General features: G+C 57.5%; 185 protein-coding genes, 1 tRNA gene, 2 pseudogenes and 1 riboswitch. Of the genes and pseudogenes, 110 read left to right on the plus strand and 78 right to left on the minus strand.

Features of this window, described 5'->3' with window-relative positions; all coding sequences use genetic code 11:
* Positions 1–165 precede the first annotated feature (165 nt).
* Both mobB and mobA read right to left on the minus strand, forming a co-directional pair.
* Positions 166–693 carry a molybdopterin-guanine dinucleotide biosynthesis protein MobB gene (gene mobB, locus DXX3274_RS00770; protein WP_042858045.1) on the minus strand — a complete coding sequence of 176 codons (528 nt, stop codon included), beginning with the start codon at positions 691–693 and terminating at the stop codon, positions 166–168.
* A complete protein-coding gene (gene mobA / locus DXX3274_RS00775) occupies positions 686–1,261 on the minus strand; it encodes a molybdenum cofactor guanylyltransferase MobA (RefSeq protein ID WP_042858046.1) in 576 nt (191 codons plus the stop codon). Before mobA ends, mobB begins: the two co-directional genes overlap by 8 nt.
* 110 nt (positions 1,262–1,371) lie before the next feature.
* Between mobA and DXX3274_RS00780 the strand changes: the two genes are divergently transcribed.
* From DXX3274_RS00780 to polA, 4 genes are all read left to right on the plus strand, one after another.
* Positions 1,372–1,641 carry a YihD family protein gene (locus DXX3274_RS00780; protein WP_016942702.1) on the plus strand — a complete coding sequence of 90 codons (270 nt, stop codon included), beginning with the start codon at positions 1,372–1,374 and terminating at the stop codon, positions 1,639–1,641.
* A gap of 41 nt (positions 1,642–1,682) precedes the next feature.
* Positions 1,683–2,669, plus strand: coding sequence for a serine/threonine protein kinase (locus DXX3274_RS00785; RefSeq protein WP_042858050.1), 987 nt, complete (start codon positions 1,683–1,685; stop codon positions 2,667–2,669).
* A 22-nt stretch (positions 2,670–2,691) separates the two neighbouring features.
* Positions 2,692–3,315, plus strand: coding sequence for a thiol:disulfide interchange protein DsbA (dsbA, locus tag DXX3274_RS00790; RefSeq protein ID WP_038921226.1), 624 nt, complete (start codon positions 2,692–2,694; stop codon positions 3,313–3,315).
* 382 nt (positions 3,316–3,697) lie between these two features.
* A complete protein-coding gene (gene polA / locus DXX3274_RS00795) occupies positions 3,698–6,703 on the plus strand; it encodes a DNA polymerase I (RefSeq protein WP_042858052.1) in 3,006 nt (1,001 codons plus the stop codon).
* Between the two features lie 486 nt (positions 6,704–7,189).
* Here polA and yihA read toward each other — a convergent pair whose 3' ends face one another.
* Positions 7,190–7,834, minus strand: coding sequence for a ribosome biogenesis GTP-binding protein YihA/YsxC (yihA, locus tag DXX3274_RS00800; protein ID WP_042858053.1), 645 nt, complete (start codon positions 7,832–7,834; stop codon positions 7,190–7,192).
* Positions 7,835–8,058: 224 nt separating this feature from the next.
* On the opposite strand from yihA, the gene yihI reads away from it, so the two are divergent.
* On the plus strand, positions 8,059–8,592 hold the full coding sequence (gene yihI / locus DXX3274_RS00805) for a Der GTPase-activating protein YihI (protein WP_042858054.1): 534 nt from the start codon (positions 8,059–8,061) through the stop codon (positions 8,590–8,592).
* A 181-nt stretch (positions 8,593–8,773) separates the two neighbouring features.
* Complete coding sequence (gene hemN / locus DXX3274_RS00810; protein ID WP_042858055.1) at positions 8,774–10,147, plus strand: oxygen-independent coproporphyrinogen III oxidase; 1,374 nt, start codon at positions 8,774–8,776, stop codon at positions 10,145–10,147.
* A gap of 73 nt (positions 10,148–10,220) precedes the next feature.
* On the opposite strand, the gene DXX3274_RS23585 is transcribed toward hemN, so the two are convergent.
* The 4 genes from DXX3274_RS23585 to glnA form a co-directional block, all read right to left on the minus strand.
* Positions 10,221–10,343 (minus strand): YshB family small membrane protein, encoded by a 123-nt coding sequence (locus tag DXX3274_RS23585; RefSeq protein ID WP_022635449.1) that lies wholly within the window; start codon positions 10,341–10,343, stop codon positions 10,221–10,223.
* A gap of 248 nt (positions 10,344–10,591) precedes the next feature.
* Entirely contained in the window at positions 10,592–12,004 is a 1,413-nt protein-coding gene (gene glnG, locus DXX3274_RS00815) for a nitrogen regulation protein NR(I) (protein WP_013315733.1), read from the minus strand.
* Between the two features lie 8 nt (positions 12,005–12,012).
* On the minus strand, positions 12,013–13,062 hold the full coding sequence (gene glnL / locus DXX3274_RS00820; RefSeq protein WP_024104018.1) for a nitrogen regulation protein NR(II): 1,050 nt from the start codon (positions 13,060–13,062) through the stop codon (positions 12,013–12,015).
* Positions 13,063–13,266: 204 nt separating this feature from the next.
* Positions 13,267–14,676: a glutamate--ammonia ligase gene (gene glnA, locus DXX3274_RS00825; protein ID WP_038917344.1), complete on the minus strand. Its 1,410-nt coding sequence runs from the start codon at positions 14,674–14,676 to the stop codon at positions 13,267–13,269.
* A gap of 375 nt (positions 14,677–15,051) precedes the next feature.
* Between glnA and typA the strand changes: the two genes are divergently transcribed.
* From typA to fabY, 4 genes are all read left to right on the plus strand, one after another.
* On the plus strand, positions 15,052–16,875 hold the full coding sequence (gene typA, locus DXX3274_RS00830) for a ribosome-dependent GTPase TypA (protein ID WP_042858059.1): 1,824 nt from the start codon (positions 15,052–15,054) through the stop codon (positions 16,873–16,875).
* Between the two features lie 223 nt (positions 16,876–17,098).
* Positions 17,099–17,710, plus strand: coding sequence for a glucose-1-phosphatase (gene yihX / locus DXX3274_RS00835; RefSeq protein ID WP_039692082.1), 612 nt, complete (start codon positions 17,099–17,101; stop codon positions 17,708–17,710).
* Positions 17,711–17,717: 7 nt separating this feature from the next.
* On the plus strand, positions 17,718–18,155 hold the full coding sequence (gene dtd, locus DXX3274_RS00840; protein WP_042858062.1) for a D-aminoacyl-tRNA deacylase: 438 nt from the start codon (positions 17,718–17,720) through the stop codon (positions 18,153–18,155).
* 33 nt (positions 18,156–18,188) lie between these two features.
* On the plus strand, positions 18,189–19,130 hold the full coding sequence (gene fabY / locus DXX3274_RS00845; protein ID WP_042858063.1) for a fatty acid biosynthesis protein FabY: 942 nt from the start codon (positions 18,189–18,191) through the stop codon (positions 19,128–19,130).
* Between the two features lie 77 nt (positions 19,131–19,207).
* Here fabY and DXX3274_RS00850 read toward each other — a convergent pair whose 3' ends face one another.
* The 7 genes from DXX3274_RS00850 to gmk form a co-directional block, all read right to left on the minus strand.
* On the minus strand, positions 19,208–20,947 hold the full coding sequence (locus DXX3274_RS00850; RefSeq protein WP_042858064.1) for an AsmA family protein: 1,740 nt from the start codon (positions 20,945–20,947) through the stop codon (positions 19,208–19,210).
* Positions 20,948–21,102: 155 nt separating this feature from the next.
* Positions 21,103–22,491, minus strand: coding sequence for an NCS2 family protein (locus DXX3274_RS00855; protein ID WP_042858066.1), 1,389 nt, complete (start codon positions 22,489–22,491; stop codon positions 21,103–21,105).
* Positions 22,492–22,671: 180 nt separating this feature from the next.
* The gene (gene recG / locus DXX3274_RS00860; protein ID WP_042858068.1) at positions 22,672–24,753 is read right to left on the minus strand and encodes an ATP-dependent DNA helicase RecG; all 2,082 of its coding nucleotides are present in this window, start codon (positions 24,751–24,753) and stop codon (positions 22,672–22,674) included.
* A complete protein-coding gene (trmH, locus tag DXX3274_RS00865) occupies positions 24,753–25,445 on the minus strand; it encodes a tRNA (guanosine(18)-2'-O)-methyltransferase TrmH (protein ID WP_042858069.1) in 693 nt (230 codons plus the stop codon). Before trmH ends, recG begins: the two co-directional genes overlap by 1 nt.
* 6 nt (positions 25,446–25,451) lie before the next feature.
* Positions 25,452–27,554: a bifunctional GTP diphosphokinase/guanosine-3',5'-bis pyrophosphate 3'-pyrophosphohydrolase gene (gene spoT / locus DXX3274_RS00870; protein WP_013315744.1), complete on the minus strand. Its 2,103-nt coding sequence runs from the start codon at positions 27,552–27,554 to the stop codon at positions 25,452–25,454.
* A gap of 24 nt (positions 27,555–27,578) precedes the next feature.
* The gene (rpoZ, locus tag DXX3274_RS00875) at positions 27,579–27,854 is read right to left on the minus strand and encodes a DNA-directed RNA polymerase subunit omega (RefSeq protein WP_013315745.1); all 276 of its coding nucleotides are present in this window, start codon (positions 27,852–27,854) and stop codon (positions 27,579–27,581) included.
* Positions 27,855–27,908: 54 nt separating this feature from the next.
* Positions 27,909–28,532 carry a guanylate kinase gene (gene gmk, locus DXX3274_RS00880; RefSeq protein WP_042858070.1) on the minus strand — a complete coding sequence of 208 codons (624 nt, stop codon included), beginning with the start codon at positions 28,530–28,532 and terminating at the stop codon, positions 27,909–27,911.
* A gap of 306 nt (positions 28,533–28,838) precedes the next feature.
* Here gmk and ligB point away from each other — a divergent pair, with 306 nt between their 5' ends.
* The 3 genes from ligB (at position 28,839) to DXX3274_RS00895 (ending at position 32,788) form a co-directional block, all read left to right on the plus strand.
* A complete protein-coding gene (gene ligB / locus DXX3274_RS00885; protein ID WP_042858071.1) occupies positions 28,839–30,521 on the plus strand; it encodes an NAD-dependent DNA ligase LigB in 1,683 nt (560 codons plus the stop codon).
* A 358-nt stretch (positions 30,522–30,879) separates the two neighbouring features.
* Entirely contained in the window at positions 30,880–32,562 is a 1,683-nt protein-coding gene (gene eptB, locus DXX3274_RS00890; protein WP_042858072.1) for a kdo(2)-lipid A phosphoethanolamine 7''-transferase, read from the plus strand.
* Between the two features lie 149 nt (positions 32,563–32,711).
* A tRNA-Pro gene (locus DXX3274_RS00895) sits at positions 32,712–32,788 on the plus strand.
* Between the two features lie 429 nt (positions 32,789–33,217).
* Here the strand turns inward: DXX3274_RS00895 and DXX3274_RS00900 are convergent.
* From DXX3274_RS00900 to DXX3274_RS00910, 3 genes are all read right to left on the minus strand, one after another.
* Positions 33,218–33,844 (minus strand): tetratricopeptide repeat protein, encoded by a 627-nt coding sequence (locus tag DXX3274_RS00900; RefSeq protein WP_042858073.1) that lies wholly within the window; start codon positions 33,842–33,844, stop codon positions 33,218–33,220.
* 107 nt (positions 33,845–33,951) lie between these two features.
* On the minus strand, positions 33,952–34,746 hold the full coding sequence (locus DXX3274_RS00905; RefSeq protein ID WP_042858074.1) for an SDR family oxidoreductase: 795 nt from the start codon (positions 34,744–34,746) through the stop codon (positions 33,952–33,954).
* Between the two features lie 4 nt (positions 34,747–34,750).
* On the minus strand, positions 34,751–35,326 hold the full coding sequence (locus tag DXX3274_RS00910; RefSeq protein ID WP_042858076.1) for an iron-containing redox enzyme family protein: 576 nt from the start codon (positions 35,324–35,326) through the stop codon (positions 34,751–34,753).
* 279 nt (positions 35,327–35,605) lie between these two features.
* On the opposite strand from DXX3274_RS00910, the gene DXX3274_RS00915 reads away from it, so the two are divergent.
* From DXX3274_RS00915 to DXX3274_RS00925, 3 genes are all read left to right on the plus strand, one after another.
* Positions 35,606–36,784, plus strand: coding sequence for an MFS transporter (locus DXX3274_RS00915; protein ID WP_042858077.1), 1,179 nt, complete (start codon positions 35,606–35,608; stop codon positions 36,782–36,784).
* A gap of 41 nt (positions 36,785–36,825) precedes the next feature.
* Positions 36,826–37,716, plus strand: a complete 891-nt coding sequence (locus DXX3274_RS00920) for a LysR family transcriptional regulator (protein ID WP_042858079.1) — start codon at positions 36,826–36,828, stop codon at positions 37,714–37,716.
* Between the two features lie 168 nt (positions 37,717–37,884).
* Positions 37,885–39,057, plus strand: coding sequence for an MFS transporter (locus DXX3274_RS00925; RefSeq protein ID WP_042861783.1), 1,173 nt, complete (start codon positions 37,885–37,887; stop codon positions 39,055–39,057).
* Positions 39,058–39,092: 35 nt separating this feature from the next.
* On the opposite strand, the gene DXX3274_RS00930 is transcribed toward DXX3274_RS00925, so the two are convergent.
* Positions 39,093–40,373: a histidine-type phosphatase gene (locus tag DXX3274_RS00930; protein WP_042858081.1), complete on the minus strand. Its 1,281-nt coding sequence runs from the start codon at positions 40,371–40,373 to the stop codon at positions 39,093–39,095.
* A gap of 301 nt (positions 40,374–40,674) precedes the next feature.
* Between DXX3274_RS00930 and DXX3274_RS00935 the strand changes: the two genes are divergently transcribed.
* The 6 genes from DXX3274_RS00935 (at position 40,675) to DXX3274_RS00960 (ending at position 47,410) form a co-directional block, all read left to right on the plus strand.
* Positions 40,675–41,583, plus strand: a complete 909-nt coding sequence (locus DXX3274_RS00935) for a carbohydrate ABC transporter permease (protein WP_042858082.1) — start codon at positions 40,675–40,677, stop codon at positions 41,581–41,583.
* 11 nt (positions 41,584–41,594) lie between these two features.
* Positions 41,595–42,482, plus strand: a complete 888-nt coding sequence (locus DXX3274_RS00940; protein ID WP_238556074.1) for a carbohydrate ABC transporter permease — start codon at positions 41,595–41,597, stop codon at positions 42,480–42,482.
* Positions 42,482–43,762 carry an extracellular solute-binding protein gene (locus tag DXX3274_RS00945; protein ID WP_084478651.1) on the plus strand — a complete coding sequence of 427 codons (1,281 nt, stop codon included), beginning with the start codon at positions 42,482–42,484 and terminating at the stop codon, positions 43,760–43,762. The genes DXX3274_RS00940 and DXX3274_RS00945 overlap by 1 nt, the downstream gene beginning before the upstream one ends.
* Positions 43,755–45,185, plus strand: coding sequence for a CehA/McbA family metallohydrolase (locus DXX3274_RS00950; protein ID WP_042858086.1), 1,431 nt, complete (start codon positions 43,755–43,757; stop codon positions 45,183–45,185). Before DXX3274_RS00945 ends, DXX3274_RS00950 begins: the two co-directional genes overlap by 8 nt.
* A gap of 149 nt (positions 45,186–45,334) precedes the next feature.
* The gene (locus DXX3274_RS00955; RefSeq protein WP_050569925.1) at positions 45,335–46,342 is read left to right on the plus strand and encodes a bile acid:sodium symporter; all 1,008 of its coding nucleotides are present in this window, start codon (positions 45,335–45,337) and stop codon (positions 46,340–46,342) included.
* Between the two features lie 12 nt (positions 46,343–46,354).
* Positions 46,355–47,410: a hypothetical protein gene (locus tag DXX3274_RS00960; RefSeq protein WP_042858087.1), complete on the plus strand. Its 1,056-nt coding sequence runs from the start codon at positions 46,355–46,357 to the stop codon at positions 47,408–47,410.
* A gap of 55 nt (positions 47,411–47,465) precedes the next feature.
* Here the strand turns inward: DXX3274_RS00960 and DXX3274_RS00965 are convergent, their stop codons facing one another.
* A complete protein-coding gene (locus tag DXX3274_RS00965; protein ID WP_042858088.1) occupies positions 47,466–47,930 on the minus strand; it encodes a GNAT family N-acetyltransferase in 465 nt (154 codons plus the stop codon).
* 13 nt (positions 47,931–47,943) lie between these two features.
* Positions 47,944–49,311, minus strand: a complete 1,368-nt coding sequence (locus tag DXX3274_RS00970; protein ID WP_042858089.1) for a D-serine ammonia-lyase — start codon at positions 49,309–49,311, stop codon at positions 47,944–47,946.
* A gap of 390 nt (positions 49,312–49,701) precedes the next feature.
* Here DXX3274_RS00970 and DXX3274_RS00975 point away from each other — a divergent pair, with 390 nt between their 5' ends.
* Positions 49,702–49,983, plus strand: a complete 282-nt coding sequence (locus DXX3274_RS00975) for a hypothetical protein (protein ID WP_042858091.1) — start codon at positions 49,702–49,704, stop codon at positions 49,981–49,983.
* Between the two features lie 177 nt (positions 49,984–50,160).
* Positions 50,161–50,412 carry a DUF1471 domain-containing protein gene (locus DXX3274_RS00980; RefSeq protein ID WP_042858092.1) on the plus strand — a complete coding sequence of 84 codons (252 nt, stop codon included), beginning with the start codon at positions 50,161–50,163 and terminating at the stop codon, positions 50,410–50,412.
* A gap of 52 nt (positions 50,413–50,464) precedes the next feature.
* Here the strand turns inward: DXX3274_RS00980 and DXX3274_RS00985 are convergent, their stop codons facing one another.
* Entirely contained in the window at positions 50,465–51,568 is a 1,104-nt protein-coding gene (locus DXX3274_RS00985) for an ROK family transcriptional regulator (RefSeq protein ID WP_042858098.1), read from the minus strand.
* 100 nt (positions 51,569–51,668) lie between these two features.
* Between DXX3274_RS00985 and DXX3274_RS00990 the strand changes: the two genes are divergently transcribed.
* From DXX3274_RS00990 to DXX3274_RS01015, 6 genes are all read left to right on the plus strand, one after another.
* On the plus strand, positions 51,669–53,039 hold the full coding sequence (locus DXX3274_RS00990) for an extracellular solute-binding protein (protein ID WP_042858103.1): 1,371 nt from the start codon (positions 51,669–51,671) through the stop codon (positions 53,037–53,039).
* 49 nt (positions 53,040–53,088) lie between these two features.
* On the plus strand, positions 53,089–54,006 hold the full coding sequence (locus tag DXX3274_RS00995; RefSeq protein ID WP_050569778.1) for a carbohydrate ABC transporter permease: 918 nt from the start codon (positions 53,089–53,091) through the stop codon (positions 54,004–54,006).
* Positions 54,003–55,049 (plus strand): carbohydrate ABC transporter permease, encoded by a 1,047-nt coding sequence (locus DXX3274_RS01000; RefSeq protein WP_042858105.1) that lies wholly within the window; start codon positions 54,003–54,005, stop codon positions 55,047–55,049. Before DXX3274_RS00995 ends, DXX3274_RS01000 begins: the two co-directional genes overlap by 4 nt.
* Positions 55,050–55,053: 4 nt before the next feature.
* On the plus strand, positions 55,054–56,157 hold the full coding sequence (locus tag DXX3274_RS01005) for an ABC transporter ATP-binding protein (RefSeq protein ID WP_042858106.1): 1,104 nt from the start codon (positions 55,054–55,056) through the stop codon (positions 56,155–56,157).
* Positions 56,158–56,182: 25 nt separating this feature from the next.
* The gene (locus tag DXX3274_RS01010; protein WP_042858107.1) at positions 56,183–57,046 is read left to right on the plus strand and encodes an endonuclease/exonuclease/phosphatase family protein; all 864 of its coding nucleotides are present in this window, start codon (positions 56,183–56,185) and stop codon (positions 57,044–57,046) included.
* A 199-nt stretch (positions 57,047–57,245) separates the two neighbouring features.
* Positions 57,246–57,497 (plus strand): DUF1471 domain-containing protein, encoded by a 252-nt coding sequence (locus DXX3274_RS01015; RefSeq protein ID WP_042858092.1) that lies wholly within the window; start codon positions 57,246–57,248, stop codon positions 57,495–57,497.
* Between the two features lie 94 nt (positions 57,498–57,591).
* Here DXX3274_RS01015 and DXX3274_RS01020 read toward each other — a convergent pair whose 3' ends face one another.
* Genes DXX3274_RS01020 through DXX3274_RS01030 form a run of 3 tightly spaced genes read right to left on the minus strand, consistent with a single transcriptional unit; the run spans position 57,592 to position 60,953 of the window.
* Positions 57,592–58,224 carry a hypothetical protein gene (locus DXX3274_RS01020; RefSeq protein WP_042858108.1) on the minus strand — a complete coding sequence of 211 codons (633 nt, stop codon included), beginning with the start codon at positions 58,222–58,224 and terminating at the stop codon, positions 57,592–57,594.
* Positions 58,208–59,740 (minus strand): AAA family ATPase, encoded by a 1,533-nt coding sequence (locus tag DXX3274_RS01025; RefSeq protein WP_084478653.1) that lies wholly within the window; start codon positions 59,738–59,740, stop codon positions 58,208–58,210. Before DXX3274_RS01025 ends, DXX3274_RS01020 begins: the two co-directional genes overlap by 17 nt.
* Positions 59,741–59,768: 28 nt before the next feature.
* Positions 59,769–60,953, minus strand: coding sequence for an NAD(P)/FAD-dependent oxidoreductase (locus DXX3274_RS01030; protein ID WP_042861788.1), 1,185 nt, complete (start codon positions 60,951–60,953; stop codon positions 59,769–59,771).
* A gap of 304 nt (positions 60,954–61,257) precedes the next feature.
* On the opposite strand from DXX3274_RS01030, the gene pitA reads away from it, so the two are divergent.
* Positions 61,258–62,766 (plus strand): inorganic phosphate transporter PitA, encoded by a 1,509-nt coding sequence (gene pitA / locus DXX3274_RS01035; protein ID WP_042858110.1) that lies wholly within the window; start codon positions 61,258–61,260, stop codon positions 62,764–62,766.
* A gap of 130 nt (positions 62,767–62,896) precedes the next feature.
* Here pitA and uspB read toward each other — a convergent pair whose 3' ends face one another.
* Positions 62,897–63,232, minus strand: coding sequence for a universal stress protein UspB (gene uspB, locus DXX3274_RS01040; protein WP_024104057.1), 336 nt, complete (start codon positions 63,230–63,232; stop codon positions 62,897–62,899).
* 639 nt (positions 63,233–63,871) lie between these two features.
* Here uspB and uspA point away from each other — a divergent pair.
* Positions 63,872–64,306, plus strand: a complete 435-nt coding sequence (gene uspA, locus DXX3274_RS01045) for a universal stress protein UspA (protein ID WP_033568931.1) — start codon at positions 63,872–63,874, stop codon at positions 64,304–64,306.
* A gap of 102 nt (positions 64,307–64,408) precedes the next feature.
* Here the strand turns inward: uspA and DXX3274_RS01050 are convergent, their stop codons facing one another.
* The gene (locus DXX3274_RS01050; RefSeq protein WP_042858114.1) at positions 64,409–66,415 is read right to left on the minus strand and encodes a methyl-accepting chemotaxis protein; all 2,007 of its coding nucleotides are present in this window, start codon (positions 66,413–66,415) and stop codon (positions 64,409–64,411) included.
* Between the two features lie 231 nt (positions 66,416–66,646).
* Here DXX3274_RS01050 and yidA point away from each other — a divergent pair, with 231 nt between their 5' ends.
* The gene (yidA, locus tag DXX3274_RS01055) at positions 66,647–67,462 is read left to right on the plus strand and encodes a sugar-phosphatase (protein ID WP_042858116.1); all 816 of its coding nucleotides are present in this window, start codon (positions 66,647–66,649) and stop codon (positions 67,460–67,462) included.
* A gap of 304 nt (positions 67,463–67,766) precedes the next feature.
* On the opposite strand, the gene uxuA is transcribed toward yidA, so the two are convergent.
* Positions 67,767–68,951 (minus strand): mannonate dehydratase, encoded by a 1,185-nt coding sequence (uxuA, locus tag DXX3274_RS01060; RefSeq protein WP_042858118.1) that lies wholly within the window; start codon positions 68,949–68,951, stop codon positions 67,767–67,769.
* 546 nt (positions 68,952–69,497) lie between these two features.
* On the opposite strand from uxuA, the gene DXX3274_RS01065 reads away from it, so the two are divergent.
* Positions 69,498–70,193: a FadR/GntR family transcriptional regulator gene (locus tag DXX3274_RS01065; RefSeq protein ID WP_042858120.1), complete on the plus strand. Its 696-nt coding sequence runs from the start codon at positions 69,498–69,500 to the stop codon at positions 70,191–70,193.
* Positions 70,194–70,271: 78 nt separating this feature from the next.
* Here DXX3274_RS01065 and DXX3274_RS01070 read toward each other — a convergent pair whose 3' ends face one another.
* Positions 70,272–70,529: a YdgH/BhsA/McbA-like domain containing protein gene (locus DXX3274_RS01070; protein WP_042858122.1), complete on the minus strand. Its 258-nt coding sequence runs from the start codon at positions 70,527–70,529 to the stop codon at positions 70,272–70,274.
* A 236-nt stretch (positions 70,530–70,765) separates the two neighbouring features.
* Between DXX3274_RS01070 and DXX3274_RS01075 the strand changes: the two genes are divergently transcribed.
* From DXX3274_RS01075 to DXX3274_RS01105, 7 genes are all read left to right on the plus strand, one after another.
* On the plus strand, positions 70,766–72,052 hold the full coding sequence (locus tag DXX3274_RS01075) for a DUF3748 domain-containing protein (RefSeq protein ID WP_042858124.1): 1,287 nt from the start codon (positions 70,766–70,768) through the stop codon (positions 72,050–72,052).
* 241 nt (positions 72,053–72,293) lie between these two features.
* Positions 72,294–73,880 (plus strand): FGGY-family carbohydrate kinase, encoded by a 1,587-nt coding sequence (locus DXX3274_RS01080; protein WP_042858126.1) that lies wholly within the window; start codon positions 72,294–72,296, stop codon positions 73,878–73,880.
* A gap of 49 nt (positions 73,881–73,929) precedes the next feature.
* Positions 73,930–75,582 (plus strand): signal transduction protein, encoded by a 1,653-nt coding sequence (locus tag DXX3274_RS01085; protein ID WP_042858128.1) that lies wholly within the window; start codon positions 73,930–73,932, stop codon positions 75,580–75,582.
* Between the two features lie 3 nt (positions 75,583–75,585).
* Entirely contained in the window at positions 75,586–76,545 is a 960-nt protein-coding gene (locus DXX3274_RS01090; RefSeq protein ID WP_042858130.1) for a dihydrodipicolinate synthase family protein, read from the plus strand.
* 16 nt (positions 76,546–76,561) lie between these two features.
* The gene (locus tag DXX3274_RS01095; RefSeq protein WP_042858131.1) at positions 76,562–77,650 is read left to right on the plus strand and encodes an exo-alpha-sialidase; all 1,089 of its coding nucleotides are present in this window, start codon (positions 76,562–76,564) and stop codon (positions 77,648–77,650) included.
* A gap of 113 nt (positions 77,651–77,763) precedes the next feature.
* On the plus strand, positions 77,764–79,113 hold the full coding sequence (locus DXX3274_RS01100) for an MFS transporter (RefSeq protein ID WP_042858132.1): 1,350 nt from the start codon (positions 77,764–77,766) through the stop codon (positions 79,111–79,113).
* Between the two features lie 99 nt (positions 79,114–79,212).
* Positions 79,213–80,217: a LacI family DNA-binding transcriptional regulator gene (locus tag DXX3274_RS01105; protein ID WP_042858133.1), complete on the plus strand. Its 1,005-nt coding sequence runs from the start codon at positions 79,213–79,215 to the stop codon at positions 80,215–80,217.
* On the opposite strand, the gene DXX3274_RS01110 is transcribed toward DXX3274_RS01105, so the two are convergent.
* On the minus strand, positions 80,211–80,582 hold the full coding sequence (locus tag DXX3274_RS01110) for a YceK/YidQ family lipoprotein (protein ID WP_050569779.1): 372 nt from the start codon (positions 80,580–80,582) through the stop codon (positions 80,211–80,213). The two genes, DXX3274_RS01105 and DXX3274_RS01110, sit on opposite strands and share 7 nt — an antisense overlap.
* 299 nt (positions 80,583–80,881) lie before the next feature.
* Here DXX3274_RS01110 and ibpA point away from each other — a divergent pair, with 299 nt between their 5' ends.
* The 5 genes from ibpA (at position 80,882) to dcuR (ending at position 86,488) form a co-directional block, all read left to right on the plus strand.
* Complete coding sequence (ibpA, locus tag DXX3274_RS01115; protein WP_013315795.1) at positions 80,882–81,295, plus strand: small heat shock chaperone IbpA; 414 nt, start codon at positions 80,882–80,884, stop codon at positions 81,293–81,295.
* 150 nt (positions 81,296–81,445) lie between these two features.
* On the plus strand, positions 81,446–81,895 hold the full coding sequence (gene ibpB, locus DXX3274_RS01120; protein ID WP_042858136.1) for a small heat shock chaperone IbpB: 450 nt from the start codon (positions 81,446–81,448) through the stop codon (positions 81,893–81,895).
* A 673-nt stretch (positions 81,896–82,568) separates the two neighbouring features.
* Positions 82,569–83,981, plus strand: coding sequence for an anion permease (locus DXX3274_RS01125; protein ID WP_042858137.1), 1,413 nt, complete (start codon positions 82,569–82,571; stop codon positions 83,979–83,981).
* Positions 83,982–84,139: 158 nt separating this feature from the next.
* Positions 84,140–85,753, plus strand: coding sequence for a sensor histidine kinase (locus DXX3274_RS01130; protein WP_042858138.1), 1,614 nt, complete (start codon positions 84,140–84,142; stop codon positions 85,751–85,753).
* Positions 85,754–85,765: 12 nt separating this feature from the next.
* Complete coding sequence (gene dcuR / locus DXX3274_RS01135; RefSeq protein ID WP_013315799.1) at positions 85,766–86,488, plus strand: two-component system response regulator DcuR; 723 nt, start codon at positions 85,766–85,768, stop codon at positions 86,486–86,488.
* 106 nt (positions 86,489–86,594) lie between these two features.
* Here the strand turns inward: dcuR and DXX3274_RS01140 are convergent, their stop codons facing one another.
* Positions 86,595–87,938 carry a 2-hydroxycarboxylate transporter family protein gene (locus DXX3274_RS01140; protein WP_042858139.1) on the minus strand — a complete coding sequence of 448 codons (1,344 nt, stop codon included), beginning with the start codon at positions 87,936–87,938 and terminating at the stop codon, positions 86,595–86,597.
* 1,273 nt (positions 87,939–89,211) lie between these two features.
* Here DXX3274_RS01140 and dppA point away from each other — a divergent pair.
* The 5 genes from dppA (at position 89,212) to dppF (ending at position 94,959) form a co-directional block, all read left to right on the plus strand.
* Positions 89,212–90,819, plus strand: coding sequence for a dipeptide ABC transporter periplasmic-binding protein DppA (dppA, locus tag DXX3274_RS01145; RefSeq protein WP_042858140.1), 1,608 nt, complete (start codon positions 89,212–89,214; stop codon positions 90,817–90,819).
* A gap of 192 nt (positions 90,820–91,011) precedes the next feature.
* Positions 91,012–92,031, plus strand: a complete 1,020-nt coding sequence (gene dppB / locus DXX3274_RS01150) for a dipeptide ABC transporter permease DppB (protein WP_038664321.1) — start codon at positions 91,012–91,014, stop codon at positions 92,029–92,031.
* A 12-nt stretch (positions 92,032–92,043) separates the two neighbouring features.
* Positions 92,044–92,946 (plus strand): dipeptide ABC transporter permease DppC, encoded by a 903-nt coding sequence (dppC, locus tag DXX3274_RS01155; protein WP_038664324.1) that lies wholly within the window; start codon positions 92,044–92,046, stop codon positions 92,944–92,946.
* A 28-nt stretch (positions 92,947–92,974) separates the two neighbouring features.
* Positions 92,975–93,955 (plus strand): dipeptide ABC transporter ATP-binding protein, encoded by a 981-nt coding sequence (gene dppD / locus DXX3274_RS01160; RefSeq protein ID WP_042858142.1) that lies wholly within the window; start codon positions 92,975–92,977, stop codon positions 93,953–93,955.
* Positions 93,956–93,963: 8 nt separating this feature from the next.
* Positions 93,964–94,959, plus strand: coding sequence for a dipeptide ABC transporter ATP-binding subunit DppF (dppF, locus tag DXX3274_RS01165; RefSeq protein ID WP_371206893.1), 996 nt, complete (start codon positions 93,964–93,966; stop codon positions 94,957–94,959).
* Between the two features lie 104 nt (positions 94,960–95,063).
* Here the strand turns inward: dppF and DXX3274_RS01170 are convergent, their stop codons facing one another.
* From DXX3274_RS01170 to DXX3274_RS01185, 4 genes are all read right to left on the minus strand, one after another.
* On the minus strand, positions 95,064–95,597 hold the full coding sequence (locus DXX3274_RS01170; RefSeq protein WP_050569780.1) for a DUF3828 domain-containing protein: 534 nt from the start codon (positions 95,595–95,597) through the stop codon (positions 95,064–95,066).
* 54 nt (positions 95,598–95,651) lie between these two features.
* Positions 95,652–97,067, minus strand: coding sequence for a PLP-dependent aminotransferase family protein (locus tag DXX3274_RS01175; RefSeq protein ID WP_042858145.1), 1,416 nt, complete (start codon positions 97,065–97,067; stop codon positions 95,652–95,654).
* A 119-nt stretch (positions 97,068–97,186) separates the two neighbouring features.
* Entirely contained in the window at positions 97,187–97,558 is a 372-nt protein-coding gene (locus tag DXX3274_RS01180; protein WP_042858146.1) for a VOC family protein, read from the minus strand.
* A gap of 122 nt (positions 97,559–97,680) precedes the next feature.
* Positions 97,681–98,382 carry a YafY family protein gene (locus tag DXX3274_RS01185; protein ID WP_042858147.1) on the minus strand — a complete coding sequence of 234 codons (702 nt, stop codon included), beginning with the start codon at positions 98,380–98,382 and terminating at the stop codon, positions 97,681–97,683.
* 199 nt (positions 98,383–98,581) lie between these two features.
* Between DXX3274_RS01185 and DXX3274_RS01190 the strand changes: the two genes are divergently transcribed.
* The 10 genes from DXX3274_RS01190 to DXX3274_RS01235 all read left to right on the plus strand — a co-directional run bounded on the left by DXX3274_RS01190 (position 98,582) and on the right by DXX3274_RS01235 (position 114,972).
* Positions 98,582–99,490 carry an EamA family transporter gene (locus DXX3274_RS01190; protein WP_042858148.1) on the plus strand — a complete coding sequence of 303 codons (909 nt, stop codon included), beginning with the start codon at positions 98,582–98,584 and terminating at the stop codon, positions 99,488–99,490.
* Between the two features lie 464 nt (positions 99,491–99,954).
* A complete protein-coding gene (bcsO, locus tag DXX3274_RS01195; RefSeq protein WP_042858149.1) occupies positions 99,955–100,557 on the plus strand; it encodes a cellulose biosynthesis protein BcsO in 603 nt (200 codons plus the stop codon).
* Entirely contained in the window at positions 100,548–101,363 is an 816-nt protein-coding gene (gene bcsQ, locus DXX3274_RS01200; RefSeq protein WP_038664349.1) for a cellulose biosynthesis protein BcsQ, read from the plus strand. The genes bcsO and bcsQ overlap by 10 nt, the downstream gene beginning before the upstream one ends.
* 108 nt (positions 101,364–101,471) lie before the next feature.
* Positions 101,472–103,562 (plus strand): UDP-forming cellulose synthase catalytic subunit, encoded by a 2,091-nt coding sequence (gene bcsA, locus DXX3274_RS01205; protein ID WP_050569781.1) that lies wholly within the window; start codon positions 101,472–101,474, stop codon positions 103,560–103,562.
* On the plus strand, positions 103,559–106,090 hold the full coding sequence (gene bcsB, locus DXX3274_RS01210; RefSeq protein WP_042858151.1) for a cellulose biosynthesis cyclic di-GMP-binding regulatory protein BcsB: 2,532 nt from the start codon (positions 103,559–103,561) through the stop codon (positions 106,088–106,090). The genes bcsA and bcsB overlap by 4 nt, the downstream gene beginning before the upstream one ends.
* A gap of 11 nt (positions 106,091–106,101) precedes the next feature.
* Complete coding sequence (locus DXX3274_RS01215) at positions 106,102–109,929, plus strand: cellulose biosynthesis protein BcsC (RefSeq protein ID WP_042858152.1); 3,828 nt, start codon at positions 106,102–106,104, stop codon at positions 109,927–109,929.
* A gap of 2 nt (positions 109,930–109,931) precedes the next feature.
* Positions 109,932–110,399: a cellulose biosynthesis protein BcsD gene (bcsD, locus tag DXX3274_RS01220; RefSeq protein WP_042858153.1), complete on the plus strand. Its 468-nt coding sequence runs from the start codon at positions 109,932–109,934 to the stop codon at positions 110,397–110,399.
* A gap of 12 nt (positions 110,400–110,411) precedes the next feature.
* Positions 110,412–111,410 (plus strand): glycosyl hydrolase family 8, encoded by a 999-nt coding sequence (locus DXX3274_RS01225; protein WP_042858154.1) that lies wholly within the window; start codon positions 110,412–110,414, stop codon positions 111,408–111,410.
* A 398-nt stretch (positions 111,411–111,808) separates the two neighbouring features.
* Entirely contained in the window at positions 111,809–113,095 is a 1,287-nt protein-coding gene (locus DXX3274_RS01230) for a dicarboxylate/amino acid:cation symporter (RefSeq protein ID WP_042858155.1), read from the plus strand.
* 383 nt (positions 113,096–113,478) lie between these two features.
* The gene (locus DXX3274_RS01235) at positions 113,479–114,972 is read left to right on the plus strand and encodes a pitrilysin family protein (protein WP_042858156.1); all 1,494 of its coding nucleotides are present in this window, start codon (positions 113,479–113,481) and stop codon (positions 114,970–114,972) included.
* A 132-nt stretch (positions 114,973–115,104) separates the two neighbouring features.
* Here DXX3274_RS01235 and kdgK read toward each other — a convergent pair whose 3' ends face one another.
* From kdgK to yhjD, 3 genes are all read right to left on the minus strand, one after another.
* On the minus strand, positions 115,105–116,037 hold the full coding sequence (gene kdgK, locus DXX3274_RS01240) for a 2-dehydro-3-deoxygluconokinase (RefSeq protein WP_042858157.1): 933 nt from the start codon (positions 116,035–116,037) through the stop codon (positions 115,105–115,107).
* A gap of 182 nt (positions 116,038–116,219) precedes the next feature.
* Positions 116,220–116,423, minus strand: coding sequence for a 2-hydroxymuconate tautomerase family protein (locus tag DXX3274_RS01245; RefSeq protein ID WP_015848366.1), 204 nt, complete (start codon positions 116,421–116,423; stop codon positions 116,220–116,222).
* A gap of 27 nt (positions 116,424–116,450) precedes the next feature.
* Positions 116,451–117,437, minus strand: coding sequence for an inner membrane protein YhjD (gene yhjD / locus DXX3274_RS01250; RefSeq protein ID WP_042858160.1), 987 nt, complete (start codon positions 117,435–117,437; stop codon positions 116,451–116,453).
* A gap of 225 nt (positions 117,438–117,662) precedes the next feature.
* Here yhjD and DXX3274_RS01255 point away from each other — a divergent pair, with 225 nt between their 5' ends.
* Entirely contained in the window at positions 117,663–118,886 is a 1,224-nt protein-coding gene (locus DXX3274_RS01255; RefSeq protein WP_042858161.1) for an MFS transporter, read from the plus strand.
* 55 nt (positions 118,887–118,941) lie between these two features.
* Here the strand turns inward: DXX3274_RS01255 and DXX3274_RS01260 are convergent, their stop codons facing one another.
* Both DXX3274_RS01260 and DXX3274_RS01265 read right to left on the minus strand, forming a co-directional pair.
* A complete protein-coding gene (locus DXX3274_RS01260) occupies positions 118,942–119,505 on the minus strand; it encodes a DcrB family lipoprotein (protein WP_042858162.1) in 564 nt (187 codons plus the stop codon).
* Positions 119,506–119,676: 171 nt separating this feature from the next.
* Positions 119,677–120,348, minus strand: coding sequence for a 7-cyano-7-deazaguanine/7-aminomethyl-7-deazaguanine transporter (locus DXX3274_RS01265; protein ID WP_042858163.1), 672 nt, complete (start codon positions 120,346–120,348; stop codon positions 119,677–119,679).
* Between the two features lie 410 nt (positions 120,349–120,758).
* On the opposite strand from DXX3274_RS01265, the gene tusA reads away from it, so the two are divergent.
* Positions 120,759–121,004 carry a sulfurtransferase TusA gene (gene tusA / locus DXX3274_RS01270; RefSeq protein ID WP_038664384.1) on the plus strand — a complete coding sequence of 82 codons (246 nt, stop codon included), beginning with the start codon at positions 120,759–120,761 and terminating at the stop codon, positions 121,002–121,004.
* Between the two features lie 44 nt (positions 121,005–121,048).
* On the opposite strand, the gene DXX3274_RS01275 is transcribed toward tusA, so the two are convergent.
* Positions 121,049–121,678, minus strand: a complete 630-nt coding sequence (locus tag DXX3274_RS01275) for a lysoplasmalogenase (protein ID WP_042858165.1) — start codon at positions 121,676–121,678, stop codon at positions 121,049–121,051.
* Between the two features lie 273 nt (positions 121,679–121,951).
* Here DXX3274_RS01275 and DXX3274_RS01285 point away from each other — a divergent pair, with 273 nt between their 5' ends.
* Positions 121,952–122,278 (plus strand): DUF1820 family protein, encoded by a 327-nt coding sequence (locus tag DXX3274_RS01285; protein WP_038664391.1) that lies wholly within the window; start codon positions 121,952–121,954, stop codon positions 122,276–122,278.
* 60 nt (positions 122,279–122,338) lie between these two features.
* Here DXX3274_RS01285 and DXX3274_RS01290 read toward each other — a convergent pair whose 3' ends face one another.
* Positions 122,339–122,620 carry a DUF1145 family protein gene (locus DXX3274_RS01290; protein ID WP_042861791.1) on the minus strand — a complete coding sequence of 94 codons (282 nt, stop codon included), beginning with the start codon at positions 122,618–122,620 and terminating at the stop codon, positions 122,339–122,341.
* Positions 122,610–123,233: a 16S rRNA (guanine(966)-N(2))-methyltransferase gene (gene rsmD, locus DXX3274_RS01295; RefSeq protein WP_042858167.1), complete on the minus strand. Its 624-nt coding sequence runs from the start codon at positions 123,231–123,233 to the stop codon at positions 122,610–122,612. Before rsmD ends, DXX3274_RS01290 begins: the two co-directional genes overlap by 11 nt.
* Positions 123,234–123,532: 299 nt before the next feature.
* On the opposite strand from rsmD, the gene ftsY reads away from it, so the two are divergent.
* The 4 genes from ftsY (at position 123,533) to rpoH (ending at position 127,717) form a co-directional block, all read left to right on the plus strand.
* Entirely contained in the window at positions 123,533–124,894 is a 1,362-nt protein-coding gene (gene ftsY, locus DXX3274_RS01300) for a signal recognition particle-docking protein FtsY (protein WP_042858169.1), read from the plus strand.
* A gap of 5 nt (positions 124,895–124,899) precedes the next feature.
* On the plus strand, positions 124,900–125,568 hold the full coding sequence (gene ftsE, locus DXX3274_RS01305) for a cell division ATP-binding protein FtsE (protein ID WP_042858170.1): 669 nt from the start codon (positions 124,900–124,902) through the stop codon (positions 125,566–125,568).
* On the plus strand, positions 125,558–126,523 hold the full coding sequence (gene ftsX, locus DXX3274_RS01310) for a permease-like cell division protein FtsX (protein WP_042858171.1): 966 nt from the start codon (positions 125,558–125,560) through the stop codon (positions 126,521–126,523). The genes ftsE and ftsX overlap by 11 nt, the downstream gene beginning before the upstream one ends.
* A gap of 336 nt (positions 126,524–126,859) precedes the next feature.
* Positions 126,860–127,717, plus strand: a complete 858-nt coding sequence (rpoH, locus tag DXX3274_RS01315; RefSeq protein ID WP_042858172.1) for an RNA polymerase sigma factor RpoH — start codon at positions 126,860–126,862, stop codon at positions 127,715–127,717.
* A gap of 132 nt (positions 127,718–127,849) precedes the next feature.
* Here the strand turns inward: rpoH and panM are convergent, their stop codons facing one another.
* The gene (gene panM, locus DXX3274_RS01320; RefSeq protein ID WP_038664405.1) at positions 127,850–128,269 is read right to left on the minus strand and encodes an aspartate 1-decarboxylase autocleavage activator PanM; all 420 of its coding nucleotides are present in this window, start codon (positions 128,267–128,269) and stop codon (positions 127,850–127,852) included.
* Positions 128,270–128,672: 403 nt separating this feature from the next.
* On the opposite strand from panM, the gene DXX3274_RS01325 reads away from it, so the two are divergent.
* The 6 genes from DXX3274_RS01325 (at position 128,673) to DXX3274_RS01350 (ending at position 134,808) form a co-directional block, all read left to right on the plus strand.
* Positions 128,673–129,785: a branched-chain amino acid ABC transporter substrate-binding protein gene (locus DXX3274_RS01325; protein ID WP_042858173.1), complete on the plus strand. Its 1,113-nt coding sequence runs from the start codon at positions 128,673–128,675 to the stop codon at positions 129,783–129,785.
* A 78-nt stretch (positions 129,786–129,863) separates the two neighbouring features.
* Positions 129,864–130,790: a high-affinity branched-chain amino acid ABC transporter permease LivH gene (livH, locus tag DXX3274_RS01330; RefSeq protein ID WP_038664411.1), complete on the plus strand. Its 927-nt coding sequence runs from the start codon at positions 129,864–129,866 to the stop codon at positions 130,788–130,790.
* Positions 130,787–132,061, plus strand: a complete 1,275-nt coding sequence (locus tag DXX3274_RS01335; protein WP_038917443.1) for a high-affinity branched-chain amino acid ABC transporter permease LivM — start codon at positions 130,787–130,789, stop codon at positions 132,059–132,061. Before livH ends, DXX3274_RS01335 begins: the two co-directional genes overlap by 4 nt.
* Positions 132,058–132,828, plus strand: coding sequence for a high-affinity branched-chain amino acid ABC transporter ATP-binding protein LivG (gene livG, locus DXX3274_RS01340; RefSeq protein WP_038664417.1), 771 nt, complete (start codon positions 132,058–132,060; stop codon positions 132,826–132,828). Before DXX3274_RS01335 ends, livG begins: the two co-directional genes overlap by 4 nt.
* Positions 132,829–132,833: 5 nt before the next feature.
* Positions 132,834–133,535, plus strand: coding sequence for a high-affinity branched-chain amino acid ABC transporter ATP-binding protein LivF (gene livF, locus DXX3274_RS01345; protein ID WP_038917444.1), 702 nt, complete (start codon positions 132,834–132,836; stop codon positions 133,533–133,535).
* A gap of 88 nt (positions 133,536–133,623) precedes the next feature.
* Positions 133,624–134,808 carry a PLP-dependent aminotransferase family protein gene (locus DXX3274_RS01350; RefSeq protein ID WP_042858177.1) on the plus strand — a complete coding sequence of 395 codons (1,185 nt, stop codon included), beginning with the start codon at positions 133,624–133,626 and terminating at the stop codon, positions 134,806–134,808.
* Between the two features lie 79 nt (positions 134,809–134,887).
* Here the strand turns inward: DXX3274_RS01350 and DXX3274_RS01355 are convergent, their stop codons facing one another.
* The 4 genes from DXX3274_RS01355 to DXX3274_RS01370 all read right to left on the minus strand — a co-directional run bounded on the left by DXX3274_RS01355 (position 134,888) and on the right by DXX3274_RS01370 (position 138,714).
* The gene (locus tag DXX3274_RS01355; protein ID WP_042858179.1) at positions 134,888–135,772 is read right to left on the minus strand and encodes a fumarylacetoacetate hydrolase family protein; all 885 of its coding nucleotides are present in this window, start codon (positions 135,770–135,772) and stop codon (positions 134,888–134,890) included.
* 79 nt (positions 135,773–135,851) lie between these two features.
* Positions 135,852–136,460, minus strand: coding sequence for a L(+)-tartrate dehydratase subunit beta (ttdB, locus tag DXX3274_RS01360; RefSeq protein WP_038664423.1), 609 nt, complete (start codon positions 136,458–136,460; stop codon positions 135,852–135,854).
* Entirely contained in the window at positions 136,457–137,317 is an 861-nt protein-coding gene (gene ttdA, locus DXX3274_RS01365) for a L(+)-tartrate dehydratase subunit alpha (RefSeq protein WP_042861792.1), read from the minus strand. Before ttdA ends, ttdB begins: the two co-directional genes overlap by 4 nt.
* A 101-nt stretch (positions 137,318–137,418) precedes the next feature.
* A complete protein-coding gene (locus DXX3274_RS01370; protein WP_042858180.1) occupies positions 137,419–138,714 on the minus strand; it encodes an MFS transporter in 1,296 nt (431 codons plus the stop codon).
* 599 nt (positions 138,715–139,313) lie between these two features.
* Between DXX3274_RS01370 and DXX3274_RS01375 the strand changes: the two genes are divergently transcribed.
* Positions 139,314–140,228, plus strand: a complete 915-nt coding sequence (locus DXX3274_RS01375; RefSeq protein ID WP_042858182.1) for a LysR family transcriptional regulator — start codon at positions 139,314–139,316, stop codon at positions 140,226–140,228.
* 66 nt (positions 140,229–140,294) lie between these two features.
* Here the strand turns inward: DXX3274_RS01375 and DXX3274_RS01380 are convergent, their stop codons facing one another.
* Complete coding sequence (locus tag DXX3274_RS01380; protein ID WP_042858183.1) at positions 140,295–141,932, minus strand: methyl-accepting chemotaxis protein; 1,638 nt, start codon at positions 141,930–141,932, stop codon at positions 140,295–140,297.
* 762 nt (positions 141,933–142,694) lie between these two features.
* Here DXX3274_RS01380 and DXX3274_RS01385 point away from each other — a divergent pair.
* Positions 142,695–143,618, plus strand: a complete 924-nt coding sequence (locus DXX3274_RS01385) for a hypothetical protein (RefSeq protein ID WP_042858184.1) — start codon at positions 142,695–142,697, stop codon at positions 143,616–143,618.
* Between the two features lie 97 nt (positions 143,619–143,715).
* Here DXX3274_RS01385 and DXX3274_RS01390 read toward each other — a convergent pair whose 3' ends face one another.
* From DXX3274_RS01390 to DXX3274_RS01410, 5 genes and pseudogenes are all read right to left on the minus strand, one after another.
* A complete protein-coding gene (locus DXX3274_RS01390) occupies positions 143,716–145,341 on the minus strand; it encodes a methyl-accepting chemotaxis protein (RefSeq protein ID WP_042858185.1) in 1,626 nt (541 codons plus the stop codon).
* 369 nt (positions 145,342–145,710) lie between these two features.
* A pseudogene (locus DXX3274_RS01395) lies at positions 145,711–147,341 on the minus strand (methyl-accepting chemotaxis protein).
* Between the two features lie 827 nt (positions 147,342–148,168).
* Entirely contained in the window at positions 148,169–149,845 is a 1,677-nt protein-coding gene (locus tag DXX3274_RS01400) for a methyl-accepting chemotaxis protein (RefSeq protein WP_042858187.1), read from the minus strand.
* 439 nt (positions 149,846–150,284) lie between these two features.
* Positions 150,285–151,958, minus strand: coding sequence for a methyl-accepting chemotaxis protein (locus tag DXX3274_RS01405; protein ID WP_050569783.1), 1,674 nt, complete (start codon positions 151,956–151,958; stop codon positions 150,285–150,287).
* 329 nt (positions 151,959–152,287) lie between these two features.
* Positions 152,288–153,970: a methyl-accepting chemotaxis protein gene (locus tag DXX3274_RS01410; RefSeq protein ID WP_042858188.1), complete on the minus strand. Its 1,683-nt coding sequence runs from the start codon at positions 153,968–153,970 to the stop codon at positions 152,288–152,290.
* Between the two features lie 741 nt (positions 153,971–154,711).
* Here DXX3274_RS01410 and DXX3274_RS01415 point away from each other — a divergent pair.
* From DXX3274_RS01415 to DXX3274_RS01445, 7 genes are all read left to right on the plus strand, one after another.
* A complete protein-coding gene (locus DXX3274_RS01415; protein WP_084478657.1) occupies positions 154,712–155,890 on the plus strand; it encodes a serine hydrolase in 1,179 nt (392 codons plus the stop codon).
* A 340-nt stretch (positions 155,891–156,230) separates the two neighbouring features.
* Complete coding sequence (gene ugpB / locus DXX3274_RS01420) at positions 156,231–157,550, plus strand: sn-glycerol-3-phosphate ABC transporter substrate-binding protein UgpB (protein ID WP_038664440.1); 1,320 nt, start codon at positions 156,231–156,233, stop codon at positions 157,548–157,550.
* 85 nt (positions 157,551–157,635) lie between these two features.
* Positions 157,636–158,523, plus strand: coding sequence for a sn-glycerol-3-phosphate ABC transporter permease UgpA (ugpA, locus tag DXX3274_RS01425; protein ID WP_042858190.1), 888 nt, complete (start codon positions 157,636–157,638; stop codon positions 158,521–158,523).
* Positions 158,524–158,549: 26 nt separating this feature from the next.
* Positions 158,550–159,398 (plus strand): sn-glycerol-3-phosphate ABC transporter permease UgpE, encoded by an 849-nt coding sequence (ugpE, locus tag DXX3274_RS01430; RefSeq protein WP_042858191.1) that lies wholly within the window; start codon positions 158,550–158,552, stop codon positions 159,396–159,398.
* Positions 159,399–159,404: 6 nt separating this feature from the next.
* Positions 159,405–160,481: a sn-glycerol-3-phosphate import ATP-binding protein UgpC gene (locus DXX3274_RS01435; protein ID WP_042858193.1), complete on the plus strand. Its 1,077-nt coding sequence runs from the start codon at positions 159,405–159,407 to the stop codon at positions 160,479–160,481.
* Positions 160,478–161,221 (plus strand): glycerophosphodiester phosphodiesterase, encoded by a 744-nt coding sequence (gene ugpQ / locus DXX3274_RS01440; protein WP_042858194.1) that lies wholly within the window; start codon positions 160,478–160,480, stop codon positions 161,219–161,221. The genes DXX3274_RS01435 and ugpQ overlap by 4 nt, the downstream gene beginning before the upstream one ends.
* A gap of 186 nt (positions 161,222–161,407) precedes the next feature.
* Positions 161,408–162,364, plus strand: coding sequence for an AEC family transporter (locus tag DXX3274_RS01445; RefSeq protein WP_042858196.1), 957 nt, complete (start codon positions 161,408–161,410; stop codon positions 162,362–162,364).
* 82 nt (positions 162,365–162,446) lie between these two features.
* On the opposite strand, the gene DXX3274_RS01450 is transcribed toward DXX3274_RS01445, so the two are convergent.
* Entirely contained in the window at positions 162,447–162,728 is a 282-nt protein-coding gene (locus tag DXX3274_RS01450; protein WP_039695771.1) for a DUF2756 domain-containing protein, read from the minus strand.
* Between the two features lie 170 nt (positions 162,729–162,898).
* On the opposite strand from DXX3274_RS01450, the gene DXX3274_RS01455 reads away from it, so the two are divergent.
* Both DXX3274_RS01455 and DXX3274_RS01460 read left to right on the plus strand, forming a co-directional pair.
* Positions 162,899–163,363, plus strand: coding sequence for a tRNA (cytidine(34)-2'-O)-methyltransferase (locus DXX3274_RS01455; protein WP_042858199.1), 465 nt, complete (start codon positions 162,899–162,901; stop codon positions 163,361–163,363).
* A 71-nt stretch (positions 163,364–163,434) separates the two neighbouring features.
* Positions 163,435–163,962 carry a hypothetical protein gene (locus DXX3274_RS01460; RefSeq protein ID WP_042861795.1) on the plus strand — a complete coding sequence of 176 codons (528 nt, stop codon included), beginning with the start codon at positions 163,435–163,437 and terminating at the stop codon, positions 163,960–163,962.
* A gap of 17 nt (positions 163,963–163,979) precedes the next feature.
* Here the strand turns inward: DXX3274_RS01460 and DXX3274_RS01465 are convergent, their stop codons facing one another.
* The 4 genes from DXX3274_RS01465 to cpxR all read right to left on the minus strand — a co-directional run bounded on the left by DXX3274_RS01465 (position 163,980) and on the right by cpxR (position 169,249).
* A complete protein-coding gene (locus tag DXX3274_RS01465) occupies positions 163,980–164,753 on the minus strand; it encodes a DUF3142 domain-containing protein (RefSeq protein ID WP_042858200.1) in 774 nt (257 codons plus the stop codon).
* Positions 164,723–166,924, minus strand: coding sequence for a hypothetical protein (locus DXX3274_RS01470; protein ID WP_042858201.1), 2,202 nt, complete (start codon positions 166,922–166,924; stop codon positions 164,723–164,725). Before DXX3274_RS01470 ends, DXX3274_RS01465 begins: the two co-directional genes overlap by 31 nt.
* 239 nt (positions 166,925–167,163) lie before the next feature.
* Complete coding sequence (cpxA, locus tag DXX3274_RS01475; protein WP_038664470.1) at positions 167,164–168,534, minus strand: envelope stress sensor histidine kinase CpxA; 1,371 nt, start codon at positions 168,532–168,534, stop codon at positions 167,164–167,166.
* Positions 168,535–168,550: 16 nt separating this feature from the next.
* Positions 168,551–169,249, minus strand: a complete 699-nt coding sequence (gene cpxR, locus DXX3274_RS01480) for an envelope stress response regulator transcription factor CpxR (RefSeq protein WP_038664473.1) — start codon at positions 169,247–169,249, stop codon at positions 168,551–168,553.
* A 185-nt stretch (positions 169,250–169,434) separates the two neighbouring features.
* Between cpxR and cpxP the strand changes: the two genes are divergently transcribed.
* The 9 genes and pseudogenes from cpxP (at position 169,435) to DXX3274_RS24470 (ending at position 177,552) form a co-directional block, all read left to right on the plus strand.
* Positions 169,435–169,959, plus strand: coding sequence for a cell-envelope stress modulator CpxP (gene cpxP, locus DXX3274_RS01485; RefSeq protein WP_042858202.1), 525 nt, complete (start codon positions 169,435–169,437; stop codon positions 169,957–169,959).
* A gap of 342 nt (positions 169,960–170,301) precedes the next feature.
* Entirely contained in the window at positions 170,302–171,579 is a 1,278-nt protein-coding gene (locus DXX3274_RS24115; protein WP_238556076.1) for a phage tail protein, read from the plus strand.
* Between the two features lie 304 nt (positions 171,580–171,883).
* Positions 171,884–173,110: a phage tail protein gene (locus tag DXX3274_RS01495; protein WP_042858204.1), complete on the plus strand. Its 1,227-nt coding sequence runs from the start codon at positions 171,884–171,886 to the stop codon at positions 173,108–173,110.
* An 8-nt stretch (positions 173,111–173,118) separates the two neighbouring features.
* Positions 173,119–173,496 (plus strand): tail fiber assembly protein, encoded by a 378-nt coding sequence (locus tag DXX3274_RS22535; protein ID WP_042858205.1) that lies wholly within the window; start codon positions 173,119–173,121, stop codon positions 173,494–173,496.
* A 250-nt stretch (positions 173,497–173,746) separates the two neighbouring features.
* Positions 173,747–174,865 carry a phage tail protein gene (locus DXX3274_RS01505; RefSeq protein ID WP_042858206.1) on the plus strand — a complete coding sequence of 373 codons (1,119 nt, stop codon included), beginning with the start codon at positions 173,747–173,749 and terminating at the stop codon, positions 174,863–174,865.
* Positions 174,865–175,484: pseudogene (locus DXX3274_RS01510) on the plus strand (tail fiber assembly protein). The gene DXX3274_RS01505 and the pseudogene DXX3274_RS01510 overlap by 1 nt, the downstream one beginning before the upstream one ends.
* 310 nt (positions 175,485–175,794) lie before the next feature.
* Positions 175,795–176,931: a phage tail protein gene (locus DXX3274_RS01515; protein ID WP_042861797.1), complete on the plus strand. Its 1,137-nt coding sequence runs from the start codon at positions 175,795–175,797 to the stop codon at positions 176,929–176,931.
* 24 nt (positions 176,932–176,955) lie between these two features.
* Entirely contained in the window at positions 176,956–177,297 is a 342-nt protein-coding gene (locus DXX3274_RS24465; protein ID WP_371206806.1) for a hypothetical protein, read from the plus strand.
* Positions 177,298–177,327: 30 nt separating this feature from the next.
* Complete coding sequence (locus DXX3274_RS24470) at positions 177,328–177,552, plus strand: tail fiber assembly protein (RefSeq protein ID WP_371206807.1); 225 nt, start codon at positions 177,328–177,330, stop codon at positions 177,550–177,552.
* On the opposite strand, the gene DXX3274_RS01525 is transcribed toward DXX3274_RS24470, so the two are convergent.
* On the minus strand, positions 177,549–178,013 hold the full coding sequence (locus DXX3274_RS01525) for an NUDIX hydrolase (protein ID WP_042858207.1): 465 nt from the start codon (positions 178,011–178,013) through the stop codon (positions 177,549–177,551). The genes DXX3274_RS24470 and DXX3274_RS01525 overlap by 4 nt on opposite strands.
* Positions 178,014–178,215: 202 nt before the next feature.
* Between DXX3274_RS01525 and DXX3274_RS01530 the strand changes: the two genes are divergently transcribed.
* The 5 genes from DXX3274_RS01530 (at position 178,216) to aguA (ending at position 183,231) form a co-directional block, all read left to right on the plus strand.
* Positions 178,216–178,686, plus strand: a complete 471-nt coding sequence (locus tag DXX3274_RS01530; protein WP_042858208.1) for a 2TM domain-containing protein — start codon at positions 178,216–178,218, stop codon at positions 178,684–178,686.
* Between the two features lie 129 nt (positions 178,687–178,815).
* Positions 178,816–179,718: a CDF family cation-efflux transporter FieF gene (gene fieF, locus DXX3274_RS01535; protein WP_042858209.1), complete on the plus strand. Its 903-nt coding sequence runs from the start codon at positions 178,816–178,818 to the stop codon at positions 179,716–179,718.
* Between the two features lie 246 nt (positions 179,719–179,964).
* Entirely contained in the window at positions 179,965–180,927 is a 963-nt protein-coding gene (gene pfkA, locus DXX3274_RS01540; protein ID WP_038664512.1) for a 6-phosphofructokinase, read from the plus strand.
* A gap of 318 nt (positions 180,928–181,245) precedes the next feature.
* Positions 181,246–182,130: an N-carbamoylputrescine amidase gene (aguB, locus tag DXX3274_RS01545; protein WP_038664515.1), complete on the plus strand. Its 885-nt coding sequence runs from the start codon at positions 181,246–181,248 to the stop codon at positions 182,128–182,130.
* A gap of 3 nt (positions 182,131–182,133) precedes the next feature.
* Entirely contained in the window at positions 182,134–183,231 is a 1,098-nt protein-coding gene (gene aguA / locus DXX3274_RS01550; RefSeq protein ID WP_042858210.1) for an agmatine deiminase, read from the plus strand.
* A gap of 51 nt (positions 183,232–183,282) precedes the next feature.
* Here aguA and DXX3274_RS01555 read toward each other — a convergent pair whose 3' ends face one another.
* The 4 genes from DXX3274_RS01555 to DXX3274_RS01570 all read right to left on the minus strand — a co-directional run bounded on the left by DXX3274_RS01555 (position 183,283) and on the right by DXX3274_RS01570 (position 188,000).
* On the minus strand, positions 183,283–184,641 hold the full coding sequence (locus tag DXX3274_RS01555) for a glycoside hydrolase family 28 protein (RefSeq protein WP_084478659.1): 1,359 nt from the start codon (positions 184,639–184,641) through the stop codon (positions 183,283–183,285).
* Between the two features lie 230 nt (positions 184,642–184,871).
* Positions 184,872–186,341, minus strand: a complete 1,470-nt coding sequence (gene phoA / locus DXX3274_RS01560) for an alkaline phosphatase (RefSeq protein ID WP_042858213.1) — start codon at positions 186,339–186,341, stop codon at positions 184,872–184,874.
* 153 nt (positions 186,342–186,494) lie between these two features.
* The gene (gene tpiA / locus DXX3274_RS01565) at positions 186,495–187,265 is read right to left on the minus strand and encodes a triose-phosphate isomerase (protein WP_038664524.1); all 771 of its coding nucleotides are present in this window, start codon (positions 187,263–187,265) and stop codon (positions 186,495–186,497) included.
* A gap of 141 nt (positions 187,266–187,406) precedes the next feature.
* Entirely contained in the window at positions 187,407–188,000 is a 594-nt protein-coding gene (locus DXX3274_RS01570) for a DUF1454 family protein (protein ID WP_152495295.1), read from the minus strand.
* A 148-nt stretch (positions 188,001–188,148) separates the two neighbouring features.
* Here DXX3274_RS01570 and DXX3274_RS01575 point away from each other — a divergent pair, with 148 nt between their 5' ends.
* Positions 188,149–188,574, plus strand: a complete 426-nt coding sequence (locus DXX3274_RS01575) for a DUF805 domain-containing protein (RefSeq protein ID WP_042858215.1) — start codon at positions 188,149–188,151, stop codon at positions 188,572–188,574.
* Positions 188,575–188,587: 13 nt separating this feature from the next.
* On the opposite strand, the gene fpr is transcribed toward DXX3274_RS01575, so the two are convergent.
* The 4 genes from fpr to DXX3274_RS01595 all read right to left on the minus strand — a co-directional run bounded on the left by fpr (position 188,588) and on the right by DXX3274_RS01595 (position 192,971).
* Entirely contained in the window at positions 188,588–189,334 is a 747-nt protein-coding gene (gene fpr, locus DXX3274_RS01580) for a ferredoxin--NADP(+) reductase (protein ID WP_042858216.1), read from the minus strand.
* A 109-nt stretch (positions 189,335–189,443) separates the two neighbouring features.
* Positions 189,444–190,454, minus strand: a complete 1,011-nt coding sequence (glpX, locus tag DXX3274_RS01585) for a class II fructose-bisphosphatase (RefSeq protein WP_038664536.1) — start codon at positions 190,452–190,454, stop codon at positions 189,444–189,446.
* A 132-nt stretch (positions 190,455–190,586) separates the two neighbouring features.
* Positions 190,587–192,098, minus strand: coding sequence for a glycerol kinase GlpK (gene glpK / locus DXX3274_RS01590; protein ID WP_038917484.1), 1,512 nt, complete (start codon positions 192,096–192,098; stop codon positions 190,587–190,589).
* Between the two features lie 27 nt (positions 192,099–192,125).
* On the minus strand, positions 192,126–192,971 hold the full coding sequence (locus DXX3274_RS01595) for an MIP/aquaporin family protein (RefSeq protein ID WP_042858218.1): 846 nt from the start codon (positions 192,969–192,971) through the stop codon (positions 192,126–192,128).
* Positions 192,972–193,521: 550 nt separating this feature from the next.
* Here DXX3274_RS01595 and zapB point away from each other — a divergent pair.
* Positions 193,522–193,764 carry a cell division protein ZapB gene (gene zapB, locus DXX3274_RS01600; protein ID WP_042858219.1) on the plus strand — a complete coding sequence of 81 codons (243 nt, stop codon included), beginning with the start codon at positions 193,522–193,524 and terminating at the stop codon, positions 193,762–193,764.
* A gap of 64 nt (positions 193,765–193,828) precedes the next feature.
* Here the strand turns inward: zapB and rraA are convergent, their stop codons facing one another.
* The 7 genes from rraA to priA form a co-directional block, all read right to left on the minus strand.
* Positions 193,829–194,314, minus strand: a complete 486-nt coding sequence (gene rraA, locus DXX3274_RS01605) for a ribonuclease E activity regulator RraA (protein ID WP_012767894.1) — start codon at positions 194,312–194,314, stop codon at positions 193,829–193,831.
* 158 nt (positions 194,315–194,472) lie between these two features.
* Positions 194,473–195,390 carry a 1,4-dihydroxy-2-naphthoate polyprenyltransferase gene (locus DXX3274_RS01610; protein ID WP_042858220.1) on the minus strand — a complete coding sequence of 306 codons (918 nt, stop codon included), beginning with the start codon at positions 195,388–195,390 and terminating at the stop codon, positions 194,473–194,475.
* 139 nt (positions 195,391–195,529) lie between these two features.
* Positions 195,530–196,861, minus strand: coding sequence for an HslU--HslV peptidase ATPase subunit (gene hslU / locus DXX3274_RS01615; protein ID WP_042858221.1), 1,332 nt, complete (start codon positions 196,859–196,861; stop codon positions 195,530–195,532).
* Between the two features lie 9 nt (positions 196,862–196,870).
* Positions 196,871–197,401, minus strand: a complete 531-nt coding sequence (hslV, locus tag DXX3274_RS01620; protein WP_042858222.1) for an ATP-dependent protease subunit HslV — start codon at positions 197,399–197,401, stop codon at positions 196,871–196,873.
* An 85-nt stretch (positions 197,402–197,486) separates the two neighbouring features.
* Complete coding sequence (gene ftsN, locus DXX3274_RS01625) at positions 197,487–198,419, minus strand: cell division protein FtsN (protein ID WP_071603892.1); 933 nt, start codon at positions 198,417–198,419, stop codon at positions 197,487–197,489.
* 51 nt (positions 198,420–198,470) lie between these two features.
* Entirely contained in the window at positions 198,471–199,541 is a 1,071-nt protein-coding gene (gene cytR, locus DXX3274_RS01630; RefSeq protein ID WP_039694876.1) for a DNA-binding transcriptional regulator CytR, read from the minus strand.
* A gap of 435 nt (positions 199,542–199,976) precedes the next feature.
* The gene (priA, locus tag DXX3274_RS01635) at positions 199,977–202,175 is read right to left on the minus strand and encodes a primosomal protein N' (protein WP_042861799.1); all 2,199 of its coding nucleotides are present in this window, start codon (positions 202,173–202,175) and stop codon (positions 199,977–199,979) included.
* A gap of 275 nt (positions 202,176–202,450) precedes the next feature.
* Here priA and rpmE point away from each other — a divergent pair, with 275 nt between their 5' ends.
* Positions 202,451–202,666, plus strand: coding sequence for a 50S ribosomal protein L31 (gene rpmE / locus DXX3274_RS01640; protein ID WP_013315900.1), 216 nt, complete (start codon positions 202,451–202,453; stop codon positions 202,664–202,666).
* Positions 202,667–202,782: 116 nt separating this feature from the next.
* Here the strand turns inward: rpmE and metJ are convergent, their stop codons facing one another.
* Positions 202,783–203,100, minus strand: coding sequence for a met regulon transcriptional regulator MetJ (gene metJ / locus DXX3274_RS01645; RefSeq protein WP_013315901.1), 318 nt, complete (start codon positions 203,098–203,100; stop codon positions 202,783–202,785).
* A gap of 188 nt (positions 203,101–203,288) precedes the next feature.
* Between metJ and metB the strand changes: the two genes are divergently transcribed.
* The 3 genes from metB to metF all read left to right on the plus strand — a co-directional run bounded on the left by metB (position 203,289) and on the right by metF (position 208,123).
* Entirely contained in the window at positions 203,289–204,449 is a 1,161-nt protein-coding gene (metB, locus tag DXX3274_RS01650) for a cystathionine gamma-synthase (RefSeq protein ID WP_042858227.1), read from the plus strand.
* 2 nt (positions 204,450–204,451) lie between these two features.
* Positions 204,452–206,887: a bifunctional aspartate kinase/homoserine dehydrogenase II gene (locus DXX3274_RS01655; protein WP_042858228.1), complete on the plus strand. Its 2,436-nt coding sequence runs from the start codon at positions 204,452–204,454 to the stop codon at positions 206,885–206,887.
* A gap of 339 nt (positions 206,888–207,226) precedes the next feature.
* Positions 207,227–208,123, plus strand: coding sequence for a methylenetetrahydrofolate reductase (gene metF / locus DXX3274_RS01660; RefSeq protein WP_042858229.1), 897 nt, complete (start codon positions 207,227–207,229; stop codon positions 208,121–208,123).
* 174 nt (positions 208,124–208,297) lie between these two features.
* Here metF and DXX3274_RS01665 read toward each other — a convergent pair whose 3' ends face one another.
* Positions 208,298–209,029 (minus strand): glutathione peroxidase, encoded by a 732-nt coding sequence (locus tag DXX3274_RS01665; protein ID WP_038664565.1) that lies wholly within the window; start codon positions 209,027–209,029, stop codon positions 208,298–208,300.
* 162 nt (positions 209,030–209,191) lie between these two features.
* On the opposite strand from DXX3274_RS01665, the gene oxyR reads away from it, so the two are divergent.
* Entirely contained in the window at positions 209,192–210,109 is a 918-nt protein-coding gene (oxyR, locus tag DXX3274_RS01670; protein ID WP_033569035.1) for a DNA-binding transcriptional regulator OxyR, read from the plus strand.
* Between the two features lie 37 nt (positions 210,110–210,146).
* Here the strand turns inward: oxyR and sthA are convergent, their stop codons facing one another.
* Entirely contained in the window at positions 210,147–211,547 is a 1,401-nt protein-coding gene (gene sthA, locus DXX3274_RS01675) for a Si-specific NAD(P)(+) transhydrogenase (protein ID WP_152495296.1), read from the minus strand.
* 206 nt (positions 211,548–211,753) lie between these two features.
* Between sthA and fabR the strand changes: the two genes are divergently transcribed.
* On the plus strand, positions 211,754–212,392 hold the full coding sequence (gene fabR, locus DXX3274_RS01680; RefSeq protein WP_042858231.1) for an HTH-type transcriptional repressor FabR: 639 nt from the start codon (positions 211,754–211,756) through the stop codon (positions 212,390–212,392).
* Between the two features lie 14 nt (positions 212,393–212,406).
* Positions 212,407–212,778, plus strand: coding sequence for a YijD family membrane protein (locus DXX3274_RS01685; RefSeq protein WP_042858232.1), 372 nt, complete (start codon positions 212,407–212,409; stop codon positions 212,776–212,778).
* A 12-nt stretch (positions 212,779–212,790) separates the two neighbouring features.
* Here DXX3274_RS01685 and trmA read toward each other — a convergent pair whose 3' ends face one another.
* Positions 212,791–213,894, minus strand: a complete 1,104-nt coding sequence (trmA, locus tag DXX3274_RS01690) for a tRNA (uridine(54)-C5)-methyltransferase TrmA (RefSeq protein WP_042858234.1) — start codon at positions 213,892–213,894, stop codon at positions 212,791–212,793.
* A gap of 139 nt (positions 213,895–214,033) precedes the next feature.
* Positions 214,034–214,236: riboswitch (cobalamin riboswitch) on the plus strand.
* 67 nt (positions 214,237–214,303) lie between these two features.
* Between trmA and btuB the strand changes: the two genes are divergently transcribed.
* Together btuB and murI are read left to right on the plus strand one after the other, a co-directional pair.
* Entirely contained in the window at positions 214,304–216,181 is a 1,878-nt protein-coding gene (gene btuB / locus DXX3274_RS01695; protein WP_042861800.1) for a TonB-dependent vitamin B12 receptor BtuB, read from the plus strand.
* Complete coding sequence (murI, locus tag DXX3274_RS01700; protein WP_042858235.1) at positions 216,126–216,998, plus strand: glutamate racemase; 873 nt, start codon at positions 216,126–216,128, stop codon at positions 216,996–216,998. The genes btuB and murI overlap by 56 nt, the downstream gene beginning before the upstream one ends.
* Positions 216,999–217,403: the final 405 nt, after the last annotated feature.

The following is a 217,403-nucleotide window of genomic DNA, read 5'->3' on the forward strand; positions in this document are numbered from 1 at the left end:
CGGTGGTGGAACCGGTCTGTCAGGACTGACGGATGCGGCCGGCGGCCCGGCGTTGTGGCTCACGGTCTGGTCCGGTTCTGTCTTCCGGTGTTGTGCGGTTCTTCCTCAGTGTACCCCGTCCCTTTTTTGTGCCTGCCGGCAGAGAAAACATCCCTTAATACGCGCTCAGTCTCCGGTTGCCGCGGTTCTCCTTCGCAGCCAGCCGCGGATAAACGTGGCGATCTGCGCCGGCTGGTTAAGATCCAGACAGGGCAGGTCGAGCGTTAATGCGGAATCGCTGGCCACGGCCAGCGTATCGGCATCGATCAGCGTGTCGATATCACGCCCAGACTCGTGACGGTACAGCAGAATTTTATCGATCGGTTCGTGTTTGAAGCCTTCTACCAGAATCAAATCCAGCTTTGAGCTGTCCATTCTGCTGGCCAGGAAGTGCAGATTGGGTTCCTGCTGCTCCGGTGTTTCGGTCATCAATGCCCAGCGAGTATTGCTGGCAACCAGCGTCTGGTCAGCTCCGGCCTTGCGCAGTTCATAGCTGTCCTTACCCGGTTTATCGACGTCCATATCGTGGTGCGTGTGTTTGATGATACCCACCCGAATCTTCATCGCGTTCAGCAATGGAATGAGCTGCTTCAGTAAGGTGGTTTTGCCTGTACCACTGTGAGCAGCAATAGCCAGAAGCGGTATATCAGTCATGGAGCGGTTCCTGCCAGCGAGCCAGATCCTCTGGCGTATTGAGATTACGAAATGATAAAGGTTGATCTGCAAAAGAGACGGCTTCTGCCTTTATCTGCTGCAGAAAAAGCATCAATTTTCGATCGCCGTTACTCAGATAAGCCTTCAGTTTATCGACCTGCGAAGTGTGGATCGCCAATAATGTCGGATGTTCGCGAGATCCATCCGTGGCATAGGCGGCAAGGTGATTATCACTGAACCGCAGCAATCGGGAAACCAGGTCAAGAGGCAACGCGGGAACATCACAGGGAACAAACACGACCCAGTCTGTTTTGGCGAGGCTTAACCCGGTGAAAATGCCAGCCAGCGGACCAGAAAAGTTACGGTTAATATCACCGATCACCGGATAACCGCTTTGCTGATAACGTTCCTGATGACGATTGGCGTTAATAAGCAAGATATCGACCTGTGGCTTCAGACGCTCAAGAACGTGCTGATAGAGCGGCTTGCCCTCCAGTTCAATCAACCCCTTATCGTTTCCTCCCATGCGGGATGACTGGCCGCCAGCCAGAATCACACCTGTTATCATCGTATTGGCATCCATAATGATTTGATGCGTTATTGTCGGAAAAGTATGGCGCAAGGCCAAGCCCTTTCCCCATACTAGATAAACAGTCATTAATATTTGAGGTAGTGATAATGAAATGCCATCGTGTAAATGAATTGATTGAGCTGCTGCACCCGGCCTGGCAAAAAGAGCCGGATTTGAATTTGGTGCAATTTTTACAAAAACTTGCACAGGAAGCCGGGTTCGAGGGGGCGCTTAGTGATTTGACTGATGATATCCTTATTTATCATTTAAAATTGCGTGACGCAGATAGCGCACAGCCAATTCCAGGCTTGCAGAAAGATTATGAAGAAGATTTCAAAACCGCATTACTGCGTGCCCGTGGCGTTATCAAGGATTAGCGGCTTCACTCATAGTCTGATGCGATGGAGCTGTGCTCGTCATGCATGATTCCGTATTCAATTTTCATACTCTGTCGCCGGATGTCATCATGGATGCGCTCTGGTCTGTGGATATCCGTGTCGATTCCGGCCTGACCGCGCTTAATAGCTATGAAAATCGGGTTTATCAGTTTAGTGATGAAGACCGTAAACGTTATGTGGTGAAATTTTATCGGCCGCAACGTTGGAATGCCGCTCAGATTAGCGAAGAGCATCATTTTGCGGCCGAGTTGTTCGCTGATGAAGTGCCGGTGGTGGCGCCGCTGGCCTTACAGGGCAACACGCTGCATGAGCATGATGGTTTCTGGTTTGCCGTGTTTCCCAGCGTTGGCGGGCGCCAGTATGAAATGGACAATGACGACCAACTGGAAGAGGTTGGGCGTTATTTGGGTAGAATTCATCAGACCGGTAGCCGAAATCTGTTTTCAACTCGCCCTACTGTCGGGTTGCAGGAATACCTTGATGACCCGCTGGTCACGTTAACTGACAGTCCCCTGATTTCTGACGCGCAAAAAGCGCCGTTTCTAATGGCGACAGCCCGGCTGATTGATGAAGTGAAACAGCACTGGAATACGAACTGGCAAGCCAGGCGTCTGCACGGTGACTGTCATCCCGGTAATATTCTTTGGCGTGACGGCCCATTGTTTGTCGATCTGGACGATGCGCGTAATGGCCCAGCGGTACAGGATCTCTGGATGCTGTTGCATGGAGATCGTCAGGAGCAGCGCATCCAGCTGGATATTTTGCTGGATGCTTACAGTGAGTTCGCCTCTTTTGATGAAGCGGAACTGGCATTGATTGAACCGCTACGCGCCATGCGTATGGTTCACTATCTGGCCTGGGTAGCCCGCCGTTGGCATGACCCTGCTTTTCCTCGTAGTTTTCCATGGATGCAGGAAGCTGATTTCTGGGCAAAGCAGGCCACTATTTTTACTGAACAGGTAAGGCTGTTGCAGGAACCACCGCTGCAGCTGACACCGATGTACTGACACTTATGGAGATAACGTTGATATGAAGAAAATATGGCTTGCGCTGGCTGGTATGGTGTTGGCGTTCAGTGCGTCAGCAGCTGATTTTTCCGATGGCAAACAGTATGCCACACTGGATAAACCGGTTCCTCAATCCCCTCAGGTGCTGGAATTCTTCTCATTCTATTGCCCGCATTGTTACCAGTTCGCTCAGGTTTACCACATTCCTGACGCCATTCAGAAAGCGCTGCCGGCCGATGCCAAGTTAACCAAGTATCATGTCGATTTCCTGGGGCCGTTGGGCAAAGAGCTGACCCAGGCCTGGGCGGTGGCGATCGCTCTGGGTGTGGAAGATAAAGTCAGCCCGTTGATGTTTGATGCTGTTCAGAAGACCCAGACCGTGAAACAACCGCAAGACATTCGTCAGGTCTTTGTGGCTGCGGGCGTAAAAGCTGAAGATTATGACAGCGCCTTGAATAGCTTCGTGGTGAAGTCACTGGTTGCGCAGCAGGAGAAAGCCGCTGCCGATCTGCAGCTGCGGGGTGTTCCGGCCGTGTTTGTGAACGGCAAATACATGATAAAAAGCGATGGGCTTGATACCAGCTCCATGGACAACTACGTCAAACAATATGCCGATGTAGTGAAATTCCTGCTCTCTCAGAAATAAGCTTTCTGCTTTTTCTATGCGCCACACGCCTTACCGCGTGTGGCGTTTGTTTTTGTTTCGGCGCTAATGGTAATGTCTGGACAATTCTGCTTACCGGCAAACATTTTGATTTCATATATATCCACATCAATAACAACGCCTTGATATAACTGTAATGTCAATGCTTTTCTTCTAACACAATGATTAGCAATGAATTACATATACATTCCACTTCTATCGATATCTCTGTTAATTATCTTTCAATTTCTATGCACAAAGTTATCCACAGATTTTTTGCGAGGCATTGTGCAAAAAGCGTAATGAGCGAGCGTTAATATTCGTCTCTGACTGCCAGCTATGGCATCCTTAACTTCATGTCAGAAAACAACGATCGCGAAATATCATGGTTCAAATAGCAGATAATCCCCTCATTCTGGTTGACGGTTCATCGTACCTTTACCGCGCCTATCATGCCTTCCCCCCACTGACCAACGGTGCTGGCGAACCGACCGGCGCGATGTATGGCGTGCTCAACATGTTGCGCAGTTTGCTGCAGCAATACCATCCCAGTCATGTCGCGGTGGTGTTTGACGCGAAGGGTAAGACGTTTCGTGATGATTTGTTTGAACATTACAAATCTCACCGGCCGCCGATGCCGGATGATCTGCGCGCTCAGATTGAACCGTTGCACCGCATGGTAAAAGCGATGGGATTGCCGTTGCTCTCCATTTCCGGCGTAGAGGCGGATGATGTGATTGGAACGTTGGCGCAGCAGGCGGAACGTGCGGGTAAACCTGTTCTGATCAGCACCGGCGATAAGGATATGGCGCAGCTGGTGACGCCGAATATCACGCTGATCAACACCATGAACAACACCATTCTGGGGCCGGATGAGGTATGCGCCAAATACGGTATTCCGCCGTCGCTGATCATTGATTTTCTGGCTCTGATGGGGGACTCCTCCGACAACATTCCTGGTGTGCCGGGCGTGGGTGAAAAAACCGCACAGGCATTACTGCAGGGGCTGGGGGGGCTGGATACCCTATATGCCGATCTGGATAAAATTGCCGGCCTGACTTTCCGGGGCGCCAAAACCATGGCAGCCAAGCTGGAACAGAATAAAGAGGTGGCTTACCTTTCCTATCAGTTGGCTACGATCAAGACGGATGTTGAACTGGAGCAGGGGTGTGAGCAACTGACGGTGAATGAGCCGGATGTGGCGGAACTGCGCGAACTGTTCACCCGTTATGAGTTCAAACGCTGGCTGGCGGATGTGGAAGCCGGGCAGTGGTTGCAAGGCGGCAACAGAAAGAGTTCGCCGGCCATGCCATTCGTCAAGGCGACGGTGGAGGACGTGCCGAAAGAAGCGGCCAGCGTGCTGTCTCAGGACGGCTATGTCACCATTCAGGATGAACAGACATTTCAGGATTGGATTGCACGAATCAAAGCTGCTGGTCTGTTCTCGTTCGACACCGAAACCGATGGTCTTGATACCCTCACAGCTAATCTGGTTGGGATTTCACTGGCGATCAAGCCAGGTGAGGCGGCTTACCTGCCGTTAGGCCATGATGATTTGAATGGTGAGTACGCGAAAGAAGCCCCCCCGAACGGCATTACACCGCGGATATACTCCTGCAACGTCTATAACAGTACTGTATCACCTGCGATGGGTGCACCGAGTACGCAGACGGAGGAGGCTCTCCCGAGCGGAATTGTACAGCGGGTATACTCCTGCAACGTTTATAACAGTACTGTATCGCCTGCGATGAGCGTACCGAACACATGCGCTGAAAATGCACCGGTACAACTGGATCTCGATTGGGTGCTGGCGCAACTGAAACCGCTGCTGGAAGATGACGGCATTCGCAAGATCGGGCAAAACCTGAAATTCGATAAAGGCGTGATGGCTCGTTACGGCATCGATCTGCGCGGCATTGCCTTCGACACCATGCTGGAGTCCTACGTGATTGACAGTGTGGCTGGCCGCCATGATATGGACAGCCTGTCTGAGCGCTATTTGCAGCATAAGACCATTACATTCGAAGAGATTGCCGGTAAGGGCAAAAAACAGCTGACGTTCAATCAGATTCCACTGGAGCAGGCATCTGTCTACGCAGCTGAAGATGCTGATGTGACGCTGCGTTTGCATGAGACGTTATGGGCGAAACTGGAGCCGCAGCAGGAACTGCGCACGGTGTTCCAGAATATCGATATGCCGCTGGTGCCGGTGTTGTCGCGCATGGAGCGCACCGGGGTGCTGATCGATACCACTATTCTGGCGGAGCATTCGCGGGAGCTGACGCAACGTCTGGCGGAGTTGGAAGTGCAGGCGCATGAACTGGCAGGGGAAGTCTTCAATTTGTCTTCCACCAAACAGTTAGGGGCCATTCTGTACGAAAAACAGCAGTTGCCGGTTATCAAGAAAACCCCGAAGGGCGCGCCTTCTACCAATGAAGAAGTGCTGGCCGAACTGGCGTTGAATTATCCGCTGCCGAAGTTGATTCTGGAGTATCGCGGACTGGCGAAACTGAAATCCACTTACACAGATAAGCTGCCGCAGATGATCAATCCGCTGACCAAGCGGGTGCACACCTCCTACCATCAGGCGGTAACCGCAACCGGACGTCTTTCCTCCAGCGATCCCAATCTGCAGAATATTCCGGTGCGTAATGAAGAAGGGCGGCGTATTCGTCAGGCGTTTATTGCGCAGGAAGGATACTGCATTCTGGCGGCGGACTACTCGCAGATTGAATTACGCATCATGGCGCATCTGTCACGGGATGCTGGATTGCTGAGGGCGTTTTCCCAAGGTCTGGATATTCACCGCGCCACGGCCGCCGAGGTATTCGGTCTGCCGCTCGACAGGGTGACCACTGAACAGCGTCGCAGCGCCAAAGCCATCAACTTTGGTTTGATTTATGGCATGAGCGCATTTGGCTTGTCCCGTCAGTTGGCTATTCCGCGTAACGAAGCTCAAAAATATATGAACCTCTATTTTGAGCGTTATCCGGGCGTGCAGGAGTACATGGAGCGCACTCGCCAGCAGGCGGCGGATCAAGGATATGTATCCACGCTGGATGGTCGCCGTCTCTATTTGCCGGATATTCATTCCCGCAACGCCAATAGCCGCAAGGCGGCGGAGCGGGCGGCTATTAACGCGCCGATGCAGGGCACCGCGGCGGATATCATCAAAAAAGCGATGATCGCCATTGATGCCTGGCTGCAACAGGAAAAACCGTTGGTGACGATGCTGATGCAGGTACACGATGAACTGGTGTTTGAAGTGCATCACTCCGTATTGGACGAAGCCAGCGCGAAAATACGCAATCTGATGGAAGGCTGCATGCAGCTGGATGTGCCCTTACGGGTGGATATCGGCACCGGCAGCAACTGGGATCAGGCCCATTAAACTGTCTGGTGAAAGAAGCGGGTCAGCATGATTTTGGGTGTTATGCGGATTTTTGTTATGAATACCATAAGAAATATCGCCTTTCTTTTTTCTGTTGGTTTTTTCAGCTGAATCCTAAGCAATCCTGTAATTAAACTACAGGATTGTGTGACCCGGTTTGAGTTTGTTTAATTCATCACCGTTTTTTATGAAAGTAAACAACAAAAAAACCTTTTTTCCAGAAAGGAAATGGGGTAGAGTTAAACACGTAGGGTACAGAGGTAAGATGTTCTATCTTTCAGACCTTTTACTTCACGTAATCGGATTTGGCTGAATGTTAGCCGCCCCGGTCGGGTTTCTGACCGGGGCGTTTTTTATTGTCTGGATGACGGATAAACCGATAATGAAAACCTATGTTTCCGTTGGCGCATAGCCCAAGCTACCGGCGGAACACTTAGCCGGTAGTCATCGGGATAGCGATTCTGTTGGGAAGGATTGATCGGTGTATTACTGGTCGGATTCTGGCTGAGATTGCAACTCTGCTGATGGTAACATACTGAACCAGCTATCTAATTTCTGACGTAATTTATCTACACCGGTTTTTTTCAGCGAAGAAAACGCTTCAACCTGAATATCCCCCATGAACGGCAACACCGCTTCCCGCACCATGTTCAACTGGGATTTGCGGGCACCCTGAGCCAGCTTGTCGGCTTTGGTCAGCAGTACCAGCACCGGTAAGCCGACATCAACGGCCCACTCCAGCATCTGCTGGTCCAGATCCTTAAGCGGGTGACGGATATCCATCAGTACCACCAGCCCTTTCAGGCAGTTACGTTTTTGCAGGTATTCGCCAAGCGCACGCTGCCATTTGCGTTTCATCTCTTCCGGCACTTCGGCGTAACCATAACCAGGCAAGTCGACCAGACGCACGCCATCGGCTACTTCAAACAGGTTGATAAGCTGGGTCCGGCCCGGTGTCTTACTGGTGCGAGCCAGACTTTTCTGGTTGGTCAGCGTATTGAGCGCGCTGGATTTGCCCGCGTTGGAGCGGCCGGCAAAAGCGACTTCAATACCGCTGTCGGCAGGAAGATGACGAATGTCCGGCGCGCTGGTGACGAAATGGGTCACATGGTAGTTGTATTGTTGGGTCACAGTTTGCGTCTCTGTCTGGATCACGGTTTTATGTGGTTGATTATACCTGCAACCGATAAGAAAGGCGGCGTTTATCTGTTTTTGTCGCGGTATTACCGTCTTAACAGACTGAAAAAAATAAAACCAGCACACAGCTCTTGGAGCACTTTTTTATTGGTATGCTTTCTGCTAGATTCCGCCGCAATTCTCCCTATATTTGCTCGTCTGAACCCGAGATTGACGCTATGAAACAACCATCAAAGGGGGCGGGACGCAAAGCTCCCGCACCGAAGATTAAAAGAAAGAGCCGTGAGCAGTTGGATCTGGAAGCTCGTGAACGCAAACGCCAGAAAAAGCACCGTGGTCACGTTGCGGGAAGCCGTACCCAGCCGTCCGGCGATCGTCAGCAAAACTCCGCCTCCGACAAGCTGAAAGACCCGCGCATTGGCAGCAAAAAACCGGTGTCGTTGCTGCCGGAAGGTGCGGCCGTAGCGGTGAAAGCGCCGGTGGCGGCGAAAGAGAAACCCGCTCGCCTGTCGCCGCAGGAAGAGCTGGAAATGCTGGAGAATGATCCGCGCCTTGATGAACTGCTGGACAGACTGGAGAAAGGCGAAACGCTGCCGGCCAAAGAACAGTCCTGGCTGGATGAGACGCTGGATCGTATCGATATTCTGATGGAGCAATTGGGCATCAGTCTGGACGACGACGAGGAAGACGAAGAGCAGGAAGAGGATATGCTGCAACTGCTCCGTCGCAATAATCCGAAAGACGGCCATTGATGCTGAAAGCGCTGTTTCTGCTCATAACCTTACTGGTTCTTTGTTTTTTGGGCGGTCTGTTGGTTAAACTGTGGTGCCTGTCGAAACGGAAAGACAGATTACAGCGTGCCGTATTGTCGGGGCAGCGTCGGCTGCCCCCGCGCCGTGCGGCGAGGACCGGTTACCGGAAGGAGTGAGTCGCATGCCCGAACAAACCATAGACTGGGATTTATCCCTGATCCAGAAATACAATTATTCGGGACCGCGCTACACCTCCTATCCTACCGCGCTGGAATTCAGCGACAGTTACGACAACGCCGCGTTTGCTCAGGCGGTGGCCCGTTACCCTAACCGGCCGCTGTCGCTGTACCTGCATATCCCGTTTTGCCACCGTTTGTGCTACTTCTGCGGCTGCAATAAGCTGGTGACCCGTCAGTTGCATAAGGCGGATGAGTATCTTGACCGGCTGGCGCTGGAAATCCGTCAGCGCGCGCCCTTGTTTGCCGGTCGCGTTGTCACTCAGATGCATTGGGGCGGCGGAACGCCTACCTTTCTGAACAAAACACAGATTAGCCGCCTGATGGGGCTGCTGCGCCAGCATTTCCGCTTTGCCGAACAGGCCGAGATGTCGCTGGAAGTGGACCCGCGGGAAATCGAACTGGATGTGCTCGATCATTTGCGCACCGAAGGGTTCAATCGTCTCAGTATGGGGGTGCAGGACTTCAATAAAGAGGTGCAGCGCCTGGTCAATCGCGAGCAGGATGAAGCCTTTATTTTTGCGCTGATCGATCGGGCCAAAGCGCTGGGGTTCGCCTCCACCAACATCGACCTGATCTACGGTTTGCCAAAACAGACGCCGGACAGTTTTGCCTTTACCCTACAGCGGGTGGCGGCGCTGCGCCCGGACCGCCTTAGCGTGTTCAACTATGCGCATTTACCCAGCCTGTTTGCCGCCCAGCGCAAGATCAAAGAGGCCGATCTGCCGGATGCGGAGCAAAAGCTGGCGATCTTGCAGCAGACCATTCAAAGCCTGACCGCGGCGGGTTATCAGTTCATCGGTATGGATCATTTCGCCCGGCCGGATGACGAGCTGGCGGTGGCGCAACGCGAAGGAAAACTGCATCGCAATTTCCAGGGGTACACCACCCAGGGCGATACCGATTTGCTGGGGCTGGGGGTATCCGCCATCAGCATGATTGGCGACAGCTACGCCCAGAACCAGAAAGAACTGAAGCTGTACTACGCTGACGTCGAACAGTATGGTCACGCATTGTGGCGCGGTTTGGCCCTGACCCGTGATGATTGTCTGCGCCGTGACGTAATCAAGGCGCTGATTTGTCATTTTCAACTGGAGTTCACCGCGATTGAGCGGGCGTATGATCTGTCGTTTGGCGAATATTTCCGCGAGGACCTGGCGTTGCTGGCGCCAATGGCGCAGGACGGGCTGGTGGATATTCTGCCGGATCGTATTCAGGTGACGCCCAAAGGGCGTCTGTTGATCCGCAATATCTGCATGTGTTTTGACGTGTATCTGCGCAGCAAGATGCGTGAACGTCAGTTCTCTCGGGTTATCTGAGCCGATCTGGAATGATAAAAGAAAACAGCCAGTCGATATGACTGGCTGTTTTCCTGTTCCTGTCAGCGATGATTTAGCTGAAGAAATTGATCAGTGCTGCGCACAACACGGCTGCAATCGCAGTTTGCGATGAGTGACCCACCGCACTGCTGATTTCAGCGCCGTGCGTCACGGCAGAAAAAATGGATTCCAGCATGGTTACCCTCTCCAGTCAGCGACACGATCATACTGCTGGCGCGGCGCAAGTAAAGTACAAAATATACCCGTTATACTTCAAGTTGCAGGTGTGTTGGCTTTCTTACCCGGCTCCTCCACGAGCCTTGCCCTGGAGGGTCAACGCAACTCGAATTATTTTGGGTATAGTGGCGAATTTGTACGTCATATTGCACTTTTTATCGCCACTATCAGACGATGACCGGAGACGGCTAAAACGGCAGATCGCCGTTACTCCATGCCCAGTTCCTTGAGCTTGCGCGTCAGGGTATTTCTCCCCCAGCCGAGCAGTCTTGCCGCTTCCTGTTTGTGCCCCTGCGTGTGGCGCAATGCCGTTGTCAGCAGCGTGCGTTCCATTTCCGGTTGCGCCTCGGCCAGCAGGTTTTGATGACCGGAACGCAGCGCCCGATCGGCCCATTGCGCCAGCAGCGTAGCCCAGCTGTCGGGCATGACATGCACGGTGGCGTCCGGCGCGGTGGTTTCAAACAGTTCCGGCGGCAGGTCCTGAATCAGGACTTCCTGTCCGGCGGCCATCACGGTCAGCCAGCGGCAGGTATTTTCCAACTGACGCACGTTGCCCGGCCAGGGCAGACGGGTGAGCGCCGCTTCGGTTTCCGGATGCAGGTTTTTCGGCTCCACACCCAGCTCCCTGGCGGTCGCCTGCAGGAAGTAGCGCGCCAGACGAGGAATATCTTCCCGACGCTCGCGCAGCGGCGGCAAGTGGACGCGAATTACGTTCAGACGGTGAAACAGATCTTCGCGGAATTTGCCTTCCTGAACCCGTAATTCCAGATTCTGATGAGTCGCGGCGATGATACGCACGTCCACTTTCACTGCCGCATAGCCGCCGACGCGATAGAACTGACCATCGGCCAGTACGCGCAGCAGGCGGGTTTGCACATCCAGCGGCATATCGCCGATTTCATCGAGAAACAGCGTGCCGCCGTCAGCCTGTTCGAAACGGCCTTGCCGAATCTGATTGGCGCCGGTAAATGCGCCTTTCTCATGGCCGAACAGTTCCGATTCGATCAGATCCTTGGGAATGGCCGCCATATTCAGCGCGATAAACGGCGCTTTGGCGCGTGGGCTATGGCGATGCAGCGCATGGGCGACCAGTTCTTTACCGGTGCCGGATTCGCCATTGATCAGCACGCTGATCGATGAACGGGAAAGCCGGCCGATAATCCTGAACACGTCCTGCATGGCCGGCGCTTCGCCGATGATGTCGGTGGTCGGCCCGCTAATCGGCTGACTGCGCACCGGTTGTTGCTGTTCCATGTAATGGCTGATGGCGCGCTCAACCAGCGCCACCGCTTCGTCGATATCAAACGGTTTGGGCAGATAATCGAACGCCCCTTGCTGGTAGGCGCTGACCGCTGCGTCCAAATCGGAATGGGCAGTCATGATGATGACCGGCAGCATCGGGTGGCGCTGTTTAATCTGTTGCAGCAACGCCAATCCGTCCATGCCGGGCATGCGGATATCCGACAGCAGTACATCCGGCGTTTGGGTGGTCAGCGCATTTAACGCCTGAGTGCCGTTGTCAAAGGTTGCGCAGGTTAAGCCCGCCCCGGTAAGCGCACGTTCAAGCACCCAACGGATGGAGCTATCGTCATCGACAATCCAGACTATCCCTCGTTGCATCGTGAACCTCACTGGCGAATGGGCAGATAAACCGAAAATTCGGTATGACCTGGCCAACTGTTAAATTCAATTTTTCCGGAATGTTGATCGATAAGGCTGCGGGCAATCGACAAGCCCAGCCCGGTGCCGCCTTCGCGGCCGCTCACCATTGGATAGAACAGCGTATCCTGCAGATGAGCAGGCACGCCGGGACCATCGTCCTCAATATCGATACGGGCGACCAGACGGTAACGCACGCCATGCAGCGTCAACTGAAACGCGGTGCGGGTGCGGATGGTGATGGTGCCGCCTTCTTCCCCCAACGCCTGCATGGCATTGCGGGTGATGTTCAGCAGTACCTGTTCTATCTGGTCCGGGTCGTGCATCAGTTCCGGCAGGCTGGGGTCGTAGTCACGCACCAGCGTCACGTTGTCCGCTTTTTCCATCGACACCAACTGGAATACCCGTTCAGCCACCTGATGAATGCTTTGCGTGACGTGCAGGCCGGGCTGTTGCGGGCCAAGTAGACGGTCAACCAGATTACGCAGGCGATCGGCCTGTTCGATAATGACCTTGGTGTATTCCATCAGCGCCGGGTCCGGCAGCGCTTTGGACAGTAACTGCGCCGCGCCGCGCAAGCCGCCGAGCGGGTTTTTGATTTCATGCGCCAGACCGCGCACCAGATCGCGCGCCGCCTGTTGTTGGGCGTGTTGCAGTTGTTCCTGGCTGAGACGGCGCTGGTTGTCCATCGGCGCCATTTCCAGCAGGATAAAATCGTGCTGAATGCGCTGTGCCGTCAGCGACATGATATGCGCCCGGCCATCCACCACGATGGTGACTTCGTTATCGGTAAAGCCTTGCCCCGAGTCGAGACTTTCCCGCATCAGGTCGAGATTCAACGAAAAGTAACCGAGCAGCTCCGGCAGTGGCGTTCCAGACAGTTTGCGTGAGCTTTGGGCTAGAAGTTGTTGCGCCGCCGGGTTGGAGTAGTGAATAGCCAGATCTTTATCCAGCAGTAAGATGCTGTTTATTAAAGAATTAAGGATCTGCCCAGCATCGGGCAGCGTGCCTGTTGCCATAACGCAGACTCCCGCACTATTTTAGTGCACACTATTCTGGATTGTAGTTTAAGTAGCAACTGTAAGATGTCTTGTGGAGAAAAAAGCCCATCCGAAGATGGGCTGAAAAGTTTCCACGGCAACAAAAATAAACATAAACAGAAAACGGTTAGCGGACGGCAATGTGAACATCATTTTCTTTGTCATGCCGTCCAAGCGCGGGTATTACACGCTGTAGTACAGTTCGAACTCAACCGGGTGCGGCGTCATGCGAACACGGTCGTTTTCAGCGATACGCAGTTCGATGTAAGCATCGATTGCGTCGTCGGTGAATACGCCGCCGCGGGTCAGGAACTCGCGGTCTGCATTCAGGGCGTTCAGCGCTTCTTCCAGAGAGCCAGCTACGGTCGGGATCTCTTTCGCTTCTTCCGGCGGCAGATCGTACAGGTTCTTGTCCATGGCATCGCCCGGGTGGATCTTGTTGATGATGCCGTCCAGGCCGGCCATCAGCAGTGCGGCGAAGCACAGGTACGGGTTAGCGGCCGGGTCCGGGAAGCGCACTTCGATACGGCGTGCTTTCGGGCTGGATACCACCGGAATACGGATAGAGGCAGAACGGTTACGGGCGGAGTAGGCCAGCATAACCGGTGCTTCGTAACCCGGAACCAGACGCTTGTAGGAGTTGGTGGTCGGGTTGGACAGCGCGTTGATGGCTTTAGCGTGTTTGATCACGCCGCCGATGTAGTACAGCGCTGTTTCGGACAGGCCGCCGTATTTGTCGCCGGAGAACAGGTTGGCGCCGTCTTTAGCCAGAGACATGTGGCAGTGCATACCGGAACCGTTATCGCCGAACATCGGTTTCGGCATGAAGGTTGCGGTTTTGCCGAAGGCGTGCGCCACGTTGTGCACGACATATTTGTAGATCTGGATTTCGTCGGCTTTCTTGGTCATGGTGTTGAAGCGGGTAGCCACTTCGTTCTGACCAGCGGTCGCCACTTCGTGGTGATGAGCTTCAACCACCAGACCCATCTGCTCCATGGTCAGACACATGGCGGAGCGCAGATCCTGCGCAGAATCTACTGGCGGAACCGGGAAGTAACCACCTTTCACAGCCGGACGGTGGCCTTTGTTGCCGCCTTCGTATTTGGTGCTGGAGTTCCAGGCGCCTTCGATGTCATCGATAGCAACATGAGAACCGGAGATGCTGCTGCCGAAACGAACGTCGTCGAACAGGAAGAATTCCGGCTCAGGCCCAAACAGTACGGTGTCGGCGATGCCGGAAGAACGCAGGAAGTCTTCTGCGCGCTTGGCGATGGAGCGCGGGTCGCGGTCGTAGCCCTGCATGGTGCCCGGTTCCAGAATGTCACAACGGATGATCAGGGTCGGTTCTTCGAAGAACGGATCCAGAACCGCAGTAGTCGCGTCCGGCATTAACACCATGTCGGATTCGTTGATGCCTTTCCAGCCGCCAATCGAGGAACCATCAAACATTTTGCCGTCTTCGAAGAAGTCAGCATCAACCTGGTGGGCCGGAATGGTGACGTGCTGTTCTTTACCTTTGGTGTCCGTGAAGCGAAGGTCAACAAACTTCACCTCATGTTCATTCAGCATCGTCAAAACGTGTTCTACTGACATACTTGGTTCTCCCGATTGTGTCATTTATCGTCGTGGAACGAATATCGTTGTGGAATGATGTTGTTACCGTACAGAGGTTATAGCTAAAACTGTGCCAACTTTTATGAATAGTTCTAACAAGCATTCCTGCTGGTTTTTTGTGTCCTCCTCTACTGCACCAAGATAGTTAACTGCACTAATACGGTGCACCATTTTGGTGTTATTGCACCATAATGGTGCTGTATCATTTAAGGAGTGCTGCTTTATTGCACCGTGAAAGGGATCACAGACCCGGCATCAGCAGGTTGTTTGTGGAAGATGATTGTGATCTTGTTCAGTAGCTCGATTAATACGTGTACAATAGCGCGCTATTTCTAAAATGCCTGAGGCAAAGCTGTGATCGAAAATTTGCGTAACATCGCTATTATTGCGCACGTTGACCATGGAAAAACTACCCTGGTTGACAAGCTGCTGCAACAGTCCGGTACGTTGGGTGAGCGTAACGAAGCCACCGAACGTGTTATGGACTCCAATGATTTGGAAAAAGAGCGCGGAATTACCATCCTCGCCAAAAACACCGCCATCAACTGGAACGACTACCGCATCAATATCGTGGATACCCCGGGACACGCCGACTTCGGCGGCGAGGTAGAACGAGTGATGTCCATGGTGGACTCTGTACTGCTGCTGGTAGACGCGATGGACGGTCCGATGCCGCAGACGCGTTTCGTGACCCAGAAAGCTTTTGCCTATGGCCTGAAGCCGATCGTTGTCATTAATAAGGTTGACCGCCCCGGCGCGCGTCCTGACTGGGTTGTCGATCAGGTCTTCGACCTGTTTGTAAACCTGGGCGCCACCGATGAGCAACTGGACTTCCCGATCGTTTATGCGTCCGCGCTGAACGGCATCGCCGGTCTGGATCATAACGACATGGCGGAAGACATGACTCCGCTGTTCGAAGCCATCGTGAAGCACGTTGAAGCGCCGAAAGTTGACCTTAACGGCCCGTTCCAGATGCAGATCTCCCAGCTGGACTACAACAACTATGTTGGCGTTATCGGCATCGGCCGCATCAAACGCGGCGTGGTGAAACCGAACCAGCAGGTCAGCATCATCGACAGCGAAGGCAAAGTCCGTAACGGTAAAGTAAACCAGGTGCTGGGCCATCTGGGCCTGCAACGTATCGAAAGTACACTGGCTGAAGCTGGCGACATCATCGCGATCACCGGCCTGGGCGAGCTGAACATTTCCGACACTATCTGCGAAACTTCCTGTGTGGAAGCGTTGCCGGCGCTGTCGGTGGATGAGCCGACCGTTACGATGTATTTCTGCGTTAACACCTCGCCGTTCTGCGGCAAGGAAGGCAAATACGTAACGTCCCGCCAGATTCTGGACCGCCTGCGCAAAGAGCTGGTGCACAACGTGGCGCTGCGTGTAGAAGAAACGGAAGACCCGGACGCGTTCCGCGTATCCGGTCGTGGCGAACTGCACCTGTCCGTTCTGATCGAGAACATGCGTCGTGAAGGTTTCGAACTGGCGGTATCCCGTCCGAAAGTTATCTTCCGCACCATTGACGGCCGCCGTCAGGAGCCGTTCGAGCAGGTGACCGTGGATATCGAAGAGCAGCATCAAGGCTCGGTGATGGAAGCGTTGGGTCTGCGCAAAGGCGAAATGCGAGACATGATTCCGGACGGCAAAGGTCGCGTACGTCTGGATTACGTGATTCCAAGCCGTGGTCTGATCGGCTTCCGTACCGAATTCATGACCATGACCTCCGGTACCGGTCTGCTGTACTCCTCTTTCAGCCACTACGATGACATCCGTCCGGGTGAAATCGGCCAGCGTCAGAATGGCGTACTGATCTCCAACGGTCAGGGTAAAGCTGTCGCCTATGCGCTGTTCAGTCTGCAGGACCGCGGCAAGCTGTTCCTGGGCCACGGCGCCGAAGTGTATGAAGGCCAGATCATCGGTATTCATACCCGTTCCAACGACCTGACGGTTAACTGCCTGACCGGTAAGAAGCTGACCAACATGCGCGCTTCCGGTACTGACGAAGCTACCGTACTGGTGCCGCCGGTGAAAATGTCGCTGGAGCAGGCTCTGGAGTTCATCGATGACGACGAACTGGTTGAAGTTACGCCGACCTCTATCCGTCTGCGTAAACGTCACCTGACGGAAAACGATCGTCGTCGCGCCAGCCGCAGCGCCAAGGAAGAGTAATTCACTTTTTTTGGCTATATATAAAGGCGGAATACGGTATTTGACCGTGCTGCCTTGCGATAAGGCCCCATTTTGGGGCCTTTATTTTTTTCTGCGCGTCCGGTATCCGCTCCGGACCGAATCTGCACCATTTTTGACCTCATTATGATCCTGCTTATCCTCCCTGTTCAGCACGGATTTTTCTCGCTACAGTGAAAACCCTACTGGCCAATCTGGAGGACGCATGCTGTATATCTTTGATTTGGGTAATGTGGTTATCGATATTGATTTCAATCGTGTTTTAGGGGTGTGGAGCAACCTGAGCGGCGCGCCGCTGGCGACCCTGCGTGAACGTTTTATTCTGGGGCATACCTTTGAACAACATGAGCGCGGTGAAATCAGCGATGAGGAATTTGCGTCGCGCTTGAGCCACGAGCTGGGAATGACGCTCAGTTTTGAGCAGTTCTCGACCGGTTGGCAGGCAATTTTCATAGGTGTACGCAAAGATGTGATCGATATCATGCATCGTTTGCGGCAGGAAGGGCATCGCGTGGTAATACTCTCCAATACCAATCGCTTGCACTGCCAATTCTGGCCGGACGAATACCCGGAAGTTCAGCAAGCCGTAGACCGGCTTTATCTGTCGCAGGATATTGGTCAGCGCAAACCAGAGGCGACGATTTACCACCATGTTCTGCGCGAAGAAGGCGTTGACGCCCATGACGCGCTCTTTTTTGACGACAATGCCGCCAATGTGGACGCGGCGAATGCATTAGGCATCCGCTCCATTCTGGTTAGCGATCGGCAGGTCGTGCCGGATTTTTTTGCCAGCCAGGTTTTTAAGCAGGAGTCGTAAGGTCGTTATGATCGCATTAATTCAGCGGGTATCCGGCGCAAGTGTGACGGTAGACGGCGCGGTAATCGGGGAAATCGATCACGGACTGCTGGTATTGCTGGGCGTAGAGCAAGGCGATGACGAACAGAAAGCGGCCCGTTTATGCGAAAAGGTGATCGGCTATCGGATTTTCAGCGATGACAACGGCAAGATGAATCTGAACGTTCAGCAAGCCGGCGGCAGTTTGCTGGTGGTGTCGCAGTTTACGCTGGCGGCGGATACGCAAAAGGGCATGCGCCCCAGCTTTTCCCGCGGCGCGGCGCCCGCCGAAGCCGATCGGCTGTATCAGTATTTTGTCGGCCAGTGCCGTGAGCGCGGGCTAACGACTGAAACCGGTCGTTTTGCCGCGGACATGAAAGTATCTCTGGTAAATGATGGGCCTGTAACTTTCTGGTTGCAGGTCTAGGCTGCAATTAAGCATGCGTTGAGAGGGGCGGTTATGTATTACCTGAGAGTGCCTGAAAGCGCCGAAGAGCTGGATGCTTATTACCAGTTCCGCTGGGAAATGTTGCGTAAACCGCTGCATCAGCCGCTCGGTTCCGAACGGGATGCCTATGATGCGCTGGCGCACCATCAAACCATAGTCGATGGGCACGGCAAGCTGGTCGCGGTGGGTCGTCTCTCTATTAATGCCGATAATGAAGCCTCGATCCGATTTCTGGCGGTGCATCCTGACGTACAGCGCAAGGGTCTGGGAACGCTCATGGCGATGGCGCTGGAGTCGGTCGCGCGCCAGGAAGGGGTGAAGCGGGTGGTGTGCAGCGCCCGCGAGGATGCGATGGCGTTCTTCTCCCGACTTGGCTTTGTCAATCAGGGGGAAATCACCACGCCGATGACCACGCCGGTACGTCACTTTTTGATGATAAAACCGGTGGCGACGCTGGATGACATTCTGCATCGCCCGGACTGGTGTGGTCAGTTGCAACAGGCGTGGTACAACCACATTCCTCTCAGCGAAAAAATGGGTGTGCGCATCAGTCAGTACACCGGGCAGAAATTTATTACCACCATGCCGGAGGCGGGGAACCAGAACCCGCATCATACTCTGTTCGCCGGCAGCATGTTCTCGCTGGCGACGCTTACCGGGTGGGGATTGATTTGGTTGCTGCTGCGTGAGCGGCAGCTGGGCGGCACCATTATTCTGGCGGATGCGCATATTCGCTACAGTACGCCGGTGACCGGTCGCCCCAGCGCGGTGGCGGACTTAGGCTCGTTGAGCGGCGATCTGGATCGGCTGGCGCGCGGGCGCAAAGCGCGCGTGCAGTTGCAGGTGGAGCTGTTTGGCAATGATAAAAAAGGCGCGCTGTTTGAAGGTGTCTACATCGTGCTGCCGCCGGATCCGAATGAATTGCTGGAACAGGGCGGCTCTGCCATTCGCTAGTCCTGAAACCTGAAACCTGAAACCTGATATGCAACAGCCACCATGACGGTGGCTGTTTGCTTTATGCTGTCCTGTGCTTAAGGCTGTGTGGCTGGCGCGGGTGTCGCCGGCGGGGTCGACGTGGCGGGTGCGCTGTCTGCCACCGTTCCCTGATGCATTGCCTGGCTGATGGCGTGTCCGGCGCTGTCAATGCCTTGCAGCGTGCCGTTGAGTGTTGGTCTAAGCGGGCTTGCCGCTTCCAGCCGGCCGTTCAGGTGTAACTGCAGGTTGGTGTTGCCGGTGGGCGCGGTGGCCGGGACAGGCCAGCCCCAGCGGGTCAGGACATCGAACGCCACGGCTTTGCCGGTTAGATCCAGCGTAAAAGTTCGGGCCGGCTGTTGTGCAATCACCGCTTTGGCTTCCAGCAAACCGCTTTGGGTAAAGGCGCTCAGATCGGTAAGCGTGATTTGGTTGTCATTGGCGTTCAGCGCCAGCGACGGACGGCGCACATCGACTTTGTTGAAGGTGGCATCACTGGCGTTCAGGTTCAGCGCGCCTTGCCACACGCCCCACTGGTGGTTGCGCGCCAGCAACAGATTGCTGCCGAAGCCGTCCAGCGCGGTAAGCTGGAATGGAAACGCCGGATTGATATCGATCAGCAGGTTGTGGTTGGCGCTGAATTTCCGAAGCTCTACTTCCGCCAGCCAGTCGGGCAGCGTTTGCTGCCAGCGTTGACGCCAGTCCGCCGGCAGCGTGTATTCCATGCCGGCCACTACCAGCTCATCCAGCGTCAGCCTCTGGTTGCTGCGTAGCCAGTTGCCGCTGGTGCGCAGCAGTCCGCCTTCCCAACGGGTAGAGAACTGTTTGATGTTCACGCCCTGTTTCGACAAATCCAGACTGACGATCGGGTCGACCAGATGCATGTTGCCGTTGACGATATCGGTGGCGTTGAATGACAGCGAGCCGTCGTCGCTTTGCCAGTCGTTCTGTCGAAAGGTCACGTTTTGCAGAGTGACGTCCAGATCGGTGAATGCCCAGTTTTGCCCTTCGATACGGGCATCGATCAGGTCAAAGCGATTGACGGTTACCGCTGGCAGGCGAGTCACCGGTTGCCAGAAATCCGCCATCGACTGCCGGGTTTGCAACCGGACATTGCTCAGCCGCAGGTTGTTGACAAGCCAACTGCCGTCCTCCGCGCGGGAAGCATTGCCCGTCAGCTCGCCTCGCGCCACATCGGCGCCGAAGTTTTCCAGCGTCAGTTGCTGGTTATTAAACTGCCCTTGCACCAGTACCTTGCTGGCCGGCAGGTCGTTGAGGAGCAGCGAGTGCGCACTGAGCTGGAACGCCGCCTTTTTACCCAGCAGATAGCCGGGTTCCGGCTGCCACGGGGTAATGCCGCCTGTCACCTGTTCGCCTCTCAATCGCCAGTCGCCATCCTGCGCATGCAACGCCATGGCTTTCAGTTGCAGAACATCGGCTTCAATCGGCAGCGTAAAACCGGTCTGACCCAGATTGAGGGTGCCGCCTTCCAGCATCAGGCTGGAAAAATGGCGCGGATCGGTAATCTGGCGCACGCTGAATCCCGCGGACACGCTTTGCGCGACTAGAGTAACAGGTTGATTTTTATGGCCGAAGCTGACGTCCAGCAATTGAATACGCCCGGGGGAGGACCAGTCATGCGCCATCTTTCTGAATGACACCTGGTATTCGCTACGTTGATTAACCCATTGACTGATATGTCTGGCGCCCCATTCAGTCTGGGCCAGTACGTACAACACCACCACAGCCAGCAGCGCCAGTAACAGCAGTGTGAGAAGAAGTTTCCCGATAAGTTTCATTGCTCAAGTCCGCGCCAGTCGCAAGGGATGATCGTGTTATGCCGTAATTATCCAGTCATCTCAACAGGTAACTTATTACAGACAATAAATAAGGGCCGATGTTACACCATCGGCCCTTATTATCACGTAAGACGAAAAATTTCTGGAAGCGCGGCTTACTCTTTTTCGTGAGGAAAGACCAGATTCAACACAATCGCTGTGATACCGCCCGCAGCAATGCCCGACGACAGCAGCGTTTTCAGCCATTCCGGCGCGAACTGCAGAATCAGCGGCTGCTGGGAAACGCCCAGACCGACGGCCAGCGACAGCGCGATGATCATGATGGCGCGGCGGTTGAGCGGCTCGCGTGACACAATACGCACCCCGGATGCGGCGATGGTGCCGAACATCACGATGGTCGCGCCGCCCAGCACCGGTTCAGGAATGTGCTGTACAAAACCGCTCACTGCCGGGAACAGGCCCAGCACGATCAACATCAGCGCCACCACGAAACCTACATACCGGCTGGCAACGCCGGTCAGCTGAATCACGCCGTTGTTCTGACCGAAGCAGGAGTTGGGGAAGGTATTGAACACCGCGGACAAGCAGGAGTTCAGGCCATTGGCCAGCACGCCGCCTTTCAGGCGCTTCATGTACAGCGGGCCGCTGACCGGCTGCTCAGACACGTCGGAGGTGGCGGTGATGTCGCCGATGGTTTCCAGCGAAGTCACCATGAACACCAGCATCAGCGGGATCAGCAGATTCCAGTCAAAGCCAAGACCGTAGTACAACGGCGTCGGCACGTTAATCAGCGCCTGGCTGGACGTACCGGCGCTTTCCGGCAGCATATCCATCAGCCAGGCGGCCAGATAACCAACGGCCATCGCGATCACCAGCGATGCTACGCGCAGGTAAGGGTTGCGCTGGCGATTCAGAAGGATGATCACCACCAGCACGACGGCCGCCAGCAGCAGGTTTTTCGGCGCGCCAAAGGTGTGGTTGCTCATGGCGGCAAAACCGCCGCCGATCGAGGTCAGGCCAACCTGAATCAGCGACAGGCCGATGATCATAACGACGATGCCGGAAACCAGCGGCGTGATGATGCGACGCGCCAGATGCAGCACACGCGACAGCAGGATTTCCGTGCAGGAAGCGACCATCAGGGTGCCGAACAGCGCCGCCATCATCGTCGGCACATCCGCGCCGCCGTTTTTCAGCGCCATGCCGCCCATAATCAGCGGGGTGACGAAGTTGAAGCTGGTTCCCTGGATGGACAGCAGGCCGGAACCAACCGGTCCCCAGGTCTTGATTTGCAGAATGGATGCCAGGCCGGAAGCGAACAACGACATGCTGATGATGTGCTGGGTATCCTGCGCCGGCAGGCCCAGCGCCTGACAGATCAGCAGCGCCGGGGTAATCACCGCGACAAACATCGCCAACAGGTGCTGGCAGGCGGCAAACAGGGTTTGCGGTAAAGGAGGTCGGTCCTCCAGACGGTAAATCAGCTCGCTGTGCGCCGGGGTGGCGGCATCGGCCTGAGGTAGCTCAGTGGTGGAAAGACTCATGATATTTCGGCGCTCCTGAACGGCAAAAGCGCATTTTAATCATCTTCTCTGTAAAAGCAATCGATTGCGGAATGCAGTTTTCTTATCGCCGGAATACGCTGGATTATAATACCTTGTTAACTATGGGGATAAATACAAGCCCGCAACGAGACGGCAGGAACCGTGATGCCGGAATCGTCCTCAGGCGTTGGTATAACGGGTGCGTTCCGGCAGCCAGCGGTCGATCAACGCTCTGGCGTGTTCCGGGTAGTGTTCATGGATATGACGCGACACTCGCTGAACCTGCGGAATTAATGCCTGATCCCGCAACAAATCCGCCACCCTGAAGGCGGCGTTGCCGGTCTGACGAGTGCCCAGCAGCTCGCCCGGACCCCGGATTTCCAGATCGCGCTGGGCGATCACGAAGCCGTCGTTGCTGTCGCGCAAGACCTGTAGCCGCATCTGAGCCGTTTTGCTCAGTGGCGTTTTGTACAGCAGCACGCAATGGGAAGCGACCGCGCCGCGGCCAACGCGACCACGCAACTGGTGCAATTGCGCCAGACCGAGCCGCTCCGGGTTTTCGATGATCATCAGACTGGCGTTCGGCACATCCACCCCGACTTCAATTACCGTGGTGGCGACCAGCAGATGCAACTGATTGGTTTTGAACGCCTCCATGACGGCCTGCTTTTCCTGTGCTTTCATCCGGCCGTGTACCAGCCCGATAGTGAGGTTGGGCAACGCCGCTTTCAGTTCCTGACAGGTGGCCTCGGCCGCTTGCGCTTCCAACAGTTCGGATTCTTCGATCAGGGTGCAGACCCAGTACGCCTGTCGTCCCTCTTGCAGACAGGCGTTGCGCACCCGCTGGATGATGTCATCGCGCCGGGTATCCGGAATGGCGACGGTGGTAACCGGCGTGCGGCCCGGCGGCAGTTCATCGATCACCGAGGTATCCAAATCGGCATAGGCGGTCATCGCCAGCGTACGGGGGATGGGGGTGGCGGTCATGATCAACTGGTGAGGATGGAATCCCTGCTCTTCGCCTTTTTCCCATAGCGCCAGCCGTTGATGCACGCCAAAACGGTGTTGTTCATCGATGATCACCAGCGCCAGGCCGTTGAACTGCACCTGCTGTTGAAAAATGGCATGGGTGCCAATCACCATTGATACCTGCCCGCTGGCGATAGCCTCTTGCTGGGCCTGCCGCGCCTTGCCTTTTTGCTTGCCTGCCAGCCAGCCGACTTCGACGCCCAGCGGTTCGAACCAGCGGCGGAAGTTGGCGGCGTGCTGCTCAGCCAGCAGTTCGGTGGGCGCCATCAGCGCCACCTGTTTGCCGTGAGCGATGGCCCGCAGCGCCGTCAGCGCCGCCACCAGTGTTTTACCGGAACCCACATCGCCCTGCACCAGACGCATCATCGGAAACGGCTTGTTCATATCCTGTTCTATTTCCGCCACCACCCGCTGCTGCGCGCCGGTGGGGCTGAACGGCAGGGCGGCCAGTAACTGCTGTTTCAGGTTGTCTTTGGGTTCAAGCGCCAACGCATGATGACGTTGCGCGCCGGCCCGCACCGCCAGCATGCTCAGGTGGTGCGCCAGCAGCTCTTCCATCACCAGCCGTTGCTGGGCCGGATGTTTGCCTTGCTCCAGTTCAGCCAGTTGCACATCCGGCGGTGGGCGGTGCAGGGTTCGCAACGCATCCGGCAGGCTGATCAACCCGTGGCGCATCTCCTGAGGCAGCAGCTCGTCAATCGGGTGGGTATTCAGCAACTCCAGCGCCTGATCGGTCAGTTTGCGCAGCGTAGCCTGCCGTATGCCTTCGGTGGTGGGGTACACCGGCGTCAGCGTTTCCTGTAGTTCGACCGCAGTGCTTTCGCCTTGTACCCGGTATTCCGGGTGGATCATTTCGCCGCCCAGCTTGCCGCGTCGTACTTCGCCATACGCCAGCACGCGCTGGCCCGGCGACAGGCTGTTTTTCATGGCAGCGTTGAAATTGAAGAAGCGCAGCGTCAGCATGCCGCTGCCGTCGCTGATCTGGCAGGTCAACATCCGGCGGCGACCGAAGCTGATATCGCTGCGCAGCACTTCGCCTTCCACGGTGGCGTACATGCCTGGCAGCAAATCGTTAATCAGGTAAAGGTGGGTGCGGTCTTCATAACGCAACGGCAGGTGCAACAGCAGATCCTGCACCGTTTCCAGACCGAGGCGGGCCAGTTTTTCCGCCTGGCTGGCCCCGACGCCGGCAAGGGTGCTCAACGGCTGGGTATGCAGCAGGCGGCTGTCCATTATTGCTCCGTGGATTGCATCGCCGCCCACCAGGGCGCGTCGGCAATCACCTGACCGGTGTGGTCGATGCGTGGTCGCGGCAGCCCTTTGCGTCTGGCGACGCGGGCCAGTACCGGGTAGCCGCCCTCAAACAGCAGGCGCTGTTGTTCTTCCTCATCCAGCGGACTGTGTTCGCGCTGGTACATTCCGGCCAACTGACGCTGACGCTGCGCTTCGTACAGAATCAGGGCGGATGCTACCGAGACGTTCAGGGATTGCACCATGCCGATCATCGGAATGATGATGTCCTGATCGGCGAGCGCCAGCGCGTCGGCGGAGATGCCGGTTTTTTCCTGCCCGAGCAGGATGCAGGTGGGGCGGGTGTAATCCACTTCACGGAAATCGACCGCGCTGGCGGATAGATTGGTCGCCAGAATTTGCATCCCCTGCGTTTTCAGATGGCTGGCCGCATCCTGAACGGTACGGTGGGTTTTGACCTGCACCCAACTGTTGCTGCCCGCAGCGGTGGACACCAGGGTCCTCATGCGGTTGGTGGGCCACACGGCGTGCACCTGATGCACGCCGACCGCATCGGCGGTACGAATAACGGCGGATACGTTGTGAGGTTTGTGCACCTGCTCCATGCACACGGTCAGGTCGGGCTGACGGTTGTTAAGCATTTCGCGGATGCGTGTATAACGTTCTGGGGTCATAACAGGCTAATTTCGGTTACGGTTGACTTTAATCACGTCCGGCATCACGCGGATCTTGCGCATGATATTCGCAAGATGAATACGGTCGCGCGTCGTAAGGCGGATAAAGGCGCTGTACACCCGGCCATCCCGTTCTTCGGTATTAATGCTTTGAATATTGGAGTTTGACGAGCTGATCGCCGCCGTCAGGTTGGCCAGCGCCCCCTGATGGTTGAACATGTCGACCTTGATTTCCGTCATGAATTCCTGCTCGGTCACCTCATCCCACTCCACCGCCATGAATTTCTCAGGCTCTTTCTGGTAGCCACGGATGTTGCGGCAGGACTCATGATGAATCACCAGCCCTTTACCGGGGCTGACGTGCGCGATGATCGGATCGCCGGGAATCGGGCGGCAGCACTTGGCGAAAGTGATCAGTACCCCGTCGGCGCCCTTGATGGGCAGTTTGCGGATACCGGCGGCGCCGGTTTCGGCGTGTTCTTCCAGCAGATTGCGCGCCACCACCACGCTCATGGCATTGCCCAGACCGATTTCCGCCAGCAGGTCGTCCAGCGAGGCGAGCTTCATGCGCTCCAGCTCCCGCTGAATATTCTGTTCCGGAATGTCGGACAGTTTACGGCCGCTGCCCAGCGCGTGATTAATCAGACGACGCCCCAGACTGACGGAGTCGTCACGTTTGAGGTTTTTCAGCATCTGACGGATTTTGGCGCGGGCTTTGGAACTGACTACGAAGTTGAGCCAGGCGGCGTTCGGGCGGGCGCCCGGCGCGGTGATGATTTCGATCGTCTGCCCGCTGGACAGAGCCTGAGACAGCGGATACGGCTGGCGATCGACGCGTGCGCCGACGCAGGCGTGGCCGATATCGGTGTGTACCGCATAGGCGAAGTCCACCGGCGTCGCGCCAGCAGGCAGCTCGACGATGCGGCCTTCCGGTGTGAACACGTAAATTTCGTCCGGAAACAGATCGGATTTGACGCTCTCGATGAATTCGAACGAGCTGCCGGCGCTCTGCTGTAGCTCCAGCAGGCTTTGCATCCAGCGCTGGGCGCGCACCTGCGCCGTAGTGCTGCTGCTTTCGCCTTCTTTGTAAGCCCAGTGCGCGGCAACCCCCATTTCCGCCATCTGGTCCATGTCCTCGGTGCGGATCTGGACTTCAACCGGCACGCCGTGCGGCCCGATGAGGGAAGTATGGAGCGACTGATAACCGTTGGCCTTGGGAATGGCGATATAGTCTTTCACCCGACCGGGGCGCGGCTTGTACAGGCTGTGTACCTGCCCCAGCACGCGATAACAGGTATCCACTTCCCGGACGATCACCCGAAAGGCGTAGATATCCATAATCGAGTGAAAGCGCTGCTCTTTCAGGTGCATCTTGCAGTAAATGGAGTACAGGTGTTTTTCGCGGCCGCTGACGCGACAGCTGATGCCGGCTTCCTTCAGACGCCCTTCAATCTCGGAAAGGATCTTCTGAATCATCTCTTTGCGGTTGCCGCGGGCGGCTTTCACCACCTCTTTGATGACTCGGTAACGGTTGGGGTAGAGCGCTTCGAATCCCAGCTCTTCCAGCTCGGTTTTCAGATGATGAATACCGAGACGATGTGCGAGCGGGCTGTAGATTTCCAGCGTTTCCCGGGCGATGCGCCGGCGCTTGTCCGGACGCAGCGATCCCAGCGTACGCATATTGTGGGTGCGGTCGGCCAGTTTGATCAAAATGACGCGGATATCCTGCACCATCGCCATGATCATCTTGCGAAAGTTTTCCGCCTGCGCCTCTTTCTTGTCGCGGAATTTCAGCTTATCCAGCTTGGATACGCCTTCCACCAGTTCGGCCACGCTTTTACCGAACAGCTGTTCCATGTCCTGATAGGTGGCGGGCGTATCTTCGATGACGTCATGCAGCAAGGCGGCCATCAGCGTTTCATAGTCGAGACGCATTTCGGCCAGAATGCAGGCCACCGCTACTGGATGGGTGATATAGGGCTCACCGCTGGAGCGTGTCTGGCCCTCGTGAGCATCACGTGCAACAAGATAAGCCTGCTTGAGGCGCTTTATCTGGTCTTCCGGCAGATAACGCTGAATCAGCAGATTGAGGCTTTCAAACAGATACAAGGGCGACTCGCGACCGAATTCGAATTAACGACGACCTTCAGCGATAGCGGTAACCGCCTGGATTTCCGCTGCTTCCTGCTCCTGCTGTTCCTGACGTTCGCGGGTATCCAGAATCTGGCCGTTGATCAGACCTTCTTCGATCTCGCGCAGAGCGATAACGGTGTACTTGTCGTTTTCTTCCGGAACCAGCGGCTCTTTGCCACCCACCTGGATCTGACGGGCGCGACGAGCGGCGACCAACACCAGGTCAAAACGGTTACCAATTTTTTCTACAGCGTCCTGAACAGTTACGCGTGCCATAGTGTGTACTCCAGTGGGGAAATAAAATGACTGGGCATCATACTGAAAGAGCCGTCAGTCTGCCAATAGTTTGGTGATTAAAGCGTCATGTCGAACTTTCTGACGGCTCAGACGCAGGCGCTCGGCGCGAATGATGGTTTTCAGATCCAGCAGCGCCAGATCGAAATCATCATTCACAATCAGATAATCGTATTCGGCGTAATGACTCATTTCCGCCACCGCCTGTTTCATCCGGCGGGCGATGACCTCTTCACTGTCCTGACCGCGACCACGCAGGCGTCGCTCCAGTTCTTCCTGTGAAGGCGGCAGCATAAAGATGCTGCGGGCTTGCGGCATACGCTCACGGATCTGGCGGGCGCCCTGCCAGTCGATATCCAGAAAGACATCGACGCCGGTGGATAACACCTGCTCGATAGCCGCGCGGGACGTTCCGTAATAATTGCCGAAAACTTCGGCATATTCCAGAAAATCGTCCTCTTCAATCATACGTTTGAATTCATCTACCGGCACGAAAAAATAGTGTTCGCCGTGGGCTTCGCCGGGCCGCATGGCGCGGGTAGTGTGCGAAACGGAAACCTGGGTGTCATACAACGGCTGCGTTTTCAGCAATGCCTGAATCAAACTGGATTTCCCCGCACCGCTGGGGGCGGAAACAATGTATAACGTGCCTTGAGCCATAGTGAATTCTGTGTCTGATAAAGATGAAAGGAGAGATGCGGCCAGTCGCGCATTTTCCCGCATTATACACGCCGCTGTGTGAACCGTCGCGTGGTGAAACATAGCCTGACTCTCTGCCAGTTGTCTGTCATCCCGCCTCTTTTCATTTTGCGGACCACCTTCCTGCTTTTATATCGGTTGCAGCAACCGGCGCGATGCCGTGCGGCATGTTTCGCATTCCCTTGTCTTCGTGCTCGTATTTCCTGACCGCCTGCGTATTAATGCCCTGGTTTTCGCTCAAGGAGTTTCGCTCAAGGAGGAAAGGCGATGCGATATCGATACGCACTGGCGGCGGTGCTGTTTGTTGTGAGCGGGCTGACCGAAGCGGCGTCTTGTCCGGCATGGTCGTCGGTGCGGGCTGAGCAGGAGATCGCCCAGTTGGGGCAGCAACTGACGCAGTGGGACAACGCTTATTACGAACAGGGCCAGAGCCCGGTGGACGATCAGGTTTACGATCAGCTGCGTCAAACGCTGGCGACCTGGCAAGTCTGTTTTCAGACGGATGCCGGGCGTTTTGCGATAGCTCTGCCGACCACCGGCAAACGGCAGCATCCGGTGGCGCACACCGGCCTGAAAAAGCTGTCGGAACCGGCCGAACTGAAGCAGTGGATCGCGCAACATCATGATTTGTGGGTGCAGCCCAAGATCGATGGCGTGGCGGTGACGCTGGTGTACGAACAAGGGAAGCTGGTTGCCGCCATCAGTCGCGGCAATGGCCGCCAGGGTGAGGACTGGACCGACAAGGTGCGCCAGATGAATACGGTGCCACAGCATCTTTCCGGTGTGTCCGGCCGTCAGGTCTTTCAGGGCGAATTGTATTTACAGGTAGTGGGCCACCGCCAGCAGCAGCTCGGCGGCATAAACGCGCGAGCGCAGGTGGCGGGTGAAATGCGACGAAAGCAACCTTCGCCGCTGCTGTCTCGCATTGGCGTATTTATCTGGGCCTGGCCGGACGGCCCGGCGAACATGTCGGCGAGACTGGCGAAATTACGGGCGTTGGGGTTTGGGCTGACGGCGGATTACACGCAACCCGTATCCTCGCTGGAGGCGGCGGCGCAGTGGCGTGAACGCTGGTATCGTGCGCCGCTGCCGTTTGTGACCGATGGCGTGGTGGTGCGTCAGGCGCAGGAACCCGCCGGACGTTACTGGCAAGACACCCCGGCGGAGTGGGCGGTGGCCTGGAAATACCCGTTGGTGAACCGGGTGACGGAAGTCACCGGCGTCGACGTTGAGGTAGGGCGCACCGGCAGAATGACCGTGGTGTTGCAACTGCAGCCGGTGGTGCTGGATGACAAAACCGTTAGTCGGGTCAATCTCGGTTCGGTATCCCGCTGGCGGCAGTGGGATGTGCTGCCGGGGGATCGGGTTAGCGTCAGTCTGGCAGGATTGGGGATTCCCCGGCTGGACGCCGTGGTCTGGCGCGGTGCGATGCGTGAAGCGATAACCGTCCCGGCGGCGTCGCCCTTTGATGTTTTCAGTTGTTTGCAATGGAGCCGGGAATGCCAGCCACAGTTTCTGGCCCGACTGGTGTGGATGAGCGGGCGCAACGGACTGTCGCTTGGCGGCATCAGCGAAGCCACCTGGCGGCGTCTGACACAGCGCGGCGCGCTGGCCGATGTGGTGTCCTGGCTGGCGCTGGAACCGGCGCAACTGGCGGCGGCCGGTGATTTCGGCGAACAACAGGCGGAGCGGATTCATCGTCAGTTTCAACAAGCACGTCGCCAGCCGTTGCGAAACTGGTTACTGGCGTTAGGACTACCGGTGCCATCCCGCGCCCGGCACGCGCTGGATGGTGCATCGTTCGAACAGTTGCAGCAACGTTCCGCGGCGGAATGGCAGCAGTTTTCCGGTATTGGCATTCGACGGGCGCAGCGCATTCGGGACTTTCTGCATCACCCCGATATCGTCCGGCAACTAGCCTGGCTCAATGAACAAGGCGTGAAATCATGACGGGAATTATCGGTCTGACGGGCGCGCTTCAGGTAATAACCAGAGTGATGAATTGAACAGAAAAAATAGTCAGAGCAGCAAACAAGAAAATAAAAATAACACGAAAAACCAGTTCGGCGATCTTTAAAATAAAAATGGTATCTAATAACGATTTTGCCTTGTTTTTCCGCGCGATTCACTTATTAGCCGAAAGGATAAACAGATTGCTTAAAGGATGCTGAACTGTCTGTGTAAAGTTTTCTCAGGGAAAGGGCGTAATAGCATAAGAAAAAACCGGAATACGCTGATGGCGCCTGAACTTTCGAACATACCATTGGTCTGTTTACAGGATATTTTTACCTCTGGAGCATGGTCTGGAATGAAATCCCTGCTGGCGTTGTCACAATCTAAATTATCCTGGTTGCTGGCAATCTATATTGGCTTTTTTTTGAATCTGCCGGTTTTTTACCGGCGTGTAGATGCATTCCCGTTTTTTACTGAAAATCCGGTCGCCAAATATATTCCCCTGCTGGTGGAATCGATGGCTTGCATTCTGTTTACCTTTTTCCTGATGCGACTGTTGTCGCTCGGCGGACGCCGTTTTTTTCGTGTTGTGGCGTCATTACTGGTATTGATTTCAGTGGCCGCCAGCTACTACATGACTTTTTTTAATGTCGTGATTGGCTATGGCATCATCGCCGCGGTAATGACCACGGATATTGATTTATCCAAAGAGGTGATTGGGCTGTTTTTTGTGCTGTGGGTGGTGGCGCTCGGTATCCCGCCCTTGTTTATCATCTGGAAAAACCGCCTGCAGCAAACGCTGATCGAACAATTGCGTACTCCGGGACGTCGACGTATCGCGCTGTTGGGGCTGGTCGTGTCCGCCGCACTGGTATGGTTGCCGCTACGCTATCTGGATCGGATGAATACTTCGGCGGAGAAACTGTCCAATCAGGATTTGCCAAGTTACGGCGGGGTGGTGGCTCATTCCTATCTGCCGGCTAACTGGCTATCGGCATTCGGTTTGTTTGCCTATGCCCGTTATGATGAAAATCAGGATGACGACGAGCTGATTGATCCCGGCAAGGAGTTTACCTATCAGGCGCCGCCGGGAATCGACGACACTTACGTCGTCTTTATCATCGGCGAAACCACCCGCTGGGACCATCTGGGACTGCTGGGCTACGAGCGTGATACCACGCCGCAGCTGGCGAAGGAAAAGAATTTGCTGGCGTTTCGCGGCCACTCTTGCGACACCTCCACCAAATTGTCGATGCGCTGCATGTTTGTGCGGGAAGGCGGCACCGCCGATAACCCGCAACGTACGCTGCGGGAAAAAAATATCTTTGCCGTCATGAAGTCGCTGGGGTTCACGTCCGAACTGTTCGCGATGCAGAGCGAAGTCTGGTTCTATAACAACATTCAGGCCGACAATTACGCCTTTCGTGAAATGATTGCCTCGGAAAAGCGCAATGAGGGCAAAGCGGTGGACGACATGCTGCTGGTTGATGAAATGTCGCAGTCGTTGATGCGTCACCCTAACGGCAAGCATCTGGTGGTGCTGCACACCAAAGGCTCCCACTATCTGTATTCGATGCGCTATCCGCGCAGCTATGCCCGTTATCAGCCGGAGTGTATGGGTGTGGATGCTTCCTGTTCCCGGGAGCAGCTAATCAATGCCTTCGATAACAGCGTGTTGTATACCGATGCCTTCATCAAACGGGTAATTGACCAGTTGCGCGACAAGAAGGCGCTGCTGGTGTATTCCTCCGATCACGGTGAATCGATCGACGATAACTACCATTTGCATGGCACGCCGCGCCAGATGGCGCCGCCGGAACAGTTCCGTTCGCCGATTATGCTGTGGGCTTCGGACAAGTATCTGGCGCAACCGCGTAATCAGCAGGCGTTTGAGCAACTGCGGGCGCAACAGCAACAAGGAAAAGTGCTGCGTCATGAGGAGATTTTCGACTCCATGCTGGGGTGTTTGGGATATACCTCGCCGGACGGCGGCATTCAGGAAAAAAATAACTGGTGCAATGCGCCGGGGCGCGAATAACGCCGTTGCCTGCGGGTTGGGACGACGTGCATTCCGGCGGCAATGGCGGTGTTTTTCCACCCTGTCGGACACTTTGTCGCCAACCTGTTGGCTTTTATGAAAAAGGGATTGACGCTATGGTAGGGGCGCAGTAATATGCGCCCCGCACTCGGTGAGTGGCGCAGCCTGGTAGCGCACTTCGTTCGGGACGAAGGGGTCGGAGGTTCGAATCCTCTCTCACCGACCAAATTTTAAAACGGTAAAACCCGGTTACCGTTGACATGAAACTCGCATCCTCTGGATAGCGAGTTTTTTTGTTTCTGTAGTCCGGCGTGGCGTATTTTTTCACCTTTTTTCTGTCTTTTCAGGCATATTTATGCCAAATCCTGCTTAATGCCTTATTTCTCTGATGTTTTTCTTCAAAACGATGCTTTTTCGTTGCGAACATTTTTCTCTGTCTGACTCACTAATCTTTTGTTTAATTTTGCCTTTTTATCCGCGATGACTTATTCCTCCCATCTTTTACCTTTTCTTACATTTAGGTGGGCTGGCAATCAGTTTCATCATGAAAATATTAGGGGTTTTAATCTGAGAGCAATGATAAAAGGCGAAAAAAACAACATGGATAGGCGATGCTTTCCCGCCAGGCAGAGGACTGCTCATGGCGGGGGGGGGATCAATATTTCAGCTGTGCCAGCGCTTTTTCGGCTTCCACGTGGCGGCCCAGATCGGCGATTTCCCGTCCCGGGCGGGGCGATGCATTCAGTGCGGAGGTCAGGTATTGTCTGGCTTCGCTTTTGCGTCCCGCTTTCAGCAAAAAGTCGCCGTAAAAGAAGTTTGCATCAATGTTGGCAGGATTCATTTTCAACGCGGTTTTCAGGTACTGCTCTGCTTTTTTGTCATCGCCAAACCCCAGCGGCCAGCCCGGCACCTGATAATAGAGCACGCCGAGAATGGTGTAAGCCGCGCCATTCAGCGCATGCGGGTCAAGGGCGATGGCCTTTTCCAGCGTACTTTTGGCCTGTCCGGCCAGATTGAGCGCTTCCATACCGTCTTTGACGCCAGCCCAACTGCTGTCGACCATCGCCGACCAGATCAGATAATCCGCACGGTCAGGGTGGCTTTCCGCCTGTTCCTGCGCCTGCTGGCTCAATGCGGCGAAACACTCATCTTTGCGGGATGCCAGCGTCTTGTACTGGCAAACAGACCATTGCCGGTGGATATCCATCGACGTATCGCCGGCATGAACCATGTTTACCGTCAGCAGCCCACTGAGCAGTAGCATTGTCGCTCGGAGAATCATCTGTGATCGAATAGTCATAGACGAGCGGGTAGCCGTATCCGTATGCGAGCGAATTGTCATATGTGATTGGATAGCCATGTGTGCCCGGAGAACCATGTGTGATTTCCCTATTTTTTCTGCGCCTTTGCATAATGCTGGATAGCGGCAAGCTGACGACGGATGGCATTATCCACCACGGCAGGCACCAGCGCATTAAGCCGCACGAACAGTTTTTCCGGCCAACCCAGCCAACGGCGCACGGTTTCCTGCTCCAGCGCGTTGACCACCTGTTCCGCCACCCAGGCCGGGTTGTCGCTGTGGTAGCCCAGCGCCTGGGTCAGAGCATTGGTCTTCGGGGCGTTACGTCCGGTATTGATGGCTCTGGGAGCCAGATGCAGTACTTTAATCCCTTTAGATGACAATTCGCGATGCAGCGCTTCGCTGAATCCGCGCAAGGCAAATTTACTGGCGCAATATGCGCTGTATCCCGGGTAGCCGATCCCGTCGAGGGTGGAGCCGATATTCATGATGATGCCGGGCGTGCTGATACAGTCGAGCAGGGAGTGAGTCAACAGTATCGGTACTTCGGTATTAAGGGCGAGCTGTCGACGGATGGCGTCGTGGCTCTGTTCTTCAAACAGGCCGAAGGTCGATGTGTCCGTGTTGTTAATCAGCACGTCCAGTCTGACGTTTTCCGGGAAACACTCCGCCAGCGCGTCGCGATCCTGTTCGTCACACAGGTCCGCCAGCAAGATATTGTGATGACTGGGGTCGGGTAACCGATGCTGTAATGCCAGCAGCGCCTTTTCATTACGGCCGACCAGATACAGCCTGGCGCCCCTGGCGGCCAGCGACAATGCCAGTTCCTGGCCGGTGCTGCTGCTGGCGCCCGTCAGAAGGATACGTTTATTTTTTAGCTTCATGACATTAGTGCTCCGTGAGGCTGTGCAGCATGTCGCCGTACAGCTGATAAACCACGTGAGCGGCATGAATTATAGCGGTCTGATCGGCCGAGTCGCTGATGTTGTCCATCAGTGCGGCGAAAACGTTCTGGCTGACCATATCATCGGACTCGATGTTGGCCTGGATACCTTCCAGTACGTGTATCAGGCCGAAGATGCTCATCGGGTTGTCGCGCTGGATCTGGTCATAGAGGTACGCCGCCATCAGTTCAATCCACTGAGTGGCGGTGTTCTGGCTCAGGGTTTCCGTTTTGCCGCCGCAGGCACGAATTTTGTGACGAATCGAGGCTTTATGGTCGTACTCGGCGTCAATGTATTCATCAATGGCCTCACGCACCCACGCCTGATGCCGGGGAAGACGACCGCTCGCCGCCATCAGCAGCGGTACGGTATAACTGACGTGGTGGTAAGCCTGCGTCAGAAAGGCGATGTACATATCCCCGGTGATGGTTCCCTGACGACAGGCGTCAATGACCGGAGCGGACATCATCAGTTGTTGCGATGTTGATGTTGCGGATTGCAGTTGCTGGTAAAAGCTCATGTCTTACTCCTGAGTGGCGCGTTGACAGTCGGGGTCGCCTCTGGGTGCGATGGTGTCATGCTAACGGGGGAGCATTAAGAGAGACTTAAGACGGTTAAAAAATCATCTCAATATCGGTGTGTTAGTTTAATTTTTTGATAAATAACGAGATTTATAGTCATCAGTTTGTGATGATGGTACGCAGCGGCGTCAGGTCCGGCGCCGGAATCCGGTATAGGTAAAATCCGGTATAGGTGATAGTAGGCCGCCTGATAAATCACAAAGGGACGGAGAAACGGCATGTCGACATCGCGCCGCGCACATCAGCTGGCGATTTTGGTGGTGATGATCAGCGCCTCGCTGGTGGGGTTGGTTCAGGGGTATTCCATCCCGCTGGTCACGCTGAAACTGACCGCGCTGGGGTACGGCTCCGCGCTGACCGGCATGGTGTCCGCCCTGCCGGCGATTGGCGTCTTCGTCTCTTCCTGGGTGGCGGCGCCTGTGGCGATGCGTCTGCCGGTGGGCCGCTTGCTGGCGCTGTCGACATGGGGCATGGGCATCAGCCTGACGCTGTCGTTTTATCTCGACAACGTGGTGCTGCTGATAGCGCCGCGTTTTCTGATGGGATTTTGCTGTGGGCTGATTATCGTCATCGGCGAGTCCTGGGTCAGCGGCCACACCGCCGAGCACCGCCGGGGTGTGCTGGTGGGATTGTACGCCACCGCGTTTACCGGCCTGCAACTGCTGGGGCCGCTGCTTATTTCCCTCACCGGTCTGGACGATCCGACCGGGCTGTTGCTGATTCTGGCGCTGCATGGCGTATGTCTGCTGATGGTGCCCGGCTCGTCTTTTTCCGGGCTGGCGCTGAGCGCCCATCGGCAACATAACCTGTTTTCACTGGTGCTGGCCGCGCCAGCGCTGGCGGCGGCGGTGTTTGCGTTCGCCTTTTTCGACGGCGCGGTGCTGTCGATGTTGCCGCTGTACGGCATGGCGCACGGCTACGAGGAACAGCTGGCGGTGCTGCTGGTGACGGTGTTGTTTATCGGCGATGCGCTGTTGCAGGTGCCGCTGGGCTGGGTTTCCGACAAACTGGGCACGGTGCGGGTGCATCTGGCCTGCGGGGTGCTGTTCGTGTTGATGCTGGCCGGTCTGCCGTTCAGCTACGGCACCGGCTGGGTGTGGGCGAACGTCTTCCTGCTGGGCGCGGTGGCGGGCAGTATTTACACCCTATCGCTGGTGCGGGCGGGCAAGCAGTTCAGCGGCGTCGATCTGGTGGCGATCAACGCCTTGTTCGGCGTTTTATGGGGCGTCGGCAGCTTCAGCGGTCCGCTGGTGAGCGGTGCGCTGATGCAGTGGTACGGCCGTGATGGGCTAATCGGTATTCTGGGGCTGCTGGGGCTGTTGTTTCTGGCGGCTAATGCGCTTTCGACGACGCAACAGGACGCCGCCAGGTCGGCGAGCCCGGAAGTGGCGGAGTAGCGCGACAGGCGTGTATTTGGCGGTGAATCACCGGAGGGAAAATGGATCGTCTGGCAACGCTGGAAACGTTTATCTGTGTTTATGAGTGCGGGTCCTTTTCCGCTGCGTCGCGCCGTCTGGGCATCGGGCAGCCGGCCATTTCCAAAGCCATCATGCAGCTTGAGCAGCAACTGGCGGTCAAGCTGTTGCTGCGCTCCACCCGTGGGTTGACGCCCACCGAAGCCGGGCAGCGGTTTTACGAGCAGGTCGCCCCGGCGTTGCAACAGTTACACGAGGCGCAGGATGGGGTGCGCGGCGGCAACGGCGATCTGAGTGGTTATTTGCGGGTGTCGGCGCCGGTGACCTTCGCCCGCCTGCATGTACTGCCCCGTTTGCATACGTTTATGTCGCAGCATCCGCAACTGAAGGTGGACATCATTCTGGATGACCGTCCGGTGGATCTGATCGCCGAAGGCATTGATGTGGCGTTGCGGCTGGGCGAGATGAAAGACTCCGGGTTGACCGCCCGGAAGATCGGCTCGGCGCCGATGCGGTTGCTGGCCACGCCGGCGTATTTCGCCGCCCGCGGCACGCCGGTCTCGCCCGAGGCGCTGGAAGAGCATGACGCGGTGATCTACCTGCAGGCCGATGCGCCGGGCAACTGGTGGTTTCGTCGGGATGACCGGCAATGTCTGGTCACGCTGTCGGGACGCATCCGCACCAGCGCGGCGGAAGGGGTGCGGGAAGCGGTGTTGGCGGGCAACGGCCTGGCGGTGGCGTCGGCGTGGATGTTTGCGCCGGAGCTGGCGAGCGGCGCGGTGGTAACGGCGCTGACCGACTGGCATATCGGCGTCATGGATCTGTGGGCGGTTTACCCCGGCGGCCGGTTAACGTCGGCCCGCGCCCGGGCGTTTACCGAATTTGTGGCTCACCATCTGTCTACCCCTGCCTGAATTTCCTTTCACCCATTCCATTCTGGAATAAATATTATGGCCGATGGCGCTCTTCTGCGGTGAAGTCGCCGTGCTTATGCTGAACCTGTCCCCCACGTCGTGCCGTGTGATGGTGCTTCCGGCCTGAGGGGAAAACAACTTTCAGACAGGCAACCACGGAGAATGACCATGAGCACGTTATCTTACAGCGATGACGCCGTACAACAGGCGGGTAAGCCGCTGATTTTTGCCATGGCGGCCGCCAGCGGTGTGGCAGTCGCCAATATCTATTACAACCAGCCGATGCTCGGCCTGATGACCGCCAGCTTTCCCGGCAGCGGCGCGACATCGATGATCCCCACCGCTACCCAGCTCGGTTATGCGTTGGGATTGCTGATGCTGGTGCCGTTGGGCGACAAGTTCGAGCGGCGACAGCTGATCGTCTGGCAATTTTTGCTGTTGGCGCTGGCCTCGGTGCTGGCGGCGCTGGCGCCGTCGGCGACGGTGCTGCTGGCGGCATCGGTATTGATCGGCGTCGGCGCGACGGTGGCGCAGCAGATTGTGCCGGTAGCGGCGACGGTGGCGGGCGAAGGCCAGCGCGGCGCGGTGGTCGGCACCGTGATGAGCGGGTTGCTGAGCGGCATACTGCTCAGCCGGACGCTGGCCGGGCTGGTGGCGGATGTCGCCGGGTGGCGCGCCATGTTCTGGCTGAGCGTGCCGCTGGCGCTGGCGGGCGCGGCGCTGATGGGGCGCATGTTGCCTGCGTTGCCGTCGTCATCGGCGCTGTCCTGGCGTTCGCTGATGCGTTCACTGCTGACGCTGTGGCGCGCGGAGCCGGCATTGCGTCGCGCCACCTGGATTCAGGGTGCGTTGTTTGCGTCGTTTAGCGCGTTCTGGAGCATTCTGGCGCTGTACCTCGCCAGCGGCAGTCATCCGATGGGAGCGGCGACGGCTGGTCTGTTCGGCGTAATTGGCGTGGCGGGCATTACCGCGGCGCCGGTGGCCGGACGTCTGGCGGATCGTATCGGCAGCCGGCCGGTGATTCTGCTGGGCGCGTTGCTCACGCTGCTGGCGTGGGGCGTGTTCGGGCTGTGGGGCACGGTGGCGGGCCTGATTGTCGGGGTGATACTGCTGGACCTCGGGGTGCAGAGCGCGTTGATCGCTCACCAGCATGTGATTTACGGCCTGCAACCGGCGGCGCGCGGGCGCATCAACACGCTGTTCATGGGCGGCATGTTCCTCGGCGGGGCGCTGGGTTCCAGCGGCGCGATGGCCGCCTGGCAGGCGGGCGGCTGGATGCCGGTAACGCTGTTTGCCGGCGGCGTGACGCTACTGGCGCTGGTGGCGGCCAGTCGTCGGTAATCACGGGCGGGGGCCCGCCCGTGATGGTATAGCGATTACAGCGTATAGCGCACCGGCAGCAGCGCGGTGCGATCCACCGCGCCGTTGAGGCGTTTCATCACGGCATCGTACGGACACAGGGTGCCGACATCGGTTTTCTGGCAGCCGTTCATCGAGAATTCGCTGCGCAGCGGCGGATGGTCGTTATCCAGCGCGGTCAGCCCGCGAATCTGGTCCAGCGACTGCGCCTGAAAGTAGATGCGTACGAAGCGTTGGCCGGACTGCGGATTGCGCCAGCGTTCGAAGATCAGGCTGCCGGCGGGCGGGATATTGCCGCGCGGGTAGTCGCCCATCTGCCAGGTGAAGCCCAGCATGGCGCGCAGTTTGGCGATGTTGGTGTCGTGCGCTACGTACAGCAGCCATTTGGCGTCGGGCGGGGCGTCCGCCTGATGTTCCGGGTTGAGCGCCAGGGCTATCTGATTCATCAGTACCGAACCGCCGCGCCGCGCCACGTAGGGCAAGTCGTTGGTGAAATCGTAGTTGGCGGTCAGCAATGGCATTAACGCGCCCACCGCGGCGGCGGTTCTGGCGTTGCCGAACGCCACCTGACCGAGCGGGTTGTTGTTGCTGTAGGCCAGCCGGATGGTTTCCGCCATGTTGGCCAGCGCTTCCGGTCCATGCAGCGAGATGTTCCCTTTTTTGCTCTCTTTCACTTCCCATTTGGCGCTGAGCGCCGGACAGGGTTTGTCCGCCAGGCAGACCGCCTGTTTCAGGCGATCGATCGCCGGTTGCCACTCAGCTTGAATCTGTTCGGCGCTTTTGCCCTGCATCGCTTTTTGCAGATCGGCCTTCACCTGTTCCTGATCCACCGGCACGCCGGCGGTTTCGGCATGGAACAGCGGGTCGTTGTCTTCACTCTCCGGGCCGCGAATCACCACGCCGCAGCCGGGGAACACGCCATCCATCAGCGCCATCGCGGTTTCCTGCGTGCGTTGCAACGGGCTGGCCCAGACAAACACGTCGTCGGGCGCCGGGCAGTTTTGGGTCAACAGCCCGTGCTGGCGCAGGTACTGCCCTTCGTACTGCCCTTTTAGTACTGCCGCTGCATAACCGTGGCCGGTCAGCTCGCCGTAATGGGTCAGCCAGGTAGGCCAGTCGCGTCCGGTGCCTTCCTGAATGGTTTTGACGTTGCCTTCGGTCGGCGGGCGTACGCCGTGGCGGCTGATTTCCACCACTTTTTCCAGCGTCCAGCCTGACGGAGCGGTTTCCGCCTGCGCGCTCAGCCAGGGTAACGCCGACAACAACAGCCCGGCGACGGTCTTGCGTGTGAATAACATAGTTGATCCTCGGGTACATGCCTTTTGGCTACCGCCAAGGCTAAGCGATGGCGGCAACAGGAAGAATGTTTTTTCTATGTAAGAATCGTGGGATTTTTTTCAGCCTGTAAACAAGTTTGTTGAAGAGAAAATATCTTTTCGAGCGCGGTAATGATGTGAACGGTATCACTTTCACTCTGAAGGCTGTGACATGAAAAAAGAAAAGTTCGAATCATGAAACTGTCTTCTTTTTGCCGGTTTGTTGTCACAGAGCACTTTTAGGCTTGGCGGATTAACACCGAATGGGAGTTACGGAGACGTCATGACGGCCAATAAAATACCGACGCTATTTAACCGCGGTGGGTTTGGTGGCTCAGGGTTTATTGGCGCCGGGTTTATTGCCCCGCTGCTGATCCCGTTATTGCTATTTTGGGTGATTCCTTTTTTTTGCAGCCTCTATATCAGCCTCACCGACTGGGATTATATTTCGCCGGATTATCACCTCGTCGGTGTGGATAATTACCGCGACCTGCTTCAGAGCGACGATTTTTCCGGCGCGCTGGTGAACACGTTGGTGTTTGCCATCGCGGTGGTGATGCCGGTGGTGGCGCTGGGGCTGGGATTTGCGCTGTTGCTGCACCGCCGGTGCCGCGGGCAGCGCTGTTATCAGGCGATGATCTTTTCTCCGTGGATTACCCCGACGGTGGCGGTTTCCGTGGTGTGGTCATGGGTGTTCGACTCCCGCGCCGGACTGGCGAACCAACTGCTCGGGCTGTTCGGCGTGGCGGGCGTGCCCTGGCTGGAGCGGCCGTGCAGCGCCATGCTGGCGGTGGTGGCGGTCACGGTATGGCAGGGCATCGGCTGGACGATGATGTTTTTCATCAGCGCGCTCAACCGCATTCCCGCCGAGTTATACGAAGCCGCGCGGCTGGACGGCGGCAGCCGCGCCAGACGCCTGTTAACCATCACCTTGCCGCTGATTTCCCCCACTACTTTTTTCCTGTTGATCGTCAATCTGGTGAATGCCGTTCAGGCGTTCGATCAATTTCAGATGCTGACCCAGGGCGGCCCCGGCAACAGCACCCGCACGCTGATGTATCTGTTTTATCAGCAGGCGTTCCAGCAGTTCAGCATGGGACCGGCGGCGGCCACCGCGGTGATGATCCTGCTGCTGGCGGGGTCGCTGTCGCTGGTCAATACCCTGATTGCCCGCCGCTGGGTCTATTTTTAAGGAGCATGGGTATGGTGTCGTCGCCGATCGCGCTTGCCGAACCGGTTGTTTCCGTTGCCGCCCGTCGCCCGGTTTTTCGCGGGCGGGGATTGCTGAAACATCTGCTATTGATGATGGCCGGTCTGCTGATGGTATTCCCGTTTGTGTGGATGCTGTCCGGCGCGCTGAAAACCAATGACGAAATTTTTCGCCATCCGCTGCAACTGTTGCCGTCGCATCCCGACTTTTCCTCATTCGCCGCGGTATGGCGCGAGACGCATTTCGGGCTGTTTATGTACAACAGCCTGACGGTGGCGTTGCTGACGTCGCTGCTGGTGGTGGTCAACAGCCTGCTGTTTGCCTATGCCGTTGTTCAGTGGCGCGGTAAAGCCAGCCGTTTGCTGTATGGCGTGGTGATGGCCTGTTATATGTTGCCCGGCGCGGTGACCTATATTCCCTGTTACATCATTCTGGCTAAATTGCATTTGCTGGATACCCATATCGGCCTGATTTTTTCCAACGCGGTAAGTGCGATGGGGGTGTTTTATTTACATCAGGCGCTGAAAAAAATTCATCCGTCATTAATGGAAGCGGCGCGTATTGACGGCGCCGGCGAATGGACGTTGCTGCGCACCATTGTGCTGCCGCAAATAAAGCCGGTGCTGGCTACGCTATTTCTGCTTATTTTCATCACCAACTACAACAGCTACATGTGGCCCAGTCTGGTGATTACTTCGCCGTCGCTGAATTTAATTTCCATTGGCATCCGGCAGTATTTTATTTCCGGGGGAGACTACGGCTTTAACTGGTCGAATATCATGGCGGCCAGCGCCATTGTCGTAATGCCGATGCTGTTTTTATTCCTGTTGTGCCAACGAATTATCCTGTCCGGCTTTTCCGATAATGGAGTGAAAGAATAATGATGACCGTACGTAAAGGGTGGCGATGTGTGAGCGGCGCGCTGTGCGCGCTGTTGCTGACCGCGCAGGCACAGGCCGCTACCGAGGTGAACTTCTGGTATTCCGGCGGTACCAAGCCGCAAAAGATGATGCTGACGCTGATCGACGAATTTAACCGCAGTCAGGACCAATACGTGGTGAAAGGCGCGTTGCAGGGTAATTACGATGAAACCTGGCAAAAACTACAGGCCGGCATGGCGGCGCAAAACGCCCCGGCGTTCGCGCTGTTGACCGCCTCGCAAGGAACGGCGCTGGCGGAGCGCAAGTTGCTGCGCGATCTGCGGCCGTACATGGATGACAGCTTCCATTTCACCGATTTTATCGGCGCGTTCCGCCGTCAGGTCACCCGGCCGGACGGCAGCGTTTACGGCCTGCCCGCCTACGGCACCACACAGGTGCTTTACTACAACAAGGCGGTGCTGGCGCAGCATGGTTTTACGCCGGATGACCTGAAAACCTGGCAAGGACTGGCGAAAGTGGCGACGGCGGTCACCCAAAAAGACGCCGACGGCAACACCCGCTATTACGGCTGGGAGCCGATGTGGGGGCCGGGCAACCTGATTGACGCGGCGCTGTCCAACGGCGGGCGGATTCTCAGCGAAGACGGTAAAAAGGTGTTGATCGATTCGCCGGCGTGGGTGGAGGTCTGGGACAGCTTCCGCCGCTGGATTCATGAAGAGCGCATCATGCGCATTTATCACGGCGGTCAGGGCTGGGAATACTGGTACAAAACCATTGATGACGTGATGAAAGACCGGGCGCTGGGGTATACCGGTTCGTCCGGCGATCAGGGCGATCTCGACTTCCAGCGGTTGGCGGCGTTGCCTCAGCCGGGCTGGGGGAGTAATCCGGCGGCGCCGCAGGCGGGCGCGCTGATTTTCGTGATGCCCGTCGGCACGCCGGAAACGGCGGCGAAGGGCGCCTTTGCCTTTATGCGTTTCTACACCAGTGCGGCTAATACCGCCCGCTGGTCGATGTTCACCGGGTATATTCCGGTGCGCGAAAGCGTGTTGCAGGACGCGGACTACCAGAAATACGTCGCCGCCAACCCGCAGGCGGCCGTGCCGGTGCAGCAGGCGAAATCCGCCAGTATGGATTTCATCGACCCGACCAAAGGCAAAATTCTGGATGCGCTGACCGTGGCCGCCGATCAGGTGGAAATCGAAAACAAACCGGCGCAGCAGGTATTGACCGAGGCGGCCCGCAAAGCGCAAAAAGCGCTGGACCGCATCAATGAATAAGCCGGAGCTGACCCTTGCCGGTTGCCTCACGACGGGGCGCGGGCAAGTGGAGTTTACCGTGCCGGAGGGGGTCGACTGCCTGACGCTGACCGCGCACAACCGCAACAAAAGCTACCTGTATGCGTTTGTCTACGACGCCCGTCAGCAACTGCGCGCCAATCTGCTGATTGAGCCGACCGCCAAGTCGGTGACCATCGCCGCACGGCGTGCGTTGCCGTTGGGCGGCATACCGGGGCCGCTGCCGCCGGGGGCGTGGCGGCTGGCGCTGTGCAGCATTCCGGCTCAGGCAAATCATCCGACGCAGGCGGATTACCAGATCACGGTGGCGTTCGATCCGCCGTTGCCGCCGCCGGACGAGATGCTGCTGACGGTGGCGCTGCGTGGCGACCATCAGGTGTGTTTTGACTATTCCGCCTGTCTCGAACCGGCGTCCCGCTGGTATCGCGGCGATTTACACGCTCACACCCGGCTGTCGGACGGGCACAATGGCCTGATGGCGGCGGTGACGCTGGCGCAAGAGCGTCAGCTCGATTTTCTGTTCCTGACCGAACATAACCTGTGCCACCCGGCGCTGCCGGTCGGCGGCCGAACCCTGTTCCTGCCTGCGCTGGAGGTGACCACCGATATCGGCCATTTCAATGTGCATGGTCCGCGCCGGGTGCTGACGCCGGAAGATGGGGACATGGCGCCGGAAACGCTGATCCGTCAGGGGTTGTCGCTGAATGTGACGGGCGACGGCAACATCAGCATCAACCATCCGATGATGCCGCCGTGGCACTGGCAGTATGCGGCGATGCCGCTGGCGCGCATCAACACGCTGGAAGTGTGCTGCGACCCGACCTGGCCGACGTCGGCCGCCGCCACCGAGCGGGCGTTGCAGGTTCTGAGCACGTTGTGGAACGGCGGCTGGCGCATCGCCGCCGTTGGCGGCAGCGATTGCCATCTGCGCCCGGACGAACGCTATGACGGCGCGATCCAGCCTTCGGTGTACGGCGACCCGACGACGCTGGTGTTTGCCCACGGCCTGAGCGGCGACGCCATTCTGCACGGATTGCGGCAAGGCCGGGTGTATATCGACCGGCAGTGCGGCCTGCGCTTCCGGTTTGACGACGGCGACGTGTTGCCGGGGCAGAATGTCGGGGCGCGTACGGTTCAGGCAACCCTTGCCATCGAAAACGAGCGGCCGGGCTATGTGGCGGAATGCGTAGCGGGCGGAACGGTGATTGCGCGCCATGCGCTGGGGCGCGACGAAGTGAGCTTTGCGCTGCCGCTGGCGAGCTGGCCGTGGTGCCGCATTGATATCCGCGGGCCGGACGGCGACTTTGCCGGGCTGATCAACCCGCTGTATAACGGCACTCACCCGATTTTCTCCTGCCAGACCTTCTCCACCTGGGGCGAAGCGGTGGCGCGCCTGCCGAAATAACGCGGGATGACGCTCTGCTGGCGTTATTGCGCAGGGTAATTGCGCAGGGTAATGAAGAAAGGGGAACGACTGGCGGCGGGTGGTGCCTCGCCGTGATTAATGGCATAGTCAGCGCCACCTGTCGGACGAAAGATATCAACGACGCCCTGATGCCAACCTCATTTTTATCGTGCTGGAGCGGCTGGCTGGAACGCCGCCAGACCGTCCTCTATCTGCTGACCCTACTGGTCGCCGCCGTGCTGGCGTGGCGCTGGCCGCCATCGGACGCGCTGGCGGAGGCGATTAACCCCGCACTGGCGCTGATGCTGTTTGTCACCTTTCTGCAATTGCCGCTGTCCCGTCTGCTGGAGGCGCTGACCCATCTGCGCTTTATGCTGGCGCTGGTGGCGACGAATTTTGTGGCGATACCGCTACTGGTGGCGTTACTGCTGCGCCTGTGGCCGCTGGAGCCGCTGGTGGCTTTGGGCGTCGCCATTGTGCTGCTGTGCCCCTGCGTCGATTATGTGGTGACCTTTTCGCATCAGGGCGGCGCGGATTCCCGATTGCTGCTGGCGGCGACGCCTTTATTGTTGGTATTGCAGATGTTGCTGCTGCCGTTATGGCTGCCGCTGCTGTTGCCGCAGACCACGGCGGTCACCATCGGGATGGCGCCGTTCCTGCACGCGTTTATCGTTCTGATGGCGCTGCCGCTGTTGCTGGCGGCCGTCGTTCAGCGCTGGGCGGCGCGAGATCCTGTCGGCGCGGCGGTGGCCGGCTGGCTCGGGCTGTTGCCGGTGCCGGCCACCGCGCTGGTGCTGGCGCTGATCATCGCGTTTGTGGTGCCGCGGCTGGGGCTGGCGACTGGCGCGGTACGGCAGGCGTTGCCTGTTTATCTGCTGTTTGCCGTGCTGGCGCCGGCGTTGGGCTGGCTGATGGCAAGGCTGTGGTCGCTGCCCGCGCCGTCCGGGCGGGCGCTGGTGTTCAGCGGCGCTACCCGCAACGCACTGGTGATTTTGCCGCTGGCGCTGGCAATACCGAATGCGTTGCCGGTCATTCCGGCGGTGGTGGTGACGCAGACGCTGGTGGAGCTGCTGGCGGAACTGGTCTATATACGCTGGGTGCCGCGCCTGCGTTTTGCCGGCGGGCAGCCGCATTCCACCGCGCCATCCGGAAAATAACAAGAGGGAACCATGCGAGCATTTAAACAATTACGTGGGCCGGAACGGCTGATTCGGATGGGACAGTGGACCGTTGCGCTGCTGTTCGCCTATTTTCTGGTGATGATCAGCGCCGCGGTGCTGGAAGACCTGCCGTCGCTGACCCGCGAACCGGAGCGTAGCAGCTTTATCGATCAGACCGCGGTGGACGCCCAGAAAGCGCGCATGGCGCCGATTCAGGCCGCACAGGAAAAGCTGGACAACACGCTGGCGGATAAACGGGAGGCGCGCGAAATGGCGCTCAACGATTACGCCAAAGCCAAGGCCAGCTTCGACAACTGGCGCGCCACCCGCAGCAGTACCGAACTGTCCGATCAGAACCCGGAGGTGCTCAAGCGCAACCATGAGCTGGATCGCCTGCTGGCGGTGCAACAGCAACTGGATGGGCAAATCGCCGATCTGCAAAAACAAAAAGCGCAGTTGCAGCTTCAACTGACGCCGATAACGCTGGCGGTCAGCCAGTTGTACGGCGACGCGGACGCGCGCTATGGCGAGGCGCTGCACAAGGCGGAACTGCAGGCGTTTTTCATCCGGCTGGCGTTTGTCGGCCCGCTGCTGCTGGCGGCGCTGTGGCTGTTTCGTCGCTATCGCAGCGGCAACCAATGGCCGTTCGTGTGGGGGTTCATTCTGTTCGCCCTGTTCGGCTTCTTTGTCGAACTGGTGCCGTATCTGCCGAGTTTCGGCGGCTACATCCGCTACGGCGTCGGGGTGGTGCTGACCTATTTCGGCGGGCGGGCGCTACTGCGCTGGCTACAGACGTATCTGGAACGCAAGAAGCAGGAGCAGGCGGCATCGCAGGAAGAACGCAAGGAGTCGATTCACTACGAAGCGGCGTTGACGTCGCTGGCGCGCAACCAATGCCCCGGCTGCGACCGCCCGCTGATCCTGCAGGGCGCCGCCGCCCCGGCATTCTGTATGCATTGCGGGCTGCAACTGTTGTCGCAGTGTCCGTCCTGCGGGTTGCGTAAAAACGCTTTCTATCACTACTGTCCGGATTGCGGCGCGCCGGCCGAAACGTCGAAAAGCTAAAGAATCGCAGCGTCAGGCGCATTACAGGGTCAAGCACACTACAGGGTCAAGCACACTACAGGGTCAAGCGCATCGTCGTCAGCTCCAGCCCCTGATCGCCGAACGGGGCGGCGGCGGTGATGTGAAAACCGAGCGACTGATAGCAGCGTAGCGCGCTGTGGTTATGAGTAAACACCGACAGCGATACGGTTTGCGCCTCAAACCGCTCCGTTGCCTGTCGGATGGCGGCTTGCAACATCTCGCGCGCCAGCCCGCGCCCGCGGTACGCCGGGTCGATGAACACCCGGCACAGCCGGCTGTGGCGCGGCTCCACCTGATACAGTTCGACAAATCCCACGATAGCGCCCTGATGCGCAAACAGATACGGGGCAAACTGCGGGTTAGCCAGATGATCGGTAATCTGCGTGGTCGTGAGCGGGAATGAATACGTGGGGCCGCCCCACAGCAGATTCAGTTCGGCGCTGTCTACCCAGCGAATCAGGCGCGGGTAATCCGTCGGCGTAAAATCGATAAGCGACATCAGGCAGGTTTCCTTACCGCATCCGTGACTGACGGCAGGCGGCGCCCGCCTGCAGATAACGCGCCATCTCGTCTTCCGGCACCATGCCGCCGCCGGTGGCCCAGATAACATGGGTGCCCTGCCGGCAGCGCTGCGGCGTCAGCGGCGCGTGCTGGCGATAGCCCTGATTTTCCTGCAACAGACGCAGAAAACCCGGCGCGCCCGCCAGCGCGGACGGCTCCAGCAGAATCTGCTGGGTTTCGTGCATCACATGCAGCAGCGCCAGCATTTCTTCATCCGTCAGCGTGTAGTAACCGTCGATCAGCCGCTGCATGGTGTTGCCGACAAAGCCGGATGGCCGACCGACCGCCAGTCCGTCCGCGGTGGTGCGGTTGCTGATGCCGAAATCCTGCACCGCCAGCCGATCGTGCAGGCCGGTGTAGACGCCCATCAGCATGCAGGGGGATTCGGTCGGTTCAGCGAAAATGCAGTGCACGTGATCGCCAAACGCCAGTTTCAGCCCAAAGCTGATGCCGCCGGGCGCGCCGCCGACGCCGCAAGGCAGATACACGAACAGCGGATGATCGGCGTCCACCACCCGGCCCTGCGCGGCGAACTGCGCTTTTAGCCGTTCGCCCGCCACCGCGTAGCCCAGAAACAGCGAAGTCGAGTTTTCGTCGTCGATAAAGTGGCAGCTTGGGTCGGACTGCGCTTCCCGGCGGCCTTGCGCCACCGCCTGGCCGTAATCGCCGTCGTATTCGACCACTCGCACGCCGTGCGCGCGCAGCCGATCTTTTTTCCACTGGCGGGCATCGGCGGACATGTGCACCGTGGTGTCAAACCCCAGTCGGGCGCTGGCGATGCCGATCGACATCCCCAGATTGCCGGTAGAGCCGACCGCCACTTTGTGGCGATGGAACAACTGCTGACAGTCGTCGTCCAGCAGGCGGCGATAGTCATCGCTTTCCCGCAGTAAGCCGTGACGCAACGCCAGCTGTTCGGCGTGGTACAGCACCTCGTAGATGCCGCCGCGCGCTTTGACCGAACCCGCCACCGGCAAATGGCTGTCCAGCTTCAGTAACACTGAGGATGGTGCATCCAGCCCCGCCTGCCGGGCGATCGCGGCGGCAAACGCCGGCACCGGCACCAGTTCGGACTCGATGATGCCGTGGCTGGCTGCCAGTTCCGGAAAGGCCTGGCGCAGAAAAGGCGCGAACCGTTGCAGACGCTGGCTGGCGTCGGCTACGTCGGCATCGGTCAGCGGCACGTCGCCCAGCGCGTCGCTCACAGGGACCACGGCCGGATTAAACCAGCACACCGGTTGGCGATTAACCAGCGGCTCCAGCAGTGGAAAGTCGTGGAACCATTGCGGCAAGGATTTACCGTATACGGCATCAGCCATTATCGTTGTCTCCTGTAAACGGCGGGCGCGTGCCCGCTGCGAATCATCGACGTTTATCATGCCTGCGTTAGCGGGGATTTGCCTACCGCCATCGCCGGACTGATGTTTGTTAATAAGAGTTTGTTTTTTCTAATCATAGGGATATGCCTGATTTCCTACCCTATACAGAATTTTTATACCCGCATAACCGGCTTTTACGACAAATTTATCGCCTGACCGGTAGCCTGACTGCGTGTTCCCGGATGGCGGCGCTAACCGAACGCGGGCGGGGCGATCGTTGAGGGGATCGGACAACCGATTATGACACGGCTCGGATACGCTGTGCGGCAGGCCCATTTCATGGGGGGAGTGAGCCTGCCATAGCGGATCTCCCGAGGTGAGGAGGCAATCATGAAACTAAACGGGCTGGCGGCAGGCGGGGTGTTGCTGATGCTGCCGTTATGCGGGCTGGCTATTGCGCCTTATCCGGCGGATGGCAACCGTGAATTTACCGAGGCGCAGCGGGCGGAGATCCGCCGGATTGTGACGGAATATTTGCTGGCGCACCCGGACAGGGTGCAGGCGATAGGTCAGACGCCTGCGATCGACGGATGTATGCCGGTGCATCCGGCGGCCGGCAACGGCAAGCTCGGTTCGTGCGCCAACACGCTGTGGGTGTGCCCGCCGCAGTAAATCCGGCGGGGGAAAAGTCGGGAAGCAATGGATAAATATTGTTCATTTATTTTGAAAGATATCGGCAAATAAACCCGATTTTAACGTCACGGCAACAGGTCTATTATCACTTCCATCGAAGGCGAGAACGCCTCCTGAAAAGAATACTCACCCCATACAACGTGAAGGATATTGACCATGAAAGCTATCAAAAATATTGTTGCAGTTATCGCCCTGGCTACCGTTTCTTTCGGCACCTTCGCCGCGACTGAAGTTCAACAGTCCGCCAGCCTGTCCGTTGGCTCGGTAAGCGCGACTGCCGCTACGCTGGACAGTCTGCAGGCCAGCCTGTCGGAAAAAGCGAACGCAGCCGGCGCCAAATCGTTCCGCATCATCTCCGCTACCTCCGGCGAAAACCAGATGCGCGGCGTGGCTGAACTGTACAACTGATAAAACATTTATCATGCGCAACAATGGCCGCCTTCGGGCGGCTTTGTTGTTTTCAGTATTGATTAAGCGCCAGCGCGGCTGCGCCGAAGGCGGCGCTATTTTGTGTCGGTAGCGTCGAGAGGCGCACCGGCGGTAGCGTCAGCGGTGCGTCGTCGTCCGGCGCCGGCGTCTGAGCCATGACGGCGGCTTGCAATCCGGCCATGAAAGGCGCGGGCAGCGTGCCGCCGAGGTAGAGGCAGGGCGGGTCGAGCAGCGCGGTGACGGCATAGAGCAGCCGGTACAGCTCGCCCGCCGCACGTTGGATCCAACGCTCTCCGGCGGGCGAGGTCGCCAGCGCCTGCCAGTTTGCGTCGGCGGTGGTGGTGGGTAGCGGCTCGCCTGCCGTCAGCAGAGAGTCGTGCAGATCGTCAAACGACGGGCGTGATTGCGCGCGGGTACGCAGCGCGCCAATCTCCCCCGCGTTGCCTTGCCTGCCCCGATGAAGTTCGCCATTCAGAACCACCGCGCCGCCAATGCCTTTGCCGATATACAGATAGAAAAAACTGTTGTCCGGAGCGGCAGACCCAAAATGCAGCTCGCCGATGGCGGCGCAGTTGGCGTCGTTTTCCACCAGCACCGGGCAGCCGAGCCGGTCGCTCAATTGCCGGGCGATATCCACCCCGCGCCAGGCCGCCAGACCGGGGGCGATCCACACCGGCATGGCGCCGCCGTCAAACCGGGCGGGCAACGCCAGACTGACGGCCAGCAGCCGGTCGCGTGCCTGCGGCTGAGTGTCGAGCAGGGTGCGAATAGCGTCGGCCAGCGTATCCGCCACGGAATCGACGACCCGGAAATCGCCGCGCAGCGTGGTTTCCGCCACGCATTGCCCGGCGTAGTCCATCAGGATCAGGCAAATCAGGTCGTATTCCGCGTACACCCCCAGCACATAGCCCGCGTGCGCCGCCGGTCGCAGATTGATTTGCGGCGGGCCGCGCCGCCCCTGCGCCCGGTCGCTTTCTTCCAGCAGACCGAGGTTGAGCATGTCCCGCGTCATCATGCTGACGGCGGCGGTGGTCAGGCCGCTGGCGGCGGCCAGCGCGCTGCGCGACAGGCTGCCTGAACGGCGCAGCAACCCCAGCAGTTTGCGGTGGGTGGCAGTGAGTTCTCGCTTTTCCATGGGTATCCGTTGTCCCGGTTCTGTCCGGTTTCCTTCACACGTCTGCAATATAATTAATCTACTTAATTAATTCGTCAACCTCAATAACAGGATGGTGCCCGTGCGTAAACTTGTTTCGTTATCCCTGTCGGCGTTACTGGCGAGCGGGCTAATAGCCCACGCGGCGGTGGCGGATGTCATCAAACTCAAGCTCTGGACCCTGAATGACCGCAATGCGCCGATGCGCACCGTCAACATCGAGGAGGCGGCCGGGGTGCTCAACCAGCAATTCGCCGCGGCGGGGGTGGATCGCAAAATCGTTATCGATACCCATGCCAGCGCGGTGCAGGGCTGGGACGATCTGGCGCTGGATACGCTGAAAGCCTTCGGCGTTAATCAGGGGCCGGACATTGTGCTGCTGCCGCACGAGTGGATCGGCGAATTTGCCCGCAACGGTTACGCCATGCCGATGGACGGGCAGATTAAGGCGAATCCGTGGGTGTACGCCGATATGCTGCCGGTGCTGTGGGAAGCGATGAAGTATCAGGGCAAGGTGTACGGCATACCGCAGGATGCCGAGATCCGCATGTTTTTCTATAACAAGGACATGTTGCGCAAGATTGGCAAGGACGACGCCTTTATCGATAGCCTGCCCGCCCGTGTGGACAGCGGCGAGTTCACTATGGATGACCTGACGGCGCTGGCGAAAGAGGTGGTAGACCGTGGCGCTGCGCCGATCGGCATGCTGCATCGCCCGAATGTCGGTATCGATTATCTGATGGTGTTCGCCGCCTGCGGCGCGAAATTCATGGATGAGAAAACCGGCAAGCTGCTGTTTGCGAAGAAAGAGGTTGAAACCGCGCTGAGCTGGTACGCCCGCAATGTGGCGGCCGGCGTGACGCCGACCGATAACACCGCCATGAGCTGGGACACCATCCAGACCGCGTTCAAGCAGGAAAAAGCCTTCCTGTTCCATCAGGGCATTTGGGCGATGGCCTGGCAGGTGAACGATAACTTTGGCCCGGCGTGGCCCGCCGATAAAGCGGGTTACACCCACAAAATCGGCTGGATAGCGGCGCCGGCGGCGGTGAAGGGCGGCAAACCCGCCAATCTGTCGCACCCCATCGCCTACGTGGTCAGCAACAAGAGTCAGTACAAGGATCTGGCGGCGCAGCTGGTGGCTATCGCCAGCCTGCCGTACTACAACAACCGCCACGCCGTCAGTTCCTATCACACCGCTATCAGCTATGCCCAGACCGCGATGCCGCAATACACCGACAACTGGGCGTTGAGCGAAGCCGGCAAAATGATGAAAAACATTACCTTTGTGCCGAATCACGCCCGCTTTGGCGACTATAACCGGGTGCTGTTCAAAGGCTTGCAGGCGGTGGAAACCAAACGCATGACCCCGGCGCAGGCGGTGGACTTTATCGCCGACGAGCTGGAAACCCAGTTGGGCAAGGACGTGGAAATCGTGGATAGCCTGCATTGAGACACGGCCGGAGCGCGCGTGTCTCCGGCTCTGACGAGCGAGGTGGCGTATGCCTGTGACGTTCCCGAATCGCCCGACCGGCGTGCATCCCGCGCGCTGGCTGGCTCCCGCCATCTCGGTGCTGGCGGTGTTTTTTGTCGCGCCGATGCTGCTTAATCTGGTGATTGCCTTTAGCGACATGGGCAGCAATGTGCAGATAAGCGCCTTTGGCGCCGACAACCTGATGCGGTTGCTGGTGGCGGACAAACGCCTGCCCGCCATCCTGCTGACCACGCTGGTGTACGTCGTCAGTACGCTGCTGCTGTTCAACCTGGGGCTGGGCATCGTGCTGGCGATTGCCACCACCGCCGTGCCGCCGGCGCTGGGAGCGCTGTTTCGCGGCATCTGGTTTTTGCCGCGGATTTCGCCGTCGGTGCTGTACGCGCTGTTGTGGATCTGGGCGGCAGACCCGTCGCCCCACAGCCTGATCAATCAGGTGGTGGTCGGCGTGTTCGGGCTGCCGCCGCTCAATCTGCGCAACGACCATCCAATGATCCTGATTGTGGTGGCGAACGGCCTGGTGGGCGCTTCTTTTGCGATGGTGATTCTCGCCTCCACGATTCGCGCCATTCCGGCGCACCTGTGGCATGCCGCGCGGGTAGACGGCGCCGGGGAGTGGTCGGTGATTCGTCATGTGGTGCTGCCGGCGCTGAAAAGCCCGGTGTGCTTCATCGCGTTGTATCAGGCGTTGTCGCTGCTGGTGACCTACGAGTACATCCTGCTGATTACCGGCGGCGGCCCGGTGTACGACACCACGACCTATGCGCTCTACATTTACCGGCGCGCCTTCGAGTCCGGCGCTTATGGCTACGGCGCCATGCTGGCGCTGGGGCTGATGGTGTTCGGCGTGCTGCTGACGCTGTTGCAGTGGCGGATGATGAATATGCGCGCGCAGTTTACCCCGCCGCGTATTGAGGTGATGCGATGACGACGATGACCGCTGTCGACTGGGCGCGTCAGGCGGCGCGCTCGCGCTGGAACCGGGTGGGTTTTCTGGCGAGCGTGGTGCTGTTTCTGACGCTGGTATCGATACCGATTGTGACCCCTTATCTGTGGCTGCTGGCTATCTCGTTTACCCATCGGGATGGCGGCGGCGAGTATCAGGTGCTGTGGCGGTTGCTGACGATCGCGGCACTGGCGTACGGATTGCTGCTCGCCGTCGCCTGGCGGGCGGGCACCGAACAGCGCGCCCGACGTTTGCGGTGGTTGGTCGGGCTGGCGGCGCTGCTGGTGTTCGGGTTGTGGGTTGCTCCGCAACTCACATGGCACAACTACCGTTTTTTGTGGAACCCGGACGTGCAGGCCACCGGTATGCAGAACGGCACGTTGCCGTCTGTCTGGACCGCGCTTGGCAACTCGCTGCTGTTCGCCGCCGGCCACACGCTGCTGGTGACGCTGCTGGCGGTGCCTGCCGCCTATGCCCTGTCCCGGCTCGGTTTTAGACGGCGCGAAGGGGTGCTGAAAGCACTGCTGCTGTTGCACGCCTTTCCGGTGATGGCGCTGACGGTGGCGATCTTTATCCAGCTCTACTGGATGGGGCTGCTCAACAGCCTGTGGGGCGTGATGCTGGTGATGTGCGCGCTCGAACTGCCGTTCGCCATTTTCGTGATGAAGAATTTTTTCGACGGCGTGTCGTGGGATATCGAAATGAGCGCGATTACCGACGGCACCAGCCGCTTTCAGGCATTCCGACTGGTGGTGCTGCCGCAGGTGACCGGCGGCATTATCGCCATCGCCACCTTTGCCTTTCTGCGCGGCTGGGAGGAGTACATTTTTGTGCGCACCCTGTTGATCGACAGCGGCAGGATGACCATGAGCCTGTACCTGTTCTGGGCGTCGCAAGACAGCATGGGCGCGGATTCCGGGCTGATTGCCGCCGTGGGCGTCATCTACATCCTTCCGGTGCTGGCGCTGTACCTGTTAACCCAAAAATACCTGACGCAAATGAGCGTCGGTGGAATCAAAGGCTGAGATTATGGCGGAGATTGTTCTTGATGGAGTCACCAAAGCCTGGGGCGATACGCCGGTGCTGCACCCGGTTGACCTGACGCTGGCTGACGGCGAATTTGTGGCGATTCTCGGGCCGTCCGGCTGCGGCAAATCCACCACGCTGTTTCTGCTGGCTGGGCTGTATGCGCCGACGCAAGGGCATATTTTGTTCGACGGCCAGCGGGTGAACGGCGTGGATGCGCGCGATCGCAACGTTGGCGTGGTGTTCCAGTCTTACGCGCTGTACCCGCATCTGAATGTGTACGACAACATCGCGTTTCCGCTGCGTTTCAAGCCTGCTGAACGCGACGAGCGCGACCAGCGGGTACGGGACGCGGCGGCGCTGGTGCAGGTGACGGAATTGCTGGATCGCAAACCGGCGGCGCTGTCCGGCGGCCAGCAGCAGCGGGTGGCGCTGGCGCGGGCGTTGGTTAAGCGGCCGTCGCTGTTGCTGCTGGACGAGCCGTTGTCCAACCTCGACGCCACCTTGCGCATGACGATGCGCACCGAGCTAAAAGCGATTCACGCCCGCTCGCGCGCCACCACGCTGATGGTGACGCACGATCAACTGGAGGCCATGACGCTTGCCAACCGCATTATCTGTATGAATCGGGGGCGGGTGGAGCAAATCGGCACCCCGCAACAGCTCTATCGTCAGCCCGCCAATACCTTTGTCGCCAGCTTTATCGGCTCGCCGCCTATCTGCCTGCTGCCGGGACAGGCCAGCGGCTACCAGTTGACGGTGGGTGAGACAAGCTGGGGGTTGTCATCGACGTATCACGGCGCGCTGACGCTCGGCATTCGGCCGGAAGACGTCGCCCTGACGCCGCCGGGCGTCGGCCCGCTGTCCGGACGCATCGAACACGTCGAGCCGATGGGGCGGGAGATTCTGTACCGCCTTTACACGCCGCTCGGCCCGTTGCAGGCGCTGGCGGCCGGTTCGACGGCGCAGTACGACGCGGGGATGTCAGTCGGGGTATCGCTGTCGGTTGATGCCTTGCTGTTGTTTGACGCCGACGGCAACCGCCTGCCCGATGCAGGCGTCGTGCTGCCTGCCAATACGGTTTTCGCCTGCCGGACGGCAGGTTAACGTCCACTTACCAACAGGTTGCCTTATGCACATTGTCAGCTACAACATTCAATACGGTCTTGGCCGCGACGGCCGCTACGATTTGGCTCGCATCGCGGATGAAGTACGCGGTGCGGATATTATCTGTATGCAGGAAGTGGAACGCTTCTGGCAGCGCTCCGGCATGATGGATCAACCGGCGGAGCTGGCGGCGCTGCTGGGAGAATACCACTGGGTTTACGGCGCCAATCTGGACATGGATGCCAGCACCGTGGCGGCGGATGGCCGGGTCGTCAATCGTCGCCGCCAGTTCGGCACCCTGACGCTGTCCCGCTGGCCGATTCTCTCCAGCCGCAACTTTCCGCTGCCGAAATTCGGCACCCTGACTCAACACTCAATTCAGCAAGGCATACTGGAAACGGTGATCGACACCGGCGCCGGGGCGATCCGCGTCTATAACACCCATCTTAGTCACCTGTGCGCCGATACCCGGTTGCCGCAGGTGGAGGCGATGCTGGCGCTTTTCGCCCGCGCCCCGGATGAAGGCGGCGCCTGGTGCGGCGGTCATCCTGATCCGGCCGCGGGCTGGACTGAGGGCCGGATGCCGGTGATGCCGCTGGAGATGATCCTAATGGGGGACTTGAACTGCCTGCCGGACAGCGAGGAGTACAGTCGCCTGATTGGGCCGGTGTCGCCGCATCACGGCCGGTTGGTTCGTCACCGTGGGTTGATGGATGCCTGGGTCGCCGCCGGCCAGCCGGAGAATAGCGGTTCTACCCATCCGAGTGTCGGCGGCCGAATCGATCACTGCCTGCTGACGCCGTCGCTGGGGCTGACGGTACGCCGTTGTTGGGCGGATACCGATAATCAGGGGTCCGATCATCACCCGCTGTGGGTGGAATTGCAGTAACCCAAATCAGGCCGTCACCGGCGGCGAGGTCTGCCGGTGACAGGTAATTCATGGTTATTTTTTATTCATATTTTTTGAAAGATATCTGCAAATAAACCCGATTTTAACGTCGCGGCAACAGGTCTATTATCACTTCCATCGAAAGCGAAGACGCTTTCACTGAAGAAACCAACCAAATTCAACGTGAAGGATATTGACCATGAAAGCTATCAAAAATATTGTTGCAGTTATCGCCCTGGCTACCGTTTCTTTCGGCACCTTCGCCGCGACTGAAGTTCAACAGTCCGCCAGCCTGTCTGTTGGCTCGGTAAGCGCGACTGCCGCTACGCTGGACAGTCTGCAGGCCAGCCTGTCGGAAAAAGCCAATGCAGCCGGCGCCAAATCGTTCCGCATCATCTCCGCTACCTCCGGTGAAAACCAGATGCGCGGCGTGGCTGAACTGTACAACTGATAACCGGTTTACCGTTATCATGCGCAACAATGGCCGCCTTCGGGCGGCTTTGTTGTTTTGGAGGGACGATTAACGGGAGAAGTCGCATTGGATTTTATGCCGACAACCATCCTTTCAGGATATTAACCAGCACCGGTGCGTAAGGCTCCAGCCTGCCGTTTTGCGGGGAGCTGAAATCGTTAATAACGGCTCTTAGCAGGTCGTCGTCTTCCAACCCTTCGTCAGGATCGATACCGTTAGTCCATAACAGGCTGTCGATAAACTGTTTGCGTATCTCAATCAGCTTTTTGTTATGGGTTTCATTGTCGCCAAGGTTAAGCACCCGAATAGCATCCTGCGCGCGTAGCGTCGTACCGTTGACGCGCCCGCTAATCATAAATTGCAATTCCGTTTCGCATTCCGCCATCAGCGGGGTAAGTGAAAACGGTTGTGAACCGTGGGCGGCGTCGCACTGATTTGGTGTAGTGCAACTGGCGACGATATTGGTGAAATCAAGGCTGCGGTGAGGCACCAGTTTTCGCGCCTGCACATGCTCATTCATGGTGTCGCTGTTATCACCGCTGATCGGTTTGCAGCAGTAGGCGCACAGGTAAAACTGCTCTTTGGCGCAGGTATCACGGATGTCCTGCCGCTCGGTTTCCGTCAAATCGTCATAGCGGCCGTTGGGATTGGCGCGCTTCCAGGCTGTCAGGCCGGTAGGTTCAGCGCCTTTAGTGATTCTTCTCACCGCGTAACTCCTGTTTGCGCAGTAATAGGCGGGCTTTGGTCAGTTCCAGATTGGTGGCGGGCAACTCAGCCGTCAGTTCATCCAGCAGTGCTTTGGCTGGCGTGAGTTGCTGGCGTTGGATCATGTCCAGCAGGTCACTAAATTTTTCCGCGATTCGTGCGTTACGGATATGCGTATCCATCACCTCCAGCAACACGCTGTTGGCGTCTTGACCATACTGAGAGGGCACCACGGTCAGTTCGCCGTTATCCAGTGAGTAGACCAATACATCCTTGTAATCGCTGATCACCAGCGGCGAATGGGTGGTCAAAATAAACTGACAGTTGGGGAAGGTGGTGGTCAGCCGCTCGATAATACTGCGCTGCCACGACGGATGCAGATGCATATCCACTTCATCGATCAGCACAATGCCTTGCCCGTGCAGCGGGTTGTCCAACTTCGGGTTCATTATCGCCAGACGGCGCGCAATGTCGCCCACCAGCGCCATCAGTGATTTTTCGCCTTGCGACAGTTGTAGTACATTAAAGGCTTCACCGTTTTTATCGACCGACATATGTAGCCGGGGTTTGCGTCGCACACGTAAATTAGAAAAGTTTGGCATAAAAGCGGTAATGGCTGAGCGTACAGCTTTAAGCTGTGAGTCTTTTGACGCGCTTTCTATTTCCCGGATAAGTTGTAATGCACTCGAGATTTTTTCAAACTCATTTTTAATTCCTTTAAAATTACTCGGATCTATTTTTTCTAATCTACCTGGAGCATCGTCAATATAATTGAGAATATCTGAAACCCTTTCAGGGTCTTTCTCCATTATTTTTAATAATGCCAATGGCATACCATCTTCGTTTTCAATATCTTCCCGCTCACGAAACCATTCGAAGAAACGCCGGAAATCCACGCCCTGATTGAGCGCGTTGTCGTACCCATCCACCTGTTGAAAACGATGCTTGCCTTTTATTTTTAGCGGAATATCCAGCACGCTGCGTTCGACCGGATAAAAGGCGATTAATGGCAGGCTGCTTTGTTCATCTTGCGTCAAGGCAGTACGGTAGCGATCGGCGAGTGTGGAGAGTGCATTAAGCTGGCTGGTGTGCTGTCCTTTTTTACCGCTGCGGGTTTTTGCCAGCGTCCAATGATATTCAGTCTCGTTGTCCTCGGCATTATTCAGCGACGGCGTGGTATCCCGTACCATGATCTCAATCGCGGCGGAAGTCTGCCCGTTGGTAATGGAGTCTTCGCTGATGCCGCTACCGCTGCCTTTTTCACTGCGCACCCGCGCGACCAGCCAGCCGAGCGAAGTCGCCAGTGCCTGCAAAATGGAGGTTTTCCCGGCGCCATTATTGCCGACCAGCACCGTGACGTTGGAAGGATAATCAGCCGTTGGCGCGATGAGAGCATCGAGAGAAGTAAAGCGCCCGACATTGTGCAACCTGAATTGCTTTATTTTCATCATCCGTTCCTTAGTCAGACGTTGAGTCGCCTGCGCAGTGTACAAATCTTCTGGCAATGATACATCCATTTCCGGAATTCATGCCGGGGATCAACCGTTACCCCAGCGCCTGCGCGCACGCCCAGGCGGAGCTCCAGGCCCACTGGAAGTTGTAACCGCCGAGCCAGCCGGTGACGTCCACCACTTCGCCGATGAAGTACAGCCCCGGCATGTTGCCGGCTTCCATCGTTTTTGACGACAGCTCACGGGTATCGACGCCGCCGAGCGTCACTTCCGCCGTGCGATAACCTTCGGTGCCGTTAGGCTGTACCCGCCACTGTTGCAGCGTGGTTTCCACCTCGGTCTGCTGCGGCTTGTTGAGCTGTTTTAGCGTGACGTCCGGTAACTGTCCCAGCGCCTGCAGGCATTCCACCAGCCGTTTCGGCAACCACTGCGATAGCGTGTTTTTCAGGCTCTGATTCGGGTGCGACTGACGTTCGTTGTTAAGGCATTCGGTCAGATCAAGGTTGGGCAACAGGTTGATGGTGACGAATTCCCCCGGCTGCCAGTAGCTGGACAGCTGCAGGATCGCCGGGCCGGACAGGCCACGGTGGGTAAACAGAATATTTTCGCGGAAGGTGGTGCCGTTTTCGGCCGTGACCACCGCCGGCACCGACACGCCGGAGAGCGTCTGCAACTGTTCCAGCAGCGGCTTATGCAGGGTAAACGGCACCAGCGCGGCGCGGGTCGGCAACACGTTGAGGCCAAACTGCGCCGCCAGTTGATAACCAAACGGGGTGGCTCCCAGCCCCGGCATCGACAGCCCGCCGGTGGCGACAACCAGCGCCGGCGCCTGTACCATCCCGGTGTTGAGCTTCACCAGGAACCGATCGGTTTTTTCCACCGACAGCACCTCGCTGCGCAGGCGCAGCGTCACCTTACCGGCTTCGCACTCTTTCATCAGCATATCGACAATCTGCTGCGCGGAATCGTCGCAGAACAGCTGGCCGAGGGTTTTTTCGTGATACGCGATGCCGTGGCGGTTGACCAGGCTGATGAAATCCCATTGGGTGTAGCGGGCGAGGGCGGATTTGCAAAAATGCGGGTTGTTCGACAGGTAGGCCGCCGGTTCGGCGTGCATATTGGTAAAGTTGCAGCGTCCGCCACCGGACATCAGAATCTTGCGGCCCGGTTTTTTGCCGTTATCCACCAGCAGCACCCGCAGTCCTTTCTGGCCTGCCTGCGCCGCACAGAACAGCCCGGCCGCGCCCGCGCCAATGATGATTACGTCAAACTGTTCCACATTACTCTCCCGTTGTTCCGCCATGTCATCGCCCCACAGGGCGGCCGATTATAGGCGATGTCCCGACGCCGGTCATCGCCCGGGTGCGCCCTGTTCCTTGCGCCATGCTGTGCCGCCGCCGTTTGCCGGTAACAAAGTGTGTGGATGGGTAAAAACAATAATACCTTGATTTTAATTAACTAAATCATTGTCACCGGCAGGAATGGCGTAAATTAAGTCAAAATAATGTCATATTTTGCTTTTCCCGTTTCCGCTTGTCGCCGATAATGCGCCGCGTTCATGACCACTACATGGCCTAACACTTATGCTACATTTATTTGCCGGGCTTGATTTCCACACCGGTCTGATGCTGGTTCTCGCTCTGCTGTTTGTCCTGTTCTACGAAGCCATCAACGGCTTTCACGATACCGCCAACGCGGTAGCCACTGTTATCTATACCCGTGCGATGCGTGCCCAACTGGCGGTTGTCATGGCCGGGGTTTTCAACTTTCTCGGGGTATTGCTGGGCGGGCTGAGCGTTGCATACGCCATCGTTCACCTGTTGCCGACCGATTTGTTGCTGAACGTTAGCTCCACTCACGGGCTGGCGATGGTGTTTTCCATGCTGCTGGCGGCGATCATCTGGAACCTGGGCACCTGGTATTTCGGGCTGCCGGCTTCCAGTTCGCATACGTTGATCGGTTCCATCATCGGTATCGGTCTGACCAATGCGCTGGTGACCCATACGTCGGTGGTAGATGCGCTCAATATTCCCAAAATGGTCAGTATCTTCCTGTCGCTGCTGGTTTCGCCAGTGGTCGGCATGATCATCGCCGGGTTGATGGTGTATCTGTTGCGCCGTTACTGGAGCAGTAATAAGAAGCGCCAGCGCGTTCACCTGACGCCAGCCGAGCGTGAAAAACAGGACGGTAAGCGCAAACCGCCGTTCTGGACCCGTACCGCGCTGATCCTGTCCGCGGTGGGCGTGAGCTTCTCGCATGGCGCGAACGACGGCCAGAAAGGCATCGGCCTGATCATGCTGGTGTTGATTGGCGTGGCGCCGGCCGGATTTATGCTGAACATGAATGCGTCCGGTTACGATATCAGCCGCACTCGCGACGCGGTGGTGAACCTGCAGACGTACTACCAGTCTCACGGCGCGGCGCTGACGCATGTGATCGACCTGTCGCATCCGGCGATTCCGGCGCCGGAAAACGTGATTCCGTCCACCGGTAATAAACCGGATTTTCACTGTGATACCTCCCGCGCGATGATCGCCGTCGACCGCGTGCTGGTGCTGCTGAATAACGTCAAAAGCTACGATGAACTGGCTGCGGACGACCGCGCCCGCGCTCGTCGCTTGCTGATGTGCATCGCCGATACGATGGATCGCGTTGTCAAGCTGCCGGAAACCCCGTCTGACGACAAACGCCTGCTCAACAACCTGCGCAGCGACCTGCTGTACACGGTGGAATATGCGCCGCTGTGGATTATCGTGGCGGTGGCGTTGGCGCTGTCGCTCGGCACCATGGTGGGTTGGAAGCGCGTGGCGGTGACCATCGGCGAGAAGATTGGCAGAAAAGGCATGACCTATGCGCAGGGCGTTTCGGCGCAGGTGACGGCGGCGATGTCCATCGGTATCGCCAGCTATACCGGCATGCCGGTCTCCACGACTCACGTACTTTCGTCCGCGGTGGCCGGAACCATGATTGTGGACGGCGGCGGCGTGCAGGGGAAAACCGTGAAAAGCATTCTGCTGGCCTGGGTGTTTACCCTGCCGGTGTCGATGCTGCTGTCCGGCGTGCTGTACTGGCTGTCGCTGAAACTGATCTGAATCGGCGCGGTGATAAAACCGTAGCGAGTGCGAGTATAAGAAAGGCGGCCACCAGGCCGCCTTTCTGCTGTCAGTGTATAGGGTTGGGGTTGATAGAAACACGACCGGTTTACGCCGCCGCCGGGCCGCCTCAGTGCCAGATGATCAAGGCAATAAGGCTGACCACAACCAGCCCGCACAAGGCGGAGGTCAGCAGAAACTGACCGCGCACCCGTGCACAGCGGCGGATGAACTCGGGGTCGTGATGATCAAGATAACGTTGTGCGTAGATGTAGCGAACCAACCGCAACTGTTTACTGGGCTGCCCGTGGGAGGTAAAAAAGCCGCCTCCATCCACATACTGGTACAGCAGCGGATCGCAGTCTCTCAGTATCAGCAGCAGCACTCGTAACGAAGAATAATATCGCGCCATATTGATGACACAGACGACACATAAAGCCCAGAAAAGCGCAAATGTACTAATCATCATGCTTCCCTCCCGGATTATGACCCATCAGATGCTTTCACGTGTCGAATCCTGCCGACATCACATCCGTGGGTATTTATGCCACACGTTATTCACGCGATGTTATGGGGCTGCCAAGCCATGGCGAGTTGCCCGGGTGTTCTTCTTCACCGCTGTATCCTTGCCTGGAGAAGGGCCTACAGGGTCCCCCTCAATTTCATTGTAGAAGAGCCTTGCGTTTTTTTTCCATATCTGACGTAAGGTTCCTGAAAGCAAAAAACATCACGACTTCTTTTGATCTGACACCGGCTTTCTTCTCCGTAGGCCGCGCCCTTTTCAACTACACTTTGCATACGGGCGGGAGGTTTCAGTTATAAGCTATAAACCGTCATCAGCTATGAGTCATCAGCTATGAGTCATTAGCTATGAGTCATTAGCTATGAGTCATTAGCTATAAATAGTATCGGCGCAGATGGACGGTCGCTTCAGGGCAAGTGGTTACCAGTATCCGCAGAACCGTTACAAAATATGTGGCGTTGTGATCTGTTGAACATAACCCGGAATCAGCGGGGTGCTATGCTCATTACAGCCATCGGTTATCAGACTGGCAGGAGAAATATCTGCTGACCCATCAGTTAGTCATTACGGAAGGAGCTTATCATGGCTTACAAACACATCCTTATCGCGGTCGACCTGTCACCGGAAAGTAAGGTGTTAGTGGAAAAAGCGGTTTCCATGGCGCGACCGTATGATGCCAAAGTCTCTTTGATCCATGTTGACGTGAATTACTCCGATCTCTACACCGGGCTGATCGATGTCAACCTGGGCGACATGCAGCAACGTATTTCCGAAGAAACCCAGAATGCCCTGAGGGAACTGGCGGAAAACGCCGGCTATCCTATCTCGGAAACCCTGAGCGGCAGCGGCGATCTGGGCCAGGTGCTGGTTGACGCCATCCGCAAGTATGATGTCGACCTGGTGCTGTGCGGTCATCATCAGGATTTCTGGAGCAAACTGATGTCGTCCGCGCGCCAGCTGATCAATACGGTGCACATCGACATGCTGATTGTGCCGCTGCGTGACGAAGAGGAATAAGCCGCCCGAAGCGGCTCTGATAAGGGTCGGGTGAGCAGGCGGATACGAATAAGGCATAGCCATTCGGCTATGCCTTTTGCGTGATGGGGTTCCGCCAGGTGATCAATGAATACGGAACACCTGCACCAGTTGCGCCAGTTGCCGGGCCTGATCTTCCAGTGAAGCGGCGGCGGCGGTGGCTTGTTGCACCAGCGCGGCGTTTTGCTGGGTGACGCCGTCCATTTCATGCACCGCCTGCGTCACCTGACTGATACCGCGGGACTGCTCGTCGGACGCGGCGACAATCTCGCTCATGATGTCGTTGACCGACGTCACGGCGGTCAGCATGTCCCGCATGGTTTTCCCGGCGTTTTCCACCATGCCGACCCCATGACCGACCCGTTCGGCGGATTCGCCGATCAGCGCGGTGATGTCTTTCACCGCATCGGCGCTGCGCTGGGCCAGACTGCGCACCTCGCCGGCCACCACCGCGAAACCGCGACCCTGTTCGCCGGCGCGGGCCGCTTCCACCGCCGCATTGAGCGCCAGAATATTGGTTTGAAACGCAATGCTGCTGATGATGCCGGTGATCTCGCTGATTTTCTTCGAGCTTTCATCAATGCTGCCCATGACGCTGACCACCTGACCCACAATTTCGTCGCCGCGCTGGGCGATGTGCGCCGCGTTCTGCGTCAGCCGGGTGGCGCTGTGCGCGTTGTCGGCGTTCTGCTTCACGGTAGCGGTGATCTGTTCCATGCTGGCGGCGGTTTCTTCCAGCGCTGCCGCCTGCTGTTCGGTACGGGACGCCAAATCGACGTTGCCGGCCGAAATTTCCGCTGCGCCGTGACTGACCGATTCGCTGGTGCTCATCAGCTGTTCCACGATGCTGCGTAGCTGCTGCTGCATTTCGGACATCGCATAGAAGATGCTGCTGGTGTCTTTGGGTTGGACCGGGATGTGGAGCGTCAGGTCGCCTTGCGCCACCGCCAGCGCGATCGCCGCCGCTTCCACCGGCTCGCCGCCCACCGGGCGCAGTACCTTGCGGGTGAAGATCAGGCCAATCACCCCGGACACCACCAGAATGCTAAGCAGGGTCATGATTGCGCCGATGTAACGCAGCCGCACTGATTCGGCCATTACCACCTGTTCCGGCACGCTCACCCCCAGCATCCACGGCGTGCCGGTATTGCCGATGGCGATCGGCACGTAGGCATTCATCATGTCGGCGTTGGTGAAACTGTTGAAACGCTGCCGGTTATAGGGCTTGCCCGCGGCGATGCTGTCCATCAGCGGCGGGTCGCCTTCCAGTTTTTTGGCGATGCGCGCCTTGTCCGGATGGGCGATGTAGGTGCCGGAGGCGGAGTACATCGTGGCGTAACCAGCGCCCTGATAAGGCTTGATGCCGTTGACCATCTGCTGCAGCGTATCCAGCGAGAAGTCGGCGGTTACCGAACCGTAGAATTTGCCGTCAATCATGATCGGCACCGCAATCGAGGTCAGCAGCACGTCGACGCCGTTATAGGGGTAGCTATAGGGTTCGAGAATCACCTCTTTTTGCAGTTTGCGCGGCAGCAGATAGTAATCGCCGCTGCCGGGCGTTTCGTAATCGGTCAGGTTGTGCAGCGCCACTTTACCGGCGTTGTCGCGGTCAACGTAGCGCACAAACCGGCCCTTCGGGTCCTGCTCCAGCTGGCTGGCGTACTGCTGGTCTTTGCCGTCAAAGGCGTTTGGCTCCCATGCCAGCGACATTGACAACAGGTCGGGGTGGCTTTTGAGCGCGTTTTTCAGCAACTGCTCGGCGGTGGTGCGGTCCGGCGCGCCGGTTTCCCGCAGGCTGGTCACGCTCTGCGCCAGGTCGCGGGCGGCAAACAGCGCGATATCGAGCCGGTTCTGCACCGAATAGGCGCTGGTGTAGGCGGTTTGTTCCAGCAATTGCTGAGCCGTCGCTTTCTGTTGCTGGCTGGATTGCCACAGCAGAAAACCAATAGTGAGGATAAAGCCGCAGGTAATGATGAAAACCGTGGTAATCAGCACCAGCGCGCGGGTAGACAATTTTTTCTTCCCGGCGGTGGAGAGAGAAACCAGAGGCGTCTGGGTAGAGGAAGTATGGGAAACCAGCTCAATGGACATGATGAGAACTCCCCTGTGTGAAGCCATTCAATGGATGAAAGAAAAATCAACAGCAGGTGAATGTGTGCAGCCTGAACCATGTCCCTATTGTGAACTGCATCACATTTATAATATCGGCCTGCATGGCGGGGGCTTTAATGTCGGAACCATGAAACCGGCGCTGTTTTTCTGGCTTCGCCCGGCGAAATCGCGCTAGCATGCAGGGAGTTGAACTGATTATTGGGGAAATTCATGGCGATAAAACTGATTGCGATTGATATGGACGGCACGCTGCTGACGCCGGAAAATCAAATCTCGCCAGCGGTGAAACAGGCGATTGTCGCCGCCCGCGAAAAAGGCGTCTATGTGGCGCTGGCTACCGGGCGCCCGTTCATTGGCGTTGAGCGCTATCTGAAACAGCTGGGCCTGCAGCAGGACGGACATTACTGCATCACCAATAACGGCGCGCTGGTGCAACGCACGGCGACGGGTGAATGTGTGGCGCAGACGACGCTGAGCTTTGAGGATTACCTCCATTTCGAAGCGCTGTCGCGTGAGCTGGGCGTGCACTTCCATGCGCTTGATTTCAATTATGTTTACACCGCCAACAAAGACATCAGCGCTTATACGGTGCATGAGTCCCATCTGACCAGCATGCCGCTGAAATACCGGGCGGTGGAGGAAATGGACCCTGGCCTGCGTTTCCCGAAAGTGATGATGATTGACGAGCCCGAGTTACTGGATGCCGCTATCGCCCGCATTCCGCGCGAAGATTTCACGCGTTACACCATCATGAAAAGCGCCGCTTTCTACCTGGAGATTCTGGACAAGCGCGTCAACAAAGGCGAAGGGGTGAAAATGCTGGCGCAGCACCTTGGCCTTGAACGTGATGAAGTGATGGCGCTGGGCGATCAGGAAAACGATCTGGCGATGATTGAGTTCGCCGGGCTGGGTGTGGCGATGGGCAATGCTATCGACGCGGTCAAGGCGGCGAGCCAGTTTGTCACCAAATCTAACAGTGAAGACGGCGTGGCTTACGCTATTGAGAAGTTTGTGTTGAATGTCTGACCCGAGCGGGCCAGACATATATACCCGTCATACTTCAAGCTGCAGATGCGTTGGCTTTGTTACTCGGCCCATCCCTGGGCCTCGCCCCTTCGGGGCCGCTGTCAGCCGCGTTCAACTCTGCTCCCGGCAGCGTTGTCGCTCACCCCAGTCACTTACTTGAGTAAGCTCCTGGGGATTCGCTGCGTCGCCGCGTTACAAGGCTCATTCTGAGCCTTGCCCTAAAGGGCCAACGCGTGGCGTTGTTCAACACGCGAGCGTGTTGTCCTGCAACTTGAATTATTTAGGGTATAGGGGAGTGTGCGGATCAGTCGTTAAAGAACGTCTGTTTGATCGCCAGTTCGACGCCGCGCACTTCCGCCAGCCCTTTTAGCCGCCCGATGGCGGAATAGCCGGGGTTGGTTTTCTTCTTCAGGTCATCCAGCATCTGGTGGCCGTGATCGGGGCGCATCGGAATAGCGCGGGTGTTGCCCTGCTGACGGCGACGGTGTTCTTCCGCCAGAATCGCTTTCACCACTTTCACCATGTCCACATCGCCATGCAGATGCGCGGCTTCGTGGAAGCTTTTCGGGTTGTCTTCGCGGCAGGTAGCGCGCAAATGGGTGAAGTGGATGCGGTCGGCGAAGGTTTCGATCATCTTCACCAGATCGTTGTCCGCCCGTACGCCGTAAGACCCGGTGCACATGGTGAAACCGTTATGGATGCTGTCCACGGCGTCTTTCAGCCACTGCATATCTTCAATGGTGGAAACGATGCGCGGCAGGCCGAGAATCGGGCGCGGCGGATCGTCCGGATGTACCGCCAGCACGATGCCGGCTTCTTCCGCTACCGGCACAATCGCCCGCAGGAATTCGGCCATGTGCTCACGCAATGTCGCCTTGTCGATGCCATCGTACTGCGCCAACTGGGCGCGGAACTGTTCCAGCGTGTACCCCTCTTCAGCGCCCGGCAGACCGGCGATAATATTGCGGGTCAGCTTGTTTTTGTCCGCGTCGGTCATGGCGGCGAAATAGGCCGCGGCCTGGCGTTGTTCGTCGTCGGTGTAGTCGGCGGCGGCGCCTGCGCGCTGGAGCAGGTGTAGTTCGAAGGCGGCGAAGGCGGTGTGGTCAAAACGCAGCGCCCGGGAGCCGTCCGGCAGCGGGTATTCCAGGTCGGTACGGGTCCAGTCCAGCACCGGCATAAAGTTGTAGCACACGGTATCGATGCCGCAGGCGCCCAGATTGCGCAGCGACTGCTGATAGTTGGCGATGTAGCGGCGGTAGTCGCCGGTCTGGGTTTTGATGGCTTCGTGCACCGGCACGCTTTCCACTACCGACCAGATCAACCCTTTTTCAGCCAGTTGCGCCTGGCGCTTCTTAATCTCTTCAACGCTCCACACTTCGCCATTCGGGATGTGGTGCAGTGCGGTGACGATACCGGTCGCGCCCGCCTGGCGGGCATCATCCAGCGACACCGGATCGTTGGGGCCGTACCAGCGCCAGGTGTGTTCCATAAAGTAGCTCCTTAAGCTATATACTCGTCATACTTCAAGTTGCAGGTGCGTTGGCTGCGCATTTCATGGGCCTCGCCAAGCAGCGTTCAAATCGGCTTACGCCAATTTGTCGTTCACCCCAGTCACTTACTTTTGTAAGCTCCTGGGGATTCACTCGGTTGCCGCGTTACAAGGCTCATTCTGAGCCTTGCCCTAAAGGGCCAACGCGTGGCGTTGTTCAACACGCCAGCGTGTTGTCCCGCAACTCGAATTATTTAGGGTATAGATTGAATAATAATCGGTCTGGTGGTCAGGCCACCAGACCGATTCACTATTCACCACCTGCGGTGATATTTCTGTGATTTAGATCACGCAAACATCAGGCAAGAGGCCGCTGTGGTGCCCGGATGTGAGATGGATAGCAGCCCCATCATCTGCGTATGGCGCTGCGGCATTTAATTTTCTGGCGTTTTGACGGCTATGGTAAGCTGCGGGCTGTTGTTTATAAGAGGCCTATGTTTACAGGACATAGGCCGACAGGACACGGCTGACGGGGCCGGAGGGGATATGGTGTTACCCACACTGAAAGTTGAGCGGCTGTACCGGCAGATATCCAACCTGCTGATTAACTGCATCAGGAACGGTCAGTTTGCGGCCGGGCAACTGCTGCCCTCGGAGCGTGAACTGGCGAAACAGCTGGGGGTGAGCCGCTCGTCCATCCGCGAGGCGCTGATTGCGCTGGAAATTACCAGGTGGGTGGAGATTCGCACCGGGAATGGCGTGTACGTCAACGATCCGCTGCCGGACGTGCCGCCCGCCGCGCCGCCGGAAGACGAATTCAGCCTGCGGGCGTTCATTCAGGCCCGTCAGGTATACGAGGCGATGATGGCGGAACTGGCGGCGGTGCATGCCACCGACGAGCAACGCGCCGCGCTGCAGGATATCACCCGCGACCTGTCACGCCTGCACGTCAACGACGCGCAGTTTCTGCATGAAGACAAGCGGTTTCATCTGTTGATCAGTGAAATGTCCGGCAATGAAGTGCTGCAGGACATGATGGATTACCTGTGGAACAAGCGTCAGAGCAGCCGGTTTGTGCGGCTGGAAACGCTCTACGCCGACCCCGATTTTCCCCGCACCATGAATCAGGACCATATCGATATCGCCGACGCCATCGTCGCGCGCGACCCGGCCCGGGCACGCGCCAGCATGGAGCGCCATCTCCAGCATGTGTACGATCATCTGTTCAGCGGTGATAAGTAGGCGTGAGTCCCGCCAGAAATGAAAAAACCCCGGGGGGACACAGGCACCGGGGTCGAGGGTAATGATGAGCGCGGGCGATTATTTGTAGATCACCGCGTTGCCGCGCAGGGTGTTGTCGCCGCCAGCATAGGTGATGGTGTAAGCGGAAGCGCCGGCGGCCTCAGCCTGATGGGCCAGTTTGGCCTGCAGCGAGCTCAGATCGTTGGCGGTAGCGGAAACGGAGCCGATTTTTTCCAGTTGCTGGGCCTGCTCATAGTTGACGCTCTGGGCGGCGAAAGAACCAAAAGATACGGTGGCAAGGGCAGCGGCGATAGCGATGGTTTTGATGTTTTTCATGATCTCTTTCCTTCTATTTTGGTAACTGGGTTGAAAGGGGTATGTCCTTTCGATAACGGAAAGGTTACGCCCTGTTGGCCTTCGTGGAAAACGGAGGTTGTTGAAGATATCTTTCTATTTTTTTGATGGGAAATACAGTCAGGAATAGAAAACAACTCAATGATTTTTATTGTCTTTGTTATTTTTTGAGCGATTTTTTAGGATATGCCAAGTTACGTCAAGAAGGCGAAGAATCTGTGAAGAATGAAGACAGTCAGATAACACTTAATGCTTTTTCACATCAGTTGACCAATATAAATATCTGGTCATGCGATGGCAACTGGTTGATTTATGACGTTCGGCCGCACGGATCTTCATTCACGGGATTGACCATCGAACGCGTCAACGTGGAAACCCGTCAGCGCGAGGTAATTTACCGCGCCGGGCAGGGCGCGCATGTCGGCGTAGCGACCGGTAGCCCGGTGGCGCCGCAACGTTATGTGTTTATCCACGGCCCGGAACACCCCGATGAGCGCTGGCAGTACGATTTTCATCACCGCCGCGGCGTGGTGATATCGGATGATGACCGCCAGCAGGCCACGACGCTGGATGCCTGCGTGTTGACGGCGCCGTATCTGGCCGGCGCGCTGCGCGGCGGTTCCCATGTGCATGTGTTCAGCCCGGACGGCAGCCGACTGAGTTTCACCTACAACGATCATGTGCTGCACGAGCGCGACCCGGCGCTGGATCTGCGCAATGTCGCAGTGGCGGTACCGCTGCATCCGGTGGCCGCGTCGCGCCGTCATCCGCGCGAGCATGACGGCAGCCATTTCTGCGTGCTGGTGAGCGACACCACGCCGCAGCCGCGCCCCGGCAGCGATGACATCAACCGCGCTTACGAAGAAGGCTGGATAGGGACGGAAGGCTATCTGCGTCCGGATGGATGCCGTCAGCGTTGGGCGCTGGCGTTTATCGGCGATACGCTGTCCGCTGGCGGCGAGAAGGTGCCGGAAGTGTTTATCGTCGATTTACCGCAGCAACTTAACGATTACGCCCGCCCCGGCGAGCGGCCGTTGGGCGGCACCGACGATCGTTTGCCTGCTCCGCCTGCCGGCGTGCGCCAGCGGCGTCTCACCTTTACCGCCGACAGGCTACATCCCGGCGTAGTCAATCAACCGCGTCACTGGCTGCGCAGTTCGCCGGACGGCAGCCAAATCGCGTTTCTGATGAAAGACGACCGCGGCGTGGTGCAGTTGTGGACGGTATCGCCGAACGGCGGCGAACCCCGTCAGGTGACGCAGGGCGACTGGCCGGTACAGTCGGCGTTCAGCTGGCACCCGGACGGCAAATACCTGGCGTTCATTGGCGATAACAGCGTGATGCTGTGCGAGGTAGCGACCGGTCGGTTGATTCGCCAGACCGTGCGCAGCGAAACGCCGCCGGTGGGGGATGCGGTGGTGTTTTCGCCGACTGGCGATCGCATCGCCTATTTGCGGGATATTGATGGCTATAACCAGATTTTTGTAGTGACGGTGATGCGTTAACGCCGGCGTTTTTCCTGACGGGCGGCGCGCCCAGACTGGCCGCCGCCTGTTGTTTACCTCTCTTCCGCCGTGCTCTGGTGGTTTCCATCGATCCGCTGTTTTGATTACCCAATAAAACTGTTTCCTTTCAAACGATTACTTTTTATTCACCGATCCGCCTCACAGTTCGCAGCAAAAAACATTGTCACCGGCTCCGTGCTTCCAATACATTGCTAACTCGACTTAGCAAAGAGATTTCAGCATGAAAAACGGTTGCTTCATCGGTGTGGATGTCGGGTCGGCCAGCGTCAGGGCCGGGGTGTTTGACGGCAATGGCCAGCGTCTGGCGTTTGCGGTGCGGCCCATCGAACAGTTTCATCCTCGCACGCACGTGGTAGAGCAATCGTCGACGGATATCTGGCAGTCGGTCGGCGCTTGCGTACGTGAAGCGCTGGGCATGGCGGCGATAGCGCCTTCGCAGGTACGCGCCATCGGCTTTGACGCCACCTGCTCGCTGGTGGCGGTCGGGCCGCAGGGTCAGCCGGTATCGGTAGCTGAGCAGAACGACCCGCAGCGGGACATCATCATGTGGATGGATCACCGCGCCGCCGCCGAAACCGCCGACATCAACGCCACCGGCGACGACGTGCTGCGCTATGTAGGCGGCGAGGTCAGCATCGAGATGGAACTGCCCAAGATCCTGTGGTTAAAACGCCATTTCCCGGCACGTTATCAGCAGGTATGGCGCTTTTTCGATCTGGCGGACTATCTGGTGTGGCGCGCCACCGGTACGGACGCCGCCAGCGTTTGCACGCTGACCTGCAAGTGGAACTATCTGGCGCATGAAAACCGCTTTAGCGACAGCCTGTTGCAGGCGGTTGGGCTGGCTGATTTGCCGCAGAAAATCCCGCCGCGCATCCTGCAACTGGGCGACGCCGCTGGGACGCTGGCCGCCGACGTGGCGCGCGACTGGGGGTTGCCGGAAAACGTGGTGGTGGCCGGCGGCATCATCGACGCGCACGCCGGTGGGCTGGCGCTGGTGGGCGGCGAACCACAGGGCAGCCTCGCCGTCATTAGCGGTACGTCTAACTGCCATATGCTGGTCAGTCGTCAGCCGGTCGAGGTGCCCGGCGTGTGGGGGCCGTACTGGGGCGCAATGCTGCCGCAGTGGTGGCTCAACGAAGGCGGGCAGAGCGCGGCGGGCGCGCTGGTGGAGTGGACATTGCGCCAGCATGCGCAGTGGCCGGCGTTGACGGCGCAGGCGGAGCGGCAACGCTGTAGCCCGTATGCGCTGCTGAACGAGTGGGTGGCGTCGCTGGAGCAGCGCGAACCGCTGCCGACCCGTCATCTGCATGTGCTGGCGGATCACCACGGCAACCGCTCGCCGCGCGCCAATCCGAATGCGCGCGGCATGGTGATGGGGCTGACGCTGGAACAAGGGCCGGACGCGCTGGCGCGGCTGTATCTGGCGACGCTACAGGCGATTGCTTATGGCACCCGCCACATTATCGAGGCATTGAATCAGGCCGGTCATCATATTACCCGGCTGACGATGTGCGGCGGCGCCACCAAAAATCCGCTGTGGCTGCGGGAATACGCCGCCATCACCGGCTGCGATATTCAACTGGCGAGCGAAGAAGACGCAGTGACGCTCGGCGCGGCGTTGCTGGGGGCGGTGGCCTGCGGCGCGTATCCCTCGCTGCCGCAAGCGGCGCAGGCGCTGGTGCAGCCCGGTCCGCTTATTCGCGCCGACCGGTGCAATCAGGCGTTTCACGACGCCAAATACCAGATTTATTTACAGATGTATGACTACCAGCAGGCCGCCCAGCAACAGATGAGCCGTCACTGATAGCCGAATTTTCTTCCGGCATAGTCCGGAACGGACACCAGGAGTACCTATGTTGACACTGAATCTTCCCGTTTCACCCCGCCGGCTTTCTGTCGGCGAACGTGAGGTTTTGCTGGTTACCAACGCGGATCTGCGGGAATCCGCCAACCTGACCTGCTGGCCGACCCAGCAGCAGTTTGAAAGCCGTCTACAGAGCGCGCTGGAGCAACTGGGATACCGCATGACGCGCGCTCATGCGGTGGACAGCGCCCGCGGGCACGGTTTCATCAGCAGCCAGCGGGAAGGCAGCGATGTGTTCGCCGCGCTCGACCCCGACGCGCCGGTGATCGTGCTGCTGACCGCCTGGCAATATTCTCACCATGTCGCGCCGTCGCTGGTGCACCACCGCGGCCCGGTATTGCTGCTGGCCAATTTCGACGGCACCTGGCCGGGGCTGGTGGGCATGTTGTGCATGGCGGGCTGCCTGACCAGTCTGGGGCGCACGTATTCCCGGCTGTGGTCGGAAACCTTTGAGGACGACGCGTTTCGTCAGGGGCTGGCGACCTGGCTGCGCGACGGCGCGGTCAGCCACAAGACCGGCTACCTGCGCCCGGTGGCGGCGTCTCACCCGGTGCTGGCGGCGCCTGCCGGTCAGATTGGCCGTCAGGTGGGGGAATACATTCTGCGGCATAAAGCGATTATCGGGCTGTTCGACACCTTCTGCATGGGGATGATCAACGGCGTGTTCCCGCAGCAGGCGATGGTGAATATTGGTATGCCGATCGAGTCGTTGTCCCAGTCGGCGTTGCTGGTGGAGATGGCGAAGGTGCCGCACGCCCTGCGGGAAAACTGTCTGGCGTGGTATGAGCAGCGTGGTATGCAGTTTGAGTTTGGCGACGACGGCAGCCGCCAGCTGACGCGGGATCAGGTGCTGGAGCAGTGCGCGATGATGATTGCGATGGCGCGCGTCGTGCAGCGTTTCGGGCTGACGGCGGTCGGGGTGCAGTACCAGCAGGGGCTGAAAGACAGCTGCGCCGCGTCCGATTTTGCCGAAGGGGCGATCGGCAACGCAGAGCGCTTTCCGCTGCCGGATGAGCAGGGCGAGCCGATTCGCCCCGATGTCGCTATCCCCTGCATCAATGAAGTGGACATGGGCAGCGCCATTCCGCAGGTGATGTTGTGGCATCTGCTGCACGGGCTGGGGTTACCGGCGGAAACCACGCTGCACGATATTCGCTGGGGCAGCGAGTATCAGGGCGTCTTCTACTGGGATTTGGAAATTTCCGGCGCGGTGCCGTTTGCTCACCTCAAAGGCGGTATCGCCGGCGCCACCGGCTATCGTCAGCCGCCGATGTTCTTCCCGTACGGCGGTTCCACCATCGCCGGGCAGGGCAAGGCGGGGCGTTTTGTCTGGGCGCGGGCGCATTACGAAGGCACGCAGGTGATCATGCATATCGGCACCGGCACGGCGGTAGAATTGCCAACTGATGAGTTTGAACGCCGCCGCCGCGCCACCAACTACGAGTGGCCGCTGCTCAACGCGGTGCTGGACGGCGTCACCCGCGACGACCTGATGGCGGGCCACCAGAGCAACCACCTGACGGTGGCGTATGTGGACGAGGATAAGCTGGCCGAGGTGCTGAAAGCCTTTGTCGCTCAGGCGCTGACGCAGCATATCCAGGTATGGACGGCGGGCGATGCTCACCGGTTGCTGGCGGAGTAAATCATGACTTACGACAACTCATCCTTCAGCGATGAAAACAAATACACCGGCATCTGGCCGGTGATGCTCACCCCGTTCGATGCGCGCGGCGAAATCGACTACGCCTCGCTGGCGCGGCTGGTGGAGTGGTATCTGGATGCCGGGGTGCACGGGCTGTTCGCCGCCTGCCAGTCCAGCGAGATGTTTTTCTTAAGCGATGCGGAAACCCGCGAACTGGTGCGCTTTATCGTGGCGCAGGTGGATGGCCGGGTGCCGGTGGTGGCCTCGGGCCACACCGCCAGCGCGTTCAGCCAGCAGGTGGATCAGCTAAACGGCGTGGCGGAAACCGGCGTGGACGGCGTGATCCTGATCAGTAACCGATTGGCGCTGGCGGGCGAGCCGGACGGACAGGCGCTGGCTCGGTTGCAGGCATTGACGGCGCAACTGCCCGCACAGGTGGATTTGGGGATCTATGAGTGCCCTTATCCCTACAAGCGGCTGCTGTCTGACGAGACGGTCGCCTGGTGTGCGCGCAGCGGGCGCTACACCTTCATCAAAGACACCTGCTGCGATCTGCCGACCATTCGCCGTCGTCTGCAACTGGCGCAGGGCACGCGTCTGCATCTGGCCAACGCCAACAGCCAGACGTTGCTGGCGTCGTTGCAGGCCGGCTGTCAGGCCTACAGCGGCGTGATGGCCAACTTCCACCCGCAGCTGTACGTGTGGCTGTTCGAGCACTGGCGCGAGCACCCGCAGGCGGCGCAGCAGCTGGCGGATTATCTCGGTACGGCGGCGCTGGCGGAGTTTCTTGATTATCCGGCCTGCGCCAAATTCTATCAGCAGCAATGTGGTAATTTCTCGACCCACGTTTGCCGGGTGCGCAACAGCGCCGCCTACGGCGAGAGCTTTTTCCCACAGGCGATTGAGAGCATGCTCCGGCTGGGCCAGACGCTGGCGACGCAGCTCCCGGCACCGCTGCGGTAACCTGAAGGACACCCTGATGAAGCTGACAATGACAACACAGCAATTCATCCTGCCCGAAGGGCATGACTACTTCGGCAACTGCCACGCCTCGACCGTGGCGGCATTGTCGGGCGGGCGGCTGCGGGTGGCCTGGTTTGCCGGCGAAAAGGAAGGCAGCGGCGATACCGCAATCTGGCTGGCCTGCGCTGAGCAGGGGCGCTGGTTGCCGCCGGTGCGGATAGCGTGGGAAGACGGGCTGGCGCACTGGAATCCGGTGCTGCACCGGCAGGCGGGCAAGCTGTGGCTGTTCTATAAAGTGGGCGCGGATGTACACCACTGGCAGACCCGGGTGATGGTATCGACGGATGACGGCGCGAGCTGGTCCGCGCCGCGTCCGCTGGTGCCCGGCGACAGCGCGCCGCGCGGGCCGGTGAAGAACAAGCTGCTGGTGATGTCCAACGGCGAGTGGCTGGCGCCTGCGTCCGTCGAGGACGACCGCCATTGGGATGCCTTCGTGGATCTCAGCGGCGATCAGGGCCGGAGCTGGCAGGCCGTGCCCATCCCTCTAACCCATCGGGCGCCCGACGACGACGGCGATGGGGCGTTATGGCCGGGGCTGGAGCAGGCGGCGCTGTGGGAAAACGACCTGACGCGGGTGTTCCAGTGGGACGGCGTTATTCAGCCATCGGCATGGGAGTCGGCGCCGGGGCGGGTGCACGTACTGATGCGCAGCACGCGCGGCGCGCTGTACCGCAGCGATTCGGACGACTACGGTCGCCGCTGGCGCGAGGCTTATGCCATCGACCTGCCGAACAACAACAGCGGCGTCGATCTGGCGCATCTGGGGGCGGGCCGTCTGGTGCTGGTCTACAACCCGGTGACCGGCAACTGGCGCCATCGCTATCCGCTGACGGTAGCCTGCTCCGTCGATAACGGCGAACACTGGGAAAACCGTATCGACCTTGAGCAGGAGCCCGGCGAGTTTTCTTATCCCGCCATTATTGCCGATGGCGACACGGTTAATGCCGGTGGCACCACATCTCATGCCGGTGGCACCACGTTGCATGTGACCTACACCTGGAATCGAAAAAATATCGTTTACTGCGCGCTGATATTCAGCGGGTAGTCGTTGTAGCACTCAAAAAAAACTGTACCCTACACCCCCCGCCGACCTCCGGGTACGGCGGCGTCCGGATGGCTTTGCCTGAAGGGCGATAAAATCATAAAGCGAGGAACATCATGTCGATTTCCGTGGAATTATCCCAACACCAGGCGATGCACAATAAATCCAATATCCGCCGCGTGGTGATCTCCAGTTGGATTGGCAACACCATCGAGTTTTACGATTTCCTGCTCTACGGACTGGCGAGCGCGCTGGTGTTTGGCAAACTGTTCTTTCCCAACGTCAGCCCGGTCACGGCGATGCTGGCGTCATTCGCTACCTTCGGCGTGGGGTTCATTGCCCGCCCGCTGGGCGGCATCTTCTTCGGCCACATGGGCGACACTCTGGGGCGTAAGCTGACGCTGTTGATTACCCTCGGCGGCATGGGGATGGCGACCTTTCTGATCGGCTGCCTGCCTACTTATCACCAGATCGGCGTCTGGGCGCCGGTGCTGCTGGTGGTGCTGCGTTTCGTGCAGGGTTTTTTGGTGGGCGGCGAGTGGGGCGGCGCGATGCTGATGGTGGTGGAAACCGCGCCCGCCAACCGTCGCGGCCTGCTCGGTTCCATTCCTCAGACCGGCGGTTTTTCCGGACAACTGCTGGCGACGGCGATATTCGCTATGGTGTCGACGCTGCCGGAAGACCAATTGATGTCGTGGGGCTGGCGCGTACCGTTCATGCTGAGCGTGGCGCTGGTGCTGGTGGGGCTGTATATGCGCCGCAAGGTGGATGAAACGCCGGTGTTCCAGCAGGTCCAGCAACAGCAGCAACAGCAGGCGCGTGAGAGCGAGCCGGCGCGTCGTCAAAGCCCGGTGGTGGAAGTGCTGCGTAAACAGTGGCGTAGCGTCTGCCTGATTATGGTGCTGCGTTTCGCGGAAAGCGTGCCGTTCTTCCTGGCGACCGTGTTCGCCGTGTCCTACGCCACCGTACAGCTGGGCGTGCCCAAACAGACCATGCTCAACGTGATCATGGCGACCTGCGTGCTGGCGTTTCCGATGCATGCGCTGTTCGGCGCGCTGTCCGACCGGGTGGGCCGCCGTCCGATCTATATCTTCGGCGCGCTGTGCGCCGCGGCGATGGCGTTTCCGTTCTTCTATCTGCTGGAAAGCGGCTCCTTTGGCTTGATGGTGCTGGGATACATCCTGCTGATCAACATCGCCCATAACTCCATCAACTCGGTGCAACCGGCGTTCTTTACCGAACTGTTCGGCCCGAAAGTGCGTTACAGCGGCGCGTCCATCGGCGCACAGCTGGGGGCGATTGTCGCAGGCGGTTTCACCCCGTTTATCGCCAAGGGGCTGACCTCGCTGGATAACGAGTCCTGGACGCTGGTGGCGACCTACGTCACGGTAGCGGCGCTGGTGGCGGCGTTCGCAGCCTGGAAAGCGCCGGAAACGTCGCGTCGGGATATGACCAAAGAGGTGTGATTTATTGATCGCGGCCAGGGTCGGCCGCGCTTTAGCTGCGTCGAGTTAGTTATTCCGTTACACTGGCCTCTTTCAGTTCTCACAGGGATATTCTGTTTCATGGCGAAAACAGTTGAACAGATTGCCAGTGCCTTGAAGTTGTCCGTGACCACGGTGCGTCTGGTGCTGAATGGAAAAGCGGAACAGTATCGGATCAGCGCCAAAACCCAGCAACGCATCCACCAGTACGTGACCGAGTACGGTTATACCGTCAATCACGTCGCCCGCAGCCTGAAGCTGAACAAAACCGAAACGCTGGGGCTGATCGTGCCCCGATTATCCAACCTGTTTTTCTCAACGCTGGCTGAAAAGCTTGAAACCCGCTGCCGCGAGGTGGGTTATCAACTGATGATCAGCTGTTCTTACAGCGACCCGCAGTATGAAAACCGGCTGGTGGAGGCGCTGTTGCAACGCAATGTCGACGGGCTATTTGTGGTGCCGTCGTCGCTACAGTCGGCTCAGCACCACGCTAAGGTAGTAAAAAAGCCGCTGGTGCTGCTGGACCGCGATTTCGGCATCGATCAGCTGCCGCTGGTGATGAGTGACAACCTGCAGGGCGGAGCGGCGCTGACCGAAGCGATGCTGGCCGCCCAACCTGCCGCGCCGCTGTTTTTCATGGCCGGCGACGTGCAGCAGCCGGCGATTCGCGACCGTCTGCGCGGGTATCGCCAGTCGGTGCAGCAGGCCGGGCTGACCCCGGCGGTGCTGGAAGCCAGCCATAACCGCCGTGAAGACGGTATGCTGATGATGGAACAGTTCTTGCGCCAGCACGACGCGCCGCCGCCGGCGTTCATCGCGTCGTCGTTGCCGGTGCTGGAAGGGATGTTGAGCGTGGTGCGCGAGCGCTATGGCTATATTCCGGCGCACATTAATATCGGCACCTTCGATGAACACGCCATGCTGGGATTTTTACCGAATACGCTCTGGTCGATGCGTCAGAACGAAGATGCCTGGACTGAACAGGCGTTTGCGGCGATGCAGCAGGCGCTGAACGGCGATGCGCAGCCGCATAAAGCGGTGATCCCCATGACCCTGATCCACCGCCGCCAGGCGGAAAGTCACTGACCGGCGTTATTTGCCGAGACCGGTATCATCATCGGCGGCGGATCGTCTGCCTGTTTGCGGCGTTCGTATTCTTCCAGCCGGTCGCGGGCCGAGGTGTTGTGGTGGTCGCTGTGGACGCGGTAATAGTCATAGGGCAACAGCAGCGTATCCAACATGGCGGAGAAGGGAACGTCCAGCGCCACCATCGGCATCATCGCCCAACTGGTGTCCTCGTCTTTCAGGGTAGTCATGCTGGATTTGGTGCCGGAATAGTACCCCTGCTCGCCGCCAGAGTGAGTCATTACGCTGGAGCAGCCGCCGCATGTCGCCAGTATCCCGCCTGACAGTACGAACGACAATGAGGCATTTTTCAGTATGGTCATCATGCTACCCTGAGGAGAGTTTTCCCGGTTACGTGGTTGACTGCGCGTGCATCGCCCTGCATATGGGTTACGGCCTTCACATGTTTTAGCAAAATGTGCTTGCTGTCCAGTGTATGTGATTACACCTGAACCGGGGAAAGAATAAGAGAATTTTCCTTCGCGGTGTTGAAAAGCGGAGGTGGGTCACCATATTGATATCAGGCAAGACGGAAATACGCCGACAGGGTATTTCCCCGTACCAGACGCCTGTCCGAATGGAAGGCGGTTATCTTTTGACCTCGCTGCATGCTAGGAGGCAGTTTATGCGTAACCCCGATTTTTCTCCGCTGTATCGCTCCGCTATTGGTTTTGATCGTCTGTTTAATCTGCTTGAAGCCGGCCAGAGCCAGGGCAATGGCGGATATCCCCCGTATAACGTTGAGCTGGTTGACGAAAACCAGTACCGCATTGCGATTGCCGTGGCCGGTTTCGCTGAAAGCGAGCTGGAGATCACCGCGCACGATAACATGCTGATTGTCAAAGGATCGCACAGCGGCGACGCCACCCCGCGCAACTACCTTTATCAGGGTATTGCCGAGCGCAATTTTGAACGCAAATTCCAGCTGGCGGAACACATTCAGATTAACGGCGCCAACCTGGAAAACGGTTTGCTGTTCATCGACCTGCAACGGGTGATCCCGGAAACGCTGAAACCGCGGCGTATCGAAATCAAATAATCGTGATGGCCGTCGGCGCGCGACGCCGCGGCGATAAGTGAACCGATCTCAGAGATCTCTCTGGGTGATGGCATCTCTTCGTCCGCCGAATGGGGACGACCCGGCTGCCGCCGGAAACCGTTATCTCGCTTCACAGAAGGAGTTATGAGTATGCGCAACTACGATTTATCCCCCCTGCTGCGTCAGTGGATTGGCTTTGACAAACTCGCCAGCACCATGGGCAATCAGGAAGCGGTGGAATTCCCGCCGTACAACATCGAAAAAGTCGATGACAACCATTACCGTATTACGCTGGCGCTGGCTGGATTTCGTCAGTCGGAGCTGGATATTGAAGTGGAAGGGCAGCGTTTGACCGTGAAGGGCGCGCCGACGCTGCCGGAGAAAAAGGCGCAGTACCTGCATCAGGGGCTGGTGTTCAAGCCGTTCTCGCTGAGTTTCACGCTGGCCGATCACCTGCATGTGTCCGACGCGCAGTTCCAGCACGGGCTGTTGCACATTGACCTGATTCGTGACGTGCCGCAGGCGCTGCAACCGCAGCGTATCGCCATCGGCCGCCGTGCGCCCGCGCTTCACGAGAAGGCGCCGGATGAACAGGCTTAACCGGCCATAATCGACCGCCCGCGAGGTACTCGCGGGCATTTTTTTAACATTTATTCCCGCTTTTCCCTGCTGGTCATCTGGCGCCGGCGATGGTTTACATTAGTTCTTAATGGCTATTTTCCGCATTTAAAGGGAAAATATCGGAAAATACTTCAGAATTATTTTATTTCTTGCCTGAATAGAATGAAATAAACCAATAAATAACGGTGGTGAAAGCTGTATTCACTAATAGATTATTATTAACATCATCGTTAATTTCATGTTCCAATATTGTTATATTGTGACGAGCTTTTGGGTTTTATTTATTTTTGAAATGGCGTTTTTATTTTCAAAAGTAAATTATTAAACCTATTTAGTAATTAAAATAACAGTAGTGGATTCCACTTTTATAATACTATTTTTCCCGTTGATCACTTCACTTGATTTTGATGGGACGAGAAAAGCACCCTGTTCTTTTCGTTTTCTCGTCTTTTTTTTGCTGATGCTGTACCCGTTGTGTTTGTCAGGCTGTATCCCGCCATGAAAGATGGCGATGACGCGCCGGAAAACTCGCTATCCGCATAGTCGGACGGCGGAATTAAGGGTGATGAAGAAATAAAACAACTCCTCCACTCGTAACACGGGACTTCCGGTAAAAGCGGCTGATTTCGTTTTAATCTTGAGTGGTGTTGGTATGTCTGCAAATAACAGCAGGTTAGTTAAGCTTCTTATTATCCTCGGCATAGCCGTTATATTTTGGTTTGTTCCCGTTCCTGACGGCGTTAATCCTACCGCATGGCACCTGCTGGCAATATTTATTGCTACGGTCATCGGTCTGATTCTCTCCCCTTACCCCCTTGGCGCCATTGCCATTTTTAGTATCACCGCCGTCTCGGCGCTCGGCTTGCTGTCGGTCAAGGATGTGCTGGTCGGGTTTGGCGACCCCACCATCTGGATGATTGCCTGCGCCTTTTTCATTTCGCGCAGCTTTATCAAAACCGGTTTCGGCCGCCGCATCGGGTTTCTGTTCATCAGCAAGCTCGGCAACAGCAGCCTGGGGCTGGCGTATGGCCTGGTGTTTACCGACCTGCTGTTTTCCCCGGCGATGCCGTCAACCTCCGCACGCTGCGGCGGCATTATCACCCCGCTGTTCCGCTCTATCGCCGAAGCTTACGGTTCGACGCCGGAGCAGGGCACCCAGCGGCGTATCGGCTCGTTTCTGGTACAGACCATTTTCCAGTGTAACGCCATCACCTCGGCGATGTTCATGACGTCGATGGCCGGTAACCCACTGATCAGCAAGCTGGCGACCCAGTTCGGCGTTCACCTGACCTGGACCGAATGGGCGGCGGCGACGCTGGTGCCGGGGCTGCTGTCGCTGATCGTGATCCCGCTGGTGCTCTACCGTTTCTACCCGCCGGAGCTGAAGAAAACCCCGGAAATGCGCGAGCTGGCCAAGGCTCGCCTGCACGAAATGGGACCGATGAGCCGCAATGAATGGATTGTGCTGTGCGTGTTCCTGGGGCTGGTAGTGTTCTGGGTGTTGGGGTCGACGCTGAATATCGACGCTACCCTGACCGCGCTGGGCGGCCTGAGCGTGTTACTGTTGACCCGCGCGTTGAGCTGGGAAGACGTAACCGGCGAGAAAGAGGCCTGGCACACCGTGGTGTGGTTCGCGGTGCTGATGATGCTGGCGACCCAACTGAACAAGATGGGGCTGATCGCCTGGCTGGGCGGCATCGCCGGCCACGCCGTCGCCGGGATGCACTGGTTGCCGATGATAGGACTGTTGCTGCTGGTGTACTACTACAGCCACTATTTCATGGCCAGCGCGGTGGCGCACATCAGCGCCATGTACGCTATTTTCGTGTCGATCGCCATTGCGGCGGGCGCGCCGCCGGTACTGACGGTGCTGGCGTTTGCCGCTTTCAGCAACCTGTTTATGGCGACCACGCACTACTCCGGCGGCCCGGCGCCGATCATGTTCGGCTGCGGCTACCTGTCGCTGGGAACCTGGTGGAAGATCGGCTTCCTGACTGGGTTGGTGGTCATTCCCATCTGGCTGGGCATCGGTAGCCTGTGGTGGAAGGTTTTGGGGATGTGGTAATAAGTGCTGGGGATGTGGTGATCGTTTTTTGCCTATCTGTTTGATTCGCCGCCGCCGGATATGGGCGGCGGTTTTGTTCTCTGGGTGCGGAAATGGCGCAGAAATAGCGCGAACAGGTTAATATAGCGGGATCGATGATGCGAATTCCGGAGCGAGAGATGAGTAAGAAAAAGACACCGCTAAAACTAGGCACGTCGATCATTCTGATGGTGTCGGCGGTGATCGGCTCGGTGCTGCTGGTGGTTTACGCGCTGCTGTTTTTCCGCATCACCGAACTGACCGAAACTCACCTCAAGGACAAAGCCTTCGCCATTGCCCGCACCGTCGCTAATTCGCCGATCGTGGTGGACGACCTGAAAGGCATCGGCAATCCGATGCTGGTTCAGCGTTTTTCCGAGGACGTGAAAAGCCGCAATCACCTGCTGTTCGTCATCGTTACCGACATGGACGGTATTCGCCATTCCCATCCTGAACCGGGGCAGATTGGCCGCCATTTTATCGGCGATGACCTCTACCCGGCGCTGCTGGGGCTGGAGAATACCGCGGTGAACCGCGGGGTGCTGGATCCGGCGCTGCGTGTATTCACGCCGGTATTTGACGAGAATAACCGGCAACTCGGGGTGGTGGCGGTGGGGATTTCGCTGTCCAGCGTGCAGTCGGTGATTAACGAAAACCGCTGGATCATTCCCTGGACCATCCTGTTCGGCGCGCTGGTCGGCCTGCTCGGCACCTATTTTCTGGTGAAAACCCTCAAACGCATCATGCTGGGTTTTGAACCGTTCGAAATTTCCAATCTGTTCGAGCAACGCAACGCGATGCTCAAGCAAATCAAAGAAGGGGTGATCGCGGTGGATACCGACCTGCGCGTCACCATCATCAACGACGAAGCCAAGCGGTTGTTCAGCCAGCATGGGTCTGGCGAAACGCTGGCGATCGGCAGCACCATCAGCCGGTGGCCGGCGCTGATGAATCTGGAAAAGGTGCTGGAAACCGGTGCGCCGCGGCAGGATGAGGAAATCAATTTCAACGGCAATCTGTTGCTGATCAACACCGTGCCGGTGGTGGTGAAGGGCGATATTATCGGCGCCATCGCCACCTTCCGCGATAAAACGGAAGTCAGCCAACTGCTGCAGCGCCTGACCGGGATGTCGTATTACGCCGACGCCCTGCGCGCCCAGTCGCACGAATTCATGAACAAGCTGCATGTGATTCTCGGCATGCTGCATTTGAAATATTACCCGCAGCTGGAAGAATATATTTTAAAAACCGCCAATAATTATCAGGCGGAAATCGGCTCGATTATCCGAAAAGTAAAATCTCCGGTGATTGCCGGGTTCCTGTTGGGTAAAATCAATCGGGCACGGGATTTGGGTGTTACGCTGTCCATCAGCGAAGACAGTCTGTTGCCGGATACCGACGACTCCCAGGCCACCAATGAGCTGATCACCGTGCTGGGCAACCTGATCGAAAACGCGATGGATGCCTTATCCGGTCTGGAAAACCGCGAGATCACCGTGACCTTCCATCATCAGGATGGGCAGTTACACTGTACGGTGAGCGACGACGGGCCGGGCATTGCGCCGGATATTCAGCAGCGCATTTACCAGGAAGGATTTTCCACCAAAGGCTCCGGACGCGGCATCGGCCTGTACCTCACCCGGCAGAGTCTGGAAAAAATCGGCGGTACCATCGATTTTGAATCCGAACCGGACGTTTACACCCAGTTTTTTGTGAATATCCCGTATCAAGCAAGGCAGTTTGACCATGATTAAGGCAGTTTGACCATGATAAATGTACTGATCGTCGATGACGACGCCATGGTGGCGGAGTTGAATAAGTGTTATCTGAATCAGATTTCCGGGTTTAGCTGCTACGCGACGGTACCGACGCTGCAGCAGGCGCGAAATCTGCTGATGCAACCGGACTGCGAGATCGATTTGGTGCTGCTGGATATCTACATGCAGCAGGATAACGGTCTGGATTTGCTGCCCACGATTCGTGAATTCAGCGAACACACGGACGTGATCATCATTTCGTCGGCCAGCGACGTGTATACCATCAAGAAAGCGCTGCATTACGGCGTGGTGGATTATCTGATCAAGCCGTTCCAGTTCGCCCGCTTCGAACAGGCGCTGACCGCCTACCGGGAAGAGGCCAACCTGCTCAAACACCGCGAGTTTGTGGCGCAGTCGGACATCGATAACCTGATTCGCCGCACCAGCGGCACCCCGACGGTGGAGCGCAAGAAACTGCCGAAAGGGCTGACCAGCCTGACGCTGCGCACCGTCTGCGAATGGGTCGAGGGCAATCAGGGCGCGGAGTTTTCCACCGAGATGCTGGCCAATGCCATCGGAATTTCCCGCGTGTCCTGTCGTAAGTACCTGATCTATCTGGCGGATACCGGCATTCTCGACACCAACATTCTGTACGGTTCCACCGGTCGTCCAGTCTACCTTTACCGGCTACTGCCGGAAAAGCAGGACGCGCTGCGACAGTACTGCGAATAGCGCCGAAACGAAAAAGGCCACGTTCAGCGTGGCTGTTTTATCAGGCGAATAAAACGAAAAAGGCCACGGTATCCGTGGCCTTTTTGTGTATAAACCGGTCGACGGATTACACCAACCAGCCGAGCAGCAGAGTGGCGGCGATCACGGTGGAGGCGCCGCCGATACGGGTGGCGATTTGCGCGAACGGCATCAGCGACATGCGGTTGGACGCGGACAGAATCGCCACGTCGCCGGTGCCGCCCAGACCGCTGTGGCAACTGGTCACGATGGAGGCTTCAACCGGGTACATCTTCAGGTACGGCGCGATGAAGAAGCTGATCAGCGCCATCGAAAGCACCACGGAACCGCACACCACCACGTAGCCGACGGAGAACACCGCCACCACGCTTTCCAGCGGCACGTACAGCATGCCCAGACCGATCATCAACGGCCACACCAGCGAACTGGAAACGAATTTGTAGAAGCTGTTGGCGCCGGTTTCCATGCTGGACGGAATAACACGGCCGTACTTGCACAGCACCGCGATCAGAATCATCAGCACCGGGCCGGGGATATGCAGCACTTTCTCAAACAAGCCGCCGACGATGAAGAAGGTGCAGATCAGCAGCAGGCCGCCACCCATCAGATGGAAATCCACCGTTTTCGGCGCGTCTTTCACCGCAAACAGTGCGTTATCGGCTTCGTTGCGCACCAGATTGCCGTTACCGTTCAGGTCGCTGCGCCATACGCCGATGCGGGCCAGCACGCCGGCGCAGATGATGGCGAAAATGTTGCCGACAACGGCGGCAGGCGCCAACTGGGCGACGTACACGTCCGGCGCCTGGCCGAGGATGGCGGAATAGGCCAGCGACAGCGGCAGGATGCCTTCGCCGATGCCGCCGCCGATGATCGGCACGATGATGAAGAAGAAGGTGTGATAGAAGCTGTAGCCAAACAGTTTACCCACCAGCAGGCCGGTCACCACCGCGGTGGCGGTGCCTATCACCAGCGGAATGAACATGCGGATCATGCCCTGAATCAGGATAACGCGGTTCATGCCGAGAATGCTGCCCACCACCAGACTGGCGATGACGAAGTAGAGGAAGTTGGCGTCTTTCATCAACAGCTTGACGGTATCCAGCGTGTTGGCGTTGAACAGATGGAAATACACCAGAATGGACGGCACCATCAGGCAGAGAATCGCCGGACCGCCGATTTCTTTCAGCACCGGAATACGCTGGCCGATATACGCCAGCAGGAATCCCATGGTCATAATAACGGCGAATCCGCCGATCATGTTTTTAGGTAAATAACTGGCATAGGCCGCAATAAATACAACGGCGGCAATGACCAGAAAAAGAATAAAAGGCACAGAGCCAATGCGAGTTTTATTTAAGCTTTCCAGTAAGCTTGATGGTGCGGCGGTGGCGAGCGTGTTATCGCTCATGATTTCAGTTTCAATGTTTTTCATTATATTCACCCTGCTGTAGCGGCATAGGACAGAGATAAGCAGCTTGCTCTGCAAGACGTGGAAATTGTGTTATGAGCGCAAAGCACAGTAGCCATGCGACACACCATCAAAAGAAAAAGGCGATGTTATTTTTATTGCAGCATGTTCTTTAGGTAATCTAGCATGGGTAAATGTTAAAAATAATAGCCATTCACTACAAACGTGAAGGAATTGTGAACCTCACAGCAATTCGTCTTTAAATAACTTAATTCGTAGTTTTGTAATTAAAATTAATTTGTGGATATTGTGGTGGGGTTATTTAGATAGGTGGGGTGTTTTTAGCTATATAAAAATAACACGGCAGGGATAAATAAAAAATAAAATTTAAAAAGTTATATAAATAAAATTCAAGGAGAATGTGATTGAGGCTGGGTTTATATACCCCAAATAATTCGCGTTGCGTGCTGAACAACGCAACGCACCGGCAACTTGAAGTTGAAGGATATACCGGCAAGGTCTTTGCTATCCGGCAGAACCGCTATTTTCTGCCATACTGTGACAGGCAGGGAAGAAACCAGCGGACGCGATGTGACGGCCGGACCGACCGCCATACTGCACGCTCGGTGCTTTTGCCGCGGTGGTATAAAGTTTTTTTATAGTGCGCAAATAGTTAGAGAAAGAACATCAGCGATGATAGGAATACATCATCCATGTCAGGGTTTTGTCAGTATTTTCACCTGATTTTAACCTTTTTAACACGCTTTATTGTGCGGTAATTCACCATTCGAGAGGATTTTCCTATGAGTTCTTACATGGTGATAATTATTGTATGACGCTGTTTTTATGGTGCTACCTGTTGTCTTTTTGTTATTTTGCGGGCTTTATCACCAATAAAGTGGCACTTTAAGCTAACTTTATACCCTGATGATTCTGTGGTTTCTGTTTGTAAATCCTAACAGGTTATATTGACGCGATTGTGATCTGTTGACACATTGTGGGCGTCACAAGGAGGAGGGCGGCAGAGTACCTGGCATCATTATGGTTGATCCGACAGGGCTGGCGGGGGTTTTCCTGCTTGTCCCGCACTGTTGTCTCTCCCTGTTTACTATTGCATCAGTCTCCGGACGCGTTCCTCGGGCTGAAACAGAGAAAAGTACAGACCACCGCGATAAAAACCGTCGCGATAATCCCAATCGCGATAGCCATGTTGCAATGACAACAGTCACGATGACAACAATCGCGATGACAACAACAGGTCTGACTGACACACAACATCCACAATGGAGTTCATGTAATGGCTAAATCCCTGATGAAATCAAGGGTGCTGAAATTCAGCCTTGGTTTGCTGGCGCTGTCCGTTGCCGCCGGTGTACAGGCAAAAACCCTGGTGTATTGCTCAGAAGGTTCTCCGGAAGGTTTTAACCCGCAGCTGTTCACGTCCGGCACCACTTTTGACGCCAGCTCCATTCCTATCTACAACCGTCTGGTTGAGTTCAAAAACGGCACCACGGAAATTGAACCGGGTCTGGCCGAAAAATGGGATATCAGCGCCGACGGCAAAACCTATACTTTCCACCTGCGCAAAGACGTGAAGTGGCAGGATAACAAAGAGTTCAAACCGAGCCGTACCTTCAACGCTGACGACGTGCTGTTCTCTTTCCAGCGTCAGATCGACGCCAACCACCCGTTCCACAAAGTTTCCGGCGGCAGCTACGAATACTTTGAAGGCATGGGTATGCCGGACCTGATCAGCAAAATCGAGAAAGTGGACGACTATACCGTCCGTTTCCAGCTGACCCGCGCCGAAGCGCCGTTCCTGGCCGACCTGGCGATGGACTTTGCTTCCATCATGTCCGCCGAGTACGGCGACAAAATGCTGAAAGCCGGTACGCCGGAGAAAATCGACCTGGATCCGATCGGTACCGGTCCGTTCCAGTTGCAGCAGTACCAGAAAGATTCCCGCATCCTCTACAAACGTTTTGACAGCTTCTGGGGCACCAAGCCGGGCATCGACCGTCTGGTCTTCTCCATTACGCCGGATGCATCCGTGCGTTACGCCAAGCTGCAGAAAGACGAATGTCAGGTGATGCCGTACCCGAACCCGGCGGATTTGGCCAGCATGAAGCAGGACAAGAACATTGAGCTGCTGCAAAAGCCGGGCCTGAACGTGGGCTACCTGTCGTTCAACGTCGAGAAGAAACCGCTGGATAACGTGAAAGTGCGTCAGGCGCTGACTTACGCGGTGAACAAGCAGGCGATCATCGAAGCGGTTTATCAGGGCGCCGGTCAGGCCGCGAAGAACCTGATTCCGCCGACCATGTGGGGCTATAACGACGACATTAAAGATTACGCTTACGATCCGGCCAAAGCCAAGGCGCTGCTGAAAGAAGCGGGTCTGGAAAACGGTTTTGAAATCGACCTGTGGGCGATGCCGGTACAGCGTCCGTACAACCCGAATGCCCGCCGCATGGCGGAGATGATTCAGGCTGACTGGGCGAAAGTGGGCGTGAAAGCCAAGATCGTTACCTACGAGTGGGGCGAGTACCTCAAACGCGCCAAAGCCGGCGAACACCAGACCGTGCTGATGGGCTGGACCGGCGACAACGGGGATCCGGATAACTTCCTGGCCACCCTGTTCAGCTGCGATGCGGCGAAAAAAGGCTCCAACTACTCCAAATGGTGCTACAAGCCGTTTGAAGACCTGATCCAGCCGGCTCGCGCGGTGTCCGATCAGGCTAAACGTATCGAACTGTACAAGCAGGCGCAGGTTGTGATGCACGATCAGGCTCCGGCGCTGATTGTGGCGCACTCCACCGTGTATGAACCGATCCGTAAAAACGTGAAAGGCTACGTCATCGAGCCGCGCGGCGTGCACAGCTTCAATCACGTATCAGTAGATTAATTATCTATCACGTCACATTTATGGGCGATGGCAGCGCTGTCGCCCCTGTTGTTTCTAGAGGAGAGTGTTTCTGTAGGGGAACGGCAGGGGGCGCTTCAACGCCCGTTTTAACGCAGTGAGCAATGTCAGGCTCGATGGTGAGCGCCATCGGGCCCTTTATCTCTAATAAGAGAAGCACAGAGAGTTCGGGATATGTTGCAGTTCATACTCCGTCGTTTGGGGCTGGTTATCCCAACGTTTATCGGTATTACCCTACTGACTTTCGCTTTCGTGCACCTGATCCCCGGCGACCCGGTGATGATCATGGCAGGAGAGCGCGGTATTTCTCCGGAGCGCCACGCGCAGCTGATGGCGGAACTGGGGCTGGACAAGCCTCTTTGGGAGCAATACCTCCACTACATCAACGGTGTGTTGCACGGCGATCTGGGCATGTCCCTGAAGAGCCGCATACCGGTCTGGGACGAATTCGTGCCGCGATTCAAAGCCACGCTGGAACTGGGCGTCTGCGCGATGATTTTCGCGGTGATCGTCGGTATTCCGGTCGGGGTGCTGGCGGCGGTCAAGCGCGGTTCCGTGTTCGATCATACCGCTGTCAGCATCGCGCTGACCGGCTACTCCATGCCGATTTTCTGGTGGGGCATGATGCTGATCATGCTGGTATCGGTGCAGTTGAACCTGACGCCGGTATCCGGCCGGGTGGGCGACACCGTGTTTCTGGATGATTCCCTGCCGCTGACCGGCTTTATGCTGATCGACACCTTAATCTGGGGCGCGGAAGGCGACTTCAAAGATGCCGTGATGCACATGGTGCTGCCGGCTATTGTGCTCGGCACCATTCCGCTGGCGGTGATTGTACGTATGACGCGCTCGGCGATGCTGGAAGTGCTGGGCGAGGACTATATCCGTACCGCTCGCGCCAAGGGGCTGGGCCGCCTGCGGGTGATTGTGGTGCATGCATTGCGCAACGCGATGCTGCCGGTGGTGACGGTGATCGGCTTGCAGGTGGGCACCATGCTGGCCGGGGCGATCCTTACCGAAACCATCTTCTCCTGGCCGGGGCTGGGCCGCTGGCTGATCGATGCGCTGCAGCGCCGCGACTATCCGGTGGTGCAGAGCGGGGTATTGCTGGTCGCCACCATGATTATTCTGGTGAACCTGCTGGTGGATGTGCTCTACGGCGTGGTGAACCCGCGTATCCGGCATAAGAAATAAGGGGAAGCGGAGATGACTCACGTTACCGAATCCGCAGCGACGACTGCGCCGAAGCCGATGACCCCGCTGCAGGAGTTCTGGCACTATTTCAAACGTAACAAAGGGGCCGTGGTCGGCCTGGTCTACATCATTCTGATGCTGGTGGTGGCGATTGGCGCCAGCGTGCTGGCGCCGCATTCGCCGGCCGAGCAGTTCCGCGACGCGCTGCTTAAACCGCCGGTATGGCAGGAGGGCGGCAGCTGGCAGTACCTCTTCGGTACTGACGATGTCGGCCGCGACGTTCTGTCGCGCCTGATGTACGGCGCGCGCCTGTCGCTGCTGGTGGGCTGTCTGGTGGTGGTGATGTCGCTGCTCCTCGGCGTCGTCTTTGGTCTGGTCGCCGGTTACTTCGGCGGCGCGGTCGATGCCGCCATTATGCGTCTGGTGGATATCATGCTGGCGCTGCCGAGCCTACTGCTGGCGTTGGTGCTGGTGGCGATTTTCGGGCCGTCCATCGTCAATGCGTCGCTGGCGCTGACCTTCGTGTCGCTGCCGCACTATGTGCGCCTGACCCGCGCCGCGGTGCTGGTGGAAGTCAACCGCGACTACGTCACCGCTTCGCGCGTGGCGGGCGCCGGTCCGCTGCGCCAGATGTTCGTCAACATTTTCCCTAACTGCCTGGCGCCGTTGATCGTGCAGGCATCAATGGGCTTTTCCAACGCCATTCTCGACATGGCCGCGCTTGGGTTCCTCGGCATGGGCGCACAGCCGCCCACACCGGAATGGGGCACCATGCTCTCCGACGTGCTGCAGTTTGCGCAGAGCGCCTGGTGGGTGGTGACGTTCCCCGGTCTGGCGATTCTGCTGACGGTATTGGCATTTAACCTGATGGGGGACGGCCTGCGTGATGCTCTCGACCCCAAACTCAAGCAGTGACAGAGCAAGCAGTGATAGAGGTAAAGAGATGGCGTTACTCAACGTAGAAAAACTGTCGGTGCACTTTGGCGACGAGGGGCTGCCGTTTCGCGCGGTAGACCGCATCAGCTATCAGGTGGAGCAAGGGCAGGTGGTCGGCATCGTCGGCGAGTCCGGCTCCGGCAAATCGGTCAGTTCGCTGGCGATCATGGGGTTGATTGATTTCCCCGGCAAGGTGATGGCCGACCGGCTGGAGTTCAACCAGCGCGATTTGCAGACGCTGTCCGACAAGGAACGGCGTCAACTGGTGGGGGCGGAAGTGGCGATGATCTTCCAGGACCCGATGACCAGCCTCAACCCTTGCTACACCGTGGGTTTCCAGATTATGGAGGCCATCAAGGTGCATCAGGGCGGTAACCGTAAAACTCGCCGTCAGCGGGCGATCGACCTGTTGAATCAGGTGGGTATTCCCGACCCGGAATCGCGGCTGGATGTGTATCCGCACCAGCTGTCGGGCGGGATGAGCCAGCGCGTGATGATCGCGATGGCGATTGCCTGTCGGCCGAAGTTGCTGATCGCTGACGAACCGACGACGGCGCTGGATGTGACCATTCAGGCGCAGATCATCGAACTGCTGCTGGAGTTGCAGCAGAAAGAGAACATGGCGCTGATCCTGATTACCCACGATCTGGCGTTGGTGGCGGAAGCGGCGCACCACATCATCGTAATGTACGCCGGGCAGGTGGTGGAATCCGGTAAGGCGGCGGACATTTTCCGCGCCCCGCGCCACCCCTATACCCAGGCGCTGCTGCGCGCGCTGCCGGAATTCGCGGTGGACAAGTCCCGCCTGGCGTCGCTGCCGGGCGTGGTGCCGGGAAAATACGACCGGCCGAACGGCTGTTTGCTCAATCCGCGCTGCCCGTACGCCGGCGATCGTTGCCGTCAGGAAGAGCCTGAGATGCGGGACATCCCCGGTCGTCAGGTGAAATGTCATACACCGCTGGATGATGCGGGGAGGCCAACCGTATGAGCCAGACCATGAATGCCGCCGGGCAGCCGTACCTGCTGCAGGCGATCGATTTGAAAAAACACTACCCGGTGAAAAAAGGGTTGTTCGCGCCGGAGCGGCTGGTAAAGGCGCTGGATGGCGTATCCTTCACGCTGGAGCGCGGCAAGACGCTGGCGGTGGTAGGCGAGTCCGGTTGCGGCAAGTCCACGCTGGGCCGCCTGCTGACCATGATTGAAACCCCGTCGCACGGCGAGCTGTATTATCAGGGGCAGGACCTGCTCAAGCCGGACCCGGCGGCGCAGAAGCTGCGCCGGCAGAAAATTCAGATTGTGTTCCAGAACCCGTACGCGTCGCTCAACCCGCGCAAGAAGGTAGGCCAGATCCTGGAAGAGCCGCTGGTGATCAACACCGATCTCAGCAAGGCGGAACGCCGCGAGAAAGCGCTGGCGATGATGGCGAAGGTGGGCCTGAAAACCGAGCACTACGACCGCTATCCGCACATGTTTTCCGGCGGCCAGCGCCAGCGTATCGCCATCGCCCGCGGGCTGATGCTCGACCCGGACGTGGTGATCGCCGACGAACCGGTGTCCGCGCTGGACGTATCGGTACGCGCGCAGGTGCTGAACCTGATGATGGATTTGCAGCAGGATTTGGGGCTGTCTTACGTCTTCATCTCTCACGACCTGTCGGTGGTGGAGCACATCGCCGATGAAGTGATGGTGATGTATCTGGGCCGCTGTGTGGAGAAAGGCAGCAAAGACGCCATTTTCAGCAACCCGCGTCACCCGTACACCCAGGCGCTGTTGTCCGCCACGCCGCGTCTGAACCCGGACGCCCGCCGCGAACGCATCAAGCTGACCGGCGAGCTGCCAAGCCCGCTCAGTCCGCCGCCGGGCTGCGCCTTCAATGCCCGCTGTCAGCATCGTTTCGGCACCTGCACCCAGTTGCAGCCGCAGCTGAAGCCGCACGGCGATCAACTGGTCGCCTGCTTTGCGGTGGAGCAAGAGGACAGCCAGGTAAGCTGACGTCTGTGGTAAGTAACATCGGTAGTGAAACAAAAACGGCCCCGATTAAAACCGGGGCCGTTTTTTATACGCAGAATCGGCTGAGCGGCCTTACCCGGCATAACTTATTTTTTGGTAAACATTTCGTCCAGATCCGTCACCGAGCGCAGTTTCCAGACGCCGTTTTCCTGCACATAGCAGTTGACGAGGCGTTTCGGGCTTTTTTTGCCCAACACCATATACAGGTTGGCGCAGACAGGGTCGGCATCGGTACTTTCGATACTGATATTCTGCCGCCAGTCTTCATCGTTAAAATCCTGTACCCGGAGAAAGAAATCCACATCCATGGAAACCTTTGAGGTACGCAGCGCCTTGACGGTGTCGCGGGCGACATACTTCTCCAGTGCCGGGTCATTATCCTGAATAGGGTGCTTGTCCTGGATAATTTGCCCGAGATACCACTGATAAAAGGCAATCGCCTGTTTTGCCGCGGCATCGGTATCCACGTATTCCTCTTCTTCCTCTTCAGCGGCGGGGGCGGCGCTGGGAGCCGTCAGCTCGGCTTTAAGCGTATCTGCATCAGCATGTTTGGGTGCTGGGGTGCCGACTGCATAGGCCGCAGCGGAGAACAACAGTGCCAGAGGAAGTAACTTGTTCATTTTTATATCCTTATAACAGTTTTGAATGGCTGAATGATAGCAACCTTTGCCGCATTACGCCTCTGACTTGCTCTCCCGCACCCAACCCGCCAGCAGCCGGATAGCCTCGTGTACCTCTTCGTTCCAGCCGAAACCGGCGTTGAGCCGCAGACAGTGGTCGTAGCGCTGGTCGGTGGCGAAAATGTGCCCCGGCGCGATGCCGATGCCCTGCCGCCGGGCGCGGGAAAACAGATCGCGCGACGAGCAACAGCCCGGCGGCAGCGTGACCCAGATGGCATAGCCGCCTTCCGGTTGCGAGACCTGGGTGCCTGCCGGGAAGTAATGCAGCACCGCCTGACGCAGCCGGGCAACCTGGCGCGCCAGTTCGCGGCGTAGTTTGCGCAGATGAGCGTCGTAACCGCCGTTGCGCAGCAATTCGGCCAGCGCTACCTGCGGCGTCAGCGAGGTGCCCATCGTCGAAGTGAATTTGAGGGCGGCGAGTTTGCGCTGCCAGTGAGCGCTGCTGACCCAGCCGATGCGGATGCCGGGGCCGACCGTCTTGGAAAAGCCGTTGCAAAGCAGCACATTGGGGCTGAATGCGCGTAACGGAAACGGCCGCTGTTCGCCGAAAGCGGTATCGGCAAAGGTATCGTCTTCAATCAGCGCGATGCCGTACCGATCCGCCGCGTCGGCGATACGGCGCTTGTAGGTATCCGGCAAGCTGGTGCCGAGCGGATTGTTGATGTTGGTCAGTGAGATAAACGCGCTCACCTGACGCTGGCTGAACAGCGACTCCAGTTGGTCCACATCCATATGTCCGCTGGCGTCCTGCCCGACTTCCACCACCCGTAATCCCAGATTGCGCAACATCTGCAGCAGCACGAAATAGCAGGGCGACTGTACCGCCACCGCGTCGCCGCTACGGGTCACCGCCCGCAACGACAGCGACAGCGCTTCGATACAGCCGTTGGTGATCAGAATATCGTCGGGATGCAGGTGGCAGCCGTAATCCAACGACCGACGGGCGATCTCTTCTTTTAGCGGCAAATAACCGCTGCCCTTGACGTCGTTGCCCAGCATCATCGGATTGGTATAGCTGGCCTGACGGATTAGCCGTCCCATCTTTTTCAGCGGATAGAGCGCGTTATCGCCGTTAGCCAGATCGAGCCGTACCCGGCATTCGGTACCGACCAGCGACAGGTGCAATTCGGTTTGTTCGTCGAGCACCGGCAGTGCGACCGGCTGCGGAACCGCCGTCATGACGTTGCTGCGGCGCGTGTCGGCGACAAAAAAGCCGGATTTGGGTCGGGCGAGGGCGAAATGCTCATCTTCCAGCGTGCGCAGCACCTTCATCGCCGTGGTGGCGCTGGTACCATGCTGCTGCGCCAGCGCCCGCACCGACGGGAGCCGGTGATGGGCAGGCAGTGTGCCGCTCTGGATGGCCCGAATGAAGTGATCGGCAATCTGGCGGTAACGGGGGGTGTCTGACATCGGGAAGTCCCTGAATTCAGCAGTGATGCCGACAGGTTACGTTGAAGCGTAGGCGACAGGCAATCCTGCCGTATCGCTAAACCAGCCAGCCCGCAGGCCAACGGGCCGGCTGGCTATCCTCAGGCGTTGGGATAGGCAAAAACGCGCAGACGATGGCCGTCCGGATCCAGCACCGTAAAGGTGTAGCCAAAGTCTACGGTGGTCGGTATCTGGATGACGGTCACGTCCTGTGCGGTCCAGCGGGCGTAGCAGGCATCGACCGCCGCCGGGTCCGGCAGACGGAAAGCCAGCTCGCTGGAAAAGCCCGGCTGGGCAACGGCGGGCTCTACGGTGTGTTTTGACCACAGCCCCAGCACCAGGTCGGCTTTCAGCGCAAACATCGCAAAGGTGGGGGATTGTTCTACCGGCGCCAGCTCCAGCAGTTGACCGTAAAAACGGGCGCTGTGGGCCGGGTTATCGACGTAGAAAAGTACGTAATGGGCGTCTGTCATGATGCACTCCGATAAAGGGGGTAAACAGGCGGTGCCGCGTATAAACGCGGGACGCCGCCTGGGTTCGAAAGTCCGGCGGTGTGCCGTATTCGTACCTTATCTCGCCCCGCTGACAGTTTTTGTCAGTAGCCTTCTTTGGGCAATCGGATGCCTTGCTGCTCTCGCCATTGTTTGAACAGGCGGCGTCGCGACACCGGGTAAGTTTCGGCTTCGACCGCAAAGGCGAGGATGCGGTCGGTGCGGAAGTGACGGAATGCCTGACGCGTTTCGCACCAGGCGCCAAGGACCCGGACCTGTTCGAAATAACCCAGTACGAACGGCCAGATCAAGCGGGTTGAGGTATTGCCCTGCCCGTCCTGATAATGCAGCGTGACTTTGCGTCCGTCGCGGATCGCTTGACGCAGCGGTTGCAGGTCAACGCTATCGCGTGCCGTCAGATTCATCGGCGCCACCAGCAGCGTGGTGCCGTCCAGCGTGTCGCGCAGCGTATCGGGCAGTACGGCGGCGATCTTCATCAGTGCGTTTCTGGCGCCTTCCTGCAAACGAGGGTCTGCTTGTCTGGCCACCCAACGCGACCCCAGCACCAGCGCTTCAATCTCCTCTTCGGTAAACATCAGCGGCGGCAGGGTGAACCCCGGTTGCAGCACGTAGCCGAGGCCGGCTTCGCCGGTAATCGGCGCGCCCTGGGATTGCAGCGTGGCGATATCGCGGTACAGCGTGCGCAGGCTGATGCCCAGTTTGTCCGCCAGTTGCGGGCCGGGCACGGCGAAACGATGGCTTCTCAGCAATTGGATCAGGGTGAGCAGGCGTTGGGCGCGGGACATGCGTGATTTTCCCTCTTAAACCGGATGTGGCAATGGTAACCGGATATTGTGAGTAACCGGATATCGTGATGGAACCGGATATCGTGATTGTACACCGGCGCTCTGTATTACCTGTCATTGCGCGCAACTGTGTCTGTCGGCAGTACCGATTTACCAGTAGGTTAATCAGCAGGTGTGGTTCTTAAAGGCAGGGAAAAAAATGACAATAAAAGATCAGTTGCTGGCGTTGTGCGTGGTGGTGGTGTGGGGCGTTAATTTTGTGGTGATGAAAATTGGCCTGCATGATATGCCGCCATTTTTGCTGGCCGGGCTGCGTTTTTTGCTGGTGGCGTTGCCCGCCATCCTGCTGGTGCCGCGTCCGGCGTTGCCGTGGCGCTGGCTGGCGGCGTATGGCATGACCATCAGCTTCGGGCAGTTCGCCTTCCTGTTCTGCGCCATCAAAATGGGGATGCCGGTGGGGATGGCGTCGCTGGTGATCCAGTCGCAGGCGTTCTTTACCCTGATGCTGGGCGCATGGTGGTTGGGCGAACGGTTGCAGTGGAATCAATGGCTGGGGATTCTGGTAGCGGCGCTGGGCATGGTGGTGCTGGCCGAGAGCAATACGGCGAACGCGTCGCTGCCGGGCATGACGTTGACCACGCTGTTGCTGACGCTGGCGGCGGCGGCTTCCTGGGCCTGTGGCAATATCTGCAACAAGCAGATCATGCGTCGCCACCCGGTGAACGCCATGTCGCTGGTGGTCTGGAGCGCCCTGATTCCGGTTGGTCCGTTCCTACTGTGTTCCTGGCTGTTCGAAGGCGGAGACACGATAGTCGCCAGCCTGACGTCTATTCGTTTGTCTACCGTGCTGGCGTTGATGTATCTGTCGTTTATTTCCACCCTGATCGGGTACGCCATCTGGGGCAACCTGCTGTCGCGTTATGAAACCTGGCGGGTGGCGCCGCTGTCGCTGCTGGTGCCGGTGGTCGGTATCCTGAGCGCGGCGTTGTTGCTGGGCGAAAGCCTGTCGACCGGGCAGCTACTGGGAGCGTTGCTGGTTATGCTGGGGTTGCTGGTCAATGTGTTCGGCGCGCGGTTATGGCCGTTGCGGCCGGCGCGTCAGCCCTAATTTTGTGGCGATAAAGGCCGGGAAACCGGCCTTATCCCGTTGCGAGGCGCAAATGCCGACCGCGGCAGGAACTGGCAAAAACAAAGGCCGATAGCATGGAGGAGTAGGGTTACCGTGATTATTTAATTTATTTTAACAATTTGGCGAATATTTAATCATGGATTTCAGGTGAACACTGCGCTATCTTCACGTCGGTCTATTTATCATCCGATGCCAATCCATTAATTTCTTCTGTGATTACCCGTAGATTAACTATCTATATAGTGAAATTTCAGTCGGGTGAATTATGTTTTTTCAAGCAGTTAGAGAGAGAGGGTTTTACTTACGGATTATTTGTTTATTTTTCTGGAGTAATTTACCTTCGTCACAAATATCGGTATAAGACTAATCCGAAAAGATTGTTTTTTGCGCTGTTGCCCAGCGCCTTATTCGCCGTCACCCTTTTCCAGGGAAATGTCAGTTAGATGAAAAGTTATGATGATATGCAGCGCTTTAAGGACAAAGCCCAGATAAAAGATATTAATTTCAGGGACATGTCCGGCCAGGTATTGCAATCTGAAACCGTAGTCTGGCCCATTATGAAACAGCTGTTGCGAAATCAGGCTGGTGACGACACGCTATCTGCCGCTCAACCGGTGAGCATCGCGCAGCCTGTGCCGGTGAGCCAACACGTCTTGTCCGCGCCGACGCCGTCTTCGTCGTCGTCCCGTCGCGTAACGCTATCGTCTGGTTTGAACCCTGACCTTTCCGGGGGCAATCAGCACGCCCTGTTTAACGCCATTGCCGCATCGCTGCCGCCTGCTGAGGTGGTATCGGCGCCTGTGCCGCAACCGGAAGTACCTGCACCTGCGCCACAACCGGCGGCTCTGGCGATGGAAACGGCGCCGCCCGAAGCGGCGCGCCCGCAACCGCTGGCTTTTGTATCGCCGGTGAGCGAGGCGAAGGTTACATCCGACGCCGGCCGATTCCGCCAGCTATTCAGTCACCACCGCCATGATGAAATTCATTCGGTATCCAAAACCATGTTGTTGAAACCCTTGCTGGAGAAAATTGCGTTATGCCGTTAGTTTGTGTTTGTTCTCCGAAAGGTGGCGTCGGCAAAACCACCATGGCGGCTAATCTGGCATATGCGCTGGCCCGCGGCGGCAGCAAGGTGCTGGCGATTGATTTCGACGTGCAGAATGCGTTGCGCCTGCATTTTGGCGTACCGCTCGGCGATGAGCGCGGTTATGTCGCCAAATCCGACGAAACGGCGGACTGGAGCCAGTCCATCCTGACCACCGACGATAATATTTTCGTGCTGCCTTACGGCAACGTCACCGAAGATCAACGGCTGGCGTTTGAGCATAATCTGGCAAGCGATCCGCTGTTTCTCAAGCGTGGCCTCAGCACGGTGATGAACTACCCGGGGTTGGTGATCGTGGCGGATTTTCCGCCCGGACCGAGTCCGGCGCTGAAAGCCATGACCGATCTGGCCGACCTGCATCTGATGGTGATGATGGCGGATACCGCGTCGTTATCGCTGATGCCGTATATCGAAGACAACAAGCTGACCGGTCAGCGTCTGAACCGGAAAAAGGGTTACTACCTGCTGCTGAATCAGACGGATAACCGCCGTGCTATCAGCAGCCAGGTTTCGTCGTTTGTTCAGCAGCGTATGCCGGACAAACTGATTGGCAGCGTACACCGTGATGAGAGTGTCGCTGAAGCCAACGCCTCCCAACGCTCCATTTTTGATTTCAGCCCGGTCTCCGCCGCTGCGTTTGATATTGAACTTATCGGAAAACGCGTTGCGGCTCTGCTGGATATCAGGATTGGCAACGGAGAAGTTCACGCCGATTTTCCAGCTTATCAGGCTGTCCCAGCCAGCTAAGCGCTGGCCAGTCTAAACCCGTACAGAATTGACACTCTCTGGCTGGTTTTTTCGGCGCGAGGCATGCTCGCGCGGACGTTTCCTATCCATTAAATATCAGGATAATCGATGAAAAAAATCCTGTTTTTAGCTTTGTTATTGTTATTGCTACCGGTTGCGGCGGTGATTGTCATCACCCCGATGGACAGTGAAAAACAATATATATTCGGTCTGATCAGCATAGCGTTGATGTTTTTGCTGGGTCTGACCAAGCGCCGACAGGTGACGGTCATACTGATTGTCCTGTCGATATTGACCTCGACCCGCTATATATACTGGCGCGCAACGGAAACCCTGCATTTCAATTCTGAAATTGAAGCCATCCTTGGCATCGGGTTATTTATCGCCGAGTTCTATGTCTGGGTCGTTCTGCTATTGGGTTTTCTCCAGACCGCCTGGCCGCTGGAGCGCGTCATTGAGCCGATGCCGGAAGACACCCAGCTATGGCCGACGGTGGATGTGTATATCCCAACCTATAGCGAAAGCCTGGATGTGGTGCGCGATACGGTGCTGGCCGCGCAGTGTATCGACTACCCGCGCGACAAAATAAAAATCTATCTGCTGGATGACGGCAGGCGCAGCGAGTTTGCCGTGTTCGCCTCGCAGGCCGGCGTCGGTTACATCACCCGTGATAACAACGCGCACGCCAAGGCCGGTAACCTCAACCACGCGCTTAAACTGACTCAGGGCGAACTGATCTGCGTGTTTGACTGCGACCACGTCGCCAAGCGCATCTTCCTGCAGGCCACGGTTGGCCCGTTCCTGTCGGATCCGAAACTGGCGCTGTTGCAGACGCCGCACTATTTCTATTCGCCGGACCCGTTCGAGCGTAACCTGCGTGCGGCGCGCGACATGCCGAACGAAGGCGCGCTGTTTTACGGACCGGTGCAACAGGGTAATGACCTTTGGGACGCCGCCTTTTTCTGCGGTTCCTGCGCGGTGATTCGCCGTGCGGCGTTGGATGAGATCGGCGGTTTTGCGGTAGAAACCGTGACGGAAGACGCGCACACCGCCATCAAGATGCAGCGCAAAGGCTGGAAATCCGCTTTTCTGGCGATTCCGCTGGCGGCGGGCCTGGCGACCGAACGGCTGGTGCTGCACGTGATCCAGCGTACCCGCTGGGCGCGCGGCATGACGCAGATTTTCCGGATTGATAACCCGCTGCTGGGGCGCGGGCTGAGCTGGCAGCAGCGGCTGTGCTACCTCAACGCCATGCTGCATTTCCAGTTCGGCCTGCCGCGGGTGGTGTTCCTGACCGCGCCGCTGGCCTACCTGCTGTTCAACCTCAATATCATTCATGCCTCGGCGGCGATGATCTTTGCCTATGCGCTGCCGCATCTGGTGATATCGATGTACCTCAACTCGCGCATGAACGGGCGTTTCCGTTACAGCTTCTGGGGCGAGATTTACGAAACGGTGATGGCGTTCCATCTGGTGATCCCGACGCTGGTCACCCTGTTTTCGCCGACGCGCGGCAAATTCAACGTGACCGATAAAGGCGGCCTGTTGGACGAAGGCTTTTTTGATTTTCGCATTGTGCGGCCGCACATCGTTGCCGCGGTTTTGCTGGGGGCGGGCGTTCTGGCCGGCATAACCCGCATCGCGGCGCATGATTATTTCAACGTTGACCCCTATGTGATCGTGCTGAACCTGGTGTGGGCATTGCTCAGTTTGCTGACTCTGCTGGCGGCGATTGCCGTGGCGCGGGAAACCAAACAAGTGCGCAAAACCATCCGCGTCGATGCAGACGTACCCGCTATCATCCATTACGCCAGCGGTATCGCGTCCCGCGCCACCACCATCAACCTGTCGATGGGCGGGGTGCAGCTCAAAGCGCCGGATCAGCGTCATAAAACCGATGAAATTGAGGCCGTTGAACTGTTGCTGCAATCCAGCGAAATCTGCCTGCCGGTGCAGTTGGTGGCGGCGGATGACGACATCATTCGCCTGCAATTCGTCGATATTCCGTTAGCCCAGCGCCGGGCGCTGGTGCGGGTGGTGTTGTCGCGCGCGGATGCCTGGATGAATCCGCCGTGGCCGCAGGACCGCCCTTTGCGTTCGCTGTGGGCGGTGGTTCGCACCGTTTGCACGTTCTTCTGGATGAGTTTGCGAGGCCGCGGCAGGAAAGCGGACCTGAAGAAGGAGGACGTCGCCGCATGATGACGCCACGTTTTATGAAAGCGCTGCTGTCCCTGTGCGTGGGCAGCGTGTTGACGCTGGGCGGTAACGGGGCGCTGGCCGCCGGCGATGCGGCGGATGAGCCGCTGCCCGCCATGCTCAGCCCCGGCGGCGGCAATCCACAGCCCGCCGCGGCCGAACCGGCGCCGGTTACGGACTCCGCTGCGGCCCCGACCACGGCGCTGCCGGCGATGCCGCCGGTAACGTCGCCGCTGATTTCGCCGGCGATACCGTCTGCGGTCACGCCAGCCGCGGCGCCGACGGCCTCGGATTTTCCTGCGCCGCCGTCGCTGACCACGCCTTCGATGCTGTTGCCGACGCCCGTCGGCGATCAGACTGCGGCGGGTTACCAGCCGCTGGCCAGCAGCGTCTCCGTGGCGCAGATGGGGCAAACTCATGGCATTACGCTGGCGGGCGGTCAGGCTCAGGCCGGGGTGATTTTTACCCTGCCCGGCGATCAGGTGGTGACCAACGCGCGTCTGGATCTGGCGCTACGGGTGTCGCCAGAACTGGCGGCGCTTAATACCTCGATGCAGCTGATGCTGAACGGTCAGCCGCTCGGCACCGTGCCGCTCAACGCCGCCACCGGCGACAGCACGCTGTTTCAACTGGATATTCCCGCCGCGATGGTGGTGTCCAGCAACAACCTGAGTTTTCGCATCAACGACGCCGATCGCCTGCTGTGTGAGCGCGACAGCGCGACCCGCTACAACCTGACGATTTTGCCGACCACCACCCTGAATCTGGAAGGTCAGCAACTGGATATCGGCACCCGGCTGGAGAATTTCCCGCGGCCGTTTATCGACCCGTTGCAGATGACGCCCGCCACCGTGCCGATGGTATTTCCGGCCGATGTCACCCCCGAGCAGGTTAGCGCGGCATCGCTGGTGGCCTCCTGGCTGGGGATGCGCATGGACGGCTACGGCGTGACTTTCCCGGTAATACGCGATGCGTTGCCCGAGAAGAGCGGCATGGTGTTTGGCCGCCCTGGGGACAAAGTGGGCACGCTGACGCTGCCGGAGGTTACCGGCCCCACGCTGCAACTGATTGATAACCCGGTAAACCCGGTTTACAAACTGATGCTGGTAGTGGGCAAGGATGACGAACAGTTGCGACAGGCGGCGTACCGTCTGGTCAGCCAGCCATTGACTGGCGATGCCTCAACCCTGTCGGTGGCGCAGCAGACCATACCGTTCCGTCGCGCCTATGACGCGCCGCGCTGGATCAACACCGACCGGCCGGTACGGCTGAGCGAACTGTTGCGTAATGATCAAAGCATGACGGTCAGCGGGCTGTGGCATGAGGCGTTGCGCATCAACTTCCGCGCCGCGCCGGATTTGTTCCTGTGGGACGGCGACACCATTCCGGTGAAAGTCGACTACCGCTTCCCGTCGGAAAGCTGGATTGACGAAAGCCGCTCATACCTGAACGTGATGCTCAACGGCACCTTCCTGCGCAACCTGACGGTGAACAAAATCGGCGTGTTGCAGCAACTGTGGCGCGAAATGGGCGGCGATACCCGTCAGGAAAACTATACGCTGAAGGTCGAGCCGTATCTGATTTACGGCTACAACCAGTTCCAGCTCTATTTCAACATTCGCGCCAAGGATGATGCGCCTTGCAGCGTGTTGCTCAACAACAACATCAAGAGCCAGATTGCCGACAGCGCGTCGATCGATCTGAGCCGGACGCGCCATTTCACCCTGCTGCCGAATCTCTCCTATTTCGTGGGCGTGGCGTTTCCGTTTACCCGTCAGGCGGATTACGCCCAGACGGTGATGCTGCTGCCGGAAAAACCCACCAACGCCGAAATCGGCCTGTTGCTGGATCTGGCCGGCCGCGCCAGCGACGCCACCGGCGTGAGTCTCAATCACAACCGCGTGATGTTCGGCCTGCCGGCTAACGCGGCGGATCGCCAGAAGCTCGAAAACAGCGACGTGCTGGCGGTCACCACGCTGTCGCAGGCCGCGTTCAATCAGAACCTGCTGTCTGGTTCGCCCTACACGGTTAACGACCGCACCTTCGGCGTCAGAGCGCCGGGCGCGTGGGAACGCGCACGAACCCTGTTGACCGGCGATTGGGACCGCGCGCCGCTGGATGCGGACCGCTATTTCTCGTCCAACGAGGCCTGGCGCGGTTTCCTCAGCTACCGGTCGCCGTGGAACCCCGAGCGAGTGGTCGTGGTCGCTACCGGCAGCGGCGATGAACAGTTGTTGCGGCTGTATGGCGACCTGAACTCGCCGAACATCAACGCCGCGGTGCGGGGCGATACCGCCATCATCACCGATGAAAACGGCGTGCGCAGTTTCCGGGTCGGGCCGCAGTTCCCCAGCGGCGAAATGCCCTGGTACATGATGATTGTCTGGTACGCCAATCAGCACTCGGTGTTGCTGGCGCTGGCGGCGTTGCTGCTGGCGGCGGCCGTGGGGCTTAGCCTGGCGTCGATCCTCCGGCGGCTGGCGGAGAAAAGGCTGTCGACCCGACGCGATGCGGGTTTAGATAAAAAATAAGCGAGCCACCTATGAAGATGACGACATTAACAGCCCGCATCCGTCAGTCACTGTCTCTCACCGGGGTGGTGGTCGGCGGCGTACTGTCGGCCTCCGCGCTGGCGGCGCAGGCTAATCCGGCGCTGCAGGCGCTGTTTGAACAGGCGGATTACTGGCATCAGCGCTCTCACGACGATCTTGCCCGCGACGCGCTGCAGAAAATCCTGATGGTGGATGCCAACAACCCGCGCGCGCTTTACCTGATGGCGCTGTATGCCCAAAACAGCGGCGACAGCGCCGAAGCGGCCAAATGGCGCGAACGCCTGAGCAAGGCATCGCCGCAGGACCCGTTGTTGCAGGCGCTGGACAACGCCCGCCAGGCCGCGACTATTCCGCAGGCGCAACTGGCGCTGGCGCGTCAGCAGGCGCGCAGCGGCAATATCAGCGCCTCGTTGCAAACCTGGCGCAATCTGTTCAGCGGTACCCAGCCGCCTGCCGGCATTGCGGCGGAATACTATCTGACCATGGCGGGCGACCGCACGTTGTTGCCGCAGGCGATTGACCATCTGCGCGAATTTGCGGCGGCGCATCCGCAGGACACCAATGCCGCCGTGGCGCTCGGCAAGGCGCTGACCTATCAGGAGCCGACCCGCCGCGAAGGGGTGCAGATCCTGAGCGGGCTGGCGTCCGGCAGCGCCGATGCCGATCAGGCGATGCGGCAGGCGCTGCTGTGGCTGGGGCCGAAAGCGGACGACGCGCCGTTCTATCAGCTCTACCAGCAGCGGCACCCGCAGGACACGGCGGTGATAGACTATTACCGCAAAAACGTGGGCGGCAGCGAGAAAGACAAAGGGTTTACCGCACTCAATAGCGGCGATCTGTCCAGCGCGCAAACCGCGTTCAACCAGGTGCTGCAGACTAACCCGGAAGACGCGGATGCGCTGGCGGGGATGGGGTATGCCGCCCAGCGGCGCGGCGATTTTGCCGCTGCGGCGTCCTATCTGGAGCGGGCGGCCCGGCAAGGCGGCGAGAACAGCACGCAGCGCCAACAGCAGGCGGAAGACGCTCGTTTCTACGCCCAACTGGCGAATGCCCAGCAGGCGATGAAGAACGGCAATACGGCGCAGGCGCTGACCCTGAGCGAACCGCTGGCGCAGGCCGGCGGCGACAAAGGGCTGACGGCGAAACTGTTCCGGGCTGACGTGCTGCGCCGCACCAACAACTTCCCGCAGGCGGAACGGCTCTATCGCGACGTTCTGCAAACCGACGCCGATAATCGCAACGCCAAAGAAGGGTTGTATTACGTACTGCGCGAACAGAACCGCGCTGATGAGGCCAATACGCTGTTCTCGGCCTTGCCGGAGAGTGTGCGGCGCAGCATGGCGCCGCGCCCGGTCGCTACCAGCTCGCCGGTGCGCAATGAAGCCAAACAGGCGCTGGCGGCGGGCGATACCGTCCGCGCCATCGGCCTGTTGCAGCAGGGCATGGCGCGTTTCCCGAACGATGGCTGGCTGAAGCTCGATCTGGCGCGGATTTACCAGCAGCAGGGGAATACGGCTGCCGCCACGTCTCTGATGCAGCCGCTGTTCCGCGCGGGCGCCAGTGCGGACGACCTGTACGCCGCCGCGTTGTTCGCCAGTGAAAATAACGCCTGGCAGCAGGCCAGCACGTTGCTGTCGCGCATTCCGCCGCGCAACCAGAATGAAGATACCCGGAGCCTGGCGCAGCGGGTCAATTTCAATCTGCAGATGGCGACCGCCCAGGTTTATCTGTCGCGGGGCGAAAACGCCGCGGCGGCCAACACCCTGCGGGCGTTGTCGGTGGCGCCGCCGGAAAACCCGGCTGACGCGGGCAAACTGGCCCAGTCGCTGGCGGCTGCCGGCGATACCGCCGCAGCGGTAGCGGTGGTGCGCAACAACATGCAACGCGGCGTACAGGGCACCGCCGGCGATTACGCCGATCAGGTTGGGGTGCTGAATCAGGCCGGGCTGAGCGATGAAGCGCAGTCGTGGCTGAGCCGCCCGGAACTGATGGCGCGCAGCAGCGCGACGCAACTGGATGGATTGCGTACCGGTTTCGTGGTGCGCGAAGCCGATCGCCTGCGCGAAAACCAGCAGTATGCGCAGGCTTACGACAAGCTGGCCCGTGCGCTGCAGCGCGATCCGAAAAATACCGATCTGATGTTCGCCATGGCCCGGCTATACCAGTCCGGCAAAATGAACAAAGAGGCGGCGGACGTTTACGACTACCTGTTGTTGCACGATAACCCGACGCAGGACGCGCGCGTCGGCGCCATTAATGTGGCGCTGGAACGTCACGACCCTAAAAAGGCGCATGCGTTGTCCACCGGCTTGCAGGGCGAGCAGACGCCGGAGCGGTTGCTGCTGTTGGCTCGGATCGCGGACGCCGAAGGCAACCGCGATCAGGCGCTGGCTTATCTGAGAACCGCCCGCTCGAAAGCGGTGGGGCTGGAGGGCGCTGCGCCAGGCAACGCGCCGGCGATCGGCGGACTGGCGATGACGGACAATCCGTTCATCGATCGTTCGACGCCGGCGGCTACTCGCGTCGCCAACGGTGCTTCCTCCTATGGCAGCGTGATGCCGTGGCAGCAGCGTAACGGTGTCGCCAGTGGCGACACCGCGGTGGTGGTGGCCGGAGCCACCACCACACAACAACAGGCTGCTACGCTGACCCAGATTAACGGCATGATGGCCGATCTGGAGCGGGATACCGGCGGCTGGGTGCAGTCCGGAGTGCAGATTCGTGCCCGTGATGGCGATTCGGGTTTGAGCCGATTTACCGAGGCGAAAGCGCCGTTGACCTGGTCGAGCGGTCTGTTTGGCAGTTCGCGTATCAATTTCGGCATAACCCCCGTTACCATGAACGCCGGTTCTGTGGATAGCAACGGTCTGAAGACTTTTGGCGTCCAGTCGTTATTCCAGTCTCCTAATCCGGAAGCTCAGGCTGCATTAGGGTTATCTGGCCCTAATGCTGCAGGGTCGATTAAGCAGCAACGGATGTCCGGCGCGGAACTGAATCTGGCGTTGATCGGTAAGAATTATAAACTCGACTTCGGCAGTACTCCGTTGGGCCAGGACCTGAATACGCTGGTGGGTGGGGTGCAGTGGTCGCCGAAGCTGACCGATTTTCTGACGCTGGTGATGACCGGCGAGCGCCGTGCGGTAACGGATAGCCTATTGTCTTATGTTGGTGGCCGTGACCAACTGACCGGCAAACGCTGGGGGCAGGTCACCAAGAACGGCGGCAACGTGATGCTAAGTTATGACAACGGCGACATCGGTTTTTATGGCGGTGGCGGCCTGTACAGTTATCTTGGCGAAAATGTGAAGAACAATACCGGCGCGATGGCGAATACAGGGGTTTATGTTCGCCCAATCCACAGTAACGATCGTGAACTGAAGGTCGGTGTGAACCTGGGATGGATGAATTTTTCCCAAGATCTCAGCTATTACAGCTACGGCCAGGGGGGCTATTTCAGCCCGCAGAACTACGTGTCAGTGTCGCTGCCGGTGGAGTGGAGTCAGAAATACGACAACCTGAGCGTCAAAGCGGGCGTGACGGTGGGGTATCAATCCTACTCGCGCGACGGCAGCGTGTATTTCCCCAATGACCCTGACCTGCAAACGTTGCTGGAGAATGCGGTGGCGCGAGGTGGGTCAACAGAGTCCCGTTACGCAGGCGACAGCAAGAGCGGCATTGGCTATAACGCGCATGTCGGCGCGGATTATCGCGTCACCAAAGACGTGACCGTTGGCGGACAGATGGGCTATGACACCTTTGGCAACTATAACGAAACCACGGCCCAGCTCTATTTCCGCTATGGGCTCGGAGGCAAATAAGCATGAGTGACCTGCAACAGCATGCATTGAACTATTATCGCCAGCAGCAACTGCCGCCCGGTTGGGCGGATCTGCTCGGCGTGATCGTCGACGGGATGATGGATAACGCCGGTGAGCAGGAAGGGCTGGCGTTTTTGCGTCATATGGGTGGGCAACTGGCCGCCCGCTATCCGTTGTCAGCGGCGGTGACGGTGGTGGACCTGGAACGGGAGATCAATCGGGTGCTGTCTCTGTTTCACTGGGGATGCGTGGACCTGCGCCCGTATGAAAACCGACTGGAGATTTATCATCTGGCGTTGCCCGTCTCCGTCAATACGTCGGGCAGCGCCAGATGGCGTATGGCGATGGCGGCGGTGTTGCAGGGGCTCTACAGCCGTTGGCTGCGTGAGCAGGGCGGCGTCGAGTCCGTGCCGCTGTCCTGTGAAGAAACCGACGATGAATCGACCCTGCTGTTCCGTTACCAACACTGAGTCGGAGGCGTAATGGTAAAGCCAATGTGGCGTTGTTGGGCGTTGATGCTGATGGTGCTGTTCAGTGCGTCGGCAACGGCGGCAAACGGCTGGGAAATCTATAAAAGCCGTTTCATGACCGCGGACGGGCGCATTCAGGATACCGGCAACAAGAATGTCAGCCATACCGAAGGCCAGGGATTCGCCATGTTGATGGCGGTGCATTATGGTGATCGGAGTGCGTTCGATAGCCTGTGGAACTGGACGCAAAGCCACCTGCAGAACACGACCGGCGGCCTGTTCTACTGGCGTTACGACCCGTCGGCGGCCAATCCGGTGGTGGATAAAAACAACGCCTCGGATGGCGATGTGCTGATCGCCTGGGCGTTGTTAAAAGCGGGAAATAAGTGGCAGGACAACCGTTACCTGCAGGCGTCGGACAGTATCCAGAAAGCGATCATCGCCAATAATATCACTCAGTTTGCGGGCCGCACCGTGATGTTGCCCGGCGCCTATGGCTTCAACAAGAACAGCTATGTGATCCTTAACCCGTCATATTTCCTGTTCCCGGCCTGGCGCGACTTTGCTAACCGTAGCCATCTTCAGGTGTGGCGGAAACTGATTGACGACAGCCTGTCGCTGGTCGGCGAAATGCGTTTCGGTCAGGTCGGGTTGCCGACGGACTGGGTAGCGCTGAACGCGGATGGATCGATGGCGCCGGCGACGGCCTGGCCGTCGCGTTTCAGTTACGACGCCATTCGTATTCCGCTGTACCTGTATTGGTATGACGCCAAAACGACGGCGCTGGTGCCGTTCCAACTGTACTGGCGTAATTATGCCCGTCTGACGACACCGGCCTGGATCGATGTGCTGAGCAATAACACCGCGGCTTACAACATGCAGGGCGGCTTACTGGCGGTACGCGACCTGACGATGGGTAGCTTCGACGAACTCAGCGATCTACCCGGCGCATCGGAAGATTACTACTCGTCCAGCCTGCGCCTGCTGGCCACTCTGGCTCGCGCTAAATAACCTATCCTGCGGTACACATGGCGAGGACATCGTCCTCGCCATTTCCCCCATTTCTATCCCTCAGACATAGCATATTTCACGCTTTGTTAACCTGGTTGTTACTCGTGATCCCATTCACAAAAAATTCTTATGAATCAGCGCAGAATAGAGTAATGACGCGGTTTGCCGCGAGGTTGAGACGGCGTTAGTCATGCGTGATGTTACCGATAAATTAATGCAATGTTTTTGGGAAGAATCTGTTGAAGCGATTCAGCTCTTGTTTTTAACCGGATGTTCACAAACTAAAGTTATAAAAGTATTCAGCCTGTTATCAGGGTGTTATTTTCCGGCGCAAGCACAGGCGGCAACTTTATCGTTCTTTGTCCCCCGTGTGTTTTCCCATCAAAGGACGTCACACTATGAAAAAATCAATATTCAAAAGTCTCTACTTTCAAGTGCTTACTGCTATTACCATAGGGATATTGCTGGGTCACTTCTACCCGGGACTGGGGCAGCAAATGCAGCCTCTGGGCGATGGATTCGTGAAATTAATCAAAATGGTGATCGCGCCTGTGATCTTTTGTACCGTCGTCACCGGGATCGCCGGGATGGAGAGTATGAAAGCCGTCGGGCGTACCGGCGCCGTTGCGCTGCTCTATTTTGAAATTGTCAGTACGCTGGCACTGATCATCGGTCTGGTGGTGGTGAACGTGCTGCAGCCTGGCGTGGGTATGAACGTGGATCCGGCGTCGCTGAACGTGGCCGCGGTAGCGAACTACGCTACTGAAGCCGGTAAGCAAGGCGTGGTGCCGTTCCTGATGGATGTGATTCCTTCCAGCGTGATTGGCGCTTTCGCCAGCGGCAACATCCTGCAGGTGCTGCTGTTTGCGGTGATGTTCGGTTTCGCGCTGCACCGTCTGGGCGACAAGGGCGTGCTGATTTTCGACGTGATCGAAAGTTTCTCCAAAGTGATTTTCGGCATCATCAACATGATCATGCGTCTGGCGCCGCTGGGGGCATTCGGCGCGATGGCCTTCACCATCGGTAAGTATGGCGTAGGCACGCTGGTGCAGTTGGGGCAGTTGATCATCTGCTTCTACATCACCTGTATCCTGTTTGTGGTGCTGGTGCTGGGGTCTATCGCCAGAGCTACCGGTTTCAGCATCTTCAAGTTCATTCGCTACATTCGTGAAGAACTGCTGATCGTACTGGGGACCTCCTCTTCCGAGTCCGCGCTGCCGCGTATGCTGGAGAAGATGGAAAAACTGGGTTGTAAGAAATCGGTGGTGGGTCTGGTGATTCCGACCGGTTACTCCTTCAACCTCGACGGTACCTCGATTTATCTGACCATGGCGGCGGTGTTCATCGCCCAGGCGACCAACAGCCACATGGATATCTGGCATCAGATCACCCTGCTGGTGGTGCTGCTGCTGTCGTCCAAAGGGGCGGCGGGCGTGACCGGCAGCGGCTTTATCGTGCTGGCAGCCACCATTTCCGCCGTAGGGCATCTGCCGCTTGCCGGTCTGGCGCTGATTCTGGGCATCGACCGCTTCATGTCCGAAGCTCGCGCGCTGACTAACCTGGTTGGTAACGGCGTGGCGACCGTAGTGGTAGCCAAATGGTGTAAGCAGCTTGATTCCAAACAGATGAACAACGTGCTGTCCGGCCGTGATGACGGTCCGGCGGCGGAATCCCGTCCGTCCTGATAGCGCGTTCACGCGGATTCCTTCCTGCCAGTTACCCACAGTTCGCTTCGCGGACTGTGGGTAATTCTTATCCATTCTGTGCTAGATTTAGACGCCTTTAACTTTTTTGCTCTTTATTTCACGTTGTTGAGTGACATAGACGAAAGCACGCTGTCTAACGGGATGGTACACTTCGCTTCTCTTTTTTTGTGGGGCGAATATACCCGTCATACTTCATGTTGCAGGTGCGTTGGCTGCCCTCACACGCCCCGCGTTACAAGGCGCGTATGCGTCTTGCCCGGCAACTCGAATGATTTGGGGTATAACACGTGAGGCGGCAGGACGATGCCGCTCGAATTCACAAAAACATACTGTATTGGTTAGTGATTAAAGTAGGGGTTCACATGCAAGGCACCAAATTTGGCCTTTTTGTTGGTGGAGTGTTGCTGGCGGCCGCCGTCGGCAACGTGCAGGCTGAAACACTACAACCCGATCCCGCCTGGCAACAGGGCAAGCTGGATAACGGCTTTAGCTGGCAGCTTCTTGCAACACCTCAGCGTCCCAGCGACCGGATTGAACTACGGCTGATGATTAATACCGGTTCATTGACGGAAAATGCGCAACAGACGGGGTTTTCCCATTTTATTCCGCGCCTGGCGTTGTTGCCGCGCGACACCTTTTCCGCCGGGCAGTTACCGTCGTTGTGGCAGCAGTCTGAGAGCGAAACCCGACCATTGCCTCCGGCTACCACATCGTATGACTTTACCTCTTACAATCTGAGTCTGCCGAATAACCGGCCTGACCTGCTGAAAGATGCGCTGAGCTGGCTGGCGGACACCGCGGGCCAGTTGCAGATTAATGATAAACGCATCGCGTCGGCGATGAAGATGATTGATCCGGTGGCGACCGCGCCCACCAATCCGCAAGACCCGAGTTGGCGCTACCGCCTGAAAGGGTCGTCGCTGTTGTCGTATGCGCCGGGGCAACCGCTCAAGGCGTCAGCGAGTGCCGAACAGCTGAGCAAATACTACAAAACCTGGTACACCCCGGACGCCATGACGCTGTATGTGGTGGGTAACGTCGACAGCCGCGTCATCGCCGAGCAGATCGACAGAGTGTTCTCGCCGTTGCAGGGCAAGCGGGTGACGCCTTCTCCGTTGCCGACGCTATCCGCGATGCCGTCGACGCCGATCAGCCTGATGGACAGCGGCGTGAAGCAGGACATCCTGTCGCTGGTATGGGACATGCCGTGGCAGCCCATCCGCGATTCTCAGGCGCTGGCCCGCTACTGGCATAGCGATTTGGCGCGCGAAGCGCTGTTCTGGCATATGCAGCAGGTGCTGACCAAAAGCCCGCTGAAAGACACCAATGTGCGTTTTGACTGCAATGTGGTGTATGCCCGCGCCCAGTGCGCCATCCATCTGGACAATGTCACCAGCGAATCGGCGCAGGCCGGCGTAACTTTCCTGAGCAAAGAGCTGCTGGCGCTGCGAGACAAAGGGCTGTCTCAGGCGGAGTTTGACACGTTGATGGCGCGCAAGACGGAAGAACTGAGCAAGCTGTTTGCCACGTATGCCCGCGCCAGTACCGATATTCTGATGGATCAGCGTCTGCGTTCGCAGAAAAACGGGGTGGTGGACATTGCGCCGGAGCAGTATCAGAAACTGCGCCAGAACTACCTGTCGTCTGTCACGCTGGAGATGCTGAATCAGGAACTGCATCAGCAGTTGTCTCAGGAAGCGACGCTGGTGATGCTACAGCCGCAGGGCGAGCCGGAAGCCAACATGAAGGCGCTGCGGGAAACCTACATGAGCATCATGCAGCCGGATAATGGCGCCGCTGCCGCCGCGCCGGATGCCGCCAAAGCGTCGCAGGACGAAACCTCGGCGGTGCGTTAACGCCGGCTTGCCGTGCCTGCGGGCACGGCGCGTTGAGACGGCGACGTTGATCGCACCGACAAAAACAAAAACGCCGGTTCAGCATGACAGACTGAACCGGCGTTTTTTATTGAGTCAGCCGCGTAACCCTGCTTAGGCAGGCATCGCTTCCAGCGGAATAATCGCGCCGCGATACTGAATGACGGTGCTGGCGGTGAGATGACCGCGTTTGGCGGCATCCTGCGCGCTACCACCGTTCAGACGCACGGACAGGTAGCCGGCGCTGAACGAATCGCCCGCTGCCGTCGTGTCGACGACTTTCTCTTTGGGCAGCGTTACCGCCGGGACTTCCAGCAGCGATTCGCCCTGGAGCGAAACCAGGCAGGAGTCTGCGCCGCGTTTGATCACCACTTCCGTCACTCCGGCGCTATGGGTGCGTTTCAGCACTTCGTCTACCGGCAGGTTGCCCCACAGCATATCTTCGTCGTCCAGCGTCAGGAACGCGATATCCGTGCAGGTCAGCATATCGCTGTACGATTGACGGGTTTCTTCTTTGCTCTGCCACAGGCGCGGGCGATAGTTGTTGTCGAAAATCACCTTGCCGCCGTTGGCGCGGCAGGCGCGCAGCACCGTCAACAGACGCGCACGGCTGGCTTGATTCAGGATCGCCAGACTGATGCCGCTCAGGTAGATGTAATCGAACTGCGCCAGTTGCTGAGTGATGGTTTCGGCATCCGGACTTTCCAGCCAGTAACGGGCCGCGGCATCGTTACGCCAGTAGTAAAAGGTGCGCTCGCCGGTGGCGTCGGTTTCGATGAAATACAGCCCCGGCAGTTTGTTGTCCAGACGCTGGATCAGGTCGGTTTTGACCCCTTCCTTTTGCCAGGCGGCCATCATTTCGCTACTGAAGGAATCGGTACCCAGCGCGGTGACGTAATGTACGTCAAGCGCGTCCGGTTTTACCTGACGGGAGATGTAGACGGCAGTGTTGAGGGTATCGCCACCAAAACCGCGGTTGAGATCCGCGCCTTTCTGTGACAGTTCAATCATGCACTCGCCAATAATCGCAATGTTCTTCGTCGTCATGACAGCTGACCTGTAAAAAGAGAAGGTGAACCAAACGGAAACTAGCGCCAGTCTCAACATTACGCGGCATGGAGTCAATAGCGATGAAACGATGTTTTATTTTTTCATGATGTGGATCGGGAAAACCGTTTGTAATCCCGATCCTTAGCGGACTGTTGCCTATTGATACGTTGTGTTTCCGGTTATGAAGCCTGCTGGCGGCGCTCGGTGACGCTCTGTCCGCCAATGCCCCAGTTGTCGGTTTCCACTTCATCAATGATGACCACGGTCGTGGCCGGATTTTTTCCCAACGTATCCACCAGCAGCTGGGTTACGCCGGCAATCAGCTGCTTTTTTTGTTCGGCGGTGGCGCCGTCTTTGGTGATGCGAATGTTGACGAAAGGCATGGTCGCTCCTGTTGATAGGCTGTGGGGTCAGGTGCCGGGCAGCGGCGTCTGGGTGTTGATATCGGTTTTCGGGTCCGCCGTGGCGATCCAGGCGGCGCAGAATAGCGTCAGGCGGGCAAAGAAATAGAAAAACGTCATCAAGCCGATGACGGAACCAAACGCGGCGCCGGAAGGCGATGTCGCCAACTGAGGCAGCGCCACGGTCATAGCGAATTTCAGCACTTCAAAGCCGATGGCCGCCATCAGCGTGCCGCGCAACAACGGTCCACGCCGGGGGTTATGGCGCGGCAGCACCCACAATATCCACAAAAACAGCAGATAGTTGGCGAAGATGGAGATAGACAGCGCAATCATCGTCATCACCGGGCGTAACCAATCAATACCGTCCAGACCCAAGGCCCGGACGATCGTCGCCTGCGCGCTGCCGGCCACCGAGGTGAGAAACAGCGTGATCACCAGCGCCAGCAGCAGCCCGATCAGCGACAGAAAATCCCACAGGTAGCGCAGATAGATTTTCTCTTCCTCGTGCGGCTGGCGTTCCCACACATCGCGCGACTGGGCATGGATCGCCTCCCGCAGGTTGCCTATCCAGTTTACGCCGGAATAGAGCGCGATCAGCAAACCGGTTAGCCCGACGGTGGTGCGCTGTCGCACCGCGGTATTAACGGTGTTCTTCAGGGTGCGGGCGAGACTCGGGTCGCTGATGCTGTTGACGATACGGTTGATGAGGCCGGTCAGCAGGTCGGGGTTGGAGGCCAGCACAAACCCTGCCGTGGCGAACGATACCATCAGAATCGGAATCAGCGACAGAAACGAAAAGTAGGTGATGGCGGCGCCGAACTGGTTGCCCATCCGGTCGTTAAAGCGGTCTCCCGCGCGGATAAAATGGGCGACAACGGGCACCGACCTGATGCGGTGCAGCCAGCCTGCTAAGTGCCCGAGCCGCTGACAGGAAGCGCCGGATGGCGTGTCCTGTTCGGTCGATGGGCGTGGCTGGTTGGGCTTCACAGGCATGCAATCTCTCCTGAGCGACGTATCCTGCAGAGTATAACGCAGGCGTGGCCCCGTCATATAAGTGTAAAAGAGGTCACATAAGCGTAAAAGTGCAGAGACCAAAGTCGTATGGCGGCGCACGCTAATTGGTGCTGAAAGACGCAAGTGTCTTGTTTATACTCAGAATCTCAACAATGTCTGCCGCGTTCGCTTGTCGACGCGACCCGTAAGCGAGCCGATTTCTCCATGCCAGCTTCCACACCGCCTGTGTCTACGCCGCCCAAACCTTCTCCCGGCGGCTTGCGTCTGAACTTGCGCATCATGTCCGTAGTGATGTTTAACTTTGCCAGCTATCTGAATATCGGGTTGCCGCTGGCGGTGTTGCCGGGTTATGTGCATGAACAGCTTGGGTTTAGCGCCTTCTGGGCCGGGCTGGTGATCAGTCTGCAGTATTTTTCTACTCTGCTCAGTCGCCCGCGAGCCGGTCGTCATGCGGATGAGAAAGGGCCGAAGCAGGTGGTGGTGTTTGGGTTGTCCGGCGTGCTGCTGAGCGGCGTATTTTATGCGCTGGCGGCCTGGAATGACGGCTCGCCGGCGCTGGCGTTGGCGCTGTTGTGCGCCGGCCGTCTGGTGCTGGGCATCGGACAGAGCTTTGCCGGCACCGGCGCAACCTTGTGGGGCGTCGGCGTAGTCGGATCGCTGCATATTGGCCGGGTGATTTCGTGGAACGGCGTGGCGACCTACGGCGCGATGGCGATTGGCGCGCCGCTGGGAGTGTGGATTTATCATCTGGGCGGGTTGTGGTTGCTATCCATCGTGATCGTGCTGGTGGCCGGCGCGGCGATTCTGCTGGCGTTGCCCCGTCCGGCGGTGACGGTGACGCCGGGTAAGAAGCTGCCGTTCCGCGAGGTACTCGGCAAGGTCTGGCTGTACGGCGTGATTCTGTCGCTGGCGTCCGCCGGGTTCGGCGTGATCTCGACTTTTATCACCCTGTTTTACGCCAGCCGTCAGTGGGACGGCGCCGCGCTGACCCTGAGTCTGTTCAGCTGCGCCTTTGTCGGCACCCGGCTGTTGTTCCCGAATGTCATTACCCGCTTTGGCGGCCTGCGGGTCGCGCTGGCTTGCTTTCTGGTGGAGGGCGCCGGTCTGCTGCTGGTATGGCTGGCATCGTACCCGCTAATGGCGGAAGCGGGCGCATTTTTCGCCGGCGCCGGATTTTCGTTGGTGTTCCCGGCGCTGGGCGTGGTGGCGGTCAAGGCGGTGTCGGCGCAGAATCAGGGCAGCGCGCTGGCGACTTATACTATCTTTCTTGATTTGTCGTTGGGGGTGGTGGGGCCGGCGGCCGGCGTCATGATGGCCTATACCGATATCGATGCCATTTATCTGGCGGCGGCGGGGCTGGCGCTGGTTGGGCTGTTGCTGACGGTACGGTTGTATCAGCGCGGGATGCGCGACGCGAAAACGGTGTGAGCAAAATCCCGCCGACAGCCGTTGTCGGCGCGGCGGGGATGAAACTGTGCGGGGATCAGTTCAGCTTCAGCGTGCTGATTACCTTACCGGCGTCGGCCTGCGCCTGCTGCAGGTTATCCGCCGGCAGCGTGATTTGCAGCGTCAGCAGTCGATTGTCCGCTTTGGCCAGCACGATGGACGAAAACGCTTTCTGCCCGTTGCTGGTCAGGACGCTGTCCAGTTGCTGAATCTGATGGCCGTTGATCTCGGCGGTTTTGTTACCCAGTACCTGAAGGTTGGCGTCGCGCCCGCGTTGCTGCTCTTCAAGACGTTGACCCAGTGCCGGCAGATCCAGCGGCGTGTCGTCACTCACAATCACGATGATGGCTTTCTGGCCGCTCTGATCCGCATAGACGTGCATGTTGTTGTTCTGATTGCCCAGTTTGCCGCTCTGATCGCTCAGGCCGTCCGGCAGGGTAAAGGTCAGTTTGCCGGAGAGCAGGGACACGTTCTGCGTTGTGGTTTTCTCCGCCGCGGGGCTGGCGGCCGGCGCGTTGGTTTTCTTATCGCTGTTGCCGTCGCAGGCGGCCAGCGTGGCGGCCAGCAGACCAATACCGATATATTTCGCTAAATTTGGCATGGGTATCCTTTCTTTATCACGAACAAAAACAGAAGTGGCGCTATGGCACCTGATTCGGGGCGTAAAAACAAGCGTTTTGTTATCACGGTCCCTGTCTTGCACCCGAATCAGGTAGGGGAAGGCAATTTTTCCGGTTATTCCGAAACCCGGTTTATGAGCGAAAACAGCGTATCAGGCGGTCTGATCCTGGTACGGCGCGTCGCTTCCCGGCTGGCTCAGGCGGCGCAGCAACATGTTAAGCAGTACGCCGTACATCGGCAGGAAGAAAATCAGGTTGATGGCGATCTTGAAGAAATAATCCACCGTAGCGATTTCCATCCAGTGCGTGGCCATGAACGGATCGGTGCTGCGATAGAAAGCGATGAAGAAGAACGCCACCGTATCGCTGAGGTTGCCCAGCACCGCGGAAGCGGCCGGCGCCGCCCACCAGGCTTTGAGCCGACGCAGACGGTTGAAAACGTGCACGTCGAGAATCTGGCCCAACACATAGGCCATCAGGCTGGCGGCGGCGATACGCGCCACCATCGGGTTCACCTGGCTCAGCGCGCCAAACCCCTGCCATTCGCCCTTGTAGAATAGGGACGAAACCAGATACGAAGCGATCAGCGCCGGCACCATCACCGTCAGAATAATGCGGCGCGCCAGCGGGGCGCCGAAGATCCGCACGGTCAGATCGGAAGCCAGGAAGATGAACGGGAAAGTAAAGGCGCCCCAGGTGGTATGAAAGCCGAAAAGCGTAATTGGCAGCTGAACCAGATAGTTGCTGGAGATAATCACCAGGATGTGAAAGAGGGATAGCCAGCACAGCGCTGTCAGCCGCTGTTGTGCGGAAAACTGAAACATAATGTGACCTTTTTTTGGTTATTGGGGTGAGGGAACCCAGACAAATTGCCTCGTTATACCCGTCATACTTCACGTTGCTGCATGACTCGGCTCACCTGCATGGCCTTACCCTTGAGGGGCGCACGCAACTCGACTTATTTGGGGTATATGCGTCTTTTTAACGCTAACGTGTCGGCATCATACCGCGTTGTTGCGGCTTTGCAATCGTTAGGCGATGCCTCAATTATGCGTGTTATTAGCGTTGGCTCAACTGACCGCGATCAAGGCGGAGAGCGGCGCGTATCGTGGACCGATAGACCCGTCATACTTCAAGTTGCAGGTGTGTCGGCTGCAAACCGCGCGGCTTGCCCCCCCTTGCGGGAAGCGTAAACTAAGCCGCAATTTGTTCGACAATCGTAATGAGACGCTGAATGACCGATATTTTCGCCAATCCGGACCGCACTCTGGATGCTCAGGGGCTACGCTGTCCGGAACCGGTAATGATGGTGCGCAAGACGGTGCGCCAGATGGAGGCGGGGCAAACCCTGCTGATTATCGCCGATGATCCGGCAACCACCCGCGATATCCCCGGCTTTTGCCGTTATATGGAACATGAGTTGCTGGCGCAGGTGACCGAGCAATTGCCTTATCGTTACCTGCTGCGCAAAGGCGCGTGACCGCCGGCTGACGGCCCTCCGGCGAATCCGGAAGGCCAGCGTCGCTAGACGTAAAGCGAGCGTACTATCAGGAAGTGGCCGCCAAAGTAGCAGATGGCGACCAGCGCCTGATGGGCGCGGAAGTTCACGCGGAAGTGGTTCACCAGCCAGATGGCGTGACCGGCAAATAACAGCAGCGTACCCACCAGCAGCGAGAAGTTGGATTCGTTGCCCAGCGCGAAGTAGTGCTCCCCCGCCACCCACGCCATGAAAGCGGTCATCAACACCAGCGCGGTGACCGTCAGGCGCTCGGCTTCCAGCCGCGACCACAGTAACGCCAGTAACAGCGCCGACAGGATAATCAGCGTCAGCGGCAGCGGCCAGAAAATCCCCAGCGATGGCCGGGAGGCGAAAAAGCTGATGGTGTAAAGCAGGTGCGACGCCAGATAGGCCGACAGCGCGAACCGCAGTTTATCGCCGGAGAGCTGCATCAGCGCGTCGCCGACCAGCGTCGCGGCCAGCCCCAGCACCACCAGATAACCGGGGATGCCGAGCATCGGCGTTTGCCAGACCATCAGCATCATCAACAGCAGGGTGACGGGTTTAAACAGCCAACGCTGCCAGGCCGGACCACGGTAACTGGCATCGACATACAGCCAGCCGGAAAAAAATACGGCAATAAAAGACCAGAGCATACAGTGTCCTTAAACGTGGTGAATCGGGTGGAACTCCGCCATGCGGCGCAAGTCGGCGCACCGTCTTTTCTTGCTGACGTACCCGGCAATGTTTGTTATCCCAGCGGGCGCAGCCAGCCTAAGTATAGTAGGCGGATCCTGCGCGGATTCGTTCCGACAGCGTGTCTCCGCCCGCGCGGGGCTGCGGGTCGCCGGGCTTCATGTTATGTTAGCGGCCAGTTTTTATGACGGAATAATGATACCCGGCGGTCTGTCGGAGGAGACGAACCTTTAATGAGCAATGAACCCGTACTTTACCGCATTCAGTTCATGAATAACGGCAAGAACTATCAGCTGTATGTGCGCGAGCTGGTGCAGAGCAATCTGTTCGGATTTATTGAAATCGCCGACTTTGTTTTCGACAACCCCTCCGCCGTGCTGGTTGACCCGACCACGGAAAAACTGAAAACGGAGTTTGCCGGCGTCGATCGCAGCTATATTCCACTGCAGGCGGTCATTCGTATTGACGCCGTGACCGGGCGTGAGCGCGATAGCGCGCGTATTTCGGAACTGGGCGACAACGTTACCCATTTCCCTTCTCTGCCAGGTAAGAAACCCTGACCTGTCCGGCGGCGCTTTGCGGTATCGCGTCGCCGTTTCCCCGGATTGCGAGTCTGCCGGTCAACGCCGTTTGCGCGGTGGCGTCGGCTGTTTGCGCTGCCAGTCCAGCAATTCAAATACCCCGAACAGGAAGATGCGTAATTGCAGCAGCCCGCTGAGCGGCGGCGCGTCTTTGGGCTGGCTCGCTTTCAGCAGCAGGAACTGCACGCCGTGCATCAGCAGCATGAATCCCATTGCCAGGATCATGAAAATATTCAGCGGGCGGGGAAAAGGGTGAATGAGGTTCAGAACCAAAAATCCCCATACGCCCAACATCAGTAGCCGGCCAAGGTTAATCCAGATGCTCATCGTTGCCTCCTGGGGTCGCGTCGGATACGTGACGGATATAAAGACGGTAGGAAACCTGCCCCGCGGTTTTTTCCCGATGCAGCGTCCAGGTGGACGGGATGGCTAGCGTACGGTTTTCCGCTTCAGTTTCAATATAGATCCAGGCTTCTTCTGCCAGCCAGTCGCCGGCTTCCAGCAACCGCAGCGTATCGTCCAACAGACCGCGGCGAAACGGCGGGTCGAGAAACACCACGTCGTAAGGCTGCGCCGGAGCCGGTTTAGCCAGCCATTGCAGAGTATCGGCATTCACCACCTCGACGTTGTCGGCGCGCAGCAGCGACAGGTTCTGCGTCAGTTGACGCGCCACATTGCGTTCGGCTTCCAGCAACGTGGCGTGAGCGGCATAACGCGACAGCGCTTCCAGCCCCAGCGCGCCGCTGCCGGCGAAACAGTCCAGGCAGCGTGATTGCTGAATCACCGGCGCCAGCCAGTTGAACAAGGTTTCGCGTACGCGGTCGGTGGTGGGGCGCAAACCGGGGCTGTCCGGCACGGGGAGTTTTCTGCCGCGCCACTGACCGCCAATGATGCGGATTTGACCGGGTGCGGATGTCGCTTGATGTTTTGCCATAGCCTGTATTTTGCTGAAATGAGGTACCGGCGGCGGCCCGCCGGATTTGATGAGGCGTTATTCTAACGGCGCCGGCCGGTGTAGCAAATGTAAAGATGCAGTTAATGGGAGACGGCGCGGAAAAATCCCGCAAATCAGTGGATATAGCCTGGGTTTGACACACCTGGTTACGGAGATTGTCGCTCTCCCCGGTGGTCCGGCGCGTGTTGCTGGCGGCGGGAAAGTGTTAAACTCGTTGTTTTATTGACTTCTATTGGTTATTGATTAGCCGCACTGGGTGGCAGGAGCGCAATTACACGATGGCGAAAGAGAAAAAGCGCGGATTTTTTTCCTGGCTGGGGTTAGGTCGTCAGGACGAGGATAAAACCGAACAACCGCAACCGGCACCGGAAGCGCCGCCGGCCGATGACGCAACGCCCGCCGCCCCTGAATCGGCGCAGCACACGAGCGATGAAGCACCGGAGCAGCAGGCGCTGAACAATATGTTGGCTGAAACCGCGCTGGATGAAACTGCGTTGGATGAAACCGGGGAGACGTCGTCGCCAGAATCGCAACCGACTGAGGCTGCGGTAGAGGTACCACCGACGCTGGTCGAACAGCCGGAAACGCTAGCGCAGACGACCGCGCCTGTCGCTGAACCGCAGACAGACGCGGAAGCGGAAGACGATGTTGAGTCCGAGCACGAAACGGTGATTGCTCCGGCTGCGCCGGTGGTGTCGCAGGAACAGGAACGCCCGACCAAAGAGGGCTTTTTCGCCCGTCTGAAGCGTAGTCTGGTGAAAACCCGCCAGAATCTGGGGTCCGGATTTGTCGGGCTGTTTCGCGGCAAGAAAATTGACGACGATCTGTTTGACGAGCTGGAAGAGCAACTGCTGATTGCCGACGTCGGGGTGGAAACCACCCGTAAAATTATCGATCGGCTGACCGAACATGCCAGCCGTAAGCAACTGAAAGACGCCGAAGCGTTGATCGCGTTGCTGAAAACGGAAATGAGCGACATTTTGGCGAAAGTAGATGCGCCGCTGGAGATCGACAGCAAGACGCCGTTCGTCATTTTGATGGTGGGCGTCAACGGCGTGGGTAAAACCACCACCATCGGCAAGCTGGCGCGGCAGTATCAGGCGCAGGGCAAGTCGGTGATGCTGGCCGCGGGCGATACTTTCCGCGCGGCGGCGGTGGAGCAGTTGCAGGTGTGGGGTCAGCGCAATAATGTGCCGGTGGTGGCGCAGCATACCGGTGCGGACTCCGCCTCGGTGATCTTCGATGCGCTGCAGGCCGCCAAGGCGCGCGGCGTCGACGTGCTGATCGCCGATACCGCCGGGCGTTTGCAGAACAAATCGCACCTGATGGAAGAGTTGAAGAAGATCGTGCGCGTTATGAAGAAGCTGGATGAAAACGCGCCGCACGAAGTGATGCTGACGCTGGACGCCAGCACCGGTCAGAACGCCGTCAGTCAGGCCAAACTGTTCAACGAGGCGGTCGGACTGAACGGCATCACGCTGACCAAACTGGACGGCACCGCCAAGGGCGGGGTGATCTTCGCCATCGCCGACCAGTTTGGCATTCCCATCCGTTACATCGGGGTGGGGGAAAGTATCGATGACTTAAGGCCGTTCAAGGCGGATGATTTTATTGAAGCCCTGTTTGCCCGTGAGGATTAAAACGGATGATTCGGTTTGAGCAGGTCAGTAAGGCGTATCTCGGCGGCCGTCAGGCGTTGCAAGGGGTGGATTTTCATATCCGCCCGGCCGAGATGGTATTTCTGACCGGTCACTCTGGCGCGGGGAAAAGTACCCTGCTGAAACTGATTTGCGGGATTGAGCGCCCAAGCGCGGGCCACATCCTGTTCGGCGGTCACGATATCAGCCGCCTGAGGAAAAGCGAGGTGCCGTTTCTGCGTCGGCAGATCGGCATGATCTTTCAGGATCACCATTTGTTGATGGATCGCACGGTGTATGAAAACGTCGCCATGCCGCTCGTTATCGCCGGCGCCAGTGCCGAAGATATCCGCCGCCGGGTGTCGGCGGCGCTGGATAAAGTCGGGCTGCTCGACAAGGCGCGCAGCTATCCGATTCAGCTCTCCGGCGGTGAACAGCAGCGCGTGGGTATCGCCCGCGCGGTGGTGAACAAACCGGCCGTGCTGCTGGCGGACGAACCGACCGGCAACCTGGATGATGCGCTGTCCGAAGGCATTCTGCGCTTGTTTGAAGAGTTTAACCGCGTGGGCGTCACGGTGTTGATGGCCACGCACGATACCGGGCTTATCGCCCGCCGCCATTACCGGGTGCTGACATTGTCGCAAGGGCACATGCTGGGAGGCCACGATGGCGAATAATACCCGCGCGCAGCGAGCCGGAAGCAAAACCCGTTCTCTGCAAGGCGGCTGGCAGGAACAGTGGCGTTATGCCTGGGCCAATACGCTGCGCGATATGCTGCGCCAACCGCTGGCGACATTATTGACCATCATGGTGATCGCCATTTCGCTAACGCTGCCCAGCATCTGTTATCTGGTGTGGAAAAACGTCAGCCAGGCGGCGTCGCAGTGGTACCCCACGCCGCAGCTGACGGTGTATCTGGACAAGTCGCTGGACGACAACGCCGCCGAAGCAGTGATTGGCAAGATCAAGGCGGAAGAAGGCGTAGACAAGGTTAATTATCTGTCCCGCAACGAGGCGATGGGCGAGTTCCGCAACTGGTCCGGTTTTGGCGGCGCGCTGGATATGCTGGAGGAGAATCCGCTGCCGGCGGTGGCGGTCGTCTCGCCTAAACTGAGTTTTCAGGATAACCAGACGCTCAACACCCTGCGCGATCGCATCGCCGCCGTTCAGGGTGTGGCCGAGGTCCGCATGGACGACAGCTGGTTCTCCCGTCTGGTAGCGTTGACCGGGCTGGTGGGCCAGATAGCGGCTACCATCGGGATTCTGATGGTGGCGGCGGTATTTTTGGTGATCGGCAACAGCGTGCGGCTGAGCATTTTCAGCCGCCGCGAAACCATCAATGTGATGAAGCTGATCGGCGCCACCGACGGTTTCATCCTGCGGCCGTTCCTGCATGGCGGCGCGCTGCTGGGGTTCTGCGGCGCTATCTTGTCGCTGATTCTGTCGCAGGCGCTGGTGTGGAAACTGTCGAACGCGGTGACGCAGGTGGCGGCGGTATTCGGCACCACCTTCACGGTGCGTGGGCTGGGCTGGGATGAGACGTTACTGTTGATTCTGATCGCGGTGATGATTGGCTGGCTGGCCGCCTGGCTGGCGACGGTACAACATTTACGCCGTTTTACACCGGAATAATCTGTATTGACGCCCGGCGTGGGCGTTTTCTGGTATACTCTTCCCTCGTGATAGCGGCGAGCAGCGAGGGAAGCGTATTGCCAGCGTCTTCGATGCGCACCTTCCTTCATCACTCGCCAGCCTGCACCCTACGACGACCATCTTGACAGGTAAAATAAGAGGGTCAAAAAGTGGAACTTGTGCAGTCAATCACACTCTAACCAGAGTTAATTCAGAAATAGCGTTAATCCGGTTTTTGAGCATAGTAATTCTGTTTTTAGGCACAGAAAGTGCAGCAAAGATCGGTATGCTGTTCGATGATGCGCAACGATATGAACGATCTATGAGAGGGGTGGAATGACCAAAGATATGCAAACTTTCGCCTTAGTTCCCCAGGGCAGTCTGGAAGGGTACATCCGTGCCGCCAATGCCTATCCGATGCTGACGGCGGAGGAAGAGCGGGCGCTGGCTGAACGGCTGCATTATCACGGGGATCTGGACGCCGCCAAGCAGCTGATTCTTTCACACCTGCGTTTCGTTATTCATGTTGCCCGTAACTATTCAGGGTACGGCCTGCCGCAGGCGGACCTGATTCAGGAAGGCAACATCGGCTTGATGAAAGCGGTGCGCCGCTTCAACCCGGATGTAGGCGTACGCCTGGTGTCGTTCGCCGTGCATTGGATCAAGGCCGAAATTCACGAATACGTGCTGCGTAACTGGCGTATCGTCAAGGTGGCGACCACCAAGGCGCAGCGCAAGCTGTTCTTCAACCTGCGTAAGACCAAGCAGCGTCTGGGCTGGTTTAATCAGGACGAAGTGGAACTGGTGGCGCGCGAACTGGGTGTGACCAGCAAGGATGTCCGTGAAATGGAATCCCGCATGGCCGCGCAGGACATGACGTTTGATCCGTCGCCGGAAGACGACGCGCAGCCGGGCCAGCCGATGGCGCCGATGCTGTACCTGCAGGACAAATCTTCCGACTTTGCCGATGGCATTGAAGAGGACAACTGGGAAACCCATGCGGCGGACAAGTTGGCCTATGCGCTGGAAGGGTTGGACGAACGCAGCCAGCACATTATCCGCGCCCGCTGGCTGGATGACGACAATAAGTCCACGTTGCAGGAACTGGCTGATCATTACGGCGTGTCCGCCGAGCGTGTACGTCAGTTGGAAAAGAATGCCATGAAGAAATTGCGGGCGGCCATTGAGGCGTAACGCAGGTCGCAGCTAACGCATTATTCATCGTAAACGACCGGGACAGCCGCAAGCCGCCCGGTCGTTTTGTTTTATCACCCGAAGTTTTTTTATCGCCGTCTGTCCTACGGGCGCCACTGCTTTTCCTGCTATTTATTTCTCTTCCTGATTAACGACATATTCCCAGCCGCCGGACACCGGATAGAAGCCGCAGGACTGCATGAATGTGTCCATCACCGCTTCGCTGACCAGCGCATGGTCGGCGGCGTCGAGCCACCATTCCTTAACGTCAGGGCAGGCGCGCAGCACTTCTTCCACCAGATACTTACCGACGCCATGCCGCCGGGTGGAGGTTCTGACCTGCAGGTCGGTCAGTTCCGCGCTGTCGCTGTTATTGTCGATTTCGACGATGACGCCCGCCAGCAGATGGCCGTTAAAACGGGCGGCAAACAGACGATGCTCATGGTTCAGGTCGCGCTCCAGCGCGTCGAAATTCTGGTGTGGCCAGATATGGGCCAAATCATGCCTGTCCTGCTCGCTGATTTTTGTGAGGCGTTCAACCGAGAGTCTCATACGCGGGTGCTCCTGTTAATTCTTAAGAATATTGTAGCGAACCTGTAGAAAAAGGGTTGTGTAACTTTTTCTGTACGGTTATCAGGGAAAAAGGTTTCTCTGCCATTAATTTTTCGAGTAATCAATTATCTCTCAGTGGTAAAACCAGCATAACTGACTATTTTAGAAACAAAATACGGATTTTAAGAGTGGTATTTTATGCTGTTTACACCGTGTTTTACTGAGAATCCCAGTTGATTTACAGCATAAAACTCCTGTTTAATATCATGAATAATAAAGTCTTATTACAAACTATTGCTTATAATAGAGCCTAACTCGTTATTACTTATGAAAAAGTGCGAGTAATAGCGGTTGATGACAATAATTATAGCAATATCCAAAAATGACAGATGGGGTAAAACGGATGAAATTAAGCAAAGGTAACGCGCTGCTGATGGGATGCTTGGCAGCGGCGATGAGCCATGCGGTGAACGCTGCGGATATCAAGGTCGCGATCGTCGGAGCCATGTCCGGTCCGGTAGCGCAGTACGGCGATATGGAGTTTACCGGCGCCCGTCAGGCGATTGCCGATATCAATGCCAAAGGCGGAGTCAACGGCAACAAACTGGTGGGTGTGGAATATGATGACGCCTGCGACCCGAAACAGGCGGTTGCCGTCGCCAACAAGGTGATCAACGACGGTATCCACTACGTGATCGGTCATCTGTGCTCGTCGTCCACGCAGCCGGCATCCGACATTTACGAGGATGAAGGCGTAATCATGATTACGCCGGCGGCCACTGCGCCTGACCTGACTACCCGTGGCTACAAGCTGGTTCTGCGCACTACCGGTCTGGATTCCGACCAGGGCCCGACTGCGGCGAAATACATTCTGGAACACGTGAAACCGCAGCGTATCGCCGTGGTGCACGACAAACAGCAGTACGGCGAAGGCCTGGCTCGCGCCGTGCAGGACAGCCTGAAAAAATCCAACGCCAACGTGGTGCTGTTTGAAGGGGTGACCGCCGGGGATAAAGACTTCTCCACGCTGGTGGCGCGCCTGAAGAAAGAGAACGTCGATTTCGTTTATTTCGGCGGCTACTACCCGGAAATGGGGCAGATTCTGCGTCAGGCGCGCGCTGCCGGCCTGACCACCAAGTTCATGGGACCGGAAGGCGTGGGTAACTCGTCGCTGTCCAACATTGCGGGCGCGGCGTCCGAAGGCATGCTGGTGACGCTGCCGAAGCGTTATGACCAGGTGCCGGCCAACCAGCCGATCGTCGACGCGCTGAAAGCCAAGAAACTGGACCCGACCGGCCCGTTCGTGTGGACCACTTATGCCGCGCTGCAGTCGCTGACCACCGCGATGCAACGTACCAGCAGCACCGAGCCGGCCAAGCTGGCGGCCGACCTGAAAGCCAAGTCCGTGGACACGGTGATGGGCCCGCTGAGCTGGGATGAAAAAGGCGACCTGAAAGGGTTTGAATTTGGCGTATTCGAGTGGCACGCAGACGGTACTTCCTCTCCCGTGAAGTAATTGACCGAATCCGTAATACTCCCAATACCGATGCCCCCTCAGCCGTCAGGCTGCGGGGGCAATGTCTAAGGTTAAGGTATGTCCGAGCAGTTCCTCTATTTCCTTCAGCAGATGTTCAACGGCGTGACGTTGGGCAGCACCTATGCGCTGATCGCCATTGGCTACACCATGGTTTACGGCATTATCGGCATGATTAACTTCGCCCACGGCGAGGTCTACATGATCGGTAGTTATGTTTCTTTTATCGTGATTGCCGCCCTGATGATGATGGGCATCGACGCCGGCTGGTTGCTGATCGGCGTCGCGTTCATCGCGGCGGTGGTGATCTCCAGCGCCTACGGCTGGAGCATCGAGCGTGTGGCCTATAAGCCGGTGCGCAATTCCAAACGGCTGATCGCGCTGATTTCCGCCATCGGCATGTCGATTTTCCTGCAGAACTACGTCAGTCTGACGCAAGGGTCGCGCGATGTGGCGCTGCCGAGCCTGATCCACGGCCAGTGGGTGCTGGGCGAAAGCAACGGTTTTGCCGCTACGCTTTCCTCCATGCAGCTCACCATCTGGATTGTCACCTTCCTGGCGATGCTGGCGCTGACGCTGTTTATCCGTTACTCCCGCATGGGGCGCGCCTGCCGCGCCTGCGCGGAAGACCTGAAAATGGCGAGCCTGCTGGGCATCAGCACCGACCGCGTGATTTCTTTGACCTTCGTCATCGGCGCCGTGATGGCGGCGGTGGCCGGGGTGTTGCTGGGCCAATTCTATGGCGTGATTAATCCCTATATCGGCTTCATGGCCGGGATGAAAGCGTTTACCGCCGCAGTGCTGGGTGGTATCGGCAGTATTCCGGGAGCGATGATCGGCGGTCTGGTGCTGGGTATCGCCGAAGCGCTGACCTCCGCTTACCTCAGCACCGAATACAAGGACGTGGTGTCCTTCGCGCTGCTGATTGTGGTGCTGCTGGTCATGCCGACCGGGATTCTTGGCCGTCCGGAGGTGGAGAAGGTATGAAACTGCACACGCTGGTTAATGCCGTTGTATCGGCGCTGGTGCTGCTGGTACTGGCCACGTTCGTGATGGGAATGCAACTGAGTCTGGATGGGACTCAACTGGTGGTGCACGGCGCGGAAAAAGTGCGTTGGTACTGGATCGGCGCCGCCTGCGCGCTGGTGTTCCTGTTTCAACTGCTGCGGCCTGCGCTGGCTCAGGGGGCGAAGAAAGTGTCCGGCCCCGGTTTTGTGCTGCCGAGCTTTGACGGCAGTACGCCGCGGCAGAAACTGCTGGCGCTGGCGCTGATCATCGCCGCGGTTGCCTGGCCGTTTGTGGTATCGCGCGGCACGGTGGATATCGCCACGCTGACCATGATTTACATCATTCTGGGCCTCGGCCTGAACGTGGTGGTGGGGTTGTCCGGTCTGCTGGTGCTGGGGTACGGCGGTTTCTACGCTATCGGCGCCTACACCTACGCGCTGTTGAGTCACTACTACGGTCTTGGCTTCTGGCAGTGCCTGCCGCTGGCGGGGCTGACGGCGGCGCTGTCCGGTTTCCTGCTGGGGTTCCCGGTGCTGCGGCTGCGCGGCGACTATCTGGCGATCGTCACGCTGGGATTTGGCGAGATTGTACGTATCCTGCTGCTCAACAATACCGGTTTCACCGGCGGGCCGAACGGCATCAGCCAGATTCCGAAGCCGACCTTCTTCGGTCTGGAGTTCAGCCGTTCGCCGCGCGAAGGCGGTTGGGATACCTTCCATCACTTCTTTGGCCTGACCTACGACCCCAGCGATCGCATCATCTTCCTGTACATGGTGGCGCTGCTGCTGGTATTGCTGACGCTGTTTATCATCAACCGTCTGCTGCGTATGCCGCTGGGTCGCGCCTGGGAAGCGCTGCGTGAAGATGAAATCGCCTGCCGTTCGCTGGGCCTGAGCCCGACCAAAATCAAGCTGACCGCGTTTACCATCAGCGCGGCGTTCGCCGGTTTCGCCGGGACGCTGTTCGCCGCCCGTCAGGGGTTCGTCAGCCCGGAATCCTTCACCTTCGTCGAGTCGGCCTTCGTGCTGGCGATCGTGGTGCTGGGCGGAATGGGGTCGCAGTTTGCGGTGATTCTGGCCGCCATTCTGCTGGTGGTGTCTCGTGAGCTGATGCGTGACCTGAACGAATACAGCATGCTGCTGCTGGGCGCCCTGATGGTGCTGATGATGATTTGGCGCCCGCAAGGGCTGTTGCCGATGAAACGCCCGCAGATGAAGTTGCAGATTGAGAAGAAGGAAGAGCAGGCATGAGTACGCAGCCATTATTGTCGGTCCGGGGCCTGATGATGCGCTTCGGCGGCCTGCTGGCGGTCAACAACGTCGAGCTGGATTTGCATCAGGGCGAGGTCGTGTCGCTGATCGGCCCCAACGGCGCCGGTAAAACCACGGTGTTTAACTGCCTGACCGGTTTCTACCGCCCCACCGGCGGCACCATTTTGTTGCGTGACCAGCATCTGGAAGGCTTGCCGGGCCAGCAGATTGCCCGCATGGGCGTGGTGCGCACCTTCCAGCACGTGCGTCTGTTCCGTGAAATGACGGTGATTGAAAACCTGCTGGTGGCGCAGCATCAGCACCTCAAGAGCGGCGTGTTCGCCGGTCTGCTGAAGACACCGGCGTTTCGCCGCGCCGAAGCCGACGCCCAGCAGCGCGCGGCCGTTTGGCTGGAGCGGGTGGGTTTGCTCGATCTGGCGAACCGTCAGGCGGGGAACCTGGCTTACGGTCAGCAGCGTCGGCTGGAGATCGCCCGCTGTATGGTGACCCGTCCGGAATTGCTGATGCTGGATGAACCGGCCGCCGGCCTGAACCCGAAAGAGACGGAAGAGCTCAACGAGTTGATTATCGACCTGCGCGGCAACCATCAGGTTTCTGTCTTGCTGATCGAGCACGACATGAAGCTGGTGATGGGCATTTCCGACCGGATTTACGTGGTGAATCAGGGGACGCCGCTGGCGAATGGCACCCCGGCTGAAATTCGTAACAACCCGGATGTTATCCGTGCGTATCTGGGTGAAGGATAAAACGTATGTTGTCATTGAATCAGGTTTCTGCGCACTACGGCAAAATTCAGGCGCTGCATCAGGTGAGCCTGCATATCAATCAGGGCGAGATCGTGACGCTGATTGGCGCCAACGGCGCGGGCAAAACCACCCTGCTGGGAACGCTGTGCGGCGAGCCGCGCGCCTCGGAAGGGTCGATCGTTTTCGACGGCAAGGACATTACCGACTGGCAGACGGCGCGCATCATGCGCGAAGCTATCGCTATTGTGCCGGAAGGCCGCCGGGTATTCTCCCGCATGACGGTGGAAGAGAATCTGGCGATGGGTGGGTTTTTCGCCAGCCGCGAACAGTATCAGCAGCGCATTGCGCGCGTGTACGACCTGTTCCCGCGGCTGTATGAACGTCGCGTGCAGCGCGCCGGCACCATGTCCGGCGGCGAGCAGCAGATGCTGGCTATCGGCCGCGCGCTGATGAGCCAGCCGCGTTTGCTGCTGCTGGACGAACCGTCGTTGGGGCTGGCGCCGATCATCATTTTGCAGATTTTCGACACCATCCAGCAGTTGCGCGAAGAAGGCATGACCATCTTTCTGGTGGAACAAAACGCCAATCAGGCGCTGCGTCTGGCGGATCGCGGCTACGTGCTGGAGAACGGCCGCGTGGTGCTGGAAGACACCGGCGATGCTTTGTTAGCTAACGAAGCCGTGCGTTCTGCCTACCTTGGCGGTTAAACTGCTTATGTGCGACACCTTTATCGGGCCGGATTCCTCCGGCCCGTTGTTCTATCATAACTTTTTCAAAAAATAAGTGAGACTCAACATGTCAACGGATGGGTTACTGGCGCAGCGTATGGCGCGCCTGAAAAGCTCCGCGATTCGTGAATTGCTCAAACACAGCAAAATGGACGGCGTGATTTCGTTGGCGGGCGGCATTCCTTCTGATGCGTTGTTTGATTTCCAGGGACTGAATGAAGCGACCCAACTGGCGATTACCGAACAGCCGAAATCGGCGTTTCAGTATGGCCTGACCGAAGGCAGCCCGCTGCTGCGCGAGCGTATCGCCGAACTGTGCGCGCTGCGTGGCGTTCGCACGCAGGCGCAGGATATCGTGGTGACGGCAGGTTCTCAGCAGGCGCTGGATCTGGTGATGCGCGCCACCGCCAACCCGCAGGATATCTTTGTGGTAGAGCGCCCGACTTATCTGGCGGCGCTGCAGACGCTGGAACTGGCGGAAGCGCAGGTGATGTCGGTGTCGTCCGACGAAAACGGTATGGTGGTGGACGAACTGGCCGCCCTGCTGGAAACGACGCGCATCAAGGGCGTCTACCTGGTGCCGAATTTCGGCAACCCCAGCGGCGTCACCCTGAGCGACGCGCGTCGCCGTCAACTGGTGGCGCTGGCCGCCCGTCACGATTTCCTGATCGTGGAAGATGACCCGTACGGCGAACTGCGTTTCACTGAAGAACGTCACGCCACCATTTATCAGCTGGCGCAAGAAGCCGGACACGCCGATCGCGTGGTTTATACCTCGTCGTTCTCCAAGATTCTGGCGCCGGGGCTGCGTCTGGGTTGGGCGATTCTGCCCGACTGGCTGCTGCACAAAGTGGCGATCATCAAACAGGCCGCCGATCTGCACGCCAGTTCGCTGTCTCAGACTATCGTGGAATACTATCTGGGGACCGGGCGCCTGCCGGCGCAGATTGACAAGATCCGTGAGGCTTACCGCCGGAAAGGCGAACTGCTGTCCGAGCTGATGACCAGTGAGCTGGGCGATGTGATCAGCTTCAACCAGCCGAAAGGCGGCATGTTCCTGTGGGCGCGTTTCCGTCAGCCGTTCGATACCACCGCCTGGCTGCAGAAAACGCTGGCGCAGGGTGTGGTGTTCGTGCCCGGCGAGTTCTTCTTCGCCGATCGGCCGGACCAGTCAACGCTGCGTCTGTCGTTCGCCACCGCGACCGAAGAGCAGATGCACGAGGCGGTCGCCCGCCTGCGTCGCGCGCTGTAATCGATCGTTGTAATCGAACGTGATAACCGACCGGTGTAACCGATGACGATGATGACCGCTGCCGTCCGGCAGCGGTTATTCAGGCAACGCAGGACGCTGAGCGCGCATGGCTACCGTCGGCAGGCTGCGGCGTCGCGATGCGATTAACCAGTCGGCCAATCCCACCGATCTCTACTTCCACCACATCGCCTTCCCGCATAAACAGCGGCGGCGTGCGCTTTTTCCCGACGCCGCCGGGGGAACCGGTAATGATGACATCGCCGGGCGACAGCGGCGTGAAGCGTGAAATGTATTCGATCAGTTCGGCGACGGAGCGCACCATATTGCCGGTGTGGTCATGCTGTACCCGGTTACCGTTCAGATAGGTGCTGATGCTGAGCTGCTGCGGGTCGCCAATCTCGTCGGCGGTGACCAGCCAGGGGCCGAAACCGCCGGTACGGCGCCAGTTTTTGCCGGAGGTAAACCAGCTGTACTGCATATCCCGTACCGAACCATCCATAAAGCAGCTGTAACCCGCCACGACCTCCAGCGCCTTGTCGCGGCTGACGTTGTCGGCGTGTTTGCCGATGATCACCGCGAGTTCGCCTTCATAGTCGAACTCGTTGGTGGAGGCCGGCTTGAGCAACGGCTGCTGATGGCCGCACAGGGTATCGGCAAAACGGATGAACAGCGTCGGCGCGTCGGTCGTCTGTTCAAATTCGATGCGCTTTTCCATGTAGTTCATGCCGACGCACAGAATTTTCGACGGCCGTTCGATGACCGGCAGAAACGCCACCTCATCGAGATGAAAATCTGCGGTGGCGCCGTATTGCGGCAGGGTCGTCAGCGCATCGGCCCGCAGCAGCGCAGCCAGATCGGTAACGCGGCCGGACAGACGGCGGCCCAAATCGATCAGGCCCCCTTCGTTCACCAGACCGACGCTTTTCGCGCCGGTTTGCGGATTGATAAAACTCGCCAGTTTCATAGATGTGTTCCGTTGCTGAACACCGGGGCGACGCGCCGGGCCGGTAGCTCGTCGCGTGTCGCCCAACCGGTGTGGGACGTTATTTGATAAAGCGAATCTGCTCGTTGATGTCGGCGATCACCGGCACCTTGCGTTCGTTGTAGGTCAGCTTGTTTTTCTCGAACAGGTTATTGCCGTGCGTGTCGATGGAGATGATCAGCGGACCGAATTCTTTTACCCGGTTGACCCACAGGGTTTCCGGCATCCCCAAATCGCGCCATTGCGCGTCTTCGATTTTCTCCACGCAGGTGGCGGCCAGCACCGCGCAACCGCCGGGGAACACCGCGTGTACCGCCTTGAATTGCTGGCAGCCCGCCTCGGTGTTCGGCCCCATGCCCCCTTTGCCGACAATCAGTTTCACGCCGGTCTGCTCAATAAATTCTTTTTCGAATTTTTCCATGCGCATGCTGGTGGTCGGGCCGATGGAGATCATGTCGAAGGTGCCGTCGTCCTTTTCCACCACGATGGGGCCGGCGTGCAGAATAGCGCCGCCGCGCAGGTCAACCGGCAATTCGCGCCCCAGCTCAATCAACCGGCGATGCGCCACATCGCGGCAGGTCACCAGCGTGCCGGTCAGGTAAACCACATCGCCGATATTCAGCTCAGCCAGGTCTTCGTCTTTGATGGGAGTGGTCAGAATCTTTTTCATAATACGGCACCTTCGTGAGACAGGATTTCATAGGACAGATCGGCGGAGAAACGGATGGTGCCGCGGCGATGCGCCCAGCAGCCGGTGGACACCGCGACCCCGATGGTGGAAGGGTGACGGGCGGATGATTCGATGTTGACGCCCATCACCGACGATGCGCCGCCCAGCCCCTGCGGTCCCAGTCCAACCTGATTCAGCCCGTCTTCGAGCAGTTTTTCCATTTTGGCGGCGTCGGCATTCGGGTGTGAGGAGTCGACCGGCCGTAGAATGGCTTTCTTGGATAAGCGGGCGGCGGTTTCCACCGAGGTGGAGACGCCCACGCCCACCAGCAGCGGCGGACAGGCGTTCACGCCGTAGGAGGTGATCACATCAAAGACGAACTGGTTGACGCCTTCGTAGCCCTGCCCCGGCATCAGCACCTTGGCCGCGCCGGGCAGCGAGCAGCCGCCGCCTGCCATGTAAACTTCGATGGTGCAGTGGTCGTCGTCAGGGATGATTTCCCAGTCCAGCCAGGGCACGCGCGAACCGGTATTGGTGCCGGTATTCTTTTCAATGAAGGTTTCCACCGCATTGTGGCGCAGCGGCGCTTTTTTGGTGGCTTCCAGCGTGGCCTGCTGCAACACGTGTTCCAGATCGCCGATAAACGGGAAGCGAGCGCCGACGGTAATAAAATATTGAATGACGCCGGTGTCCTGACAGCACGGGCGGTCCAGCTCATCCGCCCGTTTCTGGTTTTCGAACATAGAGTCGTAGACCACTTTAGCCAGCGGACTATCTTCTTTGGCTCGTAATTCTTCCAGCTTTTTAATGACGTCGGTGGGCAGCCGTTTGCCGACATAGCCGGTAAAACGGGTCATGACATCAATTAATTCCGATATGGATTCAGTACTCACAATAACCTCCAGGTGTAAGAGCCTAATGGGGCAGGCATCTAAAAATGCGTTAATGGCGCAAGTCATCAGGCCATCGACGTTTTCATGACCTTACGTTTACGGCTGACTTCAATGAGCAGCGTTAACAGGGCGGACAATAAAAGCAGCGCCGCAATGGCGTAGAGCGCGAGGGAAAAATCGCCGGTTTTTTCTTTTAACCAGCCGATAATCGCCGGGCCGAAGAAACCGCCCAGATTGCCGATGGAGTTGATGGCGGCCAGTCCCGCCGCGGCGGCCGGGCCGGATAAAAACAGTGACGGAATGCTCCACAATGGCGGTTTGCAGGAATAAATACCGATGCTGGCCAGCACCAGCGCCAGCATGGCGAAACCGAGGGAATGAACGGAGCCGGCCAGCACAAAGCCGAGGCTGGCGAGAATACAGGCGCTGACCACATGCCAGATGCGCTCGCGGGTGGCGTCTGAATGTCTGGCCCAGAAAATCATCGCACTCACGGCAATTGCCGCCGGAATGGCGTTGATAAAGCCAATCTGCAGCGTGCTTAAACCGAAGGATTTAATAAACTGCGGCGACCAGATATTTAACGAATACAAACCGGCGGAGGTGCCGAAATACACCAGCGCCAGCGTTAATACGCGAATATCCGTCAATCCTTTCAGGGTGCTGGTTTTGGTTTCACTGCTTCTGGCGGCCTTTTCCTCTTGCAGCGTTTTCACCAGCCATTGCGTTTCTTCCTCATTCAGCCAGGTATTTTTTTCCGGCTTATCATTCAGATAAAAGAAGGTGAACCCCCCCAGCAGGATGGCGGCGACGGCGTCGAGCAGAAACATGAATTGCCAGCCGGTCATCCCCATCACGCCATGAAAACTCAGAATGGTGCCGGCCAGCGGCGAACCCAGCATGGATGAAATAGGCGCCGCCGCCATAAAAAACGCGATCACCTGAGCGCGGCGTTTGACCGGAAACCAGGTGCTGAGATAAAGAATAATGCCGGAAAAGAACCCCGCTTCCGCCACGCCGAGGAAAAAACGCAGAATATAAAAACCGGTAACGGTTTTTACCGATATCATGCAGGCGGCCACGATTCCCCAGCTAATCATAATGCGCGCCAGCCAGATACGCGGGCCGACTTTTTGCAAAATAATATTGGAGGGAACATCCGTGAAGAAATAACCGATAAAAAACATGCCGGCGCCGATGCCAAATACCGTCGAGGAGAAACCCAAGTCCTGATTCATGGTTAATGCGGCGAAACCGATATTGATACGATCAAAAAAAGCGATGAAATACGCGAACATGACAAAGGGCACTATTCGCCAGGTTATTTTTTTGAGTGCCGCACCTTCAAGGTCTTTTTTCATGATGCATTCCAGATTGATAAAAATAGGGTAATAAAAATGACGCCGAACAAGGCGATAAGGGTCATGGAAATAAGCGAGGTGACTATGCACTGGCGTGGAATGCCGATCATCCATCAGCGTTTATATAAATAATTCGTATAATTCGGTGTGATGCGTGAAGGAGGGGGGAATAGAATGACGTCGATCAATGTTTTACGTATTTTCTGCCTGATGATGACCGTATTTTTACGGTTGATTAAAAATAACATAACAGAATGAGCGTGAATCAATTTCCCATTCTGTGATAAAGATCAGCAATGACGCAAAGAACTATTCCCCAGCGGTTGTACAGAAAAAAAACAGCGTTATTATTTAGAGCCTATCCCAATAGGGCTATTTTACTTGCCATTTTGGCCCTGGGCAGTGCTCGAAATCCTCACGTACTACGTGTACGCTCCGGTTTACTCGCTGCGCTCGCCCGTTGGGCCGGACAAGTATTGTCCGTTCAACATGCGTTGCATGTTGTCTCCGCGCTGTCCGAGTCCAAACTGGCTGCGCCAATTACGCCTCTTGGGATAGGCTCTTATTCAAATATTTCACATAATCGCCTGAGGAAGAGAATGGAGCTTAACCAGCTGCGCTGTTTTATTGCTGTTGCTGAAACCCTGCATTTCGGCCATGCGGCTCAGCGGCTGGATATGCTGCCTTCCGCGCTGGGACGGCATATTCGTTTACTGGAAGAATGCCTGGGCACCCGGCTGTTTATTCGCTCGACGCGTAACGTGGCGCTGACGCCGGACGGGCAAACCCTGCTGGGAGAAAGCCGGAAACTGCTGGCTGACGCCGATGCGCTGGCGACCCGCTTTCGCTGTCAGGGAAGGGTGAACGCCAGCATTCTGCGCATGGGGGCGATCGATAGCGCCGCCATCGGCCTGATTCCGCATCTGCTGCACTTTTTTCGTCAGGCGTATCCCGACGTTAATGTACAGATTCATGAAGATAAAACCTCCCGCCTGTTGCCCAGACTGAAATCCGGTCGTCTGGACCTGATTTTTATCCGCCCTCCGGAGCGTTGGGCGCCCTGGTTAACGACGCGCTTTCTGCTGTATGAAAACGTGGTGCTGGCGATTGCGGAACACCATGAACTGGCGGGGCATCAGGACGTCGGGATTCAGGATCTTGCCGCTCTGCCGTTGATTGTGCCTGACCGGCGCGCGCGGCCGCACAGCCACGATTTGACCATGAACCTGTTTAGCGAAGCGGGGCTGGAACCGAACGTGGTGCAAAAAGCGGATGAAAAACAGACCATTATCAATATGGTTGCGGCGGAGGTCGGCGGTGCGATCATGCCGCGCTGGGTATCCCGCATGTCGGTGCCGAATGTTCGGTTTATTCCCATTCGGCGTCAGGACGCCTCGTCATGCAAAGGATTGCCGCTGGCCGCCGCCTGGATGAGCGCCGGTAGCGACCCCGTGCGCGACAGCATGATTGCGATTCTGGAACGCGAGCTGCCGTCGATTGCCCAGCAGTTCTGATGACGACGCCTTTCGGTTAGCGCACGGCAACCCGTAGTGTCGGTTGCCGTGCGGCAGGTAACGTTTTCAGTGTATGACTAGTTGCTGGCCGGCGACCGGCACCATTGAGTGCTCGTCCGGGGTGTCCAGCCGCTTGCGGGAAATCACGTCGTCCACCACAAACACGCTGATGACCTCCACCAGATGCGCCGCCTGATGATTCAGGTTGTCGGTGGCGCAGGCGGATTCTTCAACCAGCGCCGCATTTTGGTGAGTGACCTGATCCAGTTGGGCGATGGCGGTGTTAATCTGCGCGATGCCTTGCTGTTGCTCGTTGGTGGTGATGCCTATCTCGTTGATCAGTTGCGCCACCTGACGGGATTGCTCCATCAACTCGCTTATGGTGTTGCCCGCCAGATTGACCCGGTCGGAGCCGGTTTCAATCTTCTTCACGCTTTCGCCGATCAGCGATTTGATTTCGCGTGCGGCGGAGGCGGAGCTTTGCGCCAGTGAACGTACCTCGTGGGCGACGACCGCAAAGCCTTTGCCTTCTTCGCCCGCCCTGGCGGCTTCTACCCCGGCGTTCAGCGCCAGAATGTTAGTCTGGAAGGCGATATTGTCGATCAGGCTGATGATTTCGACGATCTGATGTGAGCTCTGGGTGATGTCCGCCATGGTGGCTATCACATCTCCCACGACCTGATTGCCTTTTGAAGCAGTCAGACTGGCGGCGTTGGCCAATTCGGTCGCCAGCCTGATGGTTTCGACGTTATGGCTGACCGCGTTGCTGATTTGCTCCATAGACGCAGCGGTTTGCTGCAGGCTGGCGGCCTGCTCTTCGGTGCGCTGGCTGAGGTCATTGGTGCCGGCGGCGATTTCGTTGGCGCCTGAGGCGATCGCATGGCTGCTCTGGCTGACCTGCTCGACGATAGTGATCAACCCGCCGCGCATCTGGTCGATGGCGGCCAGCACGCTGCCGCTGTCTTTATCCCGTATTGGGATGGTCGTGATCAGGTTGCCCTGCGCGATCTGTTGGGCGATGCTGGCGGCGTCCGCCGGTTCGCCGCCCAGCTTGCTTCTCACCTGACGGGTAATAAACCAGGCCACCAGACTGCCTATCGCCATCGCGATGATAGCTAGCGTCAGCATGGCTTGCCCGGCGTTATCCGCCAGCTGTTCCGAACTGTGCGCCAGGTCGGTGGTAGCGTTTTTCTGATAATTGATAATGGCATCAATGGCGTTGAAAACTTTATTTTGCGCCGGCTGGAATTCATTCAGAATAACCGCTTTTGCCTCTTCATCCCGATTTTCCAGCGCCAGCGCTTCAGCCTTTTTCAAGGCCTGAATATTTTCAGGCCGTACGTCTTCCAGATGCTTCAATAATACTTTCGCATCCGGGGAAACGGTCATGCTGCTGAATGTATTGATAATCTCCGTGCTTTTATCGATGGTTTCCCTGATGCGTTTGCTTTCCGCTTCCATTTGCGCCGGGTCGGTCATCATGACCATATTTCGAATGGCGTTGGCGACAATATTAATATTGTCTTTATAGGTATGGATAAGAACCAGTTTAACCAATCGGTTTTGCGCCAGCGTTTCGATATTTCCGCTTAACTGGTGCAATTGAAAACGACCGAAACTGGCGACCAGAAAGCCAATGATAATGACGGCGGCAAAGCTGATACTGAGCAGCGTGCCCAACTTCATCTTTTTGAATAAGTTCATAATATTCTTGCCTGTGTGTAAACGCCCGCGTGCACGATGGCGATGCCAGAACGAAAGAGGTATCACGCCGCCGTCGCTATTACGGCTAAGACCTGACACGCCCGTTATTTATTGGGTTGTGACCCTTTTTTCCGGTGTTGTTGTTGCAGGTTGGTCGCCCCGGCACTCAACGGCAATATCCGCCCGCGGTCTGAAGCTGGCCCCGCGAGTGCTGAATGTTTGCGTTTAATGACGAGGCGCAGACGCTGTACCATGCACGCCCGTTAAAGGATACCGCCACGCTACTGCTTTGGTCTGGTGCTGGACCCTCGCCTAAATCGGGCGAGAGCAAAAAGAATGGATGCCGGCTTAGGCACACGTCACGCATCATTGCAGGCGTCGCCTGGATTCAGGCTTGTCGAACAGCGTCGCACTCTATCCGAATGACAGCGACAAGCGATGATTATTTGAACTACTCATTTGACTATGAGCGGCGTTTTGCCGTTTGTCTAATCGCCTCCCTGTGTATTTTTTTGTCAACAAGGCCGGGAAGCGCTCCGGTGAAGTGACTCCAGCCCGGCGGGCGCACCCAGCCGCGTGCGTGGCGTTGTCTGACGGTTTACGCATATTTATGTTTTAACCGACCGCGGGCCTAAAGACGGCGGGCGCGGTGCCGTTATGTTTCAATATGTGTCAGAAAGATTCGGCCTGATGGTGCGTAACTACACCCTCCATGCTGAGTCTTTGCTGATGGATCATGACAGGCCTTGCACAGGATTCCCGATGACTTCTCCCATCTCTTTCAACCGTTCTGCCGCGGGTACATCGGCGCAGAATGCCAGGACTGATACTGACGCCGGTAGTACGACTCGTGCCGGCGCGCAAGCGGATGCTTCCCAGGAACAACCGTCGGTCACCTCCGTACTGGTGCAGTTCAGCGACGAGGTCCGTAAACGGATTGATGCCGCAATGCGGACCAACATGAGCAAAATGAACGATTTTGATCAGGATCTGGCGCGCGGGCGCATCGAACAAATCAAACGGCGCATTCAGATGCTGAAGATGATGATGCTGTCGCTGGTCGGTCAGTCGGTTCCGCCCGGCATACTGCGCGAAATCCGCCAACTGGCCGCAGAACTGGGCCAGGCGGCTAAAACCCTGAATGAAGGCGGGGGCAGCGGGGGGGCTAATACCGGAGCGGCGGGCGTGGCGGGCGGTGAAAATCAGTCCGGCGCTGTTGCTGGCGGCAGTGGCGATACTTCCGCTGCCGCGCTTTCCGGGGCGGTGGCGGTGTCCGCCGCGGGTGAGGGCGCGTCCGCCGAATCCGATGGTTTAGGGGACGGTGGCGACCACGCTATCGGGGCGTCAGCGGCGGAAAAAAGCGATGGAGACGCATCCGCGCAGGAGGCTGAGCAATTGCAGAGCGTGGCGGCCGCCATTACCGAACGGGGCGCCGGGTCGCAGCAGCGCAGGGCGGATGCGAAGTCGGTGCAGGACGCCGTCCGCGAGCTGAAATCGCTGCTTGCGATGGTGAAAAATGCCAGCAGAAACGACGACAAAGAAGCCCAGAAGCAGATTCAGGCTATAAATCAATATATTGCCGACACTGAGAAGACGGTTCAGTCGATGAGCATGACGGGAGGCGGGGTCAGCGTCGATCTGTCTGTCGGCCCCGCGGGTAATATCTCGATTGATGTGCAGGTCTGACGGTCAGGCGCGCAGCGTGGCTGCGCGCAATAATGCGGGGAGTCGGCGTTTTTCCTTCTCCCCGGCGGCTTGCCCGGTATGTCGCTTGCGCCGTGGGTTAGCGTGACGCCAGCGCCAGACGCCAGGCGGCGCTGTCATCGTGTGACCGCTGCGGTTGAACGGTGTGATTGGCGAGTACGAACACATTCATCAGCTGTACCAGATGACCGGCCTGAGCGTTCAGGCTGTCGGCGGCGCTGGCGGACTGTTCCACCAGTGCGGCATTCTGCTGGGTAACCTGATCGAGCTGGCTGACCGCCTGATGGATCTGGCCGATGCCGGATTCCTGTTCTGAGGTGGTTACGCCGATTTCCTTAATCAATTCCGCGACATGGTGGGCCTGAGAGACAATCTCTTCCATAGTGACGCCGGCGTGGCCGACGCGCTGCGAACCGCTTTCCACTTTTTCCATGCTCTCGGTGATCAATTCTTTGATTTCCCGGGCGGCGGAAGCGGAACGCTGCGCCAGCGAACGCACCTCGCCGGCCACCACTGCGAAGCCGCGGCCTTGTTCACCCGCGCGGGCGGCTTCTACCGCGGCATTCAGCGCCAGAATATTGGTCTGGAAAGCAATGCCGTCGATAACGCTGATAATGTCGCCGATTTTGCGTGAACTGGTGGTGATCTCTTCCATAGTGCGAATGACGTCGCTCACCACTTCGCTGCCTTTGGCGGCCGTCTGGCTGGCGGTGGTGGCGAGCTGGGCGGCTTCGCGCACCGTGTCGCCGTTCTGGCGAATAGTCTGGCTGATTTGCTCCATCGAGGCGGCGGTTTGCTGCAGGCTGGCGGCCTGCTCTTCGGTGCGCTGGCTGAGATCGGCGTTGCCCATAGCAATCTGCTGCGAGCCGGTGGCGATGGATTCGCTGCTCTGGCGCACCTGACTGACGATGTGGCTGAGGCTGTCGCGCATCGCGCGCATGGCGGCCAGCAGGCTGTGGTGGTCGCTGGTTTTCAGCATGACATCGACGGACAGGTCGCCCTGCGCCACCTGCTGAGCGATATGCGAGGCATAGGTCGGCTCGCCGCCCAGTTGTCCTTTCACCCGGCGGGTGATCAGCCAGGCTACCACGGCGCCCAGCAGGGCGCTGATGGCGGTCACGATCAACAGCAGGGTGCCGGAATAGCTGGCATCCGCCATGAAACGTTGAGACATGGCGACGGTGTCGTTCTTGTGTTCGGTGATCATGGTATCCATCGCGTTGAACAGCACGGTCTGCGTGGTCAGCAGGTCGCCCAGAATCAGCGTGCGGGCTTGTTCCTGCTGGCCGGACATGCTCAGCTCAATCACTTTTCGTACCGCATTGGAATAAGGCGGGCGCGCCTGATTAATTTGCGCCAGCAATTCGCGTGATTTTTTCAGTTTCAGTTTTTCATCCAACTGTCTGAGCAAGTCGTTGTTACGGTCGATGAGCTGCTCGAGATCGTGTTTTTCCTGAGCGAGGCGGGCGGCGTCGGTCTGTATGGCGCTTTCCCGAATAATGCGGGCGGCCGCATTCAGGTTGTCCTTAATTTCCTGCATGGCGATCAGGTTATTCAGGCGAATATTGGACAGGTAATCCAGATTATTGCCCACATGAATCAGCTGGCTGCGCCCGAAAATCGCGACGATAAAACCTATCAGGATGACCAGTATAAAACCGGATCCGAGCATAGCGCCGAGTTTCATATTTTTTAGTATCTGCATCATGTGCCTTATTCTATTTTAGTGTTGCCGTCATGAATGGATTCGCATTCCTGGTGTGAAGCGAACTGTGTGTATTGGTAGTGATGGACGCTGGCGACGAAAACGCTGCCAAAGCAATCCGTAGCGGAAACAGTCCGTAGTGAAACAGTCCGTAGTGAAAGCAGCCCGTAGCGAATTGATCTCAACCTGTTAGCGGTAGGTAACGAAATGATTTTTTAGTTAATTAACTTTTTAACAAAATGTATGCGGTAGCGGGTTGGCGCGGTGAGCGGGGAAATCGGCGACGTGAATAATTCAGGGTATATGCCGTCTGTATGGGGAAGTGGAATTCGTTTTCCGCTTCCCCACGGTATGAATCAGATCGGTGGGTTAGCGTGATGTCAGCGCCAGACGTAAATCGGCACGGGGAGGATACACGGCGTGTTCGTCTTGCCGGTGATTTCCCGCGACCACAAATACATTCATCAACTGAACCAGATGGCGAGCCTGATCGCTCAGGCTGTCGGCGGCGCTGGCGGACTGCTCCACCAGCGCGGCGTTCTGCTGGGTTACCTGATCGAGCTGGTTGACCGCCAGATTAATCTGGCTGATGCCGGATTCCTGCTCGGTGGTCGTGACGCCGATTTCCTTGATCAAATCGGCGACGCGGCGCGCCTGCGTCACGATATCGTCCATGGTGGTGCCGGCGTGGCCGACCAGTTGCGAGCCGCTTTCCACCTTTTCCATGCTCTCGGTGATCAGTTCCTTAATCTCCTTGGCGGCGGAGGCGGAGCGCTGCGCCAGCGAACGCACTTCACCGGCCACCACCGCGAAGCCACGGCCCTGCTCGCCGGCGCGGGCGGCTTCCACCGCCGCATTCAGCGCCAGAATATTGGTCTGGAAGGCAATGCCGTCGATGACGCTGATAATGTCGCCGATTTTGCGCGAACTGGCGGTGATGTCGTCCATCGTGCGGATGACGTTACTCACGACCTCACTACCTTTGGCGGCGGTATCGCTGGCGGTAGTGGCGAGCTGGGAAGCTTCACGCACGGTTTCGCCGTTCTGGCGGATGGTCTGGCTGATTTGCTCCATTGAGGCGGCGGTTTGCTGCAGGCTGGCGGCCTGCTCCTCGGTGCGCTGGCTGAGGTCGGCGTTGCCCATCGCTATCTGCTGTGAGCCGGTAGCGATGGATTCGCTGCTCTGGCGCACCTGACTGACGATGTGGCTGAGGCTGTCGCGCATGGCGCGCATGGCGGCCAGCAGGCTGTGGTGGTCGCTGGTTTTCAGCATGACATCGACGGACAGGTCGCCCTGCGCCACCTGCTGAGCGATATGCGAGGCATAAGCCGGTTCGCCGCCCAGTTGCCCCTTGATGCGGCGGGTAATCAGCCAGGCTATCAGACTGCCGGCGACAGCAATCAGCGCCGCCAGCGACAACATCAGTATACCGGCGCTGTCGGCTTGTGATTCCGAGTTATCAGCTGCCGTAGAGGTCGCGTTTTTCTGGTAGGTCAGCATGGTTTCTATCACTTTGAACAGCGCGTCCTGCGCGTTGCGCACGTCGCTCAGAATCAGGTTTCTTGCCTTATCCGATTGATTTGACAGCCCTAGCTCAATGGTTTTTCTGACTGCTTCCAGATAAGCCGGGCGTTTCTGTTCAAGCTGGTCGAGCAAGGCGTTTTGCTCCGCCGTTTCCGATGCTTTGCGCAGTATGGCGATGATGTCGCTGTTTCTTGGAATAATCGCATCAATGCGTGTGTTTTTCCTACCGCCATTTGCTGTTGATCGGAAAGCAACGCGATATTCCTGATCACCCGGGCGGCCACATTCAGATTATCTTTGTATTCCTGTATCAATAGCAGATTAGTGAGCCGCTCTTTTGATAATGTCTGGATATTTGTGCTGAGTTGACGTAACTGCACCTGACCATAAATCGCTACCAGAAAACCAATAACGATTACCATCGCGAACCCGGTGCCTAACATGGAGCCTAACTTCATTTCTTTAAAAAAACGCATAACGTCACCTTTTTTATATAAGATTTATTTTTATCCCTGATATACCCGTCACACTTCAGGTTGCAGGTGCGTTGGCTGCGTTATCGACTCACTCGCGGCCTCGTCTCTTCGGGGCTGCGGTAAACCGCTTTCAACTCTGCCTTTTCCTGCAACTCGAATTAATTTGGAGTATAGATATTGGCTTCCGTAGCGTGTTTCAGGCAATAACAAGACCGCTGGCGAAAATTCTTCGTCAGGGAAAGGCTGGCCTGCAGGTGTGAATTAAACCGTTAATTGACTAATTGATTAATAATTCTAATCAAGATAAGAAAAATGTATAAAAATTATCTTCGGGTATTTTTAATACCTGAAATGAACGCTCTTCCTGAACAAATTGCAGTATGGAGGGTTTTTATGCGTTTGTCGATAAATCGTGATAAAAGTTTTTCTTATTGCTCAATGGCTTTTTTATTAACGTAATTAGAAGCAATTTTTTAATGGAAGTTACAAAAAATAAATCCCCAATTTAAGGCCTGCACTTTGTAGTGATATAAAAAGTTATGGTGATATAAAAACCAATCCTTTTTGAGATTCGCCAATGACATTTTATCAAAACAATATTTTTTGTGTGGCTATTTAGGTCATGACCCGGAATATATCCGGGTCATGACCTGGCGGCTCAGAATGCTTCCCAGCCACTGTTATTAACCGTTGCCAGTGATGCCGCCGGTTTTAGCCGGGGCACCGGTCGCTTTATTGACCGTTCTCTGCGGTTAAGGGATGGCCGTCAGGGGGTAAACCCGGAAGAGACCGCCACCATGACGGCGGCAGTCAGGGGAAAGGTAAACTCAGAACTGTTCCCAGTTGCTGTGATTGGCTTTGTTCGTTAACGCCAGTTTGGATGGCGCCGGTTTTTTTCGTGCAGGCGCCGAGTGTGGCTGCCGCTGGGCAGGCTGGCTGCTAAATGTGTTGTGAATAGTGAATACGCCCATCAGTTCCACCAGTTTTTCCGCCTGCTCACTCAGGCTGTCGGCGGCGCTGGCGGACTCTTCAACCAGCGCCGCGTTTTGCTGGGTTACGCTATCCATCTGGGTAATAGCCTGATTGATTTGTGAAATACCGGATTCCTGTTCCTGCGTGGTGACGCCGATTTCGCTAATCAGGTTGGCAACGTGCTGCGCCTGGGTGACGATATCCGTCATGGTTTCACCGGCGTGCTCCACCAGTTGAGAGCCACTTGCCACTTTTTCCATACTGGTGGTGATGAGTTCTTTGATTTCACGGGCGGCGGACGCCGAGCGCTGCGCCAGTGAGCGTACTTCTCCCGCCACCACCGCGAACCCCCGGCCTTGTTCGCCGGCGCGTGCGGCTTCCACCGCGGCGTTAAGCGCCAGAATATTGGTCTGGAAGGCGATGCCGTCGATCACGGTAATGATGTCGCCAATCTTACGGGAACTGGTGCTGATATCGCCCATGGTGGTGATCACGTTGCGCACGACTTCGTTGCCTTTGGCCGCGGTCTGGCTGGCGGTGTTGGCGAGTTGGGCGGCTTCGCGTACGGTGTCGCCATTCTGACGAATGGTCTGGCTGATCTGCTCCATCGAGGCGGCGGTCTGTTGTACGCTGGAGGCCTGTTCCTCGGTACGGCGGCTCAGATCGTTGCTGCCGATGGCGATTTCGCTGGAGCCGGTGGAAATGGATGCGCTGCTATCATGTACCTGCTGCACAATCTTGCTCAGTCTGTCGCGCATATCGTTCATGGCGGCCAGCAGGCTTGCGGTATCGCCCGGTTGCAGATCGACGTTGATGGCCAGGTTGCCGCCGGCAATCTGACGCGCAATGTCGGAGGCATACACCGGCTCGCCGCCAAGCAGTCTTTTGATTCTGCGGGTAATCAGCCAGGCGATAGCGAGGCCCAGTACCGTAGAGATACCCGTGAATGCCAGCATCAGTATGCCGGCGGAGCGCGCCGAGTCGCTGGCATCGTCAGCCGACCGCCGGGTATCGCTTTTCTGGTAGTTCACCATATCGTTGATGGCTTTAAAGTAATTGTCCTGCGCCGGTTTCACTTCGTTCATAATGACGCTTTTGGCTTCATCCAGCTTGTTATTCAGACTGAGTGAAATGGCTTTTTGCGTAGCGGCAAGGCTGGCTGGCCGTACCTGGTTGAGCGCTTCAAACAGCGCCTTTTCTTTGGGAGAACTTGCCAGTTCAGCGATGCGCTTTAGGACTTCGCTATTTCTGGTAATGACCTCGTTGATGCGCTGTTTTTCCTGCGCTACCTGATCCGGCGCAGTAAACAGCGTCAGGTTACGTACCGAAATGGCGACGCTGTTCAGATTATCTTTTAGTTCTTGAATCAGCAGTAGACCTTCCATCTGGTCGCTGGCCAATGCATTGATATTGTCACTTTGCTGCCGTAATTGAACTTGCCCATAGGTAGAAACAAAAAAGCTGATAATCAGTACGATAACAAAACCGGCACCGAGCATGGTGGCAAGTTTCATGTTCTTGAGAATGCTCATGGTTTATCCCCTAAAAGTTGTTTTTAATCACGATAAACCGATATGAATAAAAAAGACCGATAACACGCTCGTCAGATTATCTGTGATTTCGGGGATTAATCTAATTGATGAATCTTTGCTATATCTTAAGGAGGAGGGGTAATTTCATTTGGTTACATTTTTATTTTTTATTCTCTGTTTTCAGAACGCCATTTCGGTTTTTAGGTGTGGTTAGTGCTATATATTAATAATAATTATACGCGTGACTTTATATTGGTTGATGATGTTCAATGCTGGCGAAATGGAATTTCTCAGTAACAGTGAGTATTCCAATAAATTTAACCTGCCATATTGAATGAATGGGCCGCGCCCACCATTGTTATTGGTGTTTTATCTATGGGCGCGGCGCTCAATACCGTTGTTGCATGATGCTTGTCCGGGCGTCATGCGAGAACCATCCTCAGGTTGGGGTGGTGTTTGTCGCCAGCGCCAACTGAGGCTGGAATGGGCGTCCTTGCATCGGCTCAGCAGGCTGGCGTGACGCCGTATGGTGGATAGTGAACATACTCACCAGTTCCACCAGATGGCGGGCTTGATCGCTCAGGCTGTCGGCGGCGCTGGCGGACTGCTCCACCAGCGCGGCGTTCTGCTGGGTTACCTGATCGAGCTGGTTGACCGCCAGATTAATCTGGCTGATGCCGGATTCCTGCTCGGTGGTCGTGACGCCGATTTCCCTGATCAAATCGGCAACGCAGCGCGCCTGCGTCACGATATCGTCCATAGTGGTGCCGGCGTGACCAACCAGTTGCGAGCCGCTTTCCACTTTTCCCATGCTCTCGGTGATCAGTTCCTTAATCTCCTTGGCGGCGGAGGCGGAACGCTGCGCCAGCGAACGCACTTCACCGGCCACCACCGCGAAGCCGCGGCCCTGCTCGCCAGCGCGGGCGGCTTCCACCGCCGCATTCAGCGCCAGAATATTGGTCTGGAAGGCAATGCCGTCGATGACGCTGATAATGTCGCCGATTTTGCGCGAGCTGGCGGTGATGTCGTCCATCGTGCGGATGACGTTACCCACGACTTCACTGCCTTTGGCGGCGGTATCGCTGGCGGTGGTGGCAATCTGGGCGGCTTCACGCACGGTTTCGCCGTTCTGGCGGATGGTCTGGCTGATTTGCTCCATTGAGGCGGCGGTTTGCTGCAGGCTGGCGGCCTGCTCCTCGGTGCGCTGGCTGAGGTCGGCGTTGCCCATGGCTATCTGCTGCGAGCCGGTAGCGATGGATTCGCTGCTCTGGCGCACCTGGCCGACGATGTGACCGAGACTGTCGCACATGGTATGCATCGAAGCCAGCAGGCTCTGTTGGTCGTGGCGGGCGAGGTCTACGCTGACCGCCAGATTTCCCTGTGCGACTTCCTGGGCGATGCGGGCGGCGTACTGGGGCTCGCCGCCCAGCTGGCGCCGGATGTAGCGGCTCAAATACCAGGCGGTGGCGCCGCCGATAACGCAGCCTGCCAACGCCAGCGCCAGCATCAGCAACCCCGCCTGATTGGCCTGCCGCTCGGCGTCGTTAGCCATCGACAAGGTTAACGAGGACTGGTCGTCGATCATTTTATCCAGCGTGGTGAAAATCCCTTCCTGCGCTTTTTGCAGGTCGGCGACAATAATATTGCGCGCTTGCACCGGATGCCCCGCCATACCCGCTTCCACAGCGTTGTTCATCGCTTCGCTATAGGCGGGACGAAACTGGTCGAGCTGTTGCAGCCCTCGCTGCATGTCAGGGTCGTCAGCGGACTGTCCGATTTGCGCGACCAGCTTCGTCATGCTGGCGTTGGTTTCATCCAGCCGTTGTTTTTCCTGCTCTCGCTGCGTTTTGTCATTTAGGAGCGCAATGTTGCGTACCCGGCGGGCGGCATCGTTGAGGTGGTCTTTCATTCTTTCCAACTGTAGCAGCGTCACCATGTGTGATTTCGACAGCAACTGCATGTCGGCGCTCAGTTTTCGTAGCTGAAACTGACCAAATAGCGCGATAAGAAAACCGATGACGATCACCCACGCAAAACCCGAGTTGAGCCGGGTGGAAAGCCTGATGTTTTTGAAGCTGATATTCCTGAAGCCGGTATTACTGAATGTAGTCATGCGTCCCCCCTGAGCGGTTGAGGTAACAGCGCCAATGGCATGGCGGCTCAATGCATAGCAAAAAAGAACAATAAACGCTGATATTGTTATGCGCCGCGTTAGGCCTGAAGGCTGTCGGCGGCTGTGTGGCGTCGTGGCTGGTAAGGTCAGGATATAAATAACCAAAATGGCACTGGTTGAGTAATAGATATTCGCTATACCCACCCTCTTTCATGCTGCCGGGGGGCAGGTCGCTTTATTGACCTTTGCTGCGTGAAGGGCTCGGCCGTCAGGGGCTAAATTCGGAAGAAACCGCCACCGTGACGGCGGCGGTCAGGGGAAAGGTAAACTCAGAACTGTTCCCAGTTGCTGTTGTTGGCGTTGTTTGCCAGCGCCAGTTTGGATGGCGTTGGTTTTTTCAGCCCGGTTCCCGTTTTTTGCAGCAAGGCGCTCTGGTTGTTAAACGCATTCTGAATAGTGAATATGCTCATCAGTTCCACCAGCCGCGCGGCCTGATCGCTCAGGCTGTCGGCGGCGCTGGCCGACTCTTCCACCAGCGACGCGTTCTGCTGGGTGACCTGATCGAGCTGGTTGACCGCATCGTTAATCTGCGAAATACCGGATTCCTGCTCGTGAGTGGTCACGCCGATTTCGCCAATCAAATCCGCCACGTGGCGCGCCTGCTTCACCAGTTCGTCGATGGTGGACCCGGCTTCGCCCACCAGCGTTGAACCGGCTTCCACCGTTTCGACGCTGGCGGTGATCAACTCCTTGATTTCCTTGGCGGCGGAAGCGGAGCGTTGGGCCAGATTTCTCACCTCGCCCGCCACCACGGCAAAGCCGCGGCCCTGCTCGCCGGCGCGGGCGGCTTCCACCGCGGCGTTGAGCGCCAGGATGTTGGTCTGGAAGGCAATGCCGTCAATGACGCTGATAATGTCGCCGATTTTGTGTGAGCTGACGGAAATGTCTTCCATCGTGCGGACGATATTGTTGACGGCTTCACCGCCTTTGGCGGCGGTTGAACTGGCCGATTGCGCCAGTTTGGTGGCGGTGCGCACGGTATCGCCGTTCTGGCGGATGGTCTGGCTCATTTGTTCCATAGAGGCGGCGGTCTGTTGCAGACTGGCGGCCTGTTCTTCGGTGCGCTGGCTCAGGTCGGTGCTGCCGGCGGCGATTTCGCTGGCGCCGGTGGCGATGGATTCGCTGCTCTGGCGCACCTGGGTGACGATCTGTCCCAGTTTTTCCCGCATGTCGTTCATGGCTGCCAGCACGCTGTGCTTGTCGCCCGCGCGTAGTTCGACATTAAAGGCCAGATTGCCGTCGGCGATTTGTTGGGCAACCGCCGCGGCGTAAACCGGTTCGCCGCCCAGTTGGCCTTTGACGGTGCGGGTGATCAGCCAGGCGGTCAGCGCGCCAAGCACCGCGGCGGCCAACGCCAGCGCCAGCATTACCGTGCCGTCTGAACGAGCGTTTTGCATGGAATCCGTCACCACGTTCATGGTGATTTTTTTCTGGAAGTCGAGCATGTTGTCCAGCGCCCGGAAGACGCCGTTCTGGGCGGTCTGCATGTCGTTGAGAATCAATTCGCGGGCCTGATCGCGCTGCTCCGGCTGGCCGGAGATGCCCAATTGAACCGCATTATTGAATGCCTGCAGGTAAGCGGGGCGCGCCTGCGTCAACTGGTTCAGTTGATCGCGGGTTTCCGGCGTATCAAGCCGTTCCGATAACTGTTTGAGCACCTCGGTGTTGCGGGCGATTTGCCGGTCGATCAGCTGCTTTTCACGCGCGATGCGTTCAGGGTCGTTACTGAGCGCAATATTACGCACCAGACGGGAATTGGTATCGAAGCCGGTTTTGGCTTCCTGAATCAGCATCATGTTGGTGAGCGTGGTGGAAGAGAGGTGATCGATGTCGTCCCCCAGCCCCGCCAGTTGGGTTCGGCCAAATGTCGCTACCAGCAGACCAATCACGATGACCAGAGCGAATCCGGCACTCAGCATGGTGCCCAGTTTTATTTTTTTCAGCGCGTTCATAGATGTCCTTACGTCGTGTATTCCATGCGTTTATTCGGGACCTCGTCCAGGAGGTAAAATGAAAATAGCTCTATGTGTGTATAATTTGGGTTAGTTCTATTTCATGTGAATAATTTTTGTGGGCCAGCCGACAGATCTCCTGTTTATTACGATTATTTTGTAAATAGATAGAGAGGTAATGGTCTTATAAAAACCGATAACAAGAATCGCTAACTCCAATAATTAAGATGAGAAAGTAATTGGAATTGAAATTTACAGTGGAGCTTATTGGTTAATAAGAGTAAGGAATAGAAATTGGTTTGTCGAATGCAATATATAAACTTTTCAAATAAAGTATCAAAAGAATAATTTTCGGCGGTATTTCTGCAATTCCGATCGCGTTTTTACCGCAAGGGTGTGTCGATGGCGATAGCCGGATAAAGCATCGCCGTGACTGGCTCTCGATGGTAAGCGGCTCCGGCGAGATGTGCGGCGCCGGGATACTGGCGGCTGGCGCTTCTGCCGATGCCGCCATCGTGGTCTGTCCGTACTCAATGAAGAGAAAACCGCGATAGAATGGCGATCCATATATTGGCAGTTTTACTGTGAGGGAGATCACCCCGTTACATGAAAAAATTGCTTCTGCTTCAGATTTTTTATCTGGAAGGTGTATAAAAATGTTTTTTTACTAAAAACACATTGTAAAACAAAAAGATTAATAAATAATGCCGTTATGTTTTTAATCCCCTGCATTTTAACGGTATGTCGTATCCTCGGGCGTTTTTTTTAAATCTGTTGCTGATTCTGAGCTGTTTTATGCTCTGTGCCTGCGGAACGTTGTCACAAGTCACTATGCCCGCCCGTTACGACGCCTATCTTACCCATTCCTCCTTCCAGGCGAATGTCGATGACATTGTGCATCATTATATGAAGGATAAGTCGGTGTCGGGCATCAGCATTGCGGTTATCCATAACCGAGGACCGGCTCAGTTTTACTGTTATGGCGTGACGGATGAGCAGGGCGGCTATGCCATAACACCCGATACCTTGTTTGCTCTGGGGTCGATCAGTAAAGGCATTACCGCCGATGTGGTCAGCCAACTGGTGTTGCAGAAAAAATTACGTTGGGAAGATACGCTCGCTACGTTGCTGCCGGAAAGTACGCCTTTGAGCGAGGATGCAAAGCGAATCACGTTATTACAACTGGTCACGCACACTTCCGGTTTGCCTCGTCAGGATATCGATTTCCACATTCTGACTAAATTTGTGCGTTATCTTGGCAGCGGCGAGAATTTTTATGGCGGGCTGGATAGTGATGAGGTACTGCATTATCTGGCTGACTTCAGTGCGCCTTCGCATCCAACCGCACAATACTCAAACCTTGGCTATGCCGTTCTCGGCTATATCCTGAAGGATAAATTCCACCAGAGTATTGAGGATATGGCGAAAGATCGTCTTTTCATTCCTCTTTATATGCGGCAAACAAGTTTTAGACCGGAGACGTTAGCGCGTTTTGCTTTTCGCGCCCTGGGGCATGCTGGCGATCAGCCTAAATTCATTGCGCGCGGCGCACTAACGCCAGACTGGCATTTCAGCAATAATATGCTCGCAGCGGCAGGGCTATACAGTAACGCGCATGATTTAATCCTCTACCTTCGAGCCCATCTGGGCGATACGCCTTCACCATTGATAAACCAGGCTTTTGCACAGATAAACCAGGGTTATGCCCGTCACGGGAATCAGGTGCAAAACATTGCCTGGGTAACCGACATAGACGGAAAAAACAGCATAACGTATCAGGTGGGGTATATCGGCGGGTATTCCAGTTTTATCGGCTTTGATAAGCAAAACGGCAACGCAATTGTCGTCCTGCAAAACGCCTTTAACTGGAGTAACTATCTGGGGATTACTCTATTAACGGATTTAGCGAAGAGACGCTGACCGACGGCGGGAAATATGTGCCATCGGGCGCGGTGTTGATGTGAAGTCCGTCTTCTTGTGGGTGTTCCTGCCTATCATCCTGGCGTAACACAGCCTTTCTTTGTTTATAACATAATGATTATTTTATAAAAAATAATCACCTGTCGTATCGGTTTACTGCTGGTTTTTCTCCCCGCTGCAATCGTATGCACTTGTCATCCGGTTGTCATGATGCAGTTATTTTTCTGTCATCCGGGCGTGTCATGTTACCTGCCGAACATAAAACGCGCTTTTTCGCTCATGGCGCTCACAATGATCAGCATCCGCAATGATCAGCACCTACATGATCTCAGGAGACAGCATGTTTCAGCACGCTATCCGTAAAACCGCCGCCGTTGTCATTATGGCGTTAGCCGCCAGCGCACAGGCGCAGGCTGTTACCGAAATTCCGTTCTGGCATTCGATGGAAGGGGAACTGGGTAAAACCGTTAATTCTCTGGCTGACCGTTTTAACCAGACGCACAGCGACGTCAAAATCGTGCCGGTATACAAAGGCAACTACGAGCAGAGTCTGGCGGCCGGTATCGCGGCGTTTCGCAGCGGCAATGCGCCGGCTATCCTGCAGGTGTACGAAGTGGGCACCGCCACCATGATGGCCAGCAAGGCAGTTAAGCCGGTGTATCAGGTGTTTAAAGATGCCGGCGTGCCGTACGACGAGAAAATCTTCGTGCCGACCGTCTCTGGTTATTACTCCGACTCTAAAACCGGACACCTGCTGTCTCAGCCGTTCAACAGCTCCACCCCGGTGTTGTACTACAACAAAGACGCCTTCAAAAAAGCGGGTCTGGACCCGGAACAGCCGCCGAAAACCTGGCAGCAGATGGCCGAGTACACCGCCAAACTGCGTGCGTCCGGCATGAAATGCGGCTACGCCAGCGGCTGGCAGGGCTGGATTCAGATTGAAAACTTCAGCGCCTGGCACGGCCTGCCGATCGCCACTAAAAACAACGGATTCGACGGCCTTGATGCGGTGCTGGAGTTCAACAAGCCGGTTCAGGTCAAGCACATCCAGATGCTGGAAGACATGAACAAGAAAGGGGACTTCACCTATTACGGCCGCAAAGACGAGCCGACCGAGAAGTTCTACAACGGCGATTGCGCCATGACCACCGCGTCGTCCGGTTCGCTGGCTAATATTCGTCAGTACGCCAAATTCAACTACGGCGTGGCTATGATGCCGTATGACGCCGATGTGAAAGGCGCACCGCAGAACGCCATTATCGGCGGCGCCAGCCTGTGGGTGATGAACGGCAAAGACGCCGCCACCTACAAAGGCGTGGCTGAGTTCATGCAGTTCCTGTCGACGCCGGAAATCGCCGCCGAGTGGCACCAGAAGACCGGCTATTTGCCGATCACCACCGCCGCTTACGAGTTGACCAAACAGCAGGGTTTTTATGACAAGAACCCCGGCGCCGACATCGCCACCCGTCAGATGCTGAACAAGGAGCCGCTGCCGTTCACCAAGGGGCTGCGTCTGGGCAATATGCCGCAAATTCGCACCATCGTGGACGAAGAGCTGGAAAGCGTCTGGACGGGTAAGAAAACCCCACAGCAGGCGCTGGATGCCGCTGTGGAACGCGGCAACGCGCTGCTGCGCCGCTTCGAACAAGCGAACAAGTAACCGTATTCCGGGCCGAAGGGATTCGGCCACCCCTTTTTCTGAGAACCCAGTTTTCTGAGACCCTTGTTTTCTGAGAACCTTGTGCATGACTGCTTCCCGTCCTGTTTTTGGCCGCAGCCTGCTGCCTTACCTGCTGGTGCTGCCGCAGCTGGCCATCACGGTGATCTTTTTCCTCTGGCCTGCCGGGCAGGCGCTCTGGTACTCGGTGCAGAGCGTAGACCCGTTCGGCCTCTCCAGTCAGTTTGTCGGGCTGGACAACTTCACCAATCTGTTCCACGACAGCTATTACCTCGGCTCGTTTTACACCACGCTGCTGTTCAGTTTTCTGGTGGCGGCGTCCGGGTTGATCGTGTCGCTGTTTCTGGCCGCGCTGGTGGACTACACCCTGCGTTTTAGCCGCCTGTACCAGACGCTGCTGATTCTGCCTTATGCGGTCGCGCCCGCGGTGGCGGCGGTGCTGTGGATGTTTCTGTTCAACCCCGGCCTGGGGCTGATTACCTGGCTGCTGCACCAGTGGGGTTACGACTGGAACCACGCCCAGCACAGCGGTCAGGCGATGTTGCTGGTGGTGCTGGCCTCGGTGTGGAAGCAGATTAGCTACAACTTCCTGTTTTTCCTGGCGGCGTTGCAGTCCATCCCCCGTTCGCTGATCGAAGCGGCGGCGATTGACGGCGCCGGGCCGGTGCGCCGTTTCTTCAATCTGGTGCTGCCGCTGATTTCGCCGGTGAGTTTCTTCCTGCTGGTGGTCAACCTGACCTACGCCTTTTTCGACACCTTCCCGGTGATCGATGCCGCCACCGGCGGCGGGCCGGTGCAGGCCACGACTACCTTGATCTACAAGATTTACCGCGAAGGGTTCGCCGGTCTTGATCTCTCCAGTTCGGCGGCGCAGTCGGTGGTACTGATGCTGGTGGTGACCGTGCTGACGGTGATTCAGTTCCGCTTTGTCGAGCGTAAGGTGAACTATCAATGAGCAGGTTTGCAATGACAGGGAACCGAATGATCGAAAACCGCCGCGGGCTGGATATGTTCAGCCACGCCATGCTGGTGGTCGCCATTCTGGTGGTGCTGTTTCCTCTGTACGTGGCGTTTGTCGCTGCGAGCATGAGTCAGGAGCAGATGTCTCAGGTGCCGATGTCGCTGCTGCCCGGCGGCCACCTGTGGGAAAACCTGGCGGATATCTGGCGGCACGGGGTAGGCGACAACAACAGCGCGCCGTTCGGCCTGATGCTGTTTAACAGCTTTGTGATGGCGCTGGCGATCACCATCGGCAAAATCAGCGTTTCGATGCTGTCGGCTTTCGCCATCGTCTATTTCCGTTTTCCGTGCCGCAACCTGTTCTTCTGGATGATTTTCTCCACCCTGATGTTGCCGGTGGAAGTGCGCATTTTCCCGACGGTCGAGGTGATTTCCCATCTCCATATGACCAACAGCTATGTCGGGTTGACGCTGCCGGTGATGGCGTCCGCCACCGCCACGTTTCTGTTCCGCCAGTTCTTCATGACGTTGCCGGACGAACTGCTGGAAGCGGCGCGTATCGATGGCGCCAGCCCGATGCGCTTTTTCTTCGACATGGTGCTGCCGTTGTCCAAAACCAATCTGGCGGCGCTGTTTGTCATCACCTTTATCTACGGCTGGAACCAGTATCTGTGGCCGCTGTTGATCGTCAACGACCCCCATTTGGGCACCGCGGTGGCCGGGATCCAGAGCATGATCGCCACCGGCGACACCGCTACGCCCTGGCATCAGGTGATGGCGGCGATGCTGATAACCATGCTGCCGCCGTTGTTGATTGTGTTGCTGATGCAGCGCTGGTTTGTTCGCGGTCTGGTTGATAGTGAGAAATAGAATCTTATGGCATGTTTAAAACTTCAGGCCGTCACCAAATCCTATGACGGCAAAACTCAGGTGATTCAGCCGATCGATCTCGATGTGGCGGACGGCGAATTCGTGGTGATGGTCGGCCCGTCCGGCTGCGGCAAATCCACGCTGCTGCGCATGGTGGCGGGTCTGGAGCAGACCACCAGCGGCGATATTTACATCGGTGAGGAGCGCGTTACCGACAAAGAGCCGAAAGATCGCGGCATTGCGATGGTGTTCCAGAATTACGCGCTCTATCCGCATATGAGTGTTTACGACAACATGGCGTACGGCCTGAAAATTCGCGGTTTCGGCAAAGCGCAGATTCGCCAGCGGGTGGAAGAAGCGGCGCGCATTCTGGAACTGCAACCGTTGCTCAACCGCAAGCCGCGCGAGCTGTCCGGCGGCCAGCGCCAGCGCGTGGCGATGGGGCGCGCCATCGTGCGCGAACCGGCGGTATTCCTGTTTGATGAACCGTTGTCCAACCTCGACGCCAAGCTGCGGGTGCAGATGCGCCTTGAACTGCAACAGCTGCACAAGCGGCTGAAAACCACCAGCCTGTACGTCACCCACGACCAGGTGGAGGCGATGACGCTGGCCCACCGGGTGATCGTAATGAACAAAGGCGTGGCGGAGCAGATCGGCGCGCCGGCGGAGATTTACCGCAAACCGGCGTCGCTGTTTGTCGCCAGCTTCATCGGCTCGCCCGCCATGAATCTGTGGGCCGGACAGGTGAGCGCCGACGGCAGCCGGGTCGAGCTGTCGGCGGATTTCTCGCTGCCGTTGCCGGTTGCGAAACCGGCATGGCAAGGGCGCGACGTCACGCTCGGCATGCGTCCGGAGCACATTTTGCAATCCACCGCCGGCGCCGGCGGCGTGCCGCTGGTGGTGGAGACCCTGGAGCTGCTGGGCGCGGATAATCTGGCGCACGGCAAATGGGCGGGGCAGAATATCGTGGTGCGCCTGTCGCACGAGCATTGTCCGGCGGTGGGGGAAACCCTGTGGCTCAATCTGCCGGCCGCATCCTGGCATATATTTGATTCGCAAAGCGGATTACGGATGGAAGCATGACCCCGAACTGGCCTTATCCTGCTATCGTCGCCCACCGCGGCGGCGGCTCTCTGGCGCCGGAAAATACGCTGGCGGCGATTGATGTCGGCGCGCATCACGGCCACAAAATGATTGAGTTTGACGCCAAGCTGTCGCAGGACGGGCAGATTTTCCTGCTGCACGACGACACGCTTGAACGCACCAGCAACGGCTGGGGCGTGGCGGGCGAGCTGCCGTGGGACAAGCTGGTGGGGCTGGACGTCGGCAGTTGGTACAGCCGCCAGTTCCACGGCGAACGCCTGCCGCTGTTGTCGGAGGTGGCGAAGCGTTGCGCACAGTACGGTCTGGCGGCCAATATCGAGATCAAACCGACCACCGGCTGTGAGGAGCAGACCGGTCGCGTGGTGGCGCTGGCCGCACGCGAGCTGTGGCAGAACCATCCGGTCGCGCCGCTGTTGTCGTCGTTTTCGGTTGCGGCATTGGACGCAGCGCAGCAGGCGGCGCCGGAGCTGCCGCGCGGACTGTTGCTGGACGAGTGGGACGACGACTGGCGCATCCTGACCGAACGGCTGGGCTGCGTGTCGATCCACCTTAATCACCAATTGCTGGATGAGACGCGCGTCAGGCTGCTGAAAGACGCCGGGCTGCGTATTCTGGTGTACACCGTTAATCAACCGGATCGCGCTCGCATCCTGCTGCAGTGGGGCGTTGACTGTGTCTGTACCGACCGGATAGATTTGATTGGACCACAATTTAATTAACGCCGGCTGAATGTCGTCTGTCCCGACAGCGCGCCACGCCGGCCAATAAACCGGCGTGTTTCGTCAGGCGTTTCCTGTATGACCTCGGGCCGTCCGGCCCGTTCTCCCGGCGGGGCTGCTGCTGCGCCGTCGTGATAAGCCATCAGCCTTCGCCTGGGTGAACCGCGCGTTTTTTAAGGAAGGGCGATGCCCACGTTTATTCTTTCTCTCTGGCACCAGATTGTTCTTTCACTGCCGCTGTTTGTACTGATTGCGCTGGGGTATGGCCTGATTCGTTTCGGCCGCTGGCCGTCGACCGTAACCGATGCGCTGACCAAATTCGTATTTTCAGTGGCGCTGCCTGCCATGCTGTTCCGCATGATGTGCGATTTCTCCAAACGACCGGCGGTGGACGCCCGGCTGCTGATCGCCTTCTTCGGCAGTTGTCTTATTGTGTTTGTGCTTGGCCGGATTGTCGCCAGTCGGGTGTTTCGGCTGGATGGCGTGTCCGGCTCGGTGTTCTCGCTCAGCGGGATTTTCTCCAACAACGTAATGCTCGGTTTGCCGATCGCCACCCTGATGCTCGGCCCGCAGGCGATTCCGTCCGTGGCGCTGGTGCTGGTGTTCAACGGCCTGATTTTGTGGACGCTGGTGACCGTCTCGGTGGAATGGGCGCGCAACGGTTCGCTGTCGATGCAGGGGTTCACTAAAACCGCGCTCGGCGTGCTGAAAAACCCGCTGATCATCGGCATTCTGTCCGGTACGTTCTACAGCCTCACCGGATTGCCGCTGCCGGATAGCATCGATAAGCCTGTCGGTATGCTGAGTCAGATCGGCGTGCCGCTGTCGCTGGTGGCGCTGGGTATGGGGCTGGCGGAATACCGTATTCGCGACGGCTGGCAAATCAGCGTCGCCATCTGTTTCATCAAACTGTTGGTGCAGCCGCTGGTTGTATGGGTGCTGGCGGTGGCGCTGGGCCTGCCGGAGATGGAAACACGGGTGGTGGTGCTGCTGGGGTCGATGGCGGTGGGCGTCAATATCTACCTGATGTCCCGGCAATTCAATGTGCTGGGCGGCCCGGTCGCCGCCAGCCTGTTGATGTCGACCGCGCTGGCCGGCATTACCACGCCGCTGATTCTGACGCTGATGGGCGTGAGGGTATAACCCCATCCGCAACCCGCCTACCATCACTGAGGTGAGCGGCGGGAAGTCCGTACCGGTTGGAAGCGTCAGTATCGGTTGAGCGTTAGTACCGGTTGGTATTGCCCGGAGCGGATTGCTGGATGCGCTGGCGATTCTGTTCCAGTTGCTGTTGCAACTGGCGCTGCTGTTCACGGCTGCGCTGCTGGATGTCGCTATTCAGTTGCTGTTGCTGCAGCGCCTGATTTTGCTGCATCTCCTGCAGCAGTCGCTTCTGACTGCTGATGCCGTTTTCAAATTGCTGCTGCTGGGGCGATATCTGTTGCGTGGCGGCCTGCGCCAGCAACGGCAGGCTCAGGAGCAGCATCAGGGGAGATATTATTTTCATGATTCCTCCGGGGAAACGGCTGTCGGATACCGCTTTATTCTAGCTGTTAATCAGGGCGTCGTCCCGGCCTTTGCCGACACTTCAGACGATTCGCGGCGCCAGCCCCGGCTGGGGCGTGGGCGTGGAATAGGCTATACTGACGCCCACCTTTTTTCGTACCTGACTTCATCATGTTTCATATCGCGCTCTATGAGCCACAGATTGCGCCCAACACCGGCAATATTATCCGTCTGGCGGCCAACAATGGCTGTTCGTTGCACCTGATCGAACCGCTGGGCTTCGATTTCGAGGAAAAAAAGCTGCGTCGCGCCGGGCTGGATTATCACGATCTGGCGAATGTCAGCCGTCATCGCAACTATCAGGACTTTCTGCAGGCGGTGGCGGGGCAGCGGATTTTCGCCTGCACCACCAAAGGCAGCCGCCCTTACGACGAGCCCGACTACCACCCGGGCGATGTGCTGCTGTTCGGCTCTGAAACCGCCGGTCTGCCGGATGATATCCGCAACGGTTTCGCGCCGGAATGCCGGATCCGCATCCCGATGGAGCCGAACTGCCGCAGCCTGAATCTGTCCAACTCGGTGGCGATCATCAGTTATGAGGCCTGGCGACAGAATGGGTTTGGCGGCCGGCGCTGACGCGCCACGCCCGTCATGATCAATTGATCGACACGACTAACCCATCGGAACGACCAACAGGAGAGCGCGTGGTGACCTATTCGATACCTGCTTCTGCGCTGCGGCGCACCCTGATCATGGGCAACAGCGGTTCGGGGAAAAGCTGGCTGGCGGAACAATTGGCGGCCCGGCTACAGGCGCCCGCCATCGACCTGGATCTGATCAACTGGGAGCCGGGCGGCTACGGGAAAGCGCGCGACCGGGCGCGGGTCAAAGCCGAGGCTCGGGCGCTGGCGCAGGACGAATGCTGGATCATGGAAGGGGTTTACGGTTGGTTGATGCAGGAAGTGGTGCGGCAGGCTACTGTGTTGATTTGGCTGGATATTCCGGTTGAAGAATGCCTGACCAATATTCGTCAGCGCGGGCTGCGCCGCGGCGGCGATGAGGCGGCGCTGGCCGAATTGCTGCGCTGGGCGGGCGAGTACCGGGAGCGGCAAAGCAACAGCTCGTTCAGCGGGCATCAACGGGTGTTTGAGCAGTGCGCGCCATCGCAGCGCCTCGTGTTACGCAGCCGCGAGGACATCGAACGTTTTATGGCGGGGATTTTGCCGGACGACTGAACGCCCGGCGCGTGGTATCAACGCTGTTGCAAGATGGGGGAGCGGCGCGCCGGTATCGGATTGAGCAGGAACACCACTTCTCCGCGGTAAAACGGCGATGCCGCCAGCCGCCGCTGCCATTGTTCATCCCACTTGCCTTGTTGCACCAGCCCGAGGCGGAACGGCAGTTTCAGGTTCATCAGCGTTGGCAGATAGGCGGCGTAATTCTCCACCGTGCGCCGTCCCTGATAGGTCTGCACCACCAGTTCATCCACTACGCCGTTCAGACGGTTGAGTTGCCGGACATCGCCGGTTTTGGCCCAGTCCAGCAGCCCGGTGACGCTCAGGCGACAGTCAGGCGGCAACTGCTGGCGGAGCGTTTGCAGAAAAGCGACGTAGTGCGACAGGTGGTAGCTTTTGGCGTCGAAATCGATCTGGATGCCGTCGACCCGGTTGCCGGCGGCGGCCCAACGCTGCCGCAGTTGCAGCAGGCGTCGCAGTTCCGGTGCGCCAAGGCGCAGTTCGGAAACCCGAAACGACAGCCAGAGATGCCGGATCGGCAGGGCGCTGACCGGAATTCCCTGACGCAGAAATACGGTTTTGCCGTTCCGGCGGGCAATTTCCCCCTGATGCAGATAGAGCGTGTCCGCCTGAGACAACACCGGTTGCGGCTGCACCGCCGCCCACAGCCAGAAGGCGTGATAGCGGGCGGCGTTAACGGTGGCGCTGTACGCGGTGGAACTCAGGCACAGCAGGCTCGTCAGCACAACGGTACAACGGACTACCAGTAGTATTTGAGCTGTCGCGCCCATTGGCTGCCTTTAAAGTCCGCTTTGAGCTGCCGGAACCACGCTTTGCGCGTTTCCTTGCTGATATCCTGCGAACCGCAGTCGTTGTAACCGCTTGGCGCATAGCAGTAGATGGCGCGGTAGAGCGCGTAACTCTTGTCTTCCGGCGCGGCTTTCGCGTCGGCGATCACCTGCATGTAGTTGTCCAGACGATTGAATTCCTTGCCTGGATACTGGGCGGCGGCATCCGTCAGGCCGTTGAGCATGTTGCTTTCGCCCCAGTCGAATCCAACGCCGTTGCCGGTGCGCAGGACGAACTCGCCCAGGCAGTTGAGGGCATGGGCGTCATTGGCGTTCTGGCTCAGGGTCGTGACCGTTTCCTGTAGCGTCGGGCATTCGTATCCTTCCTCGGTGTCGCTGCCGTCCCAGCCGAATACGGTCAGGTCTTCCTCGTTCCAGCTCATGTTCTCGGTGCTTTTCAGCGGTGCGATGGTTTGCAGCAGCGCGCTGTCTTTCAGAAAACCGGCGTAATCGCGGTGTGTCAGTTGCTTGGTCAACAGCGTGTGCAGGGCGATGGCGCGTTCTTCATGCGTCTGCTGAGGGCCGGTCTGGCGGTGCAACAGCTCGGCATCGGCGCTGACTTTCAGGATGGCGGAGCGAAAACGCAGATTTTTGACCGGGCTTTCCGGCGTGAATACCCGTTCCGGCTGGCCGCTGTCCACCAGCGTTTGCGCCAGCGTCAGTTGCAGGAATTGTTGCTGGGTGTAGGTGGTTTTCAGCATCAGCAGATGACGCCAGTGCGCTTCCGCCTCGTCCCACTGTTTTTGCTGTTGCATCGCCAGCCCGCGCAGCACCTGACTGCTGAAAGCGGTGACGTTGGTGATATCTTCCGCGGTGGTCATCGGCAGGGTCTTCAACACCGCGGCGTAGTCCCGTTGCAGGTAGTAATGAAACGCCGCCTGCAGATAGCGGAATTCTTCTTGCATACCCGCTTTTTCAAACAGCGGCTGCTGACGGGTGATTTCTTCCTGCGTCAGGGCGGGCAGCGTCATCCAGCCGTCAGGGCTGCGCAGGCGTTTGATGTCCTGCACCAGCATCAGGACCGGCGTATCGGCCGAGGTCACAAACTGGTTGTCTTCCAGCAGCTTGTTGTCAATTTCGTTGCCGATGGCCTGCAACTGATCCACGCTTTTGGCGGACGCCAGTACCTGGCTGAAACGACCGGCCAGCGCAACGATGTCGCCGCTGATCCACTCCGCCCGGCGGTACAGGCCGTTGGCCGAGTCGGCGTATTTTCCCCGCGGATACTGTTTCAGGTACTCATCGATACGCTGAACCGCCTGTTTCCCGGCGGTCTTGTCCATCTTGCGAGGGTCGAACATGTTGTATTCGTCCTGCGCGTCTTTCATCGCCTGATTAATCGATACCCGAATCAGCATATAACGGGCCGTTTCCGCCACCCACGGCTGGCTGGCCGGCAACAACTGCTGGAAGCCTTTATCCGCCTGATCCAACTGCCCTTCATAAAATGCCACCGCGCTGGCAAGGTAGCGGCGCAGTTCGCCGGCATGGCCGGCGTCCGGTACGCTGTCCAGATCGGTATTGGCGTCGCCGACGCCGTAATCGCTGGACAGCATTTTCATTCGCACCAGCGCCAACTGGGTACGCTGGGCGTCGTTCAGTTCCTTGTCCGCCAGCAGCAGATCGAAAAAGCTTTCCAGCGTGGTGGCGTCGTTGGAAACCCAACGCCCATCCAGATCAACCGGCGTCAGGTCGCGCAGCTTATTCAGTTCGGCATCAGGAAAATGCAACTGGGCGGCTTTTTGCAGCAGCGAGGCGTTCTCTTCGTCGGCTTTGTCGTCCGAGGGCGCGCTGGGGTCGGCCGGCGCGTCGGTGTCCGCGCCGGCGCTGTTGCCTTCGGTGGCGGCCAGCCCCATCACGCGGTAAGCGGTGAACGGGTCGACGCGGGAACGGGTTTGGTCCGGCTCCGGCTGAGGTATCGGCAGCGGAATATGATTACGGCTGCTCTGCAGCAGCACCAGATTGGTGCGGGTGTCGTTATCCGGCAGAAGGTAGGGAAGCGCGGGCATACCGCAATCGGCATCGGAAAAACCGCATACGCCATCGCCGGAAGCGTATGTCGGCATCTGTACCAGCGTGGCGATAAGTCCAGCCAGTAAGGCTAATCCTTTCATGTCCTTTTCCTGTGCAGGGTGTCAGGCAACATCAAGAATTTATTCCATCAGGCATGTGCGGGTTCATGCATGACTGAAGGGATAATTTCTTTTGCCAGCGGGGTTGCGCGCGCGATTTCTCGCGGCCATTCGCCCGGCGGCACAGGTTCACACTCTACCCGAGCAGGGAAAAAACTCAATCGGTTGACGGCATGGATGTGACGTCGGGCGCGGGTGTCCGCGCCCGAAAAGGCAGGTTATCAACGTTGATAGAGCGGCAGCCAGAGCGTGAGCTGCAAACCGCCCAGCGGGCTTTCATCGGCTTTGGCCCAGCCGCGATGCTGGGAAATGGCGGTTTCGACGATCGCCAGCCCCAGACCGGTGCCGCCGGACTCGCGATCGCGGGCTTCATCCGTGCGGTAGAACGGCCGGAAAATCTGTTCCCGATCTTCCGGGCTAACGCCGGGACCATCGTCGCCGACGACAATGGTGACGCCCTGACTATCGACCGAGAACGACACGGCGATACGGCTGTGCGAATAACGAAGCGCATTACGCACCACGTTTTCCAACGCACTGTCGAGTGCGGTCGGGTTGCCGAACAGCGGCCAGGGACCAGGAGGCGATAACACCTCCAGCGTTTTACCCATCTGCTCGGCTTCAAAGCGGGCGTCGTCCAGCACATCGTTCCACAGTTCATCCGCCTGTAGCTCTTCCCGCGACAGTTCATGCTTGTGCTGGTTGCGCGACAGCACCAGCAGGTCGTTGATCATGCCGTCGAGCCGCTGGGTTTCAGTTTCGATGCGGTTCAGTTCGTTGCCTTCGCCCTGACGGCGGCGTAATAGCGCGGTCGCCAGTTGCAGACGGGTCAGCGGGGTGCGCAGCTCATGGGAAATGTCGGACAACAGGCGCTGCTGCGCCGTCACCATCCGCTCCAGCGCGCTCACCATTTGGTTAAAGCTGGCGCCGGTCGCCCGGAATTCCTGCGGGCCGGACTCCAGCTCCGGATGCTGCTTCAGATTACCGCGCGCCACTTCGTCGGCGGCGTTTTTCAGCTTACGCGCCGGTTTCGCCAGGCTCCAGGCCAGCCACAGCAACAGCGGCGAGCTGGTAAGCATGGTGACGATCAGCAGCAACAGCGGGCGGTCGAACAGCAGGTTGATAAAATCGGACTGCGGGCTGCTGGCGGGGCGCAGCATGTACATCAGGTAGCTGTCCTCGCCGTCGCGCACGGAAAACGGCCCCAGCAATTCCAGCCGGCCGTATTTTTTCTTCTGCGGGAAATCGGCGCTGTCGGACTGGCCGATAAAGTTGCGCACCATCTGCATTTCATTACGCTGGGCGCCAATCACTCGGCCTTCGCTGGTGACCAGCAGCAGGCGCTGGCCGGGCGGCGCCCATTTTTCGATCACGCGAAACAGACGTCGCCACCATAGCAAATCGTTAGCCGGATCGCTCGCCAGCTCGGCCTCAATGTGCTGCTCCAGCATCAGCCCCTGCCGTTGCTCGTTTTCCAGCAGGGGAGTGAGTTGCCGGGAATCCAGCTTGGGCAGCATCAGCACCAGCATCAGCACCAGGGCCAGCGTCAGCCAGAAAATGGCGAAGATTCGGGCGGTAAGACTGTTGATCATACAGCGGCAGCCCGAATCATGCGGTGGAAACCATCAAATAGCCTCTGCCGCGCAGGGTTTTAAACCAGGGCAGCCCATCCTTGCGCTCAGGTAATTTGCGTCGCAGGTTGGAGATATGCATGTCGATGGCGCGATCGAACGGCGTGAGGCGCTTGCCCAGCACTTCCTGACTGAGATGTTCGCGCGACACCACCTGACCCAGGCGCTGCGCCAGCAGGTAGAGCAGCGTGAATTCGGTGCCGGTCAGATCCAGAACTTCGTCGTCGAAGCTGGCTTCCTGACGGCCTGGATTAAGCCGTAGCGCATCTACCTCGATGGTCGGCGCGCTGGCTTCGCCCGCCTGCTGTTGGTCGGTCCAACTGGAGCGGCGCAGAATGGCGCGGATGCGGGCAACCAGCTCGCGATCGTTGAAGGGTTTAGGCAGATAGTCGTCCGCGCCCAACTCCAGGCCGAGCACGCGGTCCAGCTCGCTGCCGCGGGCGGTAAGCATGATCACCGGCGTCTGGTAGCGCTGACGAACTTCCTTGAGAGTATCGATGCCGTTTTTCTTCGGCATCATGATATCCAGCAATAACAGGTCAATCGAGTCATCCAGCACGCTTAACGCCTGTTCGCCGTCATGGGCGACAACGACGTTAAAGCCTTCCATTTCGAGCAATTCCCGCAACAGGGATGTCAGCTCGCGATCGTCATCAACCAACAGGATTTTATTCATGATTTACCTACCTCCACGGGCAAAATACGTCATAGATCGCCGCTATTCCATGACTTTACGTAGTTTTACATCGTCTGACGCATGTTTGCAGCAAGGCAATTAGACTAACTCCATCGATTCGCCAAACAGTACACGTCACACCGTACGCAAACACAAGCCGTACGTGAATTACAGAGGAGTCATTGATGCGGGGCACCATCATCACGTTATCTTTTGCTTCACTGCTAATGTTGGTAACCGGCACCGTAATGGCGACTGAAAACGACGCCCCTGAGTTGGGGAACTGTTATCGCGATGACTCTGCCATGAAACGCGAAGAGAGTCAGCAGGGCATGTTTGACGGTGTGAAGTTGACGGAACATCAGCGTCAGCAAATGCGTGACCTGATGCGGCAAGTTCGCCATGAGCAGCCAGCCTATGACGCAAACGATGTGGAAATTATGCATCGGCTGGTGACGGCGGAAAAATTCGATGCTCCGGCGGTGCAGGCGCAGGTCGCCAGAATGGTTCAGGAGCAGATTGCGCGCCAGGTGGAGATAGCCCGGGTGAGCAACCAGATGTACAACATGCTGACGCCGGAGCAGAAATCGATTCTGAATCAGAAGCATGAACAGGTGATGCAGAGCGTGCGGCAGCGGATGTCGGCATCCGGATCGAGTAGCCAGAATTTGGAACTGTCCCGTCAGGGGCAGGATGAGAGTACCGAGTAATGCGTGTTTTTCCGAGTAGTGAGAGTAGTGCTGAGAGTAGTGCTGAGAGTAGTGTGTAGAGAAGTAACCTGTTTTCCTTGCCATAGACACCATCCCTGTCTTTCGCCCACCTTGAAGGTGGGCTTTTTTTTGCCTGTATTCTGTACCACCTTTTCCTGGCGCTGTTGTGCCATGGCTGTACCAACCCCCATTACGCGCGTTTTTGCCGGTCCGTCAGCATAATGTCCTCCACTGCCACAACGGGCTGAAGTCGCTTGAAAAAGTGTGTATCGACGGGCGTGGCGGTATTGGTTCCATACCCTGCATGGGTCCCTTTTATCGCTAATTCTGATGAGACACGTTATGAGCACAAAATATATCGCTCTGCTTACCGAGGTTGGGGCAGCCAGGCTGGCGAATGCGATTGCGCTGGGAAAACAACTGGAAATTACCCAGATGGGGGTGGGAGACGGTAGTGGTACGTTGCCGACGCCGGATGCGACGCAAACCAAGCTGATTAATGAAAAACGGCGCGCATCGCTCAATTCCCTGAACATCGACCCGTCCAATCCCAATCAGATTATTGCCGAGCAGGTAATTCCGGAAAATGAAGGCGGGTTCTGGCTGCGTGAAATCGGTTTGTATGACGCCGATGACAATCTGGTGGCGGTGGCCAACTGTCCCGAAACCTATAAACCGCAGATGCAGGAAGGCTCCGGTCGCGTGCAGACGGTACGCATGATTCTGGCGGTCGGCCAGGCTGATGCCGTATCGTTGAAAATCGACCCGGCGGTGGTGCTGGCAAGCCGGCAGTATGTGGACAACATGGCTCTGGCTAAAGCTCAAAATGGCGCGGATATTGCGGATAAAGCTCGGTTTATCGAGAATTTGGGCGTGAGGAGTGCATTCTCCGGTGTCATTGGCATGACACGAAATGCCACAATGAATATTCCCTCCGCTTCTTCTAATGCCAGGTTTGTTGCCGATGAAATCATTGTTGGAACGTCTTTGGGTGGAAGCCAATATCGCATTGGTTTATTCGAGAAGACGATCGATCTGACAAAAAATGGCGTTGGGGGGATGGATACCGGAACGGTCCCTGATGAAGGATTTGTCGGGATTTATGCCATTTTTAATCCGGTAACGATGGCGTCTGGTTTGCTCGCGGTTAATGCCACCGCAGTAAAATTGCCGGAGATCTATAGCGGAACCAATATGCCGGATGGATACACGGCATCGGCATTATTGACGGTTGTACCGGTCAAGGCGGGTAAGTTTATTCCGTTGTCTGTTCGAGGGCGAGAAGTATATATACCACCCAAGAGAATATATTCTGCTTTAAAAACCACAACAGATTTTAATGTTTCTATTAGTAGTGTTGCTCCATTAAATACTAAATCTATAAGTGGGTATACTCGACAAAGTAGCACTGCTTCTGGGTTATTATCTATGACAATTTGTGGTGATGGAAATGTTTTATCTGGACAGCAGATGACAGCCCATGTCATGGAAAATGGACTTTCATCGCAGAATTATGCTAATGTTGTAATCGTTAATGATGGCTATGTTGCTATTGCCACAAGTGATGCAACATCAGGAAATGTATTATTTGATGCATATGCTTCTAAATATTTAATATAATCTATTTTTATAATGATTTTTTATAAGTTTAAATTTTCTAAATTTATTCATTGGCCTCATTAACAAATGAGGCGATTTTTTTTAAATAACGTGATTGGTCACACGAGCTAAGAGTTTTCTCTGTTGTGTCATGAATACCATATCCATCATATCGCGTTATTTTTTATAAATATAGCGTAATGTTTTTTACGATGAAAACGAAAATGAATCGCCTGAAAAACATGGTGTTCCATTTTCTTTCGTAAGCATTTAATACCGGTGTTGTATGGTCTTTTCATTTATAAATAATCCTCAGAGAGAGAAAATGGGTACTAAATACTTTACATTACTTACCCGGGTCGGTGAGGTCAAACTGGCAGCGTCGATCTCGGCCGGAAAACCACTGCAAATTGCCCTGATGGGGGTAGGTGATGGGGGTGGTTCATTGCCAGCCCCGGATCCGTCACAAACCAGGCTGGTTAATGAAAAGCGGCGCGGGGTAATCAATTCGCTCACTATTGATCCTGACAATCCTAACCAAATGATTGCCGAGCAGGTGATTCCGGAAAATGAAGGTGGGTTCTGGCTACGTGAAATTGGTTTGTACGATATAGATGGCGATCTGATCGCGGTCAGCAATTGTCCGGAAACCTATAAACCGGAGCTGAAGGAAGGTTCTGGCCGGGTGCAGACGGTACGTATGATTTTGATTGTCAACAGTACCGAGGCAGTGACGCTGACGTTTGATCCGACGGTGGCGTTGGCGACGCGGCATTATGCCGAGACTCTGCTGACGAATCATGTTTTAGCGACTAACCCGCACAAGCAATATGCACCCATTGAAAGCCCGATTTTTACCGGTAATCCTGCAGCATCGACCCCGCCACTGTTTGATGCCGATACCAGTATTGCTACCACCGCGTTTGTACAGCGTGCGTTGGGAAATATGAAATCAGCGTTTGGTGTCAGGGAAAATAAGGTACTTACCAGTGATGCCTTTGGTTGTTTCATCGAGTCGCAAGTAGCAGATATTACGATTACGTTGCCTGATGCACTGCTTTGTCCTGGTGGAGTCATTGAGTTTAATAATATTTCCAATGGTGCAGTTATTATTTCTGGCGCGGGTTTAGATATTCTCGGCCCGAATAACCCATCTGGTTCGAAAACGTTGAGAATTCAAAGTGGTGTAAATGTAAGATTTCTTTCCACTGGCCCGCAGTGGCGAGCTATAGGTGGTGCAGGGGTTGCTGGTGCAGGATTGAACGGTTATCAGGTATTGCCATCCGGTATTATTATTCAATGGGGTATTGGAAGAACGTTAGCGGCGGGTGTTATTAACCAGTCATTTCCTATTGTATACCCCAATAATTTTTTCTCAGTCGTCATTACAGAAAACAACTCTGTTGGATGGAATTATACTGGTGTGACTGTTTATGGGCAAAGCAATAGTACCAGAGAAATGTTGAAAGGGTATGGCGCTTTTGTCCGTAATGGTGGTTCTGTTGAATTTTCTTCTGATATTTCTTATCAGTTTATTGCGATAGGGAACTGAGGTGTAATATGTTTTATTCCAAATCAAGTAATGGTTTTTATAGTAAAGAAGTTAATGGTGATAACATTCCCGGTGATGCGGTTGCAATAGGTGATGACTACTATCAACACTTATTGAGTGAGCAGGCGCTTGGTAACACGATTATTTTTGATGAATTGGCGAAAAAACCTATTGCTGTTACTCCAGCCCCCGTATCAGAAACACAGTTGGCTGAAGCAGTGCGGCGGCAGCGAGACAATTTATTGCTTGCCAGCGACTGGACTCAGGTACCGGATGCACCGGTTGATCAGCAAGCCTGGCGTTCTTATCGTGAAGTATTGCGTCAGGTTCCGGAACAAACGGGTTTTCCTCATAATGTAGAGTGGCCGGCGTTGCCTGGAAAATAAATAAAAGCACATTTTATTTACTCTCTCTACATTGTTTTATTTTTTCCCGCCTCTACGGCGGGTTTATTTTTATTTACGTGTTGTGCCATGGCTGATACAGCGCTAGTCAGACGACACGATGTTATCCCCTTTGCATAATGTTGTCTGAAACAGCAATGAAACGGAATGCGTTGCAAATACTGGCAACTATTTTTTCAGGGAGTTATTGCAACGCCAGTGACACTTGTAGGCGACATAGGGGATACCGGTTATGGCAGTGAAGTACATGGCATTGCTTACTCATGTGGGAACGACGAAATTGGCGAATGCCGTTGCGTTGGGAAAGGTACTGGATATTACATATATGGCGGTAGGTGATGGAGGTGGAAATCCGACAACGCCTGATCCTGCTCAAATGACATTGATTAATGAAAAACGTCGTGCTGCACTAAATTCCCTGAGTGTGGATCCGACTAATCCCAACCAGATTATTGCCGAACAGATAATTCCGGAAAATGAAGGCGGGTTCTGGTTGCGTGAAATCGGCTTGTACGACGCGGATGGCGACCTGATTGCGGTGGCTAACTGCCCGGAAACCTATAAACCGGAACTGAAAGAAGGGTCAGGCCGGATACAGACGGTGCGCATGATCCTGATTGTCAGCCGTACCGATGCGGTGGCACTGAAGTTTGACCCAGCGGTAGCACTGGCGACGAGGCATTATGCCGAGACGTTGCTGGCCGATCATGTCGCAGCGGCTAATCCGCACAACCAGTATGCACCGATTGCCAGTCCGGCGTTTACCGGCAACCCTATCGCACCGACAGCGGCGGCGGGAACTAATACGACGCAACTCGCCACCACCGCGTTTGTTGCGGGCGCTATTGATTTACAGTCGAATAAAACGGACAGCAGCATCAAACTAAAACTGGATATTAACGATATCGTCGGTATTCCGTTGCCGTGGCCTCAGAGCGCAGCGCCAGCGGGTTGGCTCAAATGTAACGGTCAGGCGTTTGATAAAACGTTGTATCCGCGGTTGGCGCAGGTCTATCCATCTGGAGTGCTGCCGGATTTGCGCGGCGAGTTTATTCGTGGCTGGGATGATGGGCGTGGGGTGGATGCGGGACGCGCTATTTTGTCAGCACAGACGGGATCACTTATCGTTGGCGATATTGCCAACAATATCAACATGGCGACGTTGAATAATGTTGGCGAAGCAGCGACAAAAGCCAATGTAGGCTGGGATATCGCTGAATTGACCTCAGCCAAGTATCCATCCATCCGGGTTAACATTGTGTCTGGTCAAACTGCGACTGATCCCTATCCATATTGCGGTGTTGCACGTCCCCGTAACCTCGCCTTTAACTACATCGTGAGGGCGGCGTGATGGCGGTATCGGCACAGGAAGCATGCGCTATGCTGACGGCCGAGGGACTGGCGTCCCGTGCGGGCTGGTTAAGGGTGTATCACGCAGATACGCTAACCCGTGAATATTATGGTAGCAGCGACGAATATCTGATGCCGGGGACGGGAATTCCGGCGCACAGTTATGCTGATGAACCGTCGCAATCTGTGGCGGAAGGGCAAGCGCAGCGCCGTTCGTCCGACGGTCTGCGTTGGGAACAGGTACCGGATCTTCGCGGGAAGACTGTCTACGATACGCAGACGCGCCAGCCGGGGGGGTGAGTGAATTGGGGCCTTTACCCGTGAGCCTGACCTTGTCGCCGCCAGCGAGCGAGTTTGACCGCTGGGATGGGGCACAATGGGTCACGGATACGGCGGCACATCAGGCGAGTCTGGTGCAGGCAGCCCGGCAGGAATGTGATGTGCGGCGTCAGACGGCGCATGACCGTATCCGGGAGCTGATCTATGCACAGGAGCTAGGGATGGCTACCGAACAGGAAACCCAGTCGCTCAAAGACTGGAAAACCTATCTGGTACAATTAAGTCGCGTCGACCCGGCCCATGCGCCTGATATTTGCTGGCCGACAATACCGACAAACTAATCCAAATCTATTCGATACCCGTTCGGAATAACCTCGCCAGGTTATTCCGAACGGGTTGTTTTCATTGGTCTACTCTGGACCGGTTGTTTCGATATATTCCCCCGCTCCTTATCGATTTTTCCTCTGCCAGCGGGGATTCAGTAACCTTGTTGTGCCATCACCACCACACCCGTATGAACGGGCGATTTGATGGGCTATCAGCATAATGGTTGTCACAAGGCACACAGGGGACGATGAGTACTTGCCGTGCTCTGATTTTTTCTGATGCCGTCAGGCTTTTTCCTTTATATTCATGTTGATGAGAGAATCGATGGGGACTAAATATTTCACCTTGCTCACCCAAGTGGGTGAGAAAAAACTGGCGGCGGCGATAGCCGCAGGAAAACCACTGGAGCTGGTACAAATGGGGGTGGGGGATGGAAACGGCGTACTCCCCACCCCGGACTCGGTACAGACCAGACTGGTGAACGAAAGACGGCGCGGGGTTATTAATTCGCTAACGGTTGATCCGGACAACGCCAGCCAAATGATTGCTGAGCAGGTGATCCCGGAAAATGAAGGCGGGTTCTGGCTGCGTGAGATCGGTTTGTACGACGTGGATGGCGATTTGATTGCGGTCGGTAACTGCCCGGAAACCTATAAACCGGAATTAAAAGAAGGCTCCGGTCGGATACAGACGGTGCGCATGGTGCTGATTGTCAGCCATACCGATGCAATAACGCTGAAATTTGACCCGACGGTGGCGCTGGCGACGCGACGCTATGCCGACACGTTACTAGCCGATCATGTCGCTGCTGTTAATCCGCATAAGCAATATGCGCCGATTGCCAGCCCGGCGTTTACCGGCAGTCCTGCGGCACCGACCGCCGCCGCAGGAACAAGTACGACACAACTGGCGACTACCGCTTTTGTTGCTGATGCAGTTGCTTATGCTATTGGCTTGCTGTCTGGTAAAACCGAGGCCAACACCAAACTCAAACTGGATATTAATGACATCGTTGGTATCCCACAGCCCTGGCCACAAGCCACAGTCCCTGATGGATGGCTCAAATGTAACGGCCAGGCGTTTGATAGAAGTCGCTATCCACGGTTGGCACAGGTCTATCCGTCGGGCGTATTGCCGGATTTGCGCGGCGAGTTTATTCGTGGCTGGGATGATGGGCGTGGGGTGGATGTAGAGCGGGCGCTTTTGTCTGCTCAGAAAGATGGCATACGTAATATTTTGGGATCGTTCGGATCGGAGGCGCTGTTCGCCGGAGGGGCATCAAATCAGCCAGTTCCCACGGGAGCTTTTACTTTCGCCGAGAATACTCAGTCGTCACATGTCGGCGCTTCCGTTGGTGGGGAGGGGCAACTGATCATGCTTGACGTGTCGAGAGTCGTTCCCACTGCGCCGGATAATCGCCCCCGCAACATCGCCTTTAACTACATCGTGAGGGCCGCGTAATAACGATATCGACACAGGAAGCTCGTGCCGTGCTGGCGGCCGATGGACTGGCATCCCATGCCGGCTGGCTGCGGGTTGTATCACGCAGATACGCTAACCCGTGAATACTATGGTTACAGCGATGAATATCTGATGCCGGGAACCGGGATTCCGGCACACAGTTATGCGGATGAACCGCTGCAATCCGTGACGCAAGGGCAGGCGCTGTGCCGCTCGGCTGATGGCCAGTGTTGGGAGTCGGTGTCGGATTTTCGCGGACATACCGCTTACCATACGCAGACGCGTCAGCCACAGACCATCAAGGTGTTGGGCGAGCTGTCCGCCAGTCTGACTCTGTTGCCGCCCACCAGCGAGTGTGACCGCTAGGATGGTGAAAAGTGGGCAACGGATGCGATTGTGTATCAGGCGAGCCTATTACAGGCGGCACGGCTGGAGCGCGATGCCCGGTGCCAGATGGCGCATGATCGAATCCAGGAACTGACTTACGCACAGGAACTGGCGATCGCTACCAGTCAGGAAACGCAGGCACTCAAAGATTGGAAAACCTATCTGGTGCAATTAAGCCGTATCAACCTGACTCACGCCCCAAGCATCAACTGGCCTGTTTCCCCCACCTGCTAACGGGGTGCGGTTGGCGCGTCCGTTTGAGGCCACAACATCTCAACCAGCTGTTCCGGGTAGAAGGTATCCGGCGTGGCGAGCAGTTCATCGCGGCTCCACCAGTGATGGTCCCGCATCATGTCCCGTTCATGCGCTGTCCATGCGTCAGTGTGGATGGCGCTGTCTGTGACGCGAATGACAAAAAAACGCTCATCGGCTATCACGGTGTCCCCGTTGGGCATCGCCATGCTAAAACTTTGGGCGGCGACGCAAGGGCCGGGGTCCTGACGGCGGATACCGGTTTCTTCCCACATTTCCCGCAGCGCCGCTTGCTCAAAGGTTTCTCCGCTTTCCACTGCGCCGCCCGGCGTGGCCCAATAACGTTTCCCGGCAAGGGCATCACGAGTATGGTGAAACAGGAATAACAACACCCGTTGTTCAGGATTGAGGATCAGCAGGCGTGAGGCAGGTCGGCGTTTCATAAGTGTTCCTGGCGTATATCTGGTCGTCAGTATTCTCCCCGTCATCTGAAGTGATGTCCATGTCGGCAGGCAAAATCTGCATGATGGCGCGGTTGCCGGGGCATGTCGGGTAACTGTCGGGTTGCTGTCCGGTTGCTGTCGTGGTGTATTGAAGGGGGCTGGCGCAGGCTGTTAGCGAGGTTTAATTCAACAGGAGTACATCATGAATACGATCAAATCACAGCGCCTCGCCCGCGCCTGGTCTCAGGAACAACTGGCTGAACTGTCTGCGTTGAGCGTCAGAACCATCCAGCGGATCGAAAATGGGGAACGCGCCAGTTTGGAAACGCTCAGCGCCATTGCCGCCGCGTTTGGCGTTAACGTGACGGTGCTGATGGAGGAAGACAGCGAGCAGGCGGTGAGCGGCGAATCGCTGGCGCAGCGTATTGAGCAGGCCAGAACGCAGGTCAGTCAGGAGAGCCGTTTCTGGCGTGGCCTGCTGCTGTTTGTGCCGGTGAATGCGCTGTTGTTTGCCATCAATCAGTTGGTCAACCCGCAAACGCACTGGTTCTTATGGCCGTTGCTGATTTGGGGCGGGGTGCTGGCGATGCGGGCGGCGCGGGTTTTCTGGCTGCGCGATCGCTGGTCGCGCTGGGAGCAGGAACGGTTGCAGAAAATTCTGCGCAAGCCGTAAGCCTGTCATTATTGAACGTAGCGCCTATGCTGGGAAACCGGAACTTATCGGGAAACCGGAAATAAAGTGTCACGGTTTTCCAGCGTCAGAATTCGGTATACTGACCCCCTCGCTTGAATGGAATTGTGTATGAATTCTCATTACGCGCGCCTGGTGACGACTGCCGCTTTTCTGGCTACCGCCACGGCGTTATCTCTGTTTGGTATGAAAGTGTACGCCTGGTGGTACACGGGGTCGGTCAGTTTGCTGGCGTCGCTGGTCGATTCGCTGGTGGATATCGCGGCCTCGCTGGTCAATTTGCTGGTGGTGCGTTACTCGCTGCAACCCGCCGATACGGAACATACGTTCGGGCATGGCAAAGCCGAATCGCTGGCCGCGCTGGCGCAGAGCATGTTCATTTCCGGTTCGGCGCTGTTTTTGTTATTGACCGGCGCCCAGCATCTGATTACCCCGCAGCCGTTGCAAGGGCCTGAACTGGGGATGTGGATTACTATTATCGCGCTGGTGGTGACGGGGTTGCTGGTGACATTCCAGCGCTGGGTGATCCGCAAGACTCATAGTCAGGCGGTGCGGGCGGATATGCTGCATTATCAGTCGGACGTCCTGATGAATGGCGCGATTTTGCTGTCGCTGGCGTTGAGCTGGAAAGGTGTTAATTGGGCCGATGCAGTGTTCGCGCTGGGGATCGGCGTCTATATTTTAGGCAGTGCGTTGCGAATGGCGTATGAGGCTATTCAGGTGTTGCTGGATCGGGCCTTGCCGGACGAGGAGCGGCAGGAAATCGTCAATATCGTGTCCTCATGGCCGGGCGTAAGCGGCGCGCACCAGTTGCGGACCCGCCGTTCAGGCCCGACCCGTTTTATCCAACTGCATCTCGAAATGGCGGATAACCTGCCGCTGGTGGAATCACATCAGATTGCAGACGAACTAGAGCAGGCATTGCTCAAGCGTTTCCCCGGTTCAGACGTTATCATTCATCAGGATCCCGTCTCGGTGGTGCCGCAGGAACAGCGTGGTCGCTGGGTGCTTTAAGTCCACTGCGCACGATTGCGAGGTTGCGCCTTTCAGGGCGAGTGAAAAGGCGGGAGAACACCGCCGATATCAGAAAGTGTTGTAAAAATGTGATATGCGGTAGCTTTTTATGGGGCATTCGGCCTGACCTGAATCAATTCAGCTACGGGTATTTGTTATAATATGCTGATAAACGGTTAGGCTTTGTCCTGTGAGCCTTGAGATAGAAGAATCTGCGAGTTTACATCTACAAATCCAGAGGTTGTCATGATTAAAAAAATCGGAGTACTGACGAGCGGTGGCGATGCGCCGGGAATGAATGCGGCCATTCGTGGCGTGGTGCGAGCAGGGTTAGCGGAAAACCTGGACGTATACGGCATCTATGATGGCTATCTGGGTTTGTACGAAGATCGCATGGTGCAGTTGGACCGCTATAGCGTGTCGGATGTGATCAACCGCGGCGGCACGTTCCTCGGGTCCGCCCGTTTTCCGGCGTTCCGCGAAGAAGCGGTGCGTCAGGTGTGCGTGGAAAACATGAAAAAACGCGGCCTGGACGCGCTGGTGGTGATCGGCGGCGACGGTTCCTACATGGGGGCCAAACGCCTGACGGAAATGGGTTTCCCCTGCATCGGTTTGCCGGGCACCATCGATAACGACGTTGCCGGCACCGACTACACCATCGGCTATTTCACCGCGCTGGAAACCGTGGTGGAAGCGATTGACCGCCTGCGTGATACCTCTTCTTCGCATCAGCGTATCTCCATCGTGGAAGTGATGGGGCGTCACTGTGGTGACCTGACGCTGGCGGCGGCGATTGCCGGGGGGTGTGAGTTTATCGTGCTGCCGGAAGTCGACTTCAAAAAAGAAGACCTGGTGGAAGAGATCAAAGCCGGTATCGCCAAAGGTAAGAAACACGCCATCGTGGCGATTACCGAACTGGTGTGCGATGTGGATGAGCTGGCGCACTATATCGAGCAGGAAACCGAACGTGAAACCCGCGCCACCGTACTGGGCCACATCCAGCGCGGCGGGTCGCCGGTGGCGTACGACCGTATCCTCGCCTCCCGCATGGGCGCGTACTCTATCGAACTGCTGCAGCAGGGCTACGGCGGCCGGTGCGTCGGGATCCAGAATGAAAAACTGGTCCATCATGATATTATCGACGCCATCGAGAACATGAAGCGCCCGTTCAAAGGCGACTGGCTTAACACCGCCAAGAAGCTGTTCTGATGTGTGCCCGGCGATGGCCGGGCCGAAAAAGCAAATCCCGCTCTTCAGGGCGGGATTTCTTATTGGGAAACAGAAAACGGCAAAACCATCGGCGAACGATTCGAGTGCCGGCAGTCGGTAACGGGAGGATCAGTGCATCCTCACCGTCATGATTCGCTGGCATAATGGCGCCGCTCTGCGGTGCCGCGTCGCGCATGACGGCGTTCGCCGGGCACAGGGTGATTTGTTGACCTAAACTTTTTACCAGACTCTTGCTATTACCCACGCCGCTGGCGGCGCAGGCATGAGCACCCATACAGAAATTATTGAGGTTTTCGCATGACAAAAGTTACCGTTGCCGCCACTCAGATGGCCTGCACCTGGGATTTGCCAAAAAATATCGAAAACGCCGAAAGGCTGGTGCGTCAGGCGCATGCTCAGGGGGCACAAATCATTCTGATTCAGGAACTGTTTGCCGCGCCTTATTTCTGCATCGACCAGAGCCCGGAGCACTACGCGCTGGCCCAGGAGCTGGCAACCAGCCCGCTTATCAAACACTTCTCCGCGCTGGCAGCCGAGCTGGAAGTGGTGCTGCCGCTGAGTTTCTTCGAGCGTGCCAATAACGCCTACTACAACTCGCTGGTGATGATCGATGCCGACGGCAGCGTGTTGGATGTGTATCGCAAAACCCATATTCCGAACGGCCCGGCCTATCAGGAAAAACAGTTCTTTATTCCGGGCGACACCGGTTTCAAAGTGTGGCAGACCCGCTACGCCAAAGTGGGCGTGGGCATCTGCTGGGATCAATGGTTCCCGGAAACCGCTCGTTGTCTGGCGCTCAAAGGCGCTGAGTTGATTTTCTACCCGACCGCCATCGGTTCCGAACCGGCGTACCCGGAAATCGACAGCCAGCCGCACTGGACTCGCGTACAGCAGGGCCATGCCGCCGCCAACCTGATTCCGGTGATCGCCTCCAACCGCATCGGCACCGAAGCCAGCAAGTACATCGACGGTCTGGAAATGACTTTCTACGGCTCGTCGTTCATCGCCGATCAAACCGGCGCGCTGGTAGCGCAGGCCAACAAAACGGATGAAACGGTGCTGGTGCACGAGTTCGATCTGGACGCCATCGCCGCACAGCGCGCTTCCTGGGGCCTGTTCCGCGACCGTCGCCCGGACATGTACGGCGTCATCGGTACTTCTGACGGCAAGACCTGGAGATAAGTGATGTCTGAACTGACCACGCCGTTGCAGGACGGTTTCTCCATGCCAGCGGAATGGGCGCCGCACGACGCCGTGTGGATGTTGTGGCCGTATCGCCGCGACAACTGGCGCTCACAAGGAGATGCCATTCCCGCTCAGCGCACCTTTGCCGCCGTTGCCGCCGCCATTGCGCAGACCACGCCGGTCATCATGGGGGCACCACGCGACCAGATGGCGCTCGCCAAAAGCGTCATGCCGGCCGACGTCACGCTGGTAGAGATGGAAAGCGATGACGCCTGGATGCGTGACACCGGGCCGACCGTGGTGCTGAACGCCGCCGGCGAACGCCGTGGCGTCGACTGGCAGTTCAACGCCTGGGGCGGTGCTCTGGGCGGACTGTACCAAGACTGGAGCCGTGACGAAAAGGTCGCCGCGCAGGTGCTGGCGTATCATGGCGATGCGCGTTATGCCGCGCCGCTGATTCTGGAAGGCGGTTCCATCCACACCGATGGCGAAGGCACGCTGCTGACCACCGCCGAGTGCCTGCTGAACCCGAACCGCAATCCGCACCTGAACAAGGCGCAGATTGAACAACTGCTGCGGGATTATCTCGGCGTCACCGCCTTTATCTGGCTGGAAGACGGCGTGTATAACGACGAAACCGACGGCCATATCGATAACATGTGCTGTTTTGTGCGCCCCGGCGAAGTGGCGCTGCACTGGACCGACGATGAAACCGACCCGCAGTACGCCCGCTCTCAGGCGGCGTATCAGGTGCTGTCGCAGACGAAGGATGCGCAAGGCCGGTCGCTGAAAATCTGGAAACTGCCGGCGCCGGGCCCGCTGTACGCCACGCCGGAAGAAGCGGCTGGCGTGACCGACGGCAACGCCATTGAACGTAACGCCGGCTCACGGCTGGCGGGCTCGTACGTCAATTTCCTGATCAGCAACCAGCAGATCATTTACCCGTTGCTGGATGAACGCACTGACGGCGAGGCACACGCCCTGCTGCAACAGATGTTCCCTGACTATCTGGTAAGCGGCGTGCCGGCCCGCGAGATCCTGCTGGGCGGCGGCAACATCCACTGTATTACCCAGCAAATTCCGGCGATACGCCGCTAATCTCTGCTGCCTGCACCCCCATGAAGCGTTCTTGCTATCCTGGGGGTGTTGTTAGCGGATCGTCAGTTGGGAGCCATCGCCCTGATTGACGGTTTCGCTGTTGGCAGCCTGAATGTGGGTATTAATCAACTTACCGTCAACGTAGTTAGTCAGCAAACCGCGCTGCGATGCGGTGATGTCAACGTTTTCCAGCAGCAGGTTTTTCACCGGCGCTTCCGGCAGTCCACTAATAATCCCGGCATTTTTAGCGTTGCTGGCGGTCAGGTTGCTAACCGTTACGTCATGCACATACGGCGTATACGCGGTGACTGGCGCGTTGGCGATCGTTGGCAGCCCCTCGGGAAAATGACCTGGAGTGAGTGACTTGCCGTAACTGTCGGAAATAGAGATCGGTGTATTGACGTTATCCATCGTGATATCGCTGAATGATACCGGGCCGATATTTGCGCCGCGATCCCGGCCCGACTTAATGCGCACGCCGTTTTCCGTACCGAAGAAACGCAAGTGGTTGGCAATGATGTTATCAATGCCGTTGGCGGTTTCACTGCCGATCGACACGCCATGACCACGGTGGATGACGCTATCCGTCAGCGTAATATCGCTGGCCGGGCGTTTGTCGCCAAGCATCCCGGCCAGACCGGACTTGATGGCGACATCGTCGTCGTCGGTGTCGATATCCAATTGTCTCATAATGACATTTTTTGAAGATACGATATCTACTCCGTCGGTGTTGGGGGCATCGACCGGGTTGTTGATTCGGGTGCCGTCAAGCACCAGTTGCTCGCTGTTGCGCAGTACGATGTTCCACATCGGCGAGTTTCGTACCAGCACCGTACCTATTTTGCCGTCGTACACATGGTTGAATTCCACCAGCCAGGGGCGAGGCATGCCGTTAGTGGGCGGGATATTCGGCCAGCGCTGGCGGAAGTTGGCATCGCCGTGCGTTTTCAGGTCCTGGCTAACCTCCCGGGCCTGCGGCCACCAGTCTTTCTCACCGTTGCCGTCAATAATACCGGTGCCGTTAATGCCGACATGGCTGACGCCATCGGCCAGAATGAAAGCTTCGTCCGCGTGGGTGGGCGTGCCGATAAACGCCGGGACGAAGCGATGTTCCTGGTTAGTGGCCTGCAATACGCTGCCTTCCTCCAACTGCAGCGTGACGCCATTGCGCAACTGTAGCGGGCCGCTGAGCCAGACGCCGGCGCGAAAAATCACGCGGCCGCCGCCCTGTTGGCCGCAGGCGTCAATCGCCTGTTGAATGGCGGTGGTGTTGATAGTCTTGCTGTCCGCGATCGCGCCAAAATTAGCAGGGTCGCAGTCATAAACATCAGCAAAGGAGACGGTAGGCAACAGCATCATTGAGGCGAGCAGTCCTCGCCAGACGGGCGTCAATATCAGTGAATAGTTCATGAGTGAGTCCCAGCGTTGGTTGATTCAAACAAGGGATGGTTATTACGCATCAGCAGCGTAGCCTGAGCGTAGTCTGGATTGCATCGGGGAGAGTGTTAACAGCGACGTGAATGTGTAAGTAATGGGGAGCCGGTGTGAGTTTGTGTCCCTGGAGGGGGCGAGCCTCAGTACAGACCCGACGCGCCGTTATCAGGGAACGGGCCGACGGCGGGCTGCCGCGGCCCTGGAGATTACTTCAGCCCCATCGCGTTTTTCATGGTGTAGAACAGGTCGGTCTGGTCGGTCAGGCCCACCACGTTGGCGGCGTGCGGACCATAGGCGGCGATGCGCAGCTGGGTGCCGGTGTGTCCCTGCGATTCCTCTTCCGAGTTACCGTAGCTGATGGTCATCACTGCGTTATCTTTGGTGTTCAGCGCCTGCGTCAGGCCCGGCGCTTTGGCGCCGTTTTCGACGATCTGGCTGGAGTGGGCGTGGTCGGCGGTGACGATCACCAGCGTGTTGCCGTCGCGACGGGCGAATTCCAGCGCTTTCTGCACCGCTTCGTCCAGATCCACCGTTTCACCGAACTGACCGCACGGGTTGGCGGCGTGGTCCTGTTTGTCGATAGAGGCACCTTCCACCTGCAGGAAGAAACCGTTTTTGTTCTTGCTCAACAGCTGGATGGCCTTATCGGTCATTTGCGCCAGTGTCGGTACGCCGGCGCCGCGCTGGGCGTTGGGTTCACAGGTCACTACCGGTTTATCGAGGTTGCCGTGGTAGCTGGCTTTCGGCCCCTGCCAGCGCACCGGCATGTTGCCGTCGGCGAACAGGCCCAGCACCGGTTTGCTCTGACTGGCGGCGGTAACGGCATTCATGCCGTCCAGATCGGTTACGAGGTGGTAGCCCAGCGCTTCCGCCTGTTCTGTCAGGCTTTTACCCTGATATTTACCTGCTTTGGCGATTTCTTTGAAGGTGGCGGCACCGCCGCCCAGCGTGACGTCAGCGCGGGTAACCAGCAGCTGTTCGGCGATAGAGCCGCGACCGCCGTTTTCCAGCGCGTTGGTCGGGCATTGCTGGCTGGTTTTTTCCGGGCCGTAGCACTTACGCGAGGTGACGTGCGACACCATTGCGGCCGGTGTGGCGTCTTCCAGTTCGGCAGTGGAGACGTTGCCGGTGGCTTTGCCCGCCGCTTTGGCGATTTCAATCAGCGTCTTATGGTCTTTACTGTCCACATCTACGCCCAGCGCGCCGTTGTAGGTTTTGACGCCGCTGGACCAGGCGGTGGCCGATGCAGCGGAATCGGTCACGTAATCCGGTTTGCGGGTTTTCTTGTCCAGCGAGTAGTGGGTGTATTGGCCGGTCAGCGGCAGCGCGTCGATGCCTTTGAAGAAACCGCCGGCGCCCAGCGCGTAGTTGCGTGCCGCGGTGATTTCAGAGTCGCCCATGCCGTCGCCAATCAGCAGAATCACGTTTTTGGCGGTTTTCGCGTTGAGCGAGGCCTTCAACATCTCGGTCTGATCGGCGCTGAGGCGGCGCGCGCCGCCGGGCTGGGTGATATCGCCCTGAGCCTGGCGGTTGTAATCGGCGCTGGCGGCCAGAGCGCTGCCGGCGATAAGCGTCATCATCAGGGAAGAGAGCAGGGTTTTGCTGATCAAGGTTTTACTGATCAAGGTCTTGCGGATCAAAGTTTTGCGGATCAAAGCCTTACGGGTCATGGTCATTCACTCGCAGTTAAATTAAGTAACAAATAAACATGTGTGGTAAAACCTAGACAGAGAAAATGACAGAATGATGAACGCGGTTGGTATGGGTGGAAAAAAGGCATAAAAAAACGGCCCCGAAGCGGAGCCGTTGTGCGGTATCAACAGGGCTGATCAGGCCTGGCTTTTGGCTTCGGCGGCAGCTTTGACGATGACCGCGAAGGCGTCGGCTTTCAGCGAAGCGCCGCCAACCAGTGCGCCGTCGATGTCCGGCTGGGTGAAGAGTTCAGCGGCGTTGGCGGCATTGACCGACCCGCCGTACTGAATGATGACCTGCTCGGCTACCGCAGCATCCTGCTTGGCGATGTGGTTGCGGATGAATTTGTGTACCGCCTGCGCTTGCGCCGGGGTGGCGGATTTGCCGGTGCCGATGGCCCAGACCGGCTCGTAGGCAATCACGGTGTTTTCGAACGCTTTCGCGCCCAGCGTGTTCAGCACGGCGTCCAGTTGACGCGCGCATACGGCTTCGGTCTGGCCGGCTTCGTTTTCGGCTTCGGTTTCACCGATGCACAGTACCGGAATCAGGCCGGTTTCTTTCAGCACGGCGAATTTTTTAGCGATGAACTCGTCGCTTTCGTGATGATAGGTACGGCGTTCGGAGTGGCCGATGATGATGTATTGGGCGCCGATGTCTTTCAGCATCGCGGCGGAGGTTTCACCGGTGAAGGCGCCGGCAAGGTTGACGTCCACGTTCTGGGCACCCAGTGCGATACGGCTGCCTGCCAGCAGATGTTTAGCCTGATCCAGATAAAGCGCCGGCGGCGCGATGGCCACGCCGCAACCCGTTACGGCGCTCAGTTCGTTGCGCAGGCCGGCGATCAGTTCGTGAACCATGCTGGTGCTGCCGTTCAGCTTCCAGTTGCCCATGACTAAGGGGTGTCGCATCTTGTTTCCTCCAGGCGAATTGCCAGTTAATCATTACATGGCTGCGTCAGGCAGCCAATCTGACGATGATACAAAACTGACGATAGTATAGAGTCGAAATGGCACGGTGGCTCTGTTTTTCGTGCCTAATTCTCGATGTGATCACGAATCAGATAGCGCCAGCTTAATCGGTTCAACAGCGAAAGTTAGCCCTTTTTCGCCATGATCCGCCACGACGTAGCGCAGTGCTCCTTCCGTTTGCTGGTAAAAGCGCTGCCCTTTGCCTTTTTCCAGCAACGTTTCGATCTTTTTCAGGCTTTGCTCGTTGGTCAACGACGGCATAAAGGTGCGTACCAGCGCCGCCATGTAACCGATAGCCTGTTTGCGCCGTCCGCTCTGGTCGGTGTCTTTCGGTTTGGGCAACCAGGTAATCTGCATGGTTTTGATCTTGCCGGTGCCTTTTTCCAGCGCGGTGGAAGAATACAGACGATCGTTGATACGGCTGGCGGCGCGCGTCAGATTGGGCGAGTCATCGCCGGTATCGACCACCCGGTATTCGCTAATCGGCAACGACGGGTTGCTCAGGTTATAACGGGTGCGAAACTGTACGATGTTCATGTCGAACGTGGGAGAACCTGACAGCAGATAAGGCGCGGCGGTCGGGGGTTTTTGCTGGAACAGACCGTCACTCCTGGCAAACGGGGTGCAGAGTAGGCCGGCAGACAGGCAACAAACAATCAACAGGGCATTTTTCATCATCAATTCATCAGCATCGTCACGTACCGTTGGCATGCTGTGTGATTAAAACGGGATTCGGACTCAATTGTCAAAACGTGCGATAAAAAACACGGGCTGACTTAAGGTAAACTCACGCCCGTAGAACCGCATTCGGGGATGGAAAGTGATGACGATACAACAATGGTGTTTTTCGTTTCGCGGCCGTGTTGGCCGCCGGGATTTCTGGTTAGGGATGGTGATGGTGTCGGCGCTGATGGTGGGGTTGTTCATGTTGGCCGGTACCGGCTGGTTGGAAACCCAGAAAGCGGCGTTCGTGCTGGTGGTGTTGATGTGGCCGCTGGCGGCGATACTGGTCAAACGGCTGCATGACCGCAACAAAAGCGGCTGGTGGGCGTTATTGCTGGTGGTGGCCTGGATGCTGGGCAACGGCAACTGGTCGATGCTGCCGCCGCTCGGTCAGTGGGGGGTAGGGAGTTTTCTGCCTGTGTTGATTGCCGTGATGATGCTGCTGGATTGCGGCGCGTTTGTCGGTACGGCTGGCGCTAACCGTTTCGGACCGGCGGCGGAGCCGTTGCGGCTCCGCGCTTCCTGAATCTCGCTCGTCGTTACCAGTAGTGCTCGCTGGTCATATGACCGGGACGACGGCGCAGGTGTTTGCTCATCTGCCGCGTGTCTTTGAGCAACTGCTGGGTATCCCGCACCATCTGCGGGTTGCCGCACAGCATCACGTGGCTGGTCGCCGCGTCCATCGGCAGGCCGACCGCCGCCTCCAGCGCGCCGCTTTCAATCAGCGCCGGCACGCGGCCGGTGAGCGAGCCGGGCTGTTCCTCGCGGCTGACTACGGTCTGGATACGCAGTTTGCCGTCATAGCGCTGTTCCAGCTGTTGCATCAGCGGCAGGTAGCTGAGATCGCGGGCGAAACGGGCGGCGTGCACCAGCACGATGTGTTTGAACCGTTCCAGGTAGCGCCCTTCCTGCAGAATCGACAGATACGGGCCGATGGCGGTGCCGGTCGCCAGCATCCATAGCGTGTCGCAGTCCGGAATCTCGTCGAGCACGAAGAAGCCGGCGGCTTCCTGCGTCACCAGCACCTCGTCGCCCGGCTGGCAACGGTGCAGATGCGGGCTGAGCTTGCCGTCCGGCACGTTGACCAGGTAAAACTCCAGCAGATTGTCGCTGGGGGCGTTGACGTAGGAATAGGCGCGTTGCACCCGCTCGCCGTCCAGTTCCAGCGCCAGCTTGGCGAACTGCCCGGCGGTAAACGGCGCCACCGGCGCTTCCAGCCGCAGACTGAATAAGTTTTCCGTCCAGTGTTCAACCTGAATAACCTTGCCGGTCACCCACTCTGCCATGGTTCTATGCTCCTGTTTTGATCTCTCGGGTGTCACAGGGCTGCGAGCAGCCAGACTTTACGATACGCGATCTGTTAACAACAGTGAAACAATTCGTGCCTTGCCGCGGCTACAGCAAAAAGGCGTGCAGCGCCTGATCCTTGCGGTCCAGATAATGGGTGGAACTGATGCGGCGGATGGTGCGCGACTTGCCGCGGATCAGCAGGGTTTCGGTGGTGGCGATGTTGCCGCGGCGGGAAATGCCGTCGAGCAGATCGCCCTTGGTGATGCCGGTGGCGGAAAATATCACGTTGTCGTTGCGCGCCATGTCGCCCAGCATCAGCACCTTACCGGCTTCGATGCCCATTTCACGGCAGCGCGCCAGTTCCTGCTCGCCCAGCCGACGGTTTTCCGCATTGTCTTCCTTCACCTGATGACGGGCCAGTAGACGTCCCTGCATGTCGCCGTCCAGCGCGCGGATCACCGCCGCTGAGATCACGCCTTCCGGCGCGCCGCCGATGCCATAGAGCACATCGACCTCGCTTTCCGGCATACAGGTCAGAATCGAGGCGGCCACGTCGCCATCAGGAATGGCGAACACTTTTACGCCCAGCCGCTGCATGTCGGCGATCACCCGATCGTGGCGCGGTTTGGCCAGCGTGATCACGGTGAGTTCGCCGAGTGGCTTGCCCAATCGTTCCGCAACCCGTTTCAGGTTGTCTTCCAGCGGGCGATCAAGGTCGATAGCGCCTTTGGCCTGCGGGCCGACAATCAGCTTTTCCATGTACATGTCGGGCGCGTGCAGGAATGCCCCCTGTTCACCCACCGCCAGTACCGCCAGCGCGTTAGCCTGCCCCATCGCCGTCATGCGGGTGCCTTCGATCGGATCGACGGCGATATCTACCGCGTCGCCGTGTCCGGTACCCACCTGCTCGCCGATGTAGAGCATCGGCGCTTCATCGATTTCGCCTTCGCCGATGACGATGCGGCCGTTGATGTCGACCTGATTGAGCATGATACGCATCGCCTGCACCGCAGCGTTGTCGGCGGCGTTCTTATCGCCACGGCCCAGCCATTTGTAACCGGCCAGCGCGGCCGCTTCGGTAACGCGGGAGAATTCGATGGCTAATTCACGTTTCATGGGTACCTGTCTTGAACGGGGAGTAAAGGAATTATCGGGGCATTATGGTAGCACAGGCGTGATGGCGGACGAGGGGCGAGGTGGAAGGAAAAAGGGCGCGATAGCCGCGCCCGATCAAGGATAGCGATGATTTTACTCGTCGTGTTCTTCCCACGCGCGGGCGCGTTCCACCGCTTTTTGCCAGCCGCGGTAACGGAAGTTGCGCTCCACGGTTTCAATGCTGGGACGGAACTCCCGCTCGATGGCGGTCTTGCTCTTCACTTCGTCCAGATCATTCCAGAAACCCGTCGCCAGACCGGCGAGGAATGCCGCGCCCAGCGCGGTGGATTCACGCACCTGCGGACGCTCGACGCGGGTGCCCAGAATGTCGGACTGGAACTGCATCAGGAAGTTGTTGGCGACCGCGCCGCCGTCCACCCGCAGCGATTGCAGGCGAGTATCGGCGTCGGCCTGCATCGCGTCCAGCACGTCGCGGGTCTGGTAGGCGATGGATTCCAGCGTGGCGCGGATGATGTGATTGGCGTTAACGCCGCGGGTCAGGCCGAAAATCGCGCCGCGGGCGTACGGGTCCCAGTAGGGCGCGCCCAGCCCGGTAAACGCCGGCACCACATAGACGCCATTGCTGTCTTTCACCTTGGTGGCGAAGTATTCGGAGTCCATCGCGTCGCCAATCAGTTTCAGTTCGTCGCGCAGCCACTGGATCGACGCGCCGCCGATAAATACCGCGCCTTCCAGCGCATAGTTCACTTCGCCGCGCGGGCCGCAGGCGATGGTGGTCAGCAGGCCGTGTTTGGAGCGTACCGCTTCGGTGCCGGTGTTCATCAGCAGGAAGCAGCCGGTGCCGTAGGTGTTTTTCGCCATGCCGGGATGTACGCACAGTTGGCCGTACAGCGCCGCCTGCTGGTCGCCGGCGATACCGGCGATGGGAATGCGGGTGCCGCCTTTGCCGCCGATGTTGGTCTGGCCGTAAACCTCGGAGGACGGGCGCACCTGCGGCAGCATGGCGCGCGGGATATCCAGCACTTCCAGCATGCGTTCGTCCCAGTCCAGCGTATGGATGTTGAACAACATGGTGCGGGAGGCGTTGGTGTAATCAGTGACGTGGACGCGGCCCTGAGTCATTTTCCAGATAAGCCAGGTGTCGATGGTGCCGAACAGCAGCTCGCCGCGGCGGGCGCGTTCACGCGAGCCTTCCACATGGTCGAGGATCCATTTGACCTTGGTGCCGGAAAAATACGGGTCGACCACCAGGCCGGTGTTGGCGCGGATGTACTCTTCCAGCCCGTCTTTTTTCAGCTTTTCGCAAATGTCGGCGGAGCGGCGGCATTGCCAGACGATGGCGTTGTAGATGGGTTTGCCGGTTTCTTTTTCCCATACCACGGCGGTTTCACGCTGGTTGGTGATGCCGATGCCGGCGATCTCGTCGCTGCTGATGCCGGCTTTCGCCAGCGCTTCCACCAGCGTGGAGCTTTGCGAGGCCCAGATTTCCATCGGGTCGTGTTCTACCCAGCCCGCTTTGGGGTAGATCTGGGTAAATTCCCGCTGGGATACGCTGACGATGTTGGCGTCATGGTCCAGTACGACAGCCCGTGAGCTGGTGGTTCCCTGGTCGAGCGCGACGATGTATTTTTTTTCCTGGTTCATAAACGTAATCCTGTGAGCGGAGTAGGGTTAGACCTTACGGGTTTGGGCTGACGCTGCCGTGTCGTTGTCTGTCGCGCAGACATCGCAGGGCAGGTTGCGGCCAATCAGGGTGCGATAGCCGAACGCGCCCAGACAGGCGCCGACAATCGGGCCGAAAATCGGTATCAGCATATAAGGAATATCGCGCCCGCCGGTCAGTGCAATCTTGCCCCAGCCGGCGAAATAGGCAAACAGCTTCGGACCCGCGTCACGCGCCGGGTTCATGGCAAATCCGGTCAACGGCCCCATCGATGCGCCGATCACCGCTATCAGAATACCGATCAACAACGGCGCCAGCGGCCCGCGCGGAATGCCGTTGCCGTCGTCGGTCAGCGCCAGAATCAGGCACATCAGAATGGAGGTGATGACCATTTCCACCAGGAATGCCTGCAATACCGAAATATGCGGGTTGGGGTAGGTGGAGAAGATACCGGCCAGATCGAGGCTTTCCACACTGCCGCGCACCATATTGTGCGTCTGCTCGATATTGTCGAACAGGTTGTGATAGAGGCCGTAGACCAGCGCCGCCGAGCAAAATGCGCCGGCCACTTGCGAGAGGATATACGGCATCACTTTGCGGCCGTCGAAGCAGGCGAACAGCCATAGGGCAATGGTCACCGCCGGATTGAGGTGCGCGCCGGAAATCGCGGCGGTCAGGTAGATCGCCATAGCGACGCCCAACCCCCAGATAATGCTGATTTCCCATTGCCCGAAGCTGGCGCCCGCCAGTTTCAAAGCCGCCACACAGCCAACGCCAAAGAAAATCAACAGGCCAGTGCCGAGAAACTCGGCGATGCACTGGCCTTTAAGGGTAGAAAGTTCAGATTGACTCATAATGCTTGTTCCTGCTTGTAGGCTACAGCATGGATGGTTGACGCAGGCCGATGGAGTAACCCGCGCGTTTCTGGTCTGTCCCGTCGGTCCTGGAAGGATCCACGGCCAGACTCTTTTTGTATTTCGGATGTGAATTTATCGTTAATGCTCGAAAACGAGAAATATCGAAATCAAAATGTGTGTGATGCGTCAAGAAAATGCGCGCATTCGCGTAATTAGCGACAAAATGCCCATCTGCCTACCGGACGGGTGTTAACAGGGGTGTTAAATGTATTAACATTAGTACTGTTTAATAATGATCAGGCTGATTTTCAGTCTGTGCTGATAGCGCATGAGCGAAAAAGCAGGCAGAGTCGCTGTTTTACCGGCGGTGTGCTGGACACGCCTGATCCGGCTACATACAATTTGGCTGGCGTTTACGTCGGGCGCGTCAGCGCCGGGGTGTGAAGGCGTGAGGCATCTGTTGATGAAATGCCGTCCGTGACACACCCGTTCGTGGTACATCTGCGTTAACCGGCTTATGCCGTGCGATCAAAAGGGGTTAGAAGTTATGTCATTTGAAGTGTTTGAGAAGCTGGAAGCGAAAGTTCAGCAGGCGATTGACACGATCACGCTGTTGCAGATGGAAATCGAAGAGCTGAAAGAGAAGAACAAGACGTTGTCGCAGGAAGTGGAGAGTATGGCGGGCAACCGTGATGCGTTGATGCGCGAGAACGAGCAGTTAAAGCAGGAACAGCTGGTATGGCAAGAGCGCCTGCGTGCGCTGCTGGGTAAAATGGAAGACGTTCAGTAATCGCCGACGTCAGATAGATGGGATGCGCACAGGGCGTCTGTTGACGCCCTTGGGTGCCCACCCGTTATTCCAGATCGAGCGGGTCTTCGGACAGAATGATGCCGGTATTGTCGGCATACAGATGGTCACCGGAGAAGAAGGTCACGCCGCCGAAATTCACCCGAATATCGGTTTCGCCGATGCCTTCGCTGGCCGCCCCCGCCGGGGTCGCCGCCATCGCCTGAATGCCGATGTCCAGTTCCGACAAGTCGTCGACCTGACGCACCGCGCCGTACACCACGATGCCTTCCCACTCGTTCTGCGTAGCCAGACGCGCCAGTTCAGCGTCAACCAGCGCCCGGCGAACGGAGCCGCCGCCGTCGACCAACAGCACGCGCCCGCTGCCGTTTTCTTCCAGCACGTCGAACAGCAGGCCATTATCCTCAAAGCATTTCACCGTGATGATTTTGCCGCCGAATGAACTACGCCCGCCAAAGTTGGAGAAAAGAGGCTCAACTACATTGACCTCTTCATGATAGATATCACACAGTTCGGAAGTATCGTATTTCATAGGAGTAACGTCTGTTGCCGCTGGAAGTGTGAGACTGAGTATATCCCTTTCTGTTTGTTGTTGGCAAAATCATCAACCGCGGCTTTGACCCGCATCAGTAATCGGTAGTGATTTTGCCAACCGGGACAAGCCGTTACTCAGCCTCAGCGGGCAGTCGCCTAGCTCAGCAGCACGCCCACCGCGAACAGCAGATTGGTGAGCAACGCGCCCTTGACGGTTTTTTCCAGCATCGGTCGCATGCTGAACGCGGTGGTTTCCCGCATCACGTAGCGCCCCTGCTTCACCAGCAGCGGCAGCGCCAGAATAAACAGCCAGCCAGCCAGCGTATGCAGATAGAGCATGGCGAACAGCGCCAGACAGACCGGCGCCGTCATCAGCAGCACCATGTGGTAGCGCCGGGCCTTGTGAGCGCCGAGCCGCACTGCCAGCGTGTTCTTGCCGTTTTCCCGATCGCTGTCGATATCGCGTAGATTGTTGATATTGAGCACCGCGACGGCCAGCAAACCACAGGCGGTGGCGGGCAGAATGACGCTGCTGTCGAAGTGGCCGGTTTGCAGGTAGTACGACCCGGCCACGCTCAGCCAGCCGAAAAAGATCAGCACCGAGATGTCGCCAAGCCCGATATAACCATACGGTTTATTGCCGACGGTATAGGTAATGGCGGCCAGAATCGCCAGCAGGCCGAGCGCCAGAAACACCACGATGTCCACCGGCTTTTCACAGGCCAGCGCCACCAGCGCGCTGCCGGAAATCGCCGTCAGCGTCACGGTAATGAGCAGAGCCTTGCGTAGCTCCTGCAGGCTGATGGCGCCGGTCTGGATGCCGCGTAGCGGGCCGATGCGGTCTTCCTTGTCGCTGCCTTTCACGGCGTCGCCGTAGTCGTTAGCCAGATTGGAGAGGATTTGCAACAGGCCGGCGGTAATCAGCGTCAGCAGCGCCACGCCGGGTTTGAAGTTGCTGTGCCAGCAGGCGATGACGGTGCCGGTAACGATGGAGGCAAAAGCCAGCGGCAGCGTCTTGGGACGCAGGCTGTCCAGCCAGGCTTGGGTTTTGCTGCTATGTGTCAATTGGGTCATGGTGTTAATGGGCCATGGTATTAGCCAGATTGTGGCGCGTTCAGTTCTGGAAAATAAAGCCTGGTGACGGTGATAAAAACAGCAGTGGGAGGCATTGGCCTCCCACTGGTCAGTCATCAGTGCGATCCGTGAACACGGATTATAAGATAAATCGGCTCAGATCTTCATCTGCTACCAACTCATCAAGGTGACTGCGTACATAATCTGCATCGATCGTCACGGTTTGGCCGTTCATTTCGCTGGCGCCGTAGGAGACTTCTTCGATCAATCGCTCCAGCACCGTGTGCAGACGGCGGGCGCCGATGTTCTCCGTGCGCTCGTTAACCTGCCAGGCCGCTTCCGCGATACGACGGATACCGTCCGGCTGGAACGTGATGTTGACGCCTTCGGTTTCCATCAATGCCTGATACTGACGTGTCAGCGACGCGCTGGGTTCGGTCAGAATACGTTCGAAGTCTTCGGTGGTCAGCGCCTGCAATTCCACGCGAATCGGCAGACGACCTTGCAGCTCGGGGATCAAGTCCGCCGGGCTGGCGACCTGGAACGCGCCGGAGGCGATGAACAGGATATGGTCGGTTTTCACCATGCCGTGCTTGGTGGACACGGTACAGCCTTCCACCAGCGGCAGCAGGTCGCGCTGCACCCCTTCGCGGGACACGTCCGGGCCGGAGGTGTCGCCCCGTTTGCAGATCTTGTCGATCTCATCGATGAACACGATGCCGTGCTGCTCCACCGCTTCGATCGCCTGCTGCTTAAGCTCTTCCGGGTTGACCAGCTTGGCGGCTTCTTCTTCCACCAGTAGCTTGAAGGCTTCACGAACCTTGATTTTGCGGTTTTTCTGTTTCTGACCCGCCAGATTCTGGAACATTGACTGCAACTGATTAGTCATCTCTTCCATGCCCGGCGGGGCCATGATTTCGACGCCGACGGGAGCCGCCGCCAGCTCGATTTCGATCTCTTTATCGTCAAGCGACCCTTCGCGCAGTTTCTTGCGAAACGCCTGACGGGCGGCAGACGGCTCGTGATTCTCTTCCGTCTGGCCCCAGTTGTTTTTGGCCGGCGGAATCAGCACGTCCAGAATACGCTCTTCGGCCAGTTCTTCGGCGCGGTAGCGGTTTTTCTCCATCGACTGCTGGCGCACCATCTTGATGGCGACATCGGTCAGGTCGCGGATAATCGAGTCTACTTCCTTGCCGACGTAGCCCACTTCGGTGAATTTGGTCGCTTCCACCTTGATGAAAGGGGCGTTGGCCAGCTTGGCGAGACGACGGGCGATTTCGGTTTTCCCCACCCCGGTCGGGCCGATCATCAGAATGTTTTTCGGGGTGACTTCATGGCGCAGGCTCTCTTCCAGCTGCATGCGGCGCCAGCGGTTACGCAAGGCAATCGCCACGGCGCGCTTCGCTTTGTGCTGGCCGATGATGTAGCTATCAAGCTCGCTGACTATTTCGCGCGGGGTCATTTCAGACATAGTGGATCCTTACGCCTTGGAGGCTAATTCTTCAATCGTGTGGAACTGGTTGGTGTAGATGCAGATATCACCCGCAATACCCAGTGATTTTTCGACAATCTCCCGGGCGCCTAATTCGGTATTTTCCAGCAGGGCGCGCGCGGCAGCCTGCGCGTAGGGGCCGCCGGAGCCGATAGCGATCAGATCGTTTTCCGGCTGAATCACGTCGCCGTTGCCGGTGATGATCAGCGACGCGTTTTCGTCGGCGACCGCCAGCAACGCTTCCAGCCGACGCAGCATGCGGTCGGTGCGCCAGTCTTTAGCCAGTTCCACGGCGGCCTTCACCAGATGCCCCTGATGCAGCTCCAGCTTACGTTCGAACAGTTCAAACAGGGTAAACGCATCGGCGGTGCCGCCAGCGAATCCGGCGATAACCCGGTCATTGTACAGACGGCGTACTTTACGCACGTTGCCTTTCATTACGGTGTTGCCCAGGGTGGCCTGCCCGTCTCCGCCAATCACGACCTGACCGTTGCGGCGTACGCTTACAATTGTTGTCACGAGTTTATCCCCGTTACTGAGAAAAAGGCCCCCGCGCGGACGCGGGGCATATTGACGATAAACATGGGGGAGGGACGGGGGGTTTTCAACCCCCGCTGGCTAACGGGATGCAGTTGGATTGCCCCATGCCTTTGAGTTTTTGTGCCATTTTGTCGGCCACGGTACGGCTGTTGTACGGCCCGAGCATAATCCGATGCCAGCCGCCGCTGCTGGCGATACGGCTTTCGACGCCGGCAAACGCCAGTTCCGCTCTTACCGATTCGGCAGGCTCTGCCGTCTTGAACGAACCGCATTGCACCATCCAGCGCTGCTCTTTCTCTGGCTTGGCGTTCTCCGTCTTGCTGTCGGTTTTTGCGGTTTCTTTGGCTGCCGTTTCCGTTTTGACGGCTTCTTTGCGGGGCTCCGTCTGCACCGGTTTCTGCGCCGTCTGTGCCGGTGGCGTCGCCGCCTGCGTCGTATGATGCTGGCTGGCTGCCGGAACGGCAGTCGTGGTACGCGGCGTCGGCGGTGGCGTCATGGTATTGGTATTGGGCACGATCGGCACAACCGTCTGCGGCCTGGGCGCTACCGAGGTGCGGGCCGGCATCTGGCTTTGATCGTTGTAAGGCACTTCCGTCAGCGTGGTCGGTTGGCGTTTCATGTCCGCCTGCATCTGCTCCAGCAGTTGCCGCTGTTCACCGGTAAGTTGGCCCGTCGACTGGATTTCTCCACCCGCCGAGGGTTCGGTCGGCGAAGCGACGCCAATCTGCCGGTTTTCCAGCTCCTTGATATAACGCCAGCGCTCTTCCGGTTTGGGCGGCAACCCGTTGCCTTTGGTCCCCTGATGCGGCAGGACCGGTGATTCGTCCGGCTTATTGTGGGCGATAAAATAGAGTCCGCCGGCAAACGTGACCAGCACGGCAACAGCCAGCGCTATCATCGTTTTGGATGCGCCCGAGGACCCTCCTCGTTTCCGGCTGGATGTTTTTTTCCGGCGCGTTCCAGAACGCCCCCGGCTGACATAGTCTCGTTGTGCCACAATCGTTTCGTTGCGAAAAAAATAAGTAACAGGTCGCCATGTTACTGAACCCTAAAATGTTTGACCAGCACCTGAATTCTTAAAGCCTGTAACACGCAGGGATGGCGCGGCGGTGCTGTCGCGAATAATCAGTTGGCTGGATATCAGCCGCGACCCCCGCTGGACCTTGTGTTGCTGCAATTGAGCCAGCAGCAATAGCATGGCTTCGCGACCGATATCGTAGCGCGGCTGGGAAACGGTGGTCAGCGCCGGAAAGCAGTGGCTGGCCTGCGCGATGTCATCAAACCCGACCAGCGACAGGTCACGCGGCACGTCCAGACCCATTTTGCGCGCCTGCGTCAACGCCCCCAGCGCCATGACGTCGCAATGGCAGAAAATCGCGGTGGGCGGCGTGGGATGCGACATCAACCGCACCAGGCCGCGGGAACCGGTGTCATAGCTGAAATCGCCGCGCACGATGTACTGGTTGTCGATCACCAGCCCGCAGCGGCGTAACGCCTGAATATAGCCCTGTAGCCGGTATTCGCTGATCGGAATCTGTTCCGGACCGGCGATACAGGCGATGCGCCGGTGCCCCAGTTGATTGAGATAACTGACGGCCTCGAACGCCGCGGTCAGGTTATCGATGTGTACGGTGGGCATATCCAGTTCAGGGGCGAACTCATTTGCCATCACCATCGGAGGCAGATGACGGCGTTCGTCCTTGCCGGCATCAAACGGCAACTGCGAGCCCAGCAGTAGAATGCCGTCGATCTGCCGGGTGGTGATCAGGTCCAGAAAGGTCTTTTCCGTTTTGCGCTGGTGGGCGCAATCGCCAATCAGCACCAGATAGCCGCGCTCCGCCGCCGTTTCCTCAATACCGCGCAGCATTTCGGTGAAAAAGGGATCGCAGATATCGGGGACGAGCGCCAGAATCGTTCTTGACTCATGCCGCTTCATATTACGGGCAAGATTTTGTGCAGAGTATCCCACCGCCAGCGCGGCCTGCTCCACCTTTTGGCGGGTGGTGGCCGACACCTTCTCAGGATTGGTCAGGGCGCGGGACACCGTCGCGGTGGACACGCCGGCCTGGTCGGCAACGTCTTTCATTGTTGCGGGCGGGATGAATTTTTTCTGCTCCAACGCATTTCCTCCTTGCGTCAGCGTTTACTGGCGCCGTAGTCAAGGGGCCGTTACCAAAGGCTGGCCACCGTTTTACAGGATGTCTGATTTTGCCATGCGCCGTCATGAAACGCGGCATGACCAGGCGGTGCTGTCGTGAAGTATCGTTCGGTTCAGGGTTTCCGACCGGACTTGCTCCGTGCGGGCGGGGACGGTATTGGGCTCCCTATGCACAGGTATAGCACTGGGTGGCGAGTTGTCACCCCGACGCCTGGCGTCTGGTGTTGTGCCAACCGCCTGATCAGCATACTGCTTCCGCCATCACTCTTAACAGATTGCATTCAATATTTATCGAATAATTTACGCTGGCGCAGCCTGAATTATCTGTTTCTCGGGGCTGTTCGCAAAAAATGCCGCTGCTGCTGGCATCAGATATTCTGGCGGCTCAGAATCGGCTCAATTGTCCGTCGGGTCGACATCCATCACCCATTTCACTTTGCGCGTCTGCGGCAGGGTATCGATCAACGACATGGAATTGCGGATCAGCCGTTGCAGCGTGGCGCGCGACGGGTGCTGCAGCAGCAATTGCCAGCGAAAGCGCCCGGCACGCTTGGGCTGCAGCGCCGGCACCGGTCCCATCAGCCACAGCGAGTCGTCGCGCAGCGGGCTGGCCTCCAGCAGATTGCGTAGCTGTTGCAGGAACAGGCTGGCCTGCTGATTGTCGTGGTCATCAGCCCGGAACAGCACATGGCTGGTAAACGGCGGCAGGAACACGCTCTGGCGTTCTTTCAGCGTCTGGCTGGCGAACGCGTCGTAGCCCTGATGCAGCAACGTCTGCAACAGCGGGTGTTCCGGGTGATGGGTTTGCAGCACCACTTCGCCCGCCTTGCCCGCGCGACCGGCACGGCCGGACACCTGGGTGTAGAGCTGGGCGAAACGTTCGGTGGCGCGGAAGTCGGCGGAAAACAGCGAGCTGTCGACATCCAGCAACGCCACGAGCGTGACGTCGGGAAAGTGGTGGCCCTTGGCGAGCATCTGGGTGCCGATCAGAATGCGGGCGCCGCCCTGGCGGACCTGCGCCAGTTGCTGCTCCAGCGCCCCTTTGCGGCTGGTGGTGTCGCGATCGATACGGGTGATCGGGGCCTCGGGGAACAGCGTCGGCAGCGCCTGTTCCAGCTGTTCGGTGCCCAGGCCGACCGGCACCAGATGGGTAGAGCCGCACTGCGGGCATTGCTGCGGTACCGGACGCTGGCTGTCGCAGTGGTGGCAACGCATCATCCGTTGATGCTGGTGCAGCGTGTAGTAACTGTCGCAGCGCTGGCATTCGGCGATCCAGCCGCATTCATGGCACAGCACCACCGGCGCGAAACCCCGGCGGTTGAGAAACAGGATGACCTGATTGTCCGCGGCCAGGTGATGACGGATACGGTTGATTAACGGCTGCGACAAACCGGTGGTCAGCGGCAGTCCTTTCAGGTCCAGCAAATGTTGCTGCGCCAGCCGGGCATTGCCGGCGCGTTTGCTAAGACGTAACTGGCGGTATTTGCCAATCTGCACGTTATAAAGCGTTTCCAGCGCCGGCGTGGCCGACCCCATGACGATGGGAATGTCTTCCTGCCGGGCGCGGAACACCGCCAGGTCGCGGGCGTGATAACGCCAGCCTTCCTGCTGCTTGTAGGAGCCGTCGTGTTCTTCGTCGATGACGATCAGCCCCAGCCGGGCAAACGGGGTAAACAGCGCGGAACGGGTGCCGATGACGATGGCGGCTTCGCCTTGTCTGGCGCGCAGCCATACCGACAGCCGCTCGCCGTCGTTCAGCCCCGAATGCAGCGCTTCCACCGGTGCGTTGAATCGATCGCGGAAGCGGGCGATGGTTTGCGGCGTCAGGCCGATTTCCGGCACCAGCACCAGCGCCTGTTTGCCTTGCGCCAGAATATTTTCCAGCACGCTGAGGTAGACCTCGGTTTTGCCGGAGCCGGTGATGCCCGCCAGCAGCCAGGCGGCAAAATGATCGTCTTCGCTGCGTATGGCGCCGACGGCGGTGGCCTGTTCGGTGTTAAGACGCAGGCGTTCGCCCGTCAGGCTGAAATCGTTGCGCCAGTCCTGCACCTGCTGCGGCAGCGCGCGCAGTTCGCTCAGCCCTTTTTCGCGCAGCGCCTGCAGCGCGGCTTCCGTCAGTTCGGTTTCCGCCACCTGATGGCGGTACAGCGGCCCTTGTAGCAGCGCCGCCAGCGCCTGCTGCTGCTTGGGCGCCCGTTTCAGCGCGTTCAGCGGCGTGGCGCGCCCCTGCTCGGTCGCGAACCATTGCCAGAGCGGCGCGCTATGGGCCGGTTTCCCCTGGCGGAGCAAAATCGGTAGGGCATGGAACAGCACCTCGCCTAGCGGATAGTGGTAATACTCCGCCGCCCACAGCAGGATGCGCCACAGGCTGTCCGGAAACAGCGGGGCGGCGTCGAGCACGCCGTGCAGCGGTTTAAGCTGTTCCAGCGGCAGTTCGCTGCCGGCGCTCAGGGCAGTGACGATACCGATCATCTTACGGTTGCCGAAGGGAACGCTGACGCGCACGCCCGGCACCGGCGGCGTCACGCCTTGCGGCAGCCGGTAATCAAACGTGCGCGTCAGCGGTACCGGCAAGGCAACCTGAACAACGGGCATGGTCTCTGCGTTCAAATGCGTCATGAAGGTCTTACGTCATGCATGAGGGTTTGTCTGCCGTCACGGTACTGTGCGCGGATGCGTTGTGCAATCTTGCGCGCCATCTTGTTTATCCGGGGCGACGAGTCCGCGCGGATCCAATTGCATCGGGTGGTTAATTTCTGTATGATCCGCCGCCTTTATACCTTGTGGTGTAAAGAACATTTCACTCAACTTCGTGTGGTGTCTGGCGGAACAGGGCTGGATAGCGACACGGCCTTAAACAGAGGTTTCCCATGAAAGAAGGTATTCACCCGAATTACGTTGAAATTACCGCTACTTGCTCTTGCGGTAACGTCATCAAAACCCGCTCCACCGCTGCTCATGACCTGAACCTGGACGTGTGCGGCGCTTGCCACCCGTTCTTCACCGGCAAACAGCGTGTCGTTGACACCGGTGGTCGTGTTGAGCGTTTCAACAAACGCTTCAGCGTCCCGGGCACCAAAAAATAATTGGTTTTTGCACCGGGGCGGAAAACCGGTTAACCGGTTTTCCAGCCAAAACAAAGGCACCTGCGGGTGCCTTTGTCGTTTCTGGTGTCTTTCCCCATCCGCTCCAAACGGGCGAGTCAGTATTCCCACGTATCCGGGTCAATCCCCATCTCACGCATAATCGCCTTGGCGGCATCGGGAATTTCGTCGCCGCGTTCTTTACGCAGGTCGTCATCATTCGGTAAGGGTTGGCCGGTAAAAGCGTGCAAAAACGCCTCACACAGTAACTCGCTATTGGTTGCGTGACGCAGGTTGTTGACCTGACGACGGGTACGCTCGTCTGTCAGTATCTTCAATACCTTCAAGGGGATAGATACGGTGATCTTCTTAACCTGCTCGCTCTTCTTGCCGTGTTCAGCGTATGGGCTTACGTATTCGCCATTCCACTCAGCCATGGGATACCTTAAATATTGATCGTGATAAAAACAGTCACTGGCACAAAACACCATAATTCTAACGATTATTATAGGGATGCTCAATCTATACGCAAAGAAGTTTAGAAGTCCAGATGTATTGACGTCTATATCGTCCGGGTTTACTCTTTAATCTCTTTACCTCAGTCCTCCAGTCAGGAAAAGCACCGATGACGCGTAAACAGGCTACTATCGCAGTCCGCAGTGGGTTAAACAATGACGAGCAGTTCGGTTGCGTTGTTCCCCCGATTCATCTCTCCAGCACCTACAATTTCACCGGCTTTAATGAACCCAGAGCGCATGACTATTCCCGGCGCGGCAACCCGACCCGTGATGTGGTTCAACGCGCGCTGGCGGAACTGGAGGGGGGCGCGGGCGCGGTCATGACCAGCAGCGGCATGTCGGCGATTCTGCTGGTCTGTACGGTGTTTTTGCGGCCTGGCGACCTGCTGGTGGCTCCGCACGATTGCTACGGCGGCAGCTACCGTTTGTTCGACAGCCTGAGCAAACGCGGCGCCTACCGGGTGAAATTCGTCGATCAGGGCAATGCGGCCGAGCTGCAGGCGGCGCTGGCGGAAAAACCGAAGCTGGTGCTGGTGGAAAGCCCCAGCAACCCGTTGCTGCGTGTGGTGGATATCGCGGCCATCTGTCAGGCGGCGCGCGAAGCGGGCGCGGTGAGCGTGGTGGATAACACCTTCCTGAGCCCGGCGTTGCAAAATCCGCTGAAATTGGGGGCGGATCTGGTGGTGCACTCTTGCACCAAATACCTCAATGGTCATTCGGACGTGGTAGCCGGCGCGGTTATCGCCCGCGATCCAGCGGTGGTGACGGAGCTGGCCTGGTGGGCCAATAACATCGGCGTGACCGGCGCAGCCTTTGACAGCTACCTGTTGCTGCGTGGTCTGCGTACGCTGTCGCCGCGTATGACGCTCGCGCAGAAGAATGCGCTGCAAATTGTGGAGTATTTGCGGCATCAGCCGCTGGTGAAAGCGTTGTATCATCCGTCTTTACCCGAGAATGCCGGTCATGAGATTGCCCGCCAGCAGCAGTCCGGTTTTGGCGCGATGCTGAGTTTTGAGCTGGACGGCGATGAAGGTACTCTGCGCCGCTTTCTGGCCGCACTGGAATTGTTCACGCTGGCGGAATCGCTGGGCGGCGTAGAGAGCCTGATTTCTCACGCGGCTACCATGACCCACGCCGGCATGGCGCCGGAAGCGCGCGCCGCCGCCGGTATCTCGGAGACGTTATTGCGTATTTCTGTCGGTATTGAAGACGGCGACGATCTGGTTGCCGATCTGGACAGAGCATTTCAGGCAGCAGCCAAGAGGTAACAATGAGTGCGTTAGGGATAGCAGCGGCCGTGAAGGGACGGCAACTGCACAAATTCGGCGGCAGCAGCCTGGCTGATGTGAAATGTTATCAGCGCGTCGCCGGCATCATGGCGGATTACAGCCAGGCGGGCGATTTGATGGTGGTATCGGCGGCGGGCAGCACCACTAACCAGTTGATCAGCTGGTTGAACCTCAGCCAGTCTGACCGGATTTCCGCCCATCAGGTACAACAGTCGCTGCGCCGTTATCAAAGCGAGCTGATTTCCGGTTTGCTGCCGGCCGAAACGGCGGCACCGCTTATCAATGAATTCATTCGCGATCTGGAACGTCTGGCCGCGTTGCTGGATGGCAAGCTCACCGACGCCGCCTACGCCGAGGTGGTCGGGCACGGCGAAATCTGGTCCGCCCGTCTGATGGCGGCGGTACTGAATCAGAAAAATCTGCCCGCCGCCTGGCTGGATGCGCGTACCTTCCTGTGCGCCGAGCGTGCGGCGCAGCCGCAGGTCGATGAAGGTCGTTCCTGGCCGCTGCTGCAACAACTGCTGACCCAGCATGCCGGGCAGCGTCTGGTGATTACCGGTTTTATCAGCAGTAACGACGCAGGCGAAACCGTCCTGCTAGGCCGTAACGGCAGCGACTATTCGGCCACGCAGATTGGCGCGCTGGCTGGCGTCGAGCGCGTCACCATCTGGAGCGACGTGGCCGGCGTCTACAGCGCTGACCCGCGTAAGGTGAAAGACGCCTGCCTGTTGCCGCTGCTGCGGCTGGATGAAGCCAGCGAGCTGGCCCGTCTGGCGGCGCCGGTATTGCATGCCCGCACCCTGCAGCCGGTTTCCGGCAGCGATATCGATCTGCAATTGCGCTGCAGCTACCAACCTGAACAAGGGTCGACCCGCATTGAGCGCGTGCTGGCCTCCGGCACAGGCGCCAAGATTGTCACCAGTCATGATGATGTTTGTCTGATTGAGATTGGCGTACCGGCGGAGCACGATTTTGCCCGCACCCATAAAGACGTCGAACAGTTGTTGCAAAAATCCCAGATCCGGCCGCTGGCGCTGGGCGTGCATCAGGATCGCAACCTGCTGCAGCTGTGCTACACCTCGGAAGTGGTGCATAGCGCCTGGCAGGTGCTGGAGCAGGCGGCGTTGCCGGTATCGCTTCATCTGCGCGAAGGGCTGGCGCTGGTGGCGCTGGTGGGGGCGGGCGTTTGCCGCAACCCGCTGCACAGCCACCGTTTCTACCAACAACTGCGCGACCAGCCGATCGAGTTCGTCTGGCAGGCGGAAGACGACATCAGTCTGGTGGCGGTGCTGCGTGTAGGGCCGACCGAGCATCTGGTGCGCGGTCTGCATCATTCGCTGTTCCGGGCGGAAAAACGCATCGGGCTGGTGTTGTTCGGCAAAGGTAACATCGGTTCGCGTTGGCTGGAGCTGTTCGCTCGTGAGCAGAGCCTGATTTCGGCGCGCACCGGTTTTGAGTTCACGCTGGCGGGCGTGGTGGACAGTTCCCGCAGCCTGCTGAATTACGACGGGCTGGACGCCAGCCGTGTGCTGGCTTTCTTCGGCGATGAAGCGCAGGAGCGTGACGATGATGAACTGTTCCTGTGGATGCGCGCCCATCCGTATGATGACTTGGTGGTGTTGGATGTGACCGCCAGCCAGTCGGTTGCCGATCTCTATCTGGATTTCGCCAGCTATGGCTTCCATGTGATCAGCGCCAACAAACTGGCGGGCGCGTCCGGCGGCGACAACTATCGGCAGATCCGCGACGCGTTCGCTAAAACCGGGCGTCACTGGCTGTACAACGCCACCGTTGGCGCCGGGCTGCCGGTGAACTATGCGGTACGGGACCTGCGTGAAAGCGGCGATAGCATTCTGGCTATCAGCGGCATTTTTTCCGGTACGCTGTCATGGTTGTTCCTGCAGTTTGACGGAACGGTGCCTTTTACCGAACTGGTGGATCAAGCCTGGCAGCAGGGATTGACCGAGCCGGATCCGCGTGTCGATCTTTCCGGTCAGGATGTGATGCGCAAGCTGGTTATTCTGGCGCGCGAAGCGGGTTATGAGATCGAACCCAATCAGGTGCGGGTGGAGTCGCTGGTGCCGGCCGGATGCGAAAACGGTTCGGTGGATCAGTTCTTTGAAGACGGCGAGCCGCTGAATCAGCAAATGTTGCAGCGACTGGAAGCCGCCAACGAAATGGGACTGGTGCTGCGTTATGTCGCCCGCTTTGACGTCAACGGCAAGGCGCGCGTAGGGGTGGAAGCCGTACGGGCGGATCATCCGCTGGCGGCGTTGTTGCCGTGTGATAACGTGTTCGCTATCGAAAGCCGCTGGTATCGTGATAACCCGCTGGTGATTCGCGGTCCGGGAGCCGGCCGCGACGTGACAGCCGGGGCGATTCAGTCGGATCTCAATCGGTTGGCGCAACTGTTGTAATCGCGTCAGTTGAAATCAGACAGCGTTAGCCATCATGTCCTAAAGCCCGCAGCCGCGGGCTTTGTTATGCCTGCGATTCATCCAGTGGCGAGGGCCGCGTTTTTTGCCAATACTGAGGGTGCGTCCCTTACATTTCATGTGTGTTTTTTCTGTGATGGGGCATGACGGCTTGCCGTCCGCTGCCATGAATTTTCTTCATCTTGCATGAACAAACATCAGCATTTATCACGCTGAAAAGCGTTGACTCTTTAGGCGGATTCGGTCATTTTCTATATAGACGTCTAAACGTATAGACGTTTGTAGAAAATAACGATGATAATGGCGAATCGAGGTAAGGATATGAGTTTTTTCCACGCGAACCATCAGGAAGCGCTGAACCAGAACCTGGCGGAATTACAGGGGCGGATTAACGTTTCCTTTGAGTTTTTCCCACCGCGCACCAGCGAGATGGAAGAAACGCTGTGGAACTCCATTGACCGCCTCAGTAGCCTGAAACCCAAATTCGTGTCGGTGACCTACGGCGCCAATTCCGGCGAGCGTGACCGCACTCACAGCATCATCAAAGGCATCAAGGAACGTACCGGCCTGGAAGCCGCGCCGCACCTGACCTGCATCGATGCTTCCCGCGACGAACTGAAAGCCATTGCTCAGGACTACTGGCAGAGCGGCATCCGTCACATCGTCGCCCTGCGCGGCGACTTGCCGCCGGACGGCGGCAAACCGGAGATGTACGCCTCTGATCTGGTCGCCTTGCTCAAGGAAGTGGGGGATTTTGATATTTCGGTCGCGGCCTATCCTGAAGTGCATCCGGAAGCGAAAAGCGCGCAGGCGGACCTGATCAATCTCAAACGCAAGATTGACGCCGGCGCCAGCCGCGCCATCACACAGTTCTTTTTTGACGTGGAAAGCTATCTGCGCTTTCGCGACCGCTGCGTCACGACCGGTATCGATGTGGAAATCGTACCCGGTATTCTGCCGGTGTCGAACTTTAAGCAGTTGCAGCGTTTTGCCACCATGACCAATGTGCGTGTGCCGAACTGGATGACCGCCATGTTCGAAGGGCTGGATAACGACCCGGAAACCCGCAAGATGGTCGGCGCGTCGATCGCCATGGATATGGTGAAGATCCTCAGCCGTGAAGGCGTGAAGGATTTCCATTTCTATACCCTGAACCGTTCGGAACTGAGCTACGCCATTTGCCATACGCTGGGCGTGCGCCCGGTGACGGCCGCCTGATTTTCTCGCCGACTATTATGCCGAATGCCCGCCCGGAGATATCCGGGCGGGCATTCGTGCTTAAGGCATGGGGTATTTGGCGTGAATAACGATATTCGAAGATAAAAAGCGCTATTTGGAGATAAAAAAAGGGCGGGCCGAAGCCCGCCAAAGTTTCGTTGGCTTTATAAAAATTTATGTGGTCAGGAATGTTTCGAGTTCTTCGCTGCCGCCGATATGACGGCCGCCCATGAATACCTGGGGAACGGTGCTACGTCCGGTTACCGCCCGCAGGCTCACCGTGGTGGCATCCTTACCCAGCATGATTTCTTCGTATTGAATACCGCGATCCTGCAGCAACTGTTTGGCTTTGGCGCAAAACGGGCAGCCGGGTTTGGTAAACAGTGAAACAGATTCCTGAACCTTATAGTGAGGAGCAAGGTACTTCAGCATGGTGTCGGCGTCGGAAACTTCAAACGGGTCGCCCGGCTTGTTGGGTTCAACAAACATTTTCTCCACCACGCCGTGACGAACCAGCATGGAGTAGCGCCAGGAGCGGGGGCCGAAGCCCAGTTCCGCTTTTTCGACCAGCATGTTCATGGCGCGGGTGAACTCACCGTTGCCATCGGGAATAAACGTAATGTTTTCTGCGTCTTGGTCGGCTTTCCAGGCATTCATCACAAAAGTATCGTTCACGGATACGCATAAAACCGCATCCACGCCAAATTGCTTGAATACCGCAGCCAACTCGTTATAGCGTGGCAAATGACTGGAAGAGCAGGTTGGTGTAAAGGCCCCTGGCAAGGAAAAGACGACCACGGTCTTGTTGTTGAAGAGTTCCCCGGTCGTCACGTCAACCCATTGATCCCCCTGACGGGTATGGAAAGTTACTGACGGAATTTTTTTGCCTTCTTGGCTTACAAACATTTTTCAGTCCCTGCTAGTCGAAACGTTCTGTTTGGCTGAATCCGTCAGTGATCAGGACTCGATTCGTTAGGGACATTATTCATTATCAAATGTTGATAGGACTAATCGTTCGTTGCTATCCTATCTATCGCTAGGGACTATCATGTTTAGGGGAATCAGGGCATGAATATTCGGGATTTAGAGTATCTGGTGGCATTGGCGGAGCATCGCCATTTCCGACGCGCAGCGGACTCCTGCCACGTCAGCCAGCCCACATTGAGCGGCCAGATCCGCAAACTGGAAGACGAACTGGGGGTGATGCTGCTGGAGAGAACCAGCCGCAAAGTCCTGTTCACTCAGGCGGGGTTGCTGCTGGTCGAGCAGGCCAGAACCGTATTGCGTGAAGTGAAGGTGCTGAAGGAGATGGCCAGTCAGCAGGGCGAAACCATGTCCGGTCCGCTGCATATCGGCCTGATCCCGACGGTCGGCCCTTATCTGTTGCCCCAGATTATCCCGATGTTGCACCGCACTTTCCCGAAGCTGGAAATGTACCTGCATGAAGCCCAGACTCACCAACTGCTGGCCCAGCTCGACAGCGGCAAGTTGGATTGCGCCATTCTGGCGATGGTGAAAGAGTCGGAAGCGTTTATCGAAGTGCCGCTGTTTGACGAGCCGATGAAGCTGGCGATTTATCAGGATCACCCCTGGGCGAACCGCGAGCGGGTGGCGATGTCCGATTTGTCGGGCGAAAAACTGCTGATGCTGGAAGACGGGCACTGCCTGCGCGATCAGGCGATGGGATTTTGTTTCCAGGCAGGCGCGGACGAGGATACCCATTTCCGTGCCACCAGTCTGGAAACTCTGCGCAACATGGTAGCGGCGGGCAGCGGTATTACCCTGCTGCCGTCGCTGGCGGTGCCGCGGGAACGAGTGCGTGACGGCGTGTGCTATTTGCCTTGTTACAAACCGGAGCCCAAACGCACCATCGCACTGGTGTATCGTCCGGGCTCGCCGTTGCGCGGCCGTTATGAACAACTGGCCGATTCGGTGCGCGAGCACATGCAGCTCCACATGGAACAGCTGTCAAAACAGTCTGATTAATCAAAGCCAAAACGATTCGTTATCAAAAAACCGGTTGTTAAAACAACCGGTTTAAACCGTTCAGCGCCGCTACCCGATAGGCTTCGGCCATAGTCGGGTAGTTGAATGTGGTGTTCACAAAATACTCGATGGTATTGCCTTCGCCTTTCTGTTCCATGATGGCCTGACCGATGTGAATGATTTCGGCCGCGCGTTCGCCAAAGCAGTGAATGCCCAGAATCTGCTTGGTCTCGCGGTGGAACAGAATTTTCAGGCTACCGACGTTCATCCCGACAATTTGCGCTCGCGCCAGGTGCTTGAACTGGGCGCGGCCGACTTCATACGGCACTTTCATGGCGGTGAGTTCCTGCTCGGTTTTGCCGACGGAACTGATCTCCGGGATCGTGTAAATACCGGTGGGAATATCCTCGATCAGATGCGCGGTGGCGTCGCCTTTGGTGATGGCCTGCGCCGCGATGCGGCCCTGATCATAGGCGGCTGACGCCAGACTGGGATAACCGATCACATCGCCCACGGCGTAGATGTGCGCCTGAGCGGTCTGGTACATGCTGTTAACCTTCAACTGGCCGCGGCTATCCGTTTCCAGCCCGATATTCTCCAGCCCCAGCGTTTCGGTGTTGCCGGTGCGTCCGTTGGCGTAGAACAGGCAATCCGCCTTCATCTTTTTGCCTGATTTCAGATGGATGATGACGCCGTCATCCAGGCCTTCGATGCGTTCGAATTCCTCGTTGTGACGAATTACCACGCCGCTGTTCCAGAAGTGATAGGACAACGCGTCGGACATCTCCTGATCGAGAAACGCCAGCAGCCGATCGCGGGTATTGATCAGATCGACCTTCACGTTCAACCCCCGGAAGATCGACGCATATTCGCAGCCGATTACCCCAGCACCGTAGATGATCACGTGTTTGGGTTCATAATCCAGATCGAGAATGGAGTCGCTGTCGTAGATACGGGGATGATGAAAATCCACCCCGGCCGGATGATAAGGCCGTGAACCGGTGGCGATAATGATATTGGCGGCGGTCAACGTATCGTGGGTGTCGTCCGGGTAGTAGACCGCGACGGTATGCGCATCAATAAAGCGCGCCTCGCCGGAAAACAGTTCGCAGTGATTACGTTCGTAGAAACCCTGACGCATGCGGGTTTGCTGGCCGATCACGCTGTCGGCGTGACGCAGGATATCGGAAAATGAGGAACTGATGACGCGGGCGTTGTCGCTGTAGAGTGGGTTTTGATTGAATTCGATGATACGGCTGACGGCGTGTCGGAGGGCTTTGGATGGGATGGTTCCCCAGTGGGTACAGCCACCGCCAACATTATAATGCCGTTCTATCACGGCAATTTTCGCCCCTTGTTTGGCGAGCCCCATAGCCGCCCCTTCACCGCCCGGACCCGAACCAATCACGATGGCATCGTAATCGTATTGCTGTTGTATGGACATGGTAGGAACCACCTGTTTTTATACAAATTACTAACGCGATTGTAACATCGTCCTGCTGATAACCCAATCATCCCTGACATCCGTATGGGAACCGATGATCACATTTTTACTATGGCAAACTTTGGCGCAGTATGTAGAGAGTAAAGTTTGTTATAGTGCTCCCCTTGACTTAAGGAGAGCCGATGACTGCGGGCAGGATAATGGGTGTCAGAGCACAACAAAAAGAACGAACTCGTCGTTCCCTGATTGAGGCCGCTTTCAGCCAGTTAAGCGCTGAACGCAGTTTTGCCAGCCTGAGTTTGCGTGAGGTGGCTCGTGAAGCCGGCATTGCCCCTACCTCGTTTTATCGCCATTTCCGCGATGTGGACGAACTGGGGTTGACGATGGTGGATGAAAGCGGGTTGATGCTGCGCCAGCTGATGCGGCAGGCGCGCCAGCGTATCGTCAAAAGCGGCGGTAGCGTGATCAGAACATCGGTATCGACGTTCATGGAGTTCATCGGCAATAACCCCAACGCCTTTCGGCTACTGTTGCGCGAACGTTCCGGCACTTCAGCGGCATTCCGTGCTGCCGTGGCGCGTGAGATTCAGCATTTTATCGCTGAACTGGCGGACTATCTTGAAGTCGAAAATCATATCCCGCGCAGCTTCGCGGAGGCGCAGGCGGAAGCGATGGTGATCATCGTATTTAGCGCCGGCGCTGAAGCGCTGGATGTGGATATAGAACAGCGACGCCAGTTGGAAGAGCGGCTGGTGTTGCAGTTGCGCATGATTGCCAAAGGCGCCTATTACTGGTATCGCAGAGAGCAGGGCAAGGGGTTTGCCTACCCTGAGGGATAATCAGAGGAAAAGTCATGACAGAGCAGATAAGTTCAGAGAAAAGTACGCTGGTGCTGGCGCTGGTGGCCGGTTTGTCCGCGAATGGTTCCTTTGTCGCCGTGTTCAGTTCTATCGTGCCGTTTTCCATCTTTCCGCTGATTGCGTTGGTGCTGTCGGTTTACTGCCTGCATCAGCGTTATATGCATCATGCCATGCCAAAAGGCACGCCGCTGCTGGCGGCGGGCTGTTTCCTGTTCGGTTTGCTGCTTTACAGCGCTATTGTGCGCGCCGAGTACCCGCAAATCGGCTCCAATTTCGTGCCGTCAATCCTGTGCGTGGTGCTGGCGCTGTGGCTGGTGGTGAAGCTGCGGGCCCGCAAGCCCGACAGTAAAACCAACACGCCTTAATCCGTGGTGAGGTTACTGGCGCTTTTCCAGTAACACGCCGCATTCCATGTGGTGGGTATAAGGGAACTGGTCAAACAGCGCCAACTGGCTGATGCGGTGCGTCTGACTCAGGATTTCCAGGTTGGCGCACAGTGTTTCCGGGTTGCAGGAGATATACAGAATGCGCGGATACGCCTGCACCAGTTTTACGGTGCCGTCGTCCAGGCCGCTGCGAGGCGGATCGACAAAAATGGTTTCACAGCGATAGCCGCTCAGATCGATGCCTTGCAGGCGGTTGAACTGACGCACGCCGTTCATGGCCTGGGTGAATTCCTCCGCCGCCATGCGAATAATCTGTACGTTATCAATCTGATTGGCGGCAATATTGTACTGCGCCGCCGCGACCGATGGCTTGGCGATTTCGGTTGCCAGCACCCGCTCGAAATTGCGCGCCAGCGCCAGCGAAAAGTTACCGTTGCCGCAGTACAGTTCCAGCAAATCGCCTTTCGACCCCTGCGTCACCGATAGCGCCCACTCTAGCATCTGGATATTCATCATCGCATTGGGCTGGGTGAAGCTGTTTTCCACCTGACGATAAATCATCTGACGGCCAGCGACCGGCAGGCACTCGTCCACGTAATCCCGATCCAGACAGATTTTGGTTTTGGTGGCGCGGCCAATCAACTGCAGGGCAAAACCCTGACTGCGCAGTTGATCACGCAGGAGGCGAGCGCGCTGCTGCCATTCGTCATCCAGCGCTTTGTGGTAGAGCAACGAGACCGCAATCTCACCGCTAAGCGTGGAGAGATAATCAATCTGAAACAGCTTGCGCCGTAGCACCGGCTCGGCCCGCAGGGTACTGAGCAGCGCCGGCATCAGGCGGTTGATCAACTCGCTGGCGGCCGGGAACTGATCGACCCGGATCCGCTGTTTAGTCTGCTGATCAAACATAATGTGGTACAAGTCATCGCCATCATGCCAGATCCGAAATTCCGCCCGCATCCGGTAGTGACTGACCGGCGATCGAAACACGGCCGGCGCCGGCGCATCGAATGGCGCCATCATGGCTCCGAGGCGCCCGGTTTTTTCTTCAAGCTGGGCGTCATACTGATCGATGGGCAGAATCTCTGGCGTCATGATGGTCTCATCTGAAAAACGGCTGGGATAAGGTGGCGATGTTGTCAGGGCGCGATTGTAGGGCATCCAGAAGGGATGTCCAGCCTTGTTGCACGGATTCTCTTATCCAAAATGGAAGTCTAGACATCCACCTGCCTCGATCGTAGCATGGGCGTCCGGTCTTGCCTCGCAAGTGAAAAGGGAATCCAGTGCGAATCTGGAACTGACGCGCAGCGGTAAGGGGAATGGGCGACGATAGCGTGATGCGGACACTGTCCTGACGGATGGGAAGTCATCGCCGCCGAGCCTGCCATCATGGCAGACCCCCGAGTCCGAAGACCTGCCGGAATACGTCGCAATGTTTCATGGTCATCGCGTGCTATCGATCATGAGGGTGCGGCATCCTGCCAATTCAGTTTGGATGCTTATAATGTTTACTAAAAAAACCACAATGCTGGCGGCGATGGTAGCCACCGCTTTTTCAGGATGGGCGCAGGGTAGCGACAACACACAGCAAAACAGCAATGACGCAATGGTGGTGACCGCCAACCGTTTCCCCCAGCCGATTTCTTCCGTACTGGCACCCACTACCGTGGTGACGCGTGATGATATTGATCGCTGGCAGTCGAAGAGTCTGTCGGATGTGATGCGCCGACTTCCGGGTGTCGATTTCTACCAGAGCGGCGGGCTGGGGCAATTGAACTCTCTGTTTATTCGCGGTTCTTCTTCAAGCCATGTACTGGTGTTGATTGACGGTGTTCGGCTTAATCAGGCCGGCGTCAGCGGTTCTTCCGATATCAGCCAAATCCCGATCTCGTTGGTTCAGAAAGTAGAATATATCCGCGGACCGCGTTCTGCCGTTTATGGCTCGGATGCGATTGGCGGTGTGGTTAACATCATTACGACACGCGAGAAGAAAGGTACCACGCTTTCCGCAGGTATCGGCTCCAATGGTTATCAATCCTATGACGCTGCGACCCAGCAGCAACTGGGTGCCAATACGCTGGCAACCTTTGCAGGTAATTACACCTATACCAAAGGGTTTAATGTGGTTGCCAACTTGCCTGATCCTTTTGGTGATCCTGCTCAACCTGACCGTGACGGCTTTATGAGCAAAACGTTATACGGCAATGTCGAGCATCAGTTCAGCGATAACATAAGTGGATTCCTACGGGGATACGGTTTTGACAATCGGACCGGGTATGATGGTACCGCCAGTTTTAATCGTGTGGGGGCATTTCCCGATACAAGGCAGCTCTATAGCCAATCTTGGGATGGCGGATTACGTTACCACCAAGATATTTGGTCATCTCAGCTGATTACCAGTTACAGCCACAGCAAAGACTATAATTACGATCCGCGTTTTGGCCGCTCTGATATTTCCGCAACGTTGGATGATATCCAACAATACAACGTCCAGTGGAGCAACAGTGTTCAGGTTGGTAAAGGGAATATCGGCGTTGGGGTTGACTGGCAGAGACAGACCACCGAGCCTGGAACCAATTTTGTCACCAATGGGTATGAGTTGCACAATACTGGCGTTTATACCACGGCGTTGCAGTCATTCGGGCCAGTAACACTTGAAGGTGCGTTGCGTAGTGATGATAGCTCCCAGTTTGGTCAGCATACTACCTGGCAGAGCAGTGCCGCGTGGGAGTTTGTTGAAGGGTATCGTCTGCTGGCTTCTTATGGGACGGGTTATAAAGCACCTACGGTTGGTCAATTGTATGGGTCATTTGCTGGAAACTCCAACCTGAAACCTGAGGAAAGCAAGCAATGGGAAAGCGGTATTGAAGGCCTTACTGGTCCGGTGAACTGGCATGTTTCGGCATATCGCAATGATGTGGATAACCTGATCCAGAGCGGTAGCGCGCCGACCTTTGCAAATATGAACGTGGGACGCGCCCGTTTACAAGGTGTAGAAGCAACTGCATCGTTTGACACAGGGTTCGTATCACACAAACTGTCATACGATTATCTGGATCCACGCAATGTCGATACAAATGAAGTCCTGACCAGACGTGCCCGTCAACAATTCAAATATGATCTGGACTGGCAGTTCAAAGACCTAGACTGGACGGTGACTTATCATTATTTAGGTGAACGTTATGACCAGAACTTTAATACGTCAGAGAGGGTGAAGTTAGCTGGGGTTAGTCTGTGGGACGTTGCTGCGTCATATCCCGTCACCTCTCATCTGACAGTTCGTGGTAGAATCGCCAACCTGTTCGATAAGAATTACGAGACGGTATATGGCTACCGAACTGCAGGGCGAGAATACTATCTCACCGGAAGCTATAGTTTCTGATTTACCCGCCCGCCCCACGGTCCTTGTATTTGATTCCGGGGTGGGCGGTTTGTCCGTTTATGATGAAGTTCGCAAACTGCTGCCGGACTTACATTATATCTACACCTTTGATAACGAGGCTTTTCCCTATGGAGAAAAGCCTGAGCAATTCATCATTGAACGCGTGGTGTCTATCGTTGACGCGGTGGAAAAACAACATCCGCTGTCATTGGTAATCATTGCCTGTAATACGGCCAGTACGATTTCACTCCCGGCACTGCGTGCGCGCTTTAATTTCCCCGTCGTTGGTGTGGTGCCCGCGGTAAAACCGGCTGCCAAATTGACCCGGAATGGCGTCGTTGGGTTGTTGGCGACGCGTGCTACGGTCCAGCGTCCTTATACGCATGAACTGATTTCCCGCTTTGCCAATGACTGTCAGATTCTGCTGCTGGGGTCTGCAGAATTGGTGGAATGGGGAGAAGCCAAACTTCAGGGGGAAGCGGTACCTGAGGACGCGCTGCGGAAAATCCTCAAGCCCTGGCTGAAATTGCCGGAGCCCCCGGATACGGTCGTTCTGGGATGTACTCATTTCCCTCTGTTGTCGGAAGAGTTGCAACAGGTATTGCCTGACGGCACACGGCTTGTTGATTCGGGCACCGCTATTGCGCGCAGAACAGCATGGCTGATTGAGCATCTGGAGAATCCGAAATTGTCGACAGAGCCTAATCTGGCTTACTGTTTATCGATTACACCTAAGGTCGCGACACTGTTGCCTGTTCTGCGCCGTTATGGTTTCAGCTCGCTTGAACGATTAACGCTTTTGCCTGCTGGCGAGTAAATATTGAGCGGTCAAAATTATTTTTGAAATTAGTGCTTGTCAGCGCCTGAGAAGTCCCTATAATGCGCCTCCACTGACACGGCAACGGCAACAAACCGAAGCGGTTTCAGTAAGAAATCAGGCGCATATCGCTTGACTTCTTTTCGGGAAAGCATAATATATGCGACCCGCGACCACAGTAAGTGGTCCTGCTCTTTAACAATCAATCAGACAATCTGTGTGGGCACTCGCAGGACGCTTCACTAAAATATTTGTGAAAAGTCTTGAAGAGTGACAACAGTTAATTCATACGAACTAACAGTAAATTCTTTGAGCACCGTTTTCTTCGGAAAACACATCAAACTTTAAATTGAAGAGTTTGATCATGGCTCAGATTGAACGCTGGCGGCAGGCCTAACACATGCA

This window comes from Dickeya sp. NCPPB 3274 (genome assembly GCF_000406205.1).
Lineage (GTDB): Bacteria > Pseudomonadota > Gammaproteobacteria > Enterobacterales > Enterobacteriaceae > Dickeya > Dickeya fangzhongdai.

Coding starts and splice junctions, on each gene's coding strand:
- mobB (WP_042858045.1), bottom strand. CDS start 693: ATGACTGATATACCGCTTCTGGCTATTGCTGCTCACAGTGGTACAGGC.
- mobA (WP_042858046.1), bottom strand. CDS start 1,261: ATGATAACAGGTGTGATTCTGGCTGGCGGCCAGTCATCCCGCATGGGA.
- DXX3274_RS00780 (WP_016942702.1), top strand. CDS start 1,372: ATGAAATGCCATCGTGTAAATGAATTGATTGAGCTGCTGCACCCGGCC.
- DXX3274_RS00785 (WP_042858050.1), top strand. CDS start 1,683: ATGCATGATTCCGTATTCAATTTTCATACTCTGTCGCCGGATGTCATC.
- dsbA (WP_038921226.1), top strand. CDS start 2,692: ATGAAGAAAATATGGCTTGCGCTGGCTGGTATGGTGTTGGCGTTCAGT.
- polA (WP_042858052.1), top strand. CDS start 3,698: ATGGTTCAAATAGCAGATAATCCCCTCATTCTGGTTGACGGTTCATCG.
- yihI (WP_042858054.1), top strand. CDS start 8,059: ATGAAACAACCATCAAAGGGGGCGGGACGCAAAGCTCCCGCACCGAAG.
- hemN (WP_042858055.1), top strand. CDS start 8,774: ATGCCCGAACAAACCATAGACTGGGATTTATCCCTGATCCAGAAATAC.
- DXX3274_RS23585 (WP_022635449.1), bottom strand. CDS start 10,343: ATGCTGGAATCCATTTTTTCTGCCGTGACGCACGGCGCTGAAATCAGC.
- glnG (WP_013315733.1), bottom strand. CDS start 12,004: ATGCAACGAGGGATAGTCTGGATTGTCGATGACGATAGCTCCATCCGT.
- glnL (WP_024104018.1), bottom strand. CDS start 13,062: ATGGCAACAGGCACGCTGCCCGATGCTGGGCAGATCCTTAATTCTTTA.
- glnA (WP_038917344.1), bottom strand. CDS start 14,676: ATGTCAGTAGAACACGTTTTGACGATGCTGAATGAACATGAGGTGAAG.
- yihX (WP_039692082.1), top strand. CDS start 17,099: ATGCTGTATATCTTTGATTTGGGTAATGTGGTTATCGATATTGATTTC.
- dtd (WP_042858062.1), top strand. CDS start 17,718: ATGATCGCATTAATTCAGCGGGTATCCGGCGCAAGTGTGACGGTAGAC.
- fabY (WP_042858063.1), top strand. CDS start 18,189: ATGTATTACCTGAGAGTGCCTGAAAGCGCCGAAGAGCTGGATGCTTAT.
- DXX3274_RS00850 (WP_042858064.1), bottom strand. CDS start 20,947: ATGAAACTTATCGGGAAACTTCTTCTCACACTGCTGTTACTGGCGCTG.
- DXX3274_RS00855 (WP_042858066.1), bottom strand. CDS start 22,491: ATGAGTCTTTCCACCACTGAGCTACCTCAGGCCGATGCCGCCACCCCG.
- recG (WP_042858068.1), bottom strand. CDS start 24,753: ATGGACAGCCGCCTGCTGCATACCCAGCCGTTGAGCACCCTTGCCGGC.
- trmH (WP_042858069.1), bottom strand. CDS start 25,445: ATGACCCCAGAACGTTATACACGCATCCGCGAAATGCTTAACAACCGT.
- rpoZ (WP_013315745.1), bottom strand. CDS start 27,854: ATGGCACGCGTAACTGTTCAGGACGCTGTAGAAAAAATTGGTAACCGT.
- gmk (WP_042858070.1), bottom strand. CDS start 28,532: ATGGCTCAAGGCACGTTATACATTGTTTCCGCCCCCAGCGGTGCGGGG.
- ligB (WP_042858071.1), top strand. CDS start 28,839: ATGCGATATCGATACGCACTGGCGGCGGTGCTGTTTGTTGTGAGCGGG.
- eptB (WP_042858072.1), top strand. CDS start 30,880: ATGAAATCCCTGCTGGCGTTGTCACAATCTAAATTATCCTGGTTGCTG.
- DXX3274_RS00900 (WP_042858073.1), bottom strand. CDS start 33,844: ATGATTCTCCGAGCGACAATGCTACTGCTCAGTGGGCTGCTGACGGTA.
- DXX3274_RS00905 (WP_042858074.1), bottom strand. CDS start 34,746: ATGAAGCTAAAAAATAAACGTATCCTTCTGACGGGCGCCAGCAGCAGC.
- DXX3274_RS00910 (WP_042858076.1), bottom strand. CDS start 35,326: ATGAGCTTTTACCAGCAACTGCAATCCGCAACATCAACATCGCAACAA.
- DXX3274_RS00915 (WP_042858077.1), top strand. CDS start 35,606: ATGTCGACATCGCGCCGCGCACATCAGCTGGCGATTTTGGTGGTGATG.
- DXX3274_RS00920 (WP_042858079.1), top strand. CDS start 36,826: ATGGATCGTCTGGCAACGCTGGAAACGTTTATCTGTGTTTATGAGTGC.
- DXX3274_RS00925 (WP_042861783.1), top strand. CDS start 37,885: ATGAGCACGTTATCTTACAGCGATGACGCCGTACAACAGGCGGGTAAG.
- DXX3274_RS00930 (WP_042858081.1), bottom strand. CDS start 40,373: ATGTTATTCACACGCAAGACCGTCGCCGGGCTGTTGTTGTCGGCGTTA.
- DXX3274_RS00935 (WP_042858082.1), top strand. CDS start 40,675: ATGACGGCCAATAAAATACCGACGCTATTTAACCGCGGTGGGTTTGGT.
- DXX3274_RS00940 (WP_238556074.1), top strand. CDS start 41,595: ATGGTGTCGTCGCCGATCGCGCTTGCCGAACCGGTTGTTTCCGTTGCC.
- DXX3274_RS00945 (WP_084478651.1), top strand. CDS start 42,482: ATGATGACCGTACGTAAAGGGTGGCGATGTGTGAGCGGCGCGCTGTGC.
- DXX3274_RS00950 (WP_042858086.1), top strand. CDS start 43,755: ATGAATAAGCCGGAGCTGACCCTTGCCGGTTGCCTCACGACGGGGCGC.
- DXX3274_RS00955 (WP_050569925.1), top strand. CDS start 45,335: ATGCCAACCTCATTTTTATCGTGCTGGAGCGGCTGGCTGGAACGCCGC.
- DXX3274_RS00960 (WP_042858087.1), top strand. CDS start 46,355: ATGCGAGCATTTAAACAATTACGTGGGCCGGAACGGCTGATTCGGATG.
- DXX3274_RS00965 (WP_042858088.1), bottom strand. CDS start 47,930: ATGTCGCTTATCGATTTTACGCCGACGGATTACCCGCGCCTGATTCGC.
- DXX3274_RS00970 (WP_042858089.1), bottom strand. CDS start 49,311: ATGGCTGATGCCGTATACGGTAAATCCTTGCCGCAATGGTTCCACGAC.
- DXX3274_RS00975 (WP_042858091.1), top strand. CDS start 49,702: ATGAAACTAAACGGGCTGGCGGCAGGCGGGGTGTTGCTGATGCTGCCG.
- DXX3274_RS00980 (WP_042858092.1), top strand. CDS start 50,161: ATGAAAGCTATCAAAAATATTGTTGCAGTTATCGCCCTGGCTACCGTT.
- DXX3274_RS00985 (WP_042858098.1), bottom strand. CDS start 51,568: ATGGAAAAGCGAGAACTCACTGCCACCCACCGCAAACTGCTGGGGTTG.
- DXX3274_RS00995 (WP_050569778.1), top strand. CDS start 53,089: ATGCCTGTGACGTTCCCGAATCGCCCGACCGGCGTGCATCCCGCGCGC.
- DXX3274_RS01000 (WP_042858105.1), top strand. CDS start 54,003: ATGACGACGATGACCGCTGTCGACTGGGCGCGTCAGGCGGCGCGCTCG.
- DXX3274_RS01005 (WP_042858106.1), top strand. CDS start 55,054: ATGGCGGAGATTGTTCTTGATGGAGTCACCAAAGCCTGGGGCGATACG.
- DXX3274_RS01010 (WP_042858107.1), top strand. CDS start 56,183: ATGCACATTGTCAGCTACAACATTCAATACGGTCTTGGCCGCGACGGC.
- DXX3274_RS01015 (WP_042858092.1), top strand. CDS start 57,246: ATGAAAGCTATCAAAAATATTGTTGCAGTTATCGCCCTGGCTACCGTT.
- DXX3274_RS01025 (WP_084478653.1), bottom strand. CDS start 59,740: ATGGATGTATCATTGCCAGAAGATTTGTACACTGCGCAGGCGACTCAA.
- pitA (WP_042858110.1), top strand. CDS start 61,258: ATGCTACATTTATTTGCCGGGCTTGATTTCCACACCGGTCTGATGCTG.
- uspB (WP_024104057.1), bottom strand. CDS start 63,232: ATGATTAGTACATTTGCGCTTTTCTGGGCTTTATGTGTCGTCTGTGTC.
- uspA (WP_033568931.1), top strand. CDS start 63,872: ATGGCTTACAAACACATCCTTATCGCGGTCGACCTGTCACCGGAAAGT.
- DXX3274_RS01050 (WP_042858114.1), bottom strand. CDS start 66,415: ATGTCCATTGAGCTGGTTTCCCATACTTCCTCTACCCAGACGCCTCTG.
- yidA (WP_042858116.1), top strand. CDS start 66,647: ATGGCGATAAAACTGATTGCGATTGATATGGACGGCACGCTGCTGACG.
- uxuA (WP_042858118.1), bottom strand. CDS start 68,951: ATGGAACACACCTGGCGCTGGTACGGCCCCAACGATCCGGTGTCGCTG.
- DXX3274_RS01065 (WP_042858120.1), top strand. CDS start 69,498: ATGGTGTTACCCACACTGAAAGTTGAGCGGCTGTACCGGCAGATATCC.
- DXX3274_RS01070 (WP_042858122.1), bottom strand. CDS start 70,529: ATGAAAAACATCAAAACCATCGCTATCGCCGCTGCCCTTGCCACCGTA.
- DXX3274_RS01080 (WP_042858126.1), top strand. CDS start 72,294: ATGAAAAACGGTTGCTTCATCGGTGTGGATGTCGGGTCGGCCAGCGTC.
- DXX3274_RS01085 (WP_042858128.1), top strand. CDS start 73,930: ATGTTGACACTGAATCTTCCCGTTTCACCCCGCCGGCTTTCTGTCGGC.
- DXX3274_RS01090 (WP_042858130.1), top strand. CDS start 75,586: ATGACTTACGACAACTCATCCTTCAGCGATGAAAACAAATACACCGGC.
- DXX3274_RS01095 (WP_042858131.1), top strand. CDS start 76,562: ATGAAGCTGACAATGACAACACAGCAATTCATCCTGCCCGAAGGGCAT.
- DXX3274_RS01100 (WP_042858132.1), top strand. CDS start 77,764: ATGTCGATTTCCGTGGAATTATCCCAACACCAGGCGATGCACAATAAA.
- DXX3274_RS01105 (WP_042858133.1), top strand. CDS start 79,213: ATGGCGAAAACAGTTGAACAGATTGCCAGTGCCTTGAAGTTGTCCGTG.
- DXX3274_RS01110 (WP_050569779.1), bottom strand. CDS start 80,582: ATGATGACCATACTGAAAAATGCCTCATTGTCGTTCGTACTGTCAGGC.
- ibpA (WP_013315795.1), top strand. CDS start 80,882: ATGCGTAACCCCGATTTTTCTCCGCTGTATCGCTCCGCTATTGGTTTT.
- ibpB (WP_042858136.1), top strand. CDS start 81,446: ATGCGCAACTACGATTTATCCCCCCTGCTGCGTCAGTGGATTGGCTTT.
- DXX3274_RS01125 (WP_042858137.1), top strand. CDS start 82,569: ATGTCTGCAAATAACAGCAGGTTAGTTAAGCTTCTTATTATCCTCGGC.
- DXX3274_RS01130 (WP_042858138.1), top strand. CDS start 84,140: ATGAGTAAGAAAAAGACACCGCTAAAACTAGGCACGTCGATCATTCTG.
- dcuR (WP_013315799.1), top strand. CDS start 85,766: ATGATAAATGTACTGATCGTCGATGACGACGCCATGGTGGCGGAGTTG.
- DXX3274_RS01140 (WP_042858139.1), bottom strand. CDS start 87,938: ATGAAAAACATTGAAACTGAAATCATGAGCGATAACACGCTCGCCACC.
- dppA (WP_042858140.1), top strand. CDS start 89,212: ATGGCTAAATCCCTGATGAAATCAAGGGTGCTGAAATTCAGCCTTGGT.
- dppB (WP_038664321.1), top strand. CDS start 91,012: ATGTTGCAGTTCATACTCCGTCGTTTGGGGCTGGTTATCCCAACGTTT.
- dppC (WP_038664324.1), top strand. CDS start 92,044: ATGACTCACGTTACCGAATCCGCAGCGACGACTGCGCCGAAGCCGATG.
- dppD (WP_042858142.1), top strand. CDS start 92,975: ATGGCGTTACTCAACGTAGAAAAACTGTCGGTGCACTTTGGCGACGAG.
- dppF (WP_371206893.1), top strand. CDS start 93,964: ATGAATGCCGCCGGGCAGCCGTACCTGCTGCAGGCGATCGATTTGAAA.
- DXX3274_RS01170 (WP_050569780.1), bottom strand. CDS start 95,597: ATGAACAAGTTACTTCCTCTGGCACTGTTGTTCTCCGCTGCGGCCTAT.
- DXX3274_RS01175 (WP_042858145.1), bottom strand. CDS start 97,067: ATGTCAGACACCCCCCGTTACCGCCAGATTGCCGATCACTTCATTCGG.
- DXX3274_RS01180 (WP_042858146.1), bottom strand. CDS start 97,558: ATGACAGACGCCCATTACGTACTTTTCTACGTCGATAACCCGGCCCAC.
- DXX3274_RS01185 (WP_042858147.1), bottom strand. CDS start 98,382: ATGTCCCGCGCCCAACGCCTGCTCACCCTGATCCAATTGCTGAGAAGC.
- DXX3274_RS01190 (WP_042858148.1), top strand. CDS start 98,582: ATGACAATAAAAGATCAGTTGCTGGCGTTGTGCGTGGTGGTGGTGTGG.
- bcsO (WP_042858149.1), top strand. CDS start 99,955: ATGAAAAGTTATGATGATATGCAGCGCTTTAAGGACAAAGCCCAGATA.
- bcsQ (WP_038664349.1), top strand. CDS start 100,548: ATGCCGTTAGTTTGTGTTTGTTCTCCGAAAGGTGGCGTCGGCAAAACC.
- bcsA (WP_050569781.1), top strand. CDS start 101,472: ATGAAAAAAATCCTGTTTTTAGCTTTGTTATTGTTATTGCTACCGGTT.
- bcsB (WP_042858151.1), top strand. CDS start 103,559: ATGATGACGCCACGTTTTATGAAAGCGCTGCTGTCCCTGTGCGTGGGC.
- DXX3274_RS01215 (WP_042858152.1), top strand. CDS start 106,102: ATGAAGATGACGACATTAACAGCCCGCATCCGTCAGTCACTGTCTCTC.
- bcsD (WP_042858153.1), top strand. CDS start 109,932: ATGAGTGACCTGCAACAGCATGCATTGAACTATTATCGCCAGCAGCAA.
- DXX3274_RS01225 (WP_042858154.1), top strand. CDS start 110,412: ATGGTAAAGCCAATGTGGCGTTGTTGGGCGTTGATGCTGATGGTGCTG.
- DXX3274_RS01230 (WP_042858155.1), top strand. CDS start 111,809: ATGAAAAAATCAATATTCAAAAGTCTCTACTTTCAAGTGCTTACTGCT.
- DXX3274_RS01235 (WP_042858156.1), top strand. CDS start 113,479: ATGCAAGGCACCAAATTTGGCCTTTTTGTTGGTGGAGTGTTGCTGGCG.
- kdgK (WP_042858157.1), bottom strand. CDS start 116,037: ATGACGACGAAGAACATTGCGATTATTGGCGAGTGCATGATTGAACTG.
- DXX3274_RS01245 (WP_015848366.1), bottom strand. CDS start 116,423: ATGCCTTTCGTCAACATTCGCATCACCAAAGACGGCGCCACCGCCGAA.
- yhjD (WP_042858160.1), bottom strand. CDS start 117,437: ATGCCTGTGAAGCCCAACCAGCCACGCCCATCGACCGAACAGGACACG.
- DXX3274_RS01255 (WP_042858161.1), top strand. CDS start 117,663: ATGCCAGCTTCCACACCGCCTGTGTCTACGCCGCCCAAACCTTCTCCC.
- DXX3274_RS01260 (WP_042858162.1), bottom strand. CDS start 119,505: ATGCCAAATTTAGCGAAATATATCGGTATTGGTCTGCTGGCCGCCACG.
- DXX3274_RS01265 (WP_042858163.1), bottom strand. CDS start 120,348: ATGTTTCAGTTTTCCGCACAACAGCGGCTGACAGCGCTGTGCTGGCTA.
- tusA (WP_038664384.1), top strand. CDS start 120,759: ATGACCGATATTTTCGCCAATCCGGACCGCACTCTGGATGCTCAGGGG.
- DXX3274_RS01275 (WP_042858165.1), bottom strand. CDS start 121,678: ATGCTCTGGTCTTTTATTGCCGTATTTTTTTCCGGCTGGCTGTATGTC.
- DXX3274_RS01285 (WP_038664391.1), top strand. CDS start 121,952: ATGAGCAATGAACCCGTACTTTACCGCATTCAGTTCATGAATAACGGC.
- rsmD (WP_042858167.1), bottom strand. CDS start 123,233: ATGGCAAAACATCAAGCGACATCCGCACCCGGTCAAATCCGCATCATT.
- ftsY (WP_042858169.1), top strand. CDS start 123,533: ATGGCGAAAGAGAAAAAGCGCGGATTTTTTTCCTGGCTGGGGTTAGGT.
- ftsE (WP_042858170.1), top strand. CDS start 124,900: ATGATTCGGTTTGAGCAGGTCAGTAAGGCGTATCTCGGCGGCCGTCAG.
- ftsX (WP_042858171.1), top strand. CDS start 125,558: ATGGCGAATAATACCCGCGCGCAGCGAGCCGGAAGCAAAACCCGTTCT.
- rpoH (WP_042858172.1), top strand. CDS start 126,860: ATGACCAAAGATATGCAAACTTTCGCCTTAGTTCCCCAGGGCAGTCTG.
- panM (WP_038664405.1), bottom strand. CDS start 128,269: ATGAGACTCTCGGTTGAACGCCTCACAAAAATCAGCGAGCAGGACAGG.
- DXX3274_RS01325 (WP_042858173.1), top strand. CDS start 128,673: ATGAAATTAAGCAAAGGTAACGCGCTGCTGATGGGATGCTTGGCAGCG.
- livH (WP_038664411.1), top strand. CDS start 129,864: ATGTCCGAGCAGTTCCTCTATTTCCTTCAGCAGATGTTCAACGGCGTG.
- DXX3274_RS01335 (WP_038917443.1), top strand. CDS start 130,787: ATGAAACTGCACACGCTGGTTAATGCCGTTGTATCGGCGCTGGTGCTG.
- livG (WP_038664417.1), top strand. CDS start 132,058: ATGAGTACGCAGCCATTATTGTCGGTCCGGGGCCTGATGATGCGCTTC.
- livF (WP_038917444.1), top strand. CDS start 132,834: ATGTTGTCATTGAATCAGGTTTCTGCGCACTACGGCAAAATTCAGGCG.
- DXX3274_RS01350 (WP_042858177.1), top strand. CDS start 133,624: ATGTCAACGGATGGGTTACTGGCGCAGCGTATGGCGCGCCTGAAAAGC.
- DXX3274_RS01355 (WP_042858179.1), bottom strand. CDS start 135,772: ATGAAACTGGCGAGTTTTATCAATCCGCAAACCGGCGCGAAAAGCGTC.
- ttdB (WP_038664423.1), bottom strand. CDS start 136,460: ATGAAAAAGATTCTGACCACTCCCATCAAAGACGAAGACCTGGCTGAG.
- ttdA (WP_042861792.1), bottom strand. CDS start 137,317: ATGACCCGTTTTACCGGCTATGTCGGCAAACGGCTGCCCACCGACGTC.
- DXX3274_RS01370 (WP_042858180.1), bottom strand. CDS start 138,714: ATGAAAAAAGACCTTGAAGGTGCGGCACTCAAAAAAATAACCTGGCGA.
- DXX3274_RS01375 (WP_042858182.1), top strand. CDS start 139,314: ATGGAGCTTAACCAGCTGCGCTGTTTTATTGCTGTTGCTGAAACCCTG.
- DXX3274_RS01380 (WP_042858183.1), bottom strand. CDS start 141,932: ATGAACTTATTCAAAAAGATGAAGTTGGGCACGCTGCTCAGTATCAGC.
- DXX3274_RS01385 (WP_042858184.1), top strand. CDS start 142,695: ATGACTTCTCCCATCTCTTTCAACCGTTCTGCCGCGGGTACATCGGCG.
- DXX3274_RS01390 (WP_042858185.1), bottom strand. CDS start 145,341: ATGCAGATACTAAAAAATATGAAACTCGGCGCTATGCTCGGATCCGGT.
- DXX3274_RS01400 (WP_042858187.1), bottom strand. CDS start 149,845: ATGAGCATTCTCAAGAACATGAAACTTGCCACCATGCTCGGTGCCGGT.
- DXX3274_RS01405 (WP_050569783.1), bottom strand. CDS start 151,958: ATGACTACATTCAGTAATACCGGCTTCAGGAATATCAGCTTCAAAAAC.
- DXX3274_RS01410 (WP_042858188.1), bottom strand. CDS start 153,970: ATGAACGCGCTGAAAAAAATAAAACTGGGCACCATGCTGAGTGCCGGA.
- DXX3274_RS01415 (WP_084478657.1), top strand. CDS start 154,712: ATGTCGTATCCTCGGGCGTTTTTTTTAAATCTGTTGCTGATTCTGAGC.
- ugpB (WP_038664440.1), top strand. CDS start 156,231: ATGTTTCAGCACGCTATCCGTAAAACCGCCGCCGTTGTCATTATGGCG.
- ugpA (WP_042858190.1), top strand. CDS start 157,636: ATGACTGCTTCCCGTCCTGTTTTTGGCCGCAGCCTGCTGCCTTACCTG.
- ugpE (WP_042858191.1), top strand. CDS start 158,550: ATGATCGAAAACCGCCGCGGGCTGGATATGTTCAGCCACGCCATGCTG.
- DXX3274_RS01435 (WP_042858193.1), top strand. CDS start 159,405: ATGGCATGTTTAAAACTTCAGGCCGTCACCAAATCCTATGACGGCAAA.
- ugpQ (WP_042858194.1), top strand. CDS start 160,478: ATGACCCCGAACTGGCCTTATCCTGCTATCGTCGCCCACCGCGGCGGC.
- DXX3274_RS01445 (WP_042858196.1), top strand. CDS start 161,408: ATGCCCACGTTTATTCTTTCTCTCTGGCACCAGATTGTTCTTTCACTG.
- DXX3274_RS01450 (WP_039695771.1), bottom strand. CDS start 162,728: ATGAAAATAATATCTCCCCTGATGCTGCTCCTGAGCCTGCCGTTGCTG.
- DXX3274_RS01455 (WP_042858199.1), top strand. CDS start 162,899: ATGTTTCATATCGCGCTCTATGAGCCACAGATTGCGCCCAACACCGGC.
- DXX3274_RS01465 (WP_042858200.1), bottom strand. CDS start 164,753: ATGGGCGCGACAGCTCAAATACTACTGGTAGTCCGTTGTACCGTTGTG.
- DXX3274_RS01470 (WP_042858201.1), bottom strand. CDS start 166,924: ATGAAAGGATTAGCCTTACTGGCTGGACTTATCGCCACGCTGGTACAG.
- cpxA (WP_038664470.1), bottom strand. CDS start 168,534: ATGATCAACAGTCTTACCGCCCGAATCTTCGCCATTTTCTGGCTGACG.
- cpxR (WP_038664473.1), bottom strand. CDS start 169,249: ATGAATAAAATCCTGTTGGTTGATGACGATCGCGAGCTGACATCCCTG.
- cpxP (WP_042858202.1), top strand. CDS start 169,435: ATGCGGGGCACCATCATCACGTTATCTTTTGCTTCACTGCTAATGTTG.
- DXX3274_RS24115 (WP_238556076.1), top strand. CDS start 170,302: ATGAGCACAAAATATATCGCTCTGCTTACCGAGGTTGGGGCAGCCAGG.
- DXX3274_RS01495 (WP_042858204.1), top strand. CDS start 171,884: ATGGGTACTAAATACTTTACATTACTTACCCGGGTCGGTGAGGTCAAA.
- DXX3274_RS22535 (WP_042858205.1), top strand. CDS start 173,119: ATGTTTTATTCCAAATCAAGTAATGGTTTTTATAGTAAAGAAGTTAAT.
- DXX3274_RS01505 (WP_042858206.1), top strand. CDS start 173,747: ATGGCAGTGAAGTACATGGCATTGCTTACTCATGTGGGAACGACGAAA.
- DXX3274_RS01515 (WP_042861797.1), top strand. CDS start 175,795: ATGGGGACTAAATATTTCACCTTGCTCACCCAAGTGGGTGAGAAAAAA.
- DXX3274_RS01525 (WP_042858207.1), bottom strand. CDS start 178,013: ATGAAACGCCGACCTGCCTCACGCCTGCTGATCCTCAATCCTGAACAA.
- DXX3274_RS01530 (WP_042858208.1), top strand. CDS start 178,216: ATGAATACGATCAAATCACAGCGCCTCGCCCGCGCCTGGTCTCAGGAA.
- fieF (WP_042858209.1), top strand. CDS start 178,816: ATGAATTCTCATTACGCGCGCCTGGTGACGACTGCCGCTTTTCTGGCT.
- pfkA (WP_038664512.1), top strand. CDS start 179,965: ATGATTAAAAAAATCGGAGTACTGACGAGCGGTGGCGATGCGCCGGGA.
- aguB (WP_038664515.1), top strand. CDS start 181,246: ATGACAAAAGTTACCGTTGCCGCCACTCAGATGGCCTGCACCTGGGAT.
- aguA (WP_042858210.1), top strand. CDS start 182,134: ATGTCTGAACTGACCACGCCGTTGCAGGACGGTTTCTCCATGCCAGCG.
- DXX3274_RS01555 (WP_084478659.1), bottom strand. CDS start 184,641: ATGAACTATTCACTGATATTGACGCCCGTCTGGCGAGGACTGCTCGCC.
- phoA (WP_042858213.1), bottom strand. CDS start 186,341: ATGACCATGACCCGTAAGGCTTTGATCCGCAAAACTTTGATCCGCAAG.
- tpiA (WP_038664524.1), bottom strand. CDS start 187,265: ATGCGACACCCCTTAGTCATGGGCAACTGGAAGCTGAACGGCAGCACC.
- DXX3274_RS01570 (WP_152495295.1), bottom strand. CDS start 188,000: ATGAAAAATGCCCTGTTGATTGTTTGTTGCCTGTCTGCCGGCCTACTC.
- DXX3274_RS01575 (WP_042858215.1), top strand. CDS start 188,149: ATGACGATACAACAATGGTGTTTTTCGTTTCGCGGCCGTGTTGGCCGC.
- fpr (WP_042858216.1), bottom strand. CDS start 189,334: ATGGCAGAGTGGGTGACCGGCAAGGTTATTCAGGTTGAACACTGGACG.
- glpX (WP_038664536.1), bottom strand. CDS start 190,454: ATGAAACGTGAATTAGCCATCGAATTCTCCCGCGTTACCGAAGCGGCC.
- glpK (WP_038917484.1), bottom strand. CDS start 192,098: ATGAACCAGGAAAAAAAATACATCGTCGCGCTCGACCAGGGAACCACC.
- DXX3274_RS01595 (WP_042858218.1), bottom strand. CDS start 192,971: ATGAGTCAATCTGAACTTTCTACCCTTAAAGGCCAGTGCATCGCCGAG.
- zapB (WP_042858219.1), top strand. CDS start 193,522: ATGTCATTTGAAGTGTTTGAGAAGCTGGAAGCGAAAGTTCAGCAGGCG.
- rraA (WP_012767894.1), bottom strand. CDS start 194,314: ATGAAATACGATACTTCCGAACTGTGTGATATCTATCATGAAGAGGTC.
- DXX3274_RS01610 (WP_042858220.1), bottom strand. CDS start 195,390: ATGACCCAATTGACACATAGCAGCAAAACCCAAGCCTGGCTGGACAGC.
- hslU (WP_042858221.1), bottom strand. CDS start 196,861: ATGTCTGAAATGACCCCGCGCGAAATAGTCAGCGAGCTTGATAGCTAC.
- priA (WP_042861799.1), bottom strand. CDS start 202,175: ATGCCCGTTGTTCAGGTTGCCTTGCCGGTACCGCTGACGCGCACGTTT.
- rpmE (WP_013315900.1), top strand. CDS start 202,451: ATGAAAGAAGGTATTCACCCGAATTACGTTGAAATTACCGCTACTTGC.
- metJ (WP_013315901.1), bottom strand. CDS start 203,100: ATGGCTGAGTGGAATGGCGAATACGTAAGCCCATACGCTGAACACGGC.
- metB (WP_042858227.1), top strand. CDS start 203,289: ATGACGCGTAAACAGGCTACTATCGCAGTCCGCAGTGGGTTAAACAAT.
- DXX3274_RS01655 (WP_042858228.1), top strand. CDS start 204,452: ATGAGTGCGTTAGGGATAGCAGCGGCCGTGAAGGGACGGCAACTGCAC.
- metF (WP_042858229.1), top strand. CDS start 207,227: ATGAGTTTTTTCCACGCGAACCATCAGGAAGCGCTGAACCAGAACCTG.
- DXX3274_RS01665 (WP_038664565.1), bottom strand. CDS start 209,029: ATGTTTGTAAGCCAAGAAGGCAAAAAAATTCCGTCAGTAACTTTCCAT.
- oxyR (WP_033569035.1), top strand. CDS start 209,192: ATGAATATTCGGGATTTAGAGTATCTGGTGGCATTGGCGGAGCATCGC.
- fabR (WP_042858231.1), top strand. CDS start 211,754: ATGGGTGTCAGAGCACAACAAAAAGAACGAACTCGTCGTTCCCTGATT.
- DXX3274_RS01685 (WP_042858232.1), top strand. CDS start 212,407: ATGACAGAGCAGATAAGTTCAGAGAAAAGTACGCTGGTGCTGGCGCTG.
- trmA (WP_042858234.1), bottom strand. CDS start 213,894: ATGACGCCAGAGATTCTGCCCATCGATCAGTATGACGCCCAGCTTGAA.
- btuB (WP_042861800.1), top strand. CDS start 214,304: ATGTTTACTAAAAAAACCACAATGCTGGCGGCGATGGTAGCCACCGCT.
- murI (WP_042858235.1), top strand. CDS start 216,126: ATGGCTACCGAACTGCAGGGCGAGAATACTATCTCACCGGAAGCTATA.